Source organism: Streptomyces sp. ID05-26A, assembly GCF_033794685.1.
Lineage (GTDB): Bacteria > Actinomycetota > Actinomycetes > Mycobacteriales > Pseudonocardiaceae > Lentzea.
This window is the reverse complement of record NZ_JARAYZ010000002.1, coordinates 2,069,185-2,299,870: the sequence shown is the minus strand read 5'-3', so window position 1 is coordinate 2,299,870 and position 230,686 is coordinate 2,069,185. Positions and strand designations below refer to the sequence as shown.

200 protein-coding genes, 4 tRNA genes and 2 pseudogenes (2 of these 206 running past the window's edge) are annotated in these 230,686 nt (G+C 69.7%); 114 read left to right on the top strand and 92 right to left on the bottom strand.

Annotation, left to right across the window (positions count from 1 at the left end):
- The 4 genes in view from PV646_RS26110 to PV646_RS26095 are tightly spaced (at most 27 nt apart) and all read right to left on the bottom strand, a layout consistent with a single transcriptional unit that may run on beyond the window.
- Positions 1-292 carry the 5' end (the start) of an FAD-dependent oxidoreductase gene (locus tag PV646_RS26110; protein ID WP_500344822.1) on the bottom strand. It extends 938 nt beyond the left edge of the window, so 292 of the gene's 1,230 nt are visible here — the first part of the coding sequence; it begins with the start codon at positions 290-292; the stop codon falls past the left edge of the window.
- Positions 289-471, bottom strand: a complete 183-nt coding sequence (locus tag PV646_RS26105) for a 2Fe-2S iron-sulfur cluster-binding protein (protein WP_500344821.1) — start codon at positions 469-471, stop codon at positions 289-291. The genes PV646_RS26110 and PV646_RS26105 overlap by 4 nt, the downstream gene beginning before the upstream one ends.
- Positions 468-1,547: an NAD(P)/FAD-dependent oxidoreductase gene (locus PV646_RS26100; RefSeq protein WP_500344820.1), complete on the bottom strand. Its 1,080-nt coding sequence runs from the start codon at positions 1,545-1,547 to the stop codon at positions 468-470. The genes PV646_RS26105 and PV646_RS26100 overlap by 4 nt, the downstream gene beginning before the upstream one ends.
- A 27-nt stretch (positions 1,548-1,574) precedes the next feature.
- Complete coding sequence (locus PV646_RS26095; RefSeq protein WP_500344819.1) at positions 1,575-2,120, bottom strand: helix-turn-helix domain-containing protein; 546 nt, start codon at positions 2,118-2,120, stop codon at positions 1,575-1,577.
- A 30-nt stretch (positions 2,121-2,150) separates the two neighbouring features.
- Here PV646_RS26095 and PV646_RS26090 point away from each other — a divergent pair, with 30 nt between their 5' ends.
- A complete protein-coding gene (locus tag PV646_RS26090) occupies positions 2,151-2,537 on the top strand; it encodes a hypothetical protein (protein WP_500344818.1) in 387 nt (128 codons plus the stop codon).
- Between the two features lie 3 nt (positions 2,538-2,540).
- Here PV646_RS26090 and PV646_RS26085 read toward each other — a convergent pair whose 3' ends face one another.
- Positions 2,541-3,410: a DUF4231 domain-containing protein gene (locus PV646_RS26085; RefSeq protein ID WP_500344817.1), complete on the bottom strand. Its 870-nt coding sequence runs from the start codon at positions 3,408-3,410 to the stop codon at positions 2,541-2,543.
- Positions 3,411-3,593: 183 nt separating this feature from the next.
- Between PV646_RS26085 and PV646_RS26080 the strand changes: the two genes are divergently transcribed.
- Genes PV646_RS26080 through PV646_RS26070 form a run of 3 tightly spaced genes read left to right on the top strand, consistent with a single transcriptional unit; the run spans position 3,594 to position 8,234 of the window.
- Positions 3,594-6,473, top strand: a complete 2,880-nt coding sequence (locus tag PV646_RS26080) for an alpha-L-fucosidase (protein ID WP_500344816.1) — start codon at positions 3,594-3,596, stop codon at positions 6,471-6,473.
- Between the two features lie 11 nt (positions 6,474-6,484).
- Positions 6,485-7,396, top strand: coding sequence for an ankyrin repeat domain-containing protein (locus tag PV646_RS26075; RefSeq protein WP_500344815.1), 912 nt, complete (start codon positions 6,485-6,487; stop codon positions 7,394-7,396).
- 7 nt (positions 7,397-7,403) lie between these two features.
- Positions 7,404-8,234, top strand: a complete 831-nt coding sequence (locus PV646_RS26070) for an oxygenase MpaB family protein (protein WP_500344814.1) — start codon at positions 7,404-7,406, stop codon at positions 8,232-8,234.
- Here PV646_RS26070 and PV646_RS26065 read toward each other — a convergent pair.
- A complete protein-coding gene (locus PV646_RS26065) occupies positions 8,224-8,988 on the bottom strand; it encodes an alpha/beta fold hydrolase (protein WP_500344813.1) in 765 nt (254 codons plus the stop codon). The two genes, PV646_RS26070 and PV646_RS26065, sit on opposite strands and share 11 nt — an antisense overlap.
- A 94-nt stretch (positions 8,989-9,082) precedes the next feature.
- On the opposite strand from PV646_RS26065, the gene PV646_RS26060 reads away from it, so the two are divergent.
- A complete protein-coding gene (locus PV646_RS26060) occupies positions 9,083-10,573 on the top strand; it encodes a chitinase (protein ID WP_500344812.1) in 1,491 nt (496 codons plus the stop codon).
- Positions 10,574-10,642: 69 nt separating this feature from the next.
- Here PV646_RS26060 and PV646_RS26055 read toward each other — a convergent pair whose 3' ends face one another.
- Positions 10,643-11,284, bottom strand: a complete 642-nt coding sequence (locus PV646_RS26055; protein WP_500344811.1) for a thiaminase II/PqqC family protein — start codon at positions 11,282-11,284, stop codon at positions 10,643-10,645.
- A 69-nt stretch (positions 11,285-11,353) separates the two neighbouring features.
- Between PV646_RS26055 and PV646_RS26050 the strand changes: the two genes are divergently transcribed.
- Complete coding sequence (locus tag PV646_RS26050) at positions 11,354-11,680, top strand: DUF6204 family protein (protein ID WP_500344810.1); 327 nt, start codon at positions 11,354-11,356, stop codon at positions 11,678-11,680.
- A gap of 63 nt (positions 11,681-11,743) precedes the next feature.
- On the opposite strand, the gene PV646_RS26045 is transcribed toward PV646_RS26050, so the two are convergent.
- Positions 11,744-13,873 carry a pectate lyase-like domain-containing protein gene (locus PV646_RS26045; protein ID WP_500344809.1) on the bottom strand — a complete coding sequence of 710 codons (2,130 nt, stop codon included), beginning with the start codon at positions 13,871-13,873 and terminating at the stop codon, positions 11,744-11,746.
- Between the two features lie 106 nt (positions 13,874-13,979).
- On the opposite strand from PV646_RS26045, the gene PV646_RS26040 reads away from it, so the two are divergent.
- Together PV646_RS26040 and PV646_RS26035 are read left to right on the top strand one after the other, a co-directional pair.
- Positions 13,980-14,477 (top strand): helix-turn-helix domain-containing protein, encoded by a 498-nt coding sequence (locus PV646_RS26040; protein ID WP_500344808.1) that lies wholly within the window; start codon positions 13,980-13,982, stop codon positions 14,475-14,477.
- Positions 14,470-15,039, top strand: a complete 570-nt coding sequence (locus PV646_RS26035) for an SRPBCC family protein (RefSeq protein WP_500344807.1) — start codon at positions 14,470-14,472, stop codon at positions 15,037-15,039. Before PV646_RS26040 ends, PV646_RS26035 begins: the two co-directional genes overlap by 8 nt.
- Here the strand turns inward: PV646_RS26035 and PV646_RS26030 are convergent.
- From PV646_RS26030 to PV646_RS26010, 5 genes are read right to left on the bottom strand one after another with little or no spacing between them, the layout of a single operon-like run.
- Positions 15,012-16,214: an FAD-binding protein gene (locus tag PV646_RS26030; protein WP_500344806.1), complete on the bottom strand. Its 1,203-nt coding sequence runs from the start codon at positions 16,212-16,214 to the stop codon at positions 15,012-15,014. The genes PV646_RS26035 and PV646_RS26030 overlap by 28 nt on opposite strands.
- A complete protein-coding gene (locus PV646_RS26025; RefSeq protein WP_500344805.1) occupies positions 16,211-17,743 on the bottom strand; it encodes an ABC transporter ATP-binding protein in 1,533 nt (510 codons plus the stop codon). The genes PV646_RS26030 and PV646_RS26025 overlap by 4 nt, the downstream gene beginning before the upstream one ends.
- Positions 17,740-19,410 carry an ABC transporter substrate-binding protein gene (locus PV646_RS26020; RefSeq protein WP_500344804.1) on the bottom strand — a complete coding sequence of 557 codons (1,671 nt, stop codon included), beginning with the start codon at positions 19,408-19,410 and terminating at the stop codon, positions 17,740-17,742. Before PV646_RS26020 ends, PV646_RS26025 begins: the two co-directional genes overlap by 4 nt.
- Before the next feature lie 14 nt (positions 19,411-19,424).
- Complete coding sequence (locus tag PV646_RS26015) at positions 19,425-20,411, bottom strand: ABC transporter permease (RefSeq protein WP_500344803.1); 987 nt, start codon at positions 20,409-20,411, stop codon at positions 19,425-19,427.
- Entirely contained in the window at positions 20,408-21,394 is a 987-nt protein-coding gene (locus PV646_RS26010) for an ABC transporter permease (protein ID WP_500344802.1), read from the bottom strand. The genes PV646_RS26015 and PV646_RS26010 overlap by 4 nt, the downstream gene beginning before the upstream one ends.
- Before the next feature lie 83 nt (positions 21,395-21,477).
- Here PV646_RS26010 and PV646_RS26005 point away from each other — a divergent pair, with 83 nt between their 5' ends.
- A complete protein-coding gene (locus PV646_RS26005; RefSeq protein WP_500344801.1) occupies positions 21,478-22,455 on the top strand; it encodes a methyltransferase in 978 nt (325 codons plus the stop codon).
- Here PV646_RS26005 and PV646_RS26000 read toward each other — a convergent pair.
- Together PV646_RS26000 and PV646_RS25995 are read right to left on the bottom strand one after the other, a co-directional pair.
- A complete protein-coding gene (locus PV646_RS26000) occupies positions 22,445-23,224 on the bottom strand; it encodes a siderophore-interacting protein (protein WP_500344800.1) in 780 nt (259 codons plus the stop codon). The two genes, PV646_RS26005 and PV646_RS26000, sit on opposite strands and share 11 nt — an antisense overlap.
- On the bottom strand, positions 23,221-25,479 hold the full coding sequence (locus tag PV646_RS25995; RefSeq protein ID WP_500344799.1) for an ATP-binding cassette domain-containing protein: 2,259 nt from the start codon (positions 25,477-25,479) through the stop codon (positions 23,221-23,223). The genes PV646_RS26000 and PV646_RS25995 overlap by 4 nt, the downstream gene beginning before the upstream one ends.
- 94 nt (positions 25,480-25,573) lie before the next feature.
- Between PV646_RS25995 and PV646_RS25990 the strand changes: the two genes are divergently transcribed.
- Complete coding sequence (locus PV646_RS25990; protein WP_500344798.1) at positions 25,574-26,347, top strand: TetR/AcrR family transcriptional regulator; 774 nt, start codon at positions 25,574-25,576, stop codon at positions 26,345-26,347.
- Positions 26,348-26,435: 88 nt separating this feature from the next.
- Positions 26,436-26,780: a hypothetical protein gene (locus PV646_RS25985; RefSeq protein WP_500344797.1), complete on the top strand. Its 345-nt coding sequence runs from the start codon at positions 26,436-26,438 to the stop codon at positions 26,778-26,780.
- An 8-nt stretch (positions 26,781-26,788) separates the two neighbouring features.
- Here PV646_RS25985 and PV646_RS25980 read toward each other — a convergent pair whose 3' ends face one another.
- Positions 26,789-27,166, bottom strand: coding sequence for a hypothetical protein (locus PV646_RS25980; RefSeq protein WP_500344796.1), 378 nt, complete (start codon positions 27,164-27,166; stop codon positions 26,789-26,791).
- Positions 27,167-27,255: 89 nt separating this feature from the next.
- On the opposite strand from PV646_RS25980, the gene PV646_RS25975 reads away from it, so the two are divergent.
- Positions 27,256-28,803: an outer membrane protein assembly factor BamB family protein gene (locus PV646_RS25975; protein ID WP_500344795.1), complete on the top strand. Its 1,548-nt coding sequence runs from the start codon at positions 27,256-27,258 to the stop codon at positions 28,801-28,803.
- Here PV646_RS25975 and PV646_RS25970 read toward each other — a convergent pair.
- Positions 28,783-31,362 carry an AfsR/SARP family transcriptional regulator gene (locus tag PV646_RS25970; protein ID WP_500344794.1) on the bottom strand — a complete coding sequence of 860 codons (2,580 nt, stop codon included), beginning with the start codon at positions 31,360-31,362 and terminating at the stop codon, positions 28,783-28,785. The two genes, PV646_RS25975 and PV646_RS25970, sit on opposite strands and share 21 nt — an antisense overlap.
- A gap of 41 nt (positions 31,363-31,403) precedes the next feature.
- Positions 31,404-32,486 carry an epoxide hydrolase family protein gene (locus tag PV646_RS25965; protein WP_500344793.1) on the bottom strand — a complete coding sequence of 361 codons (1,083 nt, stop codon included), beginning with the start codon at positions 32,484-32,486 and terminating at the stop codon, positions 31,404-31,406.
- A 43-nt stretch (positions 32,487-32,529) separates the two neighbouring features.
- Here PV646_RS25965 and PV646_RS25960 point away from each other — a divergent pair, with 43 nt between their 5' ends.
- Together PV646_RS25960 and PV646_RS25955 are read left to right on the top strand one after the other, a co-directional pair.
- Positions 32,530-33,468, top strand: coding sequence for a helix-turn-helix transcriptional regulator (locus tag PV646_RS25960; RefSeq protein WP_500344792.1), 939 nt, complete (start codon positions 32,530-32,532; stop codon positions 33,466-33,468).
- A 70-nt stretch (positions 33,469-33,538) separates the two neighbouring features.
- Positions 33,539-34,183 carry a PP2C family protein-serine/threonine phosphatase gene (locus PV646_RS25955; protein ID WP_500344791.1) on the top strand — a complete coding sequence of 215 codons (645 nt, stop codon included), beginning with the start codon at positions 33,539-33,541 and terminating at the stop codon, positions 34,181-34,183.
- On the opposite strand, the gene ku is transcribed toward PV646_RS25955, so the two are convergent.
- On the bottom strand, positions 34,176-34,979 hold the full coding sequence (ku, locus tag PV646_RS25950) for a non-homologous end joining protein Ku (protein WP_500344790.1): 804 nt from the start codon (positions 34,977-34,979) through the stop codon (positions 34,176-34,178). The genes PV646_RS25955 and ku overlap by 8 nt on opposite strands.
- Positions 34,980-35,042: 63 nt before the next feature.
- Between ku and PV646_RS25945 the strand changes: the two genes are divergently transcribed.
- Positions 35,043-35,534, top strand: coding sequence for a metallophosphoesterase family protein (locus PV646_RS25945; protein WP_500344789.1), 492 nt, complete (start codon positions 35,043-35,045; stop codon positions 35,532-35,534).
- Here PV646_RS25945 and PV646_RS25940 read toward each other — a convergent pair.
- The 4 genes from PV646_RS25940 to PV646_RS25925 all read right to left on the bottom strand — a co-directional run bounded on the left by PV646_RS25940 (position 35,489) and on the right by PV646_RS25925 (position 42,412).
- Positions 35,489-36,244, bottom strand: coding sequence for a hypothetical protein (locus PV646_RS25940; protein WP_500344788.1), 756 nt, complete (start codon positions 36,242-36,244; stop codon positions 35,489-35,491). The genes PV646_RS25945 and PV646_RS25940 overlap by 46 nt on opposite strands.
- Positions 36,245-36,294: 50 nt before the next feature.
- Positions 36,295-39,156, bottom strand: coding sequence for a discoidin domain-containing protein (locus tag PV646_RS25935; protein ID WP_500344787.1), 2,862 nt, complete (start codon positions 39,154-39,156; stop codon positions 36,295-36,297).
- The gene (locus tag PV646_RS25930; RefSeq protein WP_500344786.1) at positions 39,150-41,699 is read right to left on the bottom strand and encodes an NPCBM/NEW2 domain-containing protein; all 2,550 of its coding nucleotides are present in this window, start codon (positions 41,697-41,699) and stop codon (positions 39,150-39,152) included. The genes PV646_RS25935 and PV646_RS25930 overlap by 7 nt, the downstream gene beginning before the upstream one ends.
- Positions 41,700-41,797: 98 nt before the next feature.
- Positions 41,798-42,412, bottom strand: a complete 615-nt coding sequence (locus PV646_RS25925; RefSeq protein WP_500344785.1) for a hypothetical protein — start codon at positions 42,410-42,412, stop codon at positions 41,798-41,800.
- A 19-nt stretch (positions 42,413-42,431) separates the two neighbouring features.
- On the opposite strand from PV646_RS25925, the gene PV646_RS25920 reads away from it, so the two are divergent.
- On the top strand, positions 42,432-42,596 hold the full coding sequence (locus PV646_RS25920) for a hypothetical protein (RefSeq protein ID WP_452252395.1): 165 nt from the start codon (positions 42,432-42,434) through the stop codon (positions 42,594-42,596).
- On the opposite strand, the gene PV646_RS25915 is transcribed toward PV646_RS25920, so the two are convergent.
- Positions 42,541-43,914: an MFS transporter gene (locus PV646_RS25915; protein ID WP_500344784.1), complete on the bottom strand. Its 1,374-nt coding sequence runs from the start codon at positions 43,912-43,914 to the stop codon at positions 42,541-42,543. The two genes, PV646_RS25920 and PV646_RS25915, sit on opposite strands and share 56 nt — an antisense overlap.
- An 84-nt stretch (positions 43,915-43,998) precedes the next feature.
- Between PV646_RS25915 and PV646_RS25910 the strand changes: the two genes are divergently transcribed.
- The 3 genes from PV646_RS25910 (at position 43,999) to PV646_RS25900 (ending at position 46,858) form a co-directional block, all read left to right on the top strand.
- The gene (locus tag PV646_RS25910) at positions 43,999-44,553 is read left to right on the top strand and encodes a TetR/AcrR family transcriptional regulator (RefSeq protein ID WP_500344783.1); all 555 of its coding nucleotides are present in this window, start codon (positions 43,999-44,001) and stop codon (positions 44,551-44,553) included.
- Positions 44,554-44,648: 95 nt separating this feature from the next.
- Positions 44,649-45,569 carry an ArsR/SmtB family transcription factor gene (locus PV646_RS25905; RefSeq protein WP_500344782.1) on the top strand — a complete coding sequence of 307 codons (921 nt, stop codon included), beginning with the start codon at positions 44,649-44,651 and terminating at the stop codon, positions 45,567-45,569.
- A gap of 11 nt (positions 45,570-45,580) precedes the next feature.
- Complete coding sequence (locus tag PV646_RS25900) at positions 45,581-46,858, top strand: BTAD domain-containing putative transcriptional regulator (protein ID WP_500344781.1); 1,278 nt, start codon at positions 45,581-45,583, stop codon at positions 46,856-46,858.
- A 411-nt stretch (positions 46,859-47,269) separates the two neighbouring features.
- Here the strand turns inward: PV646_RS25900 and PV646_RS25895 are convergent, their stop codons facing one another.
- From PV646_RS25895 to PV646_RS25860, 8 genes are all read right to left on the bottom strand, one after another.
- Entirely contained in the window at positions 47,270-49,075 is a 1,806-nt protein-coding gene (locus PV646_RS25895) for a YehQ family protein (protein ID WP_500344780.1), read from the bottom strand.
- The gene (locus tag PV646_RS25890; RefSeq protein ID WP_500344779.1) at positions 49,072-50,175 is read right to left on the bottom strand and encodes a VWA domain-containing protein; all 1,104 of its coding nucleotides are present in this window, start codon (positions 50,173-50,175) and stop codon (positions 49,072-49,074) included. Before PV646_RS25890 ends, PV646_RS25895 begins: the two co-directional genes overlap by 4 nt.
- A complete protein-coding gene (locus PV646_RS25885) occupies positions 50,172-52,415 on the bottom strand; it encodes a DUF5682 family protein (protein ID WP_500344778.1) in 2,244 nt (747 codons plus the stop codon). The genes PV646_RS25890 and PV646_RS25885 overlap by 4 nt, the downstream gene beginning before the upstream one ends.
- Positions 52,373-53,443: an ATP-binding protein gene (locus tag PV646_RS25880; RefSeq protein ID WP_500344777.1), complete on the bottom strand. Its 1,071-nt coding sequence runs from the start codon at positions 53,441-53,443 to the stop codon at positions 52,373-52,375. Before PV646_RS25880 ends, PV646_RS25885 begins: the two co-directional genes overlap by 43 nt.
- Positions 53,440-57,012 (bottom strand): WGR and DUF4132 domain-containing protein, encoded by a 3,573-nt coding sequence (locus PV646_RS25875; RefSeq protein ID WP_500344776.1) that lies wholly within the window; start codon positions 57,010-57,012, stop codon positions 53,440-53,442. Before PV646_RS25875 ends, PV646_RS25880 begins: the two co-directional genes overlap by 4 nt.
- A gap of 110 nt (positions 57,013-57,122) precedes the next feature.
- Positions 57,123-60,755 (bottom strand): DUF4132 domain-containing protein, encoded by a 3,633-nt coding sequence (locus PV646_RS25870; protein ID WP_500344775.1) that lies wholly within the window; start codon positions 60,753-60,755, stop codon positions 57,123-57,125.
- Between the two features lie 88 nt (positions 60,756-60,843).
- Positions 60,844-64,308: a DUF4132 domain-containing protein gene (locus PV646_RS25865; protein ID WP_500344774.1), complete on the bottom strand. Its 3,465-nt coding sequence runs from the start codon at positions 64,306-64,308 to the stop codon at positions 60,844-60,846.
- An 88-nt stretch (positions 64,309-64,396) separates the two neighbouring features.
- Positions 64,397-65,938, bottom strand: coding sequence for a glycoside hydrolase family 13 protein (locus PV646_RS25860; RefSeq protein ID WP_500344773.1), 1,542 nt, complete (start codon positions 65,936-65,938; stop codon positions 64,397-64,399).
- A gap of 299 nt (positions 65,939-66,237) precedes the next feature.
- Here PV646_RS25860 and PV646_RS25855 point away from each other — a divergent pair.
- The 3 genes from PV646_RS25855 to PV646_RS25845 all read left to right on the top strand — a co-directional run bounded on the left by PV646_RS25855 (position 66,238) and on the right by PV646_RS25845 (position 66,463).
- Positions 66,238-66,310, top strand: a tRNA-Gln gene (locus tag PV646_RS25855).
- Positions 66,311-66,312: 2 nt separating this feature from the next.
- Positions 66,313-66,389: transfer RNA gene (locus PV646_RS25850), tRNA-His, on the top strand.
- A 2-nt stretch (positions 66,390-66,391) separates the two neighbouring features.
- Positions 66,392-66,463 (top strand) — tRNA-Ile (locus PV646_RS25845).
- Here the strand turns inward: PV646_RS25845 and PV646_RS25840 are convergent.
- Positions 66,420-67,148, bottom strand: a complete 729-nt coding sequence (locus tag PV646_RS25840; RefSeq protein WP_500345087.1) for an inositol monophosphatase family protein — start codon at positions 67,146-67,148, stop codon at positions 66,420-66,422. The two genes, PV646_RS25845 and PV646_RS25840, sit on opposite strands and share 44 nt — an antisense overlap.
- Positions 67,149-67,216: 68 nt before the next feature.
- On the opposite strand from PV646_RS25840, the gene PV646_RS25835 reads away from it, so the two are divergent.
- Positions 67,217-68,185 carry an ArsR/SmtB family transcription factor gene (locus tag PV646_RS25835; RefSeq protein ID WP_500344772.1) on the top strand — a complete coding sequence of 323 codons (969 nt, stop codon included), beginning with the start codon at positions 67,217-67,219 and terminating at the stop codon, positions 68,183-68,185.
- Positions 68,182-68,922 (top strand): DUF1684 domain-containing protein, encoded by a 741-nt coding sequence (locus tag PV646_RS25830; RefSeq protein WP_500344771.1) that lies wholly within the window; start codon positions 68,182-68,184, stop codon positions 68,920-68,922. The genes PV646_RS25835 and PV646_RS25830 overlap by 4 nt, the downstream gene beginning before the upstream one ends.
- Positions 68,923-68,931: 9 nt before the next feature.
- Here the strand turns inward: PV646_RS25830 and PV646_RS25825 are convergent, their stop codons facing one another.
- On the bottom strand, positions 68,932-69,807 hold the full coding sequence (locus PV646_RS25825; protein ID WP_500344770.1) for a hypothetical protein: 876 nt from the start codon (positions 69,805-69,807) through the stop codon (positions 68,932-68,934).
- A gap of 312 nt (positions 69,808-70,119) precedes the next feature.
- Between PV646_RS25825 and PV646_RS25820 the strand changes: the two genes are divergently transcribed.
- Positions 70,120-70,992, top strand: coding sequence for a helix-turn-helix domain-containing protein (locus PV646_RS25820; RefSeq protein WP_500344769.1), 873 nt, complete (start codon positions 70,120-70,122; stop codon positions 70,990-70,992).
- A gap of 15 nt (positions 70,993-71,007) precedes the next feature.
- Here PV646_RS25820 and PV646_RS25815 read toward each other — a convergent pair whose 3' ends face one another.
- Positions 71,008-71,295: a DUF397 domain-containing protein gene (locus PV646_RS25815; protein WP_500344768.1), complete on the bottom strand. Its 288-nt coding sequence runs from the start codon at positions 71,293-71,295 to the stop codon at positions 71,008-71,010.
- A gap of 40 nt (positions 71,296-71,335) precedes the next feature.
- Between PV646_RS25815 and PV646_RS25810 the strand changes: the two genes are divergently transcribed.
- The 3 genes from PV646_RS25810 to PV646_RS25800 are packed head-to-tail and all read left to right on the top strand — an operon-like array spanning position 71,336 to position 75,926.
- Positions 71,336-72,694 carry an AfsR/SARP family transcriptional regulator gene (locus PV646_RS25810; protein WP_500344766.1) on the top strand — a complete coding sequence of 453 codons (1,359 nt, stop codon included), beginning with the start codon at positions 71,336-71,338 and terminating at the stop codon, positions 72,692-72,694.
- Positions 72,691-74,943: a hypothetical protein gene (locus PV646_RS25805; protein WP_500344765.1), complete on the top strand. Its 2,253-nt coding sequence runs from the start codon at positions 72,691-72,693 to the stop codon at positions 74,941-74,943. Before PV646_RS25810 ends, PV646_RS25805 begins: the two co-directional genes overlap by 4 nt.
- A complete protein-coding gene (locus tag PV646_RS25800) occupies positions 74,940-75,926 on the top strand; it encodes a hypothetical protein (protein WP_500344764.1) in 987 nt (328 codons plus the stop codon). The genes PV646_RS25805 and PV646_RS25800 overlap by 4 nt, the downstream gene beginning before the upstream one ends.
- On the opposite strand, the gene PV646_RS25795 is transcribed toward PV646_RS25800, so the two are convergent.
- Positions 75,927-76,943 carry a LacI family DNA-binding transcriptional regulator gene (locus PV646_RS25795; RefSeq protein WP_500344763.1) on the bottom strand — a complete coding sequence of 339 codons (1,017 nt, stop codon included), beginning with the start codon at positions 76,941-76,943 and terminating at the stop codon, positions 75,927-75,929.
- A gap of 200 nt (positions 76,944-77,143) precedes the next feature.
- Here PV646_RS25795 and PV646_RS25790 point away from each other — a divergent pair, with 200 nt between their 5' ends.
- A complete protein-coding gene (locus tag PV646_RS25790; RefSeq protein ID WP_500344762.1) occupies positions 77,144-79,816 on the top strand; it encodes an AfsR/SARP family transcriptional regulator in 2,673 nt (890 codons plus the stop codon).
- Here PV646_RS25790 and PV646_RS25785 read toward each other — a convergent pair.
- The gene (locus PV646_RS25785; protein ID WP_500344761.1) at positions 79,802-80,275 is read right to left on the bottom strand and encodes a hypothetical protein; all 474 of its coding nucleotides are present in this window, start codon (positions 80,273-80,275) and stop codon (positions 79,802-79,804) included. The two genes, PV646_RS25790 and PV646_RS25785, sit on opposite strands and share 15 nt — an antisense overlap.
- 54 nt (positions 80,276-80,329) lie before the next feature.
- Positions 80,330-81,763 (bottom strand): sigma-70 family RNA polymerase sigma factor, encoded by a 1,434-nt coding sequence (locus PV646_RS25780; protein WP_500344760.1) that lies wholly within the window; start codon positions 81,761-81,763, stop codon positions 80,330-80,332.
- Between the two features lie 190 nt (positions 81,764-81,953).
- On the opposite strand from PV646_RS25780, the pseudogene PV646_RS25775 reads away from it, so the two are divergent.
- From PV646_RS25775 to PV646_RS25765, 3 genes and pseudogenes are all read left to right on the top strand, one after another.
- Positions 81,954-82,499: pseudogene (locus tag PV646_RS25775) on the top strand (trehalase-like domain-containing protein); the annotation flags it as partial.
- Positions 82,476-82,916 carry a glycoside hydrolase family 15 protein gene (locus tag PV646_RS25770; protein ID WP_500345086.1) on the top strand — a complete coding sequence of 147 codons (441 nt, stop codon included), beginning with the start codon at positions 82,476-82,478 and terminating at the stop codon, positions 82,914-82,916. The pseudogene PV646_RS25775 and the gene PV646_RS25770, both read left to right, overlap by 24 nt.
- Before the next feature lie 47 nt (positions 82,917-82,963).
- Positions 82,964-83,260, top strand: coding sequence for a YiaA/YiaB family inner membrane protein (locus PV646_RS25765; RefSeq protein WP_500344759.1), 297 nt, complete (start codon positions 82,964-82,966; stop codon positions 83,258-83,260).
- A 1-nt stretch (position 83,261) separates the two neighbouring features.
- Here PV646_RS25765 and PV646_RS25760 read toward each other — a convergent pair whose 3' ends face one another.
- Both PV646_RS25760 and PV646_RS25755 read right to left on the bottom strand, forming a co-directional pair.
- Positions 83,262-84,476, bottom strand: coding sequence for a sensor histidine kinase (locus PV646_RS25760; protein WP_500344758.1), 1,215 nt, complete (start codon positions 84,474-84,476; stop codon positions 83,262-83,264).
- On the bottom strand, positions 84,473-85,156 hold the full coding sequence (locus PV646_RS25755; RefSeq protein WP_500344757.1) for a response regulator transcription factor: 684 nt from the start codon (positions 85,154-85,156) through the stop codon (positions 84,473-84,475). Before PV646_RS25755 ends, PV646_RS25760 begins: the two co-directional genes overlap by 4 nt.
- Before the next feature lie 133 nt (positions 85,157-85,289).
- Here PV646_RS25755 and PV646_RS25750 point away from each other — a divergent pair, with 133 nt between their 5' ends.
- From PV646_RS25750 to PV646_RS25735, 4 genes are read left to right on the top strand one after another with little or no spacing between them, the layout of a single operon-like run.
- Positions 85,290-86,495 carry an ABC transporter ATP-binding protein gene (locus PV646_RS25750; protein ID WP_500344756.1) on the top strand — a complete coding sequence of 402 codons (1,206 nt, stop codon included), beginning with the start codon at positions 85,290-85,292 and terminating at the stop codon, positions 86,493-86,495.
- The gene (locus PV646_RS25745; protein ID WP_500344755.1) at positions 86,492-87,778 is read left to right on the top strand and encodes an ABC transporter substrate-binding protein; all 1,287 of its coding nucleotides are present in this window, start codon (positions 86,492-86,494) and stop codon (positions 87,776-87,778) included. The genes PV646_RS25750 and PV646_RS25745 overlap by 4 nt, the downstream gene beginning before the upstream one ends.
- A complete protein-coding gene (locus tag PV646_RS25740; RefSeq protein WP_500344754.1) occupies positions 87,775-89,073 on the top strand; it encodes an ABC transporter permease subunit in 1,299 nt (432 codons plus the stop codon). The genes PV646_RS25745 and PV646_RS25740 overlap by 4 nt, the downstream gene beginning before the upstream one ends.
- Entirely contained in the window at positions 89,070-89,975 is a 906-nt protein-coding gene (locus tag PV646_RS25735; protein ID WP_500344753.1) for a carbohydrate ABC transporter permease, read from the top strand. The genes PV646_RS25740 and PV646_RS25735 overlap by 4 nt, the downstream gene beginning before the upstream one ends.
- Positions 89,976-90,136: 161 nt before the next feature.
- On the opposite strand, the gene PV646_RS25730 is transcribed toward PV646_RS25735, so the two are convergent.
- The 3 genes from PV646_RS25730 to PV646_RS25720 all read right to left on the bottom strand — a co-directional run bounded on the left by PV646_RS25730 (position 90,137) and on the right by PV646_RS25720 (position 97,053).
- Positions 90,137-90,700 (bottom strand): AMIN-like domain-containing (lipo)protein, encoded by a 564-nt coding sequence (locus PV646_RS25730; protein ID WP_500344752.1) that lies wholly within the window; start codon positions 90,698-90,700, stop codon positions 90,137-90,139.
- Positions 90,701-90,871: 171 nt separating this feature from the next.
- Positions 90,872-94,507: a family 78 glycoside hydrolase catalytic domain gene (locus PV646_RS25725; RefSeq protein ID WP_500344751.1), complete on the bottom strand. Its 3,636-nt coding sequence runs from the start codon at positions 94,505-94,507 to the stop codon at positions 90,872-90,874.
- 218 nt (positions 94,508-94,725) lie between these two features.
- A complete protein-coding gene (locus tag PV646_RS25720; RefSeq protein WP_500344750.1) occupies positions 94,726-97,053 on the bottom strand; it encodes a helix-turn-helix domain-containing protein in 2,328 nt (775 codons plus the stop codon).
- Between the two features lie 147 nt (positions 97,054-97,200).
- Between PV646_RS25720 and PV646_RS25715 the strand changes: the two genes are divergently transcribed.
- Complete coding sequence (locus tag PV646_RS25715) at positions 97,201-98,349, top strand: glycosyltransferase 87 family protein (RefSeq protein WP_500344749.1); 1,149 nt, start codon at positions 97,201-97,203, stop codon at positions 98,347-98,349.
- Here PV646_RS25715 and PV646_RS25710 read toward each other — a convergent pair.
- A complete protein-coding gene (locus PV646_RS25710; RefSeq protein WP_500344748.1) occupies positions 98,303-99,190 on the bottom strand; it encodes a trypsin-like serine peptidase in 888 nt (295 codons plus the stop codon). The two genes, PV646_RS25715 and PV646_RS25710, sit on opposite strands and share 47 nt — an antisense overlap.
- Before the next feature lie 6 nt (positions 99,191-99,196).
- Here PV646_RS25710 and PV646_RS25705 point away from each other — a divergent pair.
- Positions 99,197-100,381, top strand: a pseudogene (locus tag PV646_RS25705) (glycosyltransferase 87 family protein); the annotation flags it as partial.
- On the opposite strand, the gene PV646_RS25700 reads toward PV646_RS25705, so the two are convergent.
- Together PV646_RS25700 and PV646_RS25695 are read right to left on the bottom strand one after the other, a co-directional pair.
- Positions 100,381-101,469, bottom strand: coding sequence for a GTP-binding protein (locus PV646_RS25700; RefSeq protein WP_500344747.1), 1,089 nt, complete (start codon positions 101,467-101,469; stop codon positions 100,381-100,383). The pseudogene PV646_RS25705 and the gene PV646_RS25700 sit on opposite strands and share 1 nt — an antisense overlap.
- Positions 101,469-102,482 (bottom strand): GTP-binding protein, encoded by a 1,014-nt coding sequence (locus PV646_RS25695; protein WP_500344746.1) that lies wholly within the window; start codon positions 102,480-102,482, stop codon positions 101,469-101,471. Before PV646_RS25695 ends, PV646_RS25700 begins: the two co-directional genes overlap by 1 nt.
- Positions 102,483-102,555: 73 nt before the next feature.
- On the opposite strand from PV646_RS25695, the gene PV646_RS25690 reads away from it, so the two are divergent.
- The 3 genes from PV646_RS25690 to PV646_RS25680 are packed head-to-tail and all read left to right on the top strand — an operon-like array spanning position 102,556 to position 104,174.
- Positions 102,556-103,173, top strand: coding sequence for a DsbA family oxidoreductase (locus PV646_RS25690; protein WP_500344745.1), 618 nt, complete (start codon positions 102,556-102,558; stop codon positions 103,171-103,173).
- A 1-nt stretch (position 103,174) separates the two neighbouring features.
- Complete coding sequence (locus PV646_RS25685) at positions 103,175-103,516, top strand: STAS domain-containing protein (RefSeq protein ID WP_500344744.1); 342 nt, start codon at positions 103,175-103,177, stop codon at positions 103,514-103,516.
- Complete coding sequence (locus tag PV646_RS25680) at positions 103,509-104,174, top strand: DUF1345 domain-containing protein (protein ID WP_500344743.1); 666 nt, start codon at positions 103,509-103,511, stop codon at positions 104,172-104,174. The genes PV646_RS25685 and PV646_RS25680 overlap by 8 nt, the downstream gene beginning before the upstream one ends.
- Here the strand turns inward: PV646_RS25680 and PV646_RS25675 are convergent, their stop codons facing one another.
- Positions 104,175-104,612: a helix-turn-helix domain-containing protein gene (locus PV646_RS25675; RefSeq protein WP_500344742.1), complete on the bottom strand. Its 438-nt coding sequence runs from the start codon at positions 104,610-104,612 to the stop codon at positions 104,175-104,177. It lies immediately after the preceding gene.
- On the opposite strand from PV646_RS25675, the gene PV646_RS25670 reads away from it, so the two are divergent.
- Together PV646_RS25670 and PV646_RS25665 are read left to right on the top strand one after the other, a co-directional pair.
- Positions 104,596-105,891 carry an MFS transporter gene (locus PV646_RS25670; RefSeq protein WP_500344741.1) on the top strand — a complete coding sequence of 432 codons (1,296 nt, stop codon included), beginning with the start codon at positions 104,596-104,598 and terminating at the stop codon, positions 105,889-105,891. The genes PV646_RS25675 and PV646_RS25670 overlap by 17 nt on opposite strands.
- 5 nt (positions 105,892-105,896) lie before the next feature.
- A complete protein-coding gene (locus PV646_RS25665) occupies positions 105,897-106,151 on the top strand; it encodes a Smr/MutS family protein (protein ID WP_500344740.1) in 255 nt (84 codons plus the stop codon).
- Positions 106,152-106,155: 4 nt separating this feature from the next.
- Here PV646_RS25665 and PV646_RS25660 read toward each other — a convergent pair whose 3' ends face one another.
- The 4 genes from PV646_RS25660 to PV646_RS25645 all read right to left on the bottom strand — a co-directional run bounded on the left by PV646_RS25660 (position 106,156) and on the right by PV646_RS25645 (position 110,417).
- Positions 106,156-106,926, bottom strand: a complete 771-nt coding sequence (locus PV646_RS25660) for an MHYT domain-containing protein (RefSeq protein WP_500344739.1) — start codon at positions 106,924-106,926, stop codon at positions 106,156-106,158.
- A 112-nt stretch (positions 106,927-107,038) separates the two neighbouring features.
- Positions 107,039-108,052: a cobalamin B12-binding domain-containing protein gene (locus PV646_RS25655; RefSeq protein WP_500344738.1), complete on the bottom strand. Its 1,014-nt coding sequence runs from the start codon at positions 108,050-108,052 to the stop codon at positions 107,039-107,041.
- Entirely contained in the window at positions 108,049-109,506 is a 1,458-nt protein-coding gene (locus PV646_RS25650) for a PP2C family protein-serine/threonine phosphatase (RefSeq protein ID WP_500344737.1), read from the bottom strand. The genes PV646_RS25655 and PV646_RS25650 overlap by 4 nt, the downstream gene beginning before the upstream one ends.
- Before the next feature lie 80 nt (positions 109,507-109,586).
- A complete protein-coding gene (locus PV646_RS25645; protein WP_500344736.1) occupies positions 109,587-110,417 on the bottom strand; it encodes a PhzF family phenazine biosynthesis protein in 831 nt (276 codons plus the stop codon).
- 296 nt (positions 110,418-110,713) lie between these two features.
- On the opposite strand from PV646_RS25645, the gene PV646_RS25640 reads away from it, so the two are divergent.
- A complete protein-coding gene (locus PV646_RS25640) occupies positions 110,714-111,937 on the top strand; it encodes an extracellular catalytic domain type 2 short-chain-length polyhydroxyalkanoate depolymerase (RefSeq protein ID WP_500344735.1) in 1,224 nt (407 codons plus the stop codon).
- Between the two features lie 50 nt (positions 111,938-111,987).
- On the opposite strand, the gene PV646_RS25635 is transcribed toward PV646_RS25640, so the two are convergent.
- Positions 111,988-112,836, bottom strand: coding sequence for an endo alpha-1,4 polygalactosaminidase (locus PV646_RS25635; RefSeq protein WP_500344734.1), 849 nt, complete (start codon positions 112,834-112,836; stop codon positions 111,988-111,990).
- A 172-nt stretch (positions 112,837-113,008) separates the two neighbouring features.
- Between PV646_RS25635 and PV646_RS25630 the strand changes: the two genes are divergently transcribed.
- From PV646_RS25630 to PV646_RS25590, 9 genes are all read left to right on the top strand, one after another.
- Positions 113,009-114,277 (top strand): ABC transporter substrate-binding protein, encoded by a 1,269-nt coding sequence (locus PV646_RS25630; RefSeq protein ID WP_500344733.1) that lies wholly within the window; start codon positions 113,009-113,011, stop codon positions 114,275-114,277.
- The gene (locus PV646_RS25625; RefSeq protein ID WP_500344732.1) at positions 114,274-115,161 is read left to right on the top strand and encodes a carbohydrate ABC transporter permease; all 888 of its coding nucleotides are present in this window, start codon (positions 114,274-114,276) and stop codon (positions 115,159-115,161) included. The genes PV646_RS25630 and PV646_RS25625 overlap by 4 nt, the downstream gene beginning before the upstream one ends.
- Complete coding sequence (locus PV646_RS25620; protein ID WP_500344731.1) at positions 115,158-115,964, top strand: carbohydrate ABC transporter permease; 807 nt, start codon at positions 115,158-115,160, stop codon at positions 115,962-115,964. The genes PV646_RS25625 and PV646_RS25620 overlap by 4 nt, the downstream gene beginning before the upstream one ends.
- 11 nt (positions 115,965-115,975) lie before the next feature.
- The gene (gene melA / locus PV646_RS25615) at positions 115,976-117,256 is read left to right on the top strand and encodes an alpha-galactosidase (protein ID WP_500344730.1); all 1,281 of its coding nucleotides are present in this window, start codon (positions 115,976-115,978) and stop codon (positions 117,254-117,256) included.
- A 73-nt stretch (positions 117,257-117,329) separates the two neighbouring features.
- The gene (locus tag PV646_RS25610; RefSeq protein ID WP_189152710.1) at positions 117,330-118,088 is read left to right on the top strand and encodes a DeoR/GlpR family DNA-binding transcription regulator; all 759 of its coding nucleotides are present in this window, start codon (positions 117,330-117,332) and stop codon (positions 118,086-118,088) included.
- A gap of 13 nt (positions 118,089-118,101) precedes the next feature.
- A complete protein-coding gene (locus PV646_RS25605; protein WP_500344729.1) occupies positions 118,102-119,307 on the top strand; it encodes an MFS transporter in 1,206 nt (401 codons plus the stop codon).
- Positions 119,308-119,311: 4 nt separating this feature from the next.
- The gene (locus PV646_RS25600) at positions 119,312-119,974 is read left to right on the top strand and encodes a GntR family transcriptional regulator (RefSeq protein ID WP_500344728.1); all 663 of its coding nucleotides are present in this window, start codon (positions 119,312-119,314) and stop codon (positions 119,972-119,974) included.
- Positions 119,975-120,098: 124 nt separating this feature from the next.
- Complete coding sequence (locus PV646_RS25595; protein WP_500344727.1) at positions 120,099-120,653, top strand: RNA polymerase sigma factor; 555 nt, start codon at positions 120,099-120,101, stop codon at positions 120,651-120,653.
- An 11-nt stretch (positions 120,654-120,664) separates the two neighbouring features.
- The gene (locus tag PV646_RS25590; RefSeq protein WP_500344726.1) at positions 120,665-121,693 is read left to right on the top strand and encodes a hypothetical protein; all 1,029 of its coding nucleotides are present in this window, start codon (positions 120,665-120,667) and stop codon (positions 121,691-121,693) included.
- A 32-nt stretch (positions 121,694-121,725) separates the two neighbouring features.
- On the opposite strand, the gene PV646_RS25585 is transcribed toward PV646_RS25590, so the two are convergent.
- Positions 121,726-122,571 carry a helix-turn-helix transcriptional regulator gene (locus PV646_RS25585; protein WP_500344725.1) on the bottom strand — a complete coding sequence of 282 codons (846 nt, stop codon included), beginning with the start codon at positions 122,569-122,571 and terminating at the stop codon, positions 121,726-121,728.
- Between the two features lie 86 nt (positions 122,572-122,657).
- Between PV646_RS25585 and PV646_RS25580 the strand changes: the two genes are divergently transcribed.
- Both PV646_RS25580 and PV646_RS25575 read left to right on the top strand, forming a co-directional pair.
- Positions 122,658-123,419, top strand: coding sequence for an SDR family NAD(P)-dependent oxidoreductase (locus tag PV646_RS25580; RefSeq protein ID WP_500344724.1), 762 nt, complete (start codon positions 122,658-122,660; stop codon positions 123,417-123,419).
- Positions 123,420-123,583: 164 nt separating this feature from the next.
- The gene (locus PV646_RS25575) at positions 123,584-125,692 is read left to right on the top strand and encodes a HelD family protein (protein WP_500344723.1); all 2,109 of its coding nucleotides are present in this window, start codon (positions 123,584-123,586) and stop codon (positions 125,690-125,692) included.
- 6 nt (positions 125,693-125,698) lie between these two features.
- On the opposite strand, the gene mycP is transcribed toward PV646_RS25575, so the two are convergent.
- Positions 125,699-127,168 (bottom strand): type VII secretion-associated serine protease mycosin, encoded by a 1,470-nt coding sequence (mycP, locus tag PV646_RS25570; protein WP_500344722.1) that lies wholly within the window; start codon positions 127,166-127,168, stop codon positions 125,699-125,701.
- Positions 127,169-127,408: 240 nt separating this feature from the next.
- Between mycP and PV646_RS25565 the strand changes: the two genes are divergently transcribed.
- Positions 127,409-127,753: a peptidase inhibitor family I36 protein gene (locus tag PV646_RS25565; protein WP_500344721.1), complete on the top strand. Its 345-nt coding sequence runs from the start codon at positions 127,409-127,411 to the stop codon at positions 127,751-127,753.
- A 142-nt stretch (positions 127,754-127,895) separates the two neighbouring features.
- Here the strand turns inward: PV646_RS25565 and glmS are convergent, their stop codons facing one another.
- Positions 127,896-129,713, bottom strand: a complete 1,818-nt coding sequence (gene glmS / locus PV646_RS25560) for a glutamine--fructose-6-phosphate transaminase (isomerizing) (protein WP_500344720.1) — start codon at positions 129,711-129,713, stop codon at positions 127,896-127,898.
- A gap of 16 nt (positions 129,714-129,729) precedes the next feature.
- Positions 129,730-129,999 carry a hypothetical protein gene (locus PV646_RS25555; protein WP_500344719.1) on the bottom strand — a complete coding sequence of 90 codons (270 nt, stop codon included), beginning with the start codon at positions 129,997-129,999 and terminating at the stop codon, positions 129,730-129,732.
- 194 nt (positions 130,000-130,193) lie between these two features.
- Between PV646_RS25555 and PV646_RS25550 the strand changes: the two genes are divergently transcribed.
- Genes PV646_RS25550 through PV646_RS25515 form a run of 8 tightly spaced genes read left to right on the top strand, consistent with a single transcriptional unit; the run spans position 130,194 to position 144,791 of the window.
- Positions 130,194-131,327, top strand: coding sequence for an acyl-CoA dehydrogenase family protein (locus PV646_RS25550; protein ID WP_500344718.1), 1,134 nt, complete (start codon positions 130,194-130,196; stop codon positions 131,325-131,327).
- Entirely contained in the window at positions 131,327-132,115 is a 789-nt protein-coding gene (locus PV646_RS25545) for an acyl-CoA dehydrogenase family protein (RefSeq protein WP_500344717.1), read from the top strand. The genes PV646_RS25550 and PV646_RS25545 overlap by 1 nt, the downstream gene beginning before the upstream one ends.
- A 35-nt stretch (positions 132,116-132,150) precedes the next feature.
- The gene (locus tag PV646_RS25540; RefSeq protein WP_500344716.1) at positions 132,151-136,959 is read left to right on the top strand and encodes an amino acid adenylation domain-containing protein; all 4,809 of its coding nucleotides are present in this window, start codon (positions 132,151-132,153) and stop codon (positions 136,957-136,959) included.
- Positions 136,956-140,186: a non-ribosomal peptide synthetase gene (locus tag PV646_RS25535; RefSeq protein WP_500344715.1), complete on the top strand. Its 3,231-nt coding sequence runs from the start codon at positions 136,956-136,958 to the stop codon at positions 140,184-140,186. Before PV646_RS25540 ends, PV646_RS25535 begins: the two co-directional genes overlap by 4 nt.
- Complete coding sequence (locus tag PV646_RS25530) at positions 140,183-141,505, top strand: condensation domain-containing protein (RefSeq protein WP_500344714.1); 1,323 nt, start codon at positions 140,183-140,185, stop codon at positions 141,503-141,505. The genes PV646_RS25535 and PV646_RS25530 overlap by 4 nt, the downstream gene beginning before the upstream one ends.
- Entirely contained in the window at positions 141,499-142,230 is a 732-nt protein-coding gene (locus PV646_RS25525) for a thioesterase II family protein (protein ID WP_500344713.1), read from the top strand. Before PV646_RS25530 ends, PV646_RS25525 begins: the two co-directional genes overlap by 7 nt.
- 22 nt (positions 142,231-142,252) lie before the next feature.
- On the top strand, positions 142,253-143,500 hold the full coding sequence (locus PV646_RS25520; RefSeq protein ID WP_500344712.1) for an ATP-grasp domain-containing protein: 1,248 nt from the start codon (positions 142,253-142,255) through the stop codon (positions 143,498-143,500).
- On the top strand, positions 143,487-144,791 hold the full coding sequence (locus PV646_RS25515) for an MFS transporter (protein WP_500344711.1): 1,305 nt from the start codon (positions 143,487-143,489) through the stop codon (positions 144,789-144,791). Before PV646_RS25520 ends, PV646_RS25515 begins: the two co-directional genes overlap by 14 nt.
- A 70-nt stretch (positions 144,792-144,861) precedes the next feature.
- On the opposite strand, the gene PV646_RS25510 is transcribed toward PV646_RS25515, so the two are convergent.
- Positions 144,862-146,250 (bottom strand): KamA family radical SAM protein, encoded by a 1,389-nt coding sequence (locus PV646_RS25510; RefSeq protein WP_500344710.1) that lies wholly within the window; start codon positions 146,248-146,250, stop codon positions 144,862-144,864.
- A gap of 130 nt (positions 146,251-146,380) precedes the next feature.
- Here PV646_RS25510 and PV646_RS25505 point away from each other — a divergent pair, with 130 nt between their 5' ends.
- Positions 146,381-146,845 carry an FxsA family protein gene (locus PV646_RS25505; RefSeq protein WP_500344709.1) on the top strand — a complete coding sequence of 155 codons (465 nt, stop codon included), beginning with the start codon at positions 146,381-146,383 and terminating at the stop codon, positions 146,843-146,845.
- Positions 146,842-147,402, top strand: a complete 561-nt coding sequence (locus tag PV646_RS25500; protein ID WP_500344708.1) for a GNAT family N-acetyltransferase — start codon at positions 146,842-146,844, stop codon at positions 147,400-147,402. The genes PV646_RS25505 and PV646_RS25500 overlap by 4 nt, the downstream gene beginning before the upstream one ends.
- On the opposite strand, the gene PV646_RS25495 is transcribed toward PV646_RS25500, so the two are convergent.
- Complete coding sequence (locus tag PV646_RS25495; protein WP_500344707.1) at positions 147,399-147,794, bottom strand: SsgA family sporulation/cell division regulator; 396 nt, start codon at positions 147,792-147,794, stop codon at positions 147,399-147,401. The two genes, PV646_RS25500 and PV646_RS25495, sit on opposite strands and share 4 nt — an antisense overlap.
- A 103-nt stretch (positions 147,795-147,897) precedes the next feature.
- On the opposite strand from PV646_RS25495, the gene PV646_RS25490 reads away from it, so the two are divergent.
- From PV646_RS25490 to PV646_RS25400, 19 genes are all read left to right on the top strand, one after another.
- Positions 147,898-148,857, top strand: a complete 960-nt coding sequence (locus tag PV646_RS25490) for a TIGR03885 family FMN-dependent LLM class oxidoreductase (protein ID WP_500344706.1) — start codon at positions 147,898-147,900, stop codon at positions 148,855-148,857.
- Complete coding sequence (locus tag PV646_RS25485) at positions 148,854-150,356, top strand: alpha-amylase family protein (protein WP_500344705.1); 1,503 nt, start codon at positions 148,854-148,856, stop codon at positions 150,354-150,356. The genes PV646_RS25490 and PV646_RS25485 overlap by 4 nt, the downstream gene beginning before the upstream one ends.
- A 36-nt stretch (positions 150,357-150,392) precedes the next feature.
- Complete coding sequence (locus PV646_RS25480) at positions 150,393-153,878, top strand: P-loop NTPase fold protein (protein ID WP_500344704.1); 3,486 nt, start codon at positions 150,393-150,395, stop codon at positions 153,876-153,878.
- A 70-nt stretch (positions 153,879-153,948) separates the two neighbouring features.
- Positions 153,949-154,959, top strand: coding sequence for an L-erythro-3,5-diaminohexanoate dehydrogenase (gene kdd / locus PV646_RS25475; RefSeq protein ID WP_500344703.1), 1,011 nt, complete (start codon positions 153,949-153,951; stop codon positions 154,957-154,959).
- Positions 154,960-155,014: 55 nt separating this feature from the next.
- Complete coding sequence (locus tag PV646_RS25470; protein ID WP_500345085.1) at positions 155,015-156,499, top strand: amidohydrolase; 1,485 nt, start codon at positions 155,015-155,017, stop codon at positions 156,497-156,499.
- Positions 156,500-156,502: 3 nt separating this feature from the next.
- Positions 156,503-158,074: a lysine 5,6-aminomutase subunit alpha gene (gene kamD / locus PV646_RS25465; protein ID WP_500344702.1), complete on the top strand. Its 1,572-nt coding sequence runs from the start codon at positions 156,503-156,505 to the stop codon at positions 158,072-158,074.
- On the top strand, positions 158,067-158,819 hold the full coding sequence (gene kamE, locus PV646_RS25460) for a lysine 5,6-aminomutase subunit beta (RefSeq protein WP_500344701.1): 753 nt from the start codon (positions 158,067-158,069) through the stop codon (positions 158,817-158,819). Before kamD ends, kamE begins: the two co-directional genes overlap by 8 nt.
- On the top strand, positions 158,816-159,214 hold the full coding sequence (gene kal / locus PV646_RS25455) for a 3-aminobutyryl-CoA ammonia lyase (protein WP_500344700.1): 399 nt from the start codon (positions 158,816-158,818) through the stop codon (positions 159,212-159,214). The genes kamE and kal overlap by 4 nt, the downstream gene beginning before the upstream one ends.
- 68 nt (positions 159,215-159,282) lie before the next feature.
- The gene (locus tag PV646_RS25450) at positions 159,283-160,695 is read left to right on the top strand and encodes a DUF4331 domain-containing protein (RefSeq protein WP_500344699.1); all 1,413 of its coding nucleotides are present in this window, start codon (positions 159,283-159,285) and stop codon (positions 160,693-160,695) included.
- Positions 160,696-160,710: 15 nt separating this feature from the next.
- Positions 160,711-161,736: a tetratricopeptide repeat protein gene (locus PV646_RS25445; RefSeq protein ID WP_500344698.1), complete on the top strand. Its 1,026-nt coding sequence runs from the start codon at positions 160,711-160,713 to the stop codon at positions 161,734-161,736.
- Positions 161,733-163,049: a nickel/cobalt transporter gene (locus PV646_RS25440; RefSeq protein ID WP_500344697.1), complete on the top strand. Its 1,317-nt coding sequence runs from the start codon at positions 161,733-161,735 to the stop codon at positions 163,047-163,049. Before PV646_RS25445 ends, PV646_RS25440 begins: the two co-directional genes overlap by 4 nt.
- Before the next feature lie 22 nt (positions 163,050-163,071).
- On the top strand, positions 163,072-163,377 hold the full coding sequence (locus tag PV646_RS25435; RefSeq protein WP_500344696.1) for a hypothetical protein: 306 nt from the start codon (positions 163,072-163,074) through the stop codon (positions 163,375-163,377).
- Positions 163,378-163,448: 71 nt separating this feature from the next.
- Positions 163,449-163,802 carry a GntR family transcriptional regulator gene (locus PV646_RS25430; RefSeq protein ID WP_452252266.1) on the top strand — a complete coding sequence of 118 codons (354 nt, stop codon included), beginning with the start codon at positions 163,449-163,451 and terminating at the stop codon, positions 163,800-163,802.
- A 307-nt stretch (positions 163,803-164,109) separates the two neighbouring features.
- Entirely contained in the window at positions 164,110-165,273 is a 1,164-nt protein-coding gene (locus PV646_RS25425; RefSeq protein ID WP_500344695.1) for an acyl-CoA dehydrogenase family protein, read from the top strand.
- Positions 165,270-167,312, top strand: a complete 2,043-nt coding sequence (locus PV646_RS25420) for an acetate--CoA ligase family protein (RefSeq protein ID WP_500344694.1) — start codon at positions 165,270-165,272, stop codon at positions 167,310-167,312. Before PV646_RS25425 ends, PV646_RS25420 begins: the two co-directional genes overlap by 4 nt.
- 10 nt (positions 167,313-167,322) lie before the next feature.
- Positions 167,323-167,883: a DUF4360 domain-containing protein gene (locus tag PV646_RS25415; protein WP_500344693.1), complete on the top strand. Its 561-nt coding sequence runs from the start codon at positions 167,323-167,325 to the stop codon at positions 167,881-167,883.
- 233 nt (positions 167,884-168,116) lie between these two features.
- Positions 168,117-169,142, top strand: a complete 1,026-nt coding sequence (rho, locus tag PV646_RS25410; RefSeq protein WP_500344692.1) for a transcription termination factor Rho — start codon at positions 168,117-168,119, stop codon at positions 169,140-169,142.
- A 23-nt stretch (positions 169,143-169,165) separates the two neighbouring features.
- Positions 169,166-170,308 carry a Glu/Leu/Phe/Val dehydrogenase dimerization domain-containing protein gene (locus PV646_RS25405; protein ID WP_500345084.1) on the top strand — a complete coding sequence of 381 codons (1,143 nt, stop codon included), beginning with the start codon at positions 169,166-169,168 and terminating at the stop codon, positions 170,306-170,308.
- A gap of 10 nt (positions 170,309-170,318) precedes the next feature.
- Positions 170,319-170,741, top strand: coding sequence for an SRPBCC family protein (locus tag PV646_RS25400; protein ID WP_500344691.1), 423 nt, complete (start codon positions 170,319-170,321; stop codon positions 170,739-170,741).
- Here PV646_RS25400 and PV646_RS25395 read toward each other — a convergent pair.
- The 6 genes from PV646_RS25395 to PV646_RS25370 form a co-directional block, all read right to left on the bottom strand.
- Positions 170,738-171,292: an EF-hand domain-containing protein gene (locus tag PV646_RS25395; protein WP_500344690.1), complete on the bottom strand. Its 555-nt coding sequence runs from the start codon at positions 171,290-171,292 to the stop codon at positions 170,738-170,740. The two genes, PV646_RS25400 and PV646_RS25395, sit on opposite strands and share 4 nt — an antisense overlap.
- A 17-nt stretch (positions 171,293-171,309) precedes the next feature.
- Positions 171,310-173,700 carry an ATP-binding cassette domain-containing protein gene (locus PV646_RS25390; protein WP_500344689.1) on the bottom strand — a complete coding sequence of 797 codons (2,391 nt, stop codon included), beginning with the start codon at positions 173,698-173,700 and terminating at the stop codon, positions 171,310-171,312.
- Between the two features lie 52 nt (positions 173,701-173,752).
- Entirely contained in the window at positions 173,753-174,469 is a 717-nt protein-coding gene (locus PV646_RS25385; protein ID WP_500344688.1) for a GNAT family N-acetyltransferase, read from the bottom strand.
- Position 174,470: 1 nt separating this feature from the next.
- The gene (locus PV646_RS25380) at positions 174,471-175,025 is read right to left on the bottom strand and encodes an EF-hand domain-containing protein (protein ID WP_500344687.1); all 555 of its coding nucleotides are present in this window, start codon (positions 175,023-175,025) and stop codon (positions 174,471-174,473) included.
- 50 nt (positions 175,026-175,075) lie between these two features.
- A complete protein-coding gene (gene tnpB, locus PV646_RS25375; protein WP_500344686.1) occupies positions 175,076-176,497 on the bottom strand; it encodes an IS607 family element RNA-guided endonuclease TnpB in 1,422 nt (473 codons plus the stop codon).
- A gap of 81 nt (positions 176,498-176,578) precedes the next feature.
- Positions 176,579-178,636 carry a hypothetical protein gene (locus PV646_RS25370; RefSeq protein ID WP_500344685.1) on the bottom strand — a complete coding sequence of 686 codons (2,058 nt, stop codon included), beginning with the start codon at positions 178,634-178,636 and terminating at the stop codon, positions 176,579-176,581.
- 262 nt (positions 178,637-178,898) lie between these two features.
- Here PV646_RS25370 and PV646_RS25365 point away from each other — a divergent pair, with 262 nt between their 5' ends.
- The 4 genes from PV646_RS25365 (at position 178,899) to PV646_RS25350 (ending at position 181,357) form a co-directional block, all read left to right on the top strand.
- Complete coding sequence (locus PV646_RS25365; protein WP_500344684.1) at positions 178,899-179,678, top strand: bestrophin-like domain; 780 nt, start codon at positions 178,899-178,901, stop codon at positions 179,676-179,678.
- A gap of 92 nt (positions 179,679-179,770) precedes the next feature.
- Complete coding sequence (locus tag PV646_RS25360; RefSeq protein WP_500344683.1) at positions 179,771-180,589, top strand: helix-turn-helix domain-containing protein; 819 nt, start codon at positions 179,771-179,773, stop codon at positions 180,587-180,589.
- 10 nt (positions 180,590-180,599) lie between these two features.
- Positions 180,600-180,764: a DUF397 domain-containing protein gene (locus tag PV646_RS25355; protein WP_500344682.1), complete on the top strand. Its 165-nt coding sequence runs from the start codon at positions 180,600-180,602 to the stop codon at positions 180,762-180,764.
- Positions 180,765-180,811: 47 nt separating this feature from the next.
- Entirely contained in the window at positions 180,812-181,357 is a 546-nt protein-coding gene (locus PV646_RS25350; protein ID WP_500344681.1) for a hypothetical protein, read from the top strand.
- A gap of 52 nt (positions 181,358-181,409) precedes the next feature.
- Here the strand turns inward: PV646_RS25350 and PV646_RS25345 are convergent, their stop codons facing one another.
- Together PV646_RS25345 and PV646_RS25340 are read right to left on the bottom strand one after the other, a co-directional pair.
- Positions 181,410-181,604 (bottom strand): PspC domain-containing protein, encoded by a 195-nt coding sequence (locus PV646_RS25345; RefSeq protein WP_500344680.1) that lies wholly within the window; start codon positions 181,602-181,604, stop codon positions 181,410-181,412.
- Between the two features lie 110 nt (positions 181,605-181,714).
- Positions 181,715-182,320, bottom strand: a complete 606-nt coding sequence (locus tag PV646_RS25340; protein WP_500344679.1) for a TetR/AcrR family transcriptional regulator — start codon at positions 182,318-182,320, stop codon at positions 181,715-181,717.
- Between the two features lie 371 nt (positions 182,321-182,691).
- On the opposite strand from PV646_RS25340, the gene lnt reads away from it, so the two are divergent.
- The 4 genes from lnt to PV646_RS25320 all read left to right on the top strand — a co-directional run bounded on the left by lnt (position 182,692) and on the right by PV646_RS25320 (position 186,113).
- Entirely contained in the window at positions 182,692-184,239 is a 1,548-nt protein-coding gene (gene lnt, locus PV646_RS25335) for an apolipoprotein N-acyltransferase (protein ID WP_500344678.1), read from the top strand.
- Positions 184,223-184,990 (top strand): polyprenol monophosphomannose synthase, encoded by a 768-nt coding sequence (locus PV646_RS25330; protein WP_500344677.1) that lies wholly within the window; start codon positions 184,223-184,225, stop codon positions 184,988-184,990. The genes lnt and PV646_RS25330 overlap by 17 nt, the downstream gene beginning before the upstream one ends.
- 344 nt (positions 184,991-185,334) lie before the next feature.
- Positions 185,335-185,643, top strand: coding sequence for a hypothetical protein (locus tag PV646_RS25325; protein WP_500344676.1), 309 nt, complete (start codon positions 185,335-185,337; stop codon positions 185,641-185,643).
- Positions 185,640-186,113, top strand: a complete 474-nt coding sequence (locus tag PV646_RS25320) for a TspO/MBR family protein (RefSeq protein WP_500344675.1) — start codon at positions 185,640-185,642, stop codon at positions 186,111-186,113. Before PV646_RS25325 ends, PV646_RS25320 begins: the two co-directional genes overlap by 4 nt.
- A gap of 34 nt (positions 186,114-186,147) precedes the next feature.
- Here PV646_RS25320 and PV646_RS25315 read toward each other — a convergent pair whose 3' ends face one another.
- Both PV646_RS25315 and PV646_RS25310 read right to left on the bottom strand, forming a co-directional pair.
- Positions 186,148-186,423 carry a hypothetical protein gene (locus PV646_RS25315; protein WP_500344674.1) on the bottom strand — a complete coding sequence of 92 codons (276 nt, stop codon included), beginning with the start codon at positions 186,421-186,423 and terminating at the stop codon, positions 186,148-186,150.
- Positions 186,424-186,472: 49 nt separating this feature from the next.
- The gene (locus tag PV646_RS25310; RefSeq protein WP_500344673.1) at positions 186,473-189,031 is read right to left on the bottom strand and encodes an ATP-binding protein; all 2,559 of its coding nucleotides are present in this window, start codon (positions 189,029-189,031) and stop codon (positions 186,473-186,475) included.
- 200 nt (positions 189,032-189,231) lie between these two features.
- Here PV646_RS25310 and PV646_RS25305 point away from each other — a divergent pair.
- From PV646_RS25305 to PV646_RS25295, 3 genes are all read left to right on the top strand, one after another.
- Positions 189,232-189,315 (top strand) — tRNA-Tyr (locus PV646_RS25305).
- A 77-nt stretch (positions 189,316-189,392) separates the two neighbouring features.
- On the top strand, positions 189,393-189,884 hold the full coding sequence (locus tag PV646_RS25300; RefSeq protein WP_500344672.1) for a Gmad2 immunoglobulin-like domain-containing protein: 492 nt from the start codon (positions 189,393-189,395) through the stop codon (positions 189,882-189,884).
- Positions 189,885-190,114: 230 nt separating this feature from the next.
- On the top strand, positions 190,115-195,580 hold the full coding sequence (locus PV646_RS25295; RefSeq protein WP_500344671.1) for an ATP-binding protein: 5,466 nt from the start codon (positions 190,115-190,117) through the stop codon (positions 195,578-195,580).
- Between the two features lie 24 nt (positions 195,581-195,604).
- On the opposite strand, the gene PV646_RS25290 is transcribed toward PV646_RS25295, so the two are convergent.
- Positions 195,605-196,495 (bottom strand): 5'-nucleotidase, encoded by an 891-nt coding sequence (locus PV646_RS25290; protein WP_500344670.1) that lies wholly within the window; start codon positions 196,493-196,495, stop codon positions 195,605-195,607.
- A gap of 51 nt (positions 196,496-196,546) precedes the next feature.
- Here PV646_RS25290 and PV646_RS25285 point away from each other — a divergent pair, with 51 nt between their 5' ends.
- Entirely contained in the window at positions 196,547-196,861 is a 315-nt protein-coding gene (locus tag PV646_RS25285) for a DMT family transporter (protein ID WP_500344669.1), read from the top strand.
- Positions 196,861-197,268, top strand: coding sequence for a DMT family transporter (locus tag PV646_RS25280; RefSeq protein ID WP_500344668.1), 408 nt, complete (start codon positions 196,861-196,863; stop codon positions 197,266-197,268). Before PV646_RS25285 ends, PV646_RS25280 begins: the two co-directional genes overlap by 1 nt.
- Here PV646_RS25280 and PV646_RS25275 read toward each other — a convergent pair.
- From PV646_RS25275 to PV646_RS25265, 3 genes are all read right to left on the bottom strand, one after another.
- Positions 197,161-198,498: a glycosyl hydrolase family 18 protein gene (locus PV646_RS25275; RefSeq protein ID WP_500344667.1), complete on the bottom strand. Its 1,338-nt coding sequence runs from the start codon at positions 198,496-198,498 to the stop codon at positions 197,161-197,163. The genes PV646_RS25280 and PV646_RS25275 overlap by 108 nt on opposite strands.
- Before the next feature lie 113 nt (positions 198,499-198,611).
- On the bottom strand, positions 198,612-199,349 hold the full coding sequence (locus PV646_RS25270; RefSeq protein ID WP_500344666.1) for an SDR family NAD(P)-dependent oxidoreductase: 738 nt from the start codon (positions 199,347-199,349) through the stop codon (positions 198,612-198,614).
- A gap of 7 nt (positions 199,350-199,356) precedes the next feature.
- A complete protein-coding gene (locus PV646_RS25265) occupies positions 199,357-201,393 on the bottom strand; it encodes a serine/threonine-protein kinase (protein ID WP_500344665.1) in 2,037 nt (678 codons plus the stop codon).
- 94 nt (positions 201,394-201,487) lie between these two features.
- Here PV646_RS25265 and PV646_RS25260 point away from each other — a divergent pair, with 94 nt between their 5' ends.
- Positions 201,488-202,153, top strand: coding sequence for a Clp protease N-terminal domain-containing protein (locus PV646_RS25260; protein WP_500344664.1), 666 nt, complete (start codon positions 201,488-201,490; stop codon positions 202,151-202,153).
- Here the strand turns inward: PV646_RS25260 and PV646_RS25255 are convergent.
- Entirely contained in the window at positions 202,107-203,072 is a 966-nt protein-coding gene (locus PV646_RS25255; RefSeq protein WP_500344663.1) for a helix-turn-helix transcriptional regulator, read from the bottom strand. The two genes, PV646_RS25260 and PV646_RS25255, sit on opposite strands and share 47 nt — an antisense overlap.
- 103 nt (positions 203,073-203,175) lie before the next feature.
- Here PV646_RS25255 and PV646_RS25250 point away from each other — a divergent pair, with 103 nt between their 5' ends.
- Positions 203,176-203,592: a VOC family protein gene (locus tag PV646_RS25250; RefSeq protein ID WP_500344662.1), complete on the top strand. Its 417-nt coding sequence runs from the start codon at positions 203,176-203,178 to the stop codon at positions 203,590-203,592.
- Between the two features lie 129 nt (positions 203,593-203,721).
- On the top strand, positions 203,722-204,195 hold the full coding sequence (locus tag PV646_RS25245; RefSeq protein ID WP_500344661.1) for a hypothetical protein: 474 nt from the start codon (positions 203,722-203,724) through the stop codon (positions 204,193-204,195).
- On the opposite strand, the gene PV646_RS25240 is transcribed toward PV646_RS25245, so the two are convergent.
- Both PV646_RS25240 and PV646_RS25235 read right to left on the bottom strand, forming a co-directional pair.
- Positions 204,161-205,540, bottom strand: coding sequence for an FAD-dependent oxidoreductase (locus PV646_RS25240; RefSeq protein WP_500344660.1), 1,380 nt, complete (start codon positions 205,538-205,540; stop codon positions 204,161-204,163). The genes PV646_RS25245 and PV646_RS25240 overlap by 35 nt on opposite strands.
- Before the next feature lie 56 nt (positions 205,541-205,596).
- Positions 205,597-206,592: a helix-turn-helix transcriptional regulator gene (locus PV646_RS25235; protein WP_500344659.1), complete on the bottom strand. Its 996-nt coding sequence runs from the start codon at positions 206,590-206,592 to the stop codon at positions 205,597-205,599.
- Positions 206,593-206,680: 88 nt separating this feature from the next.
- Here PV646_RS25235 and PV646_RS25230 point away from each other — a divergent pair, with 88 nt between their 5' ends.
- Genes PV646_RS25230 through PV646_RS25220 form a run of 3 tightly spaced genes read left to right on the top strand, consistent with a single transcriptional unit; the run spans position 206,681 to position 207,907 of the window.
- Positions 206,681-207,070, top strand: a complete 390-nt coding sequence (locus PV646_RS25230; RefSeq protein WP_500344658.1) for a cupin domain-containing protein — start codon at positions 206,681-206,683, stop codon at positions 207,068-207,070.
- Entirely contained in the window at positions 207,067-207,456 is a 390-nt protein-coding gene (locus PV646_RS25225; RefSeq protein WP_500344657.1) for a DUF1304 family protein, read from the top strand. Before PV646_RS25230 ends, PV646_RS25225 begins: the two co-directional genes overlap by 4 nt.
- Positions 207,457-207,484: 28 nt before the next feature.
- Positions 207,485-207,907, top strand: coding sequence for a protein-tyrosine phosphatase family protein (locus tag PV646_RS25220; protein ID WP_500344656.1), 423 nt, complete (start codon positions 207,485-207,487; stop codon positions 207,905-207,907).
- A 58-nt stretch (positions 207,908-207,965) separates the two neighbouring features.
- On the opposite strand, the gene PV646_RS25215 is transcribed toward PV646_RS25220, so the two are convergent.
- Positions 207,966-208,634 carry an MOSC domain-containing protein gene (locus PV646_RS25215; RefSeq protein WP_500344655.1) on the bottom strand — a complete coding sequence of 223 codons (669 nt, stop codon included), beginning with the start codon at positions 208,632-208,634 and terminating at the stop codon, positions 207,966-207,968.
- A gap of 10 nt (positions 208,635-208,644) precedes the next feature.
- Positions 208,645-209,034 carry a MerR family transcriptional regulator gene (locus tag PV646_RS25210; RefSeq protein WP_500344654.1) on the bottom strand — a complete coding sequence of 130 codons (390 nt, stop codon included), beginning with the start codon at positions 209,032-209,034 and terminating at the stop codon, positions 208,645-208,647.
- A 59-nt stretch (positions 209,035-209,093) separates the two neighbouring features.
- Here PV646_RS25210 and PV646_RS25205 point away from each other — a divergent pair, with 59 nt between their 5' ends.
- The gene (locus PV646_RS25205) at positions 209,094-210,128 is read left to right on the top strand and encodes an aldo/keto reductase (RefSeq protein ID WP_500345083.1); all 1,035 of its coding nucleotides are present in this window, start codon (positions 209,094-209,096) and stop codon (positions 210,126-210,128) included.
- Between the two features lies 1 nt (position 210,129).
- Here the strand turns inward: PV646_RS25205 and PV646_RS25200 are convergent, their stop codons facing one another.
- From PV646_RS25200 to PV646_RS25190, 3 genes are read right to left on the bottom strand one after another with little or no spacing between them, the layout of a single operon-like run.
- A complete protein-coding gene (locus tag PV646_RS25200) occupies positions 210,130-211,251 on the bottom strand; it encodes a hypothetical protein (RefSeq protein WP_500344653.1) in 1,122 nt (373 codons plus the stop codon).
- Positions 211,248-212,762, bottom strand: coding sequence for an alkaline phosphatase D family protein (locus tag PV646_RS25195; protein ID WP_500344652.1), 1,515 nt, complete (start codon positions 212,760-212,762; stop codon positions 211,248-211,250). Before PV646_RS25195 ends, PV646_RS25200 begins: the two co-directional genes overlap by 4 nt.
- A gap of 10 nt (positions 212,763-212,772) precedes the next feature.
- Positions 212,773-213,306, bottom strand: a complete 534-nt coding sequence (locus PV646_RS25190) for an FAD-dependent oxidoreductase (protein ID WP_500344651.1) — start codon at positions 213,304-213,306, stop codon at positions 212,773-212,775.
- Positions 213,307-213,371: 65 nt separating this feature from the next.
- Here PV646_RS25190 and PV646_RS25185 point away from each other — a divergent pair, with 65 nt between their 5' ends.
- On the top strand, positions 213,372-213,842 hold the full coding sequence (locus tag PV646_RS25185) for a GbsR/MarR family transcriptional regulator (protein WP_500344650.1): 471 nt from the start codon (positions 213,372-213,374) through the stop codon (positions 213,840-213,842).
- On the opposite strand, the gene PV646_RS25180 is transcribed toward PV646_RS25185, so the two are convergent.
- Positions 213,778-214,329 (bottom strand): TetR/AcrR family transcriptional regulator, encoded by a 552-nt coding sequence (locus PV646_RS25180; protein ID WP_500344649.1) that lies wholly within the window; start codon positions 214,327-214,329, stop codon positions 213,778-213,780. The two genes, PV646_RS25185 and PV646_RS25180, sit on opposite strands and share 65 nt — an antisense overlap.
- A gap of 113 nt (positions 214,330-214,442) precedes the next feature.
- Between PV646_RS25180 and PV646_RS25175 the strand changes: the two genes are divergently transcribed.
- The 3 genes from PV646_RS25175 (at position 214,443) to PV646_RS25165 (ending at position 218,229) form a co-directional block, all read left to right on the top strand.
- Positions 214,443-215,387, top strand: a complete 945-nt coding sequence (locus PV646_RS25175; protein ID WP_500344648.1) for an SDR family NAD(P)-dependent oxidoreductase — start codon at positions 214,443-214,445, stop codon at positions 215,385-215,387.
- Entirely contained in the window at positions 215,384-216,328 is a 945-nt protein-coding gene (locus PV646_RS25170) for an SDR family NAD(P)-dependent oxidoreductase (RefSeq protein ID WP_500344647.1), read from the top strand. The genes PV646_RS25175 and PV646_RS25170 overlap by 4 nt, the downstream gene beginning before the upstream one ends.
- Positions 216,329-217,215: 887 nt before the next feature.
- Positions 217,216-218,229 (top strand): chitinase, encoded by a 1,014-nt coding sequence (locus PV646_RS25165; RefSeq protein ID WP_500345082.1) that lies wholly within the window; start codon positions 217,216-217,218, stop codon positions 218,227-218,229.
- On the opposite strand, the gene PV646_RS25160 is transcribed toward PV646_RS25165, so the two are convergent.
- From PV646_RS25160 to adh, 6 genes are all read right to left on the bottom strand, one after another.
- Positions 218,226-218,612: an SgcJ/EcaC family oxidoreductase gene (locus PV646_RS25160; protein WP_500344646.1), complete on the bottom strand. Its 387-nt coding sequence runs from the start codon at positions 218,610-218,612 to the stop codon at positions 218,226-218,228. The two genes, PV646_RS25165 and PV646_RS25160, sit on opposite strands and share 4 nt — an antisense overlap.
- Before the next feature lie 94 nt (positions 218,613-218,706).
- Positions 218,707-219,978 carry an alpha/beta hydrolase gene (locus tag PV646_RS25155; protein ID WP_500344645.1) on the bottom strand — a complete coding sequence of 424 codons (1,272 nt, stop codon included), beginning with the start codon at positions 219,976-219,978 and terminating at the stop codon, positions 218,707-218,709.
- Between the two features lie 79 nt (positions 219,979-220,057).
- Positions 220,058-220,891, bottom strand: coding sequence for a hypothetical protein (locus PV646_RS25150; RefSeq protein ID WP_500344644.1), 834 nt, complete (start codon positions 220,889-220,891; stop codon positions 220,058-220,060).
- Entirely contained in the window at positions 220,888-221,742 is an 855-nt protein-coding gene (locus PV646_RS25145) for a hypothetical protein (protein WP_500344643.1), read from the bottom strand. Before PV646_RS25145 ends, PV646_RS25150 begins: the two co-directional genes overlap by 4 nt.
- Before the next feature lie 9 nt (positions 221,743-221,751).
- Positions 221,752-222,102 (bottom strand): DUF779 domain-containing protein, encoded by a 351-nt coding sequence (locus tag PV646_RS25140; RefSeq protein WP_500344642.1) that lies wholly within the window; start codon positions 222,100-222,102, stop codon positions 221,752-221,754.
- Positions 222,102-223,625, bottom strand: coding sequence for an aldehyde dehydrogenase (gene adh, locus PV646_RS25135; RefSeq protein ID WP_500344641.1), 1,524 nt, complete (start codon positions 223,623-223,625; stop codon positions 222,102-222,104). Before adh ends, PV646_RS25140 begins: the two co-directional genes overlap by 1 nt.
- A gap of 128 nt (positions 223,626-223,753) precedes the next feature.
- Here adh and PV646_RS25130 point away from each other — a divergent pair, with 128 nt between their 5' ends.
- Genes PV646_RS25130 through PV646_RS25110 form a run of 5 tightly spaced genes read left to right on the top strand, consistent with a single transcriptional unit; the run spans position 223,754 to position 227,244 of the window.
- Positions 223,754-224,878 (top strand): GAF domain-containing protein, encoded by a 1,125-nt coding sequence (locus PV646_RS25130; RefSeq protein WP_500344640.1) that lies wholly within the window; start codon positions 223,754-223,756, stop codon positions 224,876-224,878.
- Between the two features lie 25 nt (positions 224,879-224,903).
- Positions 224,904-225,644 carry a hypothetical protein gene (locus PV646_RS25125; protein WP_500344639.1) on the top strand — a complete coding sequence of 247 codons (741 nt, stop codon included), beginning with the start codon at positions 224,904-224,906 and terminating at the stop codon, positions 225,642-225,644.
- Between the two features lie 19 nt (positions 225,645-225,663).
- Positions 225,664-225,954 carry a hypothetical protein gene (locus PV646_RS25120; RefSeq protein WP_500344638.1) on the top strand — a complete coding sequence of 97 codons (291 nt, stop codon included), beginning with the start codon at positions 225,664-225,666 and terminating at the stop codon, positions 225,952-225,954.
- A gap of 26 nt (positions 225,955-225,980) precedes the next feature.
- Positions 225,981-226,718: a DUF4397 domain-containing protein gene (locus PV646_RS25115; protein WP_500344637.1), complete on the top strand. Its 738-nt coding sequence runs from the start codon at positions 225,981-225,983 to the stop codon at positions 226,716-226,718.
- A 1-nt stretch (position 226,719) separates the two neighbouring features.
- The gene (locus PV646_RS25110; RefSeq protein WP_500344636.1) at positions 226,720-227,244 is read left to right on the top strand and encodes a class F sortase; all 525 of its coding nucleotides are present in this window, start codon (positions 226,720-226,722) and stop codon (positions 227,242-227,244) included.
- Here the strand turns inward: PV646_RS25110 and PV646_RS25105 are convergent.
- The 5 genes in view from PV646_RS25105 to PV646_RS25085 are tightly spaced (at most 32 nt apart) and all read right to left on the bottom strand, a layout consistent with a single transcriptional unit that may run on beyond the window.
- On the bottom strand, positions 227,216-227,836 hold the full coding sequence (locus PV646_RS25105) for an ABC transporter ATP-binding protein (protein ID WP_500345081.1): 621 nt from the start codon (positions 227,834-227,836) through the stop codon (positions 227,216-227,218). The two genes, PV646_RS25110 and PV646_RS25105, sit on opposite strands and share 29 nt — an antisense overlap.
- Positions 227,830-228,732, bottom strand: coding sequence for an ABC transporter ATP-binding protein (locus PV646_RS25100; protein ID WP_500344635.1), 903 nt, complete (start codon positions 228,730-228,732; stop codon positions 227,830-227,832). The genes PV646_RS25105 and PV646_RS25100 overlap by 7 nt, the downstream gene beginning before the upstream one ends.
- Positions 228,726-229,610, bottom strand: coding sequence for an ABC transporter permease (locus tag PV646_RS25095; protein ID WP_500344634.1), 885 nt, complete (start codon positions 229,608-229,610; stop codon positions 228,726-228,728). Before PV646_RS25095 ends, PV646_RS25100 begins: the two co-directional genes overlap by 7 nt.
- On the bottom strand, positions 229,603-230,565 hold the full coding sequence (locus PV646_RS25090; RefSeq protein WP_500345080.1) for an ABC transporter permease: 963 nt from the start codon (positions 230,563-230,565) through the stop codon (positions 229,603-229,605). Before PV646_RS25090 ends, PV646_RS25095 begins: the two co-directional genes overlap by 8 nt.
- Positions 230,566-230,597: 32 nt before the next feature.
- Positions 230,598-230,686 carry the 3' end of an ABC transporter substrate-binding protein gene (locus PV646_RS25085; RefSeq protein ID WP_500344633.1) on the bottom strand. 1,483 nt of this gene lie beyond the right edge of the window, so the window shows 89 of its 1,572 coding nt (coding positions 1,484-1,572); its start codon lies off the right edge, out of view — the gene reads right to left on this strand; the stop codon is at positions 230,598-230,600.

Below are 230,686 nucleotides of genomic sequence, written 5' to 3'. Positions count from 1 at the left end.
CGGTGGCGATGACCAGGGCGTCGAACCGGAGGAGGCGAGGTGTGCCGAGACGAGACGTCTCGTCTCGGAGAGCTCCACCCCACCGGAGGTGCAGCGAGTCGCCCTCCACCATCCAGGCCTCGGCGTTCTTGAGGTGCGTGACCCCGGCGTGCTCGAACCTGACCCGCCCGCGCAGGTACTGCCCACCGGCCTCGGGCTCCGAGTCGACCATCACCACCTCGGCCCCGGCGTCGGCAGCGGTCCGGGCGGCGGCCATCCCGGCAGGTCCCGCGCCCACCACGACCACCCTCACGACTGAGTCCTGATCACGTCGCCGTCGCGCAACGGGTGCCGGCACGCCCGGACCTCGGGCACGCCGTTGATCTCCGCGACGCACCCGAAGCACACGCCGATGCCGCAGAAGTACCTGCCGGGCAACAACTCCGCGACGTGCGCGACCTCGCGCTGGAGGCCGTTGAACGTCACCCTCACACCATCACCTCCGGCCGGTCGACGCGGAACGGGCGGGGGTCGACCAAGGGGTCCTCGCCCGTGAGCAGCTGGGCCAGCAGGAGACCGGTGGCCGGGGCGAGGCCGACGCCCGCTCCCTCATGACCGGTCGCGTGCCACAGGCCGGGGGTGCGGGGGTCCTCGCCGATGATCGGCAGGTGGTCCGGGGCGTAGGGGCGGAAGCCGCCGTACGCGCGCATGACCGGGACGTCCCGAAGCATCGGGAACATCGCGATCGCCCTGCGTGCCAACGCGCCGAGCACGCGGCTCTCGATCGTCTCGTCGAAGCCCTTGCGCTGGCGGCTCGACCCGATCAGCACGGTGCCGGCCTGCGTCGACTCGACCACGCCGGACGTCTGCAGGTCGGCGTCGCCGCTCGCGACCGCGCCGACGTAGTCCGCGTCGTAGACCTTGTGCCTGATCGTGCCGGGGATCGGGGTGGTCACGAGCACGACGCCGCGCCGGGGCAGGACGTTCACGCCGAACGCGCGTGCCCACGGGCCGGTGGCGTTGACGACCGCGCCGCAGCTGATCACGCCGTCGGCGGTCGTCACGCTGCGGCCGTCCGTTGTGGACACCTCGGCCCGCCTGACCTCGATGCCGCGCAACAGGGATCGGGTGGCCTTCACCGGGTTGAGCTGGGCGTCCTGCAGGTAGTGGACGGCGGCGGTGATCTCCGGGTTGAGGTGCGGCTCGTGGGTCAGCGCGTCCTCGACGGTGATCTCGCAGGCGTCGATGCCGACCTCGCGCTGGGCCGCGGCGAAAGCCTTCAGCGGCACCACGGCCGACGGAGTGGTCGCGACGACCAGGCCGCCCTTCTCCTCCCATTCGGCGTCGTCCGCGAGTTCCGGCCACAACGCGCGACTCGCCCGGGCCAGGTCGAGTTCCGGGCCGGGTCCCTTGTCGCTGACCAGCACGTTGCCCTCACCGGCCGCGCTGGTGCCCGACGCGGGTCCGTGGCGGTCGAGGACGACGACACCGAGCCCGCGCGCCTTCAACGCCTGGGCGCACGCGGCACCGATGATGCCCGCGCCCATGACCACGACGTCCGGGTGCATCGCCACCTCCGTTCATTAGAATGAACGTTAGTGCTTCGGGTACTCCAGCACCAGTACCGAGCTGACCTCGTCGCCGACGGTCTCGTAGGAGTGGGGCAGCGAGCCGGGGAAGCACACGTAGTCGCCAGGCCCCAGCTCGTACGGCTTGTCCACCGGGCCGACGCGCAGCCGCCCGCTCGTGACCAGCACGTGCTCCTTGCCGGGATGACCTTCGCTGGTCTGGACCGCGCCGGGCCGGACGCGCTGGTCGTAGATCTCCAGCACGGTGTCACCGATGTCCATCCGCCGCATCAGCCGCAGGTCGACGGCGTTGCTGCTGAGCACCTCGACGTCGCCGGCGCGCACCAGCACCACGTCCGGCGGCGTTTGCTCGGTCACGAGTGAGGACACCGGCACGTCCAGAGCGTTCGACAAACTGAACACTGTGTCGATCGTCGGGTTGCCCGCGCCGCTCTCCAGCTGGGACAGCGTGCCCTTGGCGATGGACGACCGCCGCGCGAGCTCCGACAGCGACAGCCCGCGCTGCTCCCGGAACGCCCTGATGTTGGCGCCAAGCACCTGACCCGCACTCATAGCCACTGATCGTTGCATAGGCTTGCGCCCATGACTGCGTACACGGAGGCGGAGGGGCAGACCCTCCGCACGGCCGTTTTCGGTGCCATGGTGCTGGTGTCCACGGCGGACCCCGGCTCGGTCGACGAGGAGAGCCAGGCCGGCATCAGGGCCATCACCCTGCTCTCGGACGACCTGCGCGCCATCATCGCCGCCGCCCCGCCCTCGCTGCCCACGGGCTCGACGTCCGAAGTGGAGTCGGGAGTCCTGGCCGCGCTGCGCGACTCCGTGGCGATCATCAACGCCCACGAGCCGCGCGACGTGGCGATCTTCCGCGCGGCCGTGTCGGAGATGTGCCGCTCGGTCGCCGGTGCGGACGGCGAGGTGGCGGTGGCGGAACGCGCGATGGTGACGAAGGTCGTCGAGGCGCTCGGCTGACGGTCAGGTCGCGCTGGGCCGTGACGCGAGCCAGGCGGTGTGCTCCTTGCTGATCACGGCCTCGGCGGCGGCGACCGTGGAGGCCCAGTCGCTCTCCTCGACGTACGGGATCTGGTGGTAGATGTACGCGAGCTCCCCGGCCGCCGCCGAGTAGGAGACCCTCAGGTTCTCGAACTGCCGCAGCCCGATCCACGCCGCGCCCGCCGCGACGGCCGCGGCCATCACGCCGGACAGGTCGACGTCCCAGGCGCCGTTGATGCGCAGGATGGCGAAGAGGATCGCGACGAGCTCACCGATGATCATCAGGACGCGGAACACGTTCGCGCGGGTCTCGTTCATCGCCGACCTCTCGCGGTACCACCGCAGCTGCGGTTCGACGCGGGCTTCGCGGTACGCCTTCCTGCGCTCGTCGAACGGCTTGGCCCGCAGCTGCGCCATCACCTCGTCGCCCGTGTCGTTCGCGCTGGTCAGCATGACCTCCCTGCGGTGGTCCTTCACCGCGTCGGCGATGGCCAGCTCCAGGTCCCGCCGCGGGTCCTGGACGCCGCTGTGGAACGGTGCGCCCGCCACGGCGTAGCGCCACGACAGCGACTTCACGCGTTCGGCGACGGTCCGGCCCGCGTTCCACTTCAGCTCCGGGTGCATCACCCACAGCAGCAGCTCGCCGAACAGGGCGATGAGGAACCCGCTGAGCGCCACCCACGCCCAGAAGTCGACGCCACTGGCGCCGATCTGCCACTTGAACGCGCCTCCCACCGCCGCGACCACCGCGCCGATCAGCCGCACCCGGCTGAACAGCAGCGTGAGCCGCTGTCCGAGCCGGGAGACCGCCTCCGCGTCGTGGTAGAAGCCGGGTAGGTGCCGCTCGTCCATCCGTTGCTCTCCCCCTCCGCCGGCCGGGTCGGCCGGGCGTCTCGATTATCCCGATCATGGTCTGCTCGCGGATGCTCCTTCGGGTGCTGGTGTGGTGAGCTCGATCGCGGGTTGACCGGCCCTCGTTCCGGTTGCAATCATCGGATCTTCTCGCCGCCGCCCCGGACGAGATGAGCGTGGGTCATGGGATTACGTCGTCTGTGCGTGGCCGTGGTGGCCATGTTGCTCGGAGGTCTGCTCACCGTGGTGACGCAGGGGGCCGCGCAGGCCGAGGTGCGGCACCCGAGACAGGAGTGGCTGCGCCAGTCCACCGCCGGGTTGTTCCTGCACTGGGGCATGTTCACCGCCCCGAAGCACCTGAACTGCGCCGAGTGGGAACGTGACGTCACCGGCGGCGGGTGGACCGCCGACTACTGGATCGACGAGGCCCGCAAGCTCGGCGCCTCCTACGTCGTCCTGGCGACGTTCCACAGCCGGCTCGGTTACGCGCGCCCGTGGCCGTCGCAGGTCCCCGGCAGTTGCGCGACCGAACGCGACCTGCTCGGGGAGCTGGTCCGAGCGGGCAAGGCCAAGGGTGTGAAGGTCGTCCTCTACATGACCGACGACCCGCAGTGGCACAGCGAGCAGGGCGTCCAGATGCTCGATTCGGCTGCCTACTCGGCGTACAAGGGCGAGCAGGTCGACCTCACCACACGCGAGGGCTTCGGCAAGTACAGCTACGACCTCTTCTTCGAGGTCATGAGGAACTACGACGACCTGGCGGGCTTCTGGATCGACAACGACAACGAGTACTGGGAGCGCAACAGGCTCTACGAGCAGATCCGGCAGTTGCGCCCGGCGTGGTTGCTGAGCAACAACAACGAGGACACACCGATCATGGACACGGTCTCGAACGAGCAGAAGACCGGCATGTTCCCGTCCTACGACTACCCGGCGGCCACGTTCACGCCGATGCCGCGCCTGTCCGAGGCCTGCTACAAGCTGCCGAACACGGGGGACTGGTGGTACGACGGCGGCAGCCATGCCGTCGACACGCGCCTGAACACCGGCCGCTACGTCACGAACGCGGGCTCGTCGATCAAGTCGCTGATGGCCGAGACACCGATGGTGAACGGCAGGATGCCCGCACAGCAGGAGGCCTACAACGACTTCATGGCGCGGTGGGTGCCGCCGATCCGCGAGTCGATCCAGGGCGTCGAGGGCGCCGGGTACCTGTACGGCGGCATGCAGCCCGGCTTCTGGAACGACGGCGCGCACGGCGTGATCACCGTCAACCCGAAGACCGGGAAGCAGTACGTCCACGTGGTGACGAAGCCACGAGCTGACTTCGTCCGCCTGCGGGACAACGGGTACCGGGTCACGGGTGTCCGCGACCTGCGCACCGGCGAGCAGCTGCGGTTCTCGCAGTCGGCCGGGCACCTGACGATCCAGGGCGTCACGAAATGGGACGACTACGACACCGTGTTCGCCGTCGACACCGCTGGGCAACAAGGCTTCCACACCGGAGTCAAGGCGTCGGCGACGTCGTCCGAGAACGGTTTCCCCGCCTCGAACCTCACCGACGGCGACTTCGAGACCTACTGGGACGCCTCCAGCGCCCAGCCCGTCTCGATCTCGCTGGACCTGGGCCGCCGCAAGAAGGCCGCGTTCCTCGCGATCAACCAGCGCGAGTCGTCCCCGACGCACGCCCGCGTCTCGTTCGGCAGGCCGGAGGATTCGAGTCGTATCAAGGACTACCAGCTGACAGCGTCGAACGACGGCCGTGACTGGTGGCACGTCCGCAGCGGTGCGTTGCCGTCCGCACGTGGCACGCAGTTCATCGACATCGGCGCGCAGGAGGCCAGGTACCTCAAGCTGACCGTGCTGAACACCTGGAGCGGTCCGCAGGCGCCGGTGTACTTCGGGGAACTGAAGATCGACGAGATCCGGGTCGGGCACGGCTATCCGCGCGGCCTGCCCGGCGGCGCGCTGGAGGCCGAGGACGCGGACCGCTCGGGTTCGGCGCGCGGTGAGTTCTGCGCGGCCTGCTCCGGCACCCGCCAGGTGACCGGGCTCGGTGGCGGTGAGCGCAACGCCGTGACCTACCGCGACGTTTCCGTTGCGGCGGCGGGAACTTACCGCCTGCAGCTCGACCTGACGTCTGCCGAGGCGTCCGCGGTGTCGGTCTCGGTGAACGGCGCGTCACCGCTTTCCGTTGCCGTGCCGAAGGATCGGGCCGACGTGCCGGATCCGACGTCGGTCGCGGTGCCGTTGAACGCGGGCGGCAACACCGTGAAGGTCTTCAGCGCCGGAAGGCTCGGACTCGACCGCATCTCGATCGGCGGGCTGCCGCCGTCGACCCACACGCCGAAGACGACCCTGACCGTGTCACCCCATGGCGTGCAATGGGTCGCGCCCGGACAGCGGTCCGTGAAGATCACCGCCCGGCTGCGGCTCGACGCCGACGAGCAGATCGACGCCGTCTCGCTGGCACCGGCGCTGCCTGCGGGGTGGACGCTGACCGGAGCACCGGCCACCCGCACGTCGATGCGTCTGGCCGGTCTGCTCGAAGGGGTGTGGACCGCGACCTCACCCGCCGGGCAGGACGTGGGCTCGGTGAGCATCCCGGTGACGGCGTCGTTCCAACTCCTGGGTTCGGGGCGCGCGGTCTCCGGTGCGGTGCCGGTGCGCACCAGGCCCGCCGGCCGCGTGTTCGTGCGCGAGGCCGAGGACTCGGCGAACCGGTTCGGCGCCACCGGGCTGACGAACTGCGGGCAGTGCTCGGGCGGGGAGAAGGTGCGCAACATCGGTGGCAGCGCGGACGCCTCGGTCACCTTCCCGGACGTCACCGTGCCGGAAACGCGCTCCTACAAGCTCTTCGTCCAGTTCACCGTGAACGGGCCGCGCTCGTTCTTCGTGACGGTCAACGGCGGCACGCCCGTCGAGATCGAGGTCGACGGGATCGGCAACACCACCCCGTCGGTGGCCGAGATCCCGGTGGTGCTCAACGCCGGCGCCAACACCATCCGGTTCGGCAACGACACCGCGGGCGCTCCCGACCTCGACCAGATCGCGGTCGGTTAGGGTGCGGTCGCATGGGGGAAGAGAATCTGTGGCAGGGAATTTCCTACTACGACTGGACGAACCTCGCGGCGGTGCGCGCGAAACTGGACGCGGGCGCTGATCCGGACAACGGCCCGTTCTGGATGCCTCCGCTGCACATGGCGGCGGAGGTGGGCTCCGCCGAGGTCGTGGCGGAGGTCGTCGCCCGGGCCGGCGACGTCGACCAGGTCTTCGACGGCCGCACGGCGTTGTGGCGGGCGGTGCACGCGGCCAAGGCGGACAGCGTCCAGGCGCTGCTCGCTGCCGGAGCGGATCCGGTGCGCCCCATGATGTCCGGCTGGTCACCGGCCCGGCTCAGCCTCACCACGCCGCACGTGATCTCCTCGGACGAGAAGCTCACCGAGGCCGAGTGGGACGCGACGGCGGAGTGCGGCAGGCTCGTGACCGCGCTGAAGGGGTTCCCGCACTACGACGGCTACAGCGTCGCCTGCGTCGCGGGCATCGACGCCGCCGAGGCCGCGCGCAGGTTGAACGCCGAGATCGTGCCTTCCGTCGAGGAGCGGGACGAGGAGCTCGGTGTCGGCGTCACCGAGGTGCCCGGCGGGTGCGTCCTGTTCCAGCCGTCTTTCTACAACGCGTCGACGCCCGTGGTGACGAGCCTGCTGTCCGCGGGCACCGTCGTGTACGGCATGTACGCGAACCCGAAGAGCGGCAACCAGGGCAGCATCTACCGAGGTGGCGAGTACGTCGACAGCGACCTGCACCCCGGCGGTGGCCCGAACGAGGGCGGGGACACGGCGGAGGTGCTGCTGGAGCACCTGTACGCGCACAAGCCCGTCGCCTACTGCTGCGCCTACGCCGGTGTGCGCCCGAGGAACGACAAGGCGTTCACTCAGCCGGACCAGTGGCTGATCCTTCCGGATCGCGACTACTGGCGCGCATGATGGGGTGATGCTGGAGACGCTGAGGCGGCAGCTGAGCCGGGGACTCTTCGAGAAGGTCGTGGGTCCGGAGCGGGAGGAGCACGCCCGCCGGATCCACGGCACGCCCGGTCCCCGGTTGTTCGCCGAAGACCGGCCGATTCGGCACGTTCACGCTGATCACGCCATGTTCATCGGCGGGCTGCGGGCGTTGCTGCTGCAGTCGTTGCACCCGCTGGCGATGGCGGCGGTGGCCCAGCACTCCGACTACCTGACGGACCCGTGGGGCAGGTTGCAGCGCACGAGCCTGTTCGTCGGCACCACCACCTACGGCACGTCTGCCGACGCGTTGAAGGCCGTCGAACGGCTCGCGCGCATCCACAAGCACATCCACGGCACCGCTCCGGACGGCCGGAAGTACCGCGCCGACGACCCGCACCTGCTGGGCTGGGTGCACGTGGCCGAGGTCGACAGCTTCCTGCGCTGCCACCAGCGCTACGGCGAGAAGCCGCTCGACGACTACGACGGGTACGTCGCCGACATGGCTGTCATCGCGGACGCCATGGGCATTCCGGACCCTCCTCGCACGACCGCCGAGCTCGACGCGAAGCTCGAGTCGTACCGGGCCGAGCTGAAGGGCACGGCCGAGGCTCGGCAGGCGGCCAGGTTCCTGCTGTTCAAGGCCCCGTTGCCGCTGGTGGCGCGCGGCCCGTACGGGATCCTGAGCGCCACCGCCGTCGCCACCCTGCCGGTGTGGGCGCGGATGCCGCTCCGGCTGCCCTACCTGCCGGTCGCCGAGGCCACGGGCGTGCGATTCGCGGGCCACGCGTTGATGCGCGGCCTTCGGTGGGTCACGAGCTGAGGAAGTCCATCACCAGAGGCGAGGCTTCGGCGCGGAACTCCTCGAAGTAGCCGTGTCGTGCGCCTTCGACGAGGTGCATCGTCGCGTTCGGGATGCGTGACGTGATCAGTGGCGCGTTGGCCGTGGGGTTGAAGATGTCCTCGGTGCCGTGCACGACGAGGGTCGGTGCGGTGATCGACGGCAGCACGTCCCACGCGTCGTGCTCGGCACTCGCGAAGAGGTGACGCTTGCGTGCGTGCGGCGGCATCTGCGGGTCGCCCAGCGTGTTGTACGGGCCTTTGTACGCCGGGGTGTACATCAACTCTTCCAACGCCCTGCGCGCCTTCATCGGCTCGACCTGCGCGAGTGACTTGCGCACCTCGGCGCTGCGTTCGATGCCGTGGGCGCCGCCGGGGGAGGTGCAGCCCAGCACCAGCCGGTCGACCCGTTCACCGTGCGCCGCCGCGATCCACTGCGCGATCCGGCCGCCCATCGACGTGCCGTAGACGTGGGCTCGGTCGACGCCCGCGTCGGCGAGGATCGCGACGCTGTCGTCGGCGAACATCCGCGTGCTGTACGGGGCGTCGGGCTTGTCGCTGGAACCGGTGCCGCGGTGGTCGGTGACGATCGTCGTGAACCGCGCGGAGAAGTCCTCGCGGACCTGTGACCACCACTTCGAGGAGTTCGCCTGGCCTGCGATGAGCAGCAGCGGGGGCCCGGAGCCCTCGACCGAGTAGAAGAGCCTGGTTCCGTCGGAGGCACGAGCGTGGGGCACGGCAGCGAGTCTAGAACCTTGACTTCACGACAGATGGTCTAGTCCAATTCGGGGTGACCCCCTGCCGGCCGCCAACGCGTGAGGGATGGAACCCATGCTGTTGTTCGCTCGAATATCCGCGGTGGCCGCACTGGTGCTCGGCACCGTGATCGTGAGCCTCGCCCCCGCCAGCGCCGCCGGAGTGACGGCGACGTTCTCCAAGAACGGCTGGAGCACCGGGTACACCGCGACGGTGACGATCAAGAACGAGACCAGCGCGGCGATCAGCTCCTGGAAGGTCGAGTTCGACTACCCCGCCTCGACCACCGTCGGTGCCTACTGGGACTCGCTGCTCACCAAGAGCGGTAACCACCACACCTTCGTCAACCGGGAGTACAACGGCTCCGTCGCGCCCGGCGCGAGCGTGACGTTCGGCTTCAACGCCGCCGGCACCGCCGACCCGTCGAACTGCACGATCAACGGCGCCGCGTGCACCGGTGGCACTGGGCCGACGACGTCCTCGACCACGTCGTCGACGACCACCACTACGACGACCACGACCACCACCACGACCGGTCAGCCGCCCACGGGGCAGTTGCCGCGCAAGGTGCTCGTCGGGTACCTGCACGCGAGCTTCGCGAACGGTTCCGGCTACATCCGCATGAAGGACGTGCCGGACGAGTGGGACGTCATCAACCTGTCGTTCGCCGAGCCGACCAGCGCTACCTCGGGCGACCTCCGGTTCGCCCAGTGTCCGGTCGCGGAGTGCCCGAACGTCGAGTCCGAGGCCGAGTTCATCGCCGGCATCCGCGCCCAGCAGGCGAAGGGCAAGAAGGTCAACATCTCCATCGGCGGCCAGAACGGCCAGGTGCGGCTCGAGACGACGGCGGCGCGCGACGCGTTCGTGCGGACGATCGGCGGCATCATCGACAAGTACGGCCTGGACGGCCTCGACGTCGACTTCGAGGGCCACTCGCTGTCGCTGAACCCCGGTGACCTCGACTTCAAGAACCCGACCACGCCCGTGGTCGTGAACCTGATCTCCGCGCTGCGGTCGCTGAAGGCCCGCTACGGAGCCAACTTCGTGTTGACGATGGCCCCGGAGACGTTCTTCGTGCAGGTCGGCTACCAGTTCTACGGCGGCACGGGCACCGGCGACGCGCGCACGGGCGCGTACCTGCCGGTGATCGAGGCGATGCGCAACGACCTGACGTTGCTGCACGTGCAGGACTACAACTCCGGACCCGTGATGGGGCTGGACAACCAGTACCACAACATGGGTGGCGCGGACTTCCACGTGGCGATGACCGACATGGTGCTCGCCGGGTTCCCCGTGCGGGGCGACGCGTCGAAGTTCTTCGCGGGCCTGCGCCAGGACCAGGTCGCGATCGGCCTGCCCGCCGCGCAGTACGCGGGCAACGGGTTCACGTCGGTCGCGGACGTGCAGACCGCGCTGGACTGCCTCACCAAGGGGACGCGGTGCGGCAGCTACAAGCCTCGCGGGGTCTACCCGAACCTGCGCGGGCTCATGACGTGGTCGATCAACTGGGACAAGTACAACAACTACGAGTTCTCCAAGTCCCACCGGGCTTATCTGCCTCGATAGGACGGGTGGGGGCGGTCTTGCGGCCGCCCCCGTCTCGTCAGGCCAGCGTCTCGTCAGGCCAGCGTCTCGTCAGGCCAGCGTCGACCAGAACTGCAGTTCGTAGGCCTGCAGCAGGCGGCCGTAGCGCCACGCGTGCTTCGGCTGCCAGCCCGCGTCGAGCGAGGCCTGGATCGCGGCGACCGCGCGGTCCTCCAGCTGTGGTGCGGGGGTCGCGAAGAAGTCGACGAACGCGCACGCCTCGTCATCGAACCCGTAGTGCTCGCGCAGACCCTTGGCCATGCGCGCGCAGTAGCCGCCCCACGCGGTGAAGTTCGCCAGGATCGCGAGGATCACGTCCGTCGGCTCGCCGTTGAGCGCCATCCACGCCTGGTACGCGGGGTAGGCCTGGCAGCCCGGGAACGGCTCGTAGGCCTGGAAGTCCTTGGCCGACATGCCGGCCGCCTCCGCCAGCGGCTGCAACATGGGGAGCACCAGCTCCTCGCCACCCGCGAGCAGGGTGAAGAACGCCCGCGCGTTCGGCTCGCTCGCCTTGCTCGCCAGCGCGAGGAATGTTCGCCAGTCCGACGACACGATGTGGTTCTCTTCCGCGGCGAACGTCTGGATCACGGCGCGCGGGGCCTGTCCGGTTTCGATCAGTTTCACCACGAGGTTGTCGTGGTCACCGGGGTGCAGCTCCGTCCGGATGCGCGTGACCAGCTCTTTTGCGTTCATGGTCGAGATTGTTCCGCACCGGGGAAATCGTTCGCCAGAGCGGCGGGAGATCGGGGAGCATCTTCGCTCGTGGCTGAACACACTTATCGGGTACTTGTTCGGGGGCGGTTCGCCGACCTCACCGCTGAGCAGCGCGTTTCCTTGTCGGACCGGTTGAAGGGGTTCGACTTCCTGCGGGACGCGGGGTTCAGCGAGGACGGGGCGCTGACCTATGACGAGAAGCTCGACTTCTTCAGCTACCGCGTGATCCTCACCGCCGCGGAGAAGCCGGACGAGGCTGGGTTGCGGCGTGCGTCGGCTGCGCTCGATGAGCTGGGGGTCGACTTCCAGGGCTTGAAGGCCAAGGTCACCGACATGGACGAGATGAAGATCAACCGGCCCAAGCGGTTGGGCTGAAAGGAAGACGGCCCGCACTCCAGCGGAGTGCGGGCCGTTCACATCACCTGGTTCAGAGCGTCATCACGGGTAGTTCGCCAGATAAGCCTCGGTCGATCCGGCAGTCGCCGTGCCGCCCGAGTTGTTGATGATCCGCTGGATCGTCCCCTTACCGCCCAAGGAAACCGTCACCATGCTGTGGAACTTCACACCAGGGGTGTTCGGCACCTCGAACGCGCGGTCGGCGACCACGGACGGGTTCGCGTTCATGAACGCGTAGCTGCCCAGGCCCCACGCTTCGTGCGTGGTGACGTTGTTCGAGACCTTGTAGGCCGCGTAGCCGCGCGTTGAGCCGTTCATCCAGGCCGCCTGGTTGGGCACCTCGTACGGCATTTCGTTCTGGTAGAAGTACGTTCGGCCGCCTTGGCCGTTCCAGATGGTCTGGTACTTCTGGTAGTGCTCGACGAACAGGCCGTACATCGTCACGTTGTTGCCGTTGACGATCAGGCCCGTGTCGGCCGTGTTGAGGTCCCAGCCCACGCCGATGGAGTGGTCGCCTCGCCAGAGCCAGAGGTGGTCGCCGATCACGTTGTGGCTGTTGACGACGAGCGAGGTCGTGGCGCGGCCTACCGCCGAGCCGCCGATGCGCGCGTACACGTCGTGCAGTGACGTCGGATTGGCCGAGTGGTTGGCGTTGCTGCCCGGCGCGCCCACCTGCATGAGCAGCTGGGAGTTGGTCGGGGCCGCGTCGATGAGCACGCCCGCGATCTTCACACCGTCCACATCGGCCACGTCGAGTGCCATGTTGCCGTTGGTGGGCATGACGGTGGCGAGGCCCAGGCCCATCACGACGGTGTCGGGACGGGTGACCCGGATGGGTTCCGAGACCTGGTGGATGCCCGGCGTGAGGAGCAGGTGCTTGCCGGCCGCGAGTTGCGCGTTCATCGTGGCGGCCGAGGTGCCCGGCTTCGCGATGTAGAACTGCGACAGCGGGATGTTCGTGCCCTGCTGGTTACCGCTGGCCCAGGTGGTGCCGCTGGTGTTCGAGCGCAGCGCCGGGACGAACACGTTGTAGTTGCCGCTGCCGTCGACGTTCAGGAACGGCTTCTCGCGGATGACCGGGGTCTGCGCGACGTTCGTGTAGGGCGGTTCGGGGAACGAGGTCTGCGGTGCGTTGCGGGCACCCACGAAGACCATGTTCCAGTTCTCGCCGGTCCACGAGCCCCACTCGGTGTTGCGCGACAGCCACTGCTGCTGCGAACCGGAGCGGACCTGGCCCGTGACCACGGAGTCGGCGAGGAAGCCGCCGCTCGACCAGCCGTTGTCGTCGAGCTGCATGTTGCCGTAGGTCTTGGTGCGGCGCATGGCGGACGCCTGCGAGACGGCCCACGTGTTGGTGCCGCTCGGGGGACGGATCGCGAGGTTCTCCGCGCCACGCCAGAAGTTGTGCGTCGCGTTGCCCTCGAACCAGTCGGCCTCGACGTGCACCTGACCGTTGATCGTCACGCCGTCCGGCAACAGGCCCAGGCCGAGGACCTGGGTGAAGAAGCCGATGTTCACGTCGACGTTGTAGTTGCCGGGCTTGAACATGATCGCGTACCGGCGCGCGTCGTACTGACCCTCTTCCTGCTGGCGGAAGACGTCGTTGAGCCGCGCCTGGATGGTGGCGGAGGACATCGACGGGTCGAAGACGAGCACGTTCGGGCCGAAGTCCGGCTGGCCCGGCTGCTGCGTGCCGCCGGTGAGGCGGAAGAGCTGCGCGTTGGTCCCGTTGCAGGTGTACTGGACCAGCTGCACGTCGCCCGTGGACGCGCCGGGCACGTCGAGGCACTTGGCGCTGTTGCGGTTCACGAACCGGTAGGTGTCCGTGCCGACCTGTTCAGGGCGCCATTGCTGGTTGTTCGCGTTGAACGACTGCCACATGTGGACAGCCGCGTTGTCCGCGGTCGAGACGTTCGAGACGTCCCAGACCTGGCCCTGGCCGACGGTGAAGTAGCCGTCGCTCGTGGGCGTGAAGGTCCACGTCTGCCCAGAGCAACCTTGTTGGCGGAGCTGTGAGCCGTTGGCCGTTCCCAGCGACTCCACGCACTTTCCGCTGCCCACGTTCGTCACTTGATAAGCGGTTCCGGGCACCACGTCGGCCTGCGCCGCGACCGTCCACACGGGAACGATCGCCGCTGCTGCCAACGCTGCCACCAGCAGGGGGGTTCTCACGGGTCACAGGGTGGGGGTGGTTTGTTGCAACCGTCAACGAACCTAACTGTTTCCGGTCCCGTTCCGGTATTGACAAATGATTTTGTCAAATGAGACTGTGCTAGGCGTGGAGCTGTCGCCGTTGCGCCTGTCGCTGCTGGAACTGCTGAAGTCGCCCGCCTCGGCGACGCAGCTCGCGGCGGCCCTCGACCTGCCCAGACAGCGCGTCAACTACCACGTGCGGGCCCTGGAGCAGGCAGGACTCGTCGAGCTGGTCGAGGAGCGGCAGCGGCGGGGCTGCGTCGAACGCGTGCTGCGGGCGAAGCCGGGCCGCGAGATCGCCGCCGGCGTGCAGGACCAGTTCGCCGCGACGCACCTGGTGTCGGTCGCCGAGGACACCGCGCGCGAGGTCGAGCGGATGTCGGGCGCCGCGGCCGGTGCGGGAAAGCGCTTGCTCACGTTCACCGTGGAGGCGACGGTCCGCTTCGGCGAGCCCGGGGCCGTCCACGAGTTCACCAGCGATCTGGCCGAAGCGGTGCGGCAGATCGCCCTGAAGTACGACACCGAGTCAGGCCGCCCGTACCGGGTGGTCGCCCTGGGCCATCCCGGAGTAGCAGATGAGTGACGAAGGCGTCCGGATCGAGATCACCGTGGCCGCGCCGGTCGAGGAGGTGTGGGAGTCCTTCCGGAACAAGGAGAAGCTGCGTCACTGGCACGGCTGGGACGCACCGGAGCTCGACGCCGAGATCGACGAGATCTTCTTCACGAACGCCGAGGAGGACGGCACCACGCTGATCGTCCACGGCCACGACACGTTCGCCCTCAGCGCCGTCCCGGAAGGTACGCGCGTCGTGCTGACCCGTGCGCCCAAGGGCACCTCACCCGAGTGGGACGACTACTACGGCGAGATCACCGAGGGCTGGATCACCTTCCTGCACCAGCTCAAGTTCGCGCACGAGTTCCACCCCGGCGAGGAGCGCCGGACGGTGTTCTGGCCGTCCGAGGTCGATCTCGGCGTCAGCGGCAAGCCGTTCTTCGAGTCGGAGAACCAGCGCGGTGTCGTCGTCGAGGAGTTCGGTCCCGGACTCGTGATCACCAGCGCGACGCTGACGGTCGTGACGACCTACGGGTTCTCCGACGCCGAACTGGAGGCGCTGCGTCAGAGGGGCCCGGCCGACCCGAAGTAGCGGGTCAGGAACTCGTTGCGGAAGACGCCTTTCGGGTCGTGCTCGGTGAGCAACGCCCGGAAGGCGTCCCACTGCGGGTAGCGGGCGGCCAGCAGCGCCGGCGGCACGGTGAAGAGCTTGCCCCAGTGCGGCCGCGGCGCGATCGCCTCCTCCAGGCGGGGGAGCAGCCGCAGCACGGCCGGGGTGTCCGGCACCCAGGTGAAGTGGATCGCGATGCTGTCGCGGTCGTAGGCGGGGCTGAGCCACTGCGGTTCGGCGTCGATCGTGCGGATCTCGCAGGCCTGCACGAGCGGTGAGATCACCGTCGACATCTCGGCCAGCGCCCGCAACGCCGTCACCGCGCGGCTGCGGGGCACGAAGTACTCGGTCTGCAGCTCCTCGCCGACGGACGGCGTGAACTCGGCGCGGAAGTGCGGCAGCCGCTCGTGCCACGGGCCGGGCACACCGCCCTGCAACGTGCAGCGGGAGGCGGGCTGGCCCGGCACCGGGTGCGCGGGTTCGGACGCCGGGCGGCCCGGGAAGGCGAACTCCTCGTCGCCCACGCGGTGCTTGGCCCACAGCGTCGCGCCGCCCTGCCAGTCGACGAACGCGCTCACGCTGTACGCGCCGTCGAAGATCTGCTCGAGCCGGACGAGCAGCGTCGTCCAGGCGACGTCCTCGTAGACCGTCTGCGCGATCTGGAACGTCGGCACCACGTCCAGGGTCACGGTGGTGATGACGCCGAGACCGCCCATCGACACGGGCGCGCCCGCGGAGGCCAGTTCGACGACCGAGCCGTCGCCGCGCAGGACCTCGACGGACCGGACCGCGCCCGCGAGCGAGCGCTGACCGGAGCCGTGCGTGGCCGTGGAGATCGCGCCGCCGACCGTGATGTGCGGCAACGACGGCAGCGTGTGCAGGGCCAGGCCCGCCGCCTCCAGCCGGACGGCCAGCGCCGCGAGCGTCATGCCCGCGCTCACCCGGACCGTGCGGCCGGAGACCTCGAAGACCTCGGGCATGGCCGCCAGCGACACCAGCGTGCCCGTCGTGTCGGCGATCGTGCTGAACGAATGCCCCGAGCCGAGGACGTGCACGGCCGATGAGCCACGCACGAGCGCACGCAGGTCGTCGGCCGATGTCGGGCTGACGACCTGGGCCGAGGTGAACGTGACGTTGCCCGCCCAGTTGGTGCTCATACGTCCACGGTAAGCGCCGACGCCAGCAATCGTTGTGTGTAGGGGTCCTGCGGCGCGGCGAACACCGAGGTGCCCTCCTCCACCACGACGCCCCGGTACAGCACCGCGACCCGGTCGGCGAGGTGCTGGACGACGGCCAGGTCGTGGCTGATGAACAGGCACGCGAACCGCAGGTCGCGCTGCAGTTCGCGGAACAGGTCGAGCACCCGCGCCTGCACCGTGACGTCCAGCGCGGACGTCGGTTCGTCGGCGATCAGCAGGTCCGGGCCGAGCGCGACGGCACGGGCGATGCCGACCCGCTGGCGCTGGCCGCCGGACAGTTCGTGCGGGTAGCGGTCGCGCAGCGCGGACGACAGCCGCACGGCGTCGAGCAGCTCGTCGACCCTCGCGGTCAGCTCCTTGCCGCGCAACGGGGTGTGCAGCAGCAGGGGCTGCGCGATCGACTTCGCGATCGTGGCGCGCGGGTTGAGCGACGACAGCGGGTCCTGGAACACCAGCCCGATCCGGCCGCGGTCCGCCTTGCTCAACGCCGAGACCTCCTTGCCCGCCACCGTGAGCTGCCCGCTGTAGCGGGTGAGGCCGGTGATCGCGCCGGCCAGCGAGGACTTGCCCGAGCCGGACTCGCCGACCAGGCCCAGGGTCTCGCCGCGGCCGATGCTCAGGGACACGCCGGAGACCGCGCGGAACTTGCCGTAGGTGACGGAGACGTTGGCCAGGCGCAGCACGGGTGCCTCGGCCGGACGTGCGGACAGCTCGCGTGAGTCGAGGCGCAGCACCGAGTCGAGCAACGTCCGCGTGTACTCCTGCTCCGGCCGCTGGAAGACCTGTCGCACGGGCCCGGTCTCGACCACCCGCCCGGCGTTCATCACGACCACCCGGTCGGCCAGGTCCGCGACCACGCCCATGTCGTGCGTGATCAGCAGGATCGCCACGCCGAGCCGGTCGCGCAGGCCCCGCAGCAGGCCGAGGATCTCGGCCTGCACGGTCACGTCCAGCGCGGTCGTCGGTTCGTCGGCGATCAGCAACGACGGCTCGTTCGCCACCGCCATCGCGATCACCACGCGCTGCAGCTGCCCGCCGGACATCTCGTGCGGGTAGGCCTGGAACCGCTCAGCCGGCAGCCCGACCAGTTCCAGCAGCTCCACCGCCCGTGCCCGGGCCTCGGCCCGCGAGACCGCACGGTGCACCCGCACGGCCTCGACGATCTGGCTGCCGATGGTGAACACGGGGTTGAGCGCGCTCATGGGTTCCTGGAACACCATGCCGGCCTCGTTGCCGCGAACCTCGCGCAGTTCGGCCGCGGACAACGTGTAGAGGTCCCGCCCGGCCAGCACCGCCCGCCCCGACACGGAGGCGTTCGGCGGCAGCAGGCCGAGCAACGACATCGCGGTCACGGTCTTGCCCGAACCGGACTCGCCGACCACGGCGAGGACCTCCCCGGCGGTCAGCGAGAACGAGACCTCGCTGACCGCCGGGGAGCCGGAACCGAAGTCCACCGAGACGTTCTCGACGGACAGCAGCGCACTCACTTGCTGATACCCACCTGGAGGTAGTTCGGGTAGGCGGGGAAGTCGGCGATGTAGAAGTTGCCGACCTTCGAGCCGTGGATGAACGAGTTGCGGGTGTAGATCAGCGGTACGACCGGCGAGTCCTGCAGGATCCGCTTGTCGATCGCGGCCCACTTCTTGCCGGCCTCGGCGGCGTCCACGGTGGACTGCGCCTCCTCGATCAGCTTGTCCACCTCGGGGTTGGAGTACCGCGAGATGTTGTAGCCGCCCTTGCCGATCTCCGAGGTCGCGAAGAGCGGCTGGATGTTCGCGTTGGCGCTGGGGAAGTCCGGCTGCCACGACGACAGGGTGAGGTCGTACGTCGGGTTCTCCGCGAGGTTCGTCTCGGTCTCGAACGCGTCGGCCTCCAGCGTGCGCAGGGTGACCTTGATGTTCGCCCGTGCCAGCGCTGCCTGGATGGCCTCGGCCTTCTCGGTCTGGTTGTTGGACTTGTTGAGCACCAGCGAGAGTCCGTCGAGACCGTTCGGGAAGCCCGCCTCGGCGAGCAGCGCCTTGGCCTTGTCCGGGTCTCCCTCGGGCTTCGAGGAGTAGAGGTCGAACTGCTCGCGGCCCTCGATGCCCTGCGTGATCAACGTCGTGGCGGCGTCACCGGCCAGCGCGGCGGTGCCGGCCGACGCGATCTGGTACGCGGACTTGTTGACCGCGTACTGGAAGGCCTGGCGCACCTTGACGTTGTTCAGCGGCGCCTTCTGCGTGTTCAGGGCCAGGTAGGCGACGGCGCCCGACTTCGACGTCACGACACGGGACTTCGCCGAGGCGTTGGCCTGCAGCTGCGCGAGCTGGGCGGGGGAGGCGAACGACGCGCCGAACGCGAACTTGTCGTCACCGGAGTCCGCGGCGAGGCGCTGCGAGACGACGGAGGCGTCCTGGCCGAGCTGGAACACCACGTCGTCGGGCAGGCCGGCCCGCACCTGGTCCTTGGCGCCGTCCCAGTTCGGGTTGCGCGAGAGCTTGACCTCGACGCCCTTGGTGTAGGTCGCGATCTGGTACGGACCGGACGCGATGGCGTGTTCCTGGTAGTCGGGCTCGGCGCCCTTGCCCTTCGGCACCGGCGCGAACGCGGGCGTAGAGGCGATCCACGGCCAGTCGCCGTACGGGCGGGTCAGCTTGAACGTGATCGTCTTCGCGTCGGGCGTCTCGATCGAGTCGAGCTCCTTGCCCTCGAACGGGCCCTTGTAGTCGGCACCGCCCAGCAGGTCCTTGTGGTAGCCGAGGCCGCCGCCGAACGCCGGTGCGAACGAGCGCTCGATTCCCCACTTCACGTCCGCGGACGTGATCGGCGTGCCGTCGCTGAACTTCTGGCCCTCCTGCAGCACGAACGTCCAGGTCTTGCCGCCGTCGGAGGTCTTGCCCGTGTCGGAGAGGTCCGGCACGACCTTCGCGGGCTGCCCGACGGCGTTCTGCCAGCCGGTCAGTCTGCGGTGCACCAGGCCGAGCGACGTGATCGCGAGGCTCTGCGACTTGGCCGGGTCGAAGTTGATCGTGCGCGACTCGGACAGGATCCGGAGCGTGCCGCCCTTTTCAGGCTTGACGGAGGCGTCACCGGAGGCGTTCTGGTCGTTCGCGCCACACGCCGACACCCCCAGGGCACCGATGAGCACGACCGCAAGAAGTTTCTTGCTGTACAACGGACTTTCCTCCCTCAGGTGAGCCGTGCTCGCGGATCGAGCACGCCGTAGGACAGGTCGACGACGGCGTTGGCGACGACTACGAGAAATCCCGCGAACAAGGTGCAGCCGAGCAGGGTCGGCAGGTCGCGGGAGTGCACGGCCTCGATCAGCAGACCGCCGAGGCCCGGCAGGCTGAACACGCGTTCGGTGATCACCGCGCCGCCCAGCAGCGAGCCGAACTCGATGCCGGTCAGCGTCACGACGGGCAGCAACACGTTGCGCAGCGCGTGTTTGCCGACGACGGCCCGTTCCGGCACGCCCTTGGCGCGGGCGGTGCGGATGAAGTCCTCGCTCATCGTCTCGAGCATCTGCGAGCGGGTGAGCTTCACGTAGTGGGCGCCGTGCGCGAACGCCAGCACGCACCACGGCAGCACCAGCCCCCACGCCCACCGCACCGGGTTCTCGGCGAACGCGGTGTAGTTGCCGACCGGGACCACGTTGAGCTGGAAGCCGAGGACGAGGATCCCGAGCAACCCCACCAGGTACACGGGCGCGGACACACCGATCACCGACCCGGCCAGCGCGACCCGGTCGAACCAGGAGTCCTTGCGCAGCGCGGCGACCACACCGATCGCGACACCCGCGCCGACCCACAGCACCGCGGCGCCGATCGCGAGCGAGAACGTCACCGGAAGCCGGTCGCCGATCAGCTCCAGCACGTCGGTGTTCTGCCGGAACGAGTAGCCGAAGCACGGTGCGGCGCAGTGGATCGCGGTCGCGCCCGTGCCGAACGTCCGGCCGGTGAAGATCCCGCCGAGGAACGTGAGGAACTGCTGCCACCACGGTTCGTCGAAGCCCATGAACTCCCGCGCCAGCGCGAGGTTCTCCGGCGTGCAGGGCTTGCCGCACGCCAGCAGCGCGGGATCCGACGGCACCAGGTAGAACACGACGAACGTGCAGAAGGCGACGATCAGCAGCACGAGCACCATGCCACCGAGCCGGGTCGAAGCGTGCTTCATCGCTTGCTCCACCTCGGGTCGAGCGCGTCGCGCAGCCCGTCGCCCAGCGCGTTGAAGCCCCACGTGACGGCGAACAGCGCGAAGCCGGGGATCAGCAGGTACATCGGGTCGACCTGCACCCAGTCGATGGCGGCGCTGATGGACCGGCCCCAGCTCGGCGTGGGCGGCAGCACCCCGACGCCCAGGAACGACAGCGCGGCCTCCAGCCCGATCTTCCCGGGCACTGACAACGTTGCCATGACCAGCACCGGGCCCCAGAGGTTCGGCAGCAGCTCGGTGCGGAAGATCTGCCACGGCGACGCGCCGAGCACCCGTGCGGCCTTCACGAAGTTGCGTTCCTTCAACGTGAGCACCTGCGCCCGCACGATCCGCGCGGTAGACGGCCATCCGAAGAACCCGATCACCACGATGAGCAGCAGCGCGCGGGGGAACTCGACCGGCACCACCGCGCCCAGGGCGATCATGAACACCAGGTACGGGAAGCCCAGGAACACGTCCGCGCTCCAGGTGATGACCCGGTCGACCCACCCGCCGAGGTAACCGGCGGCCGCGCCGATCAGCACCCCGAGCCCGATCGACACCAGGGTGGCCGCGAGACCGATCAGGAACGACGTCCGCGCGCCGTGCACGATGATCGCGAACAGGTCCCGGCCGGTCAGCGGCTCGACGCCGAACCAGTGCTCGGCGCTCACCCCGCCGAACGATCCGGCGGGCAGCCCGGTCGCGGGATCGAGCGCGGTCGCGTCGTAGGTGTACGGGTCGTGGCCCTCGATGGCGGTGAGGACGTCCGCGAAGATCGCGACCAGACCGATCACCACGACGGTGACCGTGCCGATGAGCGCCCAGCGGTCGCGGGCGAGCACCGATCTGATCGCGGCGGGCACGGACCGCGCGACGGGAGTGGACAACTGCGTGACCTGCTTCTTCTGCTGATGATCTGTCGCGGCGAGACAGTAGGCCGATCGAGTGGCCGCGTCGTCCACGTCCAGAAGGTGAGAAACGTGTTAACACTATTGCTTCAGTGCTGACCGAAATTCGGTTGCCGGTGGTGGCAGGGTTGACCCACGTGAACGTTGACGTGCAGAGGCTTCGAGAGATGTCCGGGCTGGTCACGCCGATGGCGCTGCGCGTCGCCGTGACCCTGGGACTACCGGACCGCCTGAGTGACAGCCCCGCCACCGCAGCCGAACTGGCACCCGAGTTGAAGGTCGACTCGCTCGCTCTCGACCTGCTGCTGGCCCACCTGACGACCCTCGGCGTGATCGAACGAACAGCCGCGGGCTACCGCACCACGGACCTCGGCGCGCTGCTCCGCGTGCACGCGGACAACAACCTGAACAACCTGCTGCACCACGACTCCGCGGCCGGACGCGCCGACCTGGCGTTCGTCGATCTGATCCACAGCGTCCGCACCGGCGAACCCGCCTATCCGGTGCGGTACGGCCAGGACTTCTGGACCGACCTGGCCGAGCGACGGCGGCTGCGCGACGCGTTCGACGAGCAGATGACCGACCGCATGCGGAACTGGGTGCCACAGGTGGTCCGGAACTACGACTGGTCGCGGTTCGGCACGCTCGTCGACGTCGGTGGCGGGCACGGCAGTCTGCTCGCCGCGATCCTCGAAGCGAACCCGGCGATGCGTGGGCACCTCGTCGACCTGGAGGACACCGCGGCGGGTGCGCGTGCCGTGCTCGGCCTCTACGAGCTCGGAGACCGTGCCGAGGTGACCGGGGGCAGCTTCTTCGACCCGTTGCCGGCCGGGGCCGACGCCTACCTGTTGTTCGACATCCTGCACGACTGGGACGACGAGAACGCGCACCGGATCCTGGCCCGCTGTACCGAGGCCATGCCCGCGGGCGGACGACTGCTGGTCGTGGAGTCCCTCGGTGAGAGCAGCGAGTTCGACCTCGTCATGCTCGTGCACTTCGGCGGGCGGGACCGAGGGCTCCACGACTTCGAGCGGCTGGCGTCGCGGCACGGGCTCACGCTCGTGTCCACGACTCAGGTGACCGACGGGCGCACCCTGCTGGAGTTCACTCGCTGAGCGCGGCGATCCGTTCCTGGGCCTCGGCGAGGTCCTCGGTGGTCGGGGCGTCGTCCTGGGTGAGGGTCCGCCGCCAGTAACCGGCGAACTCGATGTCCTTCTTGGGCACTCCGAGGCCGACGAAGTGCCTGCGCAGCGCGCGCACCGCGGAGGCCTCGCCGCCGAGCCACACCCACGTGGACGCCTCGATCTCCGCTGCCGTCACCGCCGAGACCAGGTCCTCCCCGGCGCTGCGGTGCACCCACCGCACGCCGGGGACGTCCTGTTCCTCCAACGGGTCCGCGACCTCGACGTGGACGAGACGTCGCTGGGTGTCAGGGAGCAGTTCCAGCAGTGAGGCGATCGCGGGCAGCGCGGTCTCGTCGCCCGCGAACACCAGGAGGTCCGCGGTGCCGAGCGGGCGGGCGTAGTCGGGGGAGGGGCCGAACCGCCCGAGGACGTCGCCGGCCTTCGCGCGGGCGGCCCAGCTCGACGCCGGTCCGTTGTCGCCGTGCAGCACGAAGTCGACGGTCAGCACCCCGTCCGCCAGCGACCGGACGGTGAAGCCGCGCATCCACGGCCGTTCGGCGTCGGGCATCGCGAGGTAGGCCTGGTACCAGGTGCCGACGTCCGGGGCGTCCGAGACGTGCGCGGACCCGCCCGGCTTGGGGAACAACAGCTTGAGCTGCTGGTCCGGCCAGGTGCCGATGTCGAGTCCGGGGCCGGTGAACGTCATCCGGGTCATGCGCGGGGTCAGCGGCAGGACGGAGGTCACCGTCAGCAGGCTCATGAGAGGTACTCCTTGAGATGCCGGGCGGTCAGCGTGTCCGAAGTGGACACGAGCTCGCCGGGGGTGCCGGAGAAGACGACCTGGCCGCCGTCGTGGCCCGCGCCGGGACCCAGGTCGACGATCCAGTCGGCGTGCGCCATGACGGCGAGGTGGTGCTCGATCACGATCACCGTGTTGCCGGCGTCGATGAGCTGGTCCAGGAGCCCGAGCAACTGGTCGACGTCGGCGAGGTGCAGGCCGGACGTCGGTTCGTCCAGGACGTACGTCGAGGCCTTCTCCGCCATGCGGATGGCGAGCTTCAGCCGTTGCCGCTCACCGCCGGACAGCGTTGTGAGCGGCTGGCCGAGCGACAGGTACGACAGGCCGACGTCGTGCAGGCGGCTGAGCACGGCGTGGGACTGGCCGGACGGGAAGAAGTCGCGGGCGTCGGCGACGGACATGCCGAGCACCTCGCTGATGTTCTTGCCCCGCAACGTGTAGCGCAACACCTCGGGCGTGAACCGCTTGCCCTCGCACTTCTCGCAGACCGTGGCGACACCGGCCATCATCGCGAGGTCGGTGTAGACGAGCCCGATGCCCTTGCAGTTCTCGCACGCGCCTTCGGAGTTCGCGCTGAACAACGCGGCCTTGACGCCGTTGGCCTTGGCGAAGGCGGTCCGCACGGAGTCGAGCAGGCCGGTGTAGGTGGCGGGGTTGGACCGGCGCGAGCCGCGGATCGGCGACTGGTCGACGGTGACGACGTCCGGGCGCCCGCGCAGCGAGCCGTGGATCAGCGACGACTTGCCGGAGCCCGCGACGCCGGTGACGACGGTCAGCACGCCGAGTGGCAGGTCGACCGAGACGTCCTTGAGGTTGTTGGTGCTGGCGCCGCTGATCGCCAGGAAACCCTTGGGGGAGCGGAACTCCGGCCGCAGCTTCGCCCGGTGGTCGAGGTGGCGGCCGGTCAGCGTGCCGGACGTGCGCAGGCCCGCGACGTCGCCGGAGTAACACAGGTGCCCGCCGTTGACGCCCGCGCCGGGGCCGAGGTCGACGACGTGGTCGGCGATCTCGATGGTCTCCGGTTTGTGCTCCACGACGAGGACGGTGTTCCCCTTGTCCCGCAGGCGGAGCAGGAGGTCGTTCATCCGCTGGATGTCGTGCGGGTGCAGGCCGACGGTCGGTTCGTCGAACACGTAGGTGATGTCGGTGAGCGACGATCCCAGGTGCCGCACCATCTTCACGCGCTGCGACTCGCCGCCGGACAGGGTGCCGGACTCGCGGTCGAGGGAGAGGTAACCGAGGCCGATCTCCACCAGCGAGTCGAGCGTGCCCCGCAGCGTCGCGAGCAGTGGCGCGACGGACGGGTCGTCGATGGAGTGCACGAACCGCGCGAGGTCGCTGATCTGCATCTCGCAACAGTCCGCGATGTTCACGCCCCGGATCTTCGAGTTCAGCGCGGCCTGGTTGATGCGGGCGCCCCGGCAGTCCGGACAGGTGGCGAAGGTGACGGCCTTGTCCACGAACGCGCGGATGTGCGGCTGCATGGACTCGCGGTCCTTGGACAGGATCGTGCGCTGCAGCTTGGCGATCAGGCCGTCGTAGGTGACGTTGCTGCCGCCGACGTTGAGCTTCGTCGTCGGCTTGTAGAGGAAGTCGTGCAGTTGTTGCTCGGTGAACGTGCTGATCGGCTGGTCGGCCGGGAAGAGGCCGGAGTTCGCGAGGACCTGCCAGTACCAGGTGCCGACGCCGTAGTTCGGGGCGTCGATCGCGCCGTCGTTGAGCGACTTGCTCCTGTCGACGATGGCGTCCACGTCGATGGTGGTGACCTTGCCGAGGCCCTCGCACGCCGGGCACATGCCCTCGGGCAGGTTGAAGCTGAACGCGCCGGACGTGCCGACGTACGGCTCACCGAGCCGGCTGAAGACGATCCGCAGCATGGTGTGCGCGTCGGTGGCGGTGCCGACGGTGGACCGCGAGTTCGCGCCCATCCGTTCCTGGTCGACGATGATCGCCGCGCTCAGGTTGTGCAGCGCGTCCACGTCCGGGCGGCCGATCGACGGCATGAAGGACTGCAGGAACGCGGTGTAGGTCTCGTTGATCATGCGCTGGGACTCGGCCGCGATCGTGCCGAAGACCAGCGAGGACTTGCCGGAGCCGGACACGCCGGTGAAGACGGTCAGGCGGCGCTTGGGGACGTCGAGCGACACGTCCGCGAGGTTGTTCTCCCTTGCCCCTCGGACCTGGATCCAGTCATGGCTGTCCGCGACAGCGTTCACGCTGCATTCCCCCACTGTGTTTGTTCAAAGCTGGTTCTTTATGCCGTAAAGTATCGGCCGTCGAGGTTACTTTACGTTGTAAGGAGTCGCAACCGTGGTCGTCTACGCAGGTCAGGGCGACCCGCGCCGGTCCATCGAACTGCTCTGGCGCGCGTCGGTCGCCGAGAAGCGGTCCGGGCCGAAGCCGGGGCTGAGCGTGGACGCGATCGTCGACGCGGCCATCGAGGTCGCCGACGAGCAGGGCATGGCGTTCTCGATGCGCGCGGTGGGGGAGCGGCTCGGACGCACGGCCATGGCGCTCTACACGTACGTGCCGGGCAAGAACGAGCTGGTCGACCTCATGTACGACCGGGCGATGGCCGAGCTGCCCGCGTCCTACCCGCTGGGCGACGGCTGGCGGTCCGCCGCCACCCGATGGGCGCACGACATGTGGGAGTTCTACAGCCGCCACCCGTGGATGCTGCAGGTGTCGCAGGCCCGTCCGGTGCTCGGGCCGCACGAGTTCGCGGTGATCGAGTCGCTGGCCGCGGTCCTGGTGTCCACCGGCCTGCCCGGCCGTGAGCTGCGCGGCATCGTCGGTGCGATCAACTACTTCGTGCGCGGCGCGGCCCAGACCGTCGCCGAGGCCCGTGCCGCCGGTCGCGCGACCGGTGAGGGCGACGAGGAGTGGTGGTACGCGCGGTCGGCCGTGCTGGCGGAGATCGAGCCCGACCTGGACAAGAAGTTCCCGATGCTGCACGTTCTCGAGAACGATAGAGAGCCGATCGATCCGGAACTGCCCTATCTGGAGAACGACGCGGTGGAGAACTTCCGCGGTGGATTGAAAGTTCTGCTCGACGGCGTCGAGGGCGCTGTAGCAAAACCGTGACATAGTCCGGACGTTCAGCGCACACGGACTCGGTGAGATCGTGTCCATGGCTTTCGTGCCCAGAAGAATTGGGGGAGTCCTTGTTGCCGTGGCGTGCGCCCTCTTGCTGACGGCGCAGAGCGCGGCGGCGGCCCCCTCGCAGGACGACCACCGCCCCGCGACCATGACGATGAGGTACGAGACGGGCTGGTTGACGGGTGTGGTGTACGCGCCCCGCACCCTGGTCAACGTGCGTCCGCTGGTGTTCAACTTCCTCGGTTCCGACGTGTACGCGCGGGAACTGGCACGGCAGGGGATCGTCGTCGTGCAGGTGAACGATCGATCGGCGATGGAACGGCACCGCCGGCTCTGGCGCGACATCAGCGCGGGCCGAGGGCCTCTGTCACAACGGTTCGCCGGGTTCGCGGGCCACGTCGTCGTGGCAGAACCGTGACAGCCCGCTCACAGGACACTCACGAGTTGCAGGTGAGATGAGGACATGGTGATCGGAAGAGCCGCGGCCGCCGTCGTGATGGCGATGGTGCTCGCCGCGCCGGCCAGTTCCGCGGAGGGGCGCGATCCGGCGGCTGGGAAGGTCGGGCACTCACTCGGTGAGCGGGGCCAGGAGGTCCTGTCGCGGCCCTCGAACCCACCGCGGTCGTGCTCGCGCCGCGCACGCTCGTCGGCGAGCGCCCGCTGGTGCTGCGTCCGGCCGGGGACGCGGTCCCGGGCCACCGCGGGCAGGAGCACCCCGCCGAGGAGTTGGCGCGGCAGGGTTTCGTGGTCGTGCCGGTGAGTGTGAACGGCGTCGACGCGGAGGGGAGATCGCAGGCGTCGCATCAACCGATCGGTTAGGCATTTCGGAGACTTTGGATTGACGCGTCCGCCTTCCGCCACTGCCAGGGTGGTGGTGGAAGGGGGAAAATTCCATGCTCAGAACAACCGCGCTGCTCACCGCGGCGCTAGTGGTGCTGACCAGTTCACCCGCCCAGGCCCACGCGAACGGCGACTGGTCCGGCTGGGCCAAGGACCTCAACGGTACGCGGCACCAGTCCGCGGAATGGCGCATCAACGCGGGCAACGCCGGCAAGCTCAAGCTGAAGTGGGCGTTCGCCTACACCAAGGGCGTCTACAACGGCGTGCGCAGTCAGCCCGCCGTCGTGGGGGACACGATCTACTTCGGTGGCCCCGACGGGAAGTTCTACGCCCGTGACGCGCGCACCGGCCGTGCGAAGTGGGAGTACGCGCTCCCGCAGGCCGACCGGTACGCGTTCAACTCCGACGGCCCGACGGTGGCCGACGGCAAGGTGTTCTTCGGGGACAGCGCGAGCAGGTTCTTCGCGCTCGACCAGCGCACCGGTCGCCTGAAGTGGCAGGTGCAGCTCGACACCGGGATCGCGTCGATGACCACCAGCTCGCCGATCGTCCACAACGGACTGGTGTACGTCGGCACGTCCAGTTCCGAGAACATGCTGCCGAACACGCACGACTGCTGCACGTTCCGCGGCCACATCGACGCCTACGACATCGACACGGGCGCGATGGTCTGGCGCCACTACACGGTGCCGGAACCGGTGCAGGTCGGCACGTGGCCCAACGGCGCCAAGCGGTTCGAGCCGTCCGGTGTCGGCGTGTGGAGCTCGCCGGTCATCGACCGCAGGACCGGCACGCTCTACGTCGGCACGGGCCAGAACTACACGGGCAAGGGCGGCGAGTTCGACTCGCTGCTGGCGCTGAACGCCCGCACCGGCGCGGTGAGGTGGACCAACCAGGTCACCGACGCCGACACGTGGCGCGACGCGTGCAACCAGCCCGACGCCGAGGGGTACTGCCCGGGCCTCAAGGACGGCACGAACCTCGACTACGACATCGGGGCGACGCCGAACCTGTTCACCGTCAACGGCAGGCAGCTCGTCGGTGTCGGCCAGAAGTCCGGTGTGTACCACGTGTTCGACGCCTCGACGGGCCAGGTCGTGTGGCGCCGTCAGCTCGGTGTGCCGCTGCCCAGCGGTGGCATCTCGGGCATCCAGTGGGGGTCGAGCTACGACGGCAAGCGGCTCTACATCGCCACCTACTACGCCGATCCCGGCAAGCTGTTCGCCGTGGACCCCGGCACCGGCACCGTTCTGTGGGAGACCCCGGCACCCGCCGACGGGTGCTCCACGGGAGGCGCGGCCGGCCAGCCCGGTTGCTATCAGGCCCACGGTGTGCCGGTGTCCAGCTCACCCGGCGTGGTGTGGCTGGGAGCGCTGGACGGCAAGTTCCGCGCGTACGACTCGAAGACCGGCCGGATCATCTGGTCGCACGACACCATTCAGGACGTTCGCGGTGTCAACGGTGTGACCGGGCGCGGCGGCACGCTGGCAGGGCCCGGCGCGGGCGCGGTGGTGTCGGACGGCATGGTCTACGTGCAGTCCGGTTACTCGTCGGCGTACGAGAACCCGCACGGCCACGTGTTACTGGCCTTCGGTCTGTAGCTTCGCCCGCGCGCTGTCGGCCGGTAGACCGGCTCTGGTGCGCAGTTCGACCGCTTTCCGCCAGGCGTTTCCGGCGGCCTCGGCGGCACCCGCGGCAGCGTGGGTGTCGCCGAGTTGTTCGTACGCGTTGGCTTCGAGCGGTAGGTCGCCGCCGAGCCGGAACATCTCCGACGAGCGGGTGAACGCCGCCGCGGCCTTCGCGTGATCGCCCAGCCCGAGGTGGCCGGTGCCCAGGTTGTCCCACGCCTCGGCCTGGCCGATCAGGTGGTCCATGTCCCGCCACATCCGCATCGCGCGTTCGGCGTACTCGACGGCCTTCGCGTACTGGCCCAGTTTGCCGTGGCCCCAAGCGAGTCCGGTCAGCGCGTTGGCCTGCCCGTAGGCGTCGCCGCACTCCTCGAACAACGCGAGCCCGCGCCGCGTGTGCTCCATCGCCTCGTCGATCCGGTCGTCCGGGCACAGCATCGCGATGTTCAGCAGCACCCCGGCCTGGCCCGCGGGGTTGCCCTCGTAGACGTCGAACGCCCGGTGCAGCGCGGCGGTGGCCTCGTCGGGCCGGTGCATGCGGCTCAGGCCGCGGCCGAGGTTGATCAGCGATCGGCCCAGGCCGTCGGCGTCGTCGAGCTGCTCCACGGCGGCGACCGCGAGTTGTTGCGACGTCAGCAGATCCCGGTAGCGGGCCTGGCGGGCCAGGGCGTCGGCGAGCGACCAGCCCATGAGCCACGTCTGTGCCGCCGTGCCGTGGGGCATCGCCGCCATCAGCGTCGGGTGCTCGGCCATCAGCCACGCCAGCGCGTCCTCGTGGGTGCCGAACTCGAGGACCACCACACCGGGAGCGGGGTGCGGGGTGGCCGGGCGGTGGCGGCTCGGCGTGTAGGCGACACCGGCCTCGACGCTCGTCAGCGCGAGGTGGTCTAGCAGCCGGTGCAGCGCCTCATCGCGTTCGCTGGCGAGAGCCAGTTCGGCCGCGTAGTCGCGCAGCAGGTCGTGACAGGTGAACCGGCCCGCTTCCGGTTCGTCGATCAGGTTCGCCGTCGCGAGGTCGGTGAGCAGCGCCGCGGTCTCCCGCACGTCCAGCGCGGCCAGTGACGCGGCGCCGGCGAGGCTGATGTCGGAGCCCGGCATCAGCCCGAGCAACCGGAACAGCCGCAGCGCGGCGGGGCTCAACGCCTTGCAGGAGTGGGAGAACACCGAACGCAGGTCGGCCGTGACGTCATCGTCGTCGGCGAACGCGTCGAGGTCGGCCAGTTCGTCGGCCAGCGCCGCCAGCGGGAACTCCGGTTGCGTCGCCGCGCGTGCCCCGGCCACCGCGAGGGCGAGGGGAAGACGGGCGCAGCGGCGGACCACGGTGTCGACCGCGTCCGGCTCGGCTCGCGCGCGGTCGTGGCCGATGCGGGCGGTCAGCAGCGCGCGGGCGTCGTCGGGTGGCAGCAGGCCGAGTGGCAAACGCTGGGAGTGGGCCGGTTTGAGCGACGTGCGGCTCGTGATCACCACGTGCGCGTGTGGTGTGTGCGGCAGCAACGGCTCGACCTGGTCGGCGTCCGTCGCGTTGTCCAGCAGCATGAGCACCCGCTTGTCCGCGAGCGCGTCCCTCAGCAGCGCCGACTGGCCCGCGAGGTCGTGCGGCACCTGGGCGCGGGGCACGTCGAGCGCCGAGAGGAACCGCAGCAGCGCGTCACCGGGGCTCACCGCGGCGCCGCTCGGGCCGAAACCGTGCAGGTTCACGTAGAGCTGGCCGTCCGGGAACCGGTCCATCGCCTGGTGCGCCCAGTGCACGGCCAGCGACGTCTTGCCCACGCCACCGGTGCCCGTGATCACCACGACGCCGTTCGGTGCCTGGTCGAGTTCCGCGAGTTCCAGCGTCCGGCCGGTGAACGGCTTGGGCGCGGCCGGCAGCTGGCGTGGCGCGGAGGCGGCCTGCAGCCGCCGGTGGAGCGTGGTGAGGTGCCGGGACGGTTCGGCGCCCAGCTCACCGGCCAGTTCCGTGCGGACGACCTCGAAGTGCCGCAACGCCTCCGCCGCGCGTCCGCTGCCGTGCAACGCCTCGATCAGCTGGGCGGCGACCCGCTCGTCCAGCGGGCGCTCGGCGGCGAGCGCCCGCAGTTCGGGGACCAGTTGCGCGTGCTCGCCTTGCGCGAGCCGCTCGTCGGCGTGGTCGAGCCGCGCCGCGAGCAGTTCCTCCGCGAAGTCCGCGCGCAGCTGCCGGGCCCACGGCGTGTCCACTGTGGACAGAAGCTCGTCCCGGGCGAGTTCCAGTGCCGACGCGGTCTTCCCGGTGCGCACCAGGTGCCGGAACAGGTGTAGATCGATCTCCAGTGGATCGACCCGCAGCACGTAGCCGTCGCGGTCGCGTTCCACCAGGCCCGGCAACGTGTGCCGCAGTCTCGTCAGCCACGTCTGCATCATCGCGCGGGCGCGGGGCGGCGGAGCGTCGCCCAGCACCCGCGCGACCAGCTCCTCGGCGCTCACGACCTGGCCCGCGTCGACGAGCAGCACGCCGAGCAGGGCGCCGAGGCGCGTCGGACCGAACTCGGTCGCGCCGAAGACCGTGAACCGCACGGTGATCACCGTAGCCGCTCCGGGCACCTCATGTGATCACGCTATCCTCGCAGGAGAAACGCCTCTCGCAGTTCCTGGGCCATCAGCTCCGGCACCTCCAGCGCCGCGAAGTGGCCGCCCCGTGGCATCTCCGTCCACCGCACGATGTTGTGGTTGCGCTCGGCCATCCGCCGGATCGGCACGCCCCCGTCGTGCGGGAACACCGCGACCGACGTCGGTGTCGCGGACATCGGTTCCAGCTCGCCCCACGTTTCGTCCCCCTCCTGGTAGTAGCGCGCCGACGAGCCAGCGGTCCGGGTGAACCAGAAGATCGACACGTTCGTCAGCAACGTGTCGAGGGGTACCCCGATCTCCGGGTCGCTCCACACGTGGAACGCCCACTCGATCCACTCCAGCTGCGCGACCGGTGAGTCGGTGAGCGCGTGCGCCACCGACTGCGGCCGTGTGCTCTGCATCGAGGCGTAGCCGAACTGCTCGAACTCGTACCGGAAAGCCTTCTCCACGGACCTCCGCTCGGCCTCGACCTCCATGTCCGCCGTCTCCTGGGTGACACTGGCGGAGAAGATCTGGTTGACGTGGATGGCCTTCACCTCGTCCCGCATCCCGAGCTGCCGGGTGAGCATGGCGCCGTAGTCGTAGCCATGCGCGAGGTACCGGTCATAGCCCAGGCGTCGCATCAGCTCGGCGACCATGTTCACCACGCGGGGGATGGTCCAGCCCAGTTCGGTGGTGGGGCCCGGGAAACCGAAGCCCGGCACCGACGGGATCACCAGGTGGAAGTCCTCGCTCAGCGGTTCGATCATGTCCGCGAACGCGAAGCACGTCGCCGGCCAGCCGTGGGTGAGCAGCAGCGGCTCGGCGTCCTCGTTGGCGCTGCGGACGTGGATGAAGTGCAGCTCGGTGCCCTCGATCTCGGTGACGAACTGCGGGATCTTGTTGAGCCGCCGCTCCTGCTCGCGCCAGTCGAAGTTCCGCCAGTGGTGTAAGAGTTCCTTCAGATGTGCCTGCGGCGTGCCCTGGGCCCAGCTCGCGCCCACCGGTTCGTTCGGCCAGCGGGTCTGGTCGAGGCGGCGGTGCAGGTCGTCGATGTCGGACTGGGGGATGTCGATCTCGAACGGCTTCATGCCGACCACGCTATTTCAGCTATAGGACAGTTATGGTCCTACAGTGTCTTCAGCTCGTTTGCTCAAGTTGCTCGGTCTGCTGCAGTCGCGCCGTGAGTGGTCCGGTACCGAACTCGCGGAACGGCTGGAGGTCACCACACGCACCGTGCGGCGCGACGTCGACAGGCTTCGGTCGCTGGACTACCCGGTGCACGCGTCGATGGGCACATCCGGCGGCGGCTACCGGCTCGGCTCGGGCGCACAGCTGCCGCCGTTGCTGCTGGACGACGACGAGGCCGTCGCCGTTGCCGTAGGGCTGCGCACGGCGAGTGGCATCGAGAACATCGGAGAGACGGCCGTGCGCGCGTTGCTCAAGGTCGAGCAGGTGCTGCCGTCCGCAGTGCGGCACCGGGTCGCGGCGCTGGACGTCTCGACGGTGCCGCACACGGGTTCGGGGCCGGTGGTGGACGCCGGGGTGCTGATGTTGGTGGGCACCGCCTGCCGCGACCGGCAACGGCTCCGGTTCTCCTACGTCGGGCATTCGGGGGAGGAGTCCGAGCGCTCGGTCGAACCGCACCGGCTCGTCACGTGGGGCCGGCGCTGGTATCTGGTCGCGTGGGACGTGCCGCGGGAGGACTGGCGGATTTTTCGGCTCGATCGGATGAGCGTGCGGACCCCGTTGGGTGCCCGCTTCACACCCCGTGAGATTCCGGGCGGTGACGCGGGGGCGTTCGTGGCCGCGCGGGTCGCCGATCGGTGGCCGGTGCAGGGTGTCGTGCGACTCAGCGTGCCCGCGTCCGAGGCTCAGGACTGGCGCAGCTACGGCGAGGTTTTGGCTGTGGACGAAACCTCGTGCCATGTGAGGGTCGGCGGCGAGACGATGGACGACGTGGTGTTCATGCTCGCTAGCATCACGGTCGAGTTCGAGGTCGTCTCCCCGCCGGAACTGTCCGCCGCGTTGCTCCGGGCAGCGGACCGGTTTCGCCGGGCGGCGAAGTTCTAGAGAACTTCTCAGGGTCCTGACAGCAGACTCCTAGGCGCACGAGGCTTAGTGGAGGTCAGGGAGGTCCGCCATGCTGATCGATCACACGGTGCCGCTGGGCACCGCGCTCACCGTGACCCACGCGTCGGAACGTGGACCGCGCAAGCACAACGCCGACGCCTTCGCCGTGGGCCGCCGCACCTTCGTGGTCGCCGACGGCGTGGGCGACTCCGCGTCCGCCGCCGAAGCCGCGTGGGCCGCCGCCCGTGCCGCGGCGCTGCTGGTCGACCCGGTCTCGGCGATCCTCGCCGCCCGCGACGCCCTCCAGGTCCACTCCGGCGACGCCGTGATCGTGGTCGCCACGGCCCGCCCCGAGGGAGGCTTCGACGTGGCCTGGGCCGGCGACGCCCGCGCGTACGCCTCCCACGGCCAGGATCTCGTCCAGCTCACCACCGACCACACGGTCGCCCAGTACTTCCGCGAGCGCGGCCTCGCTCCCGCACCACGGCTCGAGCACGTCGTCACCAACACCGTCCGCCACGCGACGTCGCAGAACATCGGCCGTGCGGCGACACGCGCGCCACGTCTCGCCCTCGTGTCCGACGGCATCTACGGACCGTTGGGCCACAACGGGATCAGGGCGATCATGTCCGGTCACGTCTCGGCAGAGCGTTTGGTGCGTGCGGCTCTGTACACGCACGGCACCGACAACGCGACGGCCCTGGTGGTCAGCTGACCTTCTTGCCGCGCTTCTTCTTGCTCGCCTCGACGCTGCGCTGCAACGCCTCCATGAGGTCCACGACCCCGGTGGCCTCCGCGGGCTCGTCCTCGACCTTGACCGTGCGCCCCTTCTGCTTGGCTTTGATCAGCTTGCCGACCCGCTCGGTGTAGGTGTCGCGGTAGTCCTTGGGCCGCCACTCGTCGGCCATGGACTCGACCAGCGACACCGCCATGTCGAGCTCCTTGCCCCGCGGCGCCCGGCCCTCCGGCGGCACGTCCAGCACGTCCTTCGGCTTGCGGATCTCGTCGGCGAAGAACAGCGTGTGCACGGCGAGAACACCTTTGTCCTCGCTGAGCGCGGTCAGGTACTGCTTGCCGCGCATGACGAACAGGGCGATGCCCGCCCGGTTCGTCTTCTTCATCGCCTGCGCGAGAAGCAGGTAGGGGCGGGAGAACTCGGGCTTGGCCGGGACCAGCCAGTAGGTCTTCTGGAAGTGGACCGGGTCGATCTCGTCGATGTCGACGAACGCCTCGATGTCGAGCGTGCGGCTGCGGCCCGGCGCGATCTCGTCCAGTTCCTCGGGCTCGACGATGACGTACTCGCCGTCGTCCGTCTCGTGACCCTTCACGATCTTGTCGTAGGGGACCTCACGGCCGGTGCGCTCGTTGACCCGCTTGTAGCGGATGCGGTCGGAGGTGCCGCGCTGGAACTGGTTGAAGTGCACGGTGTGGTCCGCGGTGGCGCTGTACAGCTCCACCGGGATGCTCACCAGCCCGAAACTGACCGAACCGCTCCAGATCGCCCTCGCCATGCAGGTCAGGTACCCGGTGGGCGGGGTGGTTACTCGTCCTGCCCTGATTGCTACGGTCGCGCGGTGAGAGTCGTGGTCCTGTCCGACACCCATGCGCCGCGGTTCTGGAAGCGGTGCCCACCAGTCGTGGCCGGACACCTGCGGTCAGCGGACTTGATCCTGCACGGGGGAGACGTCTGCGTGGCGCCGGTGCTCGACGAGCTGGCGCAGTACGCGCCTGTCATCGCGGTCCGCGGCAACAACGACGGGCCCGACGTGGTGGCCTGGGGCGCGCCGGAGGTCGTGGAGGCCGAGATCGGTGGCCTGCCGTTCGCGATGATCCACGACAGCGGTCAGAAGGCCGGTCGCATGACGAGGATGCGCCGCCGGTTCCCCGCCGCACGGCTCGTCGTGTTCGGGCACTCGCACATCCCGTGGGACGAGGAGGAGGACGGCGTGCGCGTCTTCAACCCCGGCTCGCCCACCGACAAACGACGTCAGCCGCAGGGCACGCTGGGGTTGCTGGAGGTTCAGGACGGCGTGCTGCTCGACGCCCGGATCGTGCCGGTCACCTGAGCCCAGTCCGCGAGCCGGGGGCCGATCACCTCGTAGACGGCGGGGTCGAACCCCATCCCGGTGTGCGTGCTGTGCACCTCGACGCACTCCGCGCACGGGTCCTGGCACAACTCCCACGGCACGATGCCGTCCGACCGCGAGAAGATCGAGAGCACGGGCGTTCGCACCGTCTCCGCGAGTGTGGTCATGTGCTCGTCGTAGCACGGTCCGCGCAGGCAGTCGTCGTCGAGCAGACCCGGCACGCCCGCGGAGGCGAGCCGGGTGAGGAACCGGACCATCCGCATGACTCTGGGATGGGCGCCCGCCGGATCGAGCACGGGACTACCCATCATCACCAGGCCGTGCACCAGGTCCGGGCGCCGGGCGGCGGCGAGGCGTCCGAGCCAGCCACCGCGGCTCTGTCCGAACAGCACCACCGGGCGGCCGGTGCGCCCGGTGTGCTCCTCGGTGCTGCGCAACAGTTTCGTGAGCAGGTCCGCCGTGCAACCCACGGTGAGCCCGACCCTCGCACTCGTCGGCACGTAGCCACGGGCGCGCAGCCACGAGGCCGCCGGCAGCAGGCTCACGTCGCCCGCGCCGAAACCGGGCACGAGCACGACGCCCAGACCGTTGCCCTGAGCGGGATCGGCATCGCGCCACACCGGGTGCCGCAGCAACCTCGGCACGCTCCACAGTGCGCGGACGACGCTTTCCCGTGTGGTGGAACGCAATCCGTCGAACATGCATCTGGATTGCCCGGCGTCGCCCGGTTAAACCCGCCTCACCCGGAAGTCACCGCGACGCTCCGCAGCCTCGCCTGACCGGGTCGCCACTGCGTCGACACCGCCACGTACCGGGCGGACAGGGCAGCGCCGTAGGTCTTGCCGTCCAGGCTGTAGGTGACGGTGTGCGGCGGCGGCAGGCCGGGTGTCCACTTCAGACTCACGTCGCCGACGGTGTGCACCGCGCCGAGGTCGACGACCATCCGGCCGTCGCGTCCCGGCGTCCACGCGGTGCGTTCGGAGCCGTCGACCGCGGCGCCCGGATCGGTCATGCCCGGCGGCAGCACGGCGTTCGGGAACGTGAGGCGGCCCAGCGCGAGGTCGTTGATCGGGAACGGCGTGACCATCGGCATGCTCACCGTGCGCTCACCCCGGCCCAGCACGACCGGAAGGCTCCGGCCGTCGCGGTGGACCAGCACGAACATCGCCGGGCCGCCGCGGAAGGTGACCCGCTGCCCGTCGTGCACGACGGCCGTGACGCCCGCGGGAACGCCACGGGCGGTGAACCACGGCGCCTCGACCCGCGCGGTGGCGGCGGGCAGGCTGAGCGCGTACTCCGTGCCGTCACGGGTGGTGACCTGCGAGCCGCGGTACAGCCGGGTGCCGCGCAGCCGGACGGTGCCGGTGACGTCGGCGCCGGACAGGTTGAAGAGGCTCAGGAACCCGTCCGCGCTGCTCGCGCTCACCCCGGGAGGGCACTGCGGTGCGGGTTCCGCCGCGATCTTGCGCAGATCGGCCCGGACGTAGCCCTCGACGAGGCCCGCGGGGACGGTGATCGTGTCGCCCTGCACGGTGAACTGGCCGGACCGTGAGACGAACCCGGCGCGGCCGTCCACGTCGAGCCAGCCCGGCGTGGACAGGTCCGCGCGGGGGTACGAGGCCACCGTCGTCCACTCGGTGCCGTTCACCGACGTCTCGATGCGGTAGGCGACGGCAGCCGCTGTCTCCCAACGCAGGCGCACGCGCTGCACGGTCGTGGCGGTGCCCAGGTCGACGGCGATCCAGCTGTCCGCGCGGCCGCGTTCGGCACGGGCGACCGCCCAGCGCGTGGCCGGATCGCCGTCCGTCGCCTTCGCCGGCTCGTAGCCGGGGTCGAACGACGAGGCCGTCGTCGTACCCGGACCCACCTCGAAGTCGAACAGCGAGTAGCCGTAGGTCGGGTAGGGCGTGACGCCGACCATGCGGACGTGTCGCGCGGTCGTCGCGGGAAAGGTGAGTTCGTCGACCCGGAAACCCTCGCGCGCCTGGACCGTGACGCGACCCGCCGACCCCGTGTACGTGCGGGAGCCGGTGAGAATCCCGGCCAGTGCGAGGTTGTGCACGTCGACGCGGCCGGGGCGGGGGAGCGCGCAGACGATCGTGCCGGTCGGCAGGGTCGCGGTACCGGCGAACCCGTCCGCGAACCGCAGCAGGCTCGCCGTGGCGTCGAAGCCGTCGCGGATCTTCCGGTAGGCGACGGTGCTGCGCCCGGTGACGGCTTGGGGCGGCAGCAGCATCGGGGTCGCGCCGCTGATCTTGAACAGCCAGTCGTCGTGCGAGGGCTGCCAGGCGAGCTTGGTGAACCCCGGCTTCGTCACCGTGCCCGCCCACGCGGCCGCCGACTGGTGCGTCAGCAGGCCGGGATCGGCGCCGTGGTCGATGGTGATCGCGGCACGGGTGAAGAACTCCTGCTCCGACACGGGCTTCGCGGGTGGGCGGAGCTCGTGCAGCAGGTAGCTGATCGCGAGCTCCGCGCGTGCCTCCGGCTCGTACTTGGCCTCACCGGAGAACTTCGCCAGCCGGTGGACCGGAGGGTGGGCCTGGTAGGCGAGCAGCCGGGACGCGAGCGCGGCCTCGGCGTGCGCGGCCATCGGGTCGCTCAGGACGGTGGAACGGAAGGCGAGAGGGATGACGTCCCGGCCGTAGAGGTGCTCCCGGTCGTTGACCATCGGCATCAACGGCTCACCGGCGTCGCTCATCGTGGCGAGGATGGTGCGCCACAACAGTTCTCCGTTGGGCTGCTTGGTCAGCACCTCGGGCAGCGGCCGTCCGGCGAGCAGGAAGTGCACGGCGTTGCGGCCCGAGGTGCGCCAGAGCTCCTCCTGGTAGTGCGGGCCGAACGAGCCGTGGTTCTCGACGATGAACGTGTCGTGCAGGTTCGTCGCGGTGTTGGCCGAGATCGGCGTTCCGTCCACTGTGGAGGGATTGGCGAGGTCGGCGGCGGGCAGCCCGGCCTCGTTGCGGCTCCAGCGGGTGAACGCCTCGCGCCAGCCGCTCCCGTCGCCGTGCCAGGCCAGTCCGGGCGCGAGGGCCTGGGCGTAGACGCCCATCTCCTCCAGCTTGGTGTCGCCCCGGTAGCCGCCGGTCAGGCCGTTCGGCGTCCAGCTGCCCGAACGCGGGTCGTTCGCGCTGCCGAGCGATGTCGTGTAGTCGGCCTGGCCACGGGCGATCGTCTCCACGTTCGTGCGGGTCTGCGCGTCGAGGTCGGGCCAGAGCAGGCGGGCGGCCAGCACGAAGTAGGACTGGAACGTGGTGTCCCAGAACAGGGTCTTGCCCCACTCGGTACCGCCCGCCAGCACGTTGCTCGCCGCGAAGTGCTTGATCGTGGCGAGGGTGTGCTCGCGCAGCACGTCCTTCTCGACACCGGCCAGCGCCGCATCGTAGCTGCCCCTGGTGAGCAGCACGGCGTTGCCGAGCACGACCGCGAACCCGAAGTCCGTGCGCCGGTAACGCTTCGCCGTGGCGTCGTACTGCGTCTCCGCCCACTTCGTGTGCCTGAGCAGCACCTCGTAGTAGGTGTCCTTGAGCTGCGCGACCGAGATCTTCGGTGCGACGGCCAGCACACCCGTGGCGTACAGGAAGGTTCTGCGGTTGATCAGCATGTCAGGGCTGCCTCCGCCCAGTCGGCGTGGTCGAAGTTGCGGCCGTCGCCGCCGTCGGTGACGCGGAGGCTGAGCATCCGGACGCCGCTGACGTCGACGTCGATCGGCACGGCCGCGCCCTTGCCCCGGATGATTCCGCTGTCGTACAGGGGTTCGTCGTCACCGAACACCTGGAAGACGACCGAGCCCGGCTCGCTGGTCTCGTCGTCGAGGCCGATCTTCGCGGTGAGCCGTTCGCAGCTCTTGCCGAGGTAGACCGAGACCTCGGACGGCGCGTGCGTGCCGAGGCCCTTGGCGTAGGTGACGGCGCCGATCGACAGCACGTTGCCGTCACCGGCGGTGTTCTCGCCGTTGGACCTGTCGCGTTCGACCGGGCCCCAGCCGTTGGTCTCGCTCTGGAACGGCAGGTCGCTGACCTGCGCTCCGTTCGCCGGCGCAGGGGGAGGGACGAACGCCCTGACCGCCTGTTCGACGTGCACGTCCCCGAAGGTGGCGACGATCGGCAGGTCCACCGGGCCGGTCCGTGATCCGGCGGTGAGCTGCCAGCGGCCGTTGATCGACTCGCCGGGCTCGAGCGTGCGGCGCTGGACCACCGGACCCGTGACGGACCAGCCCTCGGGTGCGATCGCCGCGAGCCTGACGTCGCGGAGCTCCCTGTCGCCGTTGGTGAACGTGCCGGTGACCTCGATCGTCGAACCCGCCGGGGTGTCGGTCGTGCCGGCCGGCGTGACGGTCAGGGTGGTCTTCGGAACCTGGCGGATCGGCTGGTCGCACGTCCGCAGGCCGGGCCGGTAGCGGCAGACGACCGCCGCGAACCCGCCGTTGCGCCGGGTGGGCACGGAGAGGGTGTCGGTGGTGCGCAGGACCTGCGTGTCGCGGACGACGTCGGCCCGGATCGCGGGGTCGCGGACGGTCTCGACCAGCCACTGCCCGCCGCCGAGGAAGCTCAGCGGTGCCCGGAGGGTGCGGTCCTGGGTGGCGATGCCGCCGACGAACCACCGGTCGCCGTTGCGGCGCGCGACCACGGCGTGCGAGTCGGGATCACCTTCGAGCAGCCGGGTCTCGTCCCAGACCGTCGGCAGCTGGTCGAGGTAGCGCAACGCCTCCGGATGCCGTTCGTAGGCCTCGGGTTTGTCCGCGAAGTGCGTCCAGCCCGACTCGTAGACGACCGGCAGCGCGACCTCGTGCGCGATCGAGGCCTCCTTCGTGCCGACTTCGAGCGACACGGGCGTGTAGTCCATCGAGCCGGCCACGTTGCGGGTGAAGAACTGCACGGGGTTGTTGGCGGCGGGCGGGTAGTTCTCCGCGCCGCGCACGGCCTCCATCGTGAGCACGTGCGGCCAGGTGCGCGCGAGTCCGTGCGGGATCGTCGAGCCGTGGAAGTTGACCATCAGTTTCAGATCGGCCGTCTTCTGCAGAACCGCGTCGTACCAGCGGTAACGGTCCTGCGAGTCGGACTCCATGAAGTCGAGCTTCACGCCCTTCGCGCCCCACTGCTTGATCCTGGGCAGCACGGTGTCGCGTTTCTGCTCGGTGTCGAGGTCGCTCCAGCGCAGCCACAGCAGGATCTCGACGCCCTGCGCGCGGGCGTACCGGATGAGCTCGGGCACCCACGCGGCGCTCCAGCCCTCGTCGACCAGGGCGTACTCCCACCCGTTGCGGGCGGCGAAGTCCACGTACTGCTTCTGCCGCGCGAAGTCGCTGGGGCTCGAGTGCTCGCTCAGCCACGACCAGGCGACCTTGCCCGGCTTGATCCAGCTCTGGTCCGCGAACTTCGCGGGAGCGGCCAGGTCGTCCACGAGCGTGGAGGTGCTGACCGTGGCGAGGTCGCCGACGATCGCGGTGCGCCACGGGGTCGTGCCGGTGGAGGCGACCTGGGCGTCGGCGAGCACGACCTGGAAACCGTCGCCGCTCTTGCGCAGCTTGCTGCCCGCGTACCGGCCGTCCACATCGGACTCGGTCAGCAACGCGAAGTCCTGGCCGTTCTGGAAGAGCGACGGGTAGCCGAAGTCACCGGTGGCCTCGCCCGCGGTCGTGCGCACGCGATTGGCCTCGTACCAGGCGTTGTAGGGCAGCAGCCACGCCTTCGAGTCGCCCGGAACCGTGAAGCTCGACGCCTCCCCGGTGACCGTCGCCGGCTGCGGCAGCACGTACCGGTAGGCGACGCCGTCCGCCGAGGCGCGCACGACCAGGTCGAAGCTGCCGGACGCGGTGCGGAAGCCCAGCCGGCTCTCGGTCATCCTCGCGGTGCGCTGCACCCGTTTGCCGGTCGGCATCGTGTACCGCTCCATGACAACGCGGTCACGGCGGCCGGTGAAGACCAGGTCCTCGGTGAGATCGGCGGTTGTCGTGGTGAGCCCGACCGGAGCGGGCTGGAGCACGGTTCGGCCCTGCCTGCGCACAGCCAGAGTCAGGTTTCCGCTGTTCAGAGCCACTTCCGCGGTGACCTGGCCGGGACCGGTGACGGTCCAGCCGGACGGCGCGGCGACAGCGGGCGCGGCGGGCAACAGCAGGGCGAGCACGAGTACGAGCAATCGTGACATCGTTGTCAGCTCCCAGGTGAGACCGCTCCCATCGTGTGGAGCCGGTCCCGTCCCGGTCAAGTGGCTGATGATTATCAGTCCTCTTGCGGACAGGGATTTCACAGGACGACGATCTCGATCTCCTTGCCGAGCCGGGCGCCGTCGAGCAGGTCGAGGTCGTCACCGCTCCAGAAGCGGCCCGGGTCGTACCAGTTGGGCCGGCGCTTCGGCAGCAGCCCCATCTCCTCGTACGTGACGGCCACGATCTCCGCGCAGAACGCGCTCTCGATCGTCGCGTCGCCCTTGGGTCCCAACGGAACCCGCCCGCGCACCCACCGCGAGGCCAGCTTGGCGGTGGACGGGAACGGCGTGCCGTCGAGCCGCGCGACCGTCCGCAGCGCCGCGTCCTCCATCTCGCGCGTCACCTCGTGGTCGAGCTGCCGCAGCCACGCCCGCTGCCCGTACTTGTCGTGCCACGTGACGACGGCGTCGCGCAGGTCGTGCAGCTGGGCGCCGCGCTGGTGGGTGCCGCTCCACATGTCCTTGAGGGACTTGCCGAGCTCGGCGTGCCACATCAGCGGCGGCAGGTCGTCCACCACGATCGCCATGCCGACGTGGTTGACGGGGCTGTTCGTCATCGTCTGGATCGCCCGGTCCGCCGCACTGCGCCCGCGGAACACCCACACGTCCCCGGTGCGGGTCATCTCCACGGCTTTGTCCAGTGTTGTCGCCATGGCCCAGTAGCCTAGGCACATGAAGCTGTGGAAGGTGATCGGTATGGCCGCTTTCGCGGGTGTCGCGGCGAGCGGCGTGGTCGTCGCCCGCAACCAGCGCCGCCGCGCCGCCTACACCCCGGACCAGATCAGGGAACGTCTGCACGAACGGCTGGCGCAGGCGTCCGCTCCCCGTTCGGAATGAGTCGGTAGGCCACAAAGGACGCGAGCGCCACCAGCGCCGCCGCCACCATGGCCGTGCCCTGCATCGCCTCGGTGAACGTGCCCGTCGCGGCCCACGCCGACAGCACGGTCCCGAGCACCGCGATGCCCAGCGCCGCACCGAGTTCGTAGGCCGTCTCGGAGACCGCCGAGGCCGCGCCGGCCTTGTCGGCCGGCACTGCGGACACCACGGCGTCCGTGGTGAGCGTCAGCGCGAGGCCCACACCGGCGCCGATGATCACCAGCGCCACCGCGATGGCGCTGTACTGCGCCCAGACCCCGACGATCACCAGGCCGCCCGCGCTGAACAGCAGCCCCGCCGCGATCGCCCGGCCGCGGCCGAGCGCCCGGACGACCGGGCCGATCGCCGCGACGACGAGCACCCCGGCGAGGCCCAGCGGCAGTTCGCGCAGGCCCGCCTCCAGCGGTGAGTAGCCCAGCACGTTCTGGAAGTACTGCGACAGGAAGAACACCAGGCCGGTCAACGCGAAGATCGCGATCATGCTGGCGCCCACCGCGCCGCTGAACGCCGGTTCGCGGAACAGCGCCACGTCGATCATCGGGTGCCTCGAGGCCTGCTGCCGCCGCACGAACAACCACAGCCCCGCCACGCCGACCAGCCCGGCCGCGAGAGCCGTCCAGCTCGGCCCGCCGAGCGCGACCTCCTTGACCGCGTAGACGAGCGGAACGACACCGACCGCCGACAGCAGGGCCGAGACCAGGTCGAACGGGCCGGGGTGTGGATCACGGGACTCCGGCAGCCACCACGCGCCGAACACGAGCAGGGCCGCCATCACCGGCAGGTTGATGATGAAAACCGAGCCCCACCAGAAGTGTTCCAGCAGCGCGCCGCCGATCAGCGGCCCCAGCGCGGCACCGGCCGTCGCCGTCGCGGCCCACACCGCCACCGCCCGCGTGCGTTCGGCGGGGTCGGTGAACAGGTTGCGGATGATCGACAGCGTCGACGGCATGATCGTCGCGCCCGCCACGCCGAGCAGGGCACGGGCCACGACCAACCAGCCCGCGGTCGGCGCGAACGCGGCCAGCAGCGAGGCGAGACCGAAGCCGAACGCGCCCATGAGCAGCAGTTTCTTCCGGCCGATCCGGTCGCCGAGCGTGCCCATCGTGATGAGCAGGCCACCCAGCACGAACGAGTAGATGTCGCCGATCCACAACACCTCGGCCGTCGACGGCGCCAGGTCCTGCTGCAGCGCCGGAATCGCGAGCGCGAGCACCGTGCCGTCCACCGCGATCAACAACAACGCGAGCGAGAGCACGCTCAGTGCTGCCCACCTACGCATGACGAACCCCCTTAGCCGACCATGTGGTCTGTAAGGTAACGTACCGTCCAGACGGTCGGCTAGGCAAACGATAGGTTGATCACCATGCCCGGAGAGCAGCGCAACGCGCCCCGCACCCGCCGTGACGTGCTCGCCGCAGCCGCGCGAGCCCTGATCGAGCAGGGTCCGAACGTCAGCCTCGACGCCGTGGCCAAGGAGGCAGGGGTCTCGAAGGGCGGCCTGCTGCACCACTTCCGCAGCAAGCAGGCGCTGATCGTCGGACTGATCGAGGAGTGGTTCGACCACTACGACGCGACGGTCACACGCCTGCTCGAACCGGAGGACACCCCTGGCCGGTGGACCCGCGCGCACATCAGGGCGACCTTCGAACCACAGGACCTGTGGTCCCACCCGTCCGTCGTGACAGCACTGCTCGGCGTCCCGGAACTGCAACAGCGGATGGACGTCGCCGCGACCCGCTGGAGGCAGCAGACCGATTCCGACGGCCTGCACCCACAACGGGCCGACCTCATTTCACGTGCACTCGATGGAGTGACGCTGGCCGACCTGCTGTGGCGCGACCAGGAGTCGGCCGAAGAGCGCGCACACACCCGTGACCTGCTGCTGAAGCTAACCGAGCAGGCCGGGCCGCTCGTCTGACTTTGTCCACTGAACGTTGTCAACTGGAACAACGCTGACACTGGACAACGAACTCTGCGTACCTTCGGAAGTGGTGGCACTCCGGGGGGAAGCACATGCCGATCGTCATGTCCGAAACCGTGCCCAAAGGGCGCGGACTGACCATTCTGTTCGAACTCGAAGACCTCGCGCGCACGCGGTTCGCCTCAGCGCCGCTGCCGATGTACGAGCTCGTGTTCACGGTGCACAGCGGCAACTGGGACCGCCTGCTGCTCCCGCACATCCGCCCGCTCGCCGAACTGATCAGACCGGGGCGCTTCATCCCCGACTTCTTCAACTCCGCGCACCCCGACTTCGACGACGCCGTGTGCCAGGTGCTCGACGTGCCCTCGACGCGGGTGCGTGACCAGATCGCGAGCATGCTCGGCACCACCTCACCGTGGCTGCGGTCGTTCGCGGCCGGCACCCCGACCTCACGCCAGGACCTCAGATCGGCGTTCCGCTCGGGCTTCCGCGACCTGCTCGGACCGAACTGGTCGCAAACCCGCCAGTCGTTCGAGGCCGAGGTACGACTGAGGTCGTCGCAGGCGGTGACGCGCGGGCTGGGAGACCTGCTCGGCCACCTGCACCCGTCGATCTCGTGGACCTCACCCGCCCTGCACGTGGAGCTGGGCTGGGACACCGAGATCTCGTTGCGCGGCACCGGAATGCTGATCGTGCCGGTGCTCAACGGCCTGACCCGCCCAGCGGTGGCGATGTTCGCCGAACCCCAGCCGCTGCTCTTCTACCCGGTCACCGCACCCCAGCCGAGCGGCGCCAGCCTCGAACTCGCCCTGGGCCGCACCCGAACCCTGGTGCTGCGAGCCCTCACGTCCGAACGCACCACCACCGAACTAGCCAAACACGTGGGCATCAGCCTGCCCACCGCCTCACAACACGCGACAGCCCTGCGCACGGCGGGCTTCGTCTCGACCCACCGCAACGGCAGGTCGGTCCGCCACCGCCTGACCCGGCGCGGCTGGGAACTGCTGAACTGAGGGAGGCCCGCATGTCCGCGATGCCGCGGTACCGCACCGACCCGAGTCCCCGAGCGCTGGCCACCCGCCTGCGCGCCCTCCGCATCGCGGGCGTCCCGGTGGCCTGCCACGTCTACGCGGGACTGGCCGCACCAGCGCCGACCTCCGCGTTGCACGCCCGCATCACCCACACCATGGCCAGCGCCTTCGTGACAGGCACCTCAGCGGCCGTCCCGCGCTTCGAACCACCACCCTCCGCCCAGCTACGCCTGCTGACGTCCGCCAGCTGGGGCCGCCTGGACGGCGCGGGCCCGGACATGACGACCTTCCCGGTAGACCTGGCCTCCGAACTGTGGTGGCGAGTCCACGAACGAGCCTCGGGCTCGCTCCGCCCAGCCGAACGCCGCCTGGCCAGCGACCTGTTGCTGCGCCTGGGATACCCGCACCGCGCAGCCGCCGTGATGGGCCTCAGCGTCATCGACCCGCGCAAACACGTGCTCTCCCCAGACCTGGCCCTGGAACAACTGGCCGTGCTGCGCTGCCACCTCCCGTCCTCCGCAGTGGAGGCGATGGCATTGCGAGGAGCAAGATCCGGCCTCCCAGCCGAAACCCGCCGAGACCTGGCCCTGCTGGTGGTCTTCCGCAACGCGGCCCGAGGCGCAGACTCCACCTCCCTGCAAGCCGCCGCAGCACTGGCTGTGAAGGCCTCGTCCGAACTGCCGCAGAACGGCTTCACGGGCCTGCTGAACCGAGCACGCCTGCACCGCGCGATAGCCGCAGTCCCGTTCGTGCGCCGCGACATCACCGAAACCCACCGACTCCTGGGCCGCGCCCTCGAATCGCTGACCGCCACCACCCCGGCCACCACCCCGGCCACCACCCCGGCCACCGACCTGGACCGCCTCGCCTGGGCGGACGAGGCCTACGCCCTGCACACGTTCCTCGTCCAGACCCACCTCACCGTCGGCCTGGGCCAGCGCGCCGTCGGGTACGCGGCCGAACTGGCCGAGCTCAGTCCCGGCGATGACAGGACGTGGGCGCTCTACGGGGACGCACTGGCAGCGAGCGGGCGGCTGGAGGAGGCGCTGGACGCCTACGGCCGCGGCATCGCGCTGGGTGGGTGGGGTGCGGCTCGCGCGGCGTATCTCCGGGGGTTCGTGCTGGAGCGGCTGGGGCGGGTGGCGGAGGCTGCCGAGGATTACGTGCTGTCCCAGCGCATCGACCCGACTTCGTCTGTGGTGGCTGGGTCGTCTGTGGTGGCTGGGTCGGTGGGGCGGGTCGTGTCTGGTGCCACGTACGCAGTGGGGTGAGGAGGCGGTTCGTTCGTGGTGGCGCGTGCCCGTTGGCGGGTGGGCGGGTCGTGCCAGACGCGGTGTGGTGGGGCCGGTCGGGCGGCTCGTGCTGGACGCCGTGGCCTGACGTGAGGCCTGTGGACCGGACCGTGTTTGGCGCCGTATCTGCAGTGGCTGTTGGGGTGCCCACCGCTCCTCCGCGCGATTCCACCTGACGCAACGCGCTAACCCCGGATTTGGTTCCCGCTTTATCCACAGGGTCGTCCTCTGTCCACAGGCTCTGGCGACGGGAGCTTCGGCGGGCAGCGAGAGTCCGCCAGCGAACAGCCGTCAGCGGACGGCGGCCAATGAGAGGGCACCGGCTAGCAGCGGCCAGCGAGTGACCGTATGTGCCGGTGCGTGTTGTGGCGGCCCCGGTTTGGGTGGGTGTCAGCGGGCGTCGGCTGTGACCAGTAATCGCAGGTGTGCTGTCAGCCAGGTGGTCGGGGTCGGGTCGTCGGCGAACGCCGTGGTGTGGGACGCCGCTGTTTGCAGGCCCGCGGTGTGCAGGTGGGTGCCTACCTCGCGGATGCGGGCCAGCAGGCTGGCTGTCAGGTGGTCCAGGCCTCGGTGCGCGGCCTCGGCCAGCACTGTCAGGGCGCTGTCTATCGCCGCGCTCAGCGGGTCGGATGCCGTGGTGCCCGGCGGGAGTGGTTGCGGTGTTGTGTCTGTTGCCAGGTCTGGCACCACTACGCCTGTCGGGGCGTGGACTGCCAGTGGGTCTACTACCAGCGTGCCTCGGTGGCGGCGGATGGTGCCGGTGATCGTTGTCGGGGTTGCTCGTAGTGCTGTTGTCAGCGCGTCCAGGGCGTTGGGGGCTACGGCTCGGTGGGTTGCTTCCAGGAGGCAGGTTGTGCCTGTGGGGGAGTGCAGGGTTGCTGTCAGGCGTTGTGCTGCTGGGTCGTAGGCGAGGTCGGAGACCTCGGCCACCCGGATTGCGCGGACCAGTTCTGCCTCGACCCTTGCGCGGACCTGGCGGGGTGGTAGTTCTGCCAGGTGGGCGGCGGCTGCCTCGTAGTCTTCGATCACCAGGGCCTGGGGGAGGTGGTCCCAGGCCGTGCCCACCGGGGTCAGCGAGGTTTTGGCTACTCGGCTGGTTTTCAGCGTCACTGCGCGGCTTGCGCTTCGGGTTGCCGATTCCGACACCACGTTCGACGCTGCCAGGCGTTGGCCGGTGCGCCTTGGGGTGTCGCGCTGTACCAGCACCACGTCGCCTGATGCGAAGTAGACGTCGGCCGTGGTCTCTGTGCGGACGCGGGCGCCCAGTGCGGTCAGGCGGACGCGTTTGAGCGGGGTCTCCGCTGGTTCGTCCGGGCCCAGGACTTCGGCTCTCGGGCCGGTGGCCGTGGTGCGGGCGTGCAGTTCGGTCAGCAGGGCGGCGAACTGTTCTGCCTCGTAGTCGGCGCTTCGGTTGCGGTAGGCCGTCAGTTGGGCCAGCAGGTCGGTGATCACGGCGGCGGGCCAGTGCAGGCGTTGTGCGGTCAGGTCGCGGTGCAGGCGTTGCCACGCGACGTCCAGCACCTCGCTCGCGTTCGTGGTGCCGTCGAGCAGCAGCTGGTCCAGCAGGTCTGTGACTGCGGTCAGGTCCGTCGCGGTGGTGGGGGAACCGCCTACGTCGATGGTGTCGGCGCCTTGTTCGTCCGCCTCGCGGAACGCCCACACCGCCAAGGCCGTCGCCTCGTCCTTGTTGACGGCGTCGGTGTGGACGTAGGACAGGTCGCCGGGCACCAGGAACGTGACCGTGCAGGTCGGGAGTTCCGCTTGTGCCGTCTGGTCTTGCTGGGTCGGGCGGCGGAGCTTGGCGCGGTATCCGGCCTGGCGTGCCCTGGTGGCGCGGCGCAGGGTGCGGTCGCCCATCAACGACGCCAGTTCGGCGTCCGTCACCGCGCCCGGTGACCACAGTTCGGTGGGGGCGCTCGCTTCCTGGGTGTGCTGGTACGCGAGGACGACGGCGATGCGGTGCCGGCAGACGCCTGCCGCGCCGCAGCTGCAGTGCGCCGCGTCCAGCGTGGTGCCCGGCGGCAGCGTGGTCGTGGTGCCGTCGGGGAACTTGCCCTGGACGGCACCGGCCGGATCGATGTCGAGCGCCGGGACGACACCCGCGTCGAGCTCCTTGACGGCACGTTTCACCAGACCGCGGTTGGCCAGCGCCGCGAGCGCGTCCGGGGTCAGTGCCAGCAGGTCGGGTCTGGTCACCTGAGTTTCTCCGCAACGAATTCCGCCAGCTGGCCGGGGGTCATGGCGCCGACGTGGGCGCCGACGTTCGCAAGGCGCTGGCCCAAAGCCCTGTCGTAGTCCGGGTTCGCTTCGTCGTCCAGCGCTGCCAGGCCCAGCACGTGGGTGCCCTGCTCGCACAGGTCCTTGACCGTGCGGACCAGGCGCTCCTCGCTGCCGCCCTCGTAGAAGTCGCTGATGATCGCCACGATCGACCGGCGCGGGCTGTCCACTAGCCCGGCGCCGTAGGCGACGGCCTTGGCGATGTCCGTGCCGCCGCCGAGCTGCACCTTCATCAGCAGCTCGACCGGGTCCGTCACGTCCGAGGTCAGGTCGACCACGTTGGTGTCGAACGCGACGAGGTGGGTCCGGAGTCCTGGCAGCCCCCACAGGCACGCCGCCGTCACGGCCGAGTGGATGACCGAGCTGGTCATCGAGCCCGACTGGTCCACGAGCAGGATCACCTGCCACTGCTCCAGGTTCCGCTTGGTGCGCGAGACGAACTTCGGGTGCTCGATCGCGAGCTTGCGCTCATCCGGTTGGTAGCGCTGGAGGTTCGCCTTGATCGTCGAACGGAAGTCGAAGTTGCGCGAGTTCTTGTGGATGCTCGGGCGGCGCGACCTCGTGCCGCTGAACGCCGTGCGCACCTCCGTCTTCAGCTTCTCCATCAACTGCTTCACGACCGCTTCGACGATCTTGCGCGCCATCGCGAGCACGGCGGGGTTCATCAGGTGCTTGGTCCGCAGGACCGCGCGCAGCAACGCCGGGTTCGGCTCGATCCGTTGCAGCACATCGGGATCCGTGACGACGTCGGTGATCTCGTACCGCTCGACGGCGTCGCGTTCCAGCCGCTCGATCGTCTCCTTCGGGAAGAGGCTGTGCACCTCGTCCAGCCAGTTGACGGTCGTCAGCACCGAGTCCTCGCTGCCACCCTTGCGCACACCGCGGTCGGCCAGATCCGGATCACGCCCGTAGAGCCACTCCAGCGCGGCGTCCTGCCGTGCCGCGCCGCCCTGCAGGCCTCCGGTGCAGCGCGACGCCGGTTCGCCGAGGATCAGCCGCCAGCGTTCCAGGTCCGTCATGCCAGTCCGCCCTTCACCAGCAAAGCGTCCACGCGCTTCTCGATCGCCATCGCCTCTGCCACGGTGATCGGGTCCGCGGTCAGGCGGGTGACGCCCTTCGTGCTGCCCTCGACACCGCGATGGGCGAGGACGGTGGCCGCGATCGTCTCCCTCTCCCGCGGCGGGAAGTAGCTGAAGGCGAGCCGCAACGCGGGCAGCGCCACCAGGAACTCGTCGGAGTCCATCGCGCTGACCAGCTCGTCGAGCACGCCGACGAGATCCGGGCTCGCCAGCACCTCCTCCCGTGCCACCGCGAACAACCCGGTGAGCCAGTCACCGAGCGCCTCGACGGCCCGGATCTTGCCGACGTCCGGCTGGGTGCCGAGCGTCCAGGCCAGCCCGAGCGCCGCACCGCGCAGGTCCGGCGGTGCCTGCACGTCGTTGCTCACCCTGGTCGCCACGCCCGTGACGTCCACGACGTCGAGCGACAACGCGGATCCGGCGTGCAGCACGGCGTCCCTGGTCGCCGCCATCGCCTTGAGGCGGTGCGGGTCGGCCGGGGCAGGGCCGCCGTGCAGGCCCTCGATCAGCCACAGCACCCGCGCCGTGCCCACGTCGATCACCGAGCCGAGCAGCGGGTCCTTCCGGGTGCCGAACAACCTGTCGTGCCGCCACAAGCCGAGCACGCCGCTCAGCACGTGGCCCAGCGCCGCCAGATCACCCGTGTCCCGGACGCCCTCGTTGAGCGACTGCTTGACCCGGCCGGACAGCGCCGAGATCCCGCACAGCACCGCGTCGAACAGGATCGTGGCCAGTTCTTCGAGTTGCGCGTGCCGGGACCGGCGCTCCAGCGCCACCCCGGCCGCCTCCTCCAGCGTGGCACCGTTCTCGGCGGCCTCGATCAACGCGGCCAGCCGTTCCTCGGCCGGGCGGAGCGTCCACTGCTCGTCCAGCTTCGGCTGCGCGCCCTCGGACGGACCGCTGGTGCGCTCGAATCCGGGAATCCGCAGCACCCGCAGGCGGTGCAGGATCCGGCTGCGCTCCAACGCCGCCGGGTCCGTGAGGTCGAGCGCGACCTTGCCCTCCTGGTCGAGCGCGTGCGCCCGCAGCAGCTCCTGCACCGCGTTCACCAGCGGCGGTGCGGGCGTGCTCGGGTGCAGCCGGCCGACCTTGCCACCCCGCAACGCCCCGAGCATCTCGATCAGCGCCGGGTGCGCGCCGGGCTGCAGCGTGCCGCGTCGCGTCCACGGCGGTGGCTGTGTCAGGTCCTCGGAGATCAACGCGCTGGTCAGCCCGTCGAGCACGTCGGTGCGCGCCAGGTTCTCGTGCCCGCGCAACCTCGCCAGCGCCCCGGCCTGAGTGCGTGCCGCGATCAGGTCGGCCGTCGACACCGGCTGCTGCCGCTCGCGCAGCCGCGTCGCCACCGACTCGACCAGCCAGTCCGCCGCCCGTTGTGAGCCGGCCTCCCAGACCTGCTGGTAGTAGCCGGGCGACGGCATGCCCGACTGGTAGCCCGTGAAGGCGTCCAGCCGTGCATGCGAATACGGCACGAGGTAGCTCGCACCCCGTTCGCGCTCCGGCACCTCGGGCCACTCGGTGCCGCCGTCGAGCTGCGCCTTGAGCGCGGCCGTGTGGAAGCCACCGGTGATCACGACGACGGGCCGGTCGCCCGCGTCGTGCACCGCCGCCCGCACCCAGCGCGCCATGTACTCCTCCCGCGCCGAGTCGCCCTCGTCCGCGGTCGCCGTGCCGCGCAACAGGTCGAAATACTCGGCCATGCCCTCCGGTTCGGTCTCGCACTCGAAGAGGTGGTCCCACAGCACGTCGACGTTGTCGACCGAGAACTCCTCGCACAGCCGGTCGACGACCTCGGTGTAGCGAAGCTCCGCGTCCGCGTACCGGTTGCTGACGTCGCGGAACGCCTCGTGCCACGCGGGCAGGTCGATGAACCTGACCTCCGCGCCACAACGGCGTGCCTCGGTGATCGCCACCCACTCCGGCGAGTAGTCGCAGAACGGCGACCACGACGCGTGCTGGTCGGAGTAGCTGAACAACGCGACGGGCAACTCGTGCCCGAGCAACAGCTCGTCGATGCGCTCGTTGAAGTCGGCGGGACCCTCGATGAGCACGTACGCGGGCCGCTGTTCGGTGATCGTGGCGGCGACCAGCCGGGCACAGGCGGGACTGTGGTGCCGGACGCCGACGAAGACGGCCCCCATCAGCCGGGCAGCAGGTGCCGGGCGCGGTGCAGCTCCTGCCACTGTTCGCCCTTGCGCCGCGACGCGTGCTGCTCCAGGTAGCGCCGCAATCGCGCCAGGTCCTCCGCGTTGTCCTTCGCCGCCGTACCCGCGAGGCACTCCACGACGTCCGCCGCCGAGCCGACCTCCCCGCGCAGGAACCAGCCCCGCAACCCGACCGCGTGCGCCACCGAGACCGCCTCGGCCGTGCTCATCACCGTCGTGAGCCTGTCACCGCCCTCGCGCAGGTCGCGGAACGTGCGGACCAGGACCTCCAGCACGTCGCGCCGGGGCGCGAGCTCCACGCCGGAGCGTTCCAGCAGCTTCGCCGACTCCTGCTCGACCAGCGCGAGCTCGGTGTCGAAGTCCGCGATCGGGAACACCGTCTCGAAGTTGAACCGCCGCTTGAGCGCGGCGCTCATCTCGTTGACGCCCCTGTCCCGCGTGTTCGCCGTGGCGATCACGTTGAACCCGTCCTGCGCGAACACCATGCCGTCCGGGCCGTTCAGCTCGCCGATCGCCATCACGCGGTCGGACAGCATCGACAGCATGCAGTCCTGCACCTCGAGCGGGCAGCGCGTGATCTCCTCGAACCGCACGATCTTGCCCTCGGCCATGCCCCGCAACATCGGCGCCGGCACGAGCGACCGCGGCGACGGACCCTCCGCGACCAGCAGCGCGTAGTTCCACGAGTACTTGATCTGGTCCTCGGTCGTGGCCGCGCCGCCCTGGATCGTCAGCGTCGACTCGCCGCACACCGCCGCCGCGATCAGCTCGGACAGCAGCGACTTCGCCGTGCCCGGCTCGCCGACGAGCATCAGGCCGCGGCTCGTCGCGAGCGTGACCAGCGCCCGGTCCACGAGGGACGGATCGCCCACGAACTTCTTGGTGATGCCCCGGTTGTCGTCGCCCACCACGAACTTGCGCGCGGCGTCGAGGCTCAGCGCCCAGCCCGGCGGTTTGGGCGCGGTGTCGGTGTCCCGCAGGCGCGCGAGCTCGTCGGCGTAGCGCACCTCGGCGGGCGGACGCTGCATCGTCTGGGTGCTGGTCATGGCTGCAGGGACTCCAGTTCGGAGAGGATCTCGGAGACGGTGATCGGGTCGATCGCGTAGGTGGCTGGCGCGTCCCGCGGTGCGGACCACGTGCCCTGACCGCTGGGCGAGAACCACATGTCGCTGAAACCGACCTCGGGGAAGACGTCCATGGCGCCCACCGCGATGCCGGGGTCCATCGCCGCGACGAGCGCGCCGCCGTCCGGGAACGGGCGGGTGATCCAGCACTCGACGCCCGCGTCCTGCGGTGTGCCGCGCACCCAGCCCTTCTTGGTGAGGCCGAGGATCTTCCCGATCGGGTACGGGGTGCCGCAGGACTTCTTCAGCCGGGGGAGGACGTCCTCGGCGGGCGCCACCAGGTGGACGGGGCGGCCCAGCTGGGGGAACGGCTGCAGGATCTCGTAGTCGGCGAAGACCTCACCCCACGCCGCCGCCGCGCCCAGCAGGTCGACCGCGTGCGCTACGCGCACGACCGCGGTCTCGGGCAGCGTGAACTCGTCGTCGTTCGCGTCGGCCAGTGTGCGGTCCTCGGCCAGGCGGAAGGAGGAGCCCTCGCCGGTGATCCACACCAGCCGGCGGACCAGGTGCCACAGCAGCGGATGGGCGGCCAGGACCGTGTGGAACTCCTCGGTGGTCCAGGTGCGCTGGTTGACCATGGCGCGTTCGAGGCGCTGGATCTGGTCGGACGCGATGGTGCGGACGTCCTTCTTCAGGGCCATGAACCGCTTGTGCTCCAGCGGGGCCTGGTCCTGGTCGTCCTTCGCGCCGGGTTTCGGGAGGTCCTTGCGGCGCTTGCCGTCCGGGTCCAGCACGAACGGCTTGAGCTGCTCGTCGAAGCCGACCGTGAACTGCCGCGGACCGTAGTCGATCACCAGGGTCGCGGCGTCGTCGAGGCCCAGCCGCGGGACCAGCCGGTCCGACAGCTGGTCGCGGGACAGACCCAGTTCGGCCGCGATCTGGGCGACCTTCTCCTGGGCCTTGGACTTGAGGCCCTTGAACGACACCTTCTCGGCGATGCCGTTCAGGTGGGACAGCGCCACCTCGGTGCCGATGTCGGCGAGGACGTCGAGACCCGTGACGGCACGGGCGTGCTGGCTCTCGCCCGGCCAGTTGCGGATCAACGGCGACAGCGAGCGGACCGTCGAGTCGTCGCCGAACCAGCCGAGCGCGGTCAGCGCCCAGCTCTCCTTCGACGGAGCGCCTGCCTGTTCCCATGCCTGGAACGTGGCCCACGCGAACGCCGCGAGAGAGTCCTCGTCGAGTGCCTCGCGGACGATCGGCAGCCCCGCGTAGAGCTCACCGGGCTTGGACAGCGCGGCCGTCATCTGCAGATGAGCGGCGGCCTCCGCGGACAGCGCGAGCGTGCGATCGGCCAGCAGGACCTGCGGCAACAGGCGCGTGTCGGCCCACTCGCCGATCGCCGGCAGCTTCGCGGGCAGCACGTCGACCGGGTCGACCGACAGCACGACGTCGATCGCGGCCTCGGCGCCGCACTCCCTGGCGACCGCGGCCACGTCGACACCGAGGTTGTTGTTCAGGTGCCGCAGCGCCGCCTCGGCGTTGCGGCGGGGGACACCGGCCTTCCCCGCCGCCGCAGGGACGAGCAGACGGGCGGCCTGCTCGCGGTGCCGGGCCAGCCACTCGAGGCCCCAGCGCCGGGCCGACTTCGTCCGGGCGAACCAGTCGGCCATCTGCGTCGCCACCTCGGCCGTCGCGAACGGCATCAGCAGCATCCCGGTCCCCGCGGGAGCGGACTGGACGTGCCGGAGCAGGGGTGGCGCGGCGTCGGCACCGAACCGGGCGGCCAGGTTCTTGCCCCACTCCTCGACGCCCCAGCTGTAGTTCGGCTTCCAGTCCGCGAGCAGGTGCCGCACCTCGTCGTCGGGCGCGAGGAGGAACAGGTCGTTGTCGTAGTAGTCGATGACTCCGGCCAGGTACTCCTCGAGCAGCTTGCGCCAGTCGCGTTGGTCCTGCAGCCACGAAGAGCCGGACGCCAGCCACTCGGCGTGCTCGCCGGGCAGCCAGCTCACCACCGGCTCCGGCAGCGGAAGGTCCGCCAGCACCACGGGCTTCACCGGCTTGCTGCGGTGCAGCCACGGCGGCGAGGCCAGCAACGGTGGCAGCTGGTCCGTGCTCGCCTCCGGCACGATCGCCTCGGCGGACTCGGCGAGCAGCGCGGCGACCTCGCCGGGCACGGTCAGGTGCGGGTTGCTCCGCAGGTGGACGTTCAGCAACCGGCGCACGGCCTCACCCGACGACGCGCGCTCGGACAGCAGCCGCGCCGCCCTCACGGGGAACGCCCTCATCGCGGACACCACGGCGGGCAGCACGTACTTCCCGTCCAGCCGGTCGAGCAGGATCGTGAACGCCTCGTCGGTCGGTAGCGCCGCGAGCACGGTCAACGCCTGTTTGCGGCCTCCCGTCCGCTGGTGGTAGCTGTCGGAGTCGAGCTCCTTCGCGAGCAACGGCGCGACGGCCGGCCCCAGCACGTACACAGCCGTGTAGAGCACGAACGCCGATGTCGTGAGCGATTCGTCGATGTCCCTGAAGTCTTCGAGGCTGCGGGCGCTGCTCGTCAGCATCCACCACCGGCTCCGCGTGTACCGGTGCTTGCGAACCTGGGTGAACCAGTCCGCCCGCTCAGGGATCAGGTAGCACCGGAGTTCCTGCCCGGTCTCCGACTCGCCGAACTCCTCCAGCGCGCCTTCGGCGGCCGCGCGCTCCTCGGGGCTCGCGACGGCGATCGCGTACCGGACGGCGGTGAGCATCAGGCCTTCCGGCTCACCGATCGACGTGTGGAAGTTGCCGGTGCGGTACCGCAGGCAGATCCCGGTCCACCTGCCGTGCTGGTTGCGCTGGTCGCAGTACGCGAGGCTCGTGAGCTGGACGACCGCGGTGGTGGCGAAGGCGAGGCCGTGGTCGGCGATCCAGGCGTGCACGACGGGCGCGCTCGCCTTCGTGATGGCTGCGATCGCCGCCGCTCCGACGGGGTTCGGCTGCCCGGCCAGGTACTCGCGAGCCGCGCTGACCAGCTCGGCCTCCGAGTCCTTGGCCGAGAAGGCCTGCTCGATCGTCTCCGCCTGGTCCTTGATCAGCTGCCGCGCCTGCTCGGCCTTCGCCGGGTCGACCGTGAACTCCGGCTCCGGGTGGAACCCGCGCTGGCGCACCGCGTCACGCAGCCACGCCTTGGGCATCACCCAGGTGTCTTCGTCGATCGGAGCCGCGGGCTCGGCGGCGGGCTGCTCGGTGGTGCCAGGTGCGCCGGCGACACGTTGCTCGGAAGTGGACTGCTCGGAGGCGACAGGTGCACCGGCGGCCGGCGCGGCGGTGGACTGCCCGGTGGTGGCCGGTTGCGCCTCGGCGGCACCTTCCGGTCGGTAGCCCTTCTTCTCCTTCTCCGCCACCAGCTTCGCGACGTGCGCGGTGGCCGTCTCGGCGGAGGCCAGCTCCTTGGTCTGGGTCTGGCCCGCGGCGCCGAGCCGTCCGAACCGGACGGTCACCGTCGCGCCGTCCTGCTCGATCTCCCAGAACTTCGCGGAGCCGTCCGCGACGAGTTCCCACCTGCGCACTGCGTTACCTCCTGGGGCCACACAAGGGAGTTGTTGTGCACGGACGTTACTCAGGGGGTCTGACAATTCTTTGCGGTGAGCTCAAAGAGCTGATCAGACCCCCTGCCCTGCTACCTCAGCGACTCCAGTTCGGACAGGATCTCCGAGGCCGTGATGGCGTCGGTGGTCAAGGCCTCTGTCGCGTTGCGCTGGGAGGACCAGTAGCCGTATCCGTTGGCGGAGAACCACAGCTCGGTGAACTTGACCTCGGGGAAGATGTCGATCGCGCCCACCGCGATGCCGGGGTCCAGGGAGGCGACCAGGGCGCCGCCGGCGGGCAGCGGGCGAGTGATCCAGCACTCCACGCCGCCGTCCTGCGGCTCGCCGCGGACCCAGCCCTTCTTGGTGAGGCTGAGGATCTTGCCGATCGGGAAGTCCGCGTCGCAGTACTTCTTCAGGTGCGGCAGGAGGTCCTCGTTCGGCGGCACCAGGTGCAACGGGCGGCCGAGTTGGGGGAAGGGCTGGAGGATCTCGTAGTCGGCGAAGACCTCGCCCCAGGCCTCCATGGCGTCCTGGAGGTCCACCGGGTGCGCTACGCGGACGGTCGTCTCCTCGGGGAGGGTGAACTCGTCGTCGTTCGCGTCGGCGAGCGTGCGGTCCTCGGCCAGGCGGAAGGACCGGCCGTCGGCGGTGAACCACACGAGGCGCCGGACGATGTGCCACAGCAGTGGGTGGCCGGCGAGGACCGTGTGGAACTCCTCGGTGGTCCAGGTGCGCTGGTTGACCATGGCGCGTTCGAGGCGCTGGATCTGGTCGGACGCGATGGTGCGGACGTCCTTCTTCAGGGCCATGAACCGCTTGTGCTCCAGCGGGGCCTGGTCCTGGTCGTCCTTCGCGCCGGGTTTCGGGAGGTCCTTGCGGCGCTTGCCGTCCGGGTCGAGGACGTAGGGCTTGAGCTGTTCGTCGAAGCCCACGGTGAACCGGCGCGGGCCGTAGTCGATGGTGAGGCTGGCGGCGTCGTCGAGGCCCAGGCGCGGCACGAGGCGGTCGGCCAGTTGGTCGCGGGACAGGCCCAGCTCGTCGGCGATCTGGGTGACCTTCTCCTGGGCCTTCGTCTTGAGGCCCTTGAACTTCACCTTCTCGGCGATGCTGTTGAGGTGGGACAGCGCGACCTCGGTGCCGATGTCGGCGAGCACGTCGAGGCCCGTCACGGCGCGGGCGTGCTGGCTCTCACCAGGCCACACGCGGATCAGCGGGGACAGCGAGCGGACTGTCGAGTCGTCGCCGAACCAGCCGAGCGCGGTCAGCGCCCAGCCCTCCTTCGACGGTGCGCCGACCTCCTGCCAGCGCTGGAAGACGGCCCACGCGAACTCCGCCAGCGAACCGGGGTCGAGCGCCTCACGGGCGATCGGCAGCCCGGCGTAGACGTCGCCCGGCTTGGACAGCGCGGCCGTCATCAGCAGGTGCTTCGCCGCCTCGGCGGACAGGGCCTGCCTGCGGTCCGCCAGCAGGACCTGGGGCAGCAGGCGGGTGTCCGCCCACTCGCCGATCGCCGGCAGCTTGGCGGGCAGCACGTCGACCGGGTCGACGGCCAGGAAGGATTCCAGAGCGGCGGCCGCGGCCGGGCTCGGGGCGAGCGCCACCACGTCCACGCCGAGGGCCTGCAGGTGACGGATCGCGGTCTCGGCGTTGCGCCGCTCGGCACCCGCCTTGCCCAGGGCGGCGGGAACGAGGAGGCGCGCGGCCTGCTCGCGGTGCCGGGCGAGCCAGCTCAGCGCGACCTTGCGGACCTGCTTGAGCCGCACCAGCCAGTCGGCCATCAGCGCGGCCACCTCGGGTGTGGCGAACGGCAGCAGGATCACCGCCGTGCCCGAGCTCCGCTCCGCAATGCGCAGCAGCGGAGGCAACGCGTCGAAGCCGAACTTCGCCGCCAGCCGCTTGCCCGCCGACTCCGCGCTCCAGCCCAGGTTCGGCTGCCAGTCCGCGAGCAGGTGCCGCACCTCCTCCTCGGGCGCCCCGACGAGCAGGTCGGCCATGCGATAGCCGATCCGGCCCGCCTTGAACTCCGCCAGCCAGTGCTGCCAGGTCTTGTAGGGGTGGGTGTCCCAGTGGCCGTCCCTCAGCCACTCGTCCCGCTCGCCCGGCTGCCACGTGATCGACGCGCCGGGCACCGGCAGGTCGGGCACCACCACCGGCTTCACCGGCGGCTTCCGGTTCAGCCACGGCGGCGAGGCCAGCACCGGGGGCAACGCCTCCGCCGGCGCCTCCGGCACCACCACCGTCTCGAACTCGACGAACCCGGCCGGCTTTTCGAGGTGCGGATACGTCTTGAGGTGCACGCTGAGCAACTGCCGCAGCTCGGCGTTGCGGTCGGCGCGTTCTCCCAGCAACCGGGCCGCCCGCGCCGGGAACGCGGCCATCATCGACAGCACCGCCGGACGCACGTACTTGGTGTCCATCCTGTCGAGCAGGATGGTGAACGCCTCGTCGGTGGGCAGCGCCGAGAGCACCTTCAGCACCTGCTTGCGGCGATCCGAGCGCTGGTACGGGTGGTCGAGCGCGACCGCGAGCAACGGCGCGACCGCCGGGCCCAGCACGTAGACCGCGGTGTGCAGGACGACGCTGCTGTTGGACAGCGAGGTCTGCGCCTGCTCGAACTCCTCGAAGGTGGTGGCGCTGCAGGGAAGGACCCACCAGCGGTGGTTCGAGTTCGGCGTCTGGCCCGCCTCGTGGAGCCAGTCGGCCCGGCCCGGCATCATGAACGCCCGTGCCAGCTTCGCGTTGACCAGGTCCTGGTCGCCGAGCCTGGCGAGCACGGCTTCCACCGCGTCGCGTTCGGCGTCGGTCGCGACCGCCAGTGCGTACCGGATCGTCCTGAGCATCTTGCCCTCGATGTTGTCGAGGTTGATGTGGAGGTAGTTGCGGGACGTCAGGCGTTCGTTGCCGTACTCGCGTTGCTGTGAGAACCATTCGCGCGCGCAGGTCAGCCTGGTGAACTCGATCGTGGCCTCTGTCGCGAACACCAGGCCGTGGTCGGCGATCCAGGCGTGCGCCGACTGCTCGCCGGGGGCGAGGACGGTGGCGATCGCCGCCGCGCCCAGGGGGTTGGGGCGGCCGGCGAGGTGGTCGCGGGCCGCTTGGACCACGTCCGGGTCGGAGGTGGGTTCGGACAGGACACGGTCGAGGGTGTCCGTCTGGGTGTCGGCTCGGCGCCGGGCTTCCTCTGCCAGGGCGGTGTTGACCGCGAACTCCGGGGCTGGGTGGAAGCCGCGTTGGCGGATCACGTCGCGGAGCCAGGTTTTGGGCATGGCCCAGGTGTCTTCGTCGATGGCCGGGGGGTGCTCGGTGGGGGAGGAGGCCTCTTGGCGTGAGGCAGGGGGAGTTAGAGGTGGCTGAGGCGCCTGGGGTGTAGGGGCGGAGGTGGTGGGCTGGGTGGTGTCGGCGGGCGCGGTGGCGGATTGGGACGTGCCGGTGGTGGGTTGGGTGGCGTCCGCGGGAGAGACGGTGGGCTGGGGCGTGCCGGTGGTGGGTTGAGTCGCCTCGCCTTCGGTGGTGGTGGAGGTGACCGCGCGGTAGCCCTTCTTCTCCTTCTCCGCCACCAGCTTCGCCACGTGTGCCTTCGCCGCGTCTGCGGAGGCCAGTTCCTTGGTCTTGGTCTGGCCGTGCGTGTCGATCCGTCCGAAGCGGACGGTGACCGCGGCATCGGCCTGGCTGACCTCCCAGAACTTCGCCGCGCTGCCCGAGACGAGCTCCCACCTGCGCACTGACTGCTCCCTGCTGTTCGATCCGAGTTGTTGGCGGTGACCGCGCCGAGCCGGTCTGACGTTGGACGTCGATCAACCGTTCCCGCTGTTACGCGTGCAGTGATTCGAGTTCTGAGATGAGCTCCGAGGCGGTGACCTGGTCCACTGCGAAGGTGGGCGGGCCGCCGTCTCGTGGGGGTGACCAGTGGCCGGCGCCGTTCTCGGCGTAGTACAGGGCGCTGAACTTCACCTCGGGGTAGATGTCGACCGCGCCTATCGCGATGCCCGGGTCCAGGCAGGCCACCAGGGCGCCGCCGGACGGGAGGGGGCGGGTGATCCACTCCTCCACGCCCGCGTCCAGGGGTGTGCCGCGCACCCAGCCTCGCTTGGCCAGGCCCAGGACCTTGCCCACCGGGACGGGCAGACCCACGTACTTCTGGAGTTGGGGGACCCTGTCCTCGTCCGGGAGGAAGGCGTGTGCCGGGCGGCTCAGCTGGGGGAAGGGTTGCAGGATCTCGTAGTCCGCGAAGACCTCGCCCCACGCGGCCAGAGTGCCGGTGAGGTCGACCGGGTGCGCCACCCGGACGGTGGCCGCTTCCGGGAGGGTGAACTCGGTGTCCTCGGGGGTGGCGAGCGTGTTGTCCTCGGCCAGGCGGAAGGTCCGGCCCTCGTCGGTGATCCAGACCAGGCGGCGGACCACGTGCCGGAGCAGGGGGTGGCCGGCGAGGACGGTGTGGAACTCGGTGGCCGTCCAGGTGCGCTGCGTCGTCATCGCGCCTTCGAGGCGGTGGATCTGGTCGGACGCGACCGTGCGGACTGCCTTCTTCAGTTCGGCGAAGCGCTTGTGCTCGGCCTGTGCGAGCTCCTGGTCGTCCTTCGCGGCCGGTTTGGGGAGGTCGGTGCGGCGCTTGCCGTCCTGGTCGAGGACGTGGGGCTTGAGTTGTTCGTCGAAGCCGACGGTGAACCGGCGCGGGCCGTAGTCGATCACCAGGGTCGCTGCCTCGTCCAGGCCCAGGCGCGGGACCAGCCGGTCGGACAGCTGGTCGCGGGACAGGCCGAGCGTCGCGGCGATGGCGGCGACCTTCTCCTGGGCGTGGGCCTTGAGGGCCTTGAACTTCACCCTTTCCGCGATGACGTTCAGCTGGGTCAGGGCCGCCTCGCTGCCGATCTGGGCGAGCACGTCCACCCCCGCCACGGCCTTGGCGTGGGCGTTCTCGCCGGGCCAGGCACGGACGAGCGGTGCGAGGCGGCGCACCGTCTCGTCGTCGCCGAACCAGCCGAGAGCGGGCAGCACCCAGCCGGCCGCGGGCGGGGTGCCCATGGCCTGCCAGCGGCCGAAGACCGCCCAGGCGAACTCCGCCAGCGACTCGCGGTCGCACGCCTCGACGGCGAGCGGCAGGCCGGGGTAGACGGCATCCGGTTTGGACAGTGCGGCCGTCATCAGGAGATGCGTCACGGCCTGCGCTGGCAACGCGCCGGTGCGGTCGCGCAGCAGCACCTGGGGGAGCAGCCGCGGGTCTGCCCACTCGCCGATCTCCGGCAGCTTCGCGGGAAGGGCGTCGAGCGGGTCGATCTCGATCAGGGCGCGGATCGCCGTCCCCGCCTCCTCGCTGACGGACGTGGCGACGGCGGTGACGTCGACGCCGGTCTCGTGGTGGAGGTGGCGGAGCGCTGTTTCCGCGTTGCGGCGTGCCGGGCCCGCGGTGCCCAGGGCCGGCGCGAGCAGGAGACGGGCGGCCACCTCGCGGTGCCGGTCCAGCCACGAGACGGCGTACGCGCGGGCGGATTTGAGGCGCGTCAACCAGTCCGCCATCTGCGCGGCCACCTCGGCGGTGGCATACGCGCGCAGCGCCACGCCCATCCCCTGCGGGTGGCGTGCCGCGAGCCGCAGCAACGGGGGCAGGGCGTCCAGCTCGTACCGGGCGGCGATGCGCCTGCCCCAGTTCTCGCTGTCCCAGGTGTCGTGGGGCGCCCATTGGGCGAGCAGTGGGCGTGCCAGATCCTCAGGGCCGGCCTCGAACAGCCTGTTGTCGTAGTCGCGGATCTGGCCGGACGTGAACCAGGCGGCCAAGGTCTCCCAGCCCTGACGGGAGTTCACGGTGCCGTCGTAGCACTGGATCGCCAGCCATTCCTCACGTTCGCCCGGCAGCCACGAAATGCTCGGTCCGGGCGTCGGGACGCCCTTGAGCACCAAGGGTTTCGGCCGCGGCCGGCGGTGCGCCCACGGTGGGGCGGCCAGCAGCCCGGGCAGCGCGGACGCCGGTGCCTCCGGGAGGCGCTGCGACTCCGCCTCGGCGAGCAGCGCGGCGGCGGCAGCGGGCACCTCCAGGCGCGGATGCGTCGACAGGTGGGCACGCAACAACGGCAGGACCTCGGGTTCGGCCACGCGCGGCCCGAGCAGCCGGGCCGCCCGCAGCGGGAACGCCGCCATCGCGGCCAGCAGCGAGGGCTGCACGAACTTCTCCTGCCGGCGGTCCAGCAGGAGCGTGAACGCCTCGTCGGTCGGCAGGGTGGCGAGCAGCTTCAGCGCGGACTTGCGGCGGTCCACGTCCAGGCCGGGTTCGTCGAGCTCCTCCGCGAGGAACGGCGCGATCGCCGGCCCCAGCACGTGCAACGCGGTGTGCGTCGTGAGCGGAGACCACGTGACCCAGCGGTGCTCCAGGGCGGCGAGCTGCTCCCGCGTGCTCACCGAGCACAACGTCATCCAGTTGGCGGGAGAGCCGGGGGAGTCGGCGTTCGCCTCCTCGAACCAGTCGTGCCGGGCGGGAACGAGGAAGGCCCGCGTCACCCTGCCGAACCGGCTGTCACCGACCTTCTCCAACTCGGCGACGGCGGCCTCGTGGGTCTCCGGGTCCGCGACGGCGAAAGCCGAGCGCATCAGGATCATGGACTCGCCGTCGTGGCTGGCCGGGGCGATCTGATGTTCGGGGAACGGTTCGAGGTACGCCTTGAACGTCCGGTCGGTGCGGGAATCGCGGAAACCACCGAGGAACAGGGTGCCGAGGCGCACCATCGCCGCAGCCGCGAACGGCAGCCCGTACTCCGCGATCAACCAGTGCACCGTCGCCTTGTGCAACTGGGCGACTGTCGCGAGCGCCGCCGCGCCCAGGTGGCTGGGCCGCCCGGCGAGCTGCTCCCGCAACGCGTGCACGACCTCGGCGTCCGACCTCTCGTCGGCCAGCACCTCGGCGATCGCGGCGTCGTTGGCGGGAACCCAGTCGCGGAACTCCTGCACGCGAGCGGAGTTCACCGAGAAGCGCGGCAACGGCTCGAGACCACGACGGCGCAGCACGTCCCTCATCCGGAGCGCGGGCATCTCCCACGTCTCCTCGGACCGCGCGGGCGCGACGGCGGGGGCAGCAGCGGCGGCGACGCTCCGGTAGCCCTTCTTCTCCTTCTCCGCCACCAGCTTCGCGGCGTGTGCCTCGGCGGCGGCCTCGGACGGTAGCTCCTTGCCCTGGGTCTGCCCGGCCGCGCCGAGCCGTCCGAACCGGACGGTGACCACGGCACCGGCCCGCTCGATCTCCCAGAACTTCGCCGAACCACCGGAGACGAGCTCCCACCTGCCTGCCACGAGACCCCCTGAACACGACCTGGAACCGATGTCCACGGACCGTACCCAGGGGGTCTGACAGTTTTAGTCGATCAAGTGAAACCGCAGTTCAGAGCTTCCACCACAGTGCTGTGTCCGGCGGCAGGAGCAGCAGCCCGTCCCGCACCCCGTAGTACGACGAGGCGAGCAGCACCGAACCCGGATCCGGCAGTTCGACGACTGCCTCGGACAGGTTCACCGCGCACGCGAGCCCGTCGCGTTCGAACCACAGGACGCCGTCCGGGCCGTCGACCCACGTGAGACCCGCGCTTGCGGCAGGGTTCTCGCGCCGTGTGCGCAAAGCGTTGCGGTAGAAGGACAACATCGAGTCCTGGTCGCCCGCCTGGGTCTCCACGCTGAGCTTCGCCCAGTCCGCGGGCTGCGGCAGCCACGACCCGCCGGTGCCGAACCCGAACGACGGCCCGGAAGCCGCCCACGGCAACGGAACCCGGCATCCGTCCCGGCCGCGTTCGGTGTGTCCGGACCGCTCCCACATCGGGTCCTGCAGCACCTCGGCCGGCAGGTCCAGCACCTCGGGCAGTCCGAGTTCCTCGCCCTGGTACAGGTACACCGAACCCGGCAACGCCAGCATCAACGCCAGTGCCGCGCGCGCACGGCGGACACCGGTCTCACCGCCGCCGTACCGCGTCACGTGCCGTTGCACGTCATGGTTCGACAGCACCCACGTAGTAGGCGCCCCAACGGGTTCCACCGCGGCCAGCGACGAGTCGATGACCGACCGCACCGCCTCGAAGGTCCAGTCGGCGGACAGGTAGTGGAAGTTGAACGCCTGGTGCATCTCGTCGGCACGCAGGTACATCGCGGTCCGCTCGGCGGAAGGCGTCCAGGCCTCCGCGACCAGCACCCGTTCGCCGGGGTAGGTGTCCACGACCGCACGCCACTCGCGGTGGATCTCGTGCACGCCGTCCTGGTCGAAGAACGGCAACGACTCCGTGCCGAGCAGCTTGAGCTGGTCGGTGTGGCCGATGTCGGGCAGCCCCGGCGCCTTGATCATCCCGTGCGCCACGTCCACCCGGAACCCGTCGACGCCCAGGTCGAGCCAGAACCGCAGCACGTCGAGGAACTCCGCGCGCACCTCGGGCAGTTCCCAGTTCAGGTCCGGCTGTTCCGGCGCGAACAGGTGCAGGTACCAGGACCCGTCGGCCACCCGCGTCCACGCCGGCCCGCCGAAGACCGACTCCCAGTCGTTGGGCGGCTCGTCGCCGACGCCCTCGCGGAACATGTAGCGCTCACGGCCGTTCCCGGCGAGCGCCTCCTGGAACCACGCGTGCTGGTCCGAGGTGTGGTTCGGCACGATGTCGACGATCACTCGAATGCCGAGCGTGTGTGCGTCGTCCACCAACGCGCGCACGTCGTCGAGTCCGCCGAACTGCGGGTCGACCGCGCGGTAGTCCGCGACGTCGTAGCCGCCGTCCGCCATCGGCGAGGCGTAGAACGGCGTGATCCAGACCGCGTCGACACCGAGGTCGCGCAGGTACGGCAGGCGCGAGCGGATGCCCGGCAGGTCACCGACGCCGTCGCCGTCCGAGTCGGCGAAGCTGCGCACGTAGACCTGGTAGATGACGGCGTGGCGCCACCAGTCGTAAGACATGTCCCTGCCTTCCGATGGGGTGTGTCAGCGATACAGGAAAGACGTTGCAAAAGTTTTCCGCAAGTCGGCTTGAGGATTACTGGAAGACTCCATGCGTCTCTGCAAACTTTTGCAACCCTGGATAATGCGTTGCGGCACCTCGCCGTCATCCGTCAGAGTGGATCGTGACGAACCGGAGGAAGGAGCCAGCCGTGATGCAACACATGCGCCATCAGCACGTCTGGTGCTCCTCGGCATGAGCTGACTCATGTCTCCGGGGAGCCGTCCCGTCGCACCGAGCGACGAGGCGGCTTTTTTGATGCCCGTTGGTCCAATTGGCACGGACGCCGCGCTCTGGACGCGGAGATCGAGGTTCGAGTCCTCGACGGGCAGCTGTGACCGAAGCCGAAGCAGTCGAGGCGCCAGGTTGTGGTCCTGGTCGAAGCCGGTGCGAGTCCGGTCGGTCACCCCAAGCGCGCGGGATCCGGCGATCACCCAGGCCTCATGAGCCTGGGGTGCCTGGTTCGACACCAGGACGCGCGACCAGGAGAGCGAGGAAGGCGTCGTGCAGGACACCGTTGGTGGCCAGCACGACGTCCTCCTCGACCACCGTCACACGCCCGCCCGCCTCCTCCACGAGCACCGGCAGGCACGCCAGGTCGAACTCGTCGAGGCCCGCTCCCGTCGCGATCACCGCGTCCACCCGGCCCGTGATCAGGTCCAGCACCGACGTGGCGCCGTCGACGACGACACAATGCTCCAGCGTCGGTTTCCTCCTGCCGTGCAAGCACACCCGTGCGCCACTAACAGTGTCTCTCGAGGACACTCGAGCTACTTCTTCGCGCTCGCCATGAAAAACTCTGCACCCCATGCCACGTCCCGCTGCCATCGTGATGCCCAGTGACGGCAGCGCGGACACCGCAAGGGCGTTCTCCAGTGCGAGGTCCACCGAGTAGTTCGGCCGTCCCGCAACGAAGTCCGCGGTACCGCTGATCGGGTCGACCAGCCACCGCCGGCCCGAGGTTCCCCGGCGCTCCGGGCGTTCCTCACCCAGGACACCGTCGCCGGGCACCGCGTCCGCGAGCAACCGGCGCACCAGGTCCTCGACCTCGAGATCAGTCTCGGTGACCTCGCTGCCGTCCTCCTTGAGTCGCACCCCGGGCTCGCCCGCGTCGAACGCCCGTTTCGCCACTTTCGCCGCCTGGCAGCAGATGTCCAACGCCAGCCGCATGTCGGTCCACATGGTCGTGAGACTGTTCCGGCCGCCGCTCCCGCGTAACTGATGTAGCGTTGTGCTACATGATCGAGTTCGTGCTCGGTGAGTCCGACCTGGTGGACGTGCGGTTCGCCGTCTCGCCGCTGAACGAGCTGACGCTCAGCCTGCGAGTGCTGAAGGATCCGGCCAAGTACCCGCTGCACCTGCCGTGGGTGCGCACGATTCGTGACGTCGACACGGAGGTCCTGCTCGCCCTGTCCACCGACCGAGGCTGGACACCGGACTTCCTGAGCCCACGCCCGGTCACGCCGTTCACCCGCTTCGAGGACGAGTTCGCCGCCCTGCACGAGATCCGCACCCTGCGACGTGACTACCGGGCGGTGTTCGGGGAGGTGCCCGCCGTGCTCCGCGACCGCCGGCGGGTGCTCGACGCGCTGGAGACCTACTGGCACGCGGCGCTCTCGCCCCGGTGGGACCGGATGCGCGCGGTGCTCGAAGCCGACATTGCGCACCGAGGCCGCGCCATGGCCCAGCACGGGCTCGGGACGATGCTCTCGGGGATCTCCGAACGGATCTCCTTCCGCCCTCCCGTGGTCCAGGTGAGGATCGCCGGAGTGCCGCCCCGGCGCGTGGAGGCCGGAGGGCAGGGGCTGACACTGGTGCCCAGTGTGTTCGCGCGGCGCACGGCCGTGCCGGTCGATCCTGGCGCACCGCCGTTGCTGATCTATTCCGCCCGTGGCGCGGGCACGGTGTGGGAGACGGGCCGCAGCAGTGGGCCCGAAGCGCTCGTGGGCGTCCTTGGCCAGGTGCGCGCGGATCTGCTGGCCGAACTGGCACAACCGTGTTCGTCCACGGACATCGCACGTCGCACGGGCGTTACGACCTCGGCGGTGAACCAGCACCTGCGGGCGTTGCGCGACGCCGGTCTGCTGGCATCACAACGGCACGGCCGGAGCGTGGTCTACGCGCGCACGGAACTCGGCGATGCCCTCGTTTCCCACTCCGTGGAACAGGGAAGCGACACCGCAAGTTCGTCGTTCGCAAGGACATGAGCTTCGCGGAGGACTGGCAGACCTGGAAGACGGAGCGGGAGAACACGCTGGCCGACCCGTACGGGTGGCTGGCGCTGGTCTCCCTCGACTGGCTGGAGACCACCCCACGCACCTATGACGGCCTACCGGGCGAGTGGTGGCAAGACGACGACGCGGCGTACTGGCGCAGCGAGGGGGAGACACAGCGCTTCGAACTCGTCCAGAGCGGAGCCGGTACGCGCGTCACGGCAGGGGACGTCGAGATCGAGATCGCCCGGCGCGGCGGCTACCTCATCCGCGTGCACGACCCGAAAGCCCCGGTGCTGCGGGACTTCAAGGGTGTTCCGGCGTACGACCCGCAGGAACAGTGGGTGCTGGAGGGCGAGTACGAACCGTTCGACCCGCCCGTCCCCACGACCGTCGGTGCTGTCGTGGAGGGCCTAAGCCACGTGTACGAGGCACCGGGCCGTGTGCGGTTCAGCTTCAACGGCGCCGAACACACGCTGACGGCGTTCAACGGCCGCAACGGTGGCCTGAGCATCCTGTTCACCGACGAGACCAGCGGCGTCACCACCTACGCGGCCAACCGGCAACTCGCGGCCACCCCGCGCGACGGCAAGGTCGTGCTCGACTTCAACCGGGCGACGAACCTGCCGTGCGCGTTCACCGACTTCGCCACCTGCCCGCTGCCACCCGCGGGCAACCACCTGGCGTTCGGGGTCGAGGCGGGGGAGAAGACGCCGTACGAGCGCGGCTGAGGCCGTACCTCACTCGCAGGCGGTGCCGTCCTTGTCGCTGTCCAGTCCGTAGATGTCCGTGCCGATGACGCGGATCGGGCCTGCCACGTAGGCGGGCCCGTTGCCGCTGCCGCCGGCGCAGTCCACGTCCGACGCGATCGGGACGCAACCGCTGTAGTTCGGGTCGCACGCGGGCTTCGGCGCGGGCTGCGGCTGCGGCTGGGGGTTGGGCTTCGGCTGAGGTTGTGGCTGGGGCTGGGGTTGCGGCTGCGGCTGCGGGGCCGCCGGGGGAGTGGTCGTGGTGGTGGTTGTCGTCGTGGTCGACGTGGTGGTGCTGGTCGGCACAGTGGTCGTGGTCGTCGTGACCGGCGCGGAGGTGGTGGTGAGTCCCGCCGCTGCCTTGTTCACGTCGGTCGGACCGTTCACGATCGCCCCGATGACGCCGATCCCGAAGAAGAACGCGAGCACACTGGCCACACCGATGGCCACCGGCGCCACCCACGACTTGCGCGTCCCCGCGACCGGGACGACCGCCCCACGAGGGATCTCCCGCGGCATCCGCAGCGAGATCTGCAGCAACCCGTTGGCACCGCGCTGGACGAACGCGGCACAACCGGTCGCCCCACCGCCGGACTCCACGTGCATCAGCACGGGCGCATACCGTTGCGACATCAGGAAAGTCAGCTCACCCACGCGGTACCCGTCGAGCCGCACCTCGATCCCGCGCTGACCCCGGTACTTGCCGGCGGCGATCATGCACCACGTCAGGTTCACGGCGACGTGCCGCGTCACCCCGTCCGGCACCGCATACCGGGAGAGCACGTCCTGGTGGTGCTGTTCGCCGGTGACGGTCACCGTCACCTCGCCGGGAACCATCACCAGACCGGCGGCCGAGTTCTCGATCACTGTCGCAACTCCCTCGGGGGTGGGCTTGTACGCCTCACCATCGAGAACCCACTCCAGGTGTTACCGACGGTGCCTCAAGGTTGTGCCGAACGAGTGAAAGTCCGCCCGATCGGTCACGGACGGTGGATGTTCAGCGATGTAGATCGCTCTTGCGGGCGTGTTCAAGTTGCACCTGGACCGCGAGCGCGTAGATGAAGTGATCGACCTGAATCACCTGATCGCACCATCGTCCAGCCGTTGACACCCAGCCTCTTCCTGCTTCATTGTGACTCGCGATGAATCATTATGAATCACGCGTGACGGGCAGGGGATGTGGTGGATGACCACGTTTCCGCCAGGCAGCTTCTCGCTCAGGAATTGAGGCGCCTGCGCCTGCGGACCGGTCTGTCAGGCAGAGAACTCGGTCGCAGGGCGTCGATCAGTCAGTCGAAGGTGTCCAGGATCGAGGCGGGCACGGCGTTGCCGACCGTGTTCGAGGTCGAGCAGTGGGGGAGGGTGCTTGGAGCTCCGGTCGAGACCGTGCGATCGCTCGCGATCATTACCGGCAACGCGCATCTCGAGGCGCATTCCTGGGCGGCCGCGCTGTCGGGCGGGAGGCACCTGCAGCATGTGATCGGCGACTGGGAGGCCGCTGCTTCCATCGTCAGGACCTACCAGCCGTCGGTCGTGCCAGGCCTGGTGCAGACAGCGGAGTACGCCCGCCGGGTTTTCTCCTTGTTCACCCCCGGTTATGAGGACGACGCACTGGCGGCGGCTGTCGCCGGGCGCGTCGGGAGGCAGCTCGCCCTGTACGAGGCAGGGCGGAAGTTCGAATTCCTGATCACCGAAGCCGCTCTGCGCTGGCGGCCAGGGCCGCCGCACATCCTGCTCGCCCAGCTCGACCGGTTGCTTTCGATATCGACCCTGGACAACATCGACCTAGGTCTGATTCCACTCGACGGCGAAGCATTGGCAACCTATGCACACGGATTCGTGATCTACGAAGGTGAGGACGAAAGTGTGGCGACCGTGGAGATGATCCACGGTCCGCTCACGCTCGATTCGGAGGATCAAGTCGAGATCTATCGTCAGCGATGGGCGCTGCTGCGGGAGATGGCAATGCACGGAGACGAAGCCCGATGCCTTCTCGACGACCTGATCAGCCGACTGAGGCGTCACGCCGCACGCGACGGCGGCACGGCGTGACACCTCTTTGTCCGCTCAGTACAAGCCGAATTCGCCGTCGAGCACGCCGTACAGAAACGCGGTCCACTCGGACTTGGTGAACCAGAGAGCGTGGCCTGCGGGGTTCTTCGAATCCCGCACCGCGACGCCCTTCCGTGTCAGCGCCACTTCGACGCACTCGCCTCCGCCATCGCTGAAGGTGCTCTTCTTCCAGGTGAGTTCGTGGTTGTCCATCTTCTTCTCCTTTGTCGCCGGCCGTTCGGTGCGGCCATGGGAGAAACGATGGACGCCGTGATTGCCGAAGCGTTGGCGGAGAGATTCCATCCGGTTGGTGAGACATTGCCTTCTTCGAGAAAGAGGTGCTGTGGAATTACCTGGAGAGCAGGTGGACTTCCGGGTCTGGGAAGAGGTGGGCATCTACGTCGAGGGGCACCGCGCCGGCCTCGGCAAGAAGGCCTCCTGGCTACTGGCCCGCTTGCTGCTGAACGGCGGACGACCAGCGTCACTGGAATCGCTGTACGAGTGGCTGTGGGACGACCCGCCCGTGAGCGCGGAGACCGAGCTGGCCAAGCAGGTGGGGGAACTCCGCGATGCCCTGGCTCAGGCGGGATTCCCCGGCGCGTTGCAGAGCAAGGACGGCTTGCGCAGCTTGAAGGTCCCCGATGGGCTCGTCGACGTGCGCAGGTTCAGCACGCTTGTCGGGAGAGCGCGATCCGCGGACAGGCGGACCGCGGAAGGGCTCCGTGGTGCCGCCTCGGTGTTGGCCGAGGCGCTTGCTCTCGCTGTGGGTGATCCGTTGGCTGGTGTGGCGACATCACGTGCTGCCGGGGAACGCCTGCAACTCGAGGCGGCGCGGCGTGACGCACAGCAGCTCGCCGCCGAGGTCGGCGTGGAACTCGGGCACCACCGCGAGCAGATCGAGATCGTCACGCGACTGCACTCGGCGCATCCGGAGGACGCGGCCATCACGTCTCTCACCGCGCGGACGCTGTACCTGTCCGGCCGGGCGGCCGATGCCGTCGACACCTTCACCCGTCACCGGGAGGCCCTCGACGAGTGCGGTCTCCGCGTCAGTCAGGAGATCCAGGACATGCAGACCCGTGTGCTCCGCGACGACCCCGGCCTGCAACCGCTCGTGCAACAAGAATCCGGCGCGTCCGAGGGCCGGCTCGTGCTGGCGCTCAAGACCGAGGCCCGGGGGTTCGAATCCTTGCGAGCGCTCATCCCGGACGCGTTCGGGCGCGACGACATCGCGGTGCGGATCACGACCGGACATCTGATGTGCGATCTGCCCCGGGACATCTCCCCGCGCGTGGTGCTGGGACGTGGGCTCGGCCGGCTCTCCGATCTGGTCAGGCAGCCCGTGAGCGCAGGTGTCGCGATGGGCGACTTCGACCGGGCGCACGATCTCGCCAACTCCCGGTCCGCGTTCGAACAGTTGCGTGCCGCGTCAGGCAGCTACCTCGTCATCGCGATCAGCAGTGAGCTGTACGAGCTCGTCGACCGGCTCGACCGCGTGGCCTATTGCCGAGCCGAGGACGTCAACGGATGGGTGCGCGTTCCCGGTCACTCCCTGCCACCGGGCAGGCCCCCGGAGACCCAGTCCGCGGAACAGAAACCCGCACAGAAGTCGTATTCGGTCGTCTTCAACGGGACGACGTCGATCGGAACTCAACACAACGGCGATGCTGTGCACCACAACTACTTCGGGGGTGAGCGGTGAGCGACGAGACGCCTGCCGCGGCACCACCACCGGACTCCGCGACGGCCGACGCGGGCAAGCCGGGCACCGAGCCGTCGGACAGTTCCCCGTCGTCCGGGCCCGGTGGCGCGAAGGAACCCGACCGGCGTGATCTCGACGAGGCTTATCTCCGGGGCAGAGGCCTGACGACCGCGGGCGCGATGACCTTCAACCGCGACGCGTCCATCCAGGACCTGCAGGTCGGCGACCGCTACATCTACTACAACTTCAGGTCTTCGAGCGCCGGTGGGGATTTCCGCGCGGTTCCGGTCCGGGACGAGATCCTCCGGTGGGTGCGCAGCCGCTACGTGCTGGTGGCCGGCTACGACGATCTGCTGGGCACGTTGGAACAGGCGCGGGTGCTCGTGCTCAACGGCAGGCCTGGCACGGGACGCTTCACGACGGGGCTGCGGCTGGTCTGCGCTCTCACCACGGGAAAGATCTTCCGAGTCGACGGCAGTGATCCGATCAAAATCGACGAGGCCGGTATCGAGCGTGGCAGCGGCTACGTCATGGAACTCGCACGCCCTCAGGCCGAAGCACTGACCGAGCTCGACCTCGACGCGCTGGCGGCCAGGTTCGCCGCCAAGGAGTCGTACCTGGTGGTGATCTGCCACCGCGACGGGCAGAACCACGTGCTCGGCGGGTTCGCCAGGACGTGCCCTCCTCCCGACATCTACGACCTGGTTTCCAGACATCTCAGAGATGAGTTGCGCGACGACGACTGCGATGCAGACGAGGTGCTCGAACAGCTCTACACCAACCGGGGTCTCCGAGAGGCGCTCGCGGCGGACCCCAAACCCGCTGAAGCGGCGCAGATCGCGGGCTTCCTGGCGGAGATGGCGCGCGGGGAGATCGATCTGTCCCAAGTGGAGACTCGGGCGGCCCTGCTGGTGCGCAGGCAGGTCGAGGAATGGTTCGCGGAGCTCTCCTGTCCAGCCGACGCACTGCCGGAGGCATTGCGTCTCAACGCTTTCCGCATCTCCCTGGCGGTGTTCAACGTCTCGGAGTACGACGTCGTCGTGAAGGCGGGTGCGGCCCTGGCCACCACGTTGCTGAAGAAGATGAGAGGAGAGCACGCCAGGAAGCCGGAGGAGTCGTTGTTCGCCGAGGACCACGGGGTCAACCTGCCCGCCTCACGCGCCACCATGGAGGACGGCACCGTTTCGTTCGGTGGCATCGAGACTCCGACGAAACTGGTCATGTTCGCCGACGAACGGTTTCCCGTCGTGCTGCTCAGCCACCTCTGGCACCGGCACCACAAGCTGCGCGAAGCCGTCCTGGAGTGGCTCACCGAGCTCAGCGACGACCGCAGACCCATGGTGTGGGTGCGGGCCGCGCAGACGATGGGCTTGTTCTGCTCCTTGTCCTTCTCCAGCACCTTCACCGACAACATCGGTCCGTTGGCGGCGACCGAGGGAGCCGATGGGGAACATCGCCGGCGGTTCGCCGCCATCGCGCTCGACCAGGCCGCACGTGACGAACGCATGGCGGACGCCGTGTTCGAACGCCTTCAGGAGTGGAGGCGGTACGGCAGCGAGGCCCAGCAGTGGACCGCGGCGGCGGCGCTCGGCTACGACCTCGGACTGCACCGGATCGACAAGGCGCTGCGGGAGCTCCACGTGCTCGGCACCCCGTCCGAACGCCGGTCCGTGTTGCCCGAGACCGGGTACAACGATCTGGTGCACGCGGCCGCGCGCAGCGTCGCGAACCTCCTGGCGTTCGGCGCGGTGTCCTCAGTGCTGGCCCGGCTGGCCGACTGGACGCGGAGCAACAGGCAGAGCGTTCGCGACCTGGCTCGATGGACTGTCGCCTATCTGGTCTTCTGGTGCGGGCACTCCCGCAACGTGCTGGTCCAGCGCGCCGGGCGTGACCGGATGGGCACCGAAGACAAGAAGCGCTGGCCACTGCTGCTCACCTTGCTGGAGGAGAACCCCCAGCACACCTGCGACGTCTCGGAGCTCGTCAGGTGGGGACTGCGCGGGCGTGACCAGGGCGAGGTCGTGCAAGGGCTGTTCCGTCAATGGATCCACGCGGCGGAGAAGGACGCTGCCTGCCTCGACGCGCTGGTCGCCTTCATACCGCACCTCATCGCCGGGCACGGCGATCTCCGCCGCCTGCAGCACCTCGTCGAACGGATGCGGCGCGACTGGTCCGACCCCCTTGACGAGGACATCGCACTCGTTCTCGAAGGCTCCATCCTGCCGCTCACCGAGAGGACCGCTTCATGACCCGCCAGTTGTCCCAGGACGAAGCCATCTCGCTGGCGCGCCGTCTCGTGGTGGCCGACGAGAACCCCGCGGCTGAGGAGGAGAGCGAGGAGGACACCCGGTTGTCGCCGGAACGCCCTCGTGAGGTCGTGGGGCCGATCCTGGGAGACTGCCCACTCGGCAAGTGGGACGCGTTGCGCGGCCGCATGCCGGCGGATGCCCGGACCGCGAGGCTTTTCGTGACGTCGACGGGGAAACGTCTCTTCTTCGCGCCGGACCAGCAGCCGTCCGCGGGCAGGCTGATCAGGCAACGGGTGTGCCACGTCTACGAAATCGACATGGGTACGCACCTGACGCGAGTCGAGACGAAACTGCCCTGTCGTGGGGACGACGTCTTCTTCGACGCCGTCGTCGAACTGCGCTGGCACGTGCAGGACGCGGAGCTCGCTGTCAGTTCCGGGGTCACGAACGTCGGCAACGAGCTGATGCCGGAGATCACCAGATGTCTCCGCGGAGTCACCCGCACCTTCGAGGTCGGCGAGGTGCGGGAGGCGGAAGAACAGGCTCTCAAGGAGCTGACCAGTGGTGACCCGTTCGGGCAGAGGTTCGGTCTGCACGTCGAGATCTTCCTCACCCTCAGCATGGACGAACCCAGCCTGGTCCACGCCGCGCTGGACCGGAAGGTCGAACGGATGCGGGGCATCATCGTCAAAGGTGACTACCACCAGTTCGCGTTGCAGCTCTCGGTGCGGGAGAAGAGCATCACGGAGGTCATGCAGGTGCTCGCTCAGGAACGCCAGAACAGCAAGCAGGTGGTGGTCGAGTTCCTCACCAAAATGCTCGAGTCCGACGCGATCGAGCGCTGGGAGATCGAGGACGACCTGCGCGTCCTGCTCCAGTCACTGCGTGAGTGGAGCAACGGGGAACTCGCCGGCGTGCAGGAGACCAGGTCGACCTCCCTGGGGACCGGCAGGCGTCCGATCGCCGGTGGTGACAAGCGCTGATCAGGCGCTCGACCGCACGACCAAAGAGGTGGGCAGCAGCAGCGAGGGCGGCAGCCCGTCCTCGCCCGCCAGTTCCGCGAGCAGCCGCCACGTCATCGTCCGCCCGAGCTCCTCGACGTCCTGCCGGATCGTCGTCAGCGGCGGCGTGGCTGTGGCGGCGAACACCGAGTCGTCGAACCCGACCACGGCGACGTCCTCGGGAATGCGCTTGCCTTGGGCGTGCAACACCTGCAACGCGCCGAGCGCCATGATGTCCGCGGCCACGAACACCGCGTCGATGTCGGGGGCCTTGCGCAGCAGCTTCTCCATGGCCCGTGCGCCGCTCTCGGGCGTGAAGTCGCCGTGTGCCACCAGATCCGCGGTGAGCTTGGCCTCGCTGAGGCCGCGCTTGAACCCGCTGAGCCTGTCCGCGCCCACGGCCATGTCCTTCGGGCCGGCGACGGTGGCGATCCGCTTGCGGCCCAGCGACGCCAGGTGCCGCGCGGCCTCCAGGGCGCCGGTGAAGTTGTCGGCGTCCACGAACGGGACCGTCGTGCCCAGCGGCCGGCCGCCGGACACCACGGGCAGGCCGATCTCGGCGAGCATCGGCACCAGCGGGTCCTCGCCGTGCAGGCTCACCAGCAACGCGCCGTCGACGTGCCCGCTGCTCAGGTACGTCACGAGGTCGCCGGGGTCGTTCGGCTGGCTCATCATCAGCAGCAACTGCATGTGGCGGCCCGCCAGTTCGGCGTGCACGCCGCGCAGGACACCCGCGAAGAACGGGTCGGACAGCACGCGACCGGTCGGTTCCGAGACGACGAGGGCGATGGCGTTGGCCCTGTTGCCGGCGAGGGCGCGCGCGGCCTGGTTGGGGGAGTAGCCGAGTTCCGCGATGGCGGCGTGCACGGCCTCCCGGGCCTTCGCGCTGACGTACTGCTCGTCGTTGATCACGCGCGAGACGGTCGACTTGGACACTCCGGCGACCCGCGCGACCTCTTCGATCCGGGGGCCGGGACGTCGCTTCGCCGTCTCGGTCATGCGGTCATCCTAGGCTGCCTGGCCGGACCACGATCTGCTCAGGTCCATCTTCGTTCCCCCTCTTCACAGCGGCGTGCGCCAAGTTTCCAAGATCGTCCGCACAAATTCCGCACAGCACCCCCGAGTTCTGGCACCATGCCCCCCGAGGAGGGCTAGTGCGGTATCGGCTTCTTGGGCCGCTGCAGATTTGGCGTGGGGGCGTGGAACTGCGGCTGGGCGGGCCCCGGCAAAGGGCACTGCTCGCGGCGTTGGCACTGCATGCCAACGAGACGGTCAGTTTTGAACATCTGAGCGAAGCGGTGTGGGAATCTCCACCCGCGGCTCCCGAATCGAACATCAGGACCTACGTCGCCGCCCTGCGCAAGCTCGTGCTGGACGACCTCGTCACCGTTCCAGGTGGATACCGGCTCAAGGTGCCGGACGGTGAGGTGGACGTCGCGGTCTTCGAAGAGCTGTGCGCGGCGGGCGACGAAGCCCTGAAACAGGGCGAACACCGTGCGGCGGTGGCGAAGTACGCGGAAGCGATGGCGTTGTGGCGTGGCCCGGCGCTGGACGGCCTCACCGTGGGGCCGCGGCTCGAAGCGGAGCTCACGCTGCTGCAGGAACGGCGGCTCACCGTCGCCGAGCAGCACGCGCGGCTGTCGATCGAGCTGGGCCAGGGCGAGCGGCTGATCGCCGAACTGCGGCGGCTGACGAAACAGTTCCCGTTGCGCGAACAGCTGTGGCTGCAACTGATGCACGCGTTGCAGCGGGCCAACCGGTCCGCCGAGGCGCTGCAGGCGTTCGAGGACGTGCGGGTGCTGCTGGCCGACGAACTCGGCACCGATCCGGGCGGCGAACTGCGCGAGCTGCACGCCCGGCTGCTGCGCGGAGACCAGCCGCGGCTGGTCCTGAACACGCTGCCGCGCGACGTCGCGGACTTCACCGGCCGCGCCGCCGAGATCGACCGGCTGACCAAAGCCGTCACCGGAAAGGCGGCCGTCGTGATCTCCGCGATCGACGGCATGCCGGGCGTAGGCAAGACGACGCTCGCCGTGCACCTGGCGCACCGCCTGGAGTACCCGGACGGTCAGCTGTTCATCGACCTGCACGCGCACACAGCGGGCCGTGCGCCCGTGGAACCGACAGACGCACTGGACGTGCTGTTGCGCGCGCTCGGCCTTGAAGAGATCCCTGTGAGCCTGGACGAACGGGCCGCCATGTGGCGGGGCGAGCTGTCCCGGCGCCGGTTGCTGGTCGTGCTCGACAACGCGGTGAGCGCCGACCAGGTGCGGCCGCTGCTGCCGGGTGTGCCGGGCTCGTTGGTGCTGGTCACGTCACGTGCGCGGCTGGTCGAGCTGGAAGGCACGTCGACGCTCACGCTGGACGTGCTCTCCGAGGCGGAGGCGTTGCAGCTGTTCGCCACGATCGTCGGCGACGACCGGGGCACGGACGAGGCGGCCCGCGAGGTCGTCGAGCTGTGCGGACGGCTGCCGCTGGCCGTGCGCCTGGCCGCCGGACGGCTCCGCAGCCGTCCCACGTGGACCACCGCCCACCTCGCGACGCGGCTGCGCGAGGGACGATTATCCGAACTGGACGCGGTGTTCGCACTGTCGTTCAGTCAGCTCCCCACCGGTCACCAGCGGCTCTTCGGCCTGCTGGGCCTGCACCACGGCACGGACTTCGACGTCGACCAGGCGGCCGCGCTGGGCGAGCTCGACCTGCTCGAGAGCGACGGCATGCTCGAAGACCTCGTCGACGTGCATCTCCTCGAGTCGACGACACTCGGCCGGTACCGGATGCACGACCTGTTGCGGCAGTACGCGCAGTCCAAGGTGGACTCCAGTCGTGCGCCGCTGACCAGGTTGCTCGACCACTTCCTCGACACGGCGAACCAGGCGACACGGCTGATGTCGCCCGCCGCGCGCAAGTACGAGGTCGACATCACCTACCGGCCGGCGTCGCGGCTGGTGCTGCGCGACTACGACCACGCGGTCGAGTGGCTGGAGACCGAACGCCAGACGCTCGTCGCTGCTGTGGCGTTGTCGCTCGACGGTGACTGGCGCACGCACACGTGGCAGCTCGCACGCGCGTTGACGTTCTTCTGCATGGTGCGCGGCCACACGCGTGACTGGGCCACGATCAACGAACTGGCGTTGGAGGCGGCGAAGGACGAGCCGGTCGCGCTCGCCATCACGACGAAGAACTACGCGATGGTGTTCTGGCAGACCGGGCAGTACCCGAGGGCCATCCACTACAACGAGCGCGCGATCGAGATGCTCCGCGAGCTGGGCGACCTGCAGGGCGTGGCGGGCACGCTGAACAACCTCTCGCTGGTCTACCGGACCCTCGGCCGCCACGCCGAGGCCGCTGACCTGCTCGAACAGGCCATCACCGTGGCGCGTCAGCTAGGGGATCGGCACCTCGAGTCGCAGGCGATGAGCAACGTCAGCAACATCTACAGCGCGCTCGGCCGGTACGACGAGGCGTTGCAGGCGTGCACGTCGGCGCTCGCGTTGATGCGCGAGATGGGCAGCCGCCGCGACGAGGCGGACACCCAGAGCGCGCTGGGCATGATCCTGCACGCGATGGGCCGGCACTCCGAAGCGTTGGAGGCGCTGGAATCGGCGTTGGCCGCCGTGCGCGCGATCGGTGATGTAACGACGGAGACCGTGGTGCTCAACTACCTCGGCGACGTGCTGATCGCCGCCGGACGCCCTGCCGACGCCATGGTGCGGCTGCGAGAGGCGCTGGAGCTGGCCGAACGGATCGACGACCGGCGTGAGGCCGCGAACGCGCACAAGCACCTCGCCCGCGCCGTCACCGATCCCGCCGAGGCCGCCCGGCACCAGAAGGAGGCGGACGAGCGGTTCGCCGCTCTAGGCACCGACTGAGCGGGGTCCCGGCCTCCCGCCGGGCAGCACCGCACCGCGCGGCAGCCCGTCCCGCAGCAACGGCAACAGCCGCGGATGCTTGCTCATGAGCACCGCGGCTGTGCCGTTGCGCTGCTGGATCCGGCGGCAGAAGTGGGGGGACAACGCCACCCCCAGATAGGCCTCCGCCCGCGGTCCGTAGACGACCGCGCCGCCGAGCCCGCACCACCCGGCCGCGACGGCCTGACCGTCCGCCCACAGGTAGCCCTCGACGTACACCCCGCCGTCGTGGCGGCCCGCCTCGCTGAAGGCGTCGCTGAACGTCACCTGGGGCTGCAGCCGCGTCCGGGCGCCGGCGGACCACCAGGTGCCGAGGTCGAGCACCAGGCCCTCGACGCTCGCGTGCGCCCACTCCGAGTCGTCGACGAGCGTGCGGAACGGCGCTTCCAGCCCGGTCAGCGCCGCCGTGAGCTCCTCCACCCGCTCATGGTGCGGTGCCCGCGCCGATCCCGCTGTCCGAAGTGGACTGAGCGGTCACGAGATGGTGATGGGAATGCTCACCTGCACCGGACCCGCCACGCCGGTGATGACCCCGTCCCCGGCCTTGGGACCCGCCTGCAGCCGCGCCCGGAACGTGATCGTCTGGCCGGGAGCGAGCGTCTGACCGCCCTCGCACGTGACGGTGCCCTTGCCGGCCGGGCAGCCGACCATCCCGACCGAGGTCTTGCCCGGCCCGACGGTCTTGATCTTGTCCGGCATCGTGAGCGTCAACGTCGGCAGGGTGGTCGGGGCGTCGCCGTTGTTGGTGATGCTGATGTTCATCTCGTTCGCCGGGCCCTCGGTCGTCATCGCGATGCTGCCGGGGGCCGACCCCGACAGCTTCGCCGCCGAGGGAGCGACCGTGTTGCTGGTCGTCGTCACCGCCGGTCCGCCGGTCCCGCTCGTGCCGACGCCGGGCGCGGCCGAGCCCGCGGAGGTGCCGGCCGCCGCCGTGCCGGAGGTCTGGGTGGAGCCGGACTGGCTCGGCTGACCGGATTGGGTGGCCCCGTCCGAGACGCTCGTGCTGGTCTCCGGAGCGCCGCCCGGGATCGTGGTCGCGGCCGAACCGCCGTCCGAGCTGACGACACCGGACGCGGCGACCACGACGACCGCCGCGGCCGAGGCGGCGACCCCGAGCCACGAGGTGAGGCTGATGGTGACGGCGGCGCCCTTGGTCGCGGTCGCGGCGGCGGCGAGGTAACCGGCGGTGCCCGTGCCGAGCACGATGGGGGCGACGAGCCCGCGCAGCGCGCCGTTGACGTCGGACAGTTCGCTGGCGAGCTTGCGGCACTCGGCGCAGTTGTCCATGTGTTCATCGATGTGAACGGCGTCGCGGCCCTTGAGACCACCACGGGTCCAGGCGCCGAGCTTCGTCACGGTGGGACGGCACTTCTCCGCCGGCTCCTGGTTGACGTGTGCCTGCAAGAACGCCTTGCGCAGGCCCTCGCGCGCACGGAACGCCATCGCGGAGACGCCGTTCGCGGTCAACCCCAGCAGCGGTGCGATCTCGCCGGGGGACTGGCCCTCGACCGCGGTGTGCCACAGGACCGTCTGCCACCGCTCGGGCAGCGTCGCGAACGCCGTCGCGGCCATGGTCTGGTCGAAGTCCTCGGCCGGCTTGTCGCGGAACGGCACGCTGGTCGCCTTGGTGGCGCCCGGGACCTCGTCGATGTCACCGGCGAGGTCGATCCGCTTCTCCTTGCGGGTGCGGTCGTACGCCGCGTGCCGCACCGCCGTCAGCAGGTACGGCCGGAACGACGCGCCGGGACCACCGCCTCCGCGCAGCGCGGCGAGAACCTTGGCGAACGCCTCCGCCACCAGGTCGTCGGCGTCCGAGGACGACGAGGACAGTTGCATCGCCAGGATGTTCGCCGAGCGAACGTGCCGTTCGTAGAGCTTGCCGTACTCCTCGACCTTGCCGTCTCTCACGGCGTCGATCAGGTCGGCATCCGACGGCGGTCGTCCACGCTGCCCGATCAAAGAAAGCCCTCTTAACGTGATGCCCTGGGGTGATACGCGGACCCTATCGACATGACTCAACACGAACAATCCACGCATCCGAACCTGATGTAATAAAAGAGGTTTAGGACTCGCGCAAGTTCTGTCCAACACAGGTCTGATGGCCCTAGCGCCTACTTGCGTTACCTGCGTGGACTTCCTGACCCAGCTGGTTCCGGTGCGCGCGGCCGTGCCGATCGAACGGCACAGCCTGCTCTCCGACCGCCGCGCCTTCGCCCTGGTCACACCGGACGCGGACGTCACGTGGCTGTGTCAGCCGGCGCCCGACTCACCCGCTCTGTTCGCCTCCCTGATCGGTGGCGACGGACATTTTTCGTTGCGACCCCAAAGGAACCAGCTGCCGCTGGGCCAACAGTACGCACCCGGCACGATGTCGGTGCGAACGCGCTGGACAGGGCTTTAGGTGACCGACAGCCTGGCCGGAGGACTGCTGCGTTCGGTCGAAGGGCGAGTGCCCGCGCTGGTGGAATTCGCTCCCCGTCCCGATTTTGGCCAGAACGTTGTCCAGTTGGAACCGGTCCCGGACGGCCTGCGCGTCGGGGGAACGCCGATCGAACTGCGTTCCCCCGGAGTGGACTGGCGGATCTCCGGCGGCACGGCCACCGCGGTGCTCACCCCGCCGGTGGTCCTCGAACTGCGCTGGGGCGCCCCACCGTCCACTGAGGACTGGAGTGACTGGTCCTCCAGGCTGCGCCTGCCGCGCACCCACCGCGAACTGGTGCGCAGATCCGCCCTCACGCTGCGCGCCCTGTGCCACCAGGACACCGGCGCCGTGCTCGCGGCCGCCACGACCTCGCTGCCCGAACAGATCGGCGGCGTGCGCAACTGGGACTACCGTTACTGCTGGCTGCGCGACGCCGCTCTCACCGTGCAGGCACTGGTGTCACTGGGATCGACGGGAGCTGTTCGAGAGCTTCGTGCGGCTCACCGGCCCGACCGGGCTGATGCCGGAGGAGTACGACCCGATCGCGGAGCGGTCGCTGGGCAACCACCCGCAGGCCTACTCGCACCTGGGGCTGATCCGCTGCGCCCGGCTGCTGGACGAACCGTGACCGAGACATGAGTAGCCGTACTCATGACAGTGCGGTTGTGGCCCAGGACTCTCGGAGCATGACCTCTTCCGCGCCCTCGCACACGCCGACGACCGCCGCGTTCTACGTGCAGGCGGTCCTCTCGTTCGGGCTCTCGCTGACCGCGGTTGGCATCGGAGTCGTGTTCCTGCCCGTCGACGGGTGGGTCCGCGCGTTCCTGGGCATCGCGATGCTCTACACGGTCACCTCGGCGTTCACGCTGGCCAAGGTGCTCAGGGACCGCCAGGAGGACACCTACATCACCAGCCGGGTGGACAGAGCGCGACTGGACAAGCTGCTGACCGACCACGACCCGTTCAAGGTCGACGCGGTCTGACTCAGGGGTGACCGTGCCACAGCCGCCACGCGCGAGGGCTCGCCGGCTCGTGGTGGCTGTCGGCCTCGCCGAACCGCAACCGGACCCGCGCGCCGCCCAGCCGACCGCGTTCGAGGTGGATGGTCCCGCCGGTGGCCTCCGCGGCCGCGCGGGCGATGTCGAGCCCCAGGCCGGTGGAACCGCCTCCGCTGCTGCCGCGGTGCAACGCCGACGACGGATCGGCGAGGCCGGTCCCGCCGTCCTCGACCACCAGCGTCACCCAGCCCGCGTGCCGGACGACCGACACCCCGACCGGTGCGGCGGGAGGCGTGTGCCGGAAGACGTTCTCCAGCAACGTGTCCACCACGGCACCCAGCGCGTCGGGTGACAACGGCACCCAGCAGGGTTCGCCGACGTCGATCTCGCACTCCCGGCCCTGGTCGGCGGCGTGCGCCGACCAGAACACCATCCGCGTCTCCACGACCGACGCCACGTCGCACGTGCCGGGCGACTCGCCCTCGGCCGGTTGCAGGGACTGGATGATCCGGTCGACGTCGTGGCCCAGCGTGCTGACGGCGCTGCGGATCCGGTCGGCGACAGGTCCTGATCCCACCGCGTCGGCGTCCAGCCTCAGTGCCGCCAGCGGGGTCCGCAGGCGGTGCGACACGTCCGCGATCATCTCGCGTTCCTTCGCGAGCAGTTGCGACGTGCGCGACGACGCCTCGTCGATCGACTCGGCCAGCGCCTCCAGTTCGCGGGGCCCCCGCAACCGCACCCGCCGCCCGACCGACGACGTCAGGTCCCTCAACGCGGCCATCACCGGCGTGAAAGGCCTGTGCCCCAGCCACACCGCCGCCGTCAGCGCCACGAGGGCAGTCCCGGTCACCAGGAATGCGGTGAGGAAAGGGAATCGCACCGCACCGGGCACCACCGAGACCACGGCTCCGTCGACGGAGACCACCGGCGCGCCCCCTCCGGCCCCGAGCCGCGCGCCGGTGCGCAGCACGACCGACAACCGGCCCTCGGCGCCGGCGGCCGTCCGCGCGATCGTCCCGCGGACGGCGTCGGCGTCCGGGGTCACCGCCAGCACCGCGGCGACGACGGCCGCGTCCCGCCGATCGGCCTCGGCAGCCGTGGCGGCGGCGTTCGAGTAGAGCAGAAACCCTGCCGTGGCAACAAAAATGAGGGCGACCAGCCCTGCGGCGAGCAGCAGGGCACGGGTGATCACCGCTCTCATTCGGGCGCCGCCAGCTTGAACCCGACGCCCCGGACCGTGTGCAGGTAACGGGGATGTGCCGCGGTCTCGCCGAGCTTGCGTCGCAGCCACGACGCGTGGACGTCGATCGTCTTGTCGTCACCCACGTACGGGTTGCCCCACACGGCCTGGATGAGCTCACGCCGCGAGATCACGCGCCCCGGCCGTTGCGCGAGATAGGCCAGCAGGTCGAACTCCCGCCGGCTCAGCGCCAGAGCGGAGTCGCCGAGCGTCGCCACGCGCTGGGCGAGATCGATGCGCAACTCGCCGAGTTCCACCACCTCGGATGGAATCGCGGCACCACCCGTGCGGCGCAGCAGCGCGTTGATCCGCGCGGCCAGGTGTTCGGACGAGAACGGTTTCACGATGTAGTCGTCCGCACCCGCGTTGAGCGTGCTCACGACCGAGGCCTCGGCACCCCGCGCGGTCGCCACGATGACCGGCACGTTGCTCACCCCGCGCAGCATCCGCAGCGCCGCGACGCCGTCCAGGTCCGGCAGTCCCAGGTCGAGTATCACCAGGTCCAGCTCGGAAGTCCCCGCCTCGCGCAGGGCGGCGACGGCGGTGCCGACGGCCTGCACGACGTGCCCGAGGTCGGTCAGCGCGTGCACGAGCGCCGCCTGGACCACCGGGTCGTCCTCGACCACCAGCACCTTCGACATACACGCAGCGTAAGCAGCGAACCCGTCGATTGGGAGAGGTGTCGCGAGCTTATCGAGATCGTGTTTCGTCCTTAAATCTCCCTTAGGGATGGCGGGCCTACGGTCTGCAATCACACCGAACCAGGGAGTTGGCGTGGCAGAAGTCGTTCTGACGGGGCTGGGCAAGGCCTACGGTGACGGCACCCGTGCGGTCACCGATCTCAACCTGGAGATCCGCGACGGCGAGTTCCTGGTGCTCGTGGGCCCGTCCGGCTGCGGCAAGACGACGGCGCTGCGGATGATCGCGGGCCTCGAGCAGATCACCGAGGGCACGATCCACATCGGCGAGCAGATCGTCAACGAGGTGCCGTCGCGTGACCGCGATGTTGCGATGGTGTTCCAGTCGTACGCGCTCTACCCGCACCTGAACGTGTACGACAACATCGCGTTCGGTCTCACGCTGCGCAAGCTCGCGAAGAAGGAGATCGACCACCGGGTCCGCGAGGTGGCCGGCGTCCTCGAACTGACCGAGCACCTCGACCGCAAGCCCCGCAACCTCTCCGGCGGGCAACGCCAGCGCGTCGCGATGGGCCGGGCGATCGTGCGGGCCCCGCAGGCGTTCCTGATGGACGAGCCGCTGTCCAATCTGGACGCCAAGCTGCGCGTGCAGATGCGGGCCCAGATCGCGCGCATCCAGCGCGAGATCGGCGTGACGACCGTGTACGTCACGCACGACCAGACCGAGGCCATGACGCTCGGGGACCGCGTGGCCGTCATGCGCCGCGGTGTGCTGCAACAGGTCGGGCCGCCGCAGGAGCTCTACGACCGGCCGGTCAACCTGTTCGTCGCCGGGTTCATCGGCTCACCGGGCATGAACCTCGTGTCCGCGAAGCTCGACGAGAACGACGGCCGCTTCTGGGTCTCGCTCAACTCCGACGCGTTGCTGCTGCCCGAATCCGTGCTGCAGCAACGGCCCGCGCTCAAGCAGTACGTCGGCCGCGACGTCGTGGTCGGCATCCGCCCGGAGGACATGGAGGACACGGCGTTGGCCGACGCCCGCGAGGGCGAGATCCTGCACTCCGTCGCCGACCTGGTCGAGGCCATGGGCTCGGACGTCCTCGTGCACTTCCCGGTCGACGTCCCGCCGGTCGTCACCGACGACACCCGTGAGCTCGCGAAGGACGCCGGCACCGACGACCTGCCCGGCGTCAAGGGCAAGGGGACCGTCCTGGTGGGACGGTTCAGCCCGCGCACCCGCATCTACGAAGGACAACCCGTCGCCGCCTGGGTGGACACGTCCCGGCTGCACTTCTTCGACCCGGCCACCGGGTCCTCGATCTGGAAGCAGGAGCTTCGATGAGGAAGCAATGGATCGCACTGCTCGCGTTGACCACCCTGGCCACCGCGTGCACCGGGGGCGCCGCGGAGACGGGGACCAGCAAGAAGTTCCCGGACCAGACCGTCGAGGTCGTCGGCCCGTGGACCGGTGACGAGCAGAAGAACTTCGAGCAGGTCCTCAAGGTGTTCTCCGACAGGACGGGCGCCGAGGTGAAGTACACACCCGCCGGTGACGAACTCCCGACGGTCGTGCAGACCAGAATCTCGGGTGGCACACCACCGAACATCGCGTTGATCGCCCAGCCCGGCCTCGTCGAGCAGTTCGCCAAGGCCGGTGCGCTCAAGCCGGTGAACGCCGACGTCGAGAAGGCCGTCACCGACCACAACGCGGCCGTGTGGAAGAAGCTCGGCACCTTCGACGGCAAGCTCTACGGCTTCGCCTTCAAGACCGCCAACAAGTCCGCGTTCTGGTACAGCGAGAAGGCCTTCCAGCAGGTCGGTGCCACGCCGCCGGAGACGTGGGACGACCTGGTCAAGGTCAGCAGGACGATCTCCGAGACGGGCCTCGCCCCGGTGTCGGTCGGCGGTGCGGACGGCTGGACGCTCACCGACTGGTTCGAGAACGTCTACCTGCGCACCGCGGGCCCCGACAACTACGACAAGCTCGCGAAGCACGAGATCCCGTGGACCGACCCGAGCGTGAAGAAGGCGTTGGAGGAGCTGGCGAAGCTCTGGGGTGACCCGACGCTGATCGCGGGCGGCGCGCTGCAGACCGAGTTCCCGAAGTCCGTGATCAACGTCTTCGGTGAGCCCTCCACGGCCGCGATGGTCTTCGAGGCGGACTTCGTCGCGAGCGTCATCACCACGAACACCAAGGCGAAGGTGGGGCAGGACGCCAAGTTCTTCCCGTTCCCGTCCGTCGCGGGCAGCAAGGACGCCGTGGTCGCCGGTGGGGACATGGCCGTGCAGTTCAAGGACGACGAGGTGACCACCGAGCTGATGAAGTTCCTGGCCTCGCCCGAGTCCGGCAAGGTGTGGGCCGAGCTCGGCGGGTTCCTCTCGCCCAACAAGGACATCCCGGAGACCGCCTACCCGGACGCCGTGACGCAGGAGCTCGCGAAGCGGATCGTCGACGCCGGGGACAACGTCCGGTTCGACATGTCCGACCTCGCGCCGGCCGCGTTCGGTGGCACCAAGGGCGCGGGTGAGTGGAAGGACCTGCAGGACTTCCTGGCCGACCCGAAGAACGTCGACGGCATCATGGCGCGGCTGGAAGCCAACGCGGCCAAGGCCTACGGAAAATGAGGCTTCGCAGTCCGAACGTGGACGCCGCGCCGGGGCGCTCGCCCCGGCAGGCGATCCCGTTCCTGCTCCCCGCACTGGTGGTGCTGGCCGCGCTGGTGCTGTACCCGCTGGTGTTCTCGCTGATCCGCAGCTTCTTCGACGCGTCGGGGGACGAGTTCGTCGGCGTGGACAACTACGTCGACACGTTCACCGACCCGAGGACGCTGACCGCGTTCCGCAACAACGTGATCTGGGTGGTCGTCGCCCCGGCGGCCGTCACCGGCATCGGGCTGATCCTCGCGGTGCTGACCGAGCGGATCAGGTGGGCGACGGCGTTCCGGCTGGTGCTGTTCATGCCGATGGCGATCTCGTTGTTCGCCTCGGGCATCATCTTCCGGCTCGTGTACGAGCAGTCGCCGGACCAGGGCGTCGTGAACGCGGTCGCGGTCGGCGTGCACGACGTGTTCAGCCCGGCCTCGAAGTACCCCAACGCACGGCCCCGTGACGGTTACGCCGCAACGGACGCGGGTTACACCGCGATCAGGCCGTCGAAGGCCGGCGACACGATCACGTTGCCGCTCATCGGGTACTCGCCGGTGGACCTGCCGCCGCAGTCGCTGCCGGCCTCCCCTCCGGCCGCGGCCACCGAGGAACTGCGCGGGGTCGTCTGGCTCGACGTGTCGGTCGGCGGCAAGACGGGCACGGTCGACCCGACCGAGCGCGGCATGCCGGGCATCGCGGTGGAGGCGGTGCGGGACGGCCAGGTCGTCGCGCGCACCACGACCGGTGACGACGGCAGGTTCACGTTCCCCGACCTGGGTACCGCGGCCGTGACCGTGCGGCTGCCCGAGGACAACTTCACGCTGCCGTTCCGCGGCCTGACCTGGCTCGGGGCGTCGCTGATCACCCCGGTGATCATCTCGTCCTGGATCTGGATCATGACCGGGTTCGCGATCACGTTCATCGCGGCGGGCCTCTCGGCGATCCCGCGCGACGCCCTGGAGGCGGCGCGCGTCGACGGCGCGACCGAGTGGCAGGTGTTCAAGCGCGTCACCGTCCCGCTGCTCTCACCGGTGCTGCTGGTGGTGTTCGTGACACTCGTGATCAACGTGCTGAAGATCTTCGAGCTCGTGTTCGTCATCGCGCCGGGTTCGGTGCAGTCCGAGGCCAACGTGCTGGCCCTGCAGATGTGGCAGGTGTCCTTCGGCACGGGCGGCGACCAGGGGGCGGGCAGTGCGCTCGCGGTGATCCTGTTCCTGCTGGTGGCCCCGGCGATGCTGTTCAACATCCGCCGATTCCGACGGGAGCGGTCATGACCCCGGTGGCCGAAGAGGTCCGCATCGACGTGCCCGTCTCGGGTGTGCCGAAGCGGGGTGTGCTGACGCGGCTCGTGGGCCGGCTCGGCAACGGTGTGGTGCAGGTGGTGCTCGCCCTGGTGGCGGTGTTCTGGCTGGTGCCGGTGTTCGGCCTGCTGATCGCGTCGTTGCGCGACGAGTCGGCCAACACGGCGAGCGGCTGGTGGACGATCTTCACCAAACCCGCCGAGCTGACGCTGTCCAACTACGCCGATCTCGTCTCGAACCACACGGTGTGGCAGTCGTTCCTCAACACGTTCTACATCGCCGTCCCCGCAACGGTTCTGGTCGTCGTGATGGCGTCCCTGGCCTCGTACGCCCTGGCGTGGATCGAGTTCCCGGGCCGCGAGACGCTGACCGTCGTCGTGGTGGGGCTGCTGGTGATGCCGATCCAGGTCGCGCTGATCCCGGTGGCGAAGCTGTTCGGGGCGCTGGGGCTGTTCGGCACGATCACCGGCGTGGTGCTGTTCCACGTCGCGTTCGGCCTGCCGTTCGCCATCTTCCTGCTGCGCAACTTCTTCACCGGCATCCCGCGCGACCTGATCGAGGCCGCGCGGATGGACGGCGCGACGGAGTGGGTGATCTTCAAGCGGGTGATCCTGCCGGTGGCGAAGCCGGCGATCGCCTCGCTGACGATCTTCCAGTTCCTCTGGGTCTGGAACGACCTGCTCGTCGCGCTGGTGTTCGCGGACCAGGACTCGGCGCCGATCACGGTGGCGCTGCGGGCCCAGCTGCGGCAGTTCGGCACCAACATCGACATGCTCTCCACGGGCGCGTTCCTGTCGATGATCGTGCCGCTCGGGGTGTTCCTGGTGTTCCAGAAGTACTTCGTGCAGGGCGTGCTGGCGGGGTCGACGAAGTGACAGGCCGGTCCTCCGAACCCGTGTTCCGGCCGGCTGATCCGAACCGCGCGCACGCACTTGTACGCGTCCTTTGCGTCGCCGGCACATGTACAGACCAGACACCACGTGGCCTTGCCCCGGTCCGATGGCCGGGGCAAGACGGTGCCTGCTGACGGGCAGTACTACCAGCGGTGCGCGACGTCGATCACCAGGCGACCGGTCGCACCCGGCCCGTTGAGCGTGAACACCCGGAACGGCAAGCGGGCGCGGACACCCATCCCGAACTGGGTCTGCCCCTCGTACGTGCCGAGGAACGCGACTTGGCGGAAGGTGGCGAAGCCGGCGGTGTTGACCGCCTGCATCGGGTTGGCGGGACTGTAGGTCGGGTTGTAGCCCGCGTCGTGCGCGGCCGAGCCGACGATCACGTTGAGGAACGCGCCACCCGCCAGTGGAACGGGGAAGCCGCTGCCCTGCTGGTGGACGGCCGGCACGTAGGAGACGTGATACCACTCCGGTGCCGGACCTCCGCCCATGTCGACCACGAGCCGGTCGTAGCAGTCGTGCCGGCCGGCGCGCACGTTGTTGATGGTTGCTGTCGTGTGTGTGTAGCTGGGCCCCACTTTCTCCAGTGAGCCCCATGTGATGCCGCAATACGGTGCGGCTGCGGCGGACGCGGACGGTGCGAACAGTCCGGCCAGGGTCAGCATTACCGCCAGTGCGGCGACGCGTCTCAGGATCTTTCCCATGTTGCTCGTCTCCCTGTGAGCTACCCCCTCACCTCTATGTGACGCGCATCACAGGTCGAGGTTGCCGTCCGTGCCGGCGGTCGCCTGACGCCTTCGCGGACGCCGTGCTCGGCTTCGTCCGCAGATGACCGGTCGGGCGCGGGGTGGCTCCACCCCGCGCCCGAGTCGTCATCACCCAGCGGGTGCGATGAAGACGTGGTCACCGGCCGGCACGTGGAACGACGCCACGCCGGAGCCGTACCCGAGCGGAACAGCCCCGGGCGGAGCCGTCACCGCCGCCGCGCTCGCCGCCGGAACCCGCACCACGGCCGACGTCCCGGTGGGCACGACGAGGTGGAGGCTGAAGCGCCCTCCCGACGTGTTCCACTCGCTGAGCGCCGGACCGTACGGCGTGCGGTGCGACGACTTGGCCGACGTGAGGCCACCGCCCGGTTTCGGCGCGACGAGCAGCGATCGGAAGCCGGGAGAGGCCGAGCTCAGGCCTCCCACGGTGCGGTAGAGGAAGTCGCCGACGGAACCCATCGCGTAGTGGTTGAACGAGTTCATCGCCGGATCCTGGAACGACCCGTCCGGGCGGATGCCGTCCCACCGCTCCCACACCGTCGTCGCTCCCCGGCCCACCATGTAGCCCCAGCCGGGGTAGTCCGGCTGCGTCAGGACCTGGTACGCGACGTCGGCCCGGCCGTGGTCAGCCAGCACCTGCAGCAGGTGCGACACACCGACGAACCCGACCGTCAGGTGGTTGTTCGCCGCGCGCACCCTGGCGACGAGTTTGTCCACGAGGGACTGCACCCGGTTCTGGGGAACGAGGCCGAACGCCAGCGCGAGCGAGTAGCCCGTCTGGGTGTTGCCGGAGACCGTGCCGTCCGCGGCCACGAGCCTGGAGGTGAACGCCGCCGAGACCTGGTCGGCGAGCCCGCCGTACGCGGCCGCCTCCGCCGGTTTGCCGATGGCCTGCGCCATGCGTGCCACCAGGCGTGCGGACCACGCGAAGTGCGCTGTGGAGATGACGTTGCGCGGGGTGTCGTCGTTGACGTTGAGCCAGTCGCCGAACCCGCCTCGGTCGCGGATGAGGTCGGCGTCCGCCGTGGAACGCAGGTAGTCGACCCACTTCGTCATGGCGGCGAAGTTGTCCTCGACCACGCGCAGGTCTCCGTAGCGCTGCCAGAGGGTGTAGGGCACGATCACGCCCGCGTCGCCCCACGCCGCCGTGCCCGCGCCCATGTTGCTGACGTTGGGCGCCACGTCCGTGAACGCGCCATCAGCGCGCTGGGCGTCGACCATGTCGTCGGTGAACTTGTCGAGGAACGCCGACACGTCCATGTTGTGCGTGGCCGTCGGCGCGAACGACGCGATGTCGCCGGTCCACCCCAGCCGCTCGTCACGCTGTGGGCAGTCGGTCGGGACGTAGAGCATGTTCGACCGTTGTCCCCACACGATGGCGTTCTGCAGCTTGTCGAGCATCGGGTCGGAGGTGTCGAACCCGCCGATCTCCTCGCCGTTCGTCCAGGCCGCCCGCCCGGTGATGGTGTCGAGCGCCGGCGTGCCGGGCAGGCCGGTCAGTTCGACGTAGCGGTAACCGTGGACCGTGAACCGCGGTTCGAAGGTCTCCACCTGACCGGTGCCCGCCAGCACGACCTGGTCGGTGACCTGGGCGGCCCGCAGGCTCGTGGTGTAGAGCGTGCCGTCGGGGTTGAGCACCTCCGCGTGGCGCAGGGTGATCGTGGTGCCGGCGGGACCCCGCACCCGGAGCCGGTTCCAGCCGGAGAAGTTCTGGCCGAGGTCGAAGACCCACACGCCCGGCCTGGGTTGCGTCAGCGCCACCGGCCGCAGGTCCTGCTGGACCCTGGTGCCGGCGTCGACCTGGGCCACGAGGTTCGGCAACGCGCCCTGCTTCACCTGCGCGGAACGCCAGCCGCTGTCGTCGAACCCGGGCCCGTCCCAGCCCGGCACCGCGAGCCGGGCGTCGTAGTGCTCGCCGTGGTAGAGATCGTCCGAGGTGATCGGACTCGCCCGGTACTTCCAGGTCCCGTCCGTCGCAACGGTTTCCTCCGTACCGTCCACATAGGTCAGTCGCAGCTGCGCCGAGTACCACGGCTGCGTGCCGTAGAGCCGGTTCCCGCCGATGCCGAGACTGCCGGAGTACCAGCCGTTGCCGAGCCACGCGCCGAGAGCGTTGTCGCCCTGGCGAATCCTGCTGGTGACGTCGTGCACCTTGTACTGCACGCGCTTGGTGTAGTCCGTCCACGCCGGAGCCAGCACGTCCTCGCCGACCTTGGCGCCGTTGAGCTGGGTCTCGTGCAGACCGAGCGCCGTCGTGACCAGCCGGGCGCCGCGCACCGGTTTGGTGACCGTGAAACCCTTGCGCAGCAACGGGGCGGGCTGGGGAACGACGACCTGGTCACCCCACGGCGCGCCGCCGATGCCGACCAGGGACCGTGCCTGGGGCCAGGCGCTGTCGTCGAACCCCGGCTGCTCCCAGCCGGCGGGGCCCTGGGTGAAGGCCTTCCAGCTCCCGTCGGTCGGCACCACGACGTCACCGGCCGTCAGCTTGGCCACGAGACCCGCGGGGGAGTCCGAGGTGTTCGCGCTCGACACCGCGATGGTGTTGGCACCGGATCGCAGCCGGCCGGACAGGTTGATCACACCGGCCCGTTTCCAGGAGTCCGGGGCCTGCGGGCTGGAGTAGATCCGCACGCCGTTGAGCCACACCGTCGCCGTGTCGTCGGCGGTGACCGCGAGCGTGGCGGCGTCCGGCGCGGAGGGCAGCGTGAACGTCTTGCGGAAGTACCTCGTCATCACCGGCAGGCCGCTGGTGGGCGACCCCTCCGGGTACCAGATCCAGGCGGCGCCGTCCAAGCCCTGTCCGGCAGGGCCACCGATGAAGGCTCCGCGCCACTCCGAGGCGACGTTGTAGAGACCCGTCTCGAACGACGAGACCGCGCTCCAGCCACCCGCCCGTCCCCGGGAGTCCCAGACGCGCACCCGCCAGTGGTAGGCGGTCAGCGAACTCAGCGCCGGACCGCCGTAGGCGACGTCGACGGACTGCTCGTCGTGGACCCGGCCGCTGTCCCAGACGTCACCGGTCCCGGCGTCGGCCAACGCCCGCGTGCTCGCGACCAGCACCTGGTAGGCGCCCTGGCGCTGACCGGGGGCGGCGGAGGCGAGCGTCCAGCCGAACCTCGGCCGCTTCGCGTCCACCCCGAGCGGGGCGACGCGTCGTTCCGTCGTCGTCGTCGAGGCGACCGACAACGGCGACACCTCACCCGGATCCGCCACTGTCACCCGGCTTCCCCACGGCTCGATCCCGTACGAACCGAGGTCTGCGGCCTGAGGCCACGCGCCGTCGGCGAAGGCGGGTTTCTCCCAGCCCTCGCCCGCGCCCCGGCCCGCCTTCCAGGCCCCGTCGGTGACCAGGTCGGCGGCCGTGCCGCCCGTGACGATCCGCGCTCGGGCGACGAGACCCGCCGGACCGGTGCTGGAGTTGCGCACCGCGACCGCGAGGGTGTTGGCGCCGGTGACGAGGGCGGAGCGCAGGTCGACGGAGACGGCCCGCTGCCACGAGTCGGTGGCGCGGGCGGACGCGGCGAGCGGTTCGCCGTTGAGCCACACGTCCACCGTGTCGTCGCCGGTGACGATCAGCCGTGCTTCGCCGACCTGCCCGGCCGGTTGGGTGAAGGTGCGGCGGAAGTAGCGGGTCTCGGCAGGGGCGGAGACCACGGGATTGCCTTCGGGGTACCAGATCCAGCGGGCTCCGGTGAGGTCTGCGGGCGCCGCTGCGGCGGGAACCGCGATGACCGCAGACATGGCTAACAGTGTTGATACAAGTACGCAGAGTAGTCGAATGGGAGCGTGCGGCAGGGATCGACTTCGCATCGCGTTCTCCTGGCTAGGGGAGTTCTGACAACGCCGGCGGCCGATTGAAACGTTTCAATTCACGCTGCTCCGACACTAGGGCCCGGCCGGTCACCTCGTCAACGCATGCCCGTCATCAGGACGCAACCTCCACACCGACGGCGGAAGGCTCAGCTCAGCGCCGCCACCAGCTTCGCCGCCGTGACGCGCACCGCGGGGGTGTCGTAGCGGTCGCACTCCGCCAGCGCCCGCACCCGGAACTCACGGGCCTCCGCGGTGTCCCCGGCGGCGTCGGCGAGTGCGGCGAGCCGGTCCAGGACCTCGACGCGCTGATCGGACAGCCGCACCTCGGACAACGCCGCCAGCAGTTGTTCGCGCGCCTCGCCGAACCTGCCCGCGTCCATCAGCACCAGCCCGCGGTGGTGCTGCACGCGCGCCGTTCCGGCGGTGTTGGAATGCCTGCGGAACAACGACTCCGCCTCGTCGAAGAGGTCCAGGGCGGCGATCACCTGGCCCGCGGCGGCCAGGGTCGTCGCGAGGCGGATCAGCATCATCGACAGCAGTTCGTCGTCGCCGTCGGCCTTGCGGTGCTGGTCCACGCTGCGTTGCTGCACCTCGGCGGCCTCGGCGAGGGCGCCGGTCGTGTGCAGCATGAGGCCCAGCAGGGACAGGGCCAGGTTCTCGCCGATGCGGTAGCCCGCCTGTTCGAACAGGGCGACGGAACGGCGGCCCAGCGCCACCGCGGCCTGAGGTTCGCCGATGCGGCGCCGGATCGCCGAGCCGTAGTAGCAGGTCCACGCCTCGGTGATCGTGCCGGTCGGTATCGCGGCGGCTTCCTCGTGCACGGCCAGGGCCTCGTGGGGCCGCCCGGACAACGCGTAGAGCGACCACGACAGGTAGTTCAGCTGTTCGGCCGCGTCCCTGGTGTTGCCCAGGCGCCGGGCGGAGTCGGCGCCGGCTTGGAACACCTCGCGCCACAGTTCGCCCACACCGTGCATGTCCGAGTACCAGTGCATCGCCTGTGCCAGTGCGAGAACGCGGTCGTGCTCGCCGGCCGCCGAGGCCTCTTTCATCGCGGTGCGCCAGTTCTCCAGTTCGAGGTCCAGCCAGCGCGCGGCGGAGTGCTTGTCGTGCACCGGTCCCGCTCGTTCGGCCGGGACGTCGTGGTCGAAGAACCGGGCTGCCCTGGTGGCGGTGTCGAGGAGCCAGTGGCGCAGGCGGGTGCGTGCCTGCTCGACGGCGGCCGGTGTGTCGTCGAGTTCCAGGCGTTCGGCGGCGAAGACGTGCAGCAGGTCGTGGCGGGTGTAGCGGCCCGGTGTCTCGCTGATGCCCAGCAGTGAGGCGTCGGCCAGTTCCTCCAGCGCCTCCTCGGCGTCGCCGGTCAGCGCGGCCGCCAGCGCGGCGCCGGCGTCGGGGCCCGGTACCAGCGCCAGCCTGCGGAACAGGGTGGCGGCGTTCGGGCTGAGCTGGTGGTAGGAGATCTCGAACGCCGCGCGCACCTGCAGGTCGCCCGCGCGCAGCACGGAGAGGCGGCGTTCCTCGTCCTCGAGCTGGTCCGCGAGATGACGGATCGTCCACTGTGGTCTGCTCGTCAGGCGGTTGCCCGCTATCAGCAACGCCAGGGGCATGCCGCCGCACAGTTCGGCCACCCGCTCGGCCGCTTCCGGTTCGGCGTCCAGCCGTTCGGGGCCTGTCACGGCGCGCAACAACTCCACGGAACGGTGCAGGGGCAGCAACTCCAGCGGGAGGCGGTGCCGCGCGTCCAGCCCGGTCAGGGTGCGGCGGCTGGTCAGCAGGACCAGGGTGCCGGGACTGGAGGCGAGCAGCGGGCGGACCTGTGCCTCGTTCGCCGCGTTGTCCAGCACCAGCAACACCGTCCGGTCGCGCAGCTGGGAGCGGTAGAGCGAGAGCTTGTCGTCCGGGTCGGCGGGGATCTGGCGTTCGTCCACTCCGAACGAACGCAGGAGCCGGTGTGCGGCCTGGCCGGGGCTGAGGGGTTCCGGATCGGTGCCGCGGAGGTCGAGGAACACGCAGCCGTCGGGGAACCCCGCGCCCAGGCGGTGGCCCGCGTCGACGGCCAGCGCGGTCTTGCCCGAGCCGGGAGCGCCGTGCACCACCGCGATCTGCAGTCGTGACGACGAGGAGGCGTCCGCCGCGAAACCGTCCAGCGACTCCTTCTCGATGTCGCGGCCCGTCAGTTCGATCAGCACCGGTGGTAGCGAGCAGGACGTCGCGAGCGGAACCTCGGGGCGTTCCTCGGCCGCGACCACACGGCTGGCTCTGGCCAGCGCGGTGAACTCCGCCCCCTCCTCGTCGCGCAACCCGAGGCCGCGGACCAGCAACTGGACGGTGCGGTACTGCGGGCTGAGCGTGCGGCCGCGTTCCATGTCGCTGATCGCGCGCGTGCTCAGGCCTGTGCGGTCCGCCAGTTCCTCCTGTGTCAGCGGAACTCGCGATCGGTAGAAGCGGAGAAAGTCCCCGAACGCGGTCGTGCTCACAGCGCGCCCCCTCTTCGTTCCTGCGCATCATGCATCCTGGTAGACGCTTGGCGCAGGGTCAAAGCTGCCTCGTGGAAGTGTTTCTTCCGGTGCTTCTGCCGGTTGTTCAGCAAGGTGAACAGCTTTCGCCGTGCCTAGCTTCGAAGTGTGTCCATCGCTTCTCCCCAGCGGCTGTCTGCTGCGCTCTGGCTGGCCGCCCTGGTGTGGCTGCTGATCACCTGGTCCGGTCACTACCCGATCGACCTCGACGTGTACCGGCTCGGCGGTCTCGCCTGGCTCGAGGGCCGTCCGCTGTACGACGGGTTCACCGGCCCGCCGCTCGACCCCCAGCTGCCGTTCACGTACCCGCCGGTCGCGGCGGTGTTGTTCAGCGGCTTGAGTTTCGTGCCGGGCGCGTGGCAGAACCCGCTGGTGGTCGCGTCCGGGTTCGTCGCGCTGACCGCGGTGTGCGTGGTGGTGGCGGGGAAGGTCCGGCCCGATCTCAAGTGGACGGTCGGTCCGCTCGCCGCGATCGGCGCGCTGGCACTGGACCCGGTGTGGACGACGTACGGCTACGGCCAGATCAACCTGTTCCTCATGGTGCTGGTCGTGATGGACGTCCTGGTGGTGAAGGACGACCGTTGGCGTGGAGTGCTGATCGGCGTGGCGGCGGCGATCAAGCTGACGCCCGCGATCTTCGTGCTGTACTTCCTCGTCAAACGGGACTGGCGGGCCGCGATCACCTCGATGGCCACGTTCGCGGGCCTTGTCGCGGTGGGATTCCTGATCGCGCCCCGGGATTCGCTGCGGTACTGGTTCCACTCGCTGCTCAACCCCGATCGCATCGGTGACGTGTCGTTGTCGACGAACCAGTCGATTCGCGGTCTGCTGCGCGGGTTCGGCCTCCCACCCGGCGTCGAGACGGTGCTGTGGGCGGTGCTCGCCGCCGTCGTGGTGGCCACGGCGGTCCTCGTCGCCCGGCGCACCCGCGACGATCTCGTCGCACTGTTCGTCATCGCGGGCGCCGGACTGCTGGCCTCCCCGGTCTCCTGGCTGCACCACTGGGTGTGGTGCGTGCCGGTGCTGGTGTTCCTCGCCCTGCGCGGCAACGCCTGGCCCGCCTTCGCCGCCGGGCTCCTGGTGTTCGTCACCCGGCTGCACGAGTTCGACACCTACGTGTGGCTGGCCCTCATGACGTTGGGACTGCTGGCTTTCAGGATCCCCGGGATGACGTTCGTCCCACCGGGACAACCATCCGCGGCTTCGGACGTCAGAGCCGGTTCGCGCTCTCGTACAACGCCCGCACGGCGCCGGTGAGCTTCGCCCCGCTGAGGTCCGTCGTGACCAGGTCGCCGTTCATCGTGCCCCGGCTGGTGACCGAGAAGATCGTGCCCCTGCCGGTGGCCGGGTCGAAGTCGCGCAGCCACGGCCCGCCGCTGGAGCCACCGGCGAGGTCGCAGTCCGTCTCCCAGGCCGACAACACCGAGTTGGTCTTCAAGGTCGCCGGACGCACGCACGCCAGGAGTGCCTCACCGCGCGCCAGCCGGGACACCGGATAACCCAGGGCGGTGGCGTCCACCGGCGACCCCACCTCGTCGAACGACACGTCCTGCGACCCCGCCACGTCCTGCACGTGCCGGCCGTCCACCGGGTCGAGCGCGACCACGGCGTCGTCGTCCAGCCCGCTGGTCGGGCCGCTGTAGGTGTCGGACCAGGCGAAAGCCCGCGCGGCGAACACCCCGTGCGGCCGGGCGCCGCGGTCGTAACCGGGCACGAACACCACCTTCAGGACCTTGATCGGGTTGTCCCACCGGTCCAGGCCGCCGTTGACGCAGTGCCCGGCCGTGAGCACCACGTCCCCGGTCGCGCTCGGCACCACGGTGGCCGTGCAGGACTGGTCCTGGCCCAGCGAGTTCGACAGGAACAACCTGCCGACGCCCGGCGCCACGCCCTCGTACGGCTGGGAGATCCGCTCGGCGGGCGGGAGGTCACCGTCCCCGACGGCCTTCATCCGTTCCGGCGTCCAGTGGGCCAGGGCGGCGGCACGGTCCGGTTCGGGCACCGTCGTCACCACCTGGCCCGCGGCGGCCTGGGCCGGAGCCGTCACCAGGGTGGCCGCGAGAATCACGCCGGTCGTGCTCAGTGCTGTCCAGATCATGACCGGGTGACGTTCCACCCAGGACGGTCGTTGCGCGGAGATACCCTGTGGACTGCCAAACCAGCTTTTCGGCTGAGGCTCGACGTACCAGCTGGAGGAACGTTGCCCGACCAGCGCGTGCTGAGGTTCGCGCCCCTGGTGCTGTGCCTCTCGCTCGGCGTCTACGCCGCGACGGCGAACTGGGGGATGATCGACCTCAGGGTCTACTGGAGCCTCGCGCCCAACGTGCTGCGCGACCAGCTCTACTCGATCGACATGCCGTTCACGGCGGACTTCCCGCTGCCGTTCACCTATCCGCCGTTCGCGGCGGCGGTGTTCCTGCCGCTCTCCGCACTGCCGTGGGTCGCGGCGCGGGTCGTCTGGCAGGTGCTGTCGCTGCTCTGCCTGTGGTGGCTCGTGCGCACGGCGCTGACGCTGCTGGCCGCCCGCGAGGAGCAGCCGTTCGACCGGACGTGGCGGCGCCGCGCCCTGCTGTGGACGGCTGTCGCGCTGTGGTTCGAGCCGGTCCGCAAGACCCTCGACTTCGGACAGATCAACCTGGTGCTGGTGGCCGGGACGTTCGCGGCGATGGTCGCGGTCCGGCAGGTGGTGGCGGGGCTCGGCGTCGGTGTCGCCGCCGGGCTGAAGCTGACGCCGGCGATCTCCGGCCTGTACTTCCTCGTCACCCGCCGGTGGAAGGCCGCGCTGTGGTCGATCGCGGGCTTCGCGGTCACCGTCGCGCTGGGTTTCCTGGTGTCCGCCGGTGACTCGTGGCGCTACTGGTTCGAGCTGCTCGGCGCGGCGGACCGGGTCGGGCCGGTGGGTTCGGTGATCAACCAGTCGTTGCGCGGTGCCCTGTCGCGTTCGCTGGGCCACGACGTCGGGATGTCGTGGCCCTGGCTGCTCGCGGTGGTGGTGTCCGCGGTGTTGACGGGGTTCGCCCTGCGGTCGGCCGTACGGGCCGGCGACACGCTGGCCACCGTGGTCACCGTGCAGTTGTTCGGGTTGCTGGTCTCGCCGATCTCGTGGAGCCACCACTGGTTGTGGGTGATCCCGCTGGTCCTGTGGCTGGTCCACGGGCGGCGGAACCTCGCGCTCGCGGCGGTGTGGGCGGTCGCCGTCTGCTCGGACGTCATCACGATCCTGATCGACCTGCAGCCGTCCATCTGGGAGATCCCGCGACCGTGGCCGCTCGCGGCGCTGGGCTGGGTCTACCCGGCGCTGGCCCTGGTCTCGCTGGGGGTGATCGCGTGGTCGTGCAGGTCGCTGAAATCCCACTCCGGCAACGGATCGGTGAACGTGCGCCACACTTCGGGGCCCGCCGCGAGCTCGTAGTCGGTGAGCAGCGCGGGATCCAGTCGCCGGGCGGGTTCCGTCACGTCGAGGTGGACCCCGATGAACACCAGCTCCTGGCGTGCCCGCGGTGAATCCAGCAGCTGGCCGGGTTCGATCACGAGGTTCGGACCGGCCTGCGACCACACGGCGAGCACGTCCGGCCGGGACGCGATGTGGCAGAAACCCTTGCTGCGCAACACGCCCTCCCAGTCGCTCAGCGCCTCCGCCAGCCGGGCGGGGTGGAACGGCCGGGAGGCGCGGTACGTGACCGACCGGATCCCGTACTCCTCGGTCTCCGGGGTGTGCCCGCCGGCCAGCTCCTGCGCCCAGCCCGGTGCCTGCGCGGCGGTGATCGGGTCGTAGAGGCCGGTGTCGAGCACGTCGGAGATCTGGACGGCTCCCCGGCGCGTGTGCAGCAGCCGGGCGGACGGGTTGAGCCGCCGCAGCACGGCGTCGAGCCGGTCGAGGTCCTGGGCGAGGTCGGTCTTGTTCACCACCAGCACGTTCGCGAACTCCACCTGGTCCACGAGCAGGTCCGAGACGTCGCCGCCGGCCAGTCCGCGCAGGAAGCCCTCCGCGTCCACCAGCGTCACCATCGTGTCGAGCTGCGCGTGGTCGGAGAGACTCGTGCCGTCCTCGAACGTCCAGTCGAAGGTGGCGGCCACCGGCATCGGCTCGGAGATGCCCGTCGACTCGACCAGGATCGTGTCGAACCGGCCCGAGCGCGCCAGGTCGCCGACGCTGTCCAGCAGGTCCTCCCGCAACGTGCAGCAGATGCAGCCGTTGGTGAGTTCCACCAGCCGTTCGGTGGAGCGGTCGACCAGCGCCGCGTCGATGTTGACCTCGCTCATGTCGTTCACGATCACCGCCACCCGCCGGCCCTCTCGGTTGGCGAGCACGTGGTTGAGCAGCGTGGTCTTGCCGGCGCCCAGGAAGCCGGACAGGACGGTCACGGGGGTGCGCATCAGAGTTCCATCTCCTCGTGCCAGTCGGCGAACGGGTCGGCGAAGTCGAGTTCGGCGATCAGGCCGAACTCCTCGTCGGTGACCAGGGCCGACCGGAGCGCCGCGGTGATCTCGGCGGCGTCCGCGGACCTGGTGATCACGACCAGCTCCTGGTCGCGGTCGCCCTCCCACGGGCCCAGGTTGCCCACCCGCAGCCCGGCGCCCGCGGACTCGAGCCACAGCGCGTCGTCGGGCTGGCTCGCCACCCACACCCGGCCGCGCACCCGCACCACGCCGTCCAGCAACACGTCGATGCAGTTGTGCAGGCGCATCGGGTGGAACGGGCGGCGGTCGGTGAAGTGGACGACGGACACACCGTGCGCCGGTTCCAGCGACGGGCGCCCGAACAGCAAGGACCCGAAGCCGTCGTCGATCTCACCGCGCCGTGAGGTCGCGGGAATCGCGTTCAGCAACGTGACGACGTCGAGTTCGGGGAGGAACTGCCGGGGCGCGTGCGGGGTCAGGCGGTCGAGCACGGCGGTGAGCACCGGGTCGGCGGGGCCGGTCAGCACCAGGGCGTCCGCGAACTCCGCCTGTCCGACGACGACCTGCGCCACGGTCCGCTCGTCGCCCTCGGCCGCGCGCATGCCCCGGTCGGCGAGCGAGTCGGCGCCGGTCGCGTCGTCGAGCCAGGTGGCGGTGTCGATCACCGTGACGACGGCCTCGACCTCCACCTCGGTCTCGCTCAGCGCGAAGCAGACCGCCTCGGGTTCGAGCATCGGGTCGAGCTGCACGATCACCCGCCCGTCGATCCCTTCGAGCAACGGGATGAGGTCCAGCCGCAACGTGCACGAGACGCACCCGTGCGCGAGCTCCAGGACGGTGAGCCGGCCGTCCGCCCAGCGCCGCAGCACCCCGTCGGCCAGGCTGCTCAGATCATGCCTGACCAGCGACGACTCCGGTGACGCGCGCCAGAGCTCGTCCGCGACGTCGTGGTGGGTGAACCCGGCTACCAATACGACCCGTGCTGCCATGGGTCGCAGCCTACATGACAACGATTATCGTTTCTGAACGGACGCTCCCCGCCGGACGTGACATGATCGAACGATGCAGGTCGAGTTCTGGGCTGACGTCATCTGCCCGTGGTGCTACATCGGCAAGGCGCGCTTCGACAAGGCGCTCGCCGGCTTCGAGCACCGCGCCGAGATCACCGTGGTGCACCGCGCGTTCGAGCTGGATCCCACCAAGGCCGGCGTCGAGTCCGTGCAGGACATGCTCGCCGCCAAGTTCGGCCCCCGCGCCGCCGAGATGGAGGAGTCCGTCGCGCAGCTCGCGCGCGACGAGGGCCTCGGGTACCGGCTGGACCGGGAGGTCGGCAACACGTTCGACGTGCACCGGCTGCTGCACCTGGCGGGGGAGAGGGGCGTCCAGCCCCAGGTCCTCGACGCCGTGCTGAACGCCAACTTCGCGCAGGCGCGTTCGCTGTTCACGCCCGAGTCGCTGACCGAGATCGCGGTGGAGGCGGGCCTCGACGCCGCCGACGTGAAGACGGTGCTCGAAGACCCGGCCGCGTACGCCGGCGAGGTGCGTGCCGACGAGCAGCGCGCCCGTGAGCTCGGCGTCTCCGGCGTCCCGTTCGTGGCACTCGCCGGACGTCTTGCCGTGGCCGGTGCTCAGCCGGTAGAGCTGTTCGAGCGGGCTCTGACGCAGGCTTGGGAGGCGTGAGATGGACGAAGCGCTGTTGAAGGTCGAGTCGGAGGGGGTCGCCGGCGCCGTCGTGCTGCGCGCCGAGGGCGAGGTCGACTCGTACACCGCGGAACTGTTGCGCGACAAGCTGTCCGAGGCGTTCACCGAGGGCGTCCCGGTCGTGCTGGACCTCAGCGGCGTCGAGTTCTTCGCGTCCGTCGGCCTCTCCGTGCTCGTGGAGTACCACCAGCGTGGTGAGGAGCGCGGCACCGCGTTGCGGCTGGTGTCACCGCGGGGCAGCGTGCTGCGGGCGCTGAAGGCCACCCTGCTGAACGAGACCCTGGACCTCTACCTCGACCTGGACTCGGCGCTCCGTGCCTGACCTGCCGTCCCGTCCCATGCCGGACGGGTTCGTGCTGGCCCGCACCAAGGTCGCCGTCGCGATCGCGGCAGGTCTCGTCAGCGGCCTCGCCGTCGCACTGGCGGGCCACGGCGAGTTCGCCCTCCTGGTCGGCTGGGACGTCGCCACCCTCGTGTACCTCATCCGCGCGTGGCTGGTCATCTGGCCGATGGACGCCGAGGAGACCGCCCAGCACGCAGTCCGCAACGACCCCACCCGCCGCGTCGCCGAGGTCGTGCTGCTTGTGGCGGCGTTGGCGAGCCTCGTGTCCGTGGGCTTCGTACTGGCCCGTGCGGCACACACGACCGGTGGCTCCGAACTGCTGCGCGTCGGCCTCGGCGTGCTGTCCGTGGTGCTCTCGTGGATGGTCGTGCACACGACCTTCACTCTGCGCTATGCCCGCCTCTACTACTACGGCGCCGACGGCGGCATCGACTTCAACCAGCCCGAACCACCGGACTACGGCGACTTCGCGTACGTCGCGTTCAGCATCGGCATGACGTTCCAGGTGTCCGACACCAGCCTGTCCGGGCGCGAGATGCGCCGCACCGCCCTGAAGCACGCGCTGCTGTCGTACCTGTTCGGCACCGGTGTGCTGGCCACGACGATCAACCTGGTCGCGAGCATCTCCAGCCAGTGATCACGCCGGGTGCTCCGCGATGAGGACCAGCGCGTCGAGCACCCGCCACCAGTCGTGTTCGCCTGCCTCGTGCCCGAGCGCCTCCGTGAGCAGCCCGCACGCGCTGATCAACCGCGCGGCCACGTCCTGCGGATCCTGTCCCGACTTCTCGGCGAGCGCGGCTGCCGTGGCGCGGAAACGCTTGCTCCTGCTGAGTTTCACCACGCTCTGCGGCGTCGGGACGGCCGTCGGCGCGCTGGGGCCGAACTCGATCGACAGCTCCGTGCCGAGAGCCGAGGCGAGCCTGCTCAGCGCGTTCGTCGTCGGGTTCCCCCGGTCGTTCTCGAGGTTCGCGATGTAGGGCACGGACAGTCCGGCGTCGGCGGCGACCGAGGCGACGGTGCGGCCCGACGCCTGCCGCAGAGCGCGCAGTCTCGGCCCGATGGGCTCGTTCGGCACGGACGCTCCTATCTTGACGGAACACTTTGATCGACGCTCTTATTCTGTCAAGACTACTGCCTGGGGGTGGGCGTTGCTCAAAGCGCTGAGGATCCGAGATTTCCGGCTGTTGTGGATCGGGCGAACGGTGAGCCTGCTGGGTTCGTGGCTGCTGGTCATCGCGATCCCGGCCCACGTCCACGCGCTCACCGGCTCCCTGCTCGCGACCGGTCTCACGATGGTCGCCGAGTACCTGCCGCCGCTGCTGCTCGGCCCGGTCGCGGGCGTCCTGACCGATCGCTGGGACCGTCGCCGGGTGATGATCACCGCGGACCTGTTCCGGGCGGTGGCGGTCACGCTGATGCTGTTCGCGACGGCCGGGCACTCGCTCTGGCTCGTCCACGCCGCGCTGATCGCCGAGAGCGCGGGCGCCGTGCTGTTCCGCCCGGCCGCACAGGCCCACGTCCCGGTCGTCGTCGGCACCGGCAGCGGCTTGAGCAGCGCGAACTCGCTGAACGCGTTCGCAGACGGCACGGTCCGTCTCGTCGCACCACCGCTGGGCGCCGCGATCATGACCTTCGCCGGCTTCCCGGCGCTCATCTGGATCGACGTCGCGAGCTACCTCGTCTCGGCAGCGGCGATCGCGCTGACGGCACGACGCCCGCGCACGGCGGCGGGCAGGCGGTCCGTCGATCTGGCGGGCGGGTGGAAGGTGGTGCGGGACCTGCCGATCGCGAGAGCGCTGTTACCGCTGACAGCGGTGTTCCTCGCGGCGAACGCCTCGCTCAGCGCTCTGCTCGTGCCGTTCGGGATCCAGAGGCTCGGTGGCGGCGAACAGATCGGGCTCGTGGTGTCCGCGCTGGGTGTCGGCTTCCTGCTCGGCGCCGTGCTGATCCGCCGGCTGGTCGACCGCATGCGGCCACGCCACCTGCTCGCGGCGAGCCAGTTCGCGACGGCCGTGGCGTTCTTCGTGCTCTTCGGGTCGACCTCGCTGGCCGTCGCGTTGCCCGCCGCTGTCGCGATCGGCGTGTTCGGTTCGATGACGCTCGTGACGCCGCAGACCGCGCTGCAACGGGCGGTGCCGAACGAGGCTCTCGGCCGGATCAGCGCGGTGTTCCTGACCACTGAAGCGCTGGCGACGTTGGTAGGCGCAGTGGCGGGGCCGCTGATCGCGCACACGCTGTCGCTGTCCGCCGCCGTGGTGGTCGCCTGCGCTGTCACCGCGGTCGGCGCACTCGCGGGACTCCTGTCGCAGTGGGACGTGACGCATGTCAGCGTTCATGCGCACCAGGCAGAATGAGCGGTGTGCCGGACAAGCTGACCGTCGACCTGCACCCGATCTTCCGCAGCGACCAGGACATCGCGCAGGCGATCCGGGCCGCGCTGTTCCGCGCGGCCGGGCAGGGAGTGCCGCTGGTCGAGATCATCACGGGCAAGGGGTCGGGCAAGCTCCGAACCCGCGTGCTGGCGATGTTGAAGCAGCCGCACGTCAAGAAGCTCTACCGGCGCGTCGAGACGGCTCCCGGCAACGACGGGATGGTGCTGGTGCACCTGAGGTAGGGGATCAGCCCTGGCTGGTGCGCCGCATCACGCGGTCGAGGAGCTCGGCCTCCTCGCGGCTCTCCTCGTCCGAGGACGTGAGCGCGAGCAGGAAGATGATGACGACGCTGACGCCCGCCCCGCCGATGATCAGCGACGTGATCAGCTCCTGGGAGTTGCCGACGACGATCGACGCGCTGTGGTCGTGCGCCATGTTCATGGCGTACATGCCGGTGTAGTGCATGCCCGTGACGGCGACACCCATCACCAGTGCGGCGCCGATGACGGCCGCGAAGCCGCTCACCTTGCGGGTGAACCACAGGGCGACGGTCGAGGCGACCACGGCGATCACGACGGAGAGCGCCACGATGCCGGGGTTGTAGGAGACGTCCGCGTTGATCACGATCGCGGCCATGCCGGTGTAGTGCATGGCGGCGACGCCGAGACCGGTGACGAGGCCGCCCGCGGCCAGCGGCCAGAAGCGCGTGTCGCCGTCGATGCCGTAGCGGCGCACCAGGAAGAGACCGGCGGCGACCACGACGATGGCGACGAGCATGCTCAGCAACGTGATGGGGATGTCGTAGGAGACGTTCGCACCCATCCACGTGCCGAGCATCGCGGTGAAGTGCATGCCCCAGATGCCGAGCCCGCCGATGGACACCGCGGCCACGGCGATCCACCAGTTCCGCGTCGTCCTGTTGGCGTGCCGGGCACGTTCGGCGGACAGGAGGCCCAAGACAGACCCCAGGCACGCCACCGCGTAAGCCGCGAGCGGCGTCATCGTCCCCATCTCCATGGCGGAGATGAAAACATTTCGAATCTATTGAGCACAAGACCGTTGCGGACAAAGAAAGATGACAACACGAAGCGCGATCGGACGGGCACGCCATGCGTCCGTCTACATAGGACTACTGTGCGTCTGCGTAGGACCGCGACTTGAGCATCCGTTGCGCGCGTGGGAAATCACGCAACTGCACGGCGAGCAGGTCCAAAGTCGGTTCCATGACACGGCTCGGCACTCCGCGGGCGTCGAGCACCTGGCCGGTCCACGACAGGAACGCGTGGAACAGCGCGTCATCGTTCATGTACAGAGCGGTGGCGAGGAACTCGACGATGTGGGAGAGGTCCTCGGCGGTGTGCTGGCGCTGCTCGTCGCTGTAGGACTTCATGGCCGGCAGGCATTCCTCGAGCTCGCGGTACACCGAGCGCACCAGGTCGCGTGCGCTGCGGGACACCAGCGTGTACTCCTGGTCGGCGAGGTGCGGCAGGTCGTCGATCGGCTGGTGCGGCGCCGAGGGTCGCGACAACGATTGCGACATGAGCATGTCCGCGGCCGACCGGGCGTCGGCCGCCCAGGCGTTCGCGCCGAACCGCTTCGCGTGCCCGCCGTCCGAGCCGAACGCCGCTCCGCCCACCATCACCGGCACGCCCGTCGCCTGGCAGGCCGTCATCGTCGCGTGCGCGGCGGGCAGCCTCGTCGCGATCGAACTGGAGAGCGCGACCACGTCCGGGCCGGTGCGGTGCAGGTACGTGATCAGGTGTGGCGCCGGCACCTGCGCGCCGAGGTAGTCGACGGCGAAACCGCGCGCCGACAGCACTTCCGCGAGCAACCGGGCGGGCAGCGCGTGCCACTCGCCGTCCACGCACGCCACCGTCACGCGGCCGTGCACGGGTGCCCGCCGGGGCCTCGTGATCGACAACGCGGTGACCGCGCGGTCGTTGATCGCGGTGATCGCGTGCTCCTGGGCCACGCTGATCCGGTTCGCCGCCCACTCCCGGCCGACCCGCTGCTGCACGGCGCCGATCACGTCGAGCAGCACGACCTCGTGGCCGTGGTCCTCGGCGGCGGCGAGCACCACGTCGGTCGCGCGGTGCTCGTTTCGGTCGAGCACCGCCTCCCACAGGTCGTCGACGGCCTTCACGAGGTCCTCCTGCGCGGCGCGGTGATCGCGAGAACCGCCATGTCGTCGTGCGCTCCTCCGCCGACCCACTGCGAGGCGAGCATGTGCACGTGTTCGACGAGCGCCTCGGCCGGCATGCCGCCGCAGCCCGTCAACGCGCGGCGCAGCCGGTCCTCGCCGAACTCCTCGTCGCCGAGCGGGCCGCCGCAGGCCTCGGTGATGCCGTCGGTGTAGAGCAGGCACGAGTCGCCCGGCGCCAGCACGACCTCGTCCGTCGCCGTCACGATCCGCGGCAGGATGCCGACCAGCGTGCCCTTGGTCGCGGCCACCTCGACCGAGCCGTTCGCCCGCACGATCAACGGCGGCAGGTGCCCGCCCGAGGTCAGCGTCACGTGCAGACCCTCGTCCACCGGGCGGACGGTGCCGACGACGGTGGTGATGAAACGCGACTCGTCGGTCGTGAGCAGCGCCTGGTTGAGGGCGTGCAGCATCTTGTCGTGGTCGGTCACGACCTGCAGGAGCGCGTGCACGGCCGTGCGGACCTTGCCGGTCTGCGCCGCCGCGTCGAGGCCCTTGCCGCAGACGTCGCCGAGCACGACGAACAGCTGGTCGTCCGGCAGTTCGTGCACGTCGTAGAAGTCGCCGCCGACGCGTTCGGTGTCGGCGGACGCACGGTAGCGACCGGCGAGTTCGACGTGCTCGTAGCGGCGCAGCGCGGGTGGCAGCAGGTCGCGGGTCAGCCGTTCGGTGATCACCGCCTGCTGCGTGAACAGGCTCGCCGCCGAGATCGCCACGCCCGCACGGGAGGCGAACAGCCGCGCGAACGCCTCCTCGTCCTCGCTGAACCGCTCGCCCTTCCTCATCAGGATCAACGCCCCGGCGGGCACGCCGTGTCCGGGCAGGGGCGTCACCACGATCGACGAGACGTCCCGGGCCAGCCACTCCGGCGCCACGGCCGGGTCGATCCACTGCGACGGCACGGGCGGGAAGCCGCGCAGCACCTCGCTGAGTCCCGCCACGGCCTCGACGTCGACGTCCCGCAGCTCGTAGGTGGGCGACTCGCCCCGGCGGCAGCGCGTCACGGGGTGCCCGCCGACCGACGGCGGCGCGATGACCAGCGCCTCGTCCGCGAGGTGGGCGGCGGCCAGTTCGGCGACGACGGTCATGCACCGCTCGGGGTTGAGCGACATCATCAGCGCGCCGGACATCCGCGTCAGCAGCGCGGCCCGCTCGCGTTCCAGCAGCAGGTCCGTCTCGTCCAGCAGCCACCAGGTCGCGGAGCCGTCGTCGTTGCCGGCCTGGTGCACGGCGTAGGTGCGTTCCGCGACGCTCACGGTCTCGCCGTGCCGCCAGTGCGGATCGATCTCCTGGGGGAACAGGGACTTCGCGGCGTCGTTCATGCCGCGCACCGCACCGGAGGCGTCGACGACGAGCGCGGGGCACGGTGAACGCAACCAACTGGAAACCGCGACCACGATCGAATTGTCTCATCCGCAGCGGATCAAGAACAACGTTTGAAACCCCGCAGAGCGGGTATGCGGTCCTCAGAGGACGATCACAGCGTCACCTTTCCGGTGATCCCGAGCACGGAGTTCCCGCCGACCCAGATCTCGCCGCCGTCCTGGACGAGGTGGACCCGGCCCTTCCGCCCCAGCGCGGTGCCCTGCGCCGCGACGTACCGCGGCTGCGCGATCCCCGCCGGGATGAGCCACTGCGCGATCGAGGCGTTGAGGCTGCCCGTCACCGGGTCCTCCTCGTATTCGCCGCCCTCGTTGATGAACGCCCGCACCTCGAACGCTGCCTCACCGCCGTCGGGGTGCGGCCCGACCACGCCGATGCCGGTGAACTCGCCGAACCGCTGGTAGTCGGGCCGCAACGCGAGCACGGCCGCCGCGGAGTGCAGCAGCACCGCGACCCAGCCCGGCCCGTTGTCGGCCCACTGCGCCCCCGCGATCTCCTCCGGCGCGATCGCCAGAGCCGCGGCCAACGCCGCGTGGTCCTCCACCGGACCGCCGCGCAGCAGTGGCGGGGCGGCGAACGCGAGCCGCGACTCGTCGCGGCGCACCTCCACCAGTCCGGCACCGCACTCCTGCACCAGCCGGTCCGGGTCGCGCGGGGTGTTCCCGGCGGCCAGCCACGCGTGGGCCGACCCGAGCGTCGGATGGCCCGCGAACGGCAGTTCGCGGCTCACCGTGAAGATCCTCACCCGGTAGTCGGCGGCGGGGTCCTGCGGGGGCAGGAGGAATGTCGTTTCGGCGAGGTTCGTCCAGTTCGCGAACGCTGCCATCTCCTCCGTGGACAGGCCCTCCGCGTCGTGCACGACCGCGAGCGCGTTGCCCTTCATGAACTCGTCGGTGAACACGTCGACCTGGCTGAACGTCCGCATGAGGTCAAGCTAGTGGTGTGGCCCGGAACGTTGCCGGGGGAATTCGCGGTCAGACGGGTGCGTCGTGGTGTCGCCCCCACGTCCTCGTACTGGTTGTACGGGGGTGTGGGGGCGGCGCCGCGAGGCGCCCTGCTGAGCGTGGATTACCTCGCCGACGTTCCGGGTCGCACCACTAGTCAATGGTGTGTACCGACGTCTGACTCCGCTTCGGGGTGGTGACCGCACACGTGGTGGAGTCCTGTTATCCGCTCTTAACCTCGAAAGCCTGTCCTGCCTGCAATGACGGAGGCGAACACATGCGATTGAGGAACGTGCTCGTGGCACTCGCGGCGGCCACCGGCCTGGCCGCGGCTTCCCTGTCGATCTCGCTCGCCGCGGTCCCGCCACCGCAACCCGGCGCCCTCACCAAGTACAACGTCACCGGCACCTACGTCAGCGGTTTGTCGTCCGGCGGTTTCATGGCCAACCAGCTGCACGTCGCGTACTCGGGGTTGTTCCAGGGCGCGGGGATCTTCTCCGCCGGCGCCTACGACTGCGCGCAGAACAACCTGAACACCGCGCTCCTCGCGTGCATGGACACCGTCCAAGCCCGCAAGACGCCTGCCCAGCTCGAACAACTGACCCGCGACCGTGCGGCGGCGGGCATCCTCGACGCTCCGGCGAACCTCTCCGGCGACCCCGTCTGGCTCTTCCACGGCAGCGCGGACGACACCGTGGCCCGCGTCGTGAACGACGACCTCGCCACCTACTACCGCGACTTCGGCGCGCGGGTCGCCTACGACAACACCAGCGCGGCCGGGCACGCGTGGGTCAGCCCGGTCGGCCCGAACGCCTGCGGTGCCACGGCGTCGCCGTACGTCAACAAGTGCGGCACCTCCGACCCGGTCAGGGAGATGCTCGGACACCTCTTCGGGTCGGTGAACCCGGCCGCCTCGGCGTTGTCCGGCAAGCTCGTCCAGTTCGACCAGGGCCAGTACGCGCCCGGCGGCAACGCCGCGTCGATCAGCATGGGACGGGAGGGGTTCGCCTACGTGCCGCGGTCGTGCGAGACCGGTCCCTGCAAGCTGATGGTGACGCTGCACGGCTGCTACCAGTACTTCGGGCTGGTCGGCAACGCTTTGATGGACAAGGCTTATCTCAACGAGTACGCCGATACCAACAACATGATCGTGCTCTACCCGCAGGCCACGACGATGACCGGAAACCCGCGCGGCTGCTGGGACTGGTGGGGGTACCAGTCCCAGCAGTACGCGCTCAAGACCGGCCCGCAGATGACGGCCGTGGTGACCATGGTCAAGGCGTTGAGCACCGGCGGACCAGGGCCCACCACCACCACCACCACGCCCCCGACCTCGCAGTGCGTGACGGCCAGCAACTACGCCCACACCGTCGCCGGTCGCGCTTACGTGACACTGGGCCAGACCTACGCACTGGGCTCCAACCAGCCACTCGGGTTGTGGAACACCTTCACCACCAGCACGATCCGGCAGACCACCCCGAACCACTGGGTGAAGTGCTGATCCGAGCGGAGAACCCGGGGTGGCGGCGCTGACCGCCACCCCGAGCCCGATCAGCAGTGGTCGAACGCGTAACCGGACTGGCCCGGCCCGACGAGGTAGCGGTCGCGCAACGTCGTGGTGGCCGGGGTGTCCGGGTCGTTGCACACGTCCTCGAACGTGCCGCGCAGGTCATCGGTGTACTCGATGTCCATCACGTGTTCGAGGTACACGTCCGAATAGGACGAACACTCCTCCCAGCGGTGGCACTCCTCGGAGACCGCGAAGTCGAAGCCGACTTCGGAGCGTCCGCGTGCGGCCTGCTCGGCGGAGTTCTTCTGGCCGATCGCGAGGCCCTTGGCGTGCGTGCGGTCGGCGAGCAGCTTCGCGTACGCGAGGTTGTTGTCCACGCTCAGCTTGCCCTTGGAACGCAGATAGGAGTCGAGGTTGTCCACCTCGACCGCCTTGAAGCCCTTCGACGCGCACTGGTCGAGGGTGCGGCCGATGATCGAGGCGAGCTCGGTGCGCTTCGCGGACGTCGACGTGTCGAGCAGGAACTCGTCGGGCCAGTTCGGGTCGATGATCGGCCGGCCGGACGAGTCCTTGAGCACCAGGTGCCCGCGCTGGTTCAGCCAGACGTCGCGGTCGGCGGGCTGGGACTGGAAACCGTTGACGTAACAGATGTTGTAGAGGCCGGCGGCGGGCGTCGCGGTGCTGTCGCGCGTCACCAGCGTCACGCCCCGGGGAGGCGTGTACGCGGCACCGAGCTGGTAGTCGAGGACCGCGCCGACCGGCGGCAGTTCGATCGCCGCGGCCGTCGTGTCCGCAGCCTGGCCGGACGCCGTCAGCGGACCGGCGACGCACGCCGCGAGGGCGAGTGCGGTGAGGGCGGTCCCGGCCAGGGCGCGTGCAGGGGAGGTCATAGGCGCCTTACTCCTTGATCGCTCATGAATGGTGATTGAGTGTGAGCGACTCTAGCGAGAAGTAGCCCCTGCGACCAGAAAGCAATCTCAATCGGTCACGATGCTTGCTTGTTTGAGCGATTTCCGCTTAGTGTCCCCGACCACACAGCCGCACGCACCCTGAGGAGTCGACATGGCACACGGCAGAGGGCTGAGTCGCCGGACGGTGCTGACCATGGGCGCCGCACTCGTCATGACGGCGGCGTGCGGCACGGGATCGAGCGGTGACGGCAAGGTCAAGGTGTGGCACGGCTACACCGACAAGGAGGCCGCGGCGTTCGACAAGCTCGCGGCGCGCTGGAACACCACGCACCCCGACCAGCAGGTCGAGCTGGTGTTCAACGGCGGCAACGACAACGCGCTGCAGAAGACGCTGGCGTCGTTCGCGTCGGGCAACCCGCCGGAGGTCGCCTACCAGTACGGCTCCTCGATCACCGGGCTCACCGGCCGCCCGCAGACGCAGGACCTCACCGACCTGCTGCGCGGCGACGCGGCGTTCGACTGGGACGACCTGTTCCCGGCCGGTCGCGAGGCCGCGACCGTCGACGGCAAGATCTACGGCGTTCCCGCCCTCGTCGACAACCTCTCGCTGGTCTACAACAAGAAGCTGTTCGACGAGGCGAAGATCGCGCACCCCACCGAGGACTGGACGTGGGACGACTTCCGTTCGGCTGCGCAGAAGCTCAGCGGTGACGGCAGGTTCGGCTGGGCCTACGTCAACGACGGCACCGAGGACACGGTCTGGCGGTTCCTCGCCCTGCTCTGGCAGGCGGGCGGAGACCTGCTTTCCGCGGACGGCAAGAAGGCCGCGTTCGACTCGGACGCCGGGCTGCAGGCCATGCGACTGTTGCGGGACATGGCCGTCACCGACAAGTCCGTGTACCTGGACGCGGGGGACCAGCAGTACCTCAACCTCTTCAACTCCGGCCGCGTCGCGATGCTGTGGACCGGGCCGTGGGACCTCGGCTCGATCAACGAGGACGTGTCGTACGGCGTGCAGATCCTGCCGGGCAAGGTCACCCACGCCACGATCGCCGGCCCGGACACGTTCGTCGTGTTCGGTGACACGGGCCGCACGAAGGCGTTGCCGTTCCTGAAGTGGCTGCTCTCGGCGGAGATCCACCTCGAGTTCGCGATGGAGACCGGGCACCTGCCGATCCGTCAGTCCGAAGTGGACCTCTCCGGCTACGCCGAGTTCGAGGCCAAGTACCCCGGCACCAAGGTGTTCGTCGACAACCTCGCGAAGAACGTCACGAAGTCCCGGCCGAACATCCCGCAGTACCCGAAGATCTCGCAGGTGCTGGGCACCGCCGTGCAGTCCGTCCTGCTCGGCCAGGCCGAGCCGAAGGCCGCGCTCGAGCAGGCCCGCGGCGAGGTCGACCAGGCGCTGGCGGGATCGTGACGCTCGACCGGCGCAAGCTCGCCGACCACGCCGCCGGGTGGGGGTTCGCCGCCCCCGCCGTGGTGCTGATCGGGGTGTTCGGGCTCGTCCCCGTCGTGTGGTCGTTCGCGCTCTCCTTCCAGCACACCGACCTCACCTCACCCGGCACGTTCGCGGGCGGCGAGAACTACGCCAAGCTCGTCGCCGACCCGCTGTTCTGGGACGCCGCCCGCCGCACGCTCGTCTACGTGGCGCTGTTCGTGCCGGTCACGCTCGCGCTCGCGCTGCCGATCGCGGTGATGCTCAACCAGCGGATCCGCGGTGTCGTGTTCTACCGGCTCGCCGTGTCCGTGCCGCTGGTGACGTCGACGGTCGCGACCGGCATCATGTTCAGCTGGCTGGCGAACCCGCAGTTCGGGCTGGTCAACGCCGCGCTCGACGCGGTCGGACTGCCCAAGCAGGGCTTCTTCTCCGACCCCGGCCAGGCGTTGTTCGCCGTGGTGGCGATGACGGTGTGGGGCTGGCTCGGTTTCGCGGTCATCATCTACCTGGCCGCGTTGCAGAACGTGCCGAAGGACCTGCTCGAAGCGTCCTCCCTGGACGGCTGCGGCCGCGCCCGGTCGTTCTGGCACGTCGAGCTCCCGCTGGTCTCGCCCGCCACCGGGTTCCTCCTGGTGTGGCTCACGATCAACGGCCTGCAACTCTTCGACGCCGTGTACGTGACGACCAAGGGCGGGCCGCTCCGCGCGACCACGGTGCTCGTCTACCACCTCTACAACGAGGCGTTCGTGAGCTTCGACGGCGGCTACGCGGCGGCGATCGGCTGCGCGGTCTTCGTGCTCATCGCCGCTTTCACCCTCCTGCAACTGCGGTTCAACCGCCGGTCCCACTACGAGGTTCGATGAGAAGGCCCAGCGCACTGCACCTGGTCCTGCTGCCGCTCTCCGCGCTGATGGTCACGCCCCTGGTCTGGATGCTGCTGGTGTCCGTGTCCACTCAGGAGGAGTCGCGCAGGTTCCCGCCCGGTCTCCCCAGCGGGATCGAGTGGGAGAACTATCTCGCCGCGATGCGCGACGCGCCGCTGGGGTCGTGGCTGGCCAACAGCTTCGTGGTGTCCGTCGTCTGCGTCGCCGGAAACCTGCTGCTGTGCTCGCTCGCGGGGTACGCCTTCGCGCGCATCCCGTTCTTCGGCGGCAAAGTCGCTTTCTTCCTGATGCTGGCGACGCTGATGGTGCCGTTCCAGATCGTCATGCTGCCGTTGCTGATCATGATGCGGGAGCTGGGACTGGTCGACACGCTCGGAGCGTTGATCGCGCCGAACCTCGCCACCGCGTTCGGCGTGTTCCTGATGCGGCAGTTCTTCACCACGCTGCCCCGCGAGCTGGAGGAGGCCGCGCGGATCGACGGCGCGAGCAGGCTGCGGACGTTGTTGCAGGTGCTGTTGCCGTTGATGCGGCCCACTCTCGCGACTCTGGCGGTGCTCACGTTCCTGCAGACCTGGAACGACTTCCTGTGGCCGTTGATCGTCGTGCAGAGCCCGGACGCGATGACCGTCCAACTCGGACTGCAGAGCTTCCAGGGAGCCCACACCACGAACTGGCCGAAGCTCATGGCCGGCACGGTGCTCAGCCAGCTGCCCGTCCTGCTCGTCTTCTTCTTCGCCCAGCGGTTCTTCGTGCGGTCGGTGGCCGCGGCGGGCATCAAGTGAAAGGCTCTCCCATGTTCACCATCGCCTTCGTGGGCGCGGGTTCCGTCGAGTTCACCCGCCAGCTCCTGCGGGACGTGCTGTCGTTCCCGGAACTCGCCGGCGTCACCATCTCGTTGCACGACATCGACTCCGAACGACTGGAGGTCGCCGCCGCGCTCGCCCGCCTGGCCGGTGGGACGCGCGTCCGCACCTCGCTGTCGCGCAGGGAGGCGCTGGAGGGCGCCGACGTCGTCGTCAACATGGTCGCGATCGGCGGGCACCGGGCGACGCTGACGGACTTCGACGTGCCGGAGTCGTTCGGCCTGCGCCAGACCATCGGTGACACCCTGGGGATCGGCGGGATCTTCCGCGGCCTGCGCACCTTCCCGTTCCTGGACGGGCTCGCCGCCGACATGCTCGCCGTGTGCCCGGACGCGTGGTTGCTCAACTACACCAACCCGATGGCCATGAACATCCAGTACCTCGCGACCGTCGCGCCCAGGCTCAAGGTGGCGGGGCTGTGCCACTCGGTGCACTGGACGATCCACGACCTGAGCGCGCTGGTCGGGGTGCCGCACGACGAGGTCGACTTCCTCTCCGCCGGCGTGAACCACCAGGCGTGGATCCTGCGCTGGCAGCACGAGGGCCGCGACCTGTACCCGGCCCTGGACGCGGCGATCGCGGCCGATCCCGGACTGGCCCGGCGGGTGCGCGTCGACCTGTACCGCCGGTTCGGCTTCTACCCGACGGAGACGAGCGAGCACTCGTCCGAGTACGTGCCCTGGTACCTGCGGCACGAGTCCGAAGTGGAGCGACTGCGCCTCCCGGTCCGCGCGTACGCGACGATCAGCGCGGAGAACGTCGCCACGTACGAGAAGACCCGCGGCGCACTGGCCGCCGGAGACCCGCCACCGCCGCTGACCGAGGACGCCGTCGAGTACGCGCCGCAGGTGATCCACAGCCTGGTCACCGGTCAGCGGCGCACGATCCAGGTGAACGTCGCGAACCACGGGCTGATCTCCAACCTGCCCGAGGGGGCGGCGGTGGAGGTGCCCGCGACGCTGGACCGGCTCGGTGTGCACCCGCACCGCGTCGGCGCCCTGCCCCGTCAGCTCGCGGCCCTGAACCGGGGTTTCCTCAACGTCGTCGACCTGACCGTGGCGGCGGCCGTCGAGGGGAATCCCGATCATGTCCGGCACGCGGCCCTGTGCGATCCGGCCACGGCCGCCGCGCTCACCGTCACCGAGATCGGGGAACTGGTGGCCGCGATGACGGCCGCCCACGGTGACCTCCTGCCTGCCGCACTTCGATAACGAGCAGGTGAAGTGCGTGATTTGCGGGTGATTCGTGCTAAATCGAGCATGATTCCTGCGTTATAGTGATCGGATGCGTCAAGAGCAGCGCCTCGCTGCGATTCTGGGGAAGCTCGCGGACGCGGGCTCGGTGACGGTGACCGGGCTCGCGGAGGACCTGGGCACGTCGGTCGCGTCGATCCGCCGGGACCTCCAGTCGCTCGAGGAGCAGAAGCTGCTCAAGCGCACCCACGGCGGCGCGGTGGCGGCGGAGGTCATCTACGAGCTGCCGCTGCGGTACCGCGTGGGCCGCCGCGAGGAGAAGCGTCAGATAGCGGAGGCCGCCGCGAGGCTGGTCGGTGAGTCCGTCCACTCGGTGGGCCTCAACGGCGGCACGACGACCACGGAACTCGCCCGCCTGCTCGCCGGCACCCGGCAGCTCAAGGTCGTGACGAACGCCCTCAACATCGCCTCGGACCTGTGCCCGCGCCCCACGATCGACCTGGTCGTCACCGGCGGCGGCGTGCGGCCGGAGAGCTACGAGCTGGTCGGCCCGATCGCCGACCGGGCCCTCGCGGGCATCAGCCTCGACCTGGTGTTCCTCGGTGTCGACGGCATCGACTCGCGCGGCGGCATCACGACGCACGACGAGGTCGAGGCCCACACCGACCACTGCCTGCTGCGCACCGCGGACCGCGTGGTCGTCCTCGCGGACGGGTCCAAGGTGGGCAAGCGCGCGTTCTCGCGGATCGCGGGGATCGCGGACGTCCACGTCGTGATCACCGACTCCTCCGCGCCCGCCGAGGAGCTGGAACGGTTGCGTGCGGCGGGCGTCGAGGTGGTCGTCGCCTGAGGGGGAGGGGGCTGTGCGGTTCGCCCGTGACTGGTGGCTTCTGCTGGTGGCGCAGGCGATCAGCACCACGGGCACCCAGATCACCGTCGTGCTCCTGCCGGCGGTCGCGATCCTGGCCTTCGGTTCCGGCATCGGCCCGGCGACCCTGTTGCTGGTGGCGGAGTTCCTCCCGGCCGCGCTGCTGGGCCCGTTCGGCGGTGTGCTCATCGACCGCGCACGGCTGCGTTCGGTGCTCGTGTCGATGGACTTCGTGCGGGCCTGCGCACTCGGTGCCGCGGCCGCCGCCATCGCGTCCGGCGTCCAGTCCGTCTGGATCCTCTACGTCCTCGCGGCCGTGCTCGGCGTCGCGTCGGCGGTGTTCGACTCCGCCGCGGAAACGGCGATCCCCCACCTGGTAGGGGACCTCGACCGGGCCAACGCCACCCGGTCCGGCCTGCTCAACCTGGTCCGCGTCGCCGGACCGGGCCTGGGCGGGCTGATCATCGCGGCGGCCCCGGCGCAGCTCGCCCTCACGCTCACCGCCGCCACGTTCCTCGCCTCGGCCGCCGTCATCGCCGCCGCGACCGCCCCCGCGTTGCGCACCCGGAGCCAGAGCCGGCCTGACCGCGTGCACCGGCAGGTGACCGAGGCGATCCGGTACCTGCGCCGGGACCTGGTGCTCCGCCGCAGCCTGCTGGGCACCGCGACGCTGAACCTCGCCGGCAGCGGCATCGGCGCGCTCTTCTTCGTCTACGCCTACCAGCGGCTCCTGCTCCCGCCCGGCCAGGTGGGCCTGACGATGTCCGCGTTCAGCCTCGGTGCCGTGCTCGGCGCCGCGGGGTCGGTCTGGGCGGCCCGCAGGCTCGGAACGGGGCTGGCGTGCGCGGTGTGCGCGTCCATCGCGGCGGCGGCGTTGTTCCTCATCCCGGCCGCCTCGCTGGGCAGGCCGTTCGAAGTCCTGCTGGTGTACCAGTTCCTCTTCGGTGCCGCGGCCACCGCGTGGGCCACGATCCTGCTCTCCCTGCGGCAGCGCCGGACCGAGCCCGCGTTGCTCGGCAGGGTGAGCGCGCTGGTCAACGCCGTCACCGTCGCCACCGTGCCGGTCGGGGCCGTCGCCGGCACGGTCCTCGCCGGGATCGCGGGGCTCACGACGGCGATGCTGGTGCTCGCCGTCGTCGCCGCTGCCACGCCGTTGTTCTACTGGACGAACGACTTCCGCTCGGTGGAGCCCATAGAGTGATCGCATGACAGACGCGGACCGGCTCGTCAGGGTGAGCACGGCCGAACGCGTGGCCGCCTTCGTCCGGACCCGCGTCCTGGAAGGCGATCTCCCGCCGGGTACCCGCCTGTCCGAGGAAGCACTCCGCACGACGCTCGGCGTCGCACGCAACACGCTGCGCGAGGCGTTCAGACTCCTTACGCGCGAACGTTTGCTGGTGCACGAGCACAGCAGAGGCGTCTTCGTGCGCACCCCGGACGTGGCGGACGTCGTGGACCTCTACGCCGCGCGACGAGTGATCGAGAACGGCGCGTTGAAGGCGTGGCCCGCCGCCGCGGAGGAGAAGCGGCAACAGGTCCGTGACGCCGTGCGGTTCCAGAAGGAGTCCGTGGAGGCCGGGCGCTGGAACGACGTCGCCACCGGCAACATGCGGTTCCACCTCGCGATCACCGGGCTCGCGGGCAGCGCGCGGCTCGACGAGGAGGTGCGGCGGCTGCTCGCCGAACTGCGCCTGATGTTCCACCACATGGGCGACCCGCGTGAGTTCCACGAGAACTACGTGCACCTCAACCGCGAGATCCTCACGCTCGCCGATCAAGGCGGCGTCGTCGAGGCGTGCACGGCGCTGAGCGAGTACTTCGACGTCGCCGAGCAGCACCTCCTCACCCGCATGCGCTCGCACGGCTGACCCAGCCTGCTCCTCCTCGCAAGGCCCTGACCAGCGATCTTCGTCCTGCGCGAAGCAACCTGAACGCTTTCGGCGCGCGTTGGCAAAGACGGGGTGTAAGGCGAAGCGAAACCCGAGGAGCTTCATGTCGTCAGACGCGGAACTGATCGGCAGATCGCTGAGCGGAGACACCGATGCCTTCGTGGAAGTGATCGGCCGGCACGAGACCGCGATCGGGAACTACCTCGCGCGCCGAGTGGGGCGCCAGACCGCCGAGGACGTGCTCGGCGACGTGTGGGTGGCGGCTTTCGAGTCCCGTGCGAGCTACGACCGTTCGTACGCCGACGCCCGGCCCTGGTTGTACGGCGTGGCACTGAACAAGCTGCGCCGGCACTGGCGGTCCGAACCGGCCGAGTCGCCGGTGGTGGACATCGCGCTCGTGGCGAACGAGTGGGATCCCTGGCCCGAAGTGGACACCCGCGTGGACACGCAGGCACTGCTGCGGCAGGCACTGGCACGGCTCAAGCCCGACGAGCGCGAGGTGCTGGGACTGGTCGCCTGGGAGGACCTGACGGCCGCCGAGGCGGGACGGGTGCTCGACATCCCGGCGGGCACGGCCCGCCGTCTGCTGCACCAGGCGCGCAAGGCGTTGCGCGACGCCCCCGAGGTGGTCGCGCTGCTGCAAGTACCGACAACGTGAAAAGACGACCCATGGATGAGATGGATCTGATGAAGAAGATGCGTGACGTCCCACCCCCGAGCACCGAGGCTTACGACCGTGCCCGTGCGGTGCTGAACACCGCGATGGCCGAGCCCGCGACCACGGTCGTCCGGCCGAAGCGGTGGTTCTCCTGGCCCAGGGCCGGCATCGCCGCCGTCGGCGCGGCCGCCGTCGCGGTGGCCGTGGTGATGAGCACGACGAGCGGCAGCGTTCCCGTGGCACCTCCGGTCGCGGCCCCGCAGGTCGTCGACTCCCCGCTGGTGAAGCTGGCCTCCGACGTCAAGGCGGCGGGCGCGCAGTCCGGTGACTCGTCGCTGATCATCCGCTCGGTGGTCCTGCCGAACGGGACACCGACCGTGTTCTACACCGTCTACACCGACAAGGGTCAGACCTTCGTCGGCGACACGGCGAAGAACCTCTCGGCCGCCGCCGCCAAGGGCGAGGACCTGGCCACCCCGCACGACGCGGCCCTGCTGGCGGCGGCTCGTCTCGCGGCGAACGGCGACCTGGAGAAGGCCAAGAACGCGATGGTCAACGCCTCGCCCGGGCTGGCGCTCGGCATGAGCCCCGCCGAACAGGACAGGGCGTGGGCGAAGAACCAGGAGGACACCGCCGAGGTCTACCGGCTCAAGGGCCTGCCGGTGCCGCCGCCGAAGCCCCGCCCGACGGGCAAGGAGTTGGAGGACCGCGTCAACCACTTCCTGTGGATGAACAGCACGTACGCGCTGTTCATCGGCGCTGCCAACACCGAGGTGCGCACGGGCGTGCTGAAGCTGATCGCCACGCTCGCGGACGTGAAGACCGGCAAGGCCGAGGTCGACGGCCAGCCCGCGCTGACCCTCTCCGCCGCTCCCGTCCTGGGCATCAGCGGCACGCACGTGGTGTCCGTCAACGCCGACAACGGCCTGCCGATCCGGTCCGAGGTCTTCCCGGTCAAGGACTCGGAGACCAAGCCGCCGGTGGCGTACTACAAGTCGTCCCGGGTGAACCTCGCCGACGTGGTGGCGGGCAAGATCTGATCTCACCGTCCTAAGAGGATCTTCGGGTCCTCTTAGGACTTTTCCGTGGTGCTGAAGGTCTGCTTTCCCAGCACGTCCAGCAGTGCCAGCGCCTCCGCGTCACGCGAGCCGGGTGGTGCGCTGTAGAGGACGAGGTGCTGGTCGCAGTCCGTGAGAGCGAGCGAGTCGCAGTCGACGGTGATCTCGCCGACCACCGGGTGCCGGAACGTCTTGGTGAGCACCGCCGCCGCCTGCACGTCGTGCCGTTCCCAGAGCCGGGCGAACTCGGGACTACCCTCGCGCAGTTCGTCGACCAGCCCGGACACCTCGGGATCGGCCGGGTACCGCGCGAGCGTGCTCCGCAGCTGCATGACGACGTGGTGCCGGAACTCGGTGGCGTCCGAAACCCCGTACAGCTCCCGCTTCTCGAGGAACGCGCGGCGCGCGAGGTTGCGTTCGCGCGGATCGAGCTCGCGGAAGTCCTCCATCAGCGCGGCCATGAGATCGTTGCACGCCAGCACTTCGAACGTCGCCGAGGTGACGAACCCGGCCGTCCGCGGCAGCCGTTCGAGCAACGCGAGGATGCTGGGCCGGACGTCCCGCCGGTGCCTCCTGGTGCGGCTGGGCGCCGTGCCCGCGAGCACGTGCAGGTGGTCGGCCTCGGCGTCGGTGAGCCGCAACGCCGCGCAGATCCCGGCCAGCACCTCGGCCGACGGACGCGGCGCCCGCCCCTGCTCGAGCCGGACGTAGTACTCGGTCGAGATGTGCGCGAGGACGGCCACCTCCTCCCGCCGCAGCCCGGCCGTCCGCCGCCGGGGCCCGGCGGTCAGCCCGACGTCCTCGGGCCGCAGCCGCTCACGCCGGCTGCGCAGGAACGCTCCGAGCTGCTGCTTGTCCATGACCCCGAGTATGGCCGCACACCGGTTCCCCAGCCTGGTACAGCCTGTGCCTCCCTCGGCCCGGCGGCCCGCTCCAGGCTGGAGCCATGACGAACACACTTCTCGCCGGCAAGGTCGTGCTGATCACCGGGGCCAGCCGCGGCATCGGCGAGGCCGCCGCCCGCCTCTTCGCCCAGGAAGGTGCCTCCGTGGTGCTGGCCGCCCGCGACACCGAGGCGCTGTCCCGGATCGTGACCGAGATCCGGTCCGGGGGCGGCACCGCCGACGCCATCACCCTCGACCTCGCCGACCGCGGCGGCATCCGCACGGCCGTGGACCGCGTCGAGGAACTGCACGGCCGCCTCGACGGAGCGTTCAACAACGCCGCCGTCGTCCAGCAACCCGGCCCGCTCGACCAGACCACCGACGACGAGATCGACGAACAGTTCGAGGTGAACTTCCGCGCCCACTGGACCGCCATGACCGCGGAGGCGGCCCTCATGCGCCGCAACGGCGGAGGCGCGATCGTGAACACGTCGAGCATCGGCAGCCGCCGCGCCAACCCCGTCCTCCCCGCGTACGGCGCCATGAAGCGCGCCCTCAACAGCCTCACCGAGAGCGCGGCCGTCACGTGGGCGCGGGAGGGCATCAGGGTCAACGGCATCACCCCCGGCGGCACCGCGACGGCGATGATCGACCAGTGGGAGGCGGCGACACCCGGAGTCATCGCGCACATCACCGCGACGAGCCCGGTGGGGCGCATGGCCGAACCCCGCGAGGTCGCGGAGGTGGCGGCGTGGCTGCTGAGCGATCGGGCGTCGATGGTGAACGGCGCGATCGTGCCGGTGGACGGCGGCGCGGGGGCCTGAGTTATTCGATTTGCCCACGTGATCGTTTCCGCTATTTTGGTCCGCCTGAACATCCACCGTTCGGACGGATTGGATCGGGACGACGCCTCGACGCGCGTCGGATTGACCGCCCGCGCACGTCGCAGGGGAACCGGCCGGAACGTGACTCCACATCCGTTCCCCACGTGAGGCTCGTCATCACCATGCAGCAACTCGGCCATGCCGTCGTCGACCCCGAGATCCAAGGCGAGCGGGAGTTCATGGAACTCTGCCGCGCCCAGCTCGTCAGCATGCGCGACGAGGTCAGCGCCATGCTGACCAGTGGAGCGGCCGAGGGCGACGGGGTGGACGACAAGTACTTCAACCACGTGTTGCGCGAGTTCCGCATGAAGGTGGTCGAGAGCCTGTCGGGGTTCGACGACGCGCCGTTGTTCTTCGGGCGCATGGACTTCCCGCCGGGCGACGTCTACGACCGGCGGCCGGGCCTCGGTGACGCGCACACGCGGCGGGCCGATCGTGACCTCGTGTACGTCGGCCGCCGCGGTGTCCGTGACGACGACGGCGAGCCCGTCGTCATCGACTGGCGTGCCTCGCTCGCCCGCGCGTTCTACGAGGCCTCCTCGCAGGACGCGATGGGCGTGCGGGTCCGGCGGCGGTACGGCTTCGACCACGGCGGGGCGCTCACCGCGTTCGAGGACGAGCCGCTCGACGTCGTGCGGGCGCGGGCGGACAGCGGTTTGCTGGCGCGGGAGATCGAGCGTCCTCGTCAGGGGCCGATGCGCGACATCGTCGCCACGATCCAGCCCGAGCAGATGCGATTGGTGCGGGCCGCGCTCGACGAGACCGTGTGCGTGCAGGGCGCACCGGGCACGGGCAAGACCGCGGTGGGCCTGCATCGCCTGGCGTACCTGCTCTTCTCGGAACGCGACCGGCTGCGCAGGGACGGCGGCGTGGCCGTCATCGGTCCCAACCTGGCGTTCCTGGCCTACATCCGCAACGTGCTGCCCGCGCTGGGCGAGGCCGAGGTCGTCCAGAGCACCATCGACGACATCACCGGGCCGGGCATCCCCGTCACCAGGGTGGACGGCGCGGAGGAGGCGCGCCTGAAGGGCAGTGCGCTGATGGCGGAGGTGCTGTCCCGGTACGTGTGGTCGCAGCTCCGGCCGCCCGTGAACGAGGCGCGGGTCGAGCTGCGGCACCGGGTCTGGCGGTTGTCCGTGCACGACCAGGCGGAGGAACTCGCGTACGTGCGTGGCCGGGCACCCGGTTACGGCGCCGGTCGTGCGCTGCTGACCCAGCGCCTCGCCCATCGCGTCCTGCGCCGGATCGAGCAGACGGGGACCGAGGTCACGCTCACGCAGCTCAGCCGCAACCGCGCGATCGGCCAGGCCGTGCGCGAGATGTGGCCGCCCGTCGACCCGCCCCGGGTGGTCCTCGACCTCCTCACGAACCCGGAAAGCCTTGCCGCGGCGGCAGAAGGCCTCCTGTCCGCCGGGGAACAGCGGGCCGTCCTGCTCGACCCCCGCCCGCGCAGTGTCAGGAAGATGGCCTGGAGCACCCTCGACCTGGCCCTCCTGGACGAGGCCGCCGCGATGGTCGAACGCCCGGCCAAGCTGGGCCACGTGATGGTCGACGAGGCCCAGGACCTCAGCCCGCTGCACTTCCGGGCCATCGGCCGCCGCCTGGCGGGAGCCTGCACGGTGCTGGGCGACCTCGCGCAGTCGACCAGCCCGTCCGCGACCCGCGACTGGTCCGAGGTCCTCCGCCACCTCGACCGCGACGGCGGCCGGGTCGAGGTCCTCGAACGCGGCTACCGCGTCCCGGCCGAGGTCCTCGACTACGCCGCGCGCCTCCTCCCGCACATCGCCCCGGGGCTCGAAGGCCCGATCTCCTTCCGGCACAGTGCGAACGCCCTGCACGTCCGCAGGACCGCTCCCGGCGAGCGCACGCCGTCGATCGTCGAGACCTGCCGCACCGCGCTGGCCGGCGAGGGTTCCATCTGCGTCATCGCCGCCGATGCCGACGTCCCGGAGCTGCGCCGCGCCATGACGGCGGAGGGTCTGCCGCACACCGTGCTGGGCGAGGCGTTGCTGGAGCCTGCCCGCCTCACCCTGGCGCCCGTGTCGCTGGCCAAGGGGCTGGAGTACGACACCGTGCTGGTGGTCGAACCGGCCCGCATCGTGGACGCGGAACCCCGCGGCCTGCAACGTCTCTACGTCGCGCTGACCCGGGCGGTGAGCACCCTGCACGTCGTCCACGCCGAGGACCTGCCGGGGCCACTGGCCGAACGCTGACCGGCCTCACGTCGGTGGAGGTGGCACCCCGATGGCCGTGGTCCGGCGCGGGCCGGCTCGTTCTCCGGGTTCGGCACGACGTCCGCGGTTGACCGAGTTGAGGACGAGCAGCGTCAGCATCAGCAGCCCGAAGCCGATGCTGATGCCGCTCAGAGCCACGATGATCGGCGGCCAGTCGCGGTCCGGCGGCGCGGTGACGGTCGTGACCAGGTCTCTGGGCGGCGGGCTGGAGAAACCGGTGGACTCGGCGGGCAGCACGGCGGTCAGGGCGGCCACCGGGTTCACCATGCCGAAGCCGATCCGGTGATCCCTGCCGGAGACGTTGCCGGGGTGCAGCGCGGTGGCCTTGAGCCGGTCCATCACCTGGCGCGCCTTGAGTTCCGGGAACCGTTCGCGCACCAGCGCGGTGACACCCGCGACGTACGGGGCGGCGAAACTCGTCCCCTGGATCTTCCCCACGCCGTCGGCCTTCACGTTCGCGTTGGTCAGGCCGGTGCCCTTGGGGTCGACGGAGATGATCTCCTCACCGGGTGCGGCGATGCTGACCCACGGGCCCCAGACGCTGAAGCCCGACACCTCACCGGAGCGCGCCATCGACGCCACCGACAGCACGTCGTCGGCGAACCACGCGGGCGACGAGACCGAGTTGACGATCGCCGGGTCCAGGTTGTTGTTCTGCAGCGGACAGCCGGCTTTGCTGTCGAGGTTGCCGGCCGCCGTCACGATCACGGTGTTCTTGACGTCGACCGCGTACCGGATCGCGGCCTGCAGCGCCCGGTCGTCCGCGCTGAAGTCCTTGGGGGCGCCGCAGTTCGTCAGGGAGATGTTGACGACCCCCGCGCCCTGGTTCGCGGCGCGCACGACGGCCTGCGCCAGCGTCGAGACCTTGCCGGCGGACGTCCGCTTGTCCCTGGTGGCATCACCTCTGAACTCGAAGCGGTCGCTGGTCTGGCGGATAGCGAGGATCGTCGCCCCCGGTGCCGCGCCGACGAAGTCGCCCTCGGTCCTGGCCGCCGCCGCGACGCCCGCCACCTCGGTGCCGTGCCCGTCGCAGTCGTCCGCGCCGTTCCTGTCCCCGCTGACGTACTCACCGCTGGGCACGACCCGGCCGCCGAAGCGAGGGTTGCGCGGGTCGACACCGGTGTCGATGATCGCGATCTTGACGCCCTTGCCGGTCGCGAACCGGTGTGCCTGTGCGAGGTTCAGGTGCACCTGGCCCCACGGCATGTACTCGATCAGCTCGTTCTTGGTGTCGGACTCGACGCAGCCCTTCCCGGTGGGCGTGTACGGCACGTCCGGCCCGCCCGTGTCCCGAGGCGGCCCGGTGCTGGCCGGCAGCGCCGGTGGCACCGAGTTCGGCGGGACCACGGACGACGACGGTGGTGCGGAAGCCGCCGGCACCGTTCCCGCCAGCAGCAGCAATGCGGTGGTCGCCGTTGTCGTGGCACGGCGAAACCCCGTGGTACCGATCCTCACCTGTGACCCCCCGGTCCTCACCCACCGACCCCCCGATCGGTGATGACCGAAGTGCACCACAGGAAAGCCCGGAGCCGCAAAATTCGGGACGCCCCAACCTGAAACCCGCTTCAGGTGGCCGGCGGGACACAGCTCGCCCACTCGCGCCGACCGGCCAATCGAGTTCCGGTACCGCAAATCCTTGACCTGGCAACGGGAAGACCGGAAGGGTGTTGGACAGTGGCAAACTGGGGAGGAACCATGAAGAAAATCGCCGTAGTGCTGTGCGCACTGGCGGGTCTCGCGATCACGCCCGCGGCTCACGCCGCCGCACCGGACTGCACCTTCACGGACGCGTTCTGCGCATGGGACCAGGCCGACTACCAAGGTACGCGGTTCACCGTCTCGCCGGTCGGGTCCTCGGCGTGCGTGGACCTCGTCGAACACGGCTGGGGCAACAGGATCCGCTCCGCCTACAACAACAGCACCAAGACCGCGTCGCTGTTCGCGAGTGACGACTGCACCGGCCGGCCCTACCCGATCGACGGCAAGACGGGGCAGCCCGACATCACGTTCCAGGCTGGAAGCGTCTTCGTCCAGCGCTGAACGCGGGCCCGCTTCCGTTTCTGTCCTCTGTGGACCGATGCCGACGGGGCCGCCGTCGGCGGCCTGACTTTCACCTGACGGACGGCCTGGCGCTGACCAGCCCCGTGACGGTGGACGGGCGCCGACGCGCCCGGCCACCGTTCTACTCGACCGTCACGCTCTTCGCCAGGTTGCGGGGGCGGTCGATGTCGCGGCCCAGGGTCTTGGCGAGGTGGTACGAGAACAGCTGAAGCGGCACGGAAAGCGTGATCGCGGCGAGTTCGGGCTGGGCGCGCGGGATGCGGATCACGTCGGTCGCGAGGCCGCTGGGCAGGTCGGCGTCCGTCACCGCGATGATCGGGCCGCCGCGGGCCTTGATCTCCTCGATGGTGGAGATGTTCTTGGCCAGCAGCTCGTCGTCGGGAACCACTGCCACCGTGGGCATGGTGGGGTCGATCAAGGCAAGCGGGCCGTGCTTCAGCTCGGACGACTGGTAGGCCTCCGCGTGGACGTAGGAGATCTCCTTGAGCTTCTGCGCACCCTCGCGGGCCACCGGCCAGCCGCGGACGCGACCGATGAAGAACATGTGTTCCGCGTTGGCGTAGCGCTTTGCGATGGCGGCGATTTCTTCTTCTGCGCCAAGGATTTCGCCGATGTGACCCGGCAGGTCGTCGAGGCCCTGGACGAGGCGGCGGCCTTCGGTGAGGGAGAGGTCGCGAACCCGGCCGAGCTCCAGTGCCAGCAGGGCCAGTGCCACGCTCATGTTGGTGAAGGACTTGGTCGCCGCGACGGAGGCCTCCGGGCCCGCGTGCAGGAAGACGCCGCTGCCGCACTCCCGGGCGATCGAGCTGCTGACGACGTTCACGAGGCCGATCACCCTGCCGCCCTTGCGTTTGAGCTCGTGCACGGCGGCCAGCGTGTCCAGGGTTTCGCCGGACTGGCTGATGGCCACGTAGAGGGTGTCGGAGTCGATGACCGGGTTGCGGTAGCGGAACTCGGATGCCGGTTCGGCGTCGGCGGGGATCCTGGCCAGTTCCTCGATCATGCCCGCGCCCACCTGTCCCGCGTAGTAGGCGGAGCCGCAGCCGAGCAGCTTCACCCGGCGGATCTGCTGGTACTCGCGGGGGGACAGGCCGATGCCGTCGAGCCGGGCGGACATGAACCGGCGGTCGAGGCGGCCGCGCAGGCACCGGTCCACCGCGGCGCGCTGTTCGTGCATCTCCTTGTGCATGAAGTCCGGGTGGTTGCCCAGTTCGTACTCGTCCGACGTGAGGTCGACGGACGTGGGGGACTTCGTCGTGGACTCGGCGTCCATGGTGCTGGTGTGGTAGCCGTCGGCGGACACCGTCGCCAGCTCGTCGTCGTCGAGGTAGATGACCGTCTGCGTGTACCGGACCAGGGCGGAGACGTCCGACGCGATCAGCATTTCCTGGTCGCCGACACCCAGCACGATCGGGCTGCCACGCCGTGCGGCCACCAGTTCGCCGGGGCGGTCGGCGTCGAGCACGATGATCCCGTACGTGCCCTCGACCTGGCGGAGGGCCTCGCGGACCGCGTCCTCCAAAGTGGTCGCCTCGCTGCGGGAGATCAGGTGGGCGAGCACCTCGCTGTCGGTGTCCGACGCCAGCCGCACGCCGTCGGCGGTCAACTGTGCCCGCAACTGCTCCGAGTTCTCCAGCACTCCGTTGTGGACGATCGCGATCCGGCGCCGCTCGTCGGTGTGCGGATGTGCGTTGCGGTCGTTGGGCTCACCGTGCGTCGCCCAACGCGTGTGGGCGATGCCGGACGACGCGGCGAGCGCGGCCGGCACGATCTTGCGGAGGTTCGCGACCTTGCCCGCGGTCTTGACGACCTGCAGACCGGCGGAGTCCTGGACGGCTATGCCCGCTGAGTCGTAGCCCCGGTACTCGAGCTGGTGCAGCCCCTCGAGCAGGAGAGGTACCGCGTTCCGCGGGCCGACGTATCCGACAATTCCACACATGCTCGCTCCTGGAGGTTCAGCCGTAGACGATGCGGCGCAGCTGGCGCTCGGACAGCAGGGGAGCCGCGACCGGACGGGTGGTCAGCTCCTCGCGGATCACCGTCCAGATCCGCGCGTTCGGCACCTGTTCGGCTCGTAGTTCGGTGTGACGCCGCCTGACGTACTCCTCGGCGGACTCGACGAAGTAACCCATGATGTCGGCGACGAGGCGACTCGCGACGGCAGGCGGTAGTCCACTCGTCCTCACCACGTGTCGGAGCAACTCCTCCGGAACCTCGTCCCCCACGGGACACAGCATGGCAAGACCTGCGCGGCGCGACAAATCTCGTGCCCGAATTCGGGCACGGCGTGCGCGCGTGTCGAATGAGCTGTCGAATATTGGTTTAGACAAGTTGGGCCAGTCGTGACGCGGAGCACTCGGGCTTGCGTGTGATGACTTCGTCCACCTAATGTCGCGACCGCATTGATTTCCCTGGGGGGATGGTTAACCTTGTTGCCAGTATTGGCGTTATTTGGGCTGCCCGCTGCCGGTGTGATGCTTCGATGAAGTCATCCGTCAATCTGGCGCTGGACGATCAGCAGTTGAGCTTCTGGGAAGAACTTCAGGCATTCTTCCGCAATCCAGACATAGTCGAACTCATCGCGCACTCCGCATCGGACCCGCGTGAGCTGTACCGGCGCATGGGTCAGCAGCGGTTGCTCGCGCCGCACTGGCCCGAAAGCGCGGGTGGACGCGGTTATGGGCAGGTGGAGGCCTGTCTCCTGCTGGAGGCCATGGGCCTCGCGGGGTGTCCGGACACCCTCTACATCACGTCGATCCAGGTCGCCGGCAGCGTGGTTCTCGACCACGGTTCGGACGCGCTGAAAGCCTCATTCCTGCCCGGACTGGCGGCGGGAGAACGATTTGCCAGCGTGTTGTTCTCCGAATTGACGGCTGGGTCCGATCTGGCCGGAATCAGCACTGCGGGCCGACCGGCCGGCGATGGTGACTGGATCGTCTCCGGTCGCAAGACGTGGAGTGCCCGGACGCCGCTGGCCACAGATGTGCTGTGCGCCTTCCGCACGGCAGAAGAAGGCTCCCGGTACGACGGGCTCTCGCTCGCATTGGTGTCGCTCGGCGATCCCGCTGTGAATGTCACACCGATTTCCACGGTGAGTGATGAGGTTTTTCACGAGATCCGGCTGGAGGACGTGCGGGTGCCGGCTGACCGGTTCATCGGCGCTCCCGGCGCCGCCTGGCCGGTGCTCAGCGGGTCGATCTCGTACGAACGCACCGGCTTCGACTACCTCACCCGTGCCGCCCGCTGGCTGCCGGTGGGCGGGGACGGGTCCGGCGAGCTCGAGCAGCGGTACCAGGCCGCGAGGTTCCTGGCGTACCGCACCGCCGAGCGGGTCGACCGGGGCCACCGCGACGACGGTGAGGCCGCGCTGGTCAAGCTGTTGTGCAGCGAGCTGGCTCAGGACTGCGCCTACCTGCGTGCCGATCGCGGAGGAGAGCTCGACGCGGCCGTGCGCGAGGCACCGGGGCTGACGATCTCCGCTGGTGCCGGCGAGATCCTGATCGATCTCATCGCGAGCGCCCTGCCCGACTCCGCGCTGGCCGAGGTGGCGTGATGGCCTTCGACGACCTGCTGGTCGCCGAGTTCCGCCAGCTTGCCGCCGCTGTGCTGGCCGGACGACCGGTCACGGACGCACACGACGTGCTGGCGGCACTGGCCGCTGGAGACTGCCTCGACCTCGAGCTCGCCGCCGAGTACGGCGGGATGGAACTGGGCCTCGCCCCGGCTGCCGAGGTGTACGTGGCGATGGGCACCGCGCTCGCCGAATCCGAAGCCGTGGAGGCGATGTCGGCCGCGCTCGACCTCCTCACCGGAGAACTCGCGGTGGACGCGGCCGTCGTGGACCGGGTGCGATCCGGCGCCGGGCCGTGCGAGCTCTTCAGGAAGTCAGCGCACGAATGGTGCCTGCGAGGTGACTTCGGCGAGTTCGTCGCCACCGCCGAGGGACCGTGGTGGTCGCGCCGGCTCGTGCGCCAGGCCTCCTACCTGACCGGCCTGGCCGACGCCGGATACCGGGAAGCGCTCACGCACTGCCGCAGCCGGATCGTGGGCGGTCAGCCGCTGCTGGCAAGGCAGCTCGTGGCCGCGAGGCTGGTGCGGTTGCTCGGTGAGATCAGGCTCGCCTGGTCGGCGTGCAGGGATGCCGTGATCTGGCACGACAACGGTGAGACCGACGCCGAGCCCGCGGCTCGCGCCCATCAGCTCGCCGGGCGCGCCGCGGTCACCGCGAGTCGTGACCTCGTGCAGTTGCTGGGTGCGCGGGGGTTGACCGACCTGTCGATCGGCCCGCGTCTCTACCGCCTCGCTCACCGCGAAAGGCATCGGCTCACCGGCGCGGTGTGACCCGAATTCAACGTTTGGTCTCTGGGGGAGAGCAAATGATCGAGAAGATTGCGGGCGGCTGGTCCGGTGGTCCTGCCGTCGCCGGCGATCGGACTGTGCTGGATCTGCTCGCGGACGTCGTGCGTGAGAACGGCGACGCTGTCGCCGTCATCGCGGCCGGTGAGTCGCTCACGTACGCACAGCTGCAAGACAAAGCGACGAGTGCGGCAGCAGGACTGCGAGAGCGCGGCATCGGCCGCGGTGACGTCGTCGCGTTGCACATGACCCGCGGCTGCGCAGCGGTCGTGGCGGCGCTGGCGGTGTTGCACGCGGGAGCCACCTACCTCGCGCTGGATCCGTTGTTGCCGCTGGGACGGCTTCGGATGCTCGTCGACGACGCGCTGCCGGCACTGGTGGTCACCGACGGCGAGTTCGACGCGGGTGTGCCGTCCTGCCGCCTCGAGGATCTGTCCGCTGAAGCGCGGCTGAGCGCACCGGCACCGGCCGACGTGGCCTATCTGATCTACACGTCGGGTTCGACAGGGCGACCCAAAGGTGTGCTGGTCCGGCACGACGGACTGGCGAACGTCGCCGTGGCGGGTGCTCGTGGGTTCGGGCTCGCGAACGGCAAGCGAATGCTGCAGGTCGCGTCGTGGAGCTTCGACGCCGCGGTCTGGGAGATCTTCATGGCGCTCACCTCGGGCGCGACGCTCGTGGTGGCCGACGTCGAGGAGCTCGACACCGTGCTGACCAACGGCAGCGTGGACGCGGCACTGCTCACTCCCACGGTGGCGTCCTGGCTTCCGGCCGATCGCCCGATCACCTTGGAAGCACTGGGTTTCGGCGGTGAACGCTGCGGCGCCGAACTCGTGCGCCGCTTCGCCTCCGTCCCCACGCTGCTCAACTGCTACGGGCCCACCGAGGCGAGCGTGTGCGTCGCCATCCACCGGTGCGACCCGAGCGACACCACGCCACCGGTCGGGCCTCCGCTGCCGGGCGTGCGCGCGTACGTGCTGGACGAGCAGGGAAATCCGGCTCGCAGTGGTGAGCTCTACCTCGGCGGAACGGCGGTCGCGGCGGGCTACCTCAACCGCGACGAGCAGAACCGGCGGGCGTTCCTGGCCGATCCGTTCGCCGAGGGTGCGCGGATGTACCGCACCGGCGACCTGGCCGAGGTCGCGCCGGACGGTGTCATCACCGTGCACGGTCGCGCCGACGCCCAGGTGAAGATTCGCGGTGTCAGGATCGAGCTCGGCGAGGTCGAGGCCGCGATCGCGGCCCAGCCGGGCGTGACGCAGTGCGGCGCCGAGGTGGTCGACGGCAGGCTGGTCGCCGCGATCGTTCCGCCAGGCGTCGACGGGGACGCGATCAGGCTGCGCTGCAAGGAGATACTGCACCCGGCGATGGTGCCCGCGGCGGTCGTCGCGCTGGACGGCCTGCCGCTGCTGCCGAGCGGCAAGCTCGACCGTCCGCGCCTGCGTGAAGTGATCGCGGCGAGTGCGTCCACAGTGGAGCGGAAGGTCGATGTCGAGTGGACGGATGACGTCGAGCGCGTCGTCGCGGAGATGTTCACCGAACTCTGCGGAGCGGCGCCGTCGTCCCGTGACGACGATCTGTTGTCGCTGGGCGGCCATTCACTGACCGCCGCCCGGATCTCCGCCCGGCTCCGGCAGCGGTTCGGCGTCGTGGTGCCGATGTCGGCGATCCTGCGCGAGTCCACCGTGCCCGCTGTCGCGGCGGCGGTGCGACACCGGCAGGCCACGCCACTGCACCTCCCCGAGCGCTCGGAACCGGTGTCCGGCGACAAGGAGCTGTCCTTCGGCGAGGAACGGCTGTGGTTCCTGTGGACGGTGGAACCGCGCAGCAGCGCCTACTGCGTTCCGATCGACGTGACGCTGAGCGGGCCGCTGGACGTGGCACGGCTGCGGCAGCGCACCGCGGAAGTGCTCGCACGGCACGAGCTCCTGCGGTCTCGCTACGTGCGGAACCCGGACGGCGTCCCGATGCGGCGTGCGGACGGTGCGCCGCCTCAGGTCGGCCACGTCGATCTGTCCGATGCCTCCGATCCGCGGCGCGCATCCGACGAGTGGGTGGCACAGGCCGCCCGCGAACCGTTCGACCTGGAGCACGGGCCGCTCGTGCGCGCGACGGTGCTGAGGCTTGCCGACGACGAGCACCGGCTCGTCCTGTGCCTGCACCACATCGTCTGCGACGGCTGGTCGAACGTGGTGCTGGTGGAGCAGATCATCGCGGCCCACACCGGCCGCGAGCCGGTCGAGCCGGCCGCGACCTACCAGGACTTCGTGCGCTGGCAACGTGACCAGCTCACGTCCGGGCGGATCGACGAGCTGTCCGCGTTCTGGCGCGACTACCTCGGCAGCGCGCCGACAGCGCTGACCCTGCCCGCGTCTGGCATCCGTGCGGACGCGACGTCGACCCCGGCCGGCTCCCTGCGGATCACCGTCCCCGCCGCGACGACCGGGCGGCTTCAGGAGTTGGCAGCCCGGCACGGCGCGACGACGTTCCACGTGCTGCTGACCGCGCTCACCTCGCAGCTGTTCAGGCTCACCGGACAGCAGGACGTCGTGGTGGGCAGCATCGTCGGCGACCGGCCGTTGCCCGAACTCGAGTCGGTGGTCGGCTTCTTCGTCGACACCGTGCCGATCCGGGCCACGTTCGGCGCTGACTTGACCGTGGGACAGACGATCGCCGCCGTGCGAACGTCCGCGCTCACCGCGCTCGAACACGCGGAGCTGCCCTTCGACCACGTCGTCCGTGCCGTGGACCCGCCTCGGGTGCCGGGGATGAACCCGGTGGTGCAGGTAGCTCTCAACGTGCTGAACACGCCCGATGTCGAGGGCGGCATTCCCGGCGTGCGGACCGGGATCCGCTTCGAGACCGGGCCGGAGAGCAAGTTCGACCTGGCCGTCTACGCCGAGCCCGGTGCACGTGAGCTGGGCCTGCACTGGGTCTACCGCACGGACCTGTTCGACGCCGACAGCGTGCGCGAACTGGCCGAGCAGTACGTCGCCGTGCTGGAGCAGTTCCTCGACGACACGCGACCGCTGGGAGAACTGCGGCTCGACTCCGAGGCCAGGCGGGAACTCGCCGCGGAGAGCGCGGAACCACCCGCTGTGTGCGACGTCAGTTCCGCGACGGCGTCGTTCCGGCGTGCGGTCGCGGCTGATCCGGACCGGATCGCCGTGCGGTGGCACGGTGACCTGACCTACCGCGAACTGGCGGAGCGGGTCGACGAACTGCGCCGCGGGCTCGCGGACAGCTGGCTGGACCAGACCACGAGCGTGGTGATCGCCGCACGGCGCACGCCGGACCTCCCGGTCGCCGTTCTGGCCCTGCTGGAACACGGTGTGCCGTTCGCCGTCGTCGATGCCGCGCTGCCGGAAGCCGCTTTCGCCGCGCACCTCGAGACTCTGCGGCCCGCCGCCGTGCTGACCGGTCTGTCGTTGCGGCTGTGCGACGGCGGGGTGCCGGTGCGACCCGGGGTGGCGTACCTCGCGCACACCTCCGGCACGACCGGCCGTCCCAAGGTCGTGCTGGGCACGCGAGCCTCCCTGGACCGGCACGTCGGGTGGGAGACGTCCACGTTCGGCATCACCACGGCCGATCGGTTCGCCATGCTGTCGGGCTTGATGTACGACCCGTGCCTGCGCGACATCCTCGTACCGCTGGCCAACGGCGCGACGCTGTGCATCCCGGAGGACGACTTCGGCGCGGACGGCCACGCACTGAGCGACTGGTTGCGCCGTGCTCGGGTGACGGTGTGGCACACGACGCCAGGACTCCTCGGCGCGGCCACCGCCGGTGCGAACGGTGCCGTCGACGACCTCCGGCTGATCATGAGCGGGGGAGATCGGCTGCACGGTGCGGACGTCGCCCGCGCCACGCAGGTCTTCCCGCGCGCCCACGTGGTGAACGTCTACGGCACCACCGAAACGCCGCAGGTGATGAGCGCGCAGGACGCGACGGGTGAGTCGCCCGGCGTCGTCGCGCTCGGCGTGGGCACACCGACCAGCAGGCTCCTGGTCCTGGACGACCGGAGCCGGCTCGCCGGCACGGGAGAAGTCGGCGAGATCGTCGTGCAGAGCCACTACCTGTCGCTGGGATACCGCGACGAGCAGAACGACAGCGCCTTCGCCGCCGCGGGTGTCGTCGCGGGCGAGATCGCCGGACCGTTCTACCGCACCGGCGATCTCGGGTGGCGCGACGCGGCGGGGGACGTGCACCTGATCGGACGGCGCGACCACCAGCTCAAGATCGGTGGCGTGCGGGTGGAACCGGGCCACCTGGAGCACGTGCTGTCACAGCACGACCAGGTCGTCGCGGTGGCGGTGCGCGCGACACCCCGGCTCACCGCGTTCGTCGTGTCCTCCGTGGACACCGATGAACTGCGACGGCACGCAGAACGGCACCTGCCCGCAGGGCTCGTGCCGGAAATCGTTGCGGTGTCGGAGCTCTGTTACAACCGCAACGGCAAGCTGGACGTCGAGCGGACCGCCGAGCGCGCTGTGGGCACCGGCGTCCACGAGGAGACGTCCGAGCCCGAGACCGAGATCGAGCAGCGGCTGGCCGGCCTGTGGTCGGAGATCCTGCAGAAGCCGGTCGTCACACCGGCTGCCGACTTCTTCCGTCTCGGCGGGCACAGCCTGCTGGTGACCAGGATGCTGGCCGCCGTTCGCGCCGAGTTCGGCGTGGACGTCGGGTTCCGCGACTTCTTCACCGCGCCCACCGTGCGCAGACTCGCCCACCTCGTCGAAGCCGAGCTGATGTCCGATCTGGACGAAGCAGAACTCGCGCTGCTCGACGACGACATGTTCACCAACGACGCCTGGGGGCCTCGTCCATGACCGACCTCGCCACGAAACTCGCCAAACTGCCCAAGGACAAGCGCGAGGCGTTGCTTCGCAGGCTCGCCGCGGGCCGCTCGGCGGAGCCCGTTCTCGGACCGCGCACGTCCAACGCGCCGGTGCCGGCAGCGGTGCAACAGCAACAACTCTGGTTCATCGACCGGATGGACCAGCAGGCCGCCGCCAACAACCTCGCCTACGTCTGGATCCTGCGAGGCCGGCTCGACGTCGACGCACTGCGGGCCGCGCTGGCGTCGGTCGTCGGCCGCCACGAGAGCCTGCGCGCCTCGCTGGTGGCGGGCGATCCGGTGGACCTGCGGGTGGCCGACGACCTGGACTGGCGGCTCGACGTCGAGGACCTCACCACCGCGGACGATCCCGAGGCCGCGTTCGCAGTGCTGGCCGACGAGCTGCGCGGATGGCGGTTCCGGCTCGACAGGTCCCCGCTGTTCCGCGCCGTGCTGGCGAGGACCGCCGAAGACGAGCACCGGCTGATCTGGGTGGTGCACCACATCGCGTGGGACGCGGGCTCCGTCGGCGTGTTCCTGAACGACCTCTCCTCCGCGTTCAACGGTGCCGGGCTCGCGCGGCCGGAGCTGAACTACCGCGACTACGCGGCCTGGCAGCACGCCCGGCTGAAGAGCAAGCGCGGGGCACTCGCGAAGTGGTGGCGCGACCAACTGCGTGACTGCGCTCCCACCGAGCTGCCGACGGACCACGCCCGGCCGGCCGAGCAGACGTTCGGCGGCGACGCGATCAACGGCGTGCTGCTCGAAGGTGCCGCGCTGGAACGGTTCCGGCGACTGTGCGACGAGCAGCGGGTGACGGCCTACATGGCACTCGTCGGCACGTTCACGCATCTGCTGGGCCGGTGGACGCGCACCGAGGACGTCCTGATCGGCTCGCCCTTCGGCCTGCGGCCCGATCCCCGGCTGGAGGACAGCGTCGGCTTCTACGTCAACATGCTGCCGATCAGGTGCGCCGGCGGTGGTGAGCGCAGCCTGCGCGACCAGCTCACCGCGGCGCGGGAGAGCGTGCTGGACGCGATCGACCACCGCGAGCTGCCGTTCTCGGAGATCGTCGCGGCGGTCAACCCTCCGCGTGACCTGTCCCGCACGCCGTTGTTCCAGATCGAGCTCGCGTACGAGGCCGACACCGTCGACAGCTTCGGCATCGGGTTCGACGGACTGGAGTTCGCGCACCAGAAGCTGCACGACGGGGGATCCCGGTTCGACCTGTCCCTGATCGTGCGCGACGCGGGGGACCGGCTCGGCTACACGGTCGAGTACAACCCGGACCTCTTCCAGCAGGAGACGATCCAGTCGCTCGTCGACTCGTTCCGCGTGCTGCTGGACAACGCGACGGCGCGACCGGACGTTCAGCTGAACGAGCACGACCTCGTCACCGCACAGCAACGAGGCGAGCTGGTGCGACTGGCCGACGGCGGTGCGGCGGACGAGTTCGCGCCGACGGTGTGGGACTCGTTGCTGCGTCACGAGACCGAGCGTCCGGACGCCGCAGCTGTCGGCACGCTGACCTACGCCGAGCTGACCGCGCGGTCCAGGGCCGTCGCCGCACGGCTCGCCGCACTGGGCGTCGGGCGGGGCGACCGCGTCGTGCTGCTCGCCCGTCAGTCCGAGGACGCCGTGGTAGGCATGCTCGGCACGCACCTGCTCGGCGCGGCGTACGTTCCGCTGGACGTCGACGCGCCGGTCTCCCGGCTCCGTCAGATCGCCGACCAGGCGACGGCTTCGGCGTGGCTCGTCGGTGAGACCGAGGTCTTCGAGCGACTCGAGCGGGCGCACGTGCCGTCCGTCGAGATCACGTCGTGCCACACCGGCGAGTTCGGTGGTCTGCCACAACCGGACGACTCCGCCTACGTGATCTTCACGTCCGGCACCACCGGCAACCCCAAGGGCGTCGAGGTGCCGCACAGCGCACTGGCCCACTTCTGCGCGGAGATCAACCGGGCGTACCGCATCGGGCCCGGCGATCGTGTTCTCGGGTTCGCGCGGCCGAGTTTCGACGTGTCGGTGTTCGAGGTGTTCGCCACGCTCGCCGCGGGCGCCACCCTGTGCCTGCCGGATCTGGACACCCGCCGTGATCCGGCGCTCCTGGGCGAGTTCCTGCGTGCCGAGCGGATCACCGTGGCGGAGCTGCCTCCCGCGTTGATGCCGCAGCTCGACCCGGACCTGCCCGATCTGCGGCTGGTGTCCGTCGGTGGCGAGGCGTTCCGCGGCTCGCTGGTCGCGGAGTGGGCGAGTGCGGACCGCGAGTTCTGGAACGGCTACGGCCCGACCGAGACCACGGTCGCCGTGACGCTCAAGCGCTGCGAGGGGGAGTGGAAGGTGAATCCCCCGATCGGCAGGCCGATGCGCGGTTACCGCGCCCACGTGGTGGACGCGATGATGCGGGCGGTGCCCAGGGGAGCGGCCGGTGAGCTGGTCATCGCCGGTCCCTGCGTGGCGCTCGGGTACCTCGGGGATCCGGAGCAGACCGCACGCGTGTTCGTCGCCGAGCCCGGTGCGGACGGGGAACGCGCCTATCGGACCGGCGACCTGGTGCGCTGGCGGGGCGACGACGACCTGGACTTCCTCGGCAGGGCCGACCGGCAGGTGAAGATCAACGGGTTCCGGGTCGAGCTCGCCGAGGTCGAGCGGGCGCTCACCGACCACGAGTCGGTGACCCGCGCCTGCGCCGCGGTCTTCGACGTGCCGGAGCTCGGCCGGATCATGGTGGGCTTCGTCGTCGGCAGCGATGCCGAGGACGCCGAGGTGCTGCGGCACGTCGGCGGTCTGCTGCCGCGCTACGCGGTGCCGGCGCGGCTGGTGCGGGTCGACGACATCCCGCTCACGCCGAACGGGAAGGTCGACCAGACCGCACTGGAACGGTTGCTGCGGAAAAACCTGACGACACAGCCCGTCGCCCAGCCCGTGCGCGAACTCACCGAGACCGAGCGGATCCTGGTCGAGGAGGTGATCGGGCCGGTCCTGCTGCGCGCGGGTGTCGACCCCGACATCAGCTTCTTCGAACTGGGCGGGAACTCGCTGCAGGCCACCCAGGTCACCGCGTCGATCTCGCGGCGGTTCGACGTGGGCGTCACGATCGGCGAGTTCTTCCGCGACCCCACCGCCCGTGGGCTCGCCGTCCTGGTCGACGGCAAGGAGAAGCGGTCGGACAAGGCGGGGAACCGGCTGCACGCGCTGCTCGCGGAGGAGACGCCGTGAACGACGTCGATCTCGACCAGCTGTCCGAAGAGGACCTGCTGCTCCTCGCGGAGCTGCTCGGTGACGAGTACCCGGTGACGGCGGCGCAGCAGGACATGCTGGACTGCGCGAGCGCACACCCCGGCAGCGTGGCGGCGGGCATCCACCTGGCTTTCCGCATCGAGGGCGCCGTGTCGGTCGAACGGCTCAGGGCCGCGCACGACGCCCTGCTCGAGCGGCATCCCGCGTTGCGGACCACCTTCCGCGAGGACGCCGGGCGGTGGGTCCAGGCCGTGAGTGCCGACACGGCGTTCCCCTTGACGTTGCGCACCACCGACGAGGCGGACGACGACGTCGTGCGAGCGGCGCTGAGCAGGCATCAGACGGACAGCTTCGACCTGCGCGGTGGTGGGGCTCTCGCGCGAGCCGAACTGCTCATGGCGCGGCGAGGGCCGCACCTGCTCGTGTGGTCGTTCCACCACGCGGTGGTGGACGGCTACTCGCTCGGGCTCATCTGGGACGACTTCGCCGCCCGCTACAACGGGCACGTCGACGAGCCGGTGCCGACACCGTTCGGCGAGTACGCGGAGTGGCAGCGGGAATGGCTGACCGGCCCTGAAGCCGAGGAACAGCAGGGACGGGTGCGGGCCAAGGCTCTTCCCGCTTCCTCGCCGTGCACCCGCAGGGTCTCGGATCCCGACATCGGCTCGCTGGACATCGTCGTGCCACCCGACCTGCACGAGGCGATCACCCAGCTGGGCAAGGAATCCGCCACCACCACGCACATGATGCTGCTCGCCGTCTACCGGCACGCCGTTGCGGCGGAGGGGCTTCTGGACAGCGTCGCTCCGGTCTGGACGCCGCTCGCGGGACGGACGGACCCGCGGTTCTCCCGGACCGTGGGCATGTTCGCCAACGCGCTGCCGGTGTACGGAGGCGCGCATGCGGAGTCCACTGTGGACGCCGCGATGAGCGAGGTGCGGGAAGGCTGCATCCTCGCCATGGAATGCCAGTCGGTGCCGCGCCGCCGGCTCGACGACCTGCCGGTGCAGGCCTTGTTCGCGTTGCAGAACACGGCCAGTGGCAGCGGTGTGCTCGCGGGGAGCACGACGTCCCTGGTGCGCCCGGCCGGCGTGCCGCAGGTGGCTCCGATCCTGGAGTTCTACAGCCCGGCGGACCGGTTGTTCCGCACGGCGCTGTCGTTCGGTTACCGCGGTGGTGGCCTTGCCGGCGTGCTGGAGTACGACCGGGCGGTGGTTCCGGACGCGGTGGCTCAGGCGGTGGTCGCGCGGTTCGGCGAACTGGTGCGGCGGCTGGTGAACGGTGATGTCGCGTGGTAGTTCGCACGCGCTGGGTGCGGGCGATGCGCGAGCAATGGCATCTGCCGATGGCGCGGCTCGTGGTCTTCCCGCACTCCGGCAGCGGTCCGAGCAGCCTGCAGCGACTGATGGACAGGCTGCCCGCGTGGGTTGATCTGCGCGGCGTGGTGCTGCCGGGTCGTGAGCACCGGATCGATGAGGATCCCCGGACTCGGCTGGACACCGTGCTGGAATCTGTGGACCGGGAGCTCGCCGATCTGCCCGCGGTGCCGACCGTCCTCTTCGGACACAGCTTGGGCGCCCTGCTCGCCGCGCTCATGGCGGTGCGCGCGCCAGGGCGGGTGACCGGCGTGGTGCTCAGCGCACAGCCGCCGATCGCCGTCGACCCGGTTGGCGACGTGCTGACCGTGGCGGGGCTGACGCCGGCGGAGTTGCTGGACGCGCCTGAGTGGAGAAGCCGGCTCGACGCGTTGCTGCAGGCAGACGGTGAGCTCGCGGCCGAAGCCCGGCAGAGTCTTGCGGGCACGCGAATCCCGGTGCGGACGAGAGTTCTCGGTGGGACCGGGGATCCGCTGGTGCCGGCGCGGTCGTTGGACGCCTGGCGATCGCATGCGCGCACGGTGCCCCGGTTGTTCGACGGCGGGCACTTCTACCTGATCGAGGACGCCGTTGTCGGCGCGGTCGCGGACGAGCTCACCTCGGTGCTGAGGAACGCGGCCGCCGGTGTGGAGGCGTGGACCGGATGAACCAGATCTCACGAGGAGAACGATGACAGCCCGGCCCCGCATCGCCATCGTCGATGCCTACTCGTCCGCGCACAGGATGGCACCGGAGTTCCACGCCGCCGGATTCGACGTCGTGCACGTGCAGAGCACCCCGGCCATCCCGAAGGTGTACTCGGCGTCGTTCCAGCGCGACGACTTCGTGGACAACGTGGTGCACGAGGGCGACTTCGAGCACACGGTGCGGCAGCTCGAGAAGCACGAGCTCACCCACCTCATCGCCGGTATCGAGAGCGGCGTCGAACTGGCCGACGAGCTCAGCGAGCGGCTCGGTCTGAGGTCGAACGGCACCGAGCTGAGCGAGGCGCGGCGGGACAAGCACCGCATGATCGAGACCGTCCGGGCCGCGGGTCTGCGTGCCGCTCACCAGATCCGCACCGCGGACACCGACGAGCTGGCCGCCTGGCACGCCGAGGTCGGCGGCCGGATCGTGGTGAAGCCGTTGAAGAGCGCGGGAAACGACGGCGTGTTCTTCTGCGACTCCCCGGAGGAGTCCGTTGCCGCACTGCGGTCGATCCTCGGCGCGGACAGTGCCCTGTCCACCCGGAACGTCGCTGTAGTGGCGCAGGAGTACCTGCACGGCATCGAGTACTACGTGAACACCGTGAGCCTGGACGGCAACCACCGCGTCTGCGACATCTGGCGCACGAGCCACGTCTCCGCCAACGGCGTGCTGGACCTCCTGGAGGGCTCGTACCTGCTGCCGCGTCGGGGTGCGGTGCAGGACGCGTTGGTCGAGTACGCGTTCGGAGTGCTCGACGCGCTGGGCATCCGGCACGGCCCGGCACACATGGAGGTCAAGTTCACCCCGGACGGGCCGGCGCTCATCGAGGTCGGCGCACGGGTGTGCGGCGGCGATCTCCCCAACCTGGCACGGCACGCCGTCGACGGTGGCCAGCTGGAGTGGACCGTGCAGGCCTACGCCCGGCCTGAGCAGTTCCTCGCCCGACACTCCGACGACTACCGCGTCGAGCGCCACGCGGCGTGCGTCGGCCTGGTCTCCCCGGTGCGGGGACGGCTGCGTTCCTACCGCCACCTCGACCGCGTCGAGCGGATGGAGAGCGTGCGGGAGATCAAGGTGTTCGTGAAGCCCGGCGACCAGCTCGTCGAGACGGTCGACGACTTCACCTTCCCCGCGGCGATCTACCTGCTGCACGACCTGGAAAGCGTTGTCATGCGGGACTTCGCCACGATTCGCCACCTCGATGGAGCGGCCTTCTATGAAGTCGATTGACCGCACGAACGTCCACTACCTGATCAGCCAGGTCGCCTACGGCCTGGCCACCGGGACGTTCGACATGTTCTACAACCTGTACCTCCGCGAGGTGGGCATCGAGGCCGGCCAGATCGGCACGATCATGATGGTCGGGTTCATCGTCATGGCCGTCTCCGTCGTGCCGCTGTCCTGGCTCGCTGACCGGGTCGGGCAGCGCAGAACGATGCTGTGGACCAGTTTCGGTCTCAGCGTCACGATGATCCTGTTCCCGTTCACCACGTCGTTCGCCGGCAACCTGGTCCTGTTCTCCGCCGCGAACATCTTCTCCCCGGTGATGCTCGCGACGGTGACAGCGCTGGTCGCCAGGAACAACCCGGCCGAGGAACAGCGGTTCGCCATGTTCCGCTGGGGGTTCGTGTGGTTCCTCGCGAGTTCGGCGCTCGTCAATCTGCTCGGCGGCAGCCTGGTCAGGTGGACCGGCAATGACGGCTACCAGGGACCGATGATCGTCGCCGCGCTGCTCGGGCTGGGAATCGGTCTGGCACGCATCGGGATGAGGGAACGCCCAGCCGTCCGGACGGAGGCGGTGCCGGCGGCGGACGAGGACGTCCCGCGGCCGAGGGTGTGGCCGGTGGTCGCTGTCGCCGCGTGTGTCGGAGCGTTCTCCGTACTGGGTGTGCGGTTCTTCAACCTGCTGGTGACCGGCATGTTCGACGTCTCGGTCGACGTCCTCGGCTACCTCATGGCGCTCGAACGGATCACGAGCGCCGTCGCGGTGCTGGTGCTCGCACCACTGCTCAAGCGCGTCGGCCCGGTCGCGGTCACCGGCGTGGCGCTGATCCTCGTCCTGCCGCTGCAGATGTGGGGCATGTTCAGCGCCAGTGCCGCTGCTTTCATGGTGCCGTACCTGCTTCGGCAGGGCGTCCACTACTCGCAGATGCCGGTGCTCGACCTCGTCACCAACCGCGACGTGCCCAACGCCAGCAAGGGTTTTGTGAACGGCGCGCAGAAGTTCGGACTGTTCGCCGGCAGTGGTGTAGCGGCCCAGTTGTACGGCTTGCAACTGGCGGAGGGCGCGTACCAGGCGACGTTGCTGATCTCCGGTGCCTGCGCGGTCGTCGCCGGCGTGCTGTACCTCGTGTTCTTCCTGAAGCCGGTCGCCCAGCGCGGTCACGACCCAGGCGACGAGCACCGCGACGCCGACGCCCGCGCAGAGCGTGCTGGTGCCCGCGGCGGAGACGTCGGTGAACGATGCGGCGGCGGCGGAGGTGGGGAGAAAGCGCAGGACGGAGTCTCCGCTGTCGGGTAGTGAACAGGCAAAACATACCGATGAGGCCGCCTTCGGAAGATGTCCCGAAAACGGCCCCGTCGGTGACCTGTCAGGTCTGGTCAGCCCACCGCTTCTGGCCGGCCGCGCCAAGCGTGGAGATCGGGTCGTAGTAGGGGTAACGGCGATCCAACGCCTCGGGATCTTCGAGCTCGATCCCGGTCCGGTAGTTCTTGGTCCAGTAGGAGATCCCGAGCTCACGGTCGTACTCCGCGAGCTGGTGCACCCACCGCTTCCCGACGTACGGCACGTCGCACACGATCCGTGGCGTCGCGTAGCCGGGCAGGTAGCCCATGATCGCGTGCTGCAGCTCCTGCGCCTCCCACACCGACACCCGCCAGTGCTCCGCGTTGGGGATCATGTCGCACATGTAGAAGTAGTACGGCAGGATGTTCGCTTCCCCTTGCAGCGCAAAGCAAAGGTCCAGCAGGTCGTCCGACGTGGCGTTGACGCCCTTCATCAGCACACCCTGGTTGCGCACGTCCCGCACACCGACCTCGAGGGCCGTACGAGCTGCCTCGGCGACGAGAGGTGTCACGGACTGGGCGTGGTTCACGTGCGTGTGGATCGCGAGGTTCACGCCACGGCGTGAGGCCGTGCGGGCCACACGCTCCAGGCCCTCGACGACGCGCGGCTGCAACCAGTGCTGCGGCAACCCCGCAAGGGCCTTGGTGGCCAGGCGGACGTCGCGGACCGTGTCGATGTCCAGCAGGCGCATCAGGAACGACTCGAGCTGCGGCCACGGCACGTTCGCCACGTCGCCGCCGGAGACCACGACGTCGCGGACGCCCGGGGTCTTCTTCAGGTACTCGATCATCTGGTCCTGGCGGTCGACCGGCTTCAGCGAGAGCTTGTGCTTGTCGATCAACGGCGTCGAGTTGCCGACCAGGTCCATGCGGGTGCAGTGCCCGCAGTACTGCGGGCAGGTCGACACCATCTCGGCGAGGACCTTCGTGGGGTAGCGGTGGGTCAGGCCCTCGACCACCCACATCTCGGCCTCGTGCAGCGAGTCGCGCTGGGAGTGCGGGTGCGACGGCCAGTTCGGGTCGCGGTCGGACGAGACCGGCAGCATGTAGCGGCGGACCGGGTCGGCCAGGAACGCCTCGGTGAAGGCGTCGGGAGAAAGTTCGGCGTCGACCGCCATCGTGTTGAACATCTGCGGCGGGATCAGCATCGACATCGTCGCGAAGGCGTCCATGTCCTTGGCGAGGTCGTCGTAGAACCGGTCGGTCAGCAGGTCGCCGGCGACCTTGCGGAGCTGCTTCACGTTCTTCACGCAGTTCACCCGCTGCCACTGGGCGTCCCGCCATTGCGCCTCGGTCACGTGGGACCAGCCGGGGAAGCGTCGCCAGTCCGGCTCGACCAGCTCCCGGCGGACGTACGTGTACGGCTGGCGGTCCAGCCGCTCCAGCGCCGTGGGGGCGTCGTGCAGCGCGGTCATCCGTACTCCTCAGCGTCGAGGTCGCGTAAAGATATCCTGTCATATCGCTAGCGCGCCGTAAATATTTCAGCTCCAGCGCTGGTGGAAGATGGGTCGGGAGCAAAGACGGGCCGTCGTGCGTTCAACAGGCATGCCCCTCTTCGCGCTGCTGCTGCTCGGGATGTTCGCCGAGATCGCGGTCATGGTCGCCGTCGGCAACGCCATCGGCGGGCTCTGGATGATCGCGTTGCTCCTGCTCGGCACCCTCGTCGGACTGTCGCTGGTGCGCCGGCAGGGCGCGCAGACGATGGCCGCGTTCCGCGAGGCGGCGTTCCAGCGCCAGCAGCCCCACCAGGAGATGGCGGACGGCGTGCTGATCGCGGCGGCCGGTGCGTTGATCATGGTGCCCGGCTTCATCAGCGACGTGGCCGCGTTGTTCCTGCTCTTCCCGCCCACGAGGAAGCTCGTGAGCCGCCGGATCGCGCGCAAGGCGGAGGCGGCGGCGCTCAAGTTCGAGCACGAACGCCGCTTCGGCGCCGGTCAGGTCGTCGAGGGCGAGATCATCGACGTCGACGCGGGTCCGGTCGTCATCACGGAGCGGCGCGAGCTCACGTGATCCGCGCGTACCGGCCCGCCGACCTGGACGCGCTGTACGACGTCTGCCTCGACACCGGCGACGGCGGCCTGGGCGTGCGGCACCTGTTCGACGACCCGCGCCTGATGGGCCACGCCTACGTGGGCCCGTACGCGGCGTTCGAGCCCGACCTGGTGTTCGTGGCGGAGGACGACGAAGGGGTGTGCGGGTACGCGCTCGCGGCGTCCGACACGGAGGCCTTCGAGGACCGCTGCGACCGCGACTGGTGGCCTGACCTGCGCGTCCGCTACCCGATGACGGCGAGCCCGAACCGGATCGTGCAGCAGATCCACCAGCCGGTCCGCGCCGATCTGATGATCACGAGGGACTATCCGGCGCACATGCACGCGAACCTGCTGCCCCGCGCGAAGGGCAAGGGATTCGGCGGCACCCTCGTCCGCAGCGTGCTCGAACGCCTGGAGAAGGGCGTGCATGTGCACGTGCGGCACCACAACACACACGCGATCGGCTTCTGGGAGCACCTCGGTTTTCGCGTGGTCGACTCCGCGGACAAGCTCGTCCTGGGGCTCCGTCTCTAGCCGAGCAGGTCCTTCATCAACAGGTCGAAGTCGAGGACCTCACGCCCGGCCGGCACCGCCGCATAGGTGGAGTCGAGGAACCGCTCCAACTCGGCCGCCGACAGGTGGAACACCGCGTGCGAGTCCTCGGTGAACAGTTCCAGCACGAGCACGTCGCCGTCGCCCGGCCGCAGCCGCACGTCCCCGAGCCCGGTCGGCGACAGCAGTCCGTCGGCGAGCAGTTCGCGGCCGACGAGCCAGATCGACTCCTGGTCCCGCGCCTGAAAACGCAAGGTCACGGCATGCGGATCGTCGGAACGATATTGGAGGTCGACGCTCATGGGCTCGACCGAGCCGTCCGGCCTGACGAACTGGACGACCGTGGCTGTGCCGACCCGAGTCTCGTTGAACATCGCTGTTCCTCCTCCGCGGTGAGGGTGCTGCACTCAACACGGATGCCGTTCGGAGTCGGTTCACCACTTTTCCGAAACTTCTTCGCTGGGTACCTGAAGGCTCATGACGGTCTATGGCATCCACGCGTCCCACGAGCAGATACACCCCACTGAGCTGCTGACCGCCGTGCGCAGGGCCGAGCAGGCCGGGTTCGGCGCGGCGATGAGTTCGGACCACTTCTCGCCGTGGAGCGCCCGCCAGGGGCAGTCGGGTTTCGCCTGGTCCTGGCTCGGCGCGGCACTGCAGGCCACCGAACTCCCGTTCGGCGTGGTCACGGCCCCAGGCCAGCGCTACCACCCGGCCATCACCGCGCAGGCGATCGGCACGCTGGCCGCGATGAACCCCGGCCGGTTCTGGGCCGCGCTCGGCACCGGCGAGGCCAGCAACGAGCACATCACCGGTGACGGCTGGCCCCGCAAGGACGTGCGCACCGCACGGCTGCGCGAGTGCGTCGACGTGATCCGCGCGCTTCTCGAAGGCGAGGAGGTCAGCCACGACGGCCTGGTCACGGTCGACCGGGCGAAGCTCTGGACGCTGCCCGACGAGGTGCCCCTGCTGATCGGTGCCGCGGTGAGCCCGGCGACCGCACGCTGGTGCGCCGAGTGGGCCGACGGGCTGATCACCGTCAACGCGCCGCCCGAACGTCTGCGCGAGGTCGCGGACGCCTATCGGGACGCCGGCGGCAAGGGCAAGCTCCACCTGCAGATGCACCTGAGCTGGGCCGAGGACGAGGACACGGCTCTCGCGATCGCGCACGAACAGTGGCGCAGCAACGTGTTCCGTCCGCCCGTGTGCTGGGACCTCGAACTGGCCGAGCACTTCGACGTCGTCTCCGAGCACGTCACGCCCGAAGCGGTCGCCAAGGTCGTCAACGTGTCCGCCGACCTCAAGTGGCACGCCGAGAAGCTGCACGAGTGCGCCGAGCTGGGCTTCGAGGAGATCTACCTGCACCACGTCGGCCAGGACCTGATCCCGTTCGTCGACGCGTTCGGCGAGCACGTGCTGCCGGAGGTGACCGCGTGATCCGCACGTCCGACGTCTGGTGGAAGAACGCCGTCCTCTACTGCCTCGACGTGGAGACCTTCTCCGAGGAGGGGTTCCGCGGCGCCACGGAACGCATTGACCACCTGCACGCGTTAGGCGTCACGTGTGTGTGGCTGATGCCGTTCTACCCGACGCCCGAACGCGACGACGGCTATGACATCACCGACTTCTACGGCGTCGACCCACGGCTGGGCTCGCTGGGCGACTTCGTGGAGTTCGTGCGTGCCGCACGGGACAGAGGCATGCGCGTGATCGCGGACCTCGTCGTCAACCACACGTCCGACCAGCACCCGTGGTTCCACGACCCGGACAAGCGCGACTGGTACGTCTGGGCCGACGAGCCGCAGGAGGACGGGCCGCAGGGCATCACGTTCCCCGACAAGGAGAACAGCCTCTGGGAGTACTCGGAGGAGGTCGGGAAGTACTACCTGCACCGCTTCTACAAGCACCAGCCCGACCTCAACGTGTCCAACCCGGAGGTGCGCGACGAGATCGCCCGCATCATGGGCTTCTGGATGGAGCTGGGCCTGAGCGGGTTCCGCGTCGACGCCGTCCCGTTCCTGCTGGAGCACAACGACCCCGCGGACGCCGTCGCGCTGCCCGACCCGCACGACTACCTGACCGACCTGCGGGCGTTCCTCAACCGCCGCAACGGCGAGGCCGTGCTGCTGGGCGAGGTGAACCTGCCGTACAAGGACACGATGGCCTTCTACGGCCAGGGCGTCGGCGACGAGCTGACCATGTGCTTCGACTTCGTCGGCATGCAGGCGATGTACCTGGCCCTGGCCCGGCAGTCGAGCGGTCCGCTGGCCAAGGCCCTGCAGGAACGGCCGGAGCCACCGCGCGACGGCCATTGGGCGACGTTCGTCCGCAACCACGACGAGCTGACGCTGGACAAGCTGCCGCTCGACGAACGCCAGGAGGTCTTCGACGCCTTCGGCCCCGACAAGAAGATGCAGCTCTACGGCCGCGGCCTGCGCCGGCGGCTGCCCGGCATGCTCGACGGCGACCAGCGCCGCATCCGCATGGTCTACAGCCTGCTCTTCACCCTGCCGGGCACGCCGGTGCTGTTCTACGGCGAGGAGATCGGCCTGGAGGAGGACCTGTCGCTGGAAGGCAGGCTCGCGGTCCGGGTACCGATGGACTGGGACGCGGCGGGGGAGCAGCGCCACGACCCCGACTCGTTGCTGACCTGGATGCGGCGAATGGTCGAGTGCTACCGGGAGTGCCCGGAGCTGGCCTGGGGCGCAGTCCAGGTGCTCGACGTCGGTGACCCGACCGTGTTCGCCCACCGCGCCGACTGCGACGGTGGCGCCGTGATCGCCGTGCACAACCTCACGGACCAGGAGGTCACGGTGCGGGTGCCTGCGGAAGGGATGCTCACGAACGTGCTCACCGGCAAGGACCTGAAGCCGGCGAAGATCGGGGCCAAGGTCGACCTCGCGCCCTACGACTGCCGCTGGTACCGCGTGAGGTAGCGAAACGGCACCGTTGGGCGACAAACGAACATGCCCGTGCCAGTGCCCGACACACCCGCCTCGATCGACCAGCTCGGCTTTGACCGGTTCGCCGTGCCGTTCGCCCGGACCATCGCGGCCACCGACAGGTCCACGACACCGTGGACCATCGGCGTCTACGGCGAGTGGGGCAGCGGCAAGACGACGTTCCTGAAGCTGGTCGAGAAGGAGTTGTCCGGGTTCCGGGTGCGCCCGATCTGGTTCAACGCCTGGAAGTACGCGCGCGACGACAACCTTTGGGCGGCGCTGATCGAGAAGATCGTCGCGGAGGCCCGCCGGAGCGTGCCCTGGTACCGAGCGCCGGACGTGCGCCTGCGAATCTGGCTTCGGTCGATCGACTTCGGCGCGGGGTTCTTCGAGCTGTTCCGCAAACTCGGGGCGATCGCCATCAAGGTCGTCATGCTCGCCGTGCTGATCCTGATGGCGATCAGCCTCGTCCCGGTCGCCGGAAACCCGGTGACCGGGTGGCTCGTGGGCAACCCGCTGCTCGACTCGCCCTGGAACCGTGTGCTGGTCGGCGTCGTCGCGGCACTGGGCACGAAACCGGAAGCGCTGCTGAAACTGTTCGACGTGAAGCTCGGCGCGGACTTGGGCGCGTTCCGCCGCAGCCGGGCCCACCGCTCACAGGCAGCGCTGCTGGACGACTTCACCGCGGAGTTCCAAGGCGTGCTGGAGGTGGTCTACCGCAAGAACCCGCTGGTCGTGATCATCGACGACCTGGACCGGTGCCTGCCGGAGCAGACCTTGCAGATCATCGAGACGGTCAAGCTCGTGCTGGATGAGCCGGGCTGCGTCTTCCTGCTCGCGGTGGACCGGGAGGTCATCGAGCATGCGATCCGGGTCAAGTACAAGGACCTGCCCTCGGTCGGAGAGCTGGGCGAGACGTTCTTCGAGAAGATCGTGCAGTTGCCCTACTCGCTGCCGCCGCCGGCGGAGGGCCGGGTGGAGTCGTACATCCGCAGCATCTCCTCCGACGAGGCGGTGCTGGCGTGCCTGCCGATCCTGCGCGGCACCGCGCCCTACAACCCCCGGCGTATCAAGCGCAGCGTTCAGGCCTTCACGATGCTCAGGGGAGTGTCCGCGGACCTCGCAACGGTGCCTTCCGTGCTCGCCAAGCTGGTGATGCTCCAGGCTCAGTTCCGGCAGGTGTACCGGGAGGCCGTCAACGACCACGCGTTGCTCGCCCAGTTGGAACAGGTCTACCGGCAACCGGAGTTGGAAGTCGACGACGTGCTGAGGGGCCGCGCCGACCAGTTCGCCGAGCGCTATCCGGGGTTGAAGGCGCTGTTCCGCGTGCGGTTGAGCGCGGAGGATACGTTCGCCGAGGTGCCGGTCGAGTCCTACCTGTCGATCGTCGACACTGTCGTCGTGGCGGAGGAACCCGAGCAGGAACCGGGACCGCGCAGCGTCCTGGTGAGCTGCATGTCGACGGACTACGCCTGGGGGGAGCGGCTCGGGCGGTTCCTGCGGGACGCGGGCGAACACGTCCTCATCACGACTCCGGGACAGCCCATCACCAAGCCTTTCCACCGCGTGATCGCCGTGTGGTCGCGGAATTCCACGGGATCACCGGCCGTGGAGCGCCTGTGGGCGGACGCCGTGTCCAAGGGCGTTCCGTTCCTGGCGGTGCGGGTCGACGGCGCCACGCCGTCCAAGTTCCTGCTGGGCAGGGATTCGCTGGACGTCGTGGACATGGACGACAGGGACGTCAAGTCGGCGCTGCTGGCGCGCCTCGGCTACACACTGCGAATGCCGGTGTTGCCGCATCGGTGGAGCAACGTTCCGGATCCTCCCGACGACCTCGTGCATCGCCACGAGCAGGTGGGGCCGCTGGACGAGCGGATCACCGCACTCGTCGGCATGCCGGGCGCGGGCAAGACGATGCTCGCGTTGCGGTACGCGGCCGACCACCGCGGCGACTATCGGATCGTGTGGCGATTCCGGGCCAAGACCATCCTCGGCGACACCGCGCTGCTGGCGGACCGGCTCGGGGTGCAACCGCACGAAGTGGTGCGAGAACTTGCGAACCTCGGAACGTTCCTGCTCATCTACGACGGCTTCGACGACGTCGGCGCGACGAAGGCGTTGTTCCCCGGAGGCGGCTCGGGGAAGGTCATCGTCACGTCCCGGAACCGCGACTGGGCAGAACACGGCAGCATGGTCGAAGTGGGGCCGCTCTCCAGGGAGCAGTCCGTCGCGTTCTTGGATGTCGAGAACGCACGTCTGATCGCAGAGGAGGTCGGTGACCTGCCGCTCGCGCTCGCCTGCGTGAAGTACGGGATGCGAGATGCGCACTACCCGCGCTCGGTGAAGGAGCGCACGCTGTCGTTGGTCGGCGTCCTGTCGGATGCCTTCAAACAGCTTGACCGGAAGAACACCGCCGCCTGCTCCGTGCTGCGCGCCTTGTCGCTCCTCGATCCGTCGCCGATCGCCCACGACCTCCTCAGCCGTGTGGTAACCGGCACCGAGCAGGAGTTCGACGAGGCTGTCAGAGAGCTCGCCCGGATGTCGATGATCAAGGTTCTACCCGACGGTTTCGATGTGCACCCGGTCATCCGCGATTTCGCGCGCGACACGATGAGCGGGCCGGCCCTGATCTCGTCGCTGATGGAACGCCTGCCGGTCTCTGGCGACAGGCAGGCACTCGAACAGCTGCGGCCCCACGTCCGGGCGTTGACGGAGCGAGCTCAGGCCGCCCCGGCAGAGGCAGCGAACTTCCTGGTGAGGGTCGGGCGGGGCTGGCTCGCCGTCGGTGGATGGCACGAAGCCGGAAGGTGCGCGGAGGACGCTGTCCGGCTGGATCCGGACAACGCGTCGGCAGTGGCGTTGCGCGAGGACACGCACGGGCGCACCGTAGTCCTGTTGGGAGAGCCACGAGCCCAGCTGGCTGACCAGCTGCGGACGGCGTTCGGCAAGGAGCGCTTCGAGGTGGTGGGTTCGGGCGATCCAGTCGAGTCCCTGATCACCTCCCGGCATCCGATCGACTGCGTCGTCGCCGTGACCGACGATGCGACTGGGCCGACCTTCACGCTGCAAGCACAGGTGAGCCTCGCCCGTTCGGTTGGCGTCGCCCACGCGGTCGGCGCGGTGATGCGGCACCCCTACGCCAAGAGGACCTCGGAACTCGATCTGAGCGCTGACTATCCCGACGCGTTCGTGGTGAGGCCGGACTCGGGGGAGAAGGTCCTCGAACTGGCACATCTGATCCGGCAGATGGTGTTGCGGCGGTCGATGGGTCAGGTCGGGCCGGTCCCGTGCACACAGTTCCAAGCTGTGCTCATGGCGCGTGAGGGCACGCAGCCCTCGTCGGTGGACATCAACTTCGGCGCTGCGCACGACACGGCGTCGGTGCGCGTGCTCACCGGGAACGCCCCACGCACGTCGGTGGCGGTGTTCGAGCTGGGCACACCCGTCTCGATCACGGTGGGAACGCGGTTCGACAGCGACCTCGGCCGTGGGGTTGTCACCCGGATCTCCGAGTGATGCTTGCGGAATCTTGACGCTTCACGTGAAGATATTGTCGAGACAGCGTCGTCGACCGAAGGATTTTCGCGTGAGCGCGTACGGACTGCACCGCGTCATCGAGCCCGCCGGCGTTCTGCCGCAGCAGGCCTGGCGGCTCGACGCGGAGCCCGTGCCCGCCCCCGACGAGGTGATCGTCGCGGTCGAGCGGCTCAACCTCGACGCGGCGTCGTTCCGGCAGCTCAGGGAGCAGCACGGCAGCGGCGCGGCGGTCCGGCAGGCCGTGCTCGACATCGTCGGCGAGCGCGGCAAGATGCAGAACCCGGTCACCGGCTCGGGCGGCATGCTGCTCGGCACCGTCCTCGAGGTGGGGCCGGAGTCGCCGCTCGGGCTGAAGGCGGGCGACCGCATCGCGACGCTGGTCAGCCTCACGCTGACGCCGCTGCGGATCAACGACGGCCTGCAGGACTGGGACGGCGAGGACGAGCAGGTGCCGTGCCGGGGGACCGCGGTGCTGTTCGGGCGGTCCATCGCGGCCGTGCTGCCGGACGACATGCCGAACGAACTCGCGCTGTCCGTGCTCGACGTGTGCGGTGCACCGGCGCTGACCGACCGTGTGGTGCGCAAGCACCCCGGTGGGTCCGTGCTGGTGCTCGGCGGTGGCGGCAAGTCCGGGTCGCTCTCTCTCGCGGCCGCGCGTCAGGCCGGTGCGTCGCGCCTCGTCGCGTTGGTGCCGACGGAACGTGAGGCCGCGCAGGTTCTTGAGTCCGGCCTCGCGGACGAGGTCGTGATCGCGGACGCACGCAACCCTGTCGCCGTGGCCGAGGCCGTGGGCAAGCAGGTCGACGTCACGGTCGTGTGTGTGGACGTGCCTGGGTGCGAGCACGGCGCCATCCTCGCGACGGCCGACGGTGGCACCGTGATCTTCTTCTCGATGGCCACCTCGTTCAGCGCGGCCGCCCTCGGTGCGGAGGGTCTCGCGGCGGACGTGGAGATGATCGTCGGCAACGGCTATGTGCCTGGTCACGCCCAGTTCGCGTTGGACCTGGTCCGGAGCCGGGCGGGTGTGCGGGCCCTGTTCGAACAACGGCAGACTGCGTGACGTGAGTACGCAACTTTTGGTCGGCGGCCGCATCTACGCACCGGATGCGACGGCGATGGCCGTCACGGACGGCGTCGTCGTGTGGATCGGACAGGACTCGGTCGGGCACGCGCTGCACCCGGACGCCGAGGTCATCGAGCTCGGCGGGGCGTTCGTCGCGCCCGCGTTCGTCGACGCGCACGTGCACGCCACGTCCGCCGGCCTGCTCCTGACCGGCCTCGATCTGACCCGCACGACCTCCGCGGACGAGGTGCTGCGGCAGGTCCGCGACGCCGAGGGCCCCCTGGTGTGGGGTCACGGGTGGGACGAGACGCGCTGGCAGGAGAACCGTCCGCCGACGCGCGCCGAGATCGACGAGGCCGCCCAGGGCAAGACGGTGTACCTGTCGCGCATCGACGTGCACTCGGCACTGGTGTCGTCGGACCTGGTCACCGATGAGGCCCGCACGGCTGATGGTTACTCCGAGGACGGTCCCCTCTCACGTGCGGCCCACCACCTTGTGCGCGGCACGGCGAAAGCCGCCATCACGTCCGAACAGCGCGAGGCCGCCCAACTGGCGTTCCTGCGTCACGCGGCGTCGAAAGGCATCGCGTCCGTGCACGAGTGCGCCGGTCCGGACATCTCCGGCGAGGACGACCTGCGTGAACTCCTCGCGCTCACCGAAGGCCCCGAGGTGGTGGCCTACTGGGGTGCCCACGAACTGCCGGGCGTCACGGTCCGCGGCCTCGCCGGCGACCACTTCGTCGACGGCGCGATCGGTTCCCGCACGGCCGCGCTGACCGAGCCCTACGCCGACGCGGAGACGTCCGGAGCGCTCTACCTCGACGGCCGCCAGATCGCCGACCACCTGGTCAAGTGCACCGAACTGGGGATCCAGGCGGGGTTCCACGTCATCGGCGACGCGGGCATGGCCGCCGTGATCGAGGGCTTCTCCCAGGCGGAGAAGATCCTCGGCACCCCCGAACTCGCCTCCGCCCGCCACCGCCTCGAACACGTCGAGATGGTGTCGAGGGAACAGGCGGAGAAACTGGCCGGGTGGGGTGTCATCGCGTCCGTCCAGCCGCTGTTCGACGCGGAGTGGGGCGGCCCGACTGGCATGTACGCCCAGCGGCTCGGCGCCGAGCGCGGTGTGGGGCTGAACCCCTTTTCGCGGCTCGCGGCCGCGGGCGTGGTGCTCGCGTTCGGCTCGGACACCCCGGTGACCGCGATCGAGCCGTGGGCCGCGGTGAAGGCCGCCGTCCACCACCGGACCGACGGCCACGGCGTCTCGCCGCGGGCCGCCTTCACCGCCCACACCCGCGGCGGCTGGCGTGCGGCGGGCGTGGACGACGGCCTGACCGGCACCCTGCAGCCCGGCGCCCCCGCGACGTACGCGGTGTGGGAGACCGGTGACCTGGTCGTCGCCGGCAGCGACGCGCGGGTGCAGCGCTGGTCGACCGACCCGCGTTCGGGCGTGCCCGGACTGCCTGATCTCACCGGCCCCGCGCCGGTCTGCGTGCGCACCGTGCTGAACGGCCGGACGATTTACGAAAGGAAGTGACTCATGGCGTTGCTCGACCTCGATCCGAAGGTGGTCGCCGCCGCGCGGAAACTCGCAGCGCGGGCGGCCGAACCGGTGGTGTCCCTCGCGAAGGCGCACACCACCGTCGCCGTCGAGCGCGCCACACTCCGTCTCGCGGGCATCACCGGCGCGGACTCCACGCACCGCGCCGGTGACGTCCCCTGGGTCAACCGCGTGATCGACACGGTCCGCGAGCAGTGCGGACTGGAGCACGGTGTGGTGCTGCCGGCGTTCCACGCGTTGCGCGAGCACAACCTCGGATCACTGACGGAACTCGCCGAAGCCACCGCGGCGGGCCAGATCCAGTTCAAGGTCCCCACCGGCAAGGACCTGACGGCGGCGCGGAAGGCCTCGACGTCCGCTGTGTCGAAGGGCCTGAAGTCGGTCGACCGCAACAAGGTCCAGCGCGAGAAGCTGGTCGCCAAGTGGGGTGACCCCGCGCAGCGCCCGTGGATCTACCTGATCGTCGCGACCGGCGACATCGACGAAGACGTGATCCAGGCCCAGAACGCGGCCCGCGCGGGCGCCGACATCATCGCGGTGATCCGCTCGACGGGTCAGTCGTTGCTGGACTACGTGCCGGAAGGCGCCACGCACCACGGGTTCGCGGGCACGTACGCCACGCAGGAGAACTTCCGGATCATGCGCGCGGCCCTCGACGACGTGTCGAAGGAGGTCGGCCGGTACGTGCGGCTGACCAACTACGCGTCCGGCCTGTGCATGCCGGAGATCGCTGTGCTGGCAGGACTCCAGCGCCTCGACATGATGCTGAACGACTCGATGTACGGGATTCTCTTCCGCGACATCAACCCGATCCGCACGTTCGTCGACCAGCGCTTCTCGCGCCAGGTCCACGCGCGTGCCGGCATCATCATCAACACCGGCGAGGACAACTACCTGACCACCGCGGACGCCGTCGACGCCGCGCACACGGTCACCGTCAGCCAGTTGCTGAACGAGCACTTCGCCCACGAGGCGGGACTGCCCGACCACCTGCTGGGCCTCGGTCACGCGTTCGAGATCAACCCGAAGGTGCCCGACTCGTTCCGGCTCGAGCTCGCGCACGCGTTGCTGGCGCGGGAACTCTTCCCGGACGCGCCGCTGAAGTGGATGCCGCCGACCAAGCACATGACCGGCGACGTCTTCGACGGTTATCTGCTGGACGGGTTCTTCAACCTCGCGGGTGTCCTGACAGGACAGTCCATCCTGCTCGTCGGCATGATGACCGAGGCCGTCGTGACGCCGTTCCTCTCGGACCGCGACCTGGCTCTGAAGAACGTCCGGTACGTGCTGAACGCGGCGGGCAGCCTCGCCGAGGACTTCCGCCCCTCACCGGACGGGCTCATCGTCAAGCGCGCGCACCAGGTGCTCGGCGAGGCCGTCGACCTCCTCGGGCGCATCGTCGACGACGGCCTGCTCAACGCCATCGCGGACGGCACGTTCGGCCTGATGAAACGGCCGGCGGACAAGGGCAAGGGCGCGGACGGCGTCGTCGAGAAGGCTCCCGAGTACTTCAACCCCGCGAGCGAGATGCTGGAGGCGAGCGATGTCTGACGCCAAGAGGTACGTGCGGCCGTACGGCGACACGACCGGCGACGGCATGATCCAGACGTCGTTCACGCTGCCGATCCCGTTCGGTCCCAAGGCGGACGGCGCGGCGCTGCAGCTCGCGAACAAGATGGGCATGGACCCCGCGATGGTGGTCCACTCGAACCCCATCGGCGACGACTTCACGTTCTTCGTCGTCTACGGCTCGGTGAAGCACCTGGTGGACCTCGACGAGGTCAAGGTCGTCGAGCGCGAGTACCCGCTGCTGTCACCGTCCGAAGTGAACACCGCGCTGAAGAGGACGTTGCGGCGCAAGCTGGTCGTGGTCGGTGGATGCATCGGCACGGACGCGCACACCGTCGGCATCGACGCGATCCTCAACATCAAGGGCTTCGCCGGCGAGAAGGGCCTGGAGTACTACCGCGAGCTGAAGGTCGTGAACCTCGGCGCGCAGGTGAGCGTTCCGGAGCTCGTCCGCTCCGCCCGCACCGAGAAGGCCGACGCGGTGCTGATCTCCCAGGTCGTCACGCAGCGGGACGCGCACATCCTGAACACGCAGGAGATGTCGGCGGCGTTCCGCGAGGCGATGGGGGACCGGCGGCCGCTGCTGGTGGCCGGCGGACCGCGGTTCGACCCGCTGATGGCGGGCGAACTGGGGGTTGACCGAGTTTTCTCCCGGGGTACCACGCCGGGTGAGGTCGCGAGCTACCTGGTGCACGCGATGCAGGCAAAGAAGGGGGTCGCCGCGTGAGCGGGGCTTTGGTCGAAGGTTTCTCGGTGACGCACCGCCGGTACGTGCCGCACTCGCACGCCCACTACGGCGGCAGCCTGGTCGACGGTGCCTACGGGCTCGGCATGTTCGGTGACGTCGCCACCGAACTGCTCATCCACACGGACTCCGACGAGGGGCTGTTCGCGGGGTACAGCTCCGTCGAGTTCGTGGCGCCGATCCAGGCGGGTGACGTGATCGAGGCGTCGGCGACGCTGGTGCGCATCGGGAAGAGGTCGCGCGAGATCGAGTTCGAGGCACGTGTCGTGTGCCGTTCCGCGCCCGAACGCGGTCCATCGGCGGCCGATCTGCTCGTTGAGCCGATCGTCGTAACGAAGGCCCGCGGCACGGTCGTTGCTCCGAAAGCCGCTGAATAACCCCAAAATTTAGTCCGAACCGGATGGCGTCCTGCTTCGAATCCCCGCCGTGGGAAGGGAGCAGGACAATGCCAAGTAGCAACAAGAAGCGATTACGGCGCGGCGCGATCGCCGCGGCCGTCGTCGCGATGGCGGCGGCGATACCGGCGGCGGAGGCGTCCAGCCATCGCGAGGCTCCGCTGATCGCGGCGGATCCGGCGGTCGACAACACCGACGTGTACGCGTTCACCAGCCCCGACAAGCCCGACACCGTCACGCTCGTGGCGAACTGGTTCGGGTTGCAGGAACCCAACGGCGGCCCCAACTACTACCCCTGGGCCACCGACGCGCGGTACGACGTCAACATCGACGCGGACGGCGACGCGGTGCCGGACAAGACGTTCCGGATCACGTTCAGCACGGACGACCGGCGGGGCAAGGCGAACACCTTCCTCTACAACAACGGTCCGGTCACGTCGATCAACGACGACAACCTGTTGTTCCGCCAGAACTACAACCTCGAGCTGATCGAGGCGGGCAGGACGACCCAGCTCGTGCGCAACGGCCGTGCGGCGCCGTCCAACACCGGCCCCGCGTCGTTCCCGGACTTCGGTGCGATCCGGGACCAGGCGACGGCGAAGATCCCAGGCGGCGGCCAGGTCTACATCGGACCGTCCGAGGACTCGTTCTTCCTGGACCTGCGCGTGTTCGACCTCCTGTACGGCGGGAACCTGAAGGAGGTCAACCAGGACACCCTGATGGGGTACAACGTCAACACCATCGCCATCCAGGTGCCCAAGACGATGCTCGCGCTGAAGGGCGACCCGAAGCGCAACCCCGTGATCGGCGTGTGGAGCGACACCGAGCGCCGGACGCTGAAGCTCGACCCCGGCAAGGCGACCCCGCAGGGCAACTTCGTGCAGGTGTCGAGGCTCGGCAACCCGCTCGTCAACGAGGTGGTGTCGTCCGCGCCGCTCAAGGACGCGTTCAACGGGCTCGAACCCGTCGGGGACGCGAGGGTGCAGGCGTTGCTGGACCGGGTGAACGACCCGGAGCTCGCCCGGCTGATCCAGGCGATCTACGGCATCCCCGCGCCGAAGACGCCTCGCGCCGATCTCGTGGAGATCTTCCTGACCGGCATCACGACGAAGGCCGGCGGCCCGATCAAGGTCGATCTCAACTCGCAGCTGAACAACGCGGACGTGGACCCGAAGCGGTTCCAGCCGTCGGAGATGTTGCGGCTCAACATGTCCACGCCCGTGACGCGCAATCCGAACAGGCTCGGGGTGCTGGGCGGGGACCTGCAGGGGTTCCCGAACGGGCGCCGGCTCTCCGACGACGTCGTGGACATCGAGATCCAGGCGGTGGTCGGAGCGGCGCTGACCGGCAAGCTCGTGCCGGCGCTCGCCAAGGGTGACCGGGTGAACGGCAACGACGTTCGCTTCGGTGACCGGTTCCCGTACGTCGGACTGCCGAGCAACCGCGCGGTCAACTCCCGCTAGCCGAAGGTGCATCCCATGTGGAAACCACTTCCGCTGCTGGCTGCCCTTCTCGCTGTCGCCGCCTGCGCTCCCCCGCAGGCGGCGACGCCCGCCGCCACGCAGACCTCCTCCTTGCAGCGCAACGCCGATTCGTTGCAGGCCAAGCTTCGCCGGACACCCCAGGACGCTGCTGCCTGGGCCCAGCTCGGAGCCACGCACGTCGAGCTCGCCCGCGTGACCTACGACCCCCAGCACTACCCCCGCGCCGAGAAGGCCCTCACCGAGTCCCTGCGGCTCAAGCCGGAGGGCAACGGCGAGGCGTTCATCGGTCGTGGAGCGCTCTCGAACGCCCGCCACGACTTCGCTGCCGCCCGTGACTGGGGTCAGCGCGCGGTCTCCGCTCTGCCGGACTCCGCCGCGGCCCAGGGCGTGCTGGTCGACGCGCTGACGCAGCTCGGCGACGACGCCGGCGCTTCCGTTGCGCTGCAACGCATGCTGGACCTGCGGCCCGGCGTGGCGTCGTTCACCCGCGCCGCCTACCACTTCGAGCTGCACGGCCGTCTGGACGAGGCGCGCGGGGCGTTGGACCGGGCGCTGGAGGCCGCCACCTCGCCGGACGAGGCCGAGTTCTGCCGCCTCCACCTGGACGAGCTGGAGGGGCGTGAGAGGTCCCTGGAGACCTACCGCGAGTTGGTGGCGAAGGTGCCTTCGCCGGACCACCTGGTGAAGTACGGCAAGGCGTTGGACAAGGCGGGCAAGCCCGTCGAGGCTCGCGCGCAGTACGACCTCGCGTTGCGGCAGCTGCGCGCGTTGGGTGGGGACGACCTCACCGCGGCGTTGATCGCGGCCGACCACGGCGACCCCGTCGAGGCGCTGCGGTTCGCGGAGAAGGAATGGGCGAAGCGGCAGAGCGTCTTCACCGCCGATGCCCTGGCCTGGGCACTGCACGTCAACAAGCGTTCGGCGGAGGCGCTGCCGTACTCGGACCGCGCGGTCTCGCTGGGCTGGCGTGATCCCGAGGTGCTGCGGCACCGCGAAGCGATCCTGGGGAGTCTGCGATGAGAGTCTTCCTGCTGGTGCTGTTCGGGATGCTGCTGACGGGTGGGGTGGCGCAGGCGCACCCGTTGAGCAACCTCAGCGTGAACCACTACGACGGGCTGCGGGTGTTCGCGGACCGGATCGAGCTGCGGTCCGTTGTGGACAGTGCCGAGATCCCCACGCTGCAGGACCGCGAGTTCGTCGATCCCCGCAAGAGGTGCGCCGAACGCGCGAAGTCGTTGAACGCCATGGCCGACGAGCAGGAACTGCGGTTCGAGGTGCGCGACGCCGACGTCGTGCGTCCGCCGGGCGAGGCCGGCCTGCCCACGATGCGCCTGACCTGCGAGTACACCGTACCGCTGCCGTCACGCGGCGAGACCGAGGTGACGTTCAGCGACTCCTACCTCAAGGACAAGCCGGGCTGGCGCGAGATCACGGTCGTCGGTGTCGACGTCGCGGTGTCCGGCGCGCCCGCCGAGTCCGTGAGCAACGAACTCCGCGCCTACCCGGACGACCTGCTGTCGTCGCCGCTGGACGTCCGGGCGGTGCGGTTCCTGGCACAACCGGGTGAGGGGTCGGCCGTGACCCCTCCCGGGGTCATAGGTGAAGCCACCAAGGCGGCCGTCGGACTCGTGGGTGATCTCACCCCGGTGGTCGGAGCAGGAGCGGTCCTGCTGTCTCTGGTGCTGGGCGCGTCCCACGCGGCGCTGCCCGGCCACGGCAAGACCGTGATGGCCGCCTACCTGGCGGGTTCTCGTGGAACCCGCCGCGACGCATTCCTCGTGGGCGCCACCGTCACCATCACCCACACGGCGGGTGTTCTGGTGCTGGGGCTGCTGCTCAGCGCGTCCAGCGCGATCGCGGGCGAGTCGGTGTTGCGCTGGCTCGGCATCGCGAGCGGTCTGCTGGTCGCGGTGATCGGAGGAGTGCTGCTCCGCTCGGCGGTGCGCTCTCGTGGTCGTCAGCGGCACGACCACGGACATGGTCATGGGCACGGTCATGGACACGGCCACGGACATGGTCATGGGCACCGCCGGGCGGGGCTCGTCGGCATGGGGGTAGCGGGCGGGTTGGTGCCGTCCCCCTCCGCTCTCGTCGTGCTGCTGGGCGCCATCGCGCTCGGCCGCACCTGGTTCGGCGTCGTCCTGGTGCTCGCGTACGGCCTGGGCATGGCCGCGACGCTCACCGCGGCGGGCCTGCTGCTCGTGTCGCTGCGGGACCGCTTCGGGCCGCGCCTGGCCCGGTTCCGCAGGGTCACGGACTTCACGCCGCTCGGCACCGCGGCGCTGGTGATGCTCGTCGGAGTCGGTCTCGCCACGCGTGCGCTGGCCGGTTAGTCCCTGATCAAGGAGGAAGAACGTGAAGAAGCTCATCGTGCTGGCCGCCCTCGCGTTGACCGCGTGCACCACGCAGGGCACCGCCACCGCGCAGTTCGACGACGAACAGCAGTCCGACATCTCCTGCATGAAGCATCAGGAGCAGACACCGGGGGAGGAGTACTTCGAGGAGGGCAACTGGGACACGGTCGTCTCGTTGTCGATCCTGCGTTACTACACGTCGAACGGCGCAAAGGCGTACTGCGACGGCAAAGCCGCCACCGACGCCGACCAGGGCTGGCGCAAGCTCTATCTGCAGATGGGAGCGGATCAGACCAATTTGAGGTGAATCGACCGCAACCTTCGCCGCCTTCTCCCGTTGGTCAGTACAGAAGTAGCTACATGCGGGGAGGATGCGGCGTGGTGAAGATCGACCACCAGGGGGAGACACCTCCGTACGAGCAGGTGCGCGTGCATTACGCGCACGCCATCTCGAACCGAGAACTGCCGGTGGGCGCCAAGCTGCCAACGGTGCGCGCCCTGGCGAAGGACCTGGGTCTGGCGGTGAACACGGTGGCGCGCGCCTACCGTGAGCTGGAGGAAGCCGGCCTCGTGGAGACCAGGGGCCGGGCCGGCACCGTGGTCAGCGCGAACGGCGACAGCAACCGCGAGCGGGTGCGTGCGGCGGCGGCCCAGTACGCGGCGATGTCCGCGGAGCTGGGCCTCTCGTCGCACGAGGCCATGGAGATCGTCCGCGCGGCACTCCGGACGTAGTCACTCTCTCGGGTGTCCCGCGGTATCGGGAACATCCACGTTCCACAACGGTCATCGTTGTGATCGCGACAGCAGGTCGCAGGCGAGACGGCTCGTGATCTCCGGCGTGCCGTCTCGCCGCGCCTCGCTGCTCCATGCAGGTGGCCGGCACGCTCGCGCTACTCACGGTACGTCAGCCAACCCATCTGGCTGCTCCCCATTTGCCCTGGTAGTCACCCATTCGCGACCCCGCTCACGAGCCTCGGCGCGGTTAGGCTGCCCGGTGGATCGTGGATAACTGAGTCGTCAGTCAAATTGGGAGTGCACGATGGGGCGGACCGTCCGCGACGGGCTGCGGCTCACGTCAGAGCAGGAGCAGTTCGTCGACCTGGCCCGTGATTTCGCCGCCGGGGAGATCCGGCCGCGGGGCCGGGCCGTCGACGAGGCGGACGTCGAGTCGCCGCTCGACGTGTGGGACAAGGCGTCCGCGCTCGGGCTGACCTCGTTCATGCTCCCCGAGAAGTTCGGGGGCGGCGGCGCGGACCTGCTCACCCAGGCGCTGATCCAGCAGGAGTTGTGCCACGGTGACATCGGCATCGGCAACCTGGTCACGTCCAACGGCTTCTTCAGCGCACCGGTCGAACACCTCGGCACTCCTGAGCAGCAGGAACGGTTTCTGAGTCCACTGGCGACCGAGCGGCCGCCGCTCACCGCCGTCGCCGTGACGGAACCCGGCAGCGGGTCGGACGCGGCGAGCATCCAGACGTCTGCGCGGCGTTCCGGTGACGGGTACGTCCTCAATGGACAGAAGACCTGGATCTCCAACGCCCCGTACGCCGAGATGTTCGTGATCTTCGCGACGGTCGACCCGGCGCTGAGGTCGCGCGGTGTCACGGCCTTCGTCGTGCCGCGCTCGGCACCGGGTCTGACGGTCGGCCCGCCGATCCGGAAGATGGGCCAGCGCGCGATCGTGAACGCCGAGGTGTTCCTCGACGACGTGCGGGTGCCCGTGGAGGACCGGCTGGGCGACGAGGGGCAGGGGTTCGCCGGCCTGATGCGCACGTTCGACGCCTCGCGCATCCTCATCGGCGCGGCCACGACGGGACTCGCCCGCGCCGCCCTGGACTTCGCTTCCTCCTACGCGGCCGAGCGCGTGCAGTTCGGTGTTCCGATCATCCAGCACCAGGCGGTGGCGTTCCGGCTGGCCGACATGGCCACCCGCGTCGACACCTCGCACATGCTGACCATGCGCGCGGCGACGTTGTACGACCAGGGACACGACGTGGCGCAGGAGTCGGCGATGGCGAAACTCGTCGGTTCCGAGAACGCCATGTGGTGCACGCACGCCGCCGTGCAAACCCTGGGGGGCTACGGATACTCCCGCGACTACCCCGTGGAACGCTGGATGCGCGACGCGAAGCTGGAGGAGATCGAGGAGGGCACCTCGGACATCCAGCGCCTGATCATCTCCCGCGGCCTGGTCGCGAGATGATCTTCTCCGATCCAGCGTCCGTGGCCGTCGTCGGCGCCAGCGACGACCCGGCCAAGTGGGGCCACTGGCTGGCGCGCGGCGCACTGGTGGGCCACGACCGAAGAGCCGTGCACCTGGTGAACCGGGGCGGCGGCGCCGTGCTGGGACGCCCGACGGTCCGCTCGCTCTCCGAACTGGAAGAGGCCCCCGAACTCGTCGTGCTCGCCGTCCCCGCCGCACACGTGCCGGCCGTCGTGGACGAGGCCCTGGCGGTGGGCGTGCGCGGTTTCGTGGGCATCACCGCGGGCATCGACGACGGCGTGATCCGCCGGATCCGCGAGGCGGGTGCCCGGCTGCTGGGCCCGAACTGCCTGGGCGTGTTCGACGCGGCGACGTCCCTGCACCTGGCCTGGGGCCGCTTCCAGGCGGGCTCGCTGGGCGTCGTGTCGCAGAGCGGCCAGGTGGGCCTGGAGATCGCCGGCCTGGCCGCGTCGTCGGGCATCGGCGTCTCGCGGTTCGTCTCGGTGGGCAACCAGGCGGACGTGACGGCGACGGAAGCGTTGCTGGAACTGGTGTCCCACTCCCTGACCACCGTGGTGGGGGTCTACCTGGAGAGCTTCGGCCCCGGCATCGTGACGGCCATGTCAGAGCTCCGCGCGGCCGGCAAACCGGTGGTGCTGCTGACCGTGGGTTCGTCCCTCGCCGCCCAGGAAGCCGCCCTGACGCACACCGGCGCCCTTACGTCCTCTTTGGACGTGGTCGACGCGGCGTGCCGCCGAGCAGGCGCGGTCCGCGTGACGACACCCGCGGCCCTGGTGGACCTGGCGGCGCTGCTGACGAGCAGGGTGCCACGCGGGGGCAGGGTCGGGGTCATCTCCGACTCGGGCGGCCAGGGCGCGATAGCGGCTGATCTGGCCGTCGTGGCCGGGCTGACGATTCCCGCACTGTCTGCTGTGGACGGTCTGCCGCCAGGCGCCTCCCGCCGCAACCCGATCGACCTGGCCGGCGCGGGGGAGCGAGACCTGGCGAACTACTCCCGCGCGGTCGAGGTGCTCGCGCGCGGCGGCGAGGTCGACACAGTCGTGCTGTCGGGCTACTTCGGCAGCTACGGCCCGGACACACCGTCGCTGGAGTCCGCGGAAGTGGCAGTGGCATCGCGGATCTGTTCACTGGCAACAGAAACCGGCATCTCCGTAGTGGTGCACAGCATGCGCGAGGACTCCGCAGCCGTGCAAGCGCTGAGAGCGGGCGGCGTCCCAGTGCAACACACGATCGAACGCGCCGTAGCTTCCCTCGCCAACGCGAACCGCCTCGGCAGGAGCGAGGTGGAGGTAACACCGCGCACCACGACCACCACCCCCTTTCGCCCCGGCTACCTGGCAGCTCGCGAACTCCTGGGCTTCGCCCACTTCCCCAGAGCCCACGCGGTCACCACAGCCGCCGACATCTCCGAATCCACCCTGCGCCCCCCGTTCGCGCTGAAAGCGGACTGGCTGGCCCACAAAACCGAACACGGCGGCCTGAAGGTCAACCTCACCGACCCCACCCCGGCGTTCGAGGAGATGCGGGCACGACTGGGCCCCGGCACGTACGTCCTGGAGGAGATGGACACCCGCGAACACACCGTGGAACTCGTCATCGGCGCGAAACGAGACCCCTCCTTCGGCCCGGTGGTGCTGGTGGGCCTGGGCGGCGTCCACGCGGAGCTGTTCAGGGACACCACGACAGAGCTGGCCCCAGTCACGCCGTCGGTGGCCCGGGACATGCTGGCACGCCTCACCTCGGCTCCGCTCCTGTCGGGCTGGCGCGGCGCCCCGGCACCCGACGTGGCCGCGCTGGCCGATGTCATCGCCCAGCTCTCCGCGACGCTGGTGGCCCGGCCGGACCTGGCCGAGATCGAGCTCAACCCGGTGCGCGTGGGCCCGGACGGCGTGCTGGCGGTGGACGCGCTGATCATTCCATCGGCGGGTGAAGCGAACGACAAGACCGGCCGGCGCGCGGGCCCTGCTGGTCCGATTGCGGGATTGCGGGCCTCGGTAGGTTCTCCTGCAGTGGTGTGAGGAGGCCGGGATGCTGGTTGCGTTGGCGTTGCTGGCTTCTCTCGTGCCGCCGCCCGGGCCGGTGACGATCGACGTGGTCAGCGTCGGCGGGTCGGGGTGCGCCGCCGGTACGACGGACGTCGCCATGTCGTTGGACAACCAGGCGTTCACGGTCACCTACAGCGACTTCCTGGTGCAGGGCAACGGGAGTGAGTCCAAGCGGAGTTGTACGATCGCGCTCCGGATCAACCACTCGGACGGGTACACCTATGGTGTCGCGGCGGTGGATTACCGGGGGTTCGCGCATCTGACCGACAAGGCTCGTGGTGTGGTGCGCAACGACTACTGGTTTCCCGGGTTCCCGACGAGGCACAGCAGTCGTACCTATCAGGCGCCGATGAGTGACAACTGGCAGGTCACCGACACGCCCAGCGGGGTTGCGCACGGGCCGTGCAAGGACCGCAAGCCGTTGACCGTGGAGACCGAGCTCAAGCTCACCGGTCGGGGGAGCGGGAGCTTCATGACCATGGACTCGACCGACTCCAGTGTGAGCACCACGTTCCGGCTCTCGTGGAAGAAGTGCGCGGAATAACAAGCGCGCCCCTCGCGTTCTCTGCTACAGTCCGTTTGTAACCGGCGGTGCGCAGCCAAGCGCACGTAAGCTCCGACCAGCTGCTGGACCATCCTGGATCCGCAGCCCAGAAACCCCGGCTTCCCACGCCGGCGGACTCAGAACACAGCGCTCTCCTCCGGCACGGCCACAGGGTCGTGCGTGCGGAGTCGATGAGGCGCATCTGAAACAACCCTCCTGAAAGGACAGACCCGATGCACATCGGTGTACTCGACGTACGTAACAACAAGGCGTTTCTCGTTGACGGGCCGCTGGTTCCGCAGAGTCTCGTGAGGCAGTTCGACCTGCGGCGCGGCGACCAGATCAGCGGTGAGGCCGAGAACGACAGGCTCGTCAGCGTGGACACGGTCAACGGCAGCAAGCCGCACCGGCGGCCGCGGTTCGAGGACCTGACTCCGCTCTACCCCAACGAAAGGTTGCGGCTGGAGCACGACCCCGGAGAGCTGACCAGTCGTGCGATAGACCTGGTCATGCCGGTCGGGAAGGGGCAGCGGGCGCTGATCGTCGCGCCGCCCAAGGCCGGCAAGACCATTGTGCTGCAACAGATCGCGCAGGCGATCGCCAAGAACCACCCCGAGGCTCACCTCATCGTCGCGCTCGTCGGCGAACGGCCCGAGGAGGTGACCGACATGCGCACCACCATTCCGGGCGAGATGTTCACCTCCACCTTCGACGAGCACCCCAACGAGCACATCCGGGTCGCCGAGCTCGCCGTTGAACGGGCGAAGCGGCTGGTGGAGGACGGGCAGGACGTCGTGATCCTGCTCGACTCGCTGACGCGGCTCGGACGGGCCTACAACCTCGCGCAGCCCAACGGTGGGCGCATTCTCAGCGGTGGCATCGACGCCAGGGCGTTGACGCCACCCAAGCAGTTCCTCGGTGCCGCGCGGAACATCGAGGACGGTGGCAGTCTCACGATCTTCGCCACCGCGCTCGTGGAGACCGGGTCGCTGGCCGACACGGCCATCTTCGAGGAGCTCAAGAGCACCGGCAACGCCGAGTTGAAGCTTGACCGCAAGGCCGCCCAGCGGAGGATCTACCCCGCGATCGACCTCCAGCAGTCGAGCACGCGCAAGGCCGAACTGCTTGTCTCGCAACAGGAACTGGCCATCACGGACTCGCTGCGCCGGGCCATGGCGGACCGTGACATCGAGGTGATCGTCGACGGACTGCGCAAGACCCAGAGCAACGCGGAGTTCCTCCTGCAGATGTCCAGGTGACGTCAGGACCCTTCGATGGTTCACTGGCGCCGGTGAGTCTTCTCGAGGTCACGTGGACCGATCCGGCCACGCAGGCGCGCGGTTATCTCGTCATCGACCGGTTGGTGCGCGGGGTCAGCAGTGGGGGGCTGCGCATGCGTGCGGGTTGCACGCTCGACGAGGTCCGGGGGCTGGCCCGGGGGATGACGGCCAAGGAAGCCCTCAACTACGACCCCGCGGCGCGGTACGTGCCGCTCGGCGGTGCGAAGGGCGGCATCGACTTCGACCCCTACGATCCGCGGGCGAAGGACGTGCTCACGGCCTACCTGCACGCCATGTCGCCTTATGTCGAACGCTTCTGGACGATGGGGGAGGACCTGGGGCTGCGGCAGTCCACCATCGACGAGGCCATCACGAAGATCGGCCTCCAGTCGTCCATCCAGGCCGTCTACCCGCTGCTGGACGACGAGCACAAGGCCCGCCGGCGTCTCGCGGACGCCTTCCGGGTCACCGTCGACGGCGTGAGCCTCGACGAACTGGTCGGCGGTTATGGCGTAGCCCAAGCGGCGCTGGCCGGCATTGAACATCTCCACCTCCGCAACCCCACCGCGTTCGTGCAGGGGTTCGGCTCGATGGGCGGCGCCACCGCGCGCTACCTCGCCCAAGCCGGAGTCACGGTGGTAGGGCTCGCGGACGTCCACGGTGTCGTGACCAACCCCGACGGGCTCGACGTGGAAACCCTTCTGTTGTCCCGGGATGAGCACGGCGCCATCGACAGGGCGAGACTCCGCCCACAGGACGACCAGAAAAACCGTGACAGCTGGCTCGACGTCGACGCGGACGTCCTGGTCCCCGCCGCCACGAGCTACGCGATCAACGCGCACAACGCCCACCGGGTCAGGGCGAAGCTGATCGTCGAGGCGGCCAACATGCCGATCACCGATGACGCCGAGCTGGAAGCGCTGGTGATCCCGGACGTCGTCGCGAACTCCGCCACGAACTCCTGGTGGTGGTGGACCCTGTTCGGCGACATCGACGCCACGGCCGAGTCGGCGTTCGAAAAGATCGGCACGAACATGCGCCGGCTGGTCGAGGAGATCATAGGCGAACCCTCACCGCGGGAAGCAGCGAAACAGCTCGCGGCCGCGGCGGTGAAGGAGATCGAACAGCGGTTCCCGAAACCGTAGACTCCGCCCCATGCCCGGCTTGGAGCACACCATCACGATCGCGGCCCCGCCGGAGCGCGTCTGGGCCGTGCTGATCGACGTCGGGCGCTGGCCGGAACGCATCCCGACGGTCGACTCCGTGGAACTCCTCACGGACGGACCGTTCGCGGTCGGCTCCCAGGCGCGGCTCCGTCAACCCAAGCTGCCCGAGGCGGTGTGGACGGTGACCGAGCTGACCCCCGGCACCTCCTACACCTGGGAGTCGAAGTCGCCGGGCGTCCTCGGTACCGCCTCACACGTCGTCGAGCCCCACCCCCAGGGCACCCGTCTCACGCTCGCCCTGAGCGTGTCCGGCCCGCTCGCGGGCGTCGGCTGGCTGATGACGAAGGCCAAGGCCAAGCGGTACGTCGAGACCGAGGCCGCCTCGATCAAGACCGTGGCCGAACAAGGCTAGAGCGGCCCCAGCAGCCACCCTCCCGGCCCGTCCGGGTCTTCGGAGAAGTAGTACGCCCGCAGCGCGGCCAGCAGGTCCTCGGTCCCGATCAGCCCGTCCCCGTCGTGGTCGAGACGGGCGTGCGCGGCCCGCGCGTCGTCTTCGGACACGTTCATCAACGCGTGCGACCACAGCACGTGCTCCTCGATGCCGAGGCGGCCGTCGCCGTCGTGGTCGGCGACGGCCAGCAGCGCGTCGAGGTACGGCACATAGACGTCGTCGAACGCCTCCGGACGTCCCAGCAGTCCGCGCACGAACGCCGACTTGTACTCGGACATGCTGATTCGCTCGTCGTCGTTCGTGTCCGTCATGGCGGCGAGGTGGCCCCACACGCTGAGCAACTGCTCGTGGAACCGCTTCGCCCCCAGGTCGTCGTCGTTCAGACCGAACGCCGTGGTCAGCCGCGCGCTCGCCAGATCGAAGTCCGATCGCTCGACGTACCCGTCCTGGTCACTGTCGTAGGTCTCGAACCTGCGAGTGAGCCTGCGGTCCAGGAAAGGCGTGATCTTCATGCCCTCTGTGTACCCCGTCAGCGCTTCTTGGCACGTGCCGGGGCTCCCACGTAGTCCGCGAGGTGCTCGCCGGTCAGCGTCGAGCGGCCCGCGACGAGGTCGGCGGGCGTGCCCTCGAAGACGACCTTGCCGCCGTCGTGGCCCGCGCCGGGACCGAGGTCGATGATCCAGTCGGCGTGCGCCATCACGGCCTGGTGGTGCTCGATCACGATCACCGACTTGCCCGCCTCGACCAGGCGGTCCAGCAGTCCGAGCAGCTGCTCGACGTCCGCGAGGTGCAGGCCGGTCGTGGGCTCGTCCAGGACGTAGACGCCACCCTTGTCCGCCATGTGCGTGGCGAGCTTCAGGCGCTGCCGCTCGCCGCCGGACAGGGTCGTGAGCGGCTGGCCCAGCGACAGGTAGCCGAGGCCGACGTCCCGCAGACGCTCCAGGATCGCGTGCGCGGCGGGCGTGCGGGCCTCACCGGAGCCGAAGAACTCGACGGCCTCCGCGACGGGCATCGCGAGCACCTCGGAGATGTCGCGGCCACCGAACTTGAACTCCAGCACGGCCTGGTCGAACCGCTTGCCCTCGCAGACGTCGCACGGGGACTCGATCGTCGCCATGATGCCGAGGTCGGTGAACACCACGCCGGCGCCGTTGCAGTTCGGGCACGCGCCCTCGGAGTTCGCGCTGAACAACGCGGGCTTCACGCCGTTGGCCTTGGCGAACGCCTTGCGGATCGGCTCCAGCAGACCGGTGTAGGTCGCGGGGTTGGACCGGCGAGACCCCTTGATCGGCGTCTGGTCGACCACGATCGCGCCCGAGCCCTTGGGCAAAGACCGGTGGATCAGCGACGACTTGCCCGAACCAGCCACACCGGTGACCACGGTCAGCACCCCGAGGGGGATGTCGACGTCGACGTCGCGCAGGTTGTTCGTGGACGCGCCGCGGATCTCCAGCACGCCGGTCTTCTCGCGCACCGACGACTTCAGCGACGCGCGGTCGTCGAGGTGGCGCCCGGTGACGGTGTCGCTCTTCCGCAACCCCTCCAGCGATCCCTCGAAGCAGATCGTGCCGCCACCCCGCCCCGCACCCGGCCCGAGGTCGACGATGTGGTCCGCGATCGCGATCGTCTCGGGCTTGTGCTCGACGACGAGAACGGTGTTCCCCTTGTCCCGCAAGCGGAGCAGCAGGTTGTTCATCCGCTCGATGTCGTGCGGGTGCAGGCCGATCGTCGGCTCGTCGAAGACGTAGGTGACGTCGGTCAGCGCCGACCCGAGGTGCCGGATCATCTTGACGCGCTGCGCCTCACCGCCGGACAGCGTGCCCGCGGGCCGGTTCAGCGACAGGTAGCCGAGACCGATCTCCACGAACGAGTCCAGCGTGTGCGCGAGCTTGTCCACCAACGGCGCGACGGACTTGTCCTTCACCCCGCGGATCCAGTCCGCCAGGTCGGTGATCTGCATGTCGCACAGGTCCGCGATCGAGACGCCCTTGATCTTGGACGACCGCGCCGCCTCGGTCAGCCGGGTACCGGAGCAGTCCGGGCACGTGCCGAACGTCGCCGCGCGGTCCACGAACGCGCGGATGTGCGGCTGCAGCGCCTCGCGGTCCTTGGACAGCATGGACTTCTGCAGCTTCGGGATCAGGCCCTCGTAGGTCAGGTTGATGCCGTTGACCTTGATCTTGATCGGGTCCCGGTACAGGAAGTCGTGCAGTTCCTTCTTGGTGTACTTGCGGATCGGCTTCTCCGGGTCGATGAACCCGGACTGCGTGAACGTCTGCACGGTCCACTGGTTGTCGACGTTGTAACCGGGCACCTTGATCGCGCCCTCGACGATCGACTTCGACTCGTCGTAGACCTCGGTCAGGTCGATGTCGGAGACCTGGCCGCGTCCCTCACAACGGGGGCACATGCCGCCCGTGATGGAGAACTCGCGGCGCTCCTTGACCTTCTGGCCGGCCTTCTCGATCGTCACGGCGCCCGCGCCGGAGATCGAGGCGACGTTGAACGAGAACGCCTGCGGGCCACCGATGTGCGGCGCACCGAGGCGGCTGTACAGGATGCGCAGCATCGCGTTCACGTCGGTCGCGGTGCCGACGGTCGAGCGCGGGTCGGCGCCCATCCGCTGCTGGTCGACCAGGATCGCCGTGGTGATCCCCTCGAGGAGGTACACCTCGGGGCGCGGCAGCGTCGGCATGAAGCCCTGGATGAACGCGCTGTAGGTCTCGTTGATCAGCCGCTGGGACTCCGCGGCGATGGTGCCGAACACCAGCGAGCTCTTGCCGGACCCGGAGACACCGGTGAAGACCGTCAGCCGGCGCTTCGGGATCTCCACGTCGACGTCGCGCAGGTTGTTGACCCGCGCGCCCTGCACTCGGATCAGGTCGTGGGTGTCGGCATCGTGCGCCGCTGTCCTGGTCATGGCGCAAAACTAGCTCGGAGAACTCGGCTCTGCCTTCTTGATTCCTGATTGGTTACGCACGAATCCGGTAGTGATACGTGCACACCTCACGGAACCCCGTCCGCTCGTACAGCCGGAATGCCGTGGAGTTCGCCTTCTCCATCTGCAGGTACATGTGGTTCGCCTCGCGCATCGCCGCCCACGAGGCCAGTGCGGCGAGCACGGACCGTGCGGCGCCCTGACCACGTGCGTGCGGGAGTGTGGCCATGCCGAACACCCCGGCCCACCCCTGCTCGGCCACCGCGCGTCCCACGGCCACCACCTGGCCGTCCACCTCGGCGTACGCGTAGGCGGACGGGTGCTCGACGCGGCTGAGCAGGTCGCGCTCCGCACTCACGTCGCGGGTGGTCACCGCCTGCCACGCCGCGAGCCACTCGTCGGTCGGCCGCGACGTCACCTCGCCCGCGTCCGAGTGGGACTGGCGCAGCACCTCAGCGGTCGACGCGATCTGCAGGGACATGTCATGACCCCGCGTGTACCCCCTGTCGCCCAACGTGTCGTCGAGGTCGGCCGCGCACACGCCCGGGGTGATCTGGAACCGCACCCCGGACCCGCGTTCGGCGCAGAACTCCTCGGCCCGCGACACCCGGTCCTCGCGGTCGTGCGGCAGCACCGCGCTCACCCACCAGGCGTCGCCGGGGGAGTGGCGCAACCACCAGCCGCCCGCCTCCTCGACGTGCGCGGCGGGCTGGGCGCGGGCCGCGTGCTCCTGCAACGTTTTCAGCAGCACGTCAGTCCAACGACCCCAGCAGCCAGTTGCCGGCCTTCGCGGGATCCTCGGAGAAGTAGAACTCCCGGATCGCCGCCAGCAGCGCCTGTGTGGACAGCAGTCCGTCCTCGTCGGACAGCAGGTCGTGGATTCCGTGCGCGTCGCTCTCGGACAGCCCCATCAACGCGCCGGTCCACCTCGCGTGCTCCTCGACCGTGAGCTTGCCGTCGCCGTCGTCGTCCGCGATCGCCATCACCGCGTCGAGGAACGGCACGTACCCCTCGTCGAACGACTCCGGCGTCTCCAGCAGGCCGTCCGCGAACGCCCTCTGGTACTCGGCGACGCTGATCCGCCCGTCGCGGTCCAGATCGGCGACCGACACCAGGTGCTCCCACAGCCCGGCCAGCATCGCGTGGAACCGGACGGCCTTGGGGTCGTCCTCGGTCAGCCCGAACGCCTTGGTGGTGCGCTCGCCGGCCTGGGTGAAGTCCTCCCGCTCGATGAACCCGTCGCCGTCGGTGTCGTACGTCCGGAACCGGCGTGTCAGCTTGCGGGCCAGGAAGGCGGTGATCTCCACCCGACCCTTCTACCGTTACCTGAGGTGTGAGTAAACATGCGTTGTCATGTTCAGGCAGTCGTCGCCTTGCGGCGTCGGCGTTGACCCGTACCTGATGGTGGTGCGGGTCTTCCCGTGGCGGTACCCGTTGCCCGCGCGGTGCGGGTCTTATGTGGGTTTCCAGCGGGCTCGTTTTGTGTCGCCCCGCAACTCGGGGAGGACGTCTCGCGACGCGCGAGCGCGGCGAGGTTACGCGCGGCGTTGAGATCACGGTCCAGGTCCAGGCCGCACGCGTCGCAGCGATACACGCGTTCGGACAGGCGCAGTTTGGCTTTCACCACACCACAGGCCGAACACGTCTTGGAGGAGGGATACCACCGGTCGGCGACGTGCACGCGCACGCCCGCCCATCCGGCCTTGTACTGGATCTGGCGGCGCAGCTCGGCCATGCCGACCCCGGCGATGTGCCGTGCCAGCCGGCGGTTGCGCAGCATGCCGGCCACGTTCAGGTCCTCGATCACGACCGTGCCGTGGGTGTGGATCAGCCGGGTGGTGAGCTTGTGCAGCCCGTCCCGGCGGGCGTTCGCCACCCCAGCGTGCAGCGCCGCGATGCGGGCCTGAGTCCGGCGCCATCGGGCCGAGGGCTGCCGCCGGGTGCGCCGGTCCGGGCCGGTACGGCGCGCAGCCTGGCGTTGCAGGCGACGCAACGTCCGCAGCACGGTCTCCAGGTGCCGCGGGTTGGCGATGACCTCCCCTGTGGACAGCACTGCCAGCGATGTCACGCCCAGGTCGACCCCCACCGTGCTCTCGGGCCGGGTGGGTGCCGGATCGGTTCGGGTGATCTCCACCGAGAACGCCACGAACCACCGCCCAGCCCGGTGCGACACAGTCGCGGAGCGGATCCGGGCCGTGCCGCGCTCGACATGGCGGGCGAGCTTGCGGGTGGACTCGTGGGTGCGGACCGCACCGATACGGGGCAGCGTCACGTGCCGACGATCAACGCCGAGACCGAACGTTCCAGTGGTGAATCGGCACGACAGCCCGGACCGGCGGCCCTTGAACCTGGGGAACCCGAGCCTGGGGCCTTGCCGCGTGCCCCGCCTGGAGGCCGCCCAATTCCCGAGAGCGGTCGCGAGGTTGGCCAGGCCGGACGAATAGGCCTCTTTCGAGTTCTCGGCCCACCACGGCGCGACCTCGCTCTTGCCCTGGTTCCAGGCCTTGCGCAGGCTGTAGGCCGACCACGACACCGGCGGGGTGAGCTGATCATCTGGGATGCCGTAGGTCTTCTCGGCGGCACGCTGGTCCAGGTTCGCCTTGATCCGCGCCACACCCCAGTTGAACGCGTACCGCTGCGCACCACAATGCGACCGCAGAGCCGAGTACTGCCCCGCGGCCGGATCGAGCGCGAACCGATACGCCTGGATCACCGTGACCATCTCACCGACACGGTAGCGGGCGACACCGACAACCCCGGCCGCCAGCCGGATACTCACATGACTCCGCGTCCGCTCACGTCTCACCAAGCAGTTGCGAACCCCATTCGGCTCCGAAACGACACGACCGATCTCACACGCTCAGCGGCGGCCCAGCCCGGACAACGCGCTGGCGACGACCACCATGCCGATCATCCCGATGATCGCCGCCACACCGCCGACCGCCGGTTTCGACACCTGCTGGACGTGCGCGACCGGGCGCGGGGGAGCGGGCGCGTCCGGTGCGGGCGGCTCGGGCTCGGGCGGCGCGGGGGCGTTCACCGACTCGATCCGGACGACCGCGCTCTCGCTGACGGCCCCGCCCGCACCGGCGCCGGACACCGTCAGCCGGGAGTTCAGCGGAGCGGTGACCTGGCAGGTGTAGGTGAGGCGCTCACGGGCTTGAAGCACCGGGAACGCGCGGCGGCACGCGGAGGGCTCGCCACTCACCTCGACGTCGGAGATCGCCCGGTCGGACGGGTTGCCGACGGTGACCGTGACGGTGACGACCTCGCCGTCGCGCGCGCGGTCCTTCGACCAGGCCGCGCTGATCGTCAGCCTCGGGTAGATCACCTTGACCTGCACGGACGCCGACGCCTCGACCTTCCCGCCGATCCTGTCGGCCGCCGTGACGGTCGCGGTCAGCGCGCCGCTCTCGTCACCGGCCGGCGCCGTGCAGTCCACCGTGGACGAGGCGCCGGGGTCGAGCTGCCCCTTCATGGGGTCACATCCCCCACCCGCACGCGCGACGAAGCCGTGCAACGGGGTGTCGCCGGTGTTCGTGACGGTCGTCGTGAACTTCACGGCCTGGCCCGGCAGCGCGGTCATCGGTTCGGCCGCGGTGGTCGCGCGCATCGCCGGGTGCAGCACGTCGACGGTCGACGCCTTCTGCGCCGAGAGCGGATCACCCGCGAGACTCGTGCCGCTCACGGCGACCGTCGTGGGGTGGTCGTCGTCGGCCGCGATGGACTCGCACGTCCGCGTCACCGTGGCCTGCGGGGCGATCGTGCCGACCTGCTGACCGCACACGGTCACGCCCGTCGCCGGCGCCTCCCCGGCGTTGGTGATGGTCGCGGTCTGGGAGACCTTGCCCTTGGCGTGCGCGGCGGGCTTCTCGGGGTCCACGGTGAGGGTGAGCTCCGGCAGCGGGAACGACCACGCCACGCTCTGGACGAGGAACGCGTCCTCCGCTCGTTTGAAGGCCAGTTCGGCGCTCTTGGTGCCGGGCTTGAGAGTGTCCGCGCCGACGGTCACCGTGCGCGCGTCGACGCTCATGTTGTTGGGATGCGGGGCACCCTGTGCGGACGACACGAACGCGTTGCGCCCGCCGACCGGTGTGCCGTTGATCAGCATCTGGTCGCCGTCCGTGGCCCAGTCGCCCTCGTAGGCGGTGATGCCCACCCGGATGACCCCACCTGTGGGGTGTGTCGGCGCGATCGGCGTGGTCAGCACCGGCTTGCGGGTGGGGAGGCGGACATGACCGCCGTGCACCGAGATGTGGCGCTTGGCCGGGGCGGCCTGGGTGGCGTTCGCGAACTTCCACACGACCGTCAGCGACCAGCCGCCGAAGCAGTCGAACCCCTGCGGCGCCCAGACGTTGCCGACCGTCACGGTGCCGCCCGTCAACGCGCGGGTGACGTCGGCTTCGGCGCTGTAGAAGGCGTTGTCGGTGTGGGACAGCTCGTCGGGGGAGTCGACGACGAACTTTCCGGGGGTGACGCGGGTGCCGTTGAAGGTGATGGGGTCACGTGGGGTGCCGGGTGGGGTCACACCGTCACGGCAGGTGGCGCTGCCCGCCCAGCCGAGCTTGGCGTAGGCGACCGTCGCGCCGGCCGGGATGCCGAGCTGGGCGCGGGAGGAGTTGAACGTCGCCGGATCGTCGTCGACGTCGGTCCACGACATGCGGTGGCCGTTGTTGAGCGCGGACACCCCGTGCCCCTTGCGACCCAGAGCGTCCACACAGGACTGAGATGGGTACTTGGGACGCGGCCCCGCCTGCTCGGGCGTCGGGCAGGTCAGGACGGAGTTGCCGACGACCGTGACGTCCCCGTACACCGCCTCGTCGAACTGGGTGTGCCACACCTCGGCCGCGGCGACCGGCGGCCCCGGGGTCAGCAGCGGAACCAGCAGCACGACGGCGATGAGGATCGGTACACGCATGCCAGGCCTTCCGGTCGGGTCGGCGCACAGGTTGGCACGGTTGGGCGGCGTTGTCACCGGCCGTTGATCACGCGATCCTCACTCTCCGTCGAGGACGACCGCCTTCGGTTCTCCTATTAGTGTCAACGGCTTGCGCTGGTGAGATCCGATGTGGACGCACCGTGCGTTGATCACTCCGCCGTTGGTCTTGACGGGCGCAGAACAGTGCCGGGAAGCGTGGTGTTGGTGGTCAAACGGTGTCGGCTGTGGGGAGATGGAGGCCATGTGGACCGCGCTAGTCATCGTTCTCGCGGCGGTGGTCGTGACCGCCGTCGCCTGCCTCCTGTTCGGGCGCTCCCGTGCCCACGAGCAGTCCGATGACAGGGACGCGGACTCGCGGGGCTTCCTCGGCGCGGTGATCAGCGGCCTGTTCATCGTCGCGCTGGCGTTCTACGTGGTGATCGTCTGGGAGGAGAGCGGCGCCGCCGGCGACAACGCCTCCCGTGAGGCCGCCGCCGTCGCCGACGTGTACTGGCAGACCGCCGTGATGCCCCAGCCGCAACGCGACCAGATCCGCTCACTGCTCACCGAGTACCCGAAACTGGTGGCGGACAAGGAATGGCCGAAGCTCGCGGTGGGGGAGTCGGACGACGCCACGACCACGACCCTGAACTCGCTGCACACGGAGATCCTGTCGCTGCCCGCCTCACCGGACCAGGTGAAGAGCGCGCGCGAACGGTCGCTGGAACGTCTGCGGGAGATCACCGACCTGAGGCGCGACCGGCTCGATTCGGCGGGCGGGCTGGACAACACCGGCACGCTGATGCTGATCGGCACGATCGCCGGGGCCGTGGGGATGATCCTGTTCCCCTTGCTGATCGGGTTCACGGCACGAAGGCGGCACGTGCTGCAGATGTGCCTGACTGCGGCGGTGCTGGCGTTCGTGTGCGTGTTGTGCGTGGGGATGACGCAGCCGTTCGACGGGGTGTTGCGGGTGGAGCCGGAGTCGTTCACCAACCTCACGGAGGAGTTGGCCGGGATACCCGTGGACGAGAACCGCTGAAAACCGTAGAACCCTTCTACGCCTGCTTCTTTCGAGTCAATTTGGATCCGAAATGATGGAGGAGGGGGGAGCGGCGGGACTAATTTCTCGCCATGCCCAAGAGAGTGTCCACTGTGCTGGGTCGCGAGTTCGGCGACAACCTCCGCACGTCGATCGCCCGCACCGGCCTGAAGGAGGCCGAGCTCGCACGACGGCTCGGCTGGGAGCACGCCAAGTTGTCGGACCTGGTCAACGGCAAGGGCGGGACCTCCCTGGAGGAGTTCACCTACCTGCTCGGCGTGTGCGGCGTGAAGCCGGCGGATTTCCAGTACCTGAAGGGACTTTTCCTGGAGTCCAGGGAGAGGGGCTGGCTTCAGCTGTACGAGTCGGTGCTGCCGCCGCACGTCCGGACGCTGATCCAGCACGAGCGGCTAGCCAAGGAGATCGTGATCTGGAGCTCGTTGTTCATCCCGGGGCTCCTGCAGATCGAGTCCTACGCACGCGCTGTGGCCGAGGACTCGCCGTTCGTCGAAGACGAGAACATAGCCGAGTGGGTCTCGGCCCGGATCGAGCGGGCGGGAATCGTGGCGGGGCACAAGAAGTTCGTCTTCTACGTGTACGAACCGGTGCTGCACTCACCGGTCGGCGGCCCCGACGTGCTGACGGAGCAGCTTCACGAGTTGCTGCGCATGCTGATCCGGCCGTACATCACGCTGCGGGTCCTGCCGGCCGGGCGTGCGCTCACCGGCGACTTCACCCTCTTGAAGTTCGACAAGTATGAGCCGGTCGTCTTCGACGGAGGCCTGAACTCGGCGCTGTTCCTCGACGACAAGGCATCGATCAGCCTCTACCAGGATGTGGTGAAGCAGATGGACCGCGTTGCTCTCGGTAGGGAAGAATCCAGGGAGTTGATCACCAGCATCGTGTCCTGAGGAGGCTCGGATGGCCGAGTGGCGGAAGAGCAGCTACAGCGCGACCGGCCAGGACTGCGTCGAGGTCGGGCACGGCGTCGGCATCCGGGACTCCAAGGCGCCCGCCTCCCACCTGCCCGTCGAGCCGGCCGCGTGGGAGGCGTTCCTGCGACTGGTCACCGGGCACACCGGCTGAGGCGGCCGGCACGATCCCCTCGACATTCGACGTGGGGGAGAATCGCGATGTGGGGACGTAGGACCGCGCCGCAGCGGCTGGCCGAGTCGGCCGGGCTGAGCTGGAAGCACATCGACGACCAGGGCGAGCTGAACGTCGCGAAGATGGCGGCCTGCGCGGCGGCGGACGGTGCGATGCCGGACGACGTGCTGCCGATGGTCGGGAAGGTCGCGGAGAAGCTCGCCGCCGAGGAGGCCAACCACGGACTCGTGGTGGCGCTGGTCGAGAACCTGCAGAACCTGAGCTCGCACGGCCTGGAGCAGCTGCGCACGGCGGACGAGGTCCTGGCGGTGCTGGGGCCGCGCTGCCTCGTCGTGTGGGAAGCGGTCGAGAAGTTCTGGTCGGCGGTCGCCGAGTGGTGCCGGGGGACCGGTGAGCCGCTGAAGTCCGGTGCGGACCTGCACGCCATCGAGAACCAGCAGCTGCGCTCGATCATGTGGCCCTCGAACAGGAGCCTGGACGACGACACCCGCATCGGCCTCGCCGACGCGATCCGGTACGAGAAGGCGGGCGGCTCCCCGATTCCCGGCTACCGCGAGCTGTTCGCGTCCTGACGCGGAACCGCCCGCCTGCGGGGCAGGCGGGCAGCACCACCGCGGCGGGGGGTCAGTAGCCGCGGTTGGGCATGATCACCCAGAGCACGATGTAGACGACGAACTGCGGTCCCGGCAGAAGGCAGGACAGCAGGAACAGAAGGCGCACGGTGCCCGCCTTCATTCCCCAGCGCTGGGCGAGCCCCGCGCAGACACCCGCGATCATCCGGTTGGTCCTGGGCCTGCTCAAAGCAACTGTCGTGGTCATACATCCAGGATGCCCACTTCGAGCGGTTTGTTGCATCGGGACGAACCCTGATTTGACCCGGATGAGCCACGTCACGCGATTCCAGGGGCGGGAACCGCAACAGGACGGGGCTAGCCGACGTTGGCGGTCGAGAGCTGGTCGACGAACCGCAGGCACGTGGTGCGCATCGTGTCGACCGTCATGGCCTTCGAGCCCGCGAGGACCTGCAGCGCGAGGCCGTCGAGCATGCTGACCATCATGTTCGCGAGTTCGACCGGGTCGCCCGAGTCGTGGATGTCGCCGGAGGCCTGGCCGTCGCGGAAGATGCTCGCCACGATGTCGCGCCACTCGCCGTAGAAGCGCTCGTTGAGCTCCTGCAGTTCGGGGCTGCGGATGGCCTCGACCCAGAGCTCCGCCCAGACCTTCCACGCCTCGACGGTCTCGGCCCCCTCGGGGAGGTACGACTCGACCACCATGCGCAGGCGCGAGAGCGGCGGCTCGTCGGACTCGAGGATCCAGCGGCGGCGGGTCACCGAGACCTCGAAGCAGTGTTCGAAGGCCGCGTCGGTGAGTTCGCGCTTGGTCTCGAAGTAGTAGTGCACCGTGCCGCCGGAGACGCCGGCGTCCTTGGCCACGTCGGACACCCGGAGATGGCGGAAGCCCTCGGCCGCGATCACCTTGCAGGTGGACGCGAGGATCTGCGCCTTGCGTTCGGCTTCCACGCTTGGACGGGGCATCCGTCACCTCCTGATTTGTCCCGAACCTTACCGAAACAGGGAACGAAGCTTGCGCTTGTCGACCTTTCCGGCCTTCGTCGGGGGCGGTTCGGGAAGAATCGTTACCCCTTCTGGGCTGGTGAAGCCCATCCAGTTCGTTCCTCGCCGAATCTCGAATCCTGTCGACATCGACATGCGGTCCGGTTCCTCGAAATATCCGACGTTGCCGGGGTTGAACCATCCATCGGCCGTTCCGCTCAATTGTCGTTCGGCTTTTCGGGTGTGGATCAACGCGCCTTTTCGCCGCGGTCGCCGTTCACGGACGGCCTCTCCGGCACGGGGCCGACGGAGGTCGTACGTCCCGCGTACCCCGGGGCTCGTACGCTGATCGGGTGGTCGCACCCCCCATCGCGCCGGAATCGCCGGAATTGCCCGCCCGCAGGCGGAAAGTGAGCGTTCCGGTCCTCACGCGCATGGCACTCGCCGTCGTCGGCGGTGTGCTGATCTACCTGAGCTTTCCGCCGCGCCCGCTGTGGTTCCTGGCGCCGGTCGGGTTCGCGCTCCTCGCGTACGTGATCTACGACCGGCGTGCGCGCGCCGGCTTCGGGTACGGGCTGCTGTTCGGGCTCGGGTTCATGGTGCCGCTGCTGCGGTGGACCGGGGAGTTCGTCGGGCTGATCGCGTGGCTGCCGCTGGCGCTGGTGTGCGCCCTGATGATCTCGATCGGCACCACCGCGATGGCGTTCGTCTCGCGCGTGCCGGGGTGGCCGCTGTGGGCCGCGTGCCTGTGGGTGGCGGACGAGGCGCTGCGCGGGGTGGTCCCGTTCGGCGGCTTCACCTGGGGAAAGATCGCGTTCGGGCAGCCGGAGGGCTGGTTCCTGCCGCTCGCGTCGCTGGGCGGGGCGCCGCTGGTGACGTTCGCCGTGGTGCTGACCGGGTTCGGGCTCTTCTGGCTCACGAGGAACTGGAAGCTCGCCGCGCCGCTGGTCGTGGTGCCGTTGGGGGTGGGGCTGGTGGTACCCGTGGGGGTGGACGCCTCGGCCGGGACCGTCACCGTCGCCGCCATCCAGGGCAACGTGCCGCGCGCCGGGCTCGACTTCAACTCGCAGCGCCGTGCCGTGCTCGACAACCACGCGAAACGCACCACACAACTGGCCGCCGACGTCGCCGCGGGCAAGGAGAAGCAGCCCGACCTCGTCATCTGGCCGGAGAACTCGTCGGACATCGACCCGTTCCGCAACCCCGACGCCGCCGCCGTGATCGACGCGGCGGCGAAGGCGATCAAGGCGCCGATCGCGGTGGGCGCCGTGGTGGTCGACAAGTCCGACGGGCTGCCGCGCAACCAGGTGGTGCTCTGGGACCCGGCGAAGGGGGCCACGGACACCTACACGAAGCGCAAGCTGCAGCCTTTCGGCGAGACGATGCCGATGCGGTCGTTCTTCCGGCTGTTCTCCTCGACGGTGGACCGGGCGGGCGTCTTCCAGCCCGGTTCGGACCCCGAGGGTTTTGTCATGGGGCCCGCGAAGGTCGCACTTGACACATGTTACGAAGTGGCGTTCGACTCAGTGGTCCGCGACTCCGTGACGGCCGGCGCGACGATCATCGCGATCCCGACGAACAACGCCACGTTCGGGTACACGGAGATGACCTACCAGCAGCTTTCCATGTCCAGACTGCGTGCGGTGGAGCACGGCCGGGCAGTGGTCGTGGCGGCCACCTCGGGGGTCAGCGCGCTGGTCGAACCTGACGGTTCCGTCACTCGGAAGACTGGGCTTTTCGAGCCTGGAGCCCTGGTCGCGACACTGCCGCTGAGGTCGCAGACTACTCTGGCGACTTGGCTAGGAGCCTGGCCCGAGTGGGTGATTACCGCTGCGGGCCTCGCGGCGCTGGCGCTGGGCTTCACCCGACGACGGAAGGACTCGAATGGCGCAGCAGCCTGACCAGGAACTCGGGCAGGTGCTGGTGGTGATCCCGACCTACAACGAGCGGGACAACATCGGAAAGATCGTCAAGAGGCTGCACACGGCACTGCCCGACGTGCACGTGCTGGTGGTCGACGACGGCAGCCCCGATGGCACCGGCCAGCTCGCCGACGAGATGGCGGCCGCCGACGAGCGCGTCCACGTGATGCACCGCACCGAGAAGGCCGGTCTGGGCGCCGCGTACGTCGCGGGCTTCCAGTGGGCGCTCGACCGCGAGTACGGCGTCATCTGCGAGATGGACGCCGACGGCTCGCACGCACCGGAGCAGCTGCACCGGCTGCTCGACGCCCTGCCGCAGGCCGACCTCGTGCTGGGCTCGCGCTGGGTGCCGGGTGGCGAGGTCGTGAACTGGCCCGCGCAGCGCAAGTTCCTCTCGCTGGGCGGTTCGCTGTACTCGCGGCTCGCGCTGGGCGCGAACATCCGCGACATGACGGGTGGCTACCGGGCGTTCCGCGCGGACACCCTGCGCAAGCTGAACCTCGCCTCGGTCGCGTCGGCCGGGTACTGCTTCCAGATCGACCTGCTGTGGCGCACGATCGAGCTCGGCTTCCGCGTGCGCGAGGTGCCGATCACGTTCCTCGAGCGCGAGTTCGGCGAGTCGAAGATGAGCGGCAACATCGTCCGCGAGGCCCTGATCCGCGTGACGAAGTGGGGCCTGCGCCGCCGCGGCAACCAGGTCAAGGCTCTGGTGGGCGGCAAGAAGAAGTAGTCGTCCGGCCACTTCGGACCGTCTCGGCGTGGACGGTCCGAAGCGGCGGCCGTCATCTCCAGTGCTTCCCGTCGGACGGGCACACGTGCCCGGTTCCGTCGCACGAGGTGCAGTCCCCGAAAGTCCACTGCACCTTGCCGTTGCCCTTGCACGTGTCGCAGCGGATCGTGCTGCCGTGACACTTCCTGCAGTTCGCGGGTCTGCCGTTCCAGGCCATCCGTCGCCTCCCGGGATCCGTTGGTGAACGTCCTGTCGGCAGGGGCCGCGAGAGCGTTTCCGGATCCGGGGAAATTCGTGGTCGAAGGTACTCAGCCGACCTTCGGACCAGGCATTACCGTTGTCGTATGGGCCTCGCCGACCGCATGATCCGCGTGCTCTGGGCGGCCGGTGGCGAGGACGTCGCGGAACGGGTCCTGCGCGCGCACTGGCGGCTGCTGCCCACGGACGACCCGCTGGGCCGGGCGCTGCGATCACGGCTGGTGGAGGCGCTGCGGGCCGAACTGCCCGACCGTGCGGCCGAGATCCGCGCCGCCGTGCTGGCCGACGAGGTCGGTCTCCTCGGCGCCGCGGAACGGGTCCGGCCGAGCCGTGCGGCGGTGCTCGGGATCGTGCGTGCATTGCCGGCCTCCGGAACGGGTATCAACCAGGCATGACTCTGGTATCCGAACGCCATCCGGTCCGCGCCCTCGGGCTCTTCGCGGGAGCCGTGCTGGTGACCGCCGTGGTCGGGTCACTGTTCTCCGTGTCCGCCGGATCGACGTACACGGCTCTGGAGCAGCCTTCCTGGGCACCGCCCGCGTGGCTGTTCGGTCCGGTGTGGACGACGCTGTACGTGATGATCGCCGTCGCGGGATGGCTGGCCTGGCGAGCGGGAGCGACGCGGGGCGAGCTGACGCTGTTCGGCGCGCAGCTCGTGCTGAACGCGGCCTGGACGCCGCTGTTCTTCGGCCTCGGGTGGTTCTGGGTGGCGTTCGCCGAGATCCTGGTGCTGTGGATCGCGATCGTCGCGGTCATCGTGGCGTTCTCCAAGCGCAGCAAGGCCGCCGGTCTGCTCCTCGTGCCCTACCTGGGCTGGGTGAGCTTCGCGGCGGCCCTGAACCTGTCGATCGCCCTGCTCAACTGACTGCACTCATCTGGCCGCACTCAATTGGCCGGGCTCAACTGACCGGCACGTACTCCCGGAGCACCTCCATGCCGGTCATCGCCGGAGCGCCGGCCGGCTCGGGGCCGAGCACGCGGGCCAGGACCGGGCCGAGCACCTCGCGGAAGAAGCGGTCGGCGTGCTCCTTCGACTCCCACACGGCGATGATCCGGAACTCGCCCTCGGCCTGGCAGGCGTAGCGGGCGCGCAGGCCTTCGGGATTGACCGCGCCCATCATCTGGTCGAGCTGGTCCAGAGAGCGGGTGGGCGGGGTCGCGATGGTGAGCCACATGGGGTCCTCCTCGGTCGGTGTGGCTCCCAACGTAGGAAGTTCGCGCTGGTCAGCCATCCGCCGGAGTACTCGGTGCGGTACTCATCCACGCCGCGATCTGGCTGCGGGTGCTGAAGCCGAGCTTGGTGAGGATGTGCTGGACGTGGTTCTGGGCGGTCCGCTCGGAGATCACCAGCCGCCGCGCGATCTGCCGGTTCGTCATCCCCTCGGTGACCAGGGTGGCGACCTCGTGCTCGCGGCTGCTCAGCTCGGTCGTGGTGAAGCCCGTCATGCCCAGCGCCCGGATCGCGCGGTCGGCGGCGCGTTGGACCGCGTCGGCGTCACGGCCCAGTGCGCGCAACGCCGCCGCGAGGTGCCAGCGTGCCTCGGCGGCGAACGCGGGCGCGCCCGCGCGGGAGGCCTCGTCGACGGCGCTGGTGAGGTCGTCGACGGCCTGCTCGTGCTCGCCCAGGGCCAGGTGGCCGCGGCCCAGTGCGAGCGTCACCGGCCCCATGTACGCGACGCCGTTGCCCGCCGCGTGTTCGCCGCGGAACTCCGCGAGCCGGGGCAGGATCAGCCTCAGATCACGGGTCAGGCCGAGGCCCGACGTCACCAGGACGGCGTCGACCAGGCCGGGCAGCACGAAGAACGCGGGCAGGTCCCACTCCTCGATCGGCCCGCAGCGGCGGTAGAACTCGAGGGCCTCCTCCCGCAGACCCGCGCGCAGCAACAGGAACGCCCGCGTGAGCTTCGACATCAGCCGGAACCGCGGTGGCGGGTCGTGGAAGTGGCGGGCCAGCGCGAGGCCGTCCTCGGTGGGGCCGAGATGGCAGGAAAGCCCGCACTGCAGAGCGAAGTAGGCACCGGACGCCGGTTCGCGCTCGATCACCCGCATCCGGTCGTAGCCGCGCCGTCCGACCTCCCGGGCCTCCGCGAACCGGCCCTGCGCCTGGGCGATGCACGCCGTCACGACGTCGAGGTGCCACAACGGGACCTGGCCGCCGACCCGTTGGCAGGCGAGCCGGAGCGCGGGCAGTTCTTCCTGTGCCGCAGCGAGTTCACCGCTCTCGACCAACGCGTGGATGCGCCACAGCGAACCCCACATCGCGCCACGCGGGCTGTGCGTCCGGTGCGCGAGGTCGATCATCTCGGTGGCGAGGCCGAGGCGTTCAGCCCGGCCGGACGGTCCGGGACACGCCTCCTGCCTGGCGTGCAACGCTTCCGCGAGCGCGCGGTCGTCACCCCGGGCCAGCCGCAGTGCCTCGCGGCTGAGCTCGTCGAGCCTGTGCTGTTCGCCGCCGTAGAACGCGAGGTGGCTGCGCTGGGCGAGGAGCCGGGCGCGGGTGGCGGGGCTGACCTCCTGACGGAGAGCGTTGTCGCACAACGGGATCGCGACCGCGTTGACGCCCGCGCCGGGGGCCGCCTCGAGGACCAGGGCGGCTTCCGCGATCTGTTCGGGGGTCGCGGCCAGTTCGGCGGCGCGCTGGGCGGCCTGCACGCACCCCGCGAGGTCCCCGGCGAAGTAGGCGGCCCTGCCCAGGGCCACCTGGACCTCGTGGCAGTCCCGCAGTGAGGCCGCGGCCCGGTAGAGGCGCACGCCGTCCTCGTAGGCGAGCTTCGCCACCGCGTCCTGAGCCGCGCGGATCGTCCACGCACGGGCTTCTTCCTTTTCACCGCAGGCACTCCAGTGCCGGGCGACGTCCGCGTAACGAGTGCTGCCCGCCATCGCCTCGGCGATCCGGCGGTGCAGCGCGCGGCGTTCTCCAGGCGTGAGCGAGGCCTCGACCGCGTCGCGGGTGAGGGCGTGCGTGAACCGGTGGCCGGTGGCGTCGACCAACGTCGTCTCGCCCAGGGCGCTGATCGGCTGTCCGGAGGCGGCGGACGCCAGGTCCAGATCGAAGTCGCGACCGATCAGCGCCGCCGTCCTGATCAGGTCGCGGGTGCCGGGGGAAAGCCTGGCGAGACGGGCCGTGACGATGTCGCGGACGCTGCGCGGTGGCTGGTCCGCCCGCCACGTACCGTCGCCGATCGCACGGGCGATCTCCGTGACGAACAGCGGGTTCCCGCCGGTCAGCTCGGTGATCGTGGCCGCGTGGTCGGGTCCGGTGAGTTCGGCGACCTCGGCGGCGGACAGCCCGTGCAGGTCGATCCGGTCGGCGGAGCGCATGAGGTCCGCGACCGCCGGGCACGGGTCGCGGAAAGTCGCGAACAGCAGGCTTCGCGGCCGCGTGGCGAGGTGGGCGAGCACGAGCAGCGACGCCTCGTCGGCCCAGTGGACGTCCTCGACGACGATCACCAGACCGTCGCGGTCGAGCGCGGTGGCGATCGCGTCGAACACCCGGAACCTGTCCTGGGGCACCTCGGCGTCGTGGGCGAGGACCTGGTCGGGATCCACCCCGGCCGCCTTCAGCACCTGCCGCCACGGCCAGAACGCCGGTGCGCCGGCGGTTTCGACGCAGTGCCCCCACACGACCTCCCGGCCCAGCGCGAGGGCGTGCCCGGCCAGTTCCTGGGCCAGCCTCGTCTTGCCGATGCCGGGCTCACCGCCGCAGAGCACCAGCCGTCCGGTCTCCGCCGCCAGCCACGACCGCACCGCGGCGAGCTCGCGAACCCGTCCTGCGACCCGCACACCTGGATGTCGTTCCGACCGCCGATGCCGTTTCCCCTTTAATCGCTGGCGGGCTCGGCGGAGATCCGGCAGGGTGATCCGCATGCGCCGCTATCAGCCCAGATCAGGCTCTCCGTCGTGATGCCCTGAGGCCTCACCGACGTCGAGAGCCGCCCTCCCGTGCAGAACGGGTCAGGGCGGTTTTTTCGTGCTCGAACAATGGTGGAGATGAGGCTGTGGAGCCTCGCCCGTCTGTAAAACGGGAGCCCCGTGCGCAGTCGGTTCGACTCCGACCTCCACCACCAGCCGTTGCGCCAGCGGGGTGAACCCCGGCAACGACCCCCCGCCCGTCCGCGACCTACTAGCGGAGGAAGGGGAAGACATGTCCATCGACATCCAGCAGCCCCGGCCGCTCGGCCTGGTCGGCAGCCACGTCCAGATCGCCGGCACCGCGGGCGGAGCGTTCGAGGCTCAGTTCAACTACCGGATCCACGAGGGTCACGACGAGGTCGTCGGCGGGTTCATGGCCGGTGACGGGGTCGGCGGCCACGGCCAGTTCCAGGTCGGGGTCGACGTCTCGGGTGCGTCGTTCGCGCTCGACCGGCTCTTCGTCGAGGTGTTCTGGGTCTCGCCCAAGGACGGTGCCGAACTCGACAAGGTGATCGTGCCGGTCGTGTACGGGCCGCGGATCGTGCCCGGCTACCGGGTCCACCAGGAGTACAAGATCAAGCCCGGTGACACGCTGTGGGGGATCGCCACCCAGTTCTACGGTTCCGGCAATCTCTACACACGACTGGTGCGGGCGAACCCGCACGTCATCACGGACCCAAACGTCATCACGCCGGGGACCGTCATCCGGATTCCGCAGTCCTGACCGTCCGGGTCCTCCCTCGAAGCGGACAAGGGGGAGGACCCGGCCGTGAGTTGGGACACGGGCTCAAGTGAAGCTGTGCCGAGGACCTGGTGCCTTGTTGGTTTCATACAAAGCACGCTGCTCAACTCGTTCCGATCCAGCGGTTCAGTTACCGGCTGGTAGACGAGAGTGTGTACATCGATTGGGCGGCGACTGCCGCTGAGGTTGTCTGTCCGCGAGGAGAGAAGTCGTTGTTCAGTCGTGTAGCGATCGTCAACCGCGGGGAAGCCGCAATGCGGCTGATCCACGCCGTCCGTGAGCTCGCCGCCGAGTCAGGGGAACGGATCGAGACCGTCGCCCTGTACACCGACGTCGACAAGTCGGCGCCGTTCGTACGGGAAGCCGACCTGGCCTACAACCTCGGCCTGGCGGCGGACCGTCCGTACCTGAACCTCGAGGTGCTGGAGAAGGCGCTCGTCGAGACGAAGGCCGACGCCGCGTGGGTCGGCTGGGGCTTCGTCGCCGAGATCCCCGAGTTCGCCGAACTGTGCGAGAAGGTCGGCGTCACGTTCGTCGGCCCGTCCGCCGAGGCCATGCGCAAGCTCGGTGACAAGATCGGCTCGAAGCTGATCGCCGAGGAGGTCGGTGTTCCGGTCGCGCCGTGGTCGCGCGGTGCCGTCGAGAACCTCGAGCACGCCCTGAAGGTGGCCGAGGAGGTCACCTACCCGTTGATGCTCAAGGCGACCGCCGGTGGTGGCGGCCGGGGCATCCGCAAGATCACCTCTCCTGCCGAGATGGAGGAGAACTTCGAGCGCACCAGCCTGGAGGCCGCGCGCGCGTTCGGCTCCGGCGTGATGTTCCTGGAGCGCCTGGTCACCGGCGCCCGGCACGTCGAGGTGCAGGTCATCGCCGACGGCCAGGGCACGGCGTGGGCGCTCGGCGTCCGCGACTGCTCGGTGCAGCGGCGCAACCAGAAGATCATCGAGGAGTCGGCCTCCTGTGTGCTGGAACAGCACCAGGTCGACGAGCTGAAGACGTCGGCCGAACGGCTCGCGAACGCGGTGGGCTACCGCGGCGCGTGCACCGTCGAGTTCCTCTACCACCCCGGCGAGAAGCTCTTCGCGTTCCTCGAGGTCAACACCCGCCTGCAGGTCGAGCACCCGATCACCGAGATCACCACCAGCTTCGACCTGGTCAAGGCGCAGTTGCACGTCGCGGGTGGCGGTAGGCTGGAGGGTGAGAAGCCCGTCGAGCTCGGTCACGCCGTCGAGGCCCGCCTGAACGCCGAGGACCCGGACCGCGACTTCGCGCCGTGCCCCGGCACGATCGTTCGGCTCGAGCTCCCGGCCGGCCCCGGCATCCGCGTCGACACCGGCGTGGCCGAGGGCTCGCAGATCCCCGCCGACTTCGACTCGATGATCGCGAAGATCATCGCGTACGGCCGCACCCGCGACGAGGCGCTGGGCAAGCTGCGCCGCGCGATGGCCGAGACGACGGTCATCATCGAGGGCGGCACGACCAACAAGAGCTTCGTGCTCGACCTGCTCGACGAGCCCGCCGTGATCGACGGCTCGGCCGACACCTCGTGGATCGACCGCGTCCGCGCCGACGGCGGCCTGATCTCGCACCGCCACTCCGCGATCGCCCTGGCCGCGGCCGGCATCGAGGTGTACGAGGACGAGGAGCAGATCAACCGCACCGAACTGCTGGCGTCCGCCCGCGGTGGCCAGCCGCGCACGAACCACGAGGGCGCGGTCAAGCTGGAGTTCGTGCTGCGCGGTCAGCCGTACGTCGTGACCGTCGCCCGCGCCGGTGCCGCGAAGTACCGCGTCGGTGTGTCCGCTGTGGACTCCGGGACCGTGCTGACCGGGGACGTCGACGTCGAGCGGTTCGACCACCACGTCGGCCAGATCACCGTCAACGGCACCAGGTTCCGCGTCGTCACCGGTACGCACGGTGTGGTCCACCAGGTGGAGGTCGACGGGGTCACCCACCGCGTGACCCGTGACGAGGGCGGTGTCCTGCGCTCGCCGATGCCCGCGCTGGTCGTCGCGACGCCGCTCGTGGTCGGTGCCGAGGTCGAGGCCGGCGCACCGGTGCTCGTGCTCGAGGCGATGAAGATGGAGACGGTGCTGCGCGCGCCGTTCCGCGCCCGGCTGAAGGAACTGAACGTCGTCGTCGGCACCCAGGTGCCCGCCGGTGGCGCGTTGCTGAAGCTCGAGGAGATCGAGGACGAGGACGGCGCCGCCGAGGTCGCGAAGCCCGAGTCGGCCGTCGAACTGGAGCTGCCCGCGCCGCGCACGGACGTCCGGCCCGAGGACCTCGCCGCCCGCGGCATCGACGACCTGCGCAACCTGTTGCTGGGCTTCGACACCACCGCCGCCGACACCGAGCGGGTGCTCGCGGACTACATGGGTGCCCGTGAGGACCTGAAGGAGCGGCCGCTGGTGCAGGAGGCGACGCTGCTCGGCATCTTCGCCGACCTGTGCGACCTCTCCCGCAACCGGCCCGCCGGTGAGGAGACCAAGCCGGAGAACCACATCCACTCTCCGCGCGAGCACTTCCACACCTACCTCAAGACCCTGGACGCCGACCGCGCGGCACTGCCGGAGGGCTTCCGCGCCCGTCTGCAGAACGTGATCGGCCACTACGGCATCACCGAGCTCGACCGCACGCCGGAGCTGGAGCAGGCCGTCTTCCGCATCTTCGTGGCGCTGCGCCGCGGTGTGTTCGACGCGGCCGTCGCCACGACGCTGCTGCGCCGCTGGGTGCAGGAGGCGCCGCCGGTCGAGTCCGAGCGCGTGCGGGTGGGCCTGGTGCTGGAGCACATCGTCGCCGCGACGCAGGTCCGCTACCCGGCGGTGGCCGACCTCGCCCGCAGCGTCGTGTTCACCTGGTTCGCGCAGCCGCTGGTGCGCCGCAACCGCGCCCGTGTGCACAGCGAGGTCCGCAAGCACCTGATCCACCTCGACGCGCGGCCTGACGCGGCCGACCGCGAGGAGCGGATCGTCGCGATGGTGGCGTCGGCCGAACCGCTGGTGCGGCTGCTCGGTCAGCGCATCGGCAAGCCCGGCGCGGACAACACCCCGTTGCTCGAGGTGCTGGCCCGCCGTTACTACACGAAGAAGGCGCTGGAGAGCCCGCGCATCGACGGCGCGTTCTTCATCGCCGAGAACGAGCCGGAGCAGACCAGGCTCATCTCGACCGCCGTGGAGTTCACGTCGCTGACCGAGGCCGTCGGTGACGTCGTCAAGCACGGCAACGGAAGCGCTGTCGTCGTCGACCTCTACGTCAACTGGCCCGACGGCCCGTCCGACCAGGACGAGATGGCGGCTGGTCTGGGTTCCGCCCTGGCCGCGCACCAGCTGCCGCCGACGATCACCCGCATCACCACCACGGTCGCGGGCCGCCGCGGCGAGTCGATGCACCACCACTTCACGTTCCGCCCGTCGTCCAACGGGTTCGCGGAGGAGAGGCTGGTGCGCGGGCTGCACCCGCGCATCGCCGAGCGCATGCAGCTGGAGCGGCTGCGCGAGTTCGACCTCACGCGGCTGTCCTCCGTGGACGAGGACGTGTACCTGTTCCGCGCCGTGGCGAAGGCGAACAAGTCCGACGAGCGTCTCGTGGCGCTGGGCCAGGTCCGCGACCTGACGCCGTTGCGCGACGACGAGGGCCGGATCGTGGCGCTGCCCGCCGCAGAGGACGTTCTGGCCACGTGCCTGGACGGCATCCGCAGGGCTCGCGCGCAGTCCGGTGGCCGCACGCGTCTCGCGACCAACCGCGTCGTGCTCTACGCGTGGCCGCCCACCGAGCTCGGGTCGAAGGACCTGGACGCGATCGGTCAGCGCGTGCTGCCGACGACCGCGGGCCTCGACCTCGAAGAGGTCCTGTTCCTGGCGCGCCGCAGGGATCCCGTGTCCGGTGACATCACCGACATCGGCGTGCGGATCGCGAACGACGCCGGCTCGGGCGTGCGGTTCTCGTTCGTGCAGCCGCCGACCGAGCCGATCCAGCCGTTGGACGACTACCGCCAGAACGTGCTGCGCGCCCAGTCCCGGGGCACGATCTACCCGTACGAGCTGGTCGAGATGCTCGTCGGCGACGGCGGGTCCTTCGTGGAGCACGACCTCGTCGACGGCGCGCTGGTGCCGGTCGACCGCCCGCGCGGTGGCAACAAGGCCGGCATCGTCGTCGGTGTCGTGACGACGCCGACCCCGGCGTACCCCGAGGGCATGAAGCGCGTGGTGCTGCTGGGCGACCCGACGAAGTCCCTGGGCGCGCTCGCCGAACCCGAGTGCTCGCGGGTGATCCACGCGATCGACCTGGCCGAATCGTTGTCCGTGCCGCTGGAGTGGTTCTCGCTCTCGTCCGGCGCGAAGATCTCGATGAGCTCCGGTGTCGAGAACATGGACTGGGTGGCCGCGGCGCTGAAGCGGATCGTCGAGTTCACGCAGGACGGCGGCGAGATCAACGTCGTCGTCAACGGCATCAACGTCGGCGCCCAGCCGTACTGGAACGCCGAGGCCACGATGCTCATGCACACCAAGGGCATCCTGGTCATGACCCCGGACTCGGCGATGGTGCTGACCGGCAAGCAGGCGCTCGACTTCTCCGGTGGCGTCTCGGCCGAGGACAACTACGGCATCGGTGGCTACGACCGCGTCATGGGCCCGAACGGTCAGGCGCAGTACTGGGCCCCGAACCTGCGCTCGGCGTTCGACGTGCTGCTGGGTCACTACGAGCACAGCTACATCGCGCCGGGCGAGTCGTCGCCGCGCCGGGTGTCCACTTCGGACCCTGCCTCTCGCGACGTCTCCTCGTACCCGCACGTCGTCGGCGACAGCCCGTTCACCACGGTCGGCGAGATCTTCTCGGTCGAGTCGAACCCGGATCGCAAGAAGCCGTTCGACATCCGCACGGTGATGCGGGCGCTTTCGGACCAGGACCACGAGGTGCTGGAGCGCTGGGCCGGCATGGCCGACGCCGACACCGCCGTCGTCCAGGACGTGCACCTCGGCGGCATCCCGGTGACCTTGCTCGGCGTCGAGTCGCGCGGTGTGTCCCGCACCGGCTTCCCGCCCACCGACGGCCCGGACACCTACACCGCCGGCACGTTGTTCCCGAAGTCGTCGAAGAAGGCGGCCCGCGCGATCAACGCGGCCTCGGGCAACCGCCCCCTGGTGGTGCTGGCGAACCTGTCCGGCTTCGACGGCTCCCCGGAGTCGATGCGGGAACTGCAGCTGGAGTACGGCGCCGAGATCGGCCGCGCGATCGTCAACTTCCGCGGCCCGATCGTCTTCACGGTGATCTCGCGGTACCACGGCGGCGCGTTCGTGGTCTTCTCGAAGGCCCTGAACCCGTCCATGACGGTGCTCGCGGTCGAGGGCTCGTTCGCCTCGGTCATCGGCGGCGCACCGGCCGCGGCCGTGGTGTTCGCCCGTGAGGTCGACGGCCGCACGGCCAACGACCCGCGCGTGAAGAAGCTGGAGTCCGCGGTCGCCGAGGCCTCCGGTGCCGAGCGCTCCGCACTCACCGCCGAGCTGGTGTCGACGCGACAGGGCGTGCGGACCGAGAAGCTGAACGAGATGGCCGCCGAGTTCGACCGCGTGCACAGCGTGCAGCGCGCGGTGGAGGTCGGCGCGGTCGACGCGATCATCTCGGCCGCGCAGTTGCGGCCCGCGATCATCAAGGCGATCGAGGACGGTCTCGCGAAGTAGTCGCTCGTCAGGGAAGGAGCCCGGTCACTCGGTGGCCGGGCTCTTCTCGTTGGTGATCCCGAACGGGACGTGCACGCACGGCACTGTCTGGACCAGGTGCCCGCGCTGGTCGTCGAAGAAGATGTGCGGCCTGAGCACGTCCAGGATCGGCGCTTTCCGCAGCCCGCCAAGGAAGAACGCGTCGTTCACCGTGAGCCCCCACGCCTTGAGGCTGTTGATCGCGCGCTCGTGGGCGGGGGCGGACCGGGCCGTGACCACCGAGACCCGGACGCGGTCCTCGGCCTGGCGCTGGATCCGGTTCACGCCCGCGAGGAAGTTCCTCAGCGGTCCGGGATCCAGCGGTGTGACGACGTTCGTGGCCTCGTGCCGCTGGAACTGGTCGAGCCCGCCGCTCTGGTAGATCCGCTCGGACGCGTCGTCGGCGAGGACGCCGTCGAAGTCGAACGCGATCCGCAGCGCCGGGTCGTCGTCGTCCTGGAACGACGACTTGAGCACCTGGCCCGCGGGCATGCCGGCCAGCGTCGCCTTGCGGACGTCCTTCTCGTTGGCGGACAGGAACAGTGACATGTTCAGCGCCGGCATGTACTCGTGCGGGGCGCGGCCCTCGGTGAAGATCGCGCGGGTGATCGTGAGGCCGTGGTGGGCGGCGGAGCGCAGGATGCGCAGGCCGGTGTCGGGGGAGTTGCGCGACAGCACGATCACCTCGACCAGCGGTGCCAGTGCGTTGAGCTGTAGCAGGCGGCGGATGAACGGGAAGGCGACGCCCGCGGCGAACGGTTCGGCGAGGTGGGCTTCCTGGTAGGCGCGGTAGGCCTGTTCGCCCTCCGTCGAGAAGACGGCGTCGGACTGCGCCAGGTCGAACAGAGCGCTCGACGCGACGCCTACGACCAGCAGGTTCTCCAGGCTGGGAGCCACATCACGTGATCGTAGCTGGCCGGTTCGCGCTTTTCTGGTACGGTCGTACCAATGTACTGGGTTGTGTTGGTGGCGTCCGGGGTGCTGGAGGCCGTGTGGGCCACGGCGCTCGCGGCGTCGAACGGTTTCCGCAGGCCTTGGCCGGTGGTGGTGTGGGCCGTGACCATGACTTTGAGCCTCGTCGGGCTCGCGTGGGCGATGCGGGGGATCCCGGTCGGCACGGCGTACGCGGTGTGGGTCGGCGTGGGAGCCGTGCTCACGGTGCTCGTCGCGGTGCTGCGCGGTGAGGAGAAGCTCGGGGTGGCCAAGGCGTTGCTGCTCGTCGCGTTGATCGGCTGCGTCGCGGGCCTGAAGGTGGTGAGCTGATGTACTGGGCCGTGTTGCTGGCGAGCGCCGTGCTCGAGGCGGTGTGGGCGACGGCGTTGTCCCAGGAGTCCTACGTGCTCTTCGCGGTCGCCGCGACCTTGAGCATGGCGGGGCTTTCCATTGGCATGAAACGAATTCCGGTCGGCACCGCGTACGCGGTGTGGGTCGGCATCGGGGCCGCCCTGACCGTGGCGTGGGCGATGATCACCGGCGAGGAGACGGTCTCCGTCTGGAAGATCGTGTTCCTCACCGGGATCATCGCCTGCGTCATCGGCCTGAAGTTCCTGAAGTCAGGAGGCTCAGGCGTTGATGGTCCACCGCTGGTTGGCGGTTCCGGCGCAGTCCCAGAGCTGAAGCCTGGTGCCGTCGGCGGAACTGTTGCCGGTGGCGTCGAGACACCTTCCTGACGCCGTGTTGCGCAACTGGCCGTTGGCCTCGGCGGTCCACTGCTGGGCGCCGGAGCCCGTGCAGTCCCACAACCTGGTCACGGCGCCGTTGGCCGTGCCGGACGCGTCGAGGCACTTGCCCAAGGAGCGCAACGTGTTCGCGTTGCGGGTCCACTGCTGGGCGTTGGTGCCGTTGCAGGAGTAGAGCTGCACCGCGGTGCCGTTGGTGGTGTTCGCGCCCGCCACGTCGACGCACTTGCCGCCGAAACCGGTGATGGTGCCGCCGGTCGGAGGCTGGGGGTTGCCGTTGCCGGCGGTCTCCCAGATGGCGTTGAGCAGGCTGGTGCTCCCGGTCGTGTCCTGGGAGAGCTCCCAGTTCATGATGCCGCCCGCGTTGGCCAGCGCCCACTGCGTCTTGCGACGGATCGTCGGCAGGCCGTTGTAGGAGTTGCCGTTGTAGCTGTCGCGGTTGGCGTTGGCCGGGTCCTGCGCGACGAGGTCGCGGTAGGAGATGTAGGTCGGCCGGCTGTAGAACGGCACACCGAGAACGGCCTTGCTCGCAGGCAATCCGCGGTTCTTCCAGAAGTTGACGGAAGCGATCGACCAGTCGTAGTTCGCGTGCGGGCTGCCGCCGTCGTAGGCCATGATGTTCAGCCAGTCGACGATGCCGAAGACCGCGGGCTGCACGCCGTTCGCCGTGCCACCCTCGCTCACGACCGCGGCCGTGAGCAGCTTGCCGCGGCTGTGCAGCTGGTCGCCCAGCTGGCGCATCAGCAGTGTGTAGTTGTCACCCTCGACGCCCGGATCCGGGTACTCCCAGTCCATGTCGACGCCGTCGAGGTTGTACTGGCTGACCAGGTTGATCAGCGCGTTGACGAACGTCGTGCGGCCGTTGGCGCTGGCCGCGAGGATCTCGAAGTTGTCGTCGTTGCCGTTGTTCCAGCCACCGACCGCGATCGAGACCTTGACGCCGTTCTGGTGGCCGAGGCTCACCAGCTGCTGCAGCTTGCCGGGGTCGGGCACGCCCTGGAGCGTGCCGTTGGAGTTCGGCAGCACGAACGAGTAGTTGATGTGCGTCAGCTTGTTGTACGGAAGCGTGCTGACGTTGCCGGCCCACGACGGCATGTAGCCGACGCTCTTGAACCCGGCGGGGTAGGCGGCCTGCGCGGCAGGCGCCATGACTGTCAATGTCGCCGCGGCGGCGGCCAGCGCGAGGCCGGCGGCACCGAGGCGTGAGCGGAATGAACGCATTGCAGGGGAGGCCTTCCACTTCGTCGAGCGCCCACCGCGACGTTAGTGGTCTAGACCGGTTGCTGGAAGATCAACTCGGTACCGGAACTGGTTCCGGTACCGGTTCCAGGCGGTCACCGCAGGTGCGAGGCACCGTTCACGTCGATGATGGTGCCGCTGGCCCACAGCGCGTTCTCCGTGGTCAGCCACGCGACGGCCGCGGCGACCTCCTCGGGTTCGGCGACGCGGCCGAACGGGCTCTGCGCCCGGATCCGCTCACCTTCCGGGCTCTCGAGGAAGTCCGTGACCATGCCGGTCCTGACGAATCCGGGTGCGACGCCCGCGACCGCGATGCCCTGCGGCGCCAAAGCCTGGGCGAGCGACTGGGTCATCGCGTGCAGCCCCGCCTTCGCCGCGCCGTACGCGGGGGCATCGGGCTCACCCCGGTAGGCACCCCGCGAGCCGATGTTGACGATCCGGCCACCGGTGGTCATGTGCCGGACCGCGTGCCAGGCGAGGTCGGCCGGGCCGAACAGGTTGAGCTCGACGGTGCGGCGCCAGGCCTGCTGCCACTCCTCGAAGCTCGTCGTGGTGATGGGGTGGTGGAAGTAGAGACCCGCGTTGTTGACGAGGACGTCGAGGCCGCCGAGCTTCTCGACGGCCTCGCTCACGACCTGCCCGGCCTGGTCGGCGCCGAGGTCGCCCTGGACGGTGACGTGCCCGGTTCCTTCGAGGCCTTCGGCGACCTCCTGGGCCTCGTCCGCGCCCTGTCGGTAGTGGACGGCGACCTGGAGGCCCTGCCGGGCGAGGGCCTGGGCGATCGCGGCGCCGATGCCGCGGGACGCTCCGGTGACGAGTGCGCGTCGAGTCATGCCCCGATCATGCCTGGTTGTCGATCATCCACTTCCCGTTCTGCTGCACGAACGTGTACGTGTGCGTCTCGGTGTCGGTGACGCTCGCACCCTGCATGTACTGCAACGTCACGGTCACCACGTTGTCGCCCTGCGGCACGAAGTTCGACAGCTGCACCGCCGAGTACTTGCTCCAGAACGTCTGGTAGTTCTGGAAACTCGGTGTGCGAACGGACTTGAACCTGTCCGTGAGCGAGGCGTAGCCCGCCTCCAGGTTGCCGGGGATCAGCGCGTAGTAGGCGGTGATCGCCTCCTGCGCGTTCTTCGGACCGGCCGGAGGCTGTGGGGTGTCGCTCGGGGTGCCGGCAGGGGGCTGCGTCTCGCCCGTAGCGGGCGGCGTCTGGCCGGTGCCCGTCTGCGAGGGCTGGGACTGGTCCGTCGTCTGACCGGTGCTCGGGTTCGGCGTACCGGCGGAGGACTGACCGCTGGTGCCGGGCGACTGGGCCTTCTGGTCGCCGCCGCCACCCTTGGGCCACAGCAGGAACGAGCCGACGCCGACCGCGATCACGAGCAGCACGATCGCGATGGGGACCAGCGGGAACTTGCGGCGGTTCTCGTCCTTCTCCGCTGGGGGCACGGGTGGGGTGCCGGCAGGGGGTACAGCCGCCGGCGCGCCGGATGCCGCCATGCCTGAGCCTCCCGCCGCGAGGGTCTGGCGCGCGGGGGTGGTGGGGAGCGCGGCCGTGCCGCCTGCTGCCGGGGCCTGGCGGGTTCGGGGTTCCGGGGTGGCGGGTGTGGTGGCTTGCTGCGGCTGCTGCGAACCGGCGGCCGCGCTTGCCGCTGCGGCACCAGCACCCGCAGAGGTTCCGGTGTCGGCGGATGGTTCTGTGCCGGCGGCGGAGCTCGTGTCTGCCGAGGTCTCGGCTTTCGCTGCCGCCTCTGCGGTGCCGGTGGCACCTGCCGACTGCTCGCCAGCGGCGCTCGCCGCTGACCCCTGACCTGCTTCAGCCCCGGCGTCCTCCGCCGACTCTTCCTCGTCCGCAGCGGGCGTCGTGACATCAGGCTTCGTAGCCGGCTTCGCGAGCGGCGGCGCGGTCAGCCCCGCCGCCTCCACGGCCGCTGCGCCCGCGACCAGCCCGGCCGCGGCGGCCGCCGCCTCCTGCTTCGCCTTCTCCTCCGGCTGGGCCTCCACCGGCAGCTTGACCGTCGCCGGGATCACGACGGTCGCCTGGGAGGCCTGCGGCGTCTCGTTCACGACGGCGGCCAGCAGGTGCACGGCCTCCTGCATGCTCGGGCGGCGCTCCGGGTCGGTCGCGAGCAGGCGGAACAGCACGGGGGACAGCAGGGGGCCCGCGTTCGCCGGCGGCATGATCGAGCCGCTGGCGACGCGGTGCAGCATCACGAGGTTGTTGTCCGCGGTGCCGAAGGGCGGGCCGCCCTCGACGGCGTTGTAGAGGGTGGCGCCCAGTGAGAAGACGTCGGAGGGCAGGCCCGCGTCCTCGCCGCGGGCGACCTCGGGGGAGAAGAACGCGGGCGTGCCTACGGTGCCCGTCGCGGTGGCGGTGGCGTCCTCGCCGGTGGCGCGGGAGATGCCGAAGTCGGTGATCTTGACTTCCTGGTCGCCGATCAGGACGTTGCCGGGCTTCACGTCGCGGTGCTGGATGCCGTGGCGGTGCGCGGCGGCCAGGGCGGCGGCGGTGTAGCACCCGATGCGGGCCACCTCGCGGGGTGGCAGGGTGCCCTGCTCGGTGATCACGGCGGCGAGGCTGCGGGAGGGGAGGTACTCCATGATCAGCCAGGGGCGGCCGTCCTCCTCCACTACGTCGTAGACGCGGATGGCGTTCGGGTGCTCCAGGCGCGCGGCGAGGCGGGCCTCGCGCATCGCCCTGGCCTTCGCGCGGTCGACTCGGGCGTCGTCGAGACCGTCCAGCCCGAGCAACTCCTTCGCCGCGACCACGCGGTGCAGTTGCTCGTCATAGGCCTGCCAGACGACTCCCATCGCCCCTTGGCCGACCTTCTGCTTCAACTGGTAGCGGCTTCCGATGAGCCGACTGGTCTCCTCCACGCGGGTGCTCCCGTCCCCTCTGAATCACTCACAAGTGTGACGGTTGCCGCGGTCGCCGTTGACCATAACCCTATATGGGGGTATATATGGGGTTATGCCGAAAATCAACGTGTACCTGCCCGATGAGCTGGCCGAATCCGTGAAGGACATGAACATTCCCGTCTCGGCGATCTGCCAGAGAGCACTCGAGGGTTCGGTCAAACGGATCATCGCGATCCGGGCGCTCACCGTCCAGGACCTCAAACGCGACAACTTCCCCCAGTTCACCGACCGCGCCTGGAAGGCTCTCCAGATCGCCGCCGAGAGCGCCGAGGGCACCAAGATCGGCACGGCCCACCTCCTGAACGGCATCGTCCGCGAGGGCGGGAACCTGGCGCTGGACGTGCTGCGCGCGATCGACATCGCCCCGGAGGGCGTTCCTTCTTTCATTCCCGCGGACATCGGCCGGAAACCCGGATTCGCCGACGACGCGGCCGCCGCACTGGAACTCGCGGTCACCGAGTCGATCGCGCTGGGCCACAACTACGTCGGCTGCGAACACCTGCTGCTCGGCATCGTCGCCGAACCGGACGGCAAGGGCGGCGAGGAACTGCGCGAGCTGGGCGCGGAGATCAAGGGCACGCGCCGGGCGGTGCAGACGGCGCTCGCGGGCATCATCCACCTCCAGAAGCAGCAGAAGGCCGCCCCGGACGCGGCGAAGGTACTGGAGATGATCATGGCTCGGCTGGCTCGGCTGGAGCAGCACGCGGGTATCGGCTGACGAGCTCCGCGCCGATGCGCGCCAGGTGTTCCTCGACCTCAGGCGACTCGACCGTGATCAGACCGCCCCACCCGGCGACGTTGCGGGCGATGTCGAGCGGCCGCGGCGCCGTCAGTTCGACCTTCGTGTGCTCACCCCGCACCCCGAGGACCGTGCAGTGGCGGCCGTGCTGGTGCTGGAACACACCCAGGAACCTCGTGGGCACGAGCACGATCGCCGACGCCGTCGAACGCTTCGCCTCCACGGCCGTCACGACCTCGTCCCAGGCGCCGGCGAGCTCGAAGTCCGCGGGCCGGCTCGCCGGGGTGCCGGTGAGGGAGACACCCAGGATCCGATCGAGCCGGAACGTGCGCTGCCCGTCACTGGTGCCGGCGACGAAGTACCAGGTGCCGTCCTTGTCGACGAGTCCCCACGGGTCGACCTCGCGCGCTTTCGGTGCCTCGCCCCGCTTCTGGTAGGTCAGCCGCACCCGCACCTGCTTGACGACGGCCTGCTGCAACGTGGCGGTGACGGCCGGCCGGTCCCTGGTGTCCTCGCCCCACGCGGCCGTGTCGATGATCGTCGCGTCGGCGGCGGCCTCGGCCTCGGCGCGGAACGTCTGCGGCAGCGCGCGCACCAGCTTCCGCAGCGCCGACTTGACCTGCGGCGCGACGGACGCGGCCGGTCCGGCGATCAGGAACAACGCCTGTGCCTCCGCCGAGGTCAGGCCGCTCAGGTCCGTGCGGGCGCCGCCGACGAGTGACCAGCCCCCGCCTCTCCCCGGTTGGGGGTACACGGGTATCCCCGCCGCGGACAGCGCTTCGAGGTCGCGCCGGGCCGTGGCGTTGGAGACTTCGAGCTCCTCGGCCAGCTCGGCGGCGGTCACCCGGCCACGGGCCTGCATCAGAAGCAACGTGGCGACGAGACGGTCTGCGCGCATGTCTCCAGATTCCCGCTGAAAGTGCTCACTGGATGAGCACTTTACGGCCGAAGCTGAAACCACACCGACCAGAACTTTTCCGGAGGCAGTTGTGTTGCGAGGCATGTCGACCGTGTCCTACTTCGCCGACGACCTGACCGAGGCCCGCGACTGGTACGCGCGGTTCCTCGGCGTCGACGCGTACTTCGAGCGGAGCACCCCGGACGGAGTGCTCGCCTACGTCGAGTTCCGCATCGGCGACTACCAGGCCGAACTCGGCATCGTGCACCGCCGGTTCGAGGTCACGCCGTCCGACGGGCCGGCGGGGCAGATCCTCTACTGGGCGGTCGACGACCTCGACGCGACGCTGAAGAGGCTGCTGGAGCTCGGCGCCAAGACCCACGACGAACCGCGGGTGCGCGGCGAGGGGTTCGTCACGGCGTCGGTGGTCGACCCGTTCGGCAACATCCTGGGCGTCATGACCAACACCCACTACCTGGCCGTCGCCGAGCGGAACCAGGCCGGCCGCGGCGAAGGCTGAGGTGTCCGCGGCAGCCGAACCGCCGCGGGCACGTCCCCGCGACTCCGCGAGGCGCTCGCCGTGCCGGGCAGTCCGGCCGGCGGCGCTCGGCGGTGCGGGCGAGGTCCTCGGTCCGTTTATCCTGCCGGGATGACGACGCGGCTCGCCATCACCGGACATCGGGGACTCTCCGCCGACCTGGAGGCCGAGATCGACCGGATGATCCGCGCCGCGGTGGCGGAGAGCGGTTCCGTGGCAGGTGTGTCGTGCCTCGCGGACGGTGCCGACGCGGTCTTCGCGCAGGCCGTGCTGGACGCGGGCGGGGCGCTCGTGGCCGTGCTGCCCGCGTCGAGGTACCGCGAGACGTTGCCCGACGCCTACCGGTCCGTCTACGACAGGCTGCTCGCGCGGGCGGGCAAGGTCGTGCAGCTGAAGTACGTCACGCCGGATCCGCACGCCTACATGGAGGCGGGCATGCGGATGGTCGACGAGGCCGACGCGCTGCTCGCCGTGTGGGACGGGTTGCCGGGGCGCGGACCCGGTGGGACGGCCGACGTGGTGACCTACGCGCGGTCGCGGGGCGTGCCGGTCACGGTGCTGTGGCCCGAGGGCGCCGTCCGCTGAGCACTCGTCCCGGCAGCACTCTTCTCAGCAGCGCCCGCACCGGCACCACGCGGACGAACAGCACGCGGAGCAGCACGGTCGGCCGGAGCAGGGTCGCCGGGTGGTCGAGCAACTGCGCGACGCGGACGAACGCGCGGAAGACCCGCCGGTCGCCGGGGATCGCCGCGAGCACGCGGCCGGAGTACCACTGCCGCAGGCGGGTCCGCAGCGGGAGTCGCCTCGTGCTCCAGCCGAGATCGGTGGTCGTCACGGACGTCCACGGGACCTTCGCGGTCCTGGCGACCGCGCGCTGGAAGACCAGTGGTTCGTTGGCGAGGTCGTGTTCCCGCAGCAGCGCGTGCAGAGCCGTGCAGTTCAGGGCGGCGACGGTCAGGCCGTGTCCGTGGACGGGGTTGAGCGAGACCACCGAGTCGCCGAGCGCGAGCAGGCCGCGCGGCCAGTCCGGGACCTGGTGGAAGCGGTTCCAGCGGCTGCGCAGGTTGCCTGCGCGGTGCGGGTCCGACACGGGGGTCGCGGTCTTGACGACCTCCGCGATGTCCTGGCAGCGCAGGCTCATGGCGTAGTCGAGGAAGCCGTCGTCGTCGGCCGGTGCGGCGTGACCGTCCGCGCCGAACAGCGTCACGAACCACCGGTAACCGTCCACAGTGGATACCGTGCCGCCACGCCTGGTGGCGGGGGAGTGGGTGATCTCGCAGGCGGTCTTCCAGTCGAGCTTCAGGTCGCGGTTGACCTCGTACAGTCGCGAGGTGCAGGTGAAGTGACCGTTGACGATCATCGGTGCCGGGCAGTGCACGCCGAGCTCCGCGAGCCACGACACCAGGGTGCTGTCGCGGCCGGAGGCGTCGACCACGAGGTCCGCGTAGTCGGTGAACGGCCTGTCGCCGCGCCGGCCGTGCACACCGGTGACTGTGCCGCGGTCGTGCAGCAGGCCGTCGATCGTCACACCGTCCACAAAGGACACGTTGGCGAGCCGCAGCACCCGGCGCCGCAGGATCCGGTCGAGCGTCGGCCGCGTCACCGAGAGCACGCTCAGGCCCAGGTGGTCGCGCGGTGCCCAGCCGGCCGGGACGCGGCTGAGGAAGTCGCTGCCGAGGTCCGCGCGGACCGCTCCCGCGTCCTCCAGTTCCACACCGAGCCTCGGGAAGAGGGCTTCCAGCACGGTGGCCGCACGTGCCGGCAGCGCGTGCGGGTGGTGGGCCCGGGGGAGGCCGGCGTCGGCGGCGGTGATCGTGTCCCGGTCGACCAGCACGACGTCGCCGTACGACTCGGCCAGCACCCTCGCCGCCACCAGTCCCGCGAAGCCGGCGCCGATGACCAGGGCGCGGTCGGAGTACATGGCGGCCATGCTGGCAGAGCGTCCCTCCCGCCGGACCCGCCAAGAGTCCTGTCTTCTGCCACCGGTCAGGACAGCTTGGCGACCAGCTCCGCCCGGCTGCGCACCCCGAACTTCGCGAAGAGCGACTTGAGGTGGTCCTGCACGGTGTAGGGCGAGATGGTGAGCCGTGCCGCGATCTCCGACGTCGGCTGCCCGGCGAGCACCTCGCGGCAGACGTCCTCCTCGCGGCTGGTCACGCCATGTGCCTTGACCAGCAACCCGAGCAGGTCCGCGCCCGAGGCCCGGCTGATCGTCACGGCGGTCTCGTCGTCCGCGCTGGTCCCGTCGCTGACCAGCGCGCTGGCCTCGAACAGGATCCAGCCGCCGCGCGCGTCGCGGACCCTCGCCCTGAAGGTTCCCGAACGCGCCCCCGCCGCCGCGGCCCGCAGCATCACCGCGAACCGGCCGGGTGCGACGTCCTCCAGTTCGTCGCGCCACCGCGCGGTGGCGGCGGTCGAGGCCCGGACGGTGCCGTCACCGGTGACCACGACGATCGCCGGGGTGCCGTTCCGGCGGGCCGTGGTGCGGGCGGCGACCCTGGTGGCGGCACCGAGCGCGGGGGCCACCGAGGTCATGAACTCCAGCTCGCGGTCGCTGAAGGCGCTGGTGCGCACCATTCCGGCGCCACCCCAGCACGTGTCGTCGGCGCGGAACAACGACCGCAGCTCGTGGCTGAGACCGAGAGGCCGCCAGACCTCGTTGAGCCGAGCCGACCGCTTGTCCTCGAGCCTCGCCACCGTGTCGCCGCGCTGCGCCAGTGCCGTGAACGTGTGCGGCTCGCCGGGGGTGTACTCGCAGGTGGCGAGCACCAGTTCGTACTGCCGCGGGATGCGGTTCGCGCCGCTGGTCATGGTGCTGAACACGCCGGAGTCCGGGTCCATCGACGCCCAGCAGGTGAGGTCGCAGGGCACCACCTGGTCGACCAGGGTGATGGCGGCCGCGTGCAGTTGCGCGATGTCGAGCCCCGCGCTCGCCAGTGCCGTGACGTCGCGTCGCACGCCGAGCGCCCGACCCTCCCACATGGTTGGCAGTATGCGCCCGCTCACCGCGGTCCGGGATCCCAGTTTTCCGGGATTCAGCAGCTCGTCCGGCGCGCGGAGGCTTTCGCACATGCTGACCACCGCCGGCGAGGGCGCGGAACTCATCGTGCCCGACGCGACCATCACCGTCCGGATCTCGGGGAAGGACACGGGAGGCGCCTACGAGTTGTTCGAGGTCGATGCGCCACGGGGAGAGGCCGTGCCACCGCATCGGACGCCCTGGCCGAAGGCGTACTACGTGCTGCACGGACGCATGGCCGTGTTCCTCGACGGCGAACTGTTCGACCTGTCGCCTGGTGACGCCGTCACCGTGCCGTCCAACGCGTCGCACACGTTCACCGTGCACACGCCGTCGGTGCAGTTCCTGGTGTTCGTGGTGGGGGAGGCCATGGGCGCGTTCTTCCTCGACCTGTCCGAGAACGGCATGGAGGCGTTGGCGCGCCACGGGGTGACGCGATGAGCGTCGTCGCCCAGGTCGCGGCCTCGATCGCGGCACTGGTGCACCTGGTGGTCTGGGTGTGCGAGGCGTTCCTGATCGGGCGCGTCCACCAGTCGATGTTCGGGCAGCCCGCGCGGGACGTGCCGGCGATCCGGCTGTGGGCGTTCGGGGTGGGGTTCTACAACCTGTTCCTGGCGTGCGGACTGATCGCCGGGCTGGTCGCGCTGCACAACGGGCAGGAACTGGTCGGGCGCACGCTGGTCTTCTACGTGTCGTGGTTCATGCTGGCGGGCAGCGTCGTGCTGGCCGTGGCCGACCAGCTGGCCCTGAGCCGCCCGCGCAACCAGGCGTGGGGAGGCGTTGCGGCGGAAGGGATCCCACCGCTGGCCGTGCTGCTGTTCGCCTAGTCTCGGTGGTAGAAAAGAGCACTACCAAATGGGGGAACGTTTCTTGAAGACGATCGAACTACCGGACGGCGCCGTGATCACGGGGCGTGGCCTGCGTGACGGCAGGATCGTGGAGCCGCATCCCCAGTACGGGGTGTACCTGCAGCCCAAGCCGGTCGACGTGCCGTGGCCGCACGACTGGATCGACTGGCCGGACTTCCGCCTGCCGCGCGACCACGACGCCGCGATCAGGCTGATCCGCTCGCTGCACGCCCGCGCGTTGTCGGGCGAGCAGGTCGAGGTGGCGTGCAGCGGTGGCATCGGGCGGACCGGCACGGTGATCTCGTGCCTGGCCGTGCTCGCCGGCGTTCCGGCCGGCGAGGCTGTGGCGTGGACGCGCGCGAACTACCACCGGCGTGCTGTCGAGACGCCGTGGCAGAAGCGCTGGGTGCGGAACTTCCCGCCCGCCTAGGCACCGTCTCCGGGACTCTCGCCCGCGTCTCTCACCTGACGAACTTGCAGGACAGCGCCTAGGAGTCCAGCTCGACCACGGACCGCCGGTGCACCAGCTCGACGACCTCCGGCGGTACCGAGTCGCCCGCTGCCAGCAACCGGGGCAGCAGCGCGGCCTCCGTGGTGACGGCGCGGAAGAACAGCTCGACCGTGACGTCGTGGTCGGGCCGGTGCACGACGGTGATCTCGTCGCCCGGTCCGGCCAGGCCTTCCTCGAGCACGCGGAAGTACGCGCCGGGCCGGGCCTGCTGGGTGAACCGCTTGACCCAGCCGCGTTGACCGAGGAACTCGGCGAACGTGCGGCACGGGATGCGCGGGCTGGTGACCTCCAGCAGCGCCGTGCCGATCCGCCAGTGCTCGCCGACCAGCGCGGTCGTGTGGTCGATGCCCTGCGTGGTCAGGTTCTCGCCGAACTGGCCGTTGTGCAGCGACACGTCCAGCTCGGACTGCCACCAGTCCAGGTCCTCGCGCGCGTAGCCGTAGACGGCCTGGTACTCGCCGCCGTGCACCGACCAGTCGCCGATCGAGTCACCCGCGACACCGCTGCCGGCCGAGCCCCTCGGGCCGGGGGCACTGAGCCGCAGCGGCCCGTCGACCGGGCTTTTGCCGATACCGGTGGCGCCCACACGGGTGTAGTCGGCCGGGATCGTCTTCGGGGCGATGTTCAGCGAGAGCACGACAGGCATGGGTCCGAGCCTATTGGCCGACCGCCCTGGCTGCGATCGAATTGACGTAGTCCTGGTACTTGCCGACCTTGTACGTGATCAGGTCCATGCACTCCTGCAGCTGCACCATCTGCTGCTGGACGCGTTCCTGGTGCTCCTTGAGGATGTCGAGGCGCTGCAGTTCGTTGCCGTCGCCCTGGCGGACCAGGTCGGTGTAGCGGCGGATCTCCGGCACCGGCATCCCGGACATCCGCAGCATGATGCACATGCGCAGCCAGTCGACGTCCTGCTGCGTGTACACCCGGCGGCCGCCCGGTCCTCTGTGGACCTGGTGCGCGAGGATGCCTTCCTTCTCGTAGAAGCGCAGCGCGTGCACGCTCAGTCCGGTGCGTTCGGCCACCTGTCCGATGCTCAACCCCATGTGCCCGAGCATAGGCTTGACCTAGAGTCGGCTCTACTTCGTAGGTTCCCCGCATGAACATGCGCTATCGCGTTCTCGGGGGAACCGGCATCGAGGTCAGCCACCACTGCCTCGGCGCCATGATGTTCGGCTCGGTCGCCAACAACGACCACGAGGAGGGCGTGCGGATCATCCACCGCGCCCTCGACGCGGGGATCAACTTCGTCGACACCGCCGACATGTACTCGGCCGGCGACTCCGAGGAGATCGTCGGGAAGGCTCTGAAGGACCGCCGTGACGACGTCGTCCTGGCCACGAAGTTCCACTTCCCGCTGGGGGAGGGCCGCAACCGCAGCGGCAACTCGCGGCGGTACGTCGTGCGGGCCGTCGAGGCCAGCCTGCGGCGGCTGGGCACCGACTGGATCGACGTCTACCAGGTCCACCGGCCGGACTACCGGACCGACGTCGAGGAGACCCTGTCCGTGCTGACGGACCTGGTGCGGGAGGGGAAGATCCGGGCGTTCGGGTGCTCGACGTTCCCGGCGGAGGAGATCGTCGAGGCGCACCACGTGGCGCTCAACCGCGGCCTGATGCGGTTCCGGACCGAGCAGCCGCCGTACTCGATGCTGGCGCGCGGGGTCGAACGCTCTGTGCTGCCGACGGCCCAGCGGCTCGGGATGGGCGTGCTGGTGTGGAGTCCGCTGGCCAGCGGGTTCCTGTCGGGCAAGCACCGGCGGGGCGCGTCGGCCGAGGCGTTCCGGGCGACGCTGAGCCCGGAGCGGTTCGACGAGACGTTGCCGGGCAACGCGGCGAAGTTCGAGGCGGTGGAGCAGTTCGCGAAGCTCGCCGACGAGATGGGGGTGTCGCTGCCGGCGCTCGCGATCGCGTTCGTGACGTCGCATCCGGGGGTGACCTCGGCGATCACCGGGCCGCGCACGATGGAGCAGCTGGAGTCGTTGCTGGAGGGCGCTTCGCTGGTGCTGACCGACGACGTGCTGGACCGGATCGACGAGATCGTGCCGCCGGGTGTGGACACCTACGACGTGCACGGGTTCTGGAAGCCGGCGTCGCTGCTGGATCTCCACCAGCGACGCCGGCCGCTCGATCAGCGCTGAGTCACCACCGCTGGGTGGTCAGGCCGGTGCCCAGGTAGATCTGGTCGTAGGAGTTGCCGTCGTTGTCATCGGTGTAGACGACGGTGACGCGGCCCCACGGGTCGACGCCGACGGCGGGCTCGTCCTGCCTGCCCGTGGCGTTGGAGACCGTGAGCTGCCGTTCGGGACGGCCCGTGGTGGTGCCGTCGGAGTTGTAGACGCTCGTGTGGACGTCCTGCGCCTCCGCCGTGGTCACCGCGACGCCGAGCTGGTCGTCGATGCCGATCTGCGGGTCGGCGCCGGTGGTCTGCGCGACCGCGCCGCGGGACGTTCCGGCCGCCGTGAACGACTGGACGCGGACCCCGGACTGCTCCCAGGCGATCGCGAAGTCGCCGTTGAAGCCGGCCGCCACGGCGGGGCGTTTTCCCTGCCCCGTCGTGGTCTGCGCCTGCTTCACGCCGCCGGACGGGGTGACGATCTTGCGGGCGACGTTCGCGTCCGCCTCCCACACGACGACCGCGTTGCCCGCCGCGCCCATGGCCACCTGGGGCTTGGCGTGGGTGCCGCCGGCGTTGTTGACCTGGGCCTCGTAGGACTTCGAACTGATCGACGCGAACATGCTGACCCGCGTGGTGGACGCGGCGGTGCCCTGCTTGTCCTCCCACGTCACCGCGAAGCCGCCCGAGTCGGGATCCGCCGCCACGCTGGGGAAGTGCTGCTGGCCGTCCGCGCTGGCGTTGGCCGTGCCGGAACCCGACACGGTCCCGCTCGCGCTGACGGAGCGGACCGCGATGTTGTAGTAGCCGTTGCCGTCCGGGTCCTCCGACCACACGACGACCGCGCTGCCGTCCTCGCGCACCGAGACGTCCGGCTGCCAGTGCCGCCAGGTGCCGGTGCCGCCGGTGGAGAGCTTCTTCTCGTAGACCGAGGCCCCCTCCTTGTACAGGCGGATCCAGACGTCGGAGTGGATCGGGTCCTCGGGTGCGGTGGTGTCGCGGTCGTCCTCCCACACGACGGCCGTGTAACCGTTGCGGGAGGCCGAGACGGACGCGTTGTCCTGGTCGCCGGTCGAGTCGCTGTTGACCGTGGACCACGTCATCGGAGCGGGTGCCAGCAGGAGGCTCGCGATCAGCAGTGTCTTCACGGTGCCTGCAATCCGGGGTTGGTGGACTCGACGACGTAGCTGCCGACGGTCTTGACCGGGTAGTCGCGGACGGTGACCTTGTCGACGGCGCGGTAGTCGACGCGCATCTCGGTGGAGGTGGTCTGGGTCTTCACGTAGCCGCGCAGGTTCTTGAAGTACTTCACGTGCGGGTTCAGCGTCGGGTTGAGGCTGTTGTCGGCCGCGTTGCCGTCACCGCCGGACGTGACGGAGGTGGTGACGAGTTCGGTGCCGATGATCCGGTTCTGGGTGCCGTAGTTCTGCATGATGTTCGCGCCCCAGCTGCGGTGCACGTCGCCGGTGAGCACCACGGTTCCCTTGTTGCCGTTGGTGTCCCAGGCGTTCTGCAGGCGCGTGCGGTTGGCGGTGTAGCCGTCCCACGCGTCCATGCTCTTGGAGCCGTCGGCGGCGGCGAGCCGTTGCGCGAAGAACACCTGCTGGCCCAGGAAGTCCCACGTGCCGAGCTTTTGCCTGAGCCCGTCGATCAGCCACGTCTCCTGCGCCGTGCCGGTGAGCGTGCGGGCCGGGTCGTCGGCGGCCGGGCAGACCTTCGTGCCGTCGCCGCACGCCTGGTCGTTGCGGTACTGGCGGGTGTCGAGCATGTGGAACGTGGCGAGGCTGCCCCAGCGGACCCTGCGGTGCAGCAGCATGTTCGCGCCTGTCGGTGCCTGGGCGCTGCGCAGCGGCATGTGCTCGTAGTAGGCCTTGTAGGCGGCCGTGCGGCGTGCGGTGAAGTCACCGGCCGGGCTGCTGTCGTTGCGGACCAGGTTGGCGTAGTTGTTCTCGACCTCGTGGTCGTCCCAGACGACGAGCCACGGCGCGGCGGCGTGGGCGGCCTGCAGGTCCGGGTCGGTCTTGTACTGGGCGTGGCGGACGCGGTAGTTCGCGAGCGTGCTGATCTCGGTGGCGGGCGCGAACTTGCGGACCTTCGTGGTGGTGGCGGCGCCTTCGTAGATGTAGTCGCCGAGGTGCAGGATCAGGTCGGGGTGTTCCTCGGCCATCCGGCGGTAGGCCGTGAAGTAGCCCTCCTCGTAGTGCGAGCACGAGGCGAAGAGCATGGTCAGCGCGGGTTGGGTGCCCACGGCCGGTGCGGTGAGCGCGCGGCCTGCGGGGGAGAGGTGGCCGCCGGTGCGGAAGCGGTACCAGTACTCGCGTCCCGGCTCCAGGCCGGTGAGGGTCACGTGGACGGAGTGGGCGCCGGCCTGGGTGGTGGTGAACGTGCCGGTGCGGGCGATGGCGGTGAAGTGCTCGTCGGTGGCGACCTGCCAGTCGACGGCGGTGTTGGTGTTGGGCATCCCGCCGAGTCCGTCGGCGTTCAGCGGGCTGGGGGCGAGGCGGGTCCAGATCACGAACCCGTCGGCCGCCGGTTCGCCGGACGCGACTCCCAGGGTGAACGGGTAGCCGATGGCGTTGGCCAATGCGGGAAGCAGGACCCCGGCGCTCGCTCCCGCGAGGCCGCCCACGATGAAGGTGCGTCTCCGTAACGTGGTCATGCCCGCACACTTACCGAACGCGGGTAAAGGCCCGCCTAATTGCGTGTGGCTTCAGAGTGGTTTCCCACCAGGCGAAGGCGGCGTAGTCGTCGCGGTGGATGTCGAACGCGTCGGCGAGCAGTTCGGCGGCGCACAGCGGCAGGCCGGTGTCCCGGACGGCGCGGTAGAGCAGGGCGATGTGGTCGCGGGACCAGGTTTCGAGGCACAGGCCCGGTAATCGCTCGGCCTCGCAGCACGGATGGGCGCACACGACGATGTCGAACCACTCGTCGTCGTGGTCGTTGAACTCGACCGTGACGCCGAATCGGTCGGGGTGCAGCGCGGTGACCTTGCTGTGCCGGGTTTCGTAGTGCAGGTCGTGGGGGAGCGCGGCGAGGCGCTGGGCGGCGTGGCGGTCCGGGCCGGTGATCGGGACGGGCTCGCGCGGGACGCCGTGGTCGAGCACGACCACGTCCCACCTGCTGCGGGCGAGCCTGAGCGCGGTGGCGAGGCCGGAGATCCCGGCGCCGACGACGAGTGCTGTGCCGCTGAGCGCTGTGGCCATGACCAGCCCCTTCCCCTAGGATTGAGGCTAGCGAATGTTCAGAAATTTCTGAAGACAGGGTCACTGTGACGGGCGAGACAGAGCGCAGAGAGGCCGCCGAACACCTGGCGCTCACGCTGGTCGGCGCCGGGATGCAGCGGATGGGGGCGCGGACGCTCGCGGCGTTCCTGTTCTCCGAGACGGAGACGCTGACCGCGGGGGACCTGGCCGCCGAACTCGACGTGAGCGCGGGATCGGTGTCCGGTGCGGTCAAGATGGTCGCGCAGATGGGTCTGATCGAACGGATCCACGTCGCCGGGAGCCGGCGTGAGCACTTCCGGATACGCGACAACGCCTGGACGACGCTCTACTCGCGGCAGCACTCCGTGGTCGACGAGGTGCTGCGCGCCGTGGAGAAGGGGGTCGACGCGGTCGGGCCCGGTCGCGCGCACGACCGGCTGGAGTACATGCGCGACTTCTACACGTTCCTGCTCAACGAGGCACCGATGCTGGTGGAGCGCTTCGAGCGGCAGCGTCGTGGAGGACCCCGTTCATGATCAGGTCCAGCATCCTGCGCGCCTGATCCGGGTCGCCGTTCTGCGCGACGCCGATCAGCAGTGCCATCAGGTCCATGGGCTCGGTCTTCGCGTGGAGCGGGGTGAGCAGGGACTGGACGGCCTCGGTCATCTTCGCCCGGCTGTGCTCGAACGGGTTGATGCCCAGCGCGATCACGGCCTGCAGCGCTTCCTTGAGGTCGCGTTTCGTCGCGGCGTAGGCGATGAAGCGGTCCATCCACTCCCGTAGCGCCGCCTCGGGTTCGTGGGTCTCGAGCAGTTCGGGCGCCGCGTCGCAGAGCTTCTCCAGTTCCGTGCGGTAGACCGCCTCGATCAACGCCTCGCGGGTGGGGAAGTGGCGGTAGAGCGTGCCGATGCCGACGCCCGCCTTCTTGGCGATGGCGCCGAGCGTCACGTCCTTCTCGTGGGTGAACGCGTCGAGCGCCACCTCGATCAGCAGCCCTCGGTTCCGGACCGCGTCTGCGCGCACTGCACCACTCCTATGGGGGACGTCACTTGCTAAACGGAGGCCCCTCCGCTTACTGTGGAACTCGAACCGGAGGCACCTCCGTTTCAGTGTACGACACAGGTTGGGGAAATCTGATGAGCGAGCGCATCACCACCCCGTTCGGGTTCGAGAGCACGGCTCTCGAGGTCGTCGAGGGCGTCGACCTCTCCGGCCGTCGCGCCGTGGTCACCGGTGGGGCGTCGGGCATCGGCGTCGAGACCGTGCGGGCGCTGGCCGCCGCGGGAGCCGAGGTCACCATCGCGGCACGCGACGTCGAGGCGGGCCGCAGGGTCGCCGCCGACGTGTCCGCCACCACGGGCAACACCGCCGTCTCGGTCGCTCCGCTGGAGCTGACCTCGCAGGAGTCGGTGAAGGCCTTCGCCGCGTCATGGGACGGGCCGCTGCACCTGCTGATCAACAACGCGGGTGTGATGGCGCCCCCGCTGACGCGCACGCCGGAGGGCTGGGAGCTCCAGTTCGCCACGAACCACTTCGGCCACTTCACGCTGACGCTGGGCCTGTTCGGCGCGCTGCGCGCCGAGGGCGCCCGCGTCGTGAACGTCAGCTCCGCGGGCCACCTCTCGAGTCCCGTGGTGTTCGAGGACCTCCACTACGAGCGCCGCGAGTACGACCGCTGGCAGGCGTACGGCCAGTCCAAGACGGCGAACGTCCTGTTCGGCGTCGAGGCCGGTGCCCGCTGGGCGTCCGAGGGCATCACGATGAACGCGCTGATGCCGGGCGGCATCCTGACGGCGTTGCAGCGCCACATCACGCCGGAGGAGTTGCAGGAGCGGCGCCGGCTGCGCGGCGGCTCGAACCCGTTGCGGCTCAAGACGCCGGAGCAGGGCGCGGCCACCACGCTGGTGCTCGCCGTGTCCCCGTTGGTGGAGGGCCGTTCGGGCCTCTACTTCGAAGACTGCGAAGAGGCCCTCCCGCACGCCGAGGGCATGAGCAACGGCCTGGCCGCCTACGCCGCCGATCCAGAAGCCGCAGCACAGCTGTGGAAGGTCTCCGAGGAAACGTTGAAGGTGCAGGCATGATCACCACAGGATTCGGCTTCGAGAACACAGCACTGGACGTCGTGGAGGGCGTAGACCTCTCCGGCCGCCGAGCCATCGTCACGGGCGGCGCCTCGGGCATCGGCGTGGAGACCGTCCGAGCCCTCGCCACCGCCGGCGCGGAGGTGACGATCGCGGCCCGAGACCTGGACGCGGCGCAGCGCGTGGCGGCCTCCCTGTCCAGGTCCACCGGCAACAGCGACATCTCGGTCGCCCACCTGGACCTGGCGTCGCAGGCCTCGGTGAAGGCCTTCGCCCGCACCTGGGACGGCCCGCTGCACCTGCTGATCAACAACGCGGGCGTCATGGCCACCCCGCTGACGCGCACCCCGGAGGGCTGGGAACTCCAGTTCGCCACGAACCACCTAGGCCACTTCGCCTTGACCCTGGGCCTCTTCAACTCCCTGCGGGCAGAAGGCGCCCGAGTGGTGAACGTCAGCTCCTCGGCACACCTGATGGGCGAGGTGGTGTTCGAGGACATCCACTACGAGCGCCGCCAGTACGACCGCTGGCAGGCCTACGGCCAGTCCAAGACCGCGAACATCCTGTTCGGCGTCGAGGCCGGTGCCCGCTGGGCGTCCGAGGGCATCACGATGAACGCGCTGATGCCGGGCAGCATCGCGACCAATCTTCAGCGGCATCTGACTTCGGAGGAGTTGCAGGAGCGCATCCGGCTCAGTGGTGCCGCGAGTACTCGGCGGGTGAAGACTCCTGAGCAGGGGGCTGCCACCACCCTCGTGGTCGCCACGTCGCCGTTGTTGGGCGGGGTGTCGGGGCGGTACTTCGAGGACTGTGTCGAGGCTGCGCCAGTTGTGGGTGACAGTCACCTGCGGGGCGTCGCACCGTACGCGCAGGACTCGGGGGCGGCGGCTCGGCTGTGGGAGTCTTCCGAGGAGACGCTCTGGGGTCGTTGGGCGGCTTGATTGTTCGGGCGGGTCAGCTTGCGTGTGGTTGGTTCCTGTTTCAGCGGGGTTGGTCGCGTTCCGTGCGTTTCCGGCGCCTTGCGAGCGTGGTCCCTCAGGTCTAGACGAATCAAGGGCTAGCGATTGGGGCTTGACCTTGAGCCTCTGGCGGGACGCTTAGACGGCCGGAAAAGGCCGGGCTGAAAAGCGCCCGGCCGTGCCCGGAGAGGGGAGCATCCCGCCCCCTCAAGGTAAAGCCCCAATCGCCATGAGCGGGGCCTATCGCTACCCAGAGCACGAGGTTCACACGGCTCGCTTCGCATCGCCACGCCAGGTGCCGTAGGGGGTCGCCGTTGTGTGGTGACTGCCTGGTGGCGCCGCGGGGGGCGACTGCGGTGGCTGGTTCCTGTTCCAGCGGGGTGGACGGGTTGCGCGCTGATGTCCTGTTCCAGCGTGGCTCCGCCTCGCTGAGCCCCCACCCCGTCTAGTTCTGCCTTGCTCCGCTCCTCCCCACTCCGCTCGTCGTGCCCGGCGTCGTCGCGCTGGGCCCGGTCGTGCCATGTTTCGCCGTGCCCCGTCACGCCGCAGCCCGCCCGTCGCGCGCCCGCACGCTGCATCGTCAAAACACCCGACTCCCATCCGCCCGACTCCCATCCGCCCGACTCCCATCCGCCCGACTCCCATCCATCTGGCTCTTGCCCGCCTACCTCTTGCCCAGCACACCGCCTCCCGCCTCCCGCCTCCCGCCTCCCGCCTCCCGCCTCCCGCCTCCCGCCTGGCCCAGCCCGCCCCCGTAGAGGTCTGGACCATTTCATGCTTCAATGACAGTGGGTCGCCGCCTGTAAGCGAAAGGTGAGCGAATGTCTGCCCGCTCGTTCCCGAAGGCACTGACAGCCCTGCTTCTGCTCATGAGCACCCTGCTCATTCCGTCCGCCGCCCAAGCGGCACCCGCCGCCCAAGCGGCCGACACGTGCGCGCTCAAACCCCGCCCCGCAGGCAAGGTCCTGCACGGGTACTGGGAGAACTGGGACGGCGCGTCCAACGGGGTTCATCCGCCGTTCGGCTGGACCCCGATCACCGACAGCCGCATCAAGCAGCACGGTTACAACGTGATCAACGCGGCGTTCCCCGTGATCCGGTCCGACGGCACCGTGCTGTGGGAGGACGGCATGGACGTCGGGGTCAAGGTTGCCACGCCTGCCGAGATGTGTGCGGCGAAGGCCGCCGGGGCCACGATTCTGCTGTCCATCGGGGGTGCTGCGGCGGGCATCGACCTGAGTTCTGCCGCTGTGGCCAACCGGTTCGTGGCCACGGTGGTGCCGATCCTCAAGAAGTACAACTTCGACGGGATCGACATCGACATCGAGACCGGGCTGGTCGGTAGTGGCAACATCAGCCAGTTGTCGGCTTCGCAGGCGAACCTCGTTCGCATCATCGACGGTGTGCTGGCGGCCATGCCGGCCGGGTTCGGGCTCACTATGGCGCCAGAGACCGCGTACGTGACGGGTGGCAGTGTTGTTTACGGCTCCATCTGGGGTGCTTATCTGCCGATCATCAAGAAGTACGCGGACAACGGGCGTCTGTGGTGGCTGAACATGCAGTACTACAACGGGTCCATGTACGGGTGTTCCGGTGACAGTTACTCGGCCGGGACGGTGCAGGGGTTCGTGGCGCAGACGCAGTGCCTGAACAAGGGACTGGTCGTGCAGGGCACCACGATCAAGGTGCCCTACGACAAGCAGGTTCCCGGGTTGCCCGCGCAGCCGGGGGCCGGTGGTGGCTACCTGAACCCCACGCTGGTGGGGCAGGCGTGGAACAGCTTCGGTGGTCAGCTCAAGGGGCTCATGACCTGGTCCATCAACTGGGACGGGTCGAAGAACTGGACCTTCGGTGACAAGGTGAAGTCGTTGCAGGGGCGTTAGAGGACGATGGTGTTCTGGCCGGCGGCGATGCGCCAGTGGCCGTCCTCTTTGGACACGATGTAGAGCGGTGAGCCCTCGTTCTGGTCGGTGATCGGTGTGCCGTCGGGGCGGACCGGGCGCTGGCGGATCTTGACGGCCGCCACGTCGGGACGGATGAAGAGGACGTGGGCCACCTCGTACGTGGCGGTCGCCTCCTTCGTCGCGCCGGGCAGTACCTGGCGGGTGAAGGAGGCGATCTCGTCTCGGCCGGTGAGTCTCTTGCCGTGTGCGGTCGTCCAGATGGCGTCGGAGCGGAAGAGGCCGATGAACTCCTCGGCCAGCTCGTTCTGCTGGGAGTGCTGGACGGTGGCCACCAGGGTCTCGATTTCGGAGAGATCGCTCATGTGCGAGATCGTCGTACCTCCATCATGGTGGAGGTCAAGGCCCGGCCGCGCGCAGCGTTGTGGAGGCGGTGCGCGCGGCCGGTTCCCCTGCGGGTCACTGGCGAGGTGCGACCCGTGACTCGTAGGACTTCGGCTGGTACCAAGGGTTGTAGAAGCAGCCCGTGCCGTACTTCCTGTCGTGGCCTGGGCAGGCGTACGAGATCAGGAACGGGTTCGAGCGCACGCCGAACTTCTCCCAGGCCGACAGGGACTGCATGGCCGCGGCGTACTCCGAGTCGCTGAACGCGCTGTGCGTGGCCTCGGTCGTGAAGGTCTGCACGAGGTTGTACCAGCGGCCGGCCTTCCTCACGACGTCGCGGTAGGCCGACTCGTGCTCGACGAACGCGGTCGGGTCGCCGATCGCGTGGACCGACAGGACCGGGATGTCGATCTTGCCGGTGAGGTCGCTGTCGTGGGCGAGTTCGGCTCGGGCGGCCGGGTCGGCGGCGAAGCGTTCCACGCCGGCGTTCAGGGCCTTGTCGTCGTGCGAGCCCTTGTACACCACACCCGTGTTGCTCCACGGGTTCCGGTCGCCCAGGCGGTTGTGCACGATGTCGCGGAACGTGAACGTCGCGAAGTTCAGGTGCGAGTTCAGGGTCTCTTCGGGGATCTTCGTGACGGTGAGGACGTCGGTGAGCTTCTGCTGCTGCTCGGGCGTGCGACTTCCTGCCACGCCAAGACATTCCTCAACGCGGCTCCGCAAGCCGGCGGTCGTCATCGTGGAGCCGGGGCGAAGACCCTGCCACAGCGGGTACTGCGCCTCGGACGGCCGCGGGTGGTTGCCGCAGTAGTACTGGTAGACCACGCGCAGGTCGACGCGGTAGTCGTAGCCGCGGGAACCGCCCGCCATCACACCGCTCGTCAGAAGCGCGGCGTCATAACCCTTGTACAGCTCGATGGTCTTCGCCGCGACGTTGCCGCCCCACGACTGGCCGTGGAGGTAGACCTTCGACGGCTTGAGCATGCCGACGACCATCCTGCGCAGGTTGTCGGTGTCCTCGGCGGCCATCCGCGTGCCGTAGCCGCCGCGCCGGTACGAGGTGCCCGCCCACGCGTAGCCCTCCTTGACCATGACGGACCAGCGGTTCAGGTCGTCGCGCGTGCGCTCCGGCGTGGGATCGCCGAGGTCGGGGCCGCCGTGCGAGTGCACGACGAGCGTCTTGTTCCACTTCTTCGGCACGGCGATCGTGTAGTACGCGCCGTTGGGGTCCCGGCCCTCGTAGCAGGTCGTACCGGCGGGGACGTTCTCCGGGCACGGTGCGGTCGGGGGCAGGTGCACCGGCGACGTGAGACTCGCGGTCAGCGCGAATGCCAGTAGAACGTTCATGGCGGAATCGTCGGTGCCGCTGGATAAGTGGTCCAGCTCACTCACGCAAACTTGGGATTGACCTGACGTTACGAGCGAGTCACGCGCGGCGGAACCGGGCGCTGTTGAGCACGTGTCGTGCCCACGCGTGGTCGGCCGGGTCGTCGTGCACGCACGTCACGACGAGCATCTCGCCGAACCGCGCCACGTGGCCGTGGAACTCGTGCTGGCCCGACGCCGAGGTCAACCACAGGGCGTGCCGCAGCTCTACGCCGTCCCGCACGAGGAACTTCTGCTCCGGCGGCACCTCCGGGGCGCCCTCGAGCGCCAGTTCCAGGAACCGCTCCGCCGGGGTGGCCTGGGCGCGGCGGACGTCGACGAACACCGCGCGGCCCGGCCCCGCGAACCGCAGGCCCTCCTCCAGCACGTACGGGGTGAGGCCCGCGGTGCGTTCGATGCTCCACCGGCCGGGCAGCTTCTGCTGGATCGAGACCGGCAGCTCGACCAGGTACCCGCTGAGCACCTCGTCACGGTCCCAGGTGGTGCCGAGCAACGGATGCTTGACGTATTCGGGCAGGTCGTCGGGCTCGTGGACCTCGGCGGCGACCTCCGCGCCGCGCAGGCCGTCCCACGGTTTGATGTCGTGGGAGAACGTGCCGGTGAACGACAGCGAGGCGTAGCCGGGGCCGTCCCACACGTCGGCCGCGTGCCGCGCGGCTTCGGGAGAGACCCGCATCCAGGCGCCGAACCACAGCTCCAGGTCACCGGTCAGGTCGACCGGCAGCACGCACCGCACGTAGGCGGCGTCCTCGGTCAGCAGCACGTTGCCGCCGGCCTCGAACGACGGGTCGCGCACGCCGGGAGGCGGGCCCAGGTCCAGGTCGATCGCGCCCGCGTCGTCGATCTCGGTGCCGCAGCACTCGCAGGCCGTCACCCGATGTACCGGACGCTGTTGAGCACGTGCTGCGCCCACGCCCTGTCGACCGGGTAGCGGTACACGCAGCGCACGGAGATCATCGTGCCGGGACGCACGACGTGCGCGTGGAACACCTGCTCCTCGTGGCCGTCGATCACCTCGCTGAGCCAGAACGCGTGACGCAACTCCGGGCCCTCGTGCGAGACGGAGTGCTCGGCGCTCGCCGGATAGCCGTCGAGGACCGCGCCGAGGAAGTCGCTCACGCTGCCGCCGGTGAGATCGGCGTAGACGTCGAGCGCGACCCGGCGGTCCGGGCTCGTGAACCGGACGGTGCGGCCGTCGACGGCGCAGCGCATGCCCTCGGTGCGTTCGATGGTCCAGACCTCGCCGAGGGTCTCGCGGACGGGCACCGGCAACGGGTGCCGGATGCGGCACAGCACCTCGTCGCGGTCCCACTCCCGGTCGAGCAACGGGTGCGAGGTGAAGTAGGGCAGCTCGTCGGTGTTGAGCACGGCGGCCTCGACAGCCACTCCGAGTACGTCCCAGGGCTTGATCGCGTTCGCGAACCTGCCCGTGATCCGCAGGTTCGCGTACTCGCTGTCGTTGTCCCACACGGCGTGGGCGTACATCGCGTCCACCTTGCTGATCTGCGTCCACGCGCCGAACACGATCTCGGTTCCGCCGGTCAGCCGAACCGGGAGCAGGCAACGGATGTAGGAGTCACCGCCCGGTCCGACGAGCAGCCCGCCGGTGGGCGCGCCGAGTTGCTCGCCGGGCACCCCGAGCAGTTGCTCCGGACGGTTCAACCTGTAGTCGATGCGGTCCGTAGAGGTGATCTCGGCTCCGCAGCATCCGCATTGGACGGTCATGCGGGCATGCTAGAGCTCCTCGTCCGCCAGCAGTCGAGAGCGCACCAGAAAACGTATTCCAAGCGGTGCCTCCAGCGAGAAACCGCTCCCACGTCCAGGCACGACGTCGATCGTCAGGTGCGTGTGGCTCCAGTACTCGAACTGAGACGCGGACATCCACACAGGAATGACGAACTCGTCGACCGCGAGATCACCGAGGTGCACGTCGGACCCGCCGGTGCGGAACTCCCCGGCGAGGTAGCACATCGGGGCCGAGCCGTCGCAGCAGCCGCCGGACTGGTGGAACATCAGGTCGCCGTGCTCGGCCCTGAGGCCGCGGAGCACGTCCGCGGCCTCAGGGGTCAGTGCGACGCGGGGCATCAGAAGAAGCCCTGGGCGTTCTGGGAGTAGCTGACGAGCAGGTTCTTGGTCTGCTGGTAGTGGTCGAGCATCATCTTGTGGTTCTCGCGGCCGATGCCGGACTGCTTGTAGCCGCCGAACGCCGCGTGCGCCGGGTAGGCGTGGTAGTTGTTCACCCACACGCGGCCCGCCTGGATGTCGCGGCCGGCGCGGTAGGCGACGGAACCGTCTCGCGACCACACGCCCGCGCCGAGGCCGTACAGGGTGTCGTTGGCGGTCTTCATGGCGTCGTCGTAGTCGGCGAACCGGGTGACCGAGACGACCGGGCCGAAGATCTCCTCCTGGAAGATCCGCATCTTGTTGTCGCCCTCGAAGATCGTCGGCGTCACGTAGTAGCCGCCGGACAGCTCGCCACCGAGGTCGGCTCGCTCGCCGCCGGTGAGGACGCGGGCGCCCTCCTGCTTGCCGATGTCGATGTACGACAGGATCTTCTCGAGCTGGTCGTTGGACGCCTGCGCGCCGATCATGGTGTCGGTGTCGAGCGGGTGACCCTGCTTGATCGCGCGAGTCCGCTCCACGGCGTCGCTCATGAAGCCGTCGTAGATGTCGCTCTGGACCAACGCGCGCGACGGGCAGGTGCAGACCTCGCCCTGGTTCAGCGCGAACATCGCGAAGCCCTCGAGAGCCTTGTCGTAGAAGGAGTCCCGCTGCGAGGCCACGTCGTTGAAGAACACGTTCGGCGACTTGCCGCCGAGCTCCAGCGTGACGGGGATGATGTTCTCGCTGGCGTACTGCATGATCAACCGGCCGGTGGTCGTCTCGCCGGTGAACGCCACCTTCGCGACGCGGCGCGAGGACGCGAGCGGCTTGCCGGCCTCGACGCCGAACCCGTTGACGATGTTCAGCACACCCGGCGGGAGCAGGTCGGAGATCAGTTCGTTCAGGACGTGGATCGACGCCGGCGTCTGCTCGGCGGGCTTGAGCACGACCGCGTTGCCCGCGGCCAGGGCGGGCGCGAGCTTCCAGACCGCCATCAGGATCGGGAAGTTCCACGGGATGATCTGCGCGACGACGCCGAGCGGTTCGTGCAGGTGGTAGGCGACGAGGTCCTCGTCGATCTGCGAGATGCCGCCCTCCTGGGCGCGGATCGCGCCCGCGAAGTAGCGGAAGTGGTCGATCGCGAGCGGCAGGTCGGCGGCCAGGGTCTCGCGGACCGCCTTGCCGTTGTCCCACGTCTCCGCGACCGCGAGCATCTCGAGGTTCGCCTCGATGCGGTCGGCGATCTTGTTCAGGACGTTCGCGCGCTCGGCGACCGACGTCTTGCCCCACGCGCGGGCGGCGCCGTGGGCCGCGTCCAGCGCGCGTTCGACGTCCTCGGCGGTGCCGCGGGCGATCTCGGTGAAGTCCTCACCCGTCACCGGGGTGGGGTTGGCGAAGTACTGGCCCTTGGCGGGCGGCACGTACTCGCCTCCGATGAAGTGGTCGTACCGGTCGCGAAAAGTGACCACGCTGTCCGGTTGTCCTGGAGCCGCGTACCTCGCCATGGACCCTGCCTCCCGCGTCGTTGCGAACAGGCGGCGAACGTAGAACCGGCAACGTTTCACGTACGTTGCATCCGATCGGAGTAGTGACAGGCTTGCAGCTGCGGCACACCGACCTGCATCCTGGACCAATGGACCCAGTCGAGCTGGGTGCCGCGCGTCCGGTGATCTTCGAGTCGTGGCGGCGCTCCCTTGCCGCGCACATCGACCCGGACCGGCACGAGGCCCCGGTGGTCTACGAGCGCGACGAGGTCGCCGACCTGCGGGGAGCGCACCCGCTGGCCACGACCGTCCCGCTGCTCACGGACACGCTGTCGATGGACGACACGATCATGATCGTCACCGACACCCGCGGCCACATCCTCTGGTGCGAGGGTGACAACCAGACCCGGCACCGCGCCGAACGCGTCCACCTCACCGAGGGGTCGCGCTGGAGCGAGGACGTCATCGGCACGAACGCGATGGGCACCGCTCTCGCGACCGGCCGGCCCGTCACCGTCCATTCGCGCGAACACCTCGTGCGCACCTATCACGGCTGGACGTGCGCGGCGAGCCCGATCCACGACCCCCACACGGGGGTCCTGCTGGGGGTCGTCGACGTCAGCGGGCCGCTCAAGACGATGCACCCGGCGGTCGCGCAGCTCGTGTCCGCCGCCGCCCGGCTCGCCACGCACCACCTGCGGCAGTTCGCGCCGCGGCAGCACGTGCTGTCGCTGAACTTCCTCGGCGGGCCGCACGCCGACCTCGACGGACGGCCGCTGGCGCTGACGTTGCGCAACGCGGAGGTCCTGACGGCGCTCGCCCTGCACCCCAAGGGACTCACGGCGGAACAGCTCGCGTTGTTGCTCTATGGTGAACGTGGGAACCCGACCACGGTCCGCGCGGAGCTGCACAGGCTGCGTGCGCAGCTCGGTGGTGTCCTGTTGACGAGGCCCTATCGGCTCGATGCCGTGGTGCGCGGCGACTTCCTGGACGTGCGGACGGCTCTGCGGTCCGGCGACGCGGGCAGGGCGACCCGGCACTACAGCGGTGATCTGCTACCCCGTTCGGACGCGCCGGTGGTCCGCGAGGAGAGGATCGACCTCGCCGCCGCGGTGCGCAAAGGCGTGCTGGAGCGGGGAGATCTCGACTCGCTGCTGGCGTTCGCGGACAGCGGTGAGGACGCCGAGGTGCTCGAACGCCTGCACCTGCTGCTCCCGGAGACCGATCCTCGTCACGCGCTCGTCTCCTCGCGCCTGCGAAGGGCGCTGGAATAGGCTTTCCCGCAAGGGGAGGGCAAAAGTGAAGCAGTGCATCAACTGCATGACCCGGTTGCCGCGCAAGGACGTCACCGAGGTCGCGTGGTGTGCTTTGTGCGCGCCGTGCCTGCAGGTCGTGTCGGACCAGATGAAACTCCTGCACGACGGCGGGTCCGTGCGGATCCTGCAGTGCGGGTGGTGCGGTGTCGCGCGCTCGTGCGGCGCCGGCGCGCGCACGAGGTGCCTGGTGTGCCTGGACGACAGGTCCGTGCCGGACCCGGCCGTGCAGGGGATCGCGCACCGGCTGGAGCTCGGCGGCACCTGGCGGGAGAACTCGGAGTTCCTCGCCGCGACGACCGTGAAGGTGCGGCTGGCCAAGTACTTCCGGCCCGGCTGGACCGTGCTCGCGACCGACGTGCACGGGCTGCCGTGGACCGGGTACCGGTGGCTGACCAGGTCGCACGGCACGTGGGGCCGCGACGACGAGACCGGGGAAGTGCGGCAGCTCAAACGAGTGCGCGGTGAGACGACCCTGCTTTACCTCGTGCGGTACGGGCAGGTGCTCCGGTTCGGGCGGGGCGGCGACGACCGGGTCGGCGGGCACGTCGCGCAGGGCGCGGTGCCGATCCTGGTGCTCCGCGCGCCGGGCGAGCAGGTCGTCGTGGCGCGCGACAAGCTCAAGCGTGCGCACCGCGGCGAAATGGTGTCGCAGCGGACGCCGGTGGACCTGTTCGCCGTGCTGCCGGGCGGAGAGGACGTCACCGATCGGTTCTCGCGGAGTTGATCCTGGGTAGCCCACCGCCGTGGACGAAGTCGTGGTGGTGGGACAGATCGCACGGGACCTGGTCCTCGTCGTGGACGAGGTGCCCGGTCCCGGGGGCACGGCGGTCGTGCGGCGACGCCGGGAGGCGCTCGGCGGCAAGGGCGGGGCACGACTGTCGCGTCCGGCCGCCGCGGCGCTGACGTTCGCACTCCTGCGTGGGGACGGTCCCGCCGAGGCGGCAAAGGTCGCCTTCGAGGCCTCCGCGGCCGCCGTGTCGCACGCCGGGGCCGCACGAAGCTCACTGGACGCTGATCGATCGCGTTATCGTTGACAGGTCCGGTGAGGGGAGGGGTCCGCGTGCGAGTACTCGCTGTCGTGCTGTTGATGCTGTTCACGGCCTCGCCCGCGCAGGCGGCGACGGGCACGTACGTCCGCCTCGGGCACTTCTCGAAGGACCAGGCGCGCGTCGACGCCGTGCTCGACGGGGTCAAGCTCGGCACCCTCGACTACGCCGACCTCTGGGACTACCGCCGCGTCGAGCCGGGCGAGCACGTCGTCGAGTTCCGCATGTCGGAGCCGGGTAGTCCGCTGCTGCGGTCGGTGACGGTGCGTGCGACCGCCGGGCAGGCGTACACGGTCGTCGACATCGCGTCCTCGATGAAGGTGCTGGACGACGACATCAGCCAGCCGCCGGACGGCCAGGCGCGGATCCGGGTGATCAACGCCGGGGACGCGCGGACCGACCTGCAACGCGGTAGCACGATGGTGCACCGCGGTGTGCAGCCCAACTCCACGACCGGCTACGTGCTGGTGCAGCCCAGCGCGGACGCCCTGGAGGTGCTGCAAAGCGGCAAGGACTCGACCACGCTGGACGCGCCGCTCGAAGCGGGCGGCGTCTACTCGCTGCTGGTCAACGCCCGGCGCATCGAGCTGCGGACCGACGCCAAGGGCTCCGAGGTCGTGCCGAGCGGCGGTCAGGAGACCGGGTTCGGCGGCATGGCGGGAGGCTGGGACTGGCTCACCGCGCTGGTGATCGCGCTCGTCGTCGGCGTCGCGATGTACTCGGTGCGCGGCTGGCTGTTCCGGTTCGGCTGACATGGCCAAGGGCAAGCTCCTGATGGGGGTGGCGGTCCTCGTCACGCTGATCTACGTGGTCAAGGGGCCTGGCGCGGACGAGGCGCCGGAGCCGGTGACGGTGCTGATCCCCTCGATCGGCGTCGACACCGCGCTCGAAGCGCTCAAGGTCGACTCCGCCGGGGCGCTGGAGCCGCCCACGCGTTCGGACAAGGCCGGGTGGTTCGCCAAGGGGGTCGCGCCGGGGGACGCCGGTCCGGCGGTGATCGCCGGGCACGTCGACTCGAAGACCGGCCCCGGTGTGTTCTTCCGGCTGCCTGAGCTCCAGCCCGGCGCCGAGGTGCTGGTCGAGCGCGAGGACGGCAGCAAGCTGACGTTCGTCGTGAACAGCACCGTGACGACGGAGAAGTCCGCTTTCCCGACGGCCCTGGTCTACGGGCCGACGCCGCTGTCCGAGTTGCGGCTCGTGACGTGCGGCGGAGACTTCGACCGGGTCGCGGGCAGCTACCGGAACAACGTCATCGTGGAAGCGGTGCTGAAAGTCTGACGGTCTCGTCCGCCCACCTGGTGAGCAGCGTGGCGTCGTGCGAGATCGCGAGCACGCCCGCGCCGGATTCCCGCTGGTAGGCCCGGATCACGCCGACCAGCGCCGCCGTCGTGGAGGCGTCGAGCATCGTCGTCATCTCGTCGCAGATCAGGTAGCGCGGGTTCAGCGCCAGCGCGCGGGCGAGGCACGCGCGCTGCAACTGGCCGTCGCTGACCTCGTGGGGGCGGCGGCCCAGCAGGTCGTCGGTGAGCATCACCTTCTCTGCGAGTTCGTCGACGCGGTCCGCGCCCGGTTCGGCGATCGCCTGGCGGAGGGTGAAACGCGGGTCGACCGACAGCCTGGGCTGCTGGAACAGCACACCGATCTTCGTGCGCTGACGAGCCTGGAACCGGAACCCGGTGACCGTCTCGCCGTCGATCTCCACGGTGCCGGCGAACGGCTTGTGCAGCAACGCGAGCACTCGGGCCAAAGTGGACTTGCCGGACCCGCTCGGCCCGGCGAGCCCGACGGTCTGTCCGGGGTGGACGGTGAGACTCACGTCGGTGATGACCGGGTCGCGGTACCCGGCGGTGATGCCGAGGCCGGTCAGCACGGGCGGTGGCACGCGACGGCGTGCGGGTCGTCGGTGAGCACGGGACGGTCCTCGCAGATCTCGGTGGCCTGCTCGCAGCGCGGGGCGAACGCGCAGCCCGCGGGCAGGTCGGTGAGCAGGGGAGGCTGGCCGGGGATAGGGAGGAAGTCCCGCTCGGGCAGCGCGTTGGCGAGGCCTCGGGCGTACGGGTGCTTCGAGTTGTCGAGCACCTCGTGCGCCGGGCCGACCTCGACGATCCGGCCCGCGTACATCACCGCGATCCGGTCGGCGACCTTGTGCGCCGCCGCCAGGTCGTGCGTGATCAGCAGGACGGCGTGACCGTCGTCGACCAGCCTGCGGAACTCGTCCAGCAGCCCGTCGACGAGGTCGCGGTCGAGGCCGGTGGTCGGTTCGTCCGCGATGAGCAACGGCGGATTGCCGACCAGCGCCAACGCGTTCGCGACGCGCTGGGCCATGCCGCCGGACAGTTCGTGCGGGTAGCGGTCGAGGTGCTCGGGCAGCAGCCCGGCCCGTTCGGCGGCCTTCTCCGCGTCGCCGCCGAGGACGCGCGCGGCCTCCTCGAGTTGCGCACGGGCGGTGCGCACGGGCGTGAGGTGGCTCGCCGGACTCTGCGGGATGAGGCCGATCCGGCGGCCGCGGACGGTGGTCGCGAGCTCGTGGTCACTCGCCGCGAGCAGGTCCACGTCCCCGAGCCGGGCACTGCCGGACGTCTCCGCGTTGCCCGGCAGGAACCCGAGCAACGCCGACGCCAGCACCGTCTTGCCGCAGCCGCTCTCGCCGACCAGCGCCACGCACTCGCCGGGCCGCAGCACCAGCGACACGTCGTTCACCGCCTCGACGGTCGCGCCCTTGAGCGCGAACCGCACCGACACGCGGTCGATCTCCAGGTTCACCACGTCAGCTCCGTGCGCCGTTTGGGGTTGAGCCGATCCCGCCACACACCGCTGATGCCGGACACCGCCAGCGTCGTGATGATCAGCAGCAGGCCGGGGGCCAGCGACATCCACCAGCCGCCGATCAGCAACGAGCGCTGGGCGTCGTTGATCATGTTGCCGATGCTGGCCGCGTGCGGCGGCAACCCGAGGCCCAGGAACGACAGCGCCGTCTCGTGCCACACCGCGTGCGGCACCATCAGCGTGGTCGCGAGCAGGACCTGCGGGGCGACGTTCGGCAGCAGGTGCCGGGTCAGCACCTGGAACCGCGAGGCCCCGCCGACGATGGCCGCGTCGATGAACGGCCTGGTGCGCAGCGACAGCACCTCCGAGCGCACGATCCGGGCGGCGGTGAGCCAGTGCGTCAGGGCGATCGAGATGATCACGGCGCTCAGGCTCGGACGCAGGATCGCGACGATCACGATGCCCAGCAACAGGTGCGGGACCGAGGCGATCGCGTCGACCACGCGCATCATGATCCGGTCGAACCAGCCGCCGATCGACCCGGCCAGCGCGCCCACCGCGGTGCCGGCGATCGCCGAGATCACGGCGGCGACCACGCCGACCGTCAGCGACACCCGCAGCGCGTAGACGCAGCGCAGCAACACGTCGCGGCCCAGTTCGTCGGTGCCGAACAGGTGCGCGGCGGACGGCGGCTGGTTGGCGATCGCGAGGTCGACGTACTGCTCGTTGAGTTCCACGAACAGCGGCACGACCAGGACGGTGACCGCGACCAGCCCGAGGATGATCGCGGACGGCAGGAGCCGCCACTTCGGTGAGCGAGGCGGTGACGCGGCGGTGAGGCGGCTGCGCGGGGCAGGACGCCAGAGCAGGTCAGCCATCGAGCGCCACCCTCGGGTCGGCCAGCGCGTACAGGACGTCGGCCAGCAGGTTGCCCAGCAACACCACACCCGTCGCCATCACGGTCAGCGCGCCCAGCAACGCGAAGTCGACGTTCAGCGCCGCCTCCACCGTCGCCCGCGCGATGCCCGGCCACGAGAACACCGTCTCCACCAGCAACGCCCCGGTGATCAGCTCGGGCAGCCGGGCGCCGAGGAGGGTCAGGAACGGCAGCAGCGAGGTGCGCAGCGCGTGCCCCGACACCACCAGGTGGTCCGGCAGCCCCCGCGCCCGCGCACCGATCACGTGGTCCTGCGTGAACGACTCCAGGAGGTTCTGCCGCACGAACAACACGAACCAGGGCGCCTGCGAGATCGCCAGCACCGCCACCGGCAGCACCATGTGGACCGCGACCCCGCCGACGGACACCGGGTCGGCGCCCGTGGTGACACCGCCGCCGGGAAGCCATCGCAGCTGCAACGCGAAGACGTACAGCACCGCGAGCCCGAGCCAGAACACCGGCGCGGCCTCCAGCGCGTAGCAGCTGCCGGTGATCGACCGGTCGAGCCACGACCCCTGTCGCCACGCGGCCAGGGTGCCCAGCAGCAGCCCGAGCACGAGCGCCAGCGTGAAGCCGACGGACACCAGCAGCACCGTCCACCCGAGACGGTCGCCGATCACGGCCGACACGGGTTGCTGCAACGACAGCGAGTCGCCGAGGTCACCGGTGACGGCGTGCCGCAGCCAGGCCCAGTACTGCGCGACGACGGGTTCGTCGACGCCCCAGTTCGCGCGCAGCTGGGCCACGCGTTCCGGTGAGGCGCCGATGATCCGGACACCGAAGTAGCGCTCGACCGGGTCGAACGGCGAGGCCTTGGCCAGCACGAACAGGGCGAAGCTGACGACCAGCAGCACCGGGACTGCGAAGGCCAGGCGCCGCAGGGCGAACAGGCCGATCGACCGGGCCGTGCCGCGTGTCTGCGGCCGGGTCACGACTTCGGGGTCCAGCGTTCGAGGTTCCACCACACCGCGTGCACGAGGCCGTGGTCGTGCGGCTCGACCTGGGTCTCCTGGCCGT

Coding starts and splice junctions, on each gene's coding strand:
- PV646_RS26100 (WP_500344820.1), bottom strand. CDS start 1,547: ATGCACCCGGACGTCGTGGTCATGGGCGCGGGCATCATCGGTGCCGCG.
- PV646_RS26095 (WP_500344819.1), bottom strand. CDS start 2,120: ATGAGTGCGGGTCAGGTGCTTGGCGCCAACATCAGGGCGTTCCGGGAG.
- PV646_RS26090 (WP_500344818.1), top strand. CDS start 2,151: ATGACTGCGTACACGGAGGCGGAGGGGCAGACCCTCCGCACGGCCGTT.
- PV646_RS26085 (WP_500344817.1), bottom strand. CDS start 3,410: ATGGACGAGCGGCACCTACCCGGCTTCTACCACGACGCGGAGGCGGTC.
- PV646_RS26080 (WP_500344816.1), top strand. CDS start 3,594: ATGGGATTACGTCGTCTGTGCGTGGCCGTGGTGGCCATGTTGCTCGGA.
- PV646_RS26075 (WP_500344815.1), top strand. CDS start 6,485: ATGGGGGAAGAGAATCTGTGGCAGGGAATTTCCTACTACGACTGGACG.
- PV646_RS26070 (WP_500344814.1), top strand. CDS start 7,404: ATGCTGGAGACGCTGAGGCGGCAGCTGAGCCGGGGACTCTTCGAGAAG.
- PV646_RS26060 (WP_500344812.1), top strand. CDS start 9,083: ATGCTGTTGTTCGCTCGAATATCCGCGGTGGCCGCACTGGTGCTCGGC.
- PV646_RS26055 (WP_500344811.1), bottom strand. CDS start 11,284: ATGAACGCAAAAGAGCTGGTCACGCGCATCCGGACGGAGCTGCACCCC.
- PV646_RS26035 (WP_500344807.1), top strand. CDS start 14,470: ATGAGTGACGAAGGCGTCCGGATCGAGATCACCGTGGCCGCGCCGGTC.
- PV646_RS26030 (WP_500344806.1), bottom strand. CDS start 16,214: ATGAGCACCAACTGGGCGGGCAACGTCACGTTCACCTCGGCCCAGGTC.
- PV646_RS26015 (WP_500344803.1), bottom strand. CDS start 20,411: ATGAAGCACGCTTCGACCCGGCTCGGTGGCATGGTGCTCGTGCTGCTG.
- PV646_RS26000 (WP_500344800.1), bottom strand. CDS start 23,224: ATGAGCCTGCTGACGGTGACCTCCGTCCTGCCGCTGACCCCGCGCATG.
- PV646_RS25980 (WP_500344796.1), bottom strand. CDS start 27,166: ATGCGACGCCTGCGATCTCCCCTCCGCGTCGACGCCGTTCACACTCAC.
- PV646_RS25975 (WP_500344795.1), top strand. CDS start 27,256: ATGCTCAGAACAACCGCGCTGCTCACCGCGGCGCTAGTGGTGCTGACC.
- PV646_RS25965 (WP_500344793.1), bottom strand. CDS start 32,486: ATGAAGCCGTTCGAGATCGACATCCCCCAGTCCGACATCGACGACCTG.
- PV646_RS25955 (WP_500344791.1), top strand. CDS start 33,539: ATGCTGATCGATCACACGGTGCCGCTGGGCACCGCGCTCACCGTGACC.
- ku (WP_500344790.1), bottom strand. CDS start 34,979: ATGGCGAGGGCGATCTGGAGCGGTTCGGTCAGTTTCGGGCTGGTGAGC.
- PV646_RS25935 (WP_500344787.1), bottom strand. CDS start 39,156: ATGCTGATCAACCGCAGAACCTTCCTGTACGCCACGGGTGTGCTGGCC.
- PV646_RS25930 (WP_500344786.1), bottom strand. CDS start 41,699: ATGTCACGATTGCTCGTACTCGTGCTCGCCCTGCTGTTGCCCGCCGCG.
- PV646_RS25925 (WP_500344785.1), bottom strand. CDS start 42,412: ATGGCGACAACACTGGACAAAGCCGTGGAGATGACCCGCACCGGGGAC.
- PV646_RS25920 (WP_452252395.1), top strand. CDS start 42,432: ATGAAGCTGTGGAAGGTGATCGGTATGGCCGCTTTCGCGGGTGTCGCG.
- PV646_RS25915 (WP_500344784.1), bottom strand. CDS start 43,914: ATGCGTAGGTGGGCAGCACTGAGCGTGCTCTCGCTCGCGTTGTTGTTG.
- PV646_RS25910 (WP_500344783.1), top strand. CDS start 43,999: ATGCCCGGAGAGCAGCGCAACGCGCCCCGCACCCGCCGTGACGTGCTC.
- PV646_RS25905 (WP_500344782.1), top strand. CDS start 44,649: ATGCCGATCGTCATGTCCGAAACCGTGCCCAAAGGGCGCGGACTGACC.
- PV646_RS25900 (WP_500344781.1), top strand. CDS start 45,581: ATGTCCGCGATGCCGCGGTACCGCACCGACCCGAGTCCCCGAGCGCTG.
- PV646_RS25890 (WP_500344779.1), bottom strand. CDS start 50,175: ATGACGGACCTGGAACGCTGGCGGCTGATCCTCGGCGAACCGGCGTCG.
- PV646_RS25880 (WP_500344777.1), bottom strand. CDS start 53,443: ATGACCAGCACCCAGACGATGCAGCGTCCGCCCGCCGAGGTGCGCTAC.
- PV646_RS25860 (WP_500344773.1), bottom strand. CDS start 65,938: ATGTCTTACGACTGGTGGCGCCACGCCGTCATCTACCAGGTCTACGTG.
- PV646_RS25840 (WP_500345087.1), bottom strand. CDS start 67,148: ATGCGGCTGGCGTTGGACATCTGCTGCCAGGCGGCGAAAGTGGCGAAA.
- PV646_RS25835 (WP_500344772.1), top strand. CDS start 67,217: ATGATCGAGTTCGTGCTCGGTGAGTCCGACCTGGTGGACGTGCGGTTC.
- PV646_RS25830 (WP_500344771.1), top strand. CDS start 68,182: ATGAGCTTCGCGGAGGACTGGCAGACCTGGAAGACGGAGCGGGAGAAC.
- PV646_RS25815 (WP_500344768.1), bottom strand. CDS start 71,295: ATGGAATCTCTCCGCCAACGCTTCGGCAATCACGGCGTCCATCGTTTC.
- PV646_RS25800 (WP_500344764.1), top strand. CDS start 74,940: ATGACCCGCCAGTTGTCCCAGGACGAAGCCATCTCGCTGGCGCGCCGT.
- PV646_RS25795 (WP_500344763.1), bottom strand. CDS start 76,943: ATGACCGAGACGGCGAAGCGACGTCCCGGCCCCCGGATCGAAGAGGTC.
- PV646_RS25765 (WP_500344759.1), top strand. CDS start 82,964: ATGACCTCTTCCGCGCCCTCGCACACGCCGACGACCGCCGCGTTCTAC.
- PV646_RS25760 (WP_500344758.1), bottom strand. CDS start 84,476: ATGAGAGCGGTGATCACCCGTGCCCTGCTGCTCGCCGCAGGGCTGGTC.
- PV646_RS25755 (WP_500344757.1), bottom strand. CDS start 85,156: ATGTCGAAGGTGCTGGTGGTCGAGGACGACCCGGTGGTCCAGGCGGCG.
- PV646_RS25745 (WP_500344755.1), top strand. CDS start 86,492: ATGAGGAAGCAATGGATCGCACTGCTCGCGTTGACCACCCTGGCCACC.
- PV646_RS25740 (WP_500344754.1), top strand. CDS start 87,775: ATGAGGCTTCGCAGTCCGAACGTGGACGCCGCGCCGGGGCGCTCGCCC.
- PV646_RS25735 (WP_500344753.1), top strand. CDS start 89,070: ATGACCCCGGTGGCCGAAGAGGTCCGCATCGACGTGCCCGTCTCGGGT.
- PV646_RS25730 (WP_500344752.1), bottom strand. CDS start 90,700: ATGGGAAAGATCCTGAGACGCGTCGCCGCACTGGCGGTAATGCTGACC.
- PV646_RS25725 (WP_500344751.1), bottom strand. CDS start 94,507: ATGTCTGCGGTCATCGCGGTTCCCGCCGCAGCGGCGCCCGCAGACCTC.
- PV646_RS25710 (WP_500344748.1), bottom strand. CDS start 99,190: ATGATCTGGACAGCACTGAGCACGACCGGCGTGATTCTCGCGGCCACC.
- PV646_RS25700 (WP_500344747.1), bottom strand. CDS start 101,469: ATGCGCACCCCCGTGACCGTCCTGTCCGGCTTCCTGGGCGCCGGCAAG.
- PV646_RS25695 (WP_500344746.1), bottom strand. CDS start 102,482: ATGGCAGCACGGGTCGTATTGGTAGCCGGGTTCACCCACCACGACGTC.
- PV646_RS25690 (WP_500344745.1), top strand. CDS start 102,556: ATGCAGGTCGAGTTCTGGGCTGACGTCATCTGCCCGTGGTGCTACATC.
- PV646_RS25685 (WP_500344744.1), top strand. CDS start 103,175: ATGGACGAAGCGCTGTTGAAGGTCGAGTCGGAGGGGGTCGCCGGCGCC.
- PV646_RS25670 (WP_500344741.1), top strand. CDS start 104,596: ATGGGCTCGTTCGGCACGGACGCTCCTATCTTGACGGAACACTTTGAT.
- PV646_RS25660 (WP_500344739.1), bottom strand. CDS start 106,926: ATGGAGATGGGGACGATGACGCCGCTCGCGGCTTACGCGGTGGCGTGC.
- PV646_RS25645 (WP_500344736.1), bottom strand. CDS start 110,417: ATGCGGACGTTCAGCCAGGTCGACGTGTTCACCGACGAGTTCATGAAG.
- PV646_RS25640 (WP_500344735.1), top strand. CDS start 110,714: ATGCGATTGAGGAACGTGCTCGTGGCACTCGCGGCGGCCACCGGCCTG.
- PV646_RS25635 (WP_500344734.1), bottom strand. CDS start 112,836: ATGACCTCCCCTGCACGCGCCCTGGCCGGGACCGCCCTCACCGCACTC.
- PV646_RS25630 (WP_500344733.1), top strand. CDS start 113,009: ATGGCACACGGCAGAGGGCTGAGTCGCCGGACGGTGCTGACCATGGGC.
- PV646_RS25620 (WP_500344731.1), top strand. CDS start 115,158: ATGAGAAGGCCCAGCGCACTGCACCTGGTCCTGCTGCCGCTCTCCGCG.
- melA (WP_500344730.1), top strand. CDS start 115,976: ATGTTCACCATCGCCTTCGTGGGCGCGGGTTCCGTCGAGTTCACCCGC.
- PV646_RS25610 (WP_189152710.1), top strand. CDS start 117,330: ATGCGTCAAGAGCAGCGCCTCGCTGCGATTCTGGGGAAGCTCGCGGAC.
- PV646_RS25600 (WP_500344728.1), top strand. CDS start 119,312: ATGACAGACGCGGACCGGCTCGTCAGGGTGAGCACGGCCGAACGCGTG.
- PV646_RS25595 (WP_500344727.1), top strand. CDS start 120,099: ATGTCGTCAGACGCGGAACTGATCGGCAGATCGCTGAGCGGAGACACC.
- PV646_RS25590 (WP_500344726.1), top strand. CDS start 120,665: ATGGATGAGATGGATCTGATGAAGAAGATGCGTGACGTCCCACCCCCG.
- PV646_RS25585 (WP_500344725.1), bottom strand. CDS start 122,571: ATGGACAAGCAGCAGCTCGGAGCGTTCCTGCGCAGCCGGCGTGAGCGG.
- PV646_RS25580 (WP_500344724.1), top strand. CDS start 122,658: ATGACGAACACACTTCTCGCCGGCAAGGTCGTGCTGATCACCGGGGCC.
- PV646_RS25565 (WP_500344721.1), top strand. CDS start 127,409: ATGAAGAAAATCGCCGTAGTGCTGTGCGCACTGGCGGGTCTCGCGATC.
- glmS (WP_500344720.1), bottom strand. CDS start 129,713: ATGTGTGGAATTGTCGGATACGTCGGCCCGCGGAACGCGGTACCTCTC.
- PV646_RS25550 (WP_500344718.1), top strand. CDS start 130,194: ATGGTTAACCTTGTTGCCAGTATTGGCGTTATTTGGGCTGCCCGCTGC.
- PV646_RS25545 (WP_500344717.1), top strand. CDS start 131,327: ATGGCCTTCGACGACCTGCTGGTCGCCGAGTTCCGCCAGCTTGCCGCC.
- PV646_RS25540 (WP_500344716.1), top strand. CDS start 132,151: ATGATCGAGAAGATTGCGGGCGGCTGGTCCGGTGGTCCTGCCGTCGCC.
- PV646_RS25535 (WP_500344715.1), top strand. CDS start 136,956: ATGACCGACCTCGCCACGAAACTCGCCAAACTGCCCAAGGACAAGCGC.
- PV646_RS25520 (WP_500344712.1), top strand. CDS start 142,253: ATGACAGCCCGGCCCCGCATCGCCATCGTCGATGCCTACTCGTCCGCG.
- PV646_RS25515 (WP_500344711.1), top strand. CDS start 143,487: ATGAAGTCGATTGACCGCACGAACGTCCACTACCTGATCAGCCAGGTC.
- PV646_RS25510 (WP_500344710.1), bottom strand. CDS start 146,250: ATGACCGCGCTGCACGACGCCCCCACGGCGCTGGAGCGGCTGGACCGC.
- PV646_RS25505 (WP_500344709.1), top strand. CDS start 146,381: ATGCCCCTCTTCGCGCTGCTGCTGCTCGGGATGTTCGCCGAGATCGCG.
- PV646_RS25495 (WP_500344707.1), bottom strand. CDS start 147,794: ATGTTCAACGAGACTCGGGTCGGCACAGCCACGGTCGTCCAGTTCGTC.
- PV646_RS25490 (WP_500344706.1), top strand. CDS start 147,898: ATGACGGTCTATGGCATCCACGCGTCCCACGAGCAGATACACCCCACT.
- PV646_RS25470 (WP_500345085.1), top strand. CDS start 155,015: ATGGCCGTCACGGACGGCGTCGTCGTGTGGATCGGACAGGACTCGGTC.
- kamD (WP_500344702.1), top strand. CDS start 156,503: ATGGCGTTGCTCGACCTCGATCCGAAGGTGGTCGCCGCCGCGCGGAAA.
- kamE (WP_500344701.1), top strand. CDS start 158,067: ATGTCTGACGCCAAGAGGTACGTGCGGCCGTACGGCGACACGACCGGC.
- PV646_RS25450 (WP_500344699.1), top strand. CDS start 159,283: ATGCCAAGTAGCAACAAGAAGCGATTACGGCGCGGCGCGATCGCCGCG.
- PV646_RS25445 (WP_500344698.1), top strand. CDS start 160,711: ATGTGGAAACCACTTCCGCTGCTGGCTGCCCTTCTCGCTGTCGCCGCC.
- PV646_RS25440 (WP_500344697.1), top strand. CDS start 161,733: ATGAGAGTCTTCCTGCTGGTGCTGTTCGGGATGCTGCTGACGGGTGGG.
- PV646_RS25425 (WP_500344695.1), top strand. CDS start 164,110: ATGGGGCGGACCGTCCGCGACGGGCTGCGGCTCACGTCAGAGCAGGAG.
- PV646_RS25420 (WP_500344694.1), top strand. CDS start 165,270: ATGATCTTCTCCGATCCAGCGTCCGTGGCCGTCGTCGGCGCCAGCGAC.
- PV646_RS25415 (WP_500344693.1), top strand. CDS start 167,323: ATGCTGGTTGCGTTGGCGTTGCTGGCTTCTCTCGTGCCGCCGCCCGGG.
- rho (WP_500344692.1), top strand. CDS start 168,117: ATGCACATCGGTGTACTCGACGTACGTAACAACAAGGCGTTTCTCGTT.
- PV646_RS25400 (WP_500344691.1), top strand. CDS start 170,319: ATGCCCGGCTTGGAGCACACCATCACGATCGCGGCCCCGCCGGAGCGC.
- PV646_RS25395 (WP_500344690.1), bottom strand. CDS start 171,292: ATGAAGATCACGCCTTTCCTGGACCGCAGGCTCACTCGCAGGTTCGAG.
- PV646_RS25390 (WP_500344689.1), bottom strand. CDS start 173,700: ATGACCAGGACAGCGGCGCACGATGCCGACACCCACGACCTGATCCGA.
- PV646_RS25370 (WP_500344685.1), bottom strand. CDS start 178,636: ATGCGTGTACCGATCCTCATCGCCGTCGTGCTGCTGGTTCCGCTGCTG.
- PV646_RS25365 (WP_500344684.1), top strand. CDS start 178,899: ATGTGGACCGCGCTAGTCATCGTTCTCGCGGCGGTGGTCGTGACCGCC.
- PV646_RS25360 (WP_500344683.1), top strand. CDS start 179,771: ATGCCCAAGAGAGTGTCCACTGTGCTGGGTCGCGAGTTCGGCGACAAC.
- PV646_RS25355 (WP_500344682.1), top strand. CDS start 180,600: ATGGCCGAGTGGCGGAAGAGCAGCTACAGCGCGACCGGCCAGGACTGC.
- PV646_RS25350 (WP_500344681.1), top strand. CDS start 180,812: ATGTGGGGACGTAGGACCGCGCCGCAGCGGCTGGCCGAGTCGGCCGGG.
- PV646_RS25345 (WP_500344680.1), bottom strand. CDS start 181,604: ATGACCACGACAGTTGCTTTGAGCAGGCCCAGGACCAACCGGATGATC.
- PV646_RS25340 (WP_500344679.1), bottom strand. CDS start 182,320: ATGCCCCGTCCAAGCGTGGAAGCCGAACGCAAGGCGCAGATCCTCGCG.
- PV646_RS25330 (WP_500344677.1), top strand. CDS start 184,223: ATGGCGCAGCAGCCTGACCAGGAACTCGGGCAGGTGCTGGTGGTGATC.
- PV646_RS25325 (WP_500344676.1), top strand. CDS start 185,335: ATGGGCCTCGCCGACCGCATGATCCGCGTGCTCTGGGCGGCCGGTGGC.
- PV646_RS25320 (WP_500344675.1), top strand. CDS start 185,640: ATGACTCTGGTATCCGAACGCCATCCGGTCCGCGCCCTCGGGCTCTTC.
- PV646_RS25315 (WP_500344674.1), bottom strand. CDS start 186,423: ATGTGGCTCACCATCGCGACCCCGCCCACCCGCTCTCTGGACCAGCTC.
- PV646_RS25300 (WP_500344672.1), top strand. CDS start 189,393: ATGTCCATCGACATCCAGCAGCCCCGGCCGCTCGGCCTGGTCGGCAGC.
- PV646_RS25285 (WP_500344669.1), top strand. CDS start 196,547: ATGTACTGGGTTGTGTTGGTGGCGTCCGGGGTGCTGGAGGCCGTGTGG.
- PV646_RS25280 (WP_500344668.1), top strand. CDS start 196,861: ATGTACTGGGCCGTGTTGCTGGCGAGCGCCGTGCTCGAGGCGGTGTGG.
- PV646_RS25275 (WP_500344667.1), bottom strand. CDS start 198,498: ATGCGTTCATTCCGCTCACGCCTCGGTGCCGCCGGCCTCGCGCTGGCC.
- PV646_RS25270 (WP_500344666.1), bottom strand. CDS start 199,349: ATGACTCGACGCGCACTCGTCACCGGAGCGTCCCGCGGCATCGGCGCC.
- PV646_RS25260 (WP_500344664.1), top strand. CDS start 201,488: ATGCCGAAAATCAACGTGTACCTGCCCGATGAGCTGGCCGAATCCGTG.
- PV646_RS25255 (WP_500344663.1), bottom strand. CDS start 203,072: ATGCGCGCAGACCGTCTCGTCGCCACGTTGCTTCTGATGCAGGCCCGT.
- PV646_RS25250 (WP_500344662.1), top strand. CDS start 203,176: ATGTCGACCGTGTCCTACTTCGCCGACGACCTGACCGAGGCCCGCGAC.
- PV646_RS25245 (WP_500344661.1), top strand. CDS start 203,722: ATGACGACGCGGCTCGCCATCACCGGACATCGGGGACTCTCCGCCGAC.
- PV646_RS25240 (WP_500344660.1), bottom strand. CDS start 205,540: ATGGCCGCCATGTACTCCGACCGCGCCCTGGTCATCGGCGCCGGCTTC.
- PV646_RS25235 (WP_500344659.1), bottom strand. CDS start 206,592: ATGTGGGAGGGTCGGGCGCTCGGCGTGCGACGCGACGTCACGGCACTG.
- PV646_RS25230 (WP_500344658.1), top strand. CDS start 206,681: ATGCTGACCACCGCCGGCGAGGGCGCGGAACTCATCGTGCCCGACGCG.
- PV646_RS25225 (WP_500344657.1), top strand. CDS start 207,067: ATGAGCGTCGTCGCCCAGGTCGCGGCCTCGATCGCGGCACTGGTGCAC.
- PV646_RS25220 (WP_500344656.1), top strand. CDS start 207,485: ATGGGGGAACGTTTCTTGAAGACGATCGAACTACCGGACGGCGCCGTG.
- PV646_RS25215 (WP_500344655.1), bottom strand. CDS start 208,634: ATGCCTGTCGTGCTCTCGCTGAACATCGCCCCGAAGACGATCCCGGCC.
- PV646_RS25210 (WP_500344654.1), bottom strand. CDS start 209,034: ATGGGGTTGAGCATCGGACAGGTGGCCGAACGCACCGGACTGAGCGTG.
- PV646_RS25205 (WP_500345083.1), top strand. CDS start 209,094: ATGCGCTATCGCGTTCTCGGGGGAACCGGCATCGAGGTCAGCCACCAC.
- PV646_RS25195 (WP_500344652.1), bottom strand. CDS start 212,762: ATGACCACGTTACGGAGACGCACCTTCATCGTGGGCGGCCTCGCGGGA.
- PV646_RS25190 (WP_500344651.1), bottom strand. CDS start 213,306: ATGGCCACAGCGCTCAGCGGCACAGCACTCGTCGTCGGCGCCGGGATC.
- PV646_RS25175 (WP_500344648.1), top strand. CDS start 214,443: ATGAGCGAGCGCATCACCACCCCGTTCGGGTTCGAGAGCACGGCTCTC.
- PV646_RS25170 (WP_500344647.1), top strand. CDS start 215,384: ATGATCACCACAGGATTCGGCTTCGAGAACACAGCACTGGACGTCGTG.
- PV646_RS25165 (WP_500345082.1), top strand. CDS start 217,216: ATGAGCACCCTGCTCATTCCGTCCGCCGCCCAAGCGGCACCCGCCGCC.
- PV646_RS25160 (WP_500344646.1), bottom strand. CDS start 218,612: ATGAGCGATCTCTCCGAAATCGAGACCCTGGTGGCCACCGTCCAGCAC.
- PV646_RS25155 (WP_500344645.1), bottom strand. CDS start 219,978: ATGAACGTTCTACTGGCATTCGCGCTGACCGCGAGTCTCACGTCGCCG.
- PV646_RS25145 (WP_500344643.1), bottom strand. CDS start 221,742: ATGACCGTCCAATGCGGATGCTGCGGAGCCGAGATCACCTCTACGGAC.
- PV646_RS25140 (WP_500344642.1), bottom strand. CDS start 222,102: ATGCCCCGCGTCGCACTGACCCCTGAGGCCGCGGACGTGCTCCGCGGC.
- adh (WP_500344641.1), bottom strand. CDS start 223,625: ATGGCGAGGTACGCGGCTCCAGGACAACCGGACAGCGTGGTCACTTTT.
- PV646_RS25130 (WP_500344640.1), top strand. CDS start 223,754: ATGGACCCAGTCGAGCTGGGTGCCGCGCGTCCGGTGATCTTCGAGTCG.
- PV646_RS25110 (WP_500344636.1), top strand. CDS start 226,720: ATGGCCAAGGGCAAGCTCCTGATGGGGGTGGCGGTCCTCGTCACGCTG.
- PV646_RS25095 (WP_500344634.1), bottom strand. CDS start 229,610: ATGGCTGACCTGCTCTGGCGTCCTGCCCCGCGCAGCCGCCTCACCGCC.